Source organism: Pseudomonas sp. SDO5215_S409 (assembly GCF_054071325.1).
The window spans coordinates 115,343-290,131 of sequence record NZ_JBSVWN010000001.1 but is presented as its reverse complement, the minus strand read 5'-3'; the positions used below and the strand labels follow the sequence as shown (position 1 = coordinate 290,131).

Sequence of the window (174,789 nt, the reverse complement as noted above, 5' to 3'; positions counted from 1 at the left end):
ACATTGCCGCACCTTACCTGAGGTAGAGGTGTTGCACTCAGTTTTTGCGGCCGCCCTCGTTTAACCAAAACCTCGTGCGTTCATTATTTTTGTACCCGATTTGGGGGCCACTCAGTTCGCAAGCTCTGGAGTACCATCTGCCCACTTTAAGGCCTGCGTAAACGCCAATGACGTTTGGCCGGTTTAGCCGGTCATCCTCAAGCCAGCCGAGGGTTTTGGCGTGGTGTGCAGGTTTGGTAAATGTCAATAAGCCATTATTGATCAGGGCAGGATAAGTATTTTTTTATTCCACCTTCGATAAATAACAACAGGGCCAGCGGGTACGGTTTGTAACGCTGGTGCCGCTTCCATTTAATCATCAGGTCTAGGTTTTAAGTGCCTGCTGGCAAAAAAGGCATCATGTGAAAGTTTCATAAAAAACCTGCTTAACCCGTTTTCACGGTTGATGACTTTTAATGCGCGAGTGTTCGTCAGGTCGGGCCAAGCGTTCTGCCGTGGGCGTTTGAAAATACAGTATTCCATTCATAGTGGCCGCAACACGTTTGTTGTGGGCGCCGCGCACCGGCATGTCTTGAACGAGTGCATCGTCAAGACGTGACGCTAGGTAATAAAAGGTGATCGCATGCAAAAGATCTATGTTTTCCCGGGGCAAGGTGCGCAGTTCAAAGGAATGGGGGAAGCGGTTTTTGAGCACTTCAACACCTACACAAACCTGGCCAGCGATATCCTCGGGTATTCGCTGGTCGACCTCTGCCTGGAAGACCGCGATCAGCGCCTGAACCTCACGCAATACACCCAGCCGGCCCTGTACACCGTCAGTGCACTCACCTACCTGCACCGCTTGCAAACCAGTGGCGCGGCCGAGCAGGTGGCGTATTTCGCCGGGCACTCGCTGGGTGAGTACAACGCCTTGTTCGCCGCCGGCGCGTTTGACTTTGCCACCGGCCTGCAACTGGTCCAGCGCCGGGGCCTGCTGATGAGCCAGGCCCCCAAGGGCGGCATGGCCGCCGTGCTGGGCCTGAGCGAGGCGAGGGTACGGGCGATCCTGCGTGACGAGGGCCTTGGCACCATCGATCTGGCCAACATCAACTCGCCAGAGCAGATCATCCTGTCCGGCCTGCACGAAGACATGGTCAGCGAGCGCACCCGCGGCTTTTTCGAGCGGGCCGGTGCCAGTTACTTCCCGCTCAATGTCAGCGCCGCGTTCCATTCGCGCTACATGCAGGAGGTCGAAGCCGAATTTGCCCGCTACCTGGCCGGGTTTTCGCTGCAACCGCTGGCTACCCCGGTCATTTCCAACATGACGGCGCGGCCCTATCCGCAACGCGACTATGCTGCGACGCTCAGCGGCCAGATCACCCGGCCGGTGAAGTGGTACGAAAGCATTTCGTGGCTGCTGACCCAGGACATCCACCCCATCGAAGAACTCGGCCCGGGCAACGTCCTCACCAAGCTGACCGACAAAATCCTCAAGGCGCCGATGCTCATACCGCCTTCGGCCCCGGCCCCGGGCCCTGTGCCTGTGCCGACCGCCCAAGACACGCTGTTCATGTACGGCGGGCAGGGCACCCAGTACTTCCAGATGGGCCGCGAGCTGTACCAGCACAACCCGGCTTTCCGCCAGCAGATGGACGCCTGCAGCGCGCTGGTGGAACAGGAGGCCAGCTTCTCCCTGGTCAAGGTCATCTACGACGAATCGCGCCGCGTATATGAGCCGTTCGATTCGATCCTGCACACCCATCCGGCGCTGTTCGCCATTGGCTACAGCCTCACCGCCATGCTGCGCGCCGAAGGCGTCACGCCCACCGCCGTGTTGGGTTACAGCCTGGGCGAATACATTGGCCTGACGGTCAGTGGCTGCCTGTCCTGGCAGGACGGGTTGCGCCTGACCCTGCGCCAGTCCCGGGTGCTGGCCGATCATTGCCCCAAAGGCGGGATGCTCAGCGTGCTGGCGCCGGTGGAGCATGTCCAGCAACACCCCGACCTCTATCGCCAGGTGGAACTGGCCGGCGTCAACTTCGCCGAAAACTTCTGTGTTGCCGGGGCCCAGGCAGACCTTGCGCAGCTCAAGCGCAGCCTGGATGCCATGGGCGTCATCTCCATCGAATTGCCCGTGCAGTACCCGTTTCACTCCAGCCACATCGAACCGATCCGCGACAAGGTCCTGGCGATCCTCGACGGCATCGAGTTCAAGGCGCCGACCATCACCTATTACTCCTCGACCTACGCCCGCGCCATCCATGCGGGCGACCTGGCCAATGCGCGCGATTACCTGTGGCGCATCATCCGCCAGACCGTCGACTTCCACGGCCTGATCAAACACCTGGCCAGCAGCGGCACCCAGGCCCTGTTCGTCGACCTGAGCGCCACCGGCTCGCTGGCCAACTTCATCAAATACACCCGTCCGGGCGGCCTGAAGTACAGCCATTCGATCAATCAGTTCGGCAAGGACCTGAGCAACATCAACATCCTTCTCAACGAAATCAACGGCCGTTCAGGGAGATAGCGCATGTCAGTCAATCCGGTCCCTTCGGCGTGGAGCGTCAACACACGCGACTTCGACACCACCGCCCCGTTTCACCAACTGTTCGACGCCCGCTGCGAGGCCACGCCGCACGCCATCGCCGTGTCCGATGGGCAGCGCAGCCTGACCTTTGGCCAGTTGGCGCAACGCAGCATTCAGCTAGCCGCGTACCTGGCCGGGCAAGAGGTGGGGGTGGGCACGCGGGTGGCCATCTTCATGGAGCGCTCGCTGGACCTGGTGGTGGCCATGCTCGCCATTGCCCGCACCGGCGCCACCTACATTCCGCTGGACCCGGCCTACCCCGAGCAGCGCCTGCGCTACATGCTCCAAGACAGCGATACCCGTTGGGTGCTCACCCAGGCAGCGCTCGAGCCCACGGTGGCCGCGTGGGTCAATGCGCACTGCGCCAGTCTGGCGCTGGACCGGCAGTGGCCACTGGTCGAGGCGTGCACCCAGGCCTTGGCGGCGCCGACGGCTGCGCCCGACAGCCTGGCCTACATCATCTACACCTCCGGCAGCACCGGCCAACCCAAGGGGGTGATGATCAGCCACCGTGCCTTGAGCAATTTCCTGCTGTCCATGGCCGAAGAGCCCGGCATGTCCGCCAGCGACACCTTGCTGGCGGTGACCACGCACTGCTTCGATATTTCCGGCCTGGAACTGCTGTTGCCCTTGATCGTTGGCGGCCACTGCCATATTTGCCCGGCCGCCACGGCTGGCGATGCCAGCCAATTGATGAGCCTGATTGCCCAGGTCCAGCCCACGCTCATGCAGGCCACGCCTGCTACCTGGATGATGCTGTTTCATGCGGGCTGGCAAGCGCCTGCCTCACTGCGCATCTTGTGTGGCGGCGAGCCGCTGTCCGATGCCCTCAAAGGCCGTTTCGACGACGCGGGCAATGAGGTCTGGAACATGTTCGGGCCCACCGAAACCACCATCTGGTCGACCCTGCAAAAACTTCAGCCCGGCCAGCCCGTCTCTATCGGTCGGCCCATCGCCAACACCCGGCTTTACCTGATGCGTGAAGACGCCAGCCATTGCGCCATCGGCGAGCCGGGTGAGCTGTGCATCGCGGGCACCGGCCTGGCCGACGGCTATTTGAACCGCCCGGACCTCACCGCCGAAAAATTCATCGACAACCCCTTCGAAGCCCACACCAAGCTGTACCGCACCGGCGACCTGGCGTGCTGGCAGGCCGACGGGTTGCTGCACCACTTGGGGCGTATCGACAACCAGGTGAAAATTCGCGGCTATCGCGTGGAAATCGGCGACATAGAAGCCCAGCTCGACAGCCACCCCGAGGTGCTGCAAGCGGTGGTGGTCGCACGCCAGCAAGCGGGCTCCGGCCAACTGGTCGGCTATTTCGTGCCGCGTGCCTCGAACACCTCGCTGGCCGGTCGTCTCAAAACCTGGCTGGGCGGGCAGTTGCCCGGTTTCATGGTGCCCAGCTTTTTGGTGCCGATTGACCGCATTCCGCTGACCCCCAACGGCAAGGTCGACCGCAAGGTGCTGGCCCAACGGCCCATTTCCCTGGCGCCACTGGCCAACGTGGCGGAGCAGGGCGAGATCGAGCGTTACATCATCGAGCAGTGGCAAACGCTGCTGGGCGTGGAAGACATCCAGCCCCACGACCTGTTCGCCGATATCGGCGGCAACTCGATTTCGGCCAACGCCTTTCTGGCCCGTATCAACCAGCGCTTTGAGCTGCAGTGGGGGCTGGCCGACCTGGCCGACCACGCCACACCGGCCGCCATCGCACAACGTATCCGCTCCGGGCAGCCCGCCGCGCCAGCCACGCCCCATGCCCCGGCGCACCGTCCCTCACGCACCAGTGGTGCGGGGGAGGCGGGTGAGCACGACATCGCGATTGTCGGCCTGGCGTGCAGCTTCCCGCAGGCGCCGCACGCCGAGGCGTTTTGGGACAACATCCTGGCCGGGCGCAATTGCATCAGCGCAGCCGCCGCGATGCGCCCGCACCTGGTGCAAGACGCTGCGCCGTTGTGGGCCGGGTTCATCCCCGGTGCGTTCGATTTTGACCCCGGGTTTTTTCCGCCTGGCGCCCAAAGAAGCGCAACTGATCGACCCGCAGCAACGGCTGATGCTCACCCACACCTGGCGTGCCCTGGAAGATGCCGGCATCAGCGCCGATACGTTCAGCCAACGCACCACCGGCGTGTTCATCGCCGCCTCGCAGAACGACTACGGCCTGGCGGCTTCGCAGGCGCAAGACAACAAAGGCTACCTGGCCACCGCCCACCTGGCGTCCATGGTGGCCAACCGGCTGTCCTACACCCTGGACCTGTCCGGCCCCAGCGAGTGCGTCGAAACCACCTGTTCGTCGTCGCTGGTGGCCTTGCACCGTGCGATTCGCGCCATGCGCCAGGGCGAGTGCGAACAAGCGGTGGTCGGCGGCGTCAACCTGCTGCTGAGCCCCGACTACTTCCACAGCTACCAGGCCATGGGCCTGTTGAGCCCCGACCACGTCACCCGGTCCTTTCAGGCGGGTGCCAATGGCTACGTGCGTTCCGAAGGCGCAGCGGTGGTCATTCTCAAGCCGCTGGCCCGGGCGCTGGCCGACAACGACCGCATTGCCGCCGTGATCAAAGGCACCAGCGTCAACCATGGCGGGCGTGCATCCTCGCTCACCGCGCCGAGCGAAGCGGGCATGTGCAGCGCCATGCTCGACGCCCTGGCCGACGCCCGCGTGGCCCCGCAATCGCTGGGGTACATCGAAACCCACGGCACCGGTTCCCTGCTGGGCGACCGCCTTGAAGTGAACGCCATCGAAGCGGCGTTCGCCGAGCACGCCGCCACCGGGCCCATCCCGCCGGGCATCAGCCTGGGCAGCCTGAAACCGACCATCGGCCACAGCGAAGTCGCCTCCGGCATGGCGGCGTTGATCAAGGTGGTGTTTGCCTTGCAGCAAGGCATCAAGCCCGGCATTCCCGGGGTTGGCACCGACGACGTCACGCAGTTGTGGGCCGCCAGCGCCTTGCGCATCAGCGCCCACAACCAGCATTGGGCCCCGGCCTCGTCGCCACGCCGCGCGGCCATCAACAGCTATGGCTTTGGCGTGAATGCCCACGTGATCGTCGAGCAGTACTACGCGCCCGAAAGCCCCCGCGTCGACGAGCCCGGCGCGCAGTCGCTGGTGTTCTCCGCCCGCACCCCCGCGCAGTTGGTCGAGGTATTGCAACACCACCTGGCCTACGTGCAGGCCAAGCCCGAGCTGCGCCTGCGCGACCTGGCCTACACCCTGCAAGTCGGTCGCGACGCGTTCAAGGTGCGCCTGGCCTTTGTCGCCAACAGCCTGGAGCAGGTCGGCGAGCAACTCGCCCGCGCCCTGCAAAGCCTGCGCGACGACACCCCGGCGCCGGGTATTTTCTACAGCGCCTGGCCCCAGGCCGGGCACGACGAACCTGCCGCGCAATGGGTCGCCGGCGTTGCGCTGGACTGGAACACCCTGCACCCGGCGGGCAGCGCCGTGAAACTGGCATTGCCCGGTTACCCCTTGCAGTTCAAGCGCTACAACGCACTGGACAGGGACCAACCGGCCCCTGCCGCTACACCCGCGGCGCGCCGCATTTGCGTGATCGGTGCGGGCCCTGGCGGCCTGGTAATGGCCAAGTCGCTGTTGGAGGAGGGCCACCAGCCAGTGGTCTACGAAGCGCAGTCGACCCTGGGCGGGGTGTGGAACCTCAAGCGCGACAAAGAAGTAGGCACGTACTCCACCACCCGCTTCCAGAACTCCAAAGACACCAGTTTCTTCTCCGACTTCTACCCCGAAGACGTCAGCGGCACCTTTCCCGACGTGCACGACGTGCGCCGCTATTTGGGGGCCTACGCCGAGCGGTTCGACCTTGAGCGCCACATTCACTGCGACACCCGCGTGCTCTCGGTCAAGGCCGAAGGCGAGGGCTGGCACGTGGAGATCGAGCACGACGGCGCCCGCCGCCAGGAATACTTCGACGGCGTCGCCCTGTGCCATGGCCGTTACCAGCGGCCCCAAAAGGCGCGCATTCCGGGCCTGGACACCTTCCCGGGGCAAATCCTGCATTCGGGTGCGTACTTTGACAACGCCCCCCTGGCGGGCAAACGCGTGCTGGTGATCGGCAACGGCGTCAGCGGCATGGACATCGCCGGTGAAGCCAGCAAAGTCGCGGCCAAGGTCTATTGGAGCCTGCGCTCGCGCAAGTTCATCCTGCCGCGCATGGTGGGCTTTTTGCCCAACGACTTTGTTTCGCCCGCCAACCTGCTGATGCCCGAGGTCTTGCGCGCACAACGCAACATCGACCGCCTGCAACTGGCCATGCCCGCGTTCAGCGAGGCCGTGCAGCGCAGCGGCTTGCAGCCCAGCCTCAACGAGTTCCGGCAGAACCCGTTCATTCACATCAACGACGAAGTGGTGGACCTGGTCAATGCCGGGAAAATCCAGACCATCTTCGGCCAGGTGGACAAGTTCGTCGGGGCCCAGTGCTTCCATGTCGACAGCGAGCAGGTGCTCGACGACATCGACGTGGTGGTGCTGTGCACCGGCTACCGCACCCATGCGCTCTACGACTACGTGCAGGACCTGGACCCGGTGCGCGATCTGGCCATGGGCTTGTTCCACCGCGACAACCCGTTGCTGTTCAACCAATACGGGCTTCAGGAAATCGGCGTGATCGGCACCTTCCCGTACCTGGAAATGGCGGCGCGCTGGTACGCCCAGGTGGTGTCCGGCAACTACCAACTCAGCGCCGAGGAGCTGCAACACCAGGCCGACACCGACAAGATCATCATGGCCCCGCTGGCCGCAGTGGTCATCGGCACCAAGCTGGGCCTGGTGCCCGACCCCTACCGTGAATTCAAAGCCTTCTGGAGCCTGCTCAACACCCCGTGCTTTCCCGCCCAGTACCGCCTGCGCGGGCCGCACGCCAGCGCGCAGGCGCCCGCCATCGTCGCGGCCAGCCGGCAACGGGCGTTTATCCAGGACGAGCACGGCGATGAGCAAATCAGCAAGGTCAAGGTTCGCCTGCTGGCGGGCTTGGGGGCCGAGGGCGTGGCCCGTCTGGCCGAGGAAGGCCAGATCACGCATGAAGACCAGCAGGGCGCACTGGCCTGGCTCCACGACCCCTTGCACATCGACTGGGACAGCCAGTTCCTCACCCCCCTCAGCGACCGCGCGCTGGTCATCGACCAGGCCAACGAATCGCTGGAGCAAGTGATCGCCGCGCATGACCCGGTGTACCTGGGGCTGCTGCGTAAGATCCAGAACAAACAAATCGACGCAGAGAACTTTCTGTCGGAACTCAAGAACCTCTCGAGGGCCTCGTAATGACTTACCTGAACACGTTTATCGAAAAGGTCTACAGCCAAAGCATTTCCGAGGCAGAAGCGCTGGACGTGATCAAGCAGTTACACGAGTCGGTGCAGCAGCCTGCGCCCGAACCGGCCAACACGGGCGAGCAGCACGTGCTGGCCGACCTGGGCGGCTTGCTCGCGGCCACCATCGGGCTGGACCCGGCCGATGTCGAGGCAGACCGCAGCCTGGCCGACTATGGGTTCAGCTCCATTTCCCTGACCGAATTCTCCCAGCGTATCGCCGCGCATTTTCAAGGCTTGAAACTGGCGCCATCGTTTTTCATGGAGCACCCGACGCTGTCGGCCCTGGCCCGGCATATCGCGCCCAAGGTCAGCGCTGGCCAAGCACCGGCTGAGGCCGCGGCGCCGCTTGAAGCGGTGGTGGCCGACCAGTTGCAGCAGTATTTCCAGGCGCGCACCCCGGCGAGCGTGGCGCCCGTGCAACCGATCAGCAAAGCCGTGCAGGGGCGTGGCCCTCGCGCGCTGGCCCGCGTGGGGGCGTCCGCTCAGCGCGACGTGTCGGCGCTGACCGAAGACATTGCCATCATCGGCATGGCCGGGCGCCTGCCCAAGTCCGACAGCTTGAGTGACTTCTGGCAGCGCCTGGTGGCCGACGAGCCGTTTATCTCGCAAGTGCCCGCCGATCGCTGGGACTGGCGCGCGATCCTGGGTGACCTCGGCACGCCCGACAAAACCGACTGCTACCACGGCGCATTTATCGACGACGTGCGCGGCTTCGACCCGCTGCACTTCAATATTGCCCCACGTGAGGCCGCACTGATCGACCCCCAGCACCGGCTGATGCTGCAAACCGTGTGGGAGGCGCTGGAAAGCGCTGGCTACCCGCGTGACCAATTGCGCCAGCAAAAAATCGGCGTGTTCCTGGGCATCGAGCGCAAAGACTACGCCGACCTTATCCGCGCCAGCGGCGCCGAGATCGACGGGCACCTGAACACCGGCAACGCCCACGCCATGCTGGTCAACCGCATCGCGCACTATTTCGACTGGAAAGGCCCGGTGGCCACTGTGGACGCCGCCTGCACCAGTTCGTTTGTCGCCATCGACCGGGCCATCATGGCCCTGCGCACCGGCCAGGCCCAGGCGGCCATCGCGGGCGGGGTCAACCTGGTGTTGAGCCCCGAGGTGAATATCTACAACCGCAAGCTCGGCCTGTTCACCGGCGATGGCGTGGTGCGGCCATTCGACAAACAGGCCAACGGGCACTTCTTCAGTGACGGCCTGGGCGTGGTCATGCTCAAGCGCCTGTCGGTGGCCGAACGTGACAACGACACCATTTTGGGGGTGATCAAGGGCCTGTCGGTGCGCCATGGCGGCAAGAGCCTCTACCTCACCGCGCCCAATGCCGAGATTCATTGCCAGACCATCGTCGAGGCACTGGAACAGGCGGACCTGCAACCCCACGACATCGACTACATCGAAGCCCAGGGCACGGCCAATCCCATGGCCGACGACGTAGAGCTCAACGCCTTCGACACCGTCTTCAAGGGCTGCGCCACCAAGCCTGCGTTTGGTACCCTCAAGGGCCAACTGGGGCATTTCTCCGGCGCGTCCGGGGTGATCTCGCTGATCAAGAGCCTGCTGGCACTCAAGCACGACACCCTGATCAAGATCGCCAACCTGCAGGACTTCAACTGGGACAGCGAGCGGGGCGAGTTCGCTTGCGAGCCCGTGCGTCACACCGCCGCCTGGGCGCCGAGGCACGTGGACGGCCAGCGTCAGGCGCGGCATATCGGCATTCACAATTTCGGGTTTGGCGGCGTCACCGGCCATATGGTGCTGGGTGAATACCTGGGCGCGCCCGCGCAGGCCGTGGCGCCCGAGGCGGGCGGTGAACAGGCGATCCTGTTGTCCGCCCGCACCGCCGACCAACTCCAGCAAATGGCCCGTCGCCTGTTGGCTCATGTGCGCGCCGATCACGCGGCAACGCTGACGCTGACCGGGGTGGCCTACACCCTGCAAACCGGGCGCGAACATTTTGAACACCGCGCCGTGGTGTTTGCCGACTCGCTGCCCGCACTGGCCGAGCGCCTGGAACGCCTTGTGGCGGGCAAGGAGGACGCCAGCGCGTTCCTCACGCGTGACCCCGACACCGGCAAGGACGTACGGCAGCTGTTCGCCAGCGCCGAAATGCACGGCGTGGTGCAGCAGTGGCTCGAGGAACGCAACCCGCGTGGCCTGGGGCGTGTCTGGGTAGCGGGCGTCGCGGTGGACTGGCAGCGCTTGTATGCCGGGCACAACGCCCCTCAAAAAGTCGCGCTGCCGACCTATCCCTTTGCGCGGCACTCGCTGTGGTTTCCCCAGGCCCCGGCGCGCAACACGGCGCCCGGCCAAGGGGGCACGTGGCTCTCGCCGATCCTGCACCACAACGTCTCGACCTTTGCCGCGCAACGCTTTCGCTCGGATTTCAGCGGGCAAGAGCCCTGGTTTGTCGCCAGTGCCGCCGGGCCGCGGCGCTTTGTCGAGCTGGCTCACCTGGACATGCTGATCCAGGCCACGCGCCTGGCGGCCGAAGTCGGCGCAGACGAGCCGGTCGACCTGGTGCTGCACGACATCGTGTTCCCGCACCCGCTGTGGGCCGCGCCCGCGCCGCTCGCCGTGCACCTGACCCTGGCCCCCGGTGAAGACGATGCCATCGACTACCGCCTCACCACCGGCGACGATGCCGAGCTCAAGATTCACGGCCGGGCCTTGTTCGAACCGCGCCAGGCGCTCGCCGCGCTGAACGTGGCGGCAAACCACCCGCACTGGCACGCGGTGGCGCAGCCAGCCAACGTGCTGGTGCAACTGAGCACTTTGCTGGCCCGGGCCCAAGCCTGCGACATCGACAGTCTCACGTTGTTGTCGATTGACGAAGTCACCGTGCACGGCGCGCTGGAGCACGCCGCGTGGTTGTGGGTGCGCGCCTCTGACAACGACTTTGCCCAAGTGGAAATGCCCTCCACGGTGTCGCGCCTGGACATCGACCTGTGCGACGCCGAAGGCCGGGTGCTGATGCAACTGCGCGACGTGGTGTGCAGCCACGCGCATGCCGACGAAGCAGCGCCAGTGCACATGCCGGCGCAGATCAAAGGCATGATCCCGACGCTCAACGGCACCGGCGCGATGACCACCGTGCTGCCGGCCTGCTCGCAACTGTTCGTGGAAGCCGCCGCCCAGGCCTCGGGTGAAGTGATGGACATGGGCTGCGCCTACGGCGTGGCCACCGTCGCGGCCCTGGAGCAGGGCGCCCGCGTACTGGCGGTGGACATCGAGGAGCAACACCTGAGCATCCTCGCCGCAGGCGTTGCCCCGGCGCTGCGTGATCGCCTCGCCACGCAGGCCGGGGCGTTGCCCCATATGGACTTCGCCCCCGGTCGGTTCCAGGCCATTCACGCGGCGCGCATCCTGCACTTTCTGCCGCCCCAGGCGTTTCGCGAGTCGATCCGCAAGATGGCCCAGTGGCTGGCGCCGGGCGGTCGGCTGTTCCTGATCTGCGACACCCCGTACTTCCCGCACTGGGCGGCGCGGGTGGACGAGTACGAGCAGCTCAATGCCAACGGCGAGGAATGGCCGGGCTACATCGCCGACATCGCCGGTTATTTCCGCAGCCGGGCGCAGGCCAGTGCCGCCAATGCCATCGACAGCGGCAGCCACGCCAGCGATGCCCTCAGCGGCACACCGCTGATCAACCTGGTCGACCCGCAAATCCTGGCCCGTGAATGCACGTTGGCGGGGCTGCACATCGAGGAGGCGGGCTACGAAGGCCTGGCCATCGACTATGACGGCCAGGCCGCCAGCGGCGGGCTCGAGCATGCCAGCGTGATTGCGATCAAACCCTACGTCTGAGCCCTGCGCCGCGCGTACCCACTTTCTGGAAGGAACTCAGATGTCTGCCAAAGACTTGCAATCGGTCAAACACACTATTCGTCGCCTGCTGGCCGAGGCGCTGGGCGTCGAGGCCTCGGACATCAGCGAAAGCAAAACCTTCTTTGAACTGGGCCTGACCTCGCGCATCGGTGTGATGTGGATGGCCCAGGTCAACCAGGCCTACCAACTGACCATTCCTGCCGTGCGCGTCTACAACTACCCGACGCTCTCGCGCATGGCCGAATGCGTGCACCAGGAACTCTCGGCCCAGGGCGATGCACACACCGCCGCACGCCCGGCACGCGTGATGTTCGGGCGCCGTGCGGCCGTGGCGCCTGCACCTGCACCGGCACCGGCGCCTGCCCCCGCAGCAGCGGCAGCAGCGGCGCCGCGCAAACTCGCCTCGTTTCGCGGCCAGCCACAGGCCAAGCCTGCGCCTGCCAGTGCCGCGCCCACGGCGGTCGACGCAACGCCTGCCAGCGGGGCCATCGCCATCATCGGCCTGTCGGGGCGCTTCCCGCAGACGCGCAACGTGCACGCCTTCTGGGACGCCGTGGCCGAAGGCCGCGACTGCATCAGCCGCGTCGATCGCGACTACTGGAGCATGCACCAGGCCTACAGCCCCACCCGCCAGGCGGGCAAGACCTACTCGGACTCCATCGGCGCGGTGGATGACATCGACCGCTTCGACCCGCTGTTTTTCAACATTTCCCCGGCCGACGCCGACGACATGGACCCCCAGCAACGCCTGTTCCTGCAAGAAGCCTGGAGCTGCCTGGAAGACGCGGGCCTGCACCCCCGGCAACTGGCGGGCAGCAAATGCGGGGTGTTCGTCGGTTGTGGCAACTACGGCCAGAGCCAGAACGGCAGCGCCTTGAGCGCCGCCGGTTTCCTGGGCGGAAGCACCTCGATCCTGGCGGCCCGCATTGCCTACCTGCTGGACCTGCGCGGCCCGTGCCTGACCATCGACACCGCCTGCTCGGCCTCGCTGGTGGCCATCGCCCAGGCCTGTGACAGCCTGGTGATGGGCAATAGCGACCTGGCCTTGGCGGGCGGGGTATCGATCCTTACCGACCCGTCGATTCACATCATGGCCAGCCAAGCCAACATGCTGTCCCCGGACGGTCGCTGCTACAGCTTCGACCAGCGCGCCAACGGCTTTGTACCCGCCGAAGGCGTGGGCGTGGTGGCGCTCAAGCGCCTGGCCGATGCCCAGCGCGATAACGACCCCATCTACGGCACGCTGATCGGCTGGGGCGTGAACCAGGATGGCAAGACCAACGGCATTACCGCGCCCAGCCAGACCTCCCAGGCCGAGCTGCAACAGGCGGTGTTCAAACAATTCAACATCGACCCGCGCAGCATCGGGCTGATGGAAGCCCACGGCTCGGGCACGCCGCTGGGCGACCCGATCGAGGTCGAGGCGCTGGTCAACGCCTTCAAACCGTTCACCACCGACACCGCGTTCTGCGCCCTGGGCTCGGTGAAAAGCAACATGGGCCACATGCTCGCCGCGGCGGGCGCGGCCGGGTTTTTCAAGGCGCTGTTGGCGATCCGCAACCGGCGCCTGCCGCCGTCGGCGCACTTTGAACACCTCAACGAACACATCCAGCTGGACCACTCGCCGTTCTACATCAACACCGACAACCGCGAATGGAGCGTGCCCGACGGCACCCGTCGGCGTGCCGGGGTGAGTTCGTTCGGGTTCAGCGGCACCAACGCCTACGCCGTGCTGGAGGAATACCCGCAAGCGCCAGCGCCTGCGGCCGCAGGCACCGAGCAGGTGATTGTGCTCAGCGCACAAAACAACGAGCGCCTGCGTGCCTACGCCGCTGCGCTGCGAGACTTTGTACGCGGCGAGGGCGCCACGCTGCGCCTGGAAGACGTGGCCTACACCCTGCAAGTGGGGCGGCAGGCCATGGACGTGCGCCTGGCCCTGACCGCCCGCACGCTGGCGCAACTGGCCGACGCACTGGCCGCTTACCTGGCAGGCGAGGCGGGCGATGACCGCGATGCCACGCTGTTTCACGGCAAGCCGGTGGTCGATCAGGACGCGACCCTGGACGCCGATGAAATCCCGGCCATGGCCCACCGCTGGGCAAAGGAGGGCAAGTGGCTGGCCCTGGCGCGGCTGTGGGTGCGCCGTGGCGGTTTTGACTGGCACGCGTTGGCGGGCCACACCCCGGCGCGGCGCGTGAGCGTGCCGACGTATCCGTTTGCCCAGCGCCGCTGCCAGATGCCGGTGTTTCGCGGTGCTGCGCCCGCTGCCGCGCCTGCCGGGTTGTCGCAACTGGTGCAGCGCAACGTGTCCACCTTTGAACAGGTGGCGTTCCGCTCGGTGTTCACCGGCGAGGAGTTCTACTTTGCCGACCACGTGATTGCCGGTCGCAAGACCTTGCCCGGCGTGGCCTACCTGGAAATGGCCTGCACCGCCGCTTACCTGGCTGCGGGCCACACCGTTGCCCAGGTGCGCAACGTGGTGTGGCTGCAACCGTTTCTGGTGGACCGCGAGCCCGCCACCCTGGAGCTGCGTCTCAAGCAGCGCAACAGCAAGACCCGTTTCGAGATCCATGACCTGTCCGGCGCACGCGAGCAACTCTGCGCGCAGGGTGAAATCGTGCTCGACGCCACGCCGCCTGCGGTGTCGGCACTGCCCGACCTTGCCGCGCTGTTGGCCAGCGCCCAGTTGCTGGACGCCCGCGCCGGTTGCTACGCCCGCTTCGATGCCCAGGGGTTTGCCTACGGGCCGAGCTTTCGAGGGATCGACACGCTGTCGCGCAGCGGCGACTACCTGATCGCCGACATTCGACGCCAGGGCCGTGGCAACGGCGGCGAGCCCGCAGTGCCCGCAGGGCTTGGCGAGCACTATCAACTGCTCGACGGTTTTGTGCTCAACCCGGCGCTGCTCGACAGCGCGTTCCAGCCGTGCATCCGCTTTTGCGAACAGGAAGACCCCACCAGCACCTACATCCCGTATTCGCTGGAACAGATCACCGTGTTCAAGGCCCTGCCCGAACGCTTCTACAGCGTGGCGCAGTTGCGCGAGATCGACGGCCAGAGCGCGCAGTGCACGGTGCACATCCTCAGCGAGCAGGGTGAGCTGCTGGTGCACATCGACAACCTGATGCTGCGCCCGATCAAAGTGCAGCCGACCACGCTGCCCAGCCACCTGTACCGCATGGACTGGCAGCCCGCCGCCGTCGTGCCTGCCGTGGAGGCCAGCGCAGTGCAGGCGCCGCGCCTGCTGTTTGTCGCCGACCCGCACCTGGCGGCCCAACTGGCCCGCCCGCAAGACATCCTGGTGTACCCGGCCAGCGCCTTTCGCTGCGTCACGCCGCGCCATTATGAAATCGCGCCGGGCAATGCATCCGACTACGCCCAGCTGTGGGACGCCTGTGCAAGCCTGGCCAGCACCGTGGTGCACGCCTGGGCCCTCGGTGCGCCGGTGGCCTTGCCCGACGCCTTGGTGCAGAACCTGGACGCACTGGTGTTCATCAGCCAGCAATTGATTCGCGCACAAGCGGGCAAGGGGACCACGCTGTTGCATGCCTACCCCCACGACCTGCCCGCCGGTATGGCCAGCGGCGGCTTCATGCGCAGCCTGGCCGCCGAACAACCGTTGTGGGCGGCGCGCTCGGTGGGGGTGCCGACGGACTCGGTCGCCCGTCTGGCCGAGCGGCTGGAAACAGAACTGCGCGTGCACCAGCAACCGGGCCAGGACGTTGAAGTTCGCCTGGAAGACGAGCGGCGCCTGGTCCTCACCGCCGCCCTGGAAACCCGTGCGCCAGCCGACACCCGCGTGCTGCGCGAAGGTGGCGTGTACTTGATCAGCGGCGGTGCGGGCGGCCTGGGGCTGATACTCGCCCAGGCGCTGGTGGAGGGTTATCATGCACAGGTCTTTTTGAGTGGCCGTACCCCCGAGGCCCAATTGCCCGCGGCCACCCGTCAGCGTCTGGCGGCGCTCAACACGCGTGGCCAGTTGCATTACCTGGCGGCGGATATCACCCAGGCCCAAGGCTGCGCCGACCTGGTGGCCGCCGTGCGCGCAAAGGCCGGTCGCATCCACGGCCTGTTCCACTGCGCCGGGACCATGGACAACGCGGCACTGGCGAGCAAGACCGCCGCGCAGATCGCCGCCATCGTGCAACCCAAGGCCCTGGGCGTGAGCCTGCTGGACCAGGCCCTGGAGCATGAGGCGCTGGACCTGTTTGTGGTGTATTCGTCGATTTCGGCGGTCATGGGGTTTGCCGGCCAGACCGACTACGCCTACGCCAACCGCTTCCTCGACGGCTTTGTGGCCCAGCGTCAACGCCGGGTGCAGCAGGGCCTGCGCCAAGGCCGCAGCCTGGCGCTCAACTGGACGCTGTGGCGCGACGGCGGCATGCAGATCGACGAGCAGAGCGCGCTGTTCCTGGAACGCAGTCGCGGCCTGGTGGCGCTGGACGCGCAGGCCGGGATCGCGGCTCTGGAGCGTGGCCTCAACACCGACGGCGCCAGCCAATACGTGGTGATCCACGGCCAGGCCCAGGCGATTCAAGCCGCCTGGAACGAGTTCCCCAAGGCCGCCCCGGCCCCGCGCCCGGCCGCTGCCAAACCTGCGGGCGAGGGCGCCTCGGCGGTGGGCGAGCGCACCTTGAGCGAGCTGGCCGAGTTGCTCAAGCTCGAACCGGGCGACATCGACCCCGACCAGGACCTGATGAAGTACGGCCTGGATTCCATCGGCGCGATGATGCTGATCAACAAGATCAACGATGCCTTTGACATCAACGTGCAACCGGCGGCGCTGCTGCGCCACACCAGCCTCAAGGCGTTCACCGCGCATATCTGCGACGAGCACCTGCCCGAGGCCGCCAGCCCCGAGCCTGCCCCCGCACCGGCGCCTGCCGAGGTAGCTGCCGAGGTGCCCGCTGTCGCGGTGGCGGTGAGTTACCCCGATCCTTACCTGGCGCCGGTGCCCAAGGCCGACTGGATCGATCGTGCCGAGGCCTTCGACGTGTGGCCCATGACCCATGGCCAGCAGTCGCTGTGGTTTATCCATAAACTCAACGAGCACAGCGCGGCGTATCACATCGCCCTGACCTTGCGCCTGCGCACGCCGCTGGACCGCGCCGCCCTGGAACGCAGCTACAGCCTGTTGGTGCAGCGTCATCCGGCGCTGCGCACGCGCTTTCGTGAACATCAGGGGCAGCCGGTGCAAGAAGTGCTGGCCAGCGTCACCCCGGACCTGCGCGTCAGCCACCTGCATGGCGCGTCACGCGAAGCGGTACAGGCCGCGTTGCAGTCGGCCCATCGCCAGCCGTTCGACCTGCAACACGGCACGCTCAGCCGCTTGCACCTGTTCATCGGTGGCGAACAGGACACCCTGTTGCTGTGGACCGTGCACCACCTGGTGTCGGACGCCTGGAGCCAGTGGATCCTGCTCGATGAGCTGCTTGGCACTTATGCGGCCCTGTGCCGTGGCGAGCAACCGGTGTTTGCGCCGCTGGCGCACACCTTTGCCGATTTTGTGCAGGAGGAAGCCACCTTTCTGGCCAGCGCCGCCGGTCAACAGCAGCGCGACTATTGGAAGCGCAAGCTGGCCGATCCCGGTGTGCGCCTGAACCTGCCGCTGGACTACCCGCGCCCCGGCACCCAGACCTTCAATGGCGCCTCGGTGGCCATCGAATGCAGCCCGGCGCTGAGCGACGGCATCAAAGCCCTGGCCCAGCGCGAAGGCGTCACGGTGTTTACCGTGTTGCTGGCGGCGTACCAGTGCCTGCTGGGCCGCTATTCCTCGGACCGCCAAGTGTGGGTCGGCTCGCCCGTGTCCGGGCGCGTCAACCAACGCTACAACCCATTGGTGGGTTACTTCGTCAACTCGGTGGTGCTGGCGGCGGACCTGCGCGCCAACCCGTCCTTCAGCGAGCTGCTGCACCAGCAGAAACAGGTTGTGCTCGAGGCCCTGGAAAACCAGCGCGTGCCGTTCGCCAAGCTGGTGCAAGACCTCAACCCGCCGCGCGAGGCCGGGCGCACGCCGCTGTTCCAGGCCGAGTTCGTCTACCAGAAACCCCACCAGAGCAGCGAATTGATCCGCGTGCTGTCGCCCCGCGAAGGCCAGCCGATCAGCCACCAGGGGCTGGCTCTGGAGTCGGTGCCGTTTGCCCAGCAAGAAGGCCAGTTCGAGATCGGCCTGGAGATGATGGACATCGACGGCCAACTCAGCGGTGCGCTGAAGTTTAACGCCGACCTGTTTGGCGAACCGACCCGGGTGCGCATGAAAGACAGCTTCCTGGCGCTGTTGCAGCACTGCGTGCAGCAGCCGCAGACGCCGGTGTGGTCGCTGCCCGTGGTCGCGCACCAGGACCTTTCGCGCTCGGCCACCTACCTGCAAGGCGTGCAGGCACCGGTGACGCCATTCACCACGGCGCAGCTGTTCGAGCAGCACGCGTCGCGCCAGGCCGCGCACACCGCGCTGGTCGACCCCCAGCGCAGTTGGACCTATGAGGCCCTGAACCAGCGGGCCAACCGCCTTGCCCGGCATTTGCAGGCCCAGGGCCTGGGGCAAGGGCAGGGCGTGGCGCTGTGCATGCAGCGCTCGGGCGACTTGGTCGCCGCGCTGCTGGCGGTGCACAAGGCGGGGGGCTTTTACATCCCGATGGACCCGGGCTTCCCGGCCCAGCGCCTGCAACACATGCTCGACGATGCGCAACCGGCGGTGGTCATGGTGGACAGCCTGGCCGGTTTGCCCGCTGGCCTGAACCTGGCGGGCACGCGCCTGCTGGACCTGGCAGCCCACGCCAGTGCGATCGACACGCAGGCGGCCGACAACCTGCCCAACCGCGCGAGCCTGCAGGACAACGCCTACGTCATCTACACCTCCGGCTCCACCGGGCGGCCCAAGGGCGTGCAGATCTCCCACCTGGCCTTGAGCAACTTCTTGCAGTCCATGGCCCGCGAACCGGGGATTACCGCGCAGGACCGGCTGTTGGCGGTCACCACCATTTCTTTCGACATTGCCGCGCTGGAGCTGTACCTGCCGCTGGTCAACGGCGCCTGCGTGGTGCTGGCCTCCCGCGAGGCCGCGATGGACGCCTTGCAGTTGCAGCACCTGCTCGACAGCCAGCGCATCAGCCTGATGCAGGCCACGCCCACCACCTGGCAGATGCTGGTCAGCAGCGGCTGGGCGGGCCAGCCGGGCCTGCGCATCCTGTGTGGCGGCGAGCCGTTGCCGCGCAGCCTGGCGCGCGAACTGCTGCCGCGCAGCCGTGAGCTGTGGAACCTGTACGGGCCGACTGAAACCACCATTTGGTCGTGTGTCGAGCGGGTCGATGGCGCGGGGGACTCGGCGATCGTGCCCATCGGCAAACCGATCCAGAACACCCGCCTGCATATTCTCGACGGCGCGCAGGTGGACGTGCCGCTGGGCGTGGCCGGAGAGCTGTGCATCGGTGGCGATGGGGTTGCCACGGGCTACCTTAACCGCCCGGACCTGAACGCCGAAAAATTCATCCAGACCGCCAGCGGCCGGGTGTACCGCACCGGCGACCAGGCACGCCTCACGGCCCACGGCACGCTGGAGTTCCTGGGCCGTGAAGACGGCCAGTTGAAGGTGCGTGGGTTCCGTATCGAAGCCGGTGAAATCGAAAACGTGCTGCGCAGCCACCCGCAGGTACGCGACGCCGTGGTCACTTTGCGTCAACGCGGCACGGGCAGCGATGCCGAAGGCGTGCTGACCGCCTATGTGGTGCTGGGCGCCCCTGCGCAACTCGATGAAGCGCTCAAGCTGCAACTGCGCCAGCGTGTGGCGCAGGACCTGCCCGCGTACATGGTGCCGTCGCTGTACGTGGCACTCGACGCGCTGCCGCTGACCCCCAACAACAAAGTCGACCGCAAGGCGTTGCCCGCACCCGACGCCGTCCCGGCGCAGGCCACGGCGGCGGTGCCCGGGCACGGCGCGCACGTGGCGCGAATCTGGGCTGCGATCCTGGGCGTGCCGCAGGCGCAGGACGACAGTCACTTTTTCAACGCCGGGGGCACCTCGTTCACCGCGACCCGCCTGATCTACCAGGTCCAGCAGGAATTGGGCGTCACGCTGCCGGTCAGCCTGTTGTTCGAGCACCCGACCCTGGGCGGCTTTGCCCAGGCGCTGCAACAGCGCGCCGCACCGCCAGCCCCTGCCATCCCCACGCCCGCCGCAGGCCGTGCCGACGAGGACCCCGACCAGGCCTTGCTCGACATCCTCGCGCAATTGCAGAGCGGTCGACTCAGCGTCGACCAGGCCAACCGTTTAATGGGTGATTTCCAATGACCGTGTGTATTACCACCACCGACATCCTCAACCTGGTCAAGGACGGTCACCTGTCCCTGGTCCAGGCCCGTGACCTGCTGCGCCTGGTGGCGGGCGGGGCGGTCACGCCTGCCAAAGAAGCTCCAGCGGGCGCCACCGACATTGCGATCATCGGCATGTCCGGGCGTTTCCCCGGTGCCGACAACACCGCCCAGTTCTGGGACAACCTCAAGGCCGGGCGCAACAGCGTCGGTGAGATTCCTGCCAGCCGCTGGGGCCACCAGGATTACTTCGACCCCGACCGCAACGCCCGCAACAAGAGCTACAGCAAGTGGGCGGGTCTGGTGGACGACATCAAGGGGTTCGACGCCGACTTCTTCAACATCAGCCCCCGTGAAGCGTTGCTGATGGACCCCCAGCAGCGCCTGTTTTTCCAGGAAGCCTGGGGCGCCATCGAAGACGCAGGCTACGCGCCGGGCAGTTGGTCCAACAGCAAGTGCGGGGTGTTTGTCGGGTGCGTCACCGGCGATTACCTGACGCACCTGCGCCAGCAGCATATGCCCGCCGATGCCTACAGCCTCACCGGCAACACCTCGTCGATCCTCGCGGCGCGCCTGTCGTATTTCCTCAACCTCAAAGGCCCGGCGGTGGCGGTGGACACGGCGTGTTCGTCGTCGCTGGTGTCGGTGCACATGGCCTGCGAAAGCCTGCTCAGCGGCACCTGCGAGGTGGCGCTGGCCGGTGGGGTGATGCTCTACAACACGCCGGAACTGTTCGTGCTGGCCTCGCAGTTGGGCATGTTGTCCCCGGACGGCTTGTGCAAGACCTTTGACGAACGTGCCAACGGCATCGTGATTTCCGAGTCGGTCGGCGTGGTGGTGCTCAAGCCCCTGGCCGCAGCCGAGCGCGATGGCGACACCATCCACGCGGTCATCCGTGGCTCGGGCATCAACCAGGACGGCAAGACCCCGGGCATCACCGTGCCCAGCGCCTATGCCCAGACCCAACTGCTCAACGATGTGTACGCCCGCGCCGGGATCAACCCGCGCACCATCGGCTACGTGGAAGCCCACGGCACCGGCACGCGCCTGGGCGACCCGATCGAATTCGAGGCCCTGAGCGCCGCGTTTCGCCAGCAGACCGAGCACAAGCAGTTCTGCGCCATTGGCTCGGTCAAGACCAATATCGGGCACGCCCAGGTCGCGGCGGGCATCACCAGCCTGATCAAGGCCGTGCTGTGCCTGCGTCACCAGACGCTGCCGCCGTCCTTGCACCTGGAGCAGCCCAACCAGCACATCGACTTCGGCAACAGCCCGTTCTTCACCCTTGAGCGCCTGCAACCCTGGGCCGCCCAGCCGGACCACCCGCGCCGGGCGTGCGTCAGTTCGCTGGGGTTCAGCGGCACCAACGCGCACCTGGTGCTGGAAGAATACCTGCCCACGCCCGCAGTGGTCGCGGCGCCGCAGCCTTCAGTGGCGGTGCTGTCGGCGCGTACGCCGGAGCGTTTGCAGGCCATGGCCACGCGCCTGCTGCACTGGCTGGAAAGCGCTGCGCCGCTGCCCGCGTTTGGCGAGGTGCTGCACACCCTGCAACATGGGCGCGACGCAATGCCCGCAAGGCTGGCCGTGGTGTGTGACGCGCTGCCTGCGTTGGCCGCAGGCCTGCGCCGCTTTTTGACCGACGGCAGCGACGGCCAGGCAGTGTTCAGCGGCGACCTGAGCAACGACGCGGCGCGCCAGCAAGCCGAGGCCGAACGGGCCACGCTGGCCCAGCCTGGCGTGCAGGACCAGGCCCGCCTGTGGGCCGCTGGCGCCGCCGTGCACTGGGCCTTGGCGCCGCAGGGCACCCGGCGCGTGCCGTTGCCCACCTACGCCTTTGACGCGACGCCGTACTGGGCGGCGGGCCAGGGCGCAGCGCCGCAAGCGGCGGCGTTGCACCCGATCCTGTCGCAGCGGGTGAACGACGCCGCGCAGCCGCGCTTTCGCCACCGTTTCGACGGCAGCGAGGTGTACCTCAAAGACCATTTGGTGTCCGGCGCGCCGACCTTGCTCGGCGTGTCGCACCTGGAGCTGGCGATCACCGCCGAGCGCCTGGCGGGGCAGGGGCTGGCCCCGGGTCACGTGCAACAGGTGCAGAACGTCGCCTGGATCAAGCCGGTGATTGTCACCGACCAGGCCAAATCGGTGCAGGTCGACCTGCAAGACACCGAGCGCGGCACGGCTTACCGGGTCAGCGACGGCGAGGGCCAGCTGTATTCCCAAGGCCGCGTGCGCCGGGTGGCGGCGCCGCAACAGGTGCCGCACCTGGACCTGGCGGCGATCAAGGCGCGCTGCGCCGATGTTTGGCCAGCGGTGCAGTGCTACCGCATTTTCGACCGCAACGACCTGGTCTATGGCCCTGGCCTGCGCACCCTCGAAACCCTGTACTTCAACGCCGACGAATCCCTGGCCCGGCTGGTCTTGCCCCACGCCCTGCGCCATGACCTGGCGGCGTACACCTTGCACCCCTCGTTGATGGACGGCGCCTTGCAAAGCCTGCTCGGCCTGTTGGGCGACCCGAGTAAAGACAACACTTTGTACATCCCGTATGCCCTGGGTGAAATCACGGTTTACGCCGCACTCACCGCGACCTGCTACGCGTATGCGCGGGTCACCGGCAACCACGGCTCTACGCAATTTGCCGAAAAGCGCTTTGACATCGACCTGGTCAGCGACGACGGCCAGGTGCTGGCCTCGATGCGCAGCCTGTCCTACCGGCCTTACTCGTTGCGCAAGGCCGACGACTTGCAACTGTTTACCCCGCACTGGCAAACCCAGGCGCTGAGCGGCCCGGCCGCCACTCCCTCGGCGGCGCACACCCTGTTGCTGAGCGATGCGCCCTGGCCCGCCTTGGACCAGGCCTTGGGGTTCAAACCCTTGCACGTTGCGCCTGCCAGTTGGCCAGCGGCGCTGGACACCCTTGGCAGCGGCGGCGACCTGAACCTGCTGTTTGTGCTGCCCGCCGAGCACAGTGCCGAGGCGCTGTTGCCCGCGTTGTACCCCTTGTTGACGGCGCTGCTGGCGCGCGGGCGTACCCAGGCGCGCCTGTTGTTTATCAGCCGCTCGGGGCACTTCGGCCACCGCGCACTGGCCGGGTTTGCCCGGGTGCTGGGCCACGAACACCCGGGCCTTATGGCCTGCGTGCTCGACCTTGCCGACTGCACCGAGGCCGACGCCGCGCACCACGTGGCTAAGGCCTTGCAACACGCACCGCAGGCGCAGCCGGTGCTGGTGCGTTACGCGCAGCAGACCCGTCAGGTGCAGGCCCTCAAAGGCGTGGAGCGCGCGGCGGTGCTGTCGGCGCCGGGGCTGTTTCGCCAGGGCGGCGTGTACCTGATCAGCGGCGGCGCCGGGGCCTTGGGCGTGAAGATCGCCGCCCAGTTGCGCCAGCGTTATGCGGCCACGGTGATCCTGTGCGGCCGTTCGCCGTCCAGCAGCGCGGTGGAGGCGCCGGGGTTGCCGGGTGTGACCCGTTATATCCAGGCCGACGTGAGCCGCGAGGCCGACGTGATCGCGCTGCACCGGGCGATCAAGGCGCAGTTCGGCGTGCTCAACGGCGTGCTGCACGCCGCCGGGGCGATCCGCGACAGCCTGATCGTCAAGCAGGACCTGACCGCGCTGGGCGCGGTGCTCGACCCCAAGGTGGCCGGTGTCAGGCACCTGGATGACGTCACCCGCGACGACGCGCTGGACCTGTTCCTGGTGTTCTCGTCCATTTCGTCCCTGGCGGGCACCGTGGGCCAGTCGGCCTATGCCTACGCCAACGAATACCTGGACCACTTCACCCAATGGCGCGACGAGCAAGTGAGCGCCGGGCGCCGCCAGGGCAAATCACTGTCGGTCAACTGGCCTTACTGGCGCGACGGCGGCATGCGCATCAGCGAGCAGACCGAAGCCCTGATGCGCAATGTGATGGGCGTGCAACCCTTGTCCCTGGACCTGGGGCTCGAGGTGTTGCTGGGCCTGTCCACCAGCAGCCCGACCGCGCTCTGCGTGGCGGTGGGGGACCGCGCCAAGATCGAAAAAGTGCTCGGCATGACCCCGCCAGCGCCCGTGGCGGCGGTGCGCCCGCACAGCGTGGCCACCGACGAGGGCCTGAGCCTGGCCCTGGGCAAACTGGCCGCGGCCATTTTGCAGCGTGACGCCAACAGCCTGCGCCCGCAGGTGGCGCTGGCCGACTACGGCTTTGACTCCATCACCTACGTGGAACTGGCCAACCGCATCAACCGCGACTACGGCCTGGACATCACCCCGGCGCTGTTTTTTGAACACAAAAGCCTGAACGCCCTCGCGCAGCACCTGGCGAGCGAGTACGCCCTGACAACAGCCCCCGCCGCACCGCCGGCCAGCGCCGCGTCCGACCTGCTGGGCACCCTCAAGGACCTGGCCGCCCAAGTGCTGCACAAGACCGCAGCGGGGCTCAACGCCGACACTGAGCTGGGCAGCTACGGCTTCGACTCCATCACTTACGTGGAGCTGGCCAACAAGCTCAACAGCCACTACAACCTCGACATCACCCCGGCGCTGTTCTTCGAGCACAAGACCCTGGCCGCCATCGGTGGGTTCATCGCCGCCCACTATCCACAGACCGTCGCTGCGCCGGTGGTTGCCGCCGAGCCTGCGCCGGTTGCCGACGCGCCTGTCGTCGACAACGGCGCTTTGCCGATTGCGATCATCGGCATGGCCGGGGTGTTGCCCGGCTCGCCAGACCTGGAGCGTTTCTGGGAGCACCTGTACGCGGGCGACGATGTGATCAGCACCGTGCCGCCCGATCGCTGGAGTTGGGAGGCGCTCTACGGCGACCCCGCCGAAGGCGGCAAGACCCGCGCCAAGTGGGGCGGTTTCATCGAGGACGTCGACAAGTTCGACAGCCTCTACTTCAACATCTCGCCCCATGAAGCGAAGTTGATGGACCCGGCCCAGCGGCTGATTCTGGAAACGGTGTTCAGCGCCCTCGGCAACGCCGGTTACGCCAGCGCCGATTTTTCCGGCAGCAAGACCTCGGTGTTTATCGGCGTAGGCGCCACCGATTACCTCAACCTGCTGGTGGACGCCGGGCTGCCGATCAGCGCGTATTCCTCCACCGGCCTGTCCCATTCGGTGCTCGCCAACCGCATCTCCTACCTGCTGGGCATCCATGGCCCTAGCCAGCCGGTGGACACCGCCTGCTCAAGCTCGCTGATCGCCTTGCACCGGGCGGTAGAGTCGATTCGCAACGGCTGCGAAATGGCGATTGCCGGTGGCGTGAACCTGATGCTCAGCCCGTTTCTCACGCTGTCGTTCAGCGATGCGGGCATGTTGAGCGAAGACGGGCGCTGCATGACCTTCAGCGACAAGGCCAACGGCTACGTGCGCGGCGAAGGCGCTGGCGCGGTGTTGCTCAAGCCGCTGCACAAGGCCATTGCTGACGGCGACACCATCCATGCGGTCATTCGCGCCACCGCCGAAAACCACGGCGGCCGCGCCTCGTCGCTCACCGCGCCGAACCCGGTGGCGCAATCGATGCTGCTGGTGGACGCCTACACCCGGGCCGGGGTGGACCCGTCCACCGTCACCTACATCGAAACCCACGGCACCGGCACGCCCCTGGGCGACCCGATCGAAATCAACGGCCTCAAGGACGCCTTCGCGACCCTGGCGCGCAACCACGGCGTGAGCATTCCCGAAGGGCGCTGCGGACTGGGGGCGGTCAAGACCAACATCGGCCACCTGGAAGCTGCGGCGGGCATGGCCGGGCTGTTCAAAATCATCCTGTCGATGCAGCACGGCACCTTGCCGGCCAACCTGCATTTCGAGCGGCAGAACCCTTACATCAAACTGGCTGACAGCCCGTTCTACATCGTCGACCAGCGCCAGCCATGGGCCGTGCTCACCGACGCCAACGGCCAGCCGCTGCCGCGCCGCGCCGGGGTGAGCAGCCTGAGTTTCTCCGGGGCCAACGCCCACGTGGTGCTTGAGGAGTACATCGCACCCGCCGCTGCGCCGAGTGCCGAGGGCCCGCAGCTGGTGGTGCTTTCGGCCAAGACCCGCGAGCGCCTGGGCGAGAGCGCCAGGCGCCTGGCCGCGCACCTGGAAAAACACCCGCAGGTGTCGCTGGCAAACCTTGCCTACACCCTGCAAGTGGGCCGCGACGCACTGGGCGAGCGGCTGGCCTGGGTGGTCGGCAGCGTGGCCGAGCTGCTGCAGCGCTTACGCGCCTTTAGTGATGAGCCTACCGGCGCCCCCAGCACTGGCGAGTTGAACCCCAACGACTGGGCGCAGGCGCTGGCCGCCAATGACCTGCCCACCTTGGCCCGCCTGTGGACCACCCACCGTGACAGCCCGCTGGACTGGCACGCGTTGCCGCGCCCGGCGGGCGTCAAGCGGGTGCCGCTGCCCGGCTACCCGTTTGCGCGCATCCGGCATTGGGCGATTGATGAGCGGCCCACGCCGCCTACGCCGCAGCCAACCACGCGGCCGGACCTCGTGACCTTTGCCGAACACTGGCAGCCAGCCCCCGCTGCGCTGGGGCACGCCACGCAGCAACAACCGCAATCGGTGCTGTGTTGCCTGTCTGACCCGGCATTGCAGGCCCAAGTGCGCGAGCACTTCGCTGCGCAGCAACCGGGCGTGCGCCTGGTGTTCGTGTCGCGCCAGGGCCAGGCGGATGCGCACACCTACAGCCTCAATGCGCAACGCGCTCATGAGGTCAACGAGGTGCTGGGCGCGATCATTGAGCGCCACGGCGCCATCGACGGCCTGCTTTACCTGTGGCCCGCCGAGGCGCCGGAGCTCAGTCAGCAACCCGAGCTGCTGGTGAACCTGCTCCAGGGCCTGTCGCGGTTGCAGCAAACCCTGCAACGGGTGCTGCTGGCGGGCATCAGCCGCAACGGGCTGGACCGCTGCCAGCAGGAAGCCTGGATCGGCCTTGAACGCTCCATGCCGCGCATCCTCGCGCAGACCGCTTGGCAAACGCTGCTCAGCGACACCTTCGACGTCGCGCGGTTGCTCAGCCATTGGCGCAGCGGCGACAGCGCCAGCGATGTGTATGTGGGGCCGCAGCGTTACCGAGCGGCGGCGCAGCGCCTGACGCTGGCGCCTGCGCCGTCAGCGGTGTTGCCGTCGGCCCGCGCCAGCACCTGGTTGATCACCGGGGGCAGCGGCCAGTTGGGGCTGCTGTTTGCCGACTACCTGGCACGTACCCAAGGCGCAGCGTTGCGCCTGGCGCTGCTGGGGCGCTCGGCCGCGAGCCCAGCGCTGATGCAGCGCGTGCACGCCATGACTGCCCAAGGCGCCGACGTGCGCTATTGGCAGGCGGATGTGAGCGACTTTGCCGCCATGGAGCAAGCGCTGAACCAGGTGCGCGAGGCCTTTGGCCCGTTGCAAGGGTTCATTCACGCCGCCGGGGTCGAGGAGGGCGCAGGCCTGTTGCAAGCCTCTGCGCAGGCCTTCCAGGCGGTGCTGGCGCCCAAGGTGTCCGGCGCCGAACTGCTCGACGCCCTGACCGCCCGCGACCCCTTGCTGTACGCCTGCTATTTCTCGTCCACGGCCGCTTTGCTGGGCGACATGGGCGCGGGCAGCTACGCCATGGGCAACCGGTTCCTGATGGCCCACGCCACCTACCGCAACCAGCGGGTGGCACGGGGCGAACGGCAGGGGCAAACCGTCGCGATCAACTGGCCGCTGTGGAAAGAAGGCGGCATGGGCCCGGTGCAGGCCCACGCCGACTCCGAACAGGGCCGCGCCCTGGCCGCCTACCTGCACGGGAGCGGCCAGGCGTTGCTCACGGCCGAGCAGGGCCTGCCGGTGTTTGAGGCGATCTTGCACAGCGGCCTGGAACATGTCGCCGTGGCCTGCGGCGAGGCGCCAAGGCTTGTGCAGCTGTTTGACCTGGACGCCGCCCCGGCGCAGCCGTCGCCGGTACTGACGGTTGCGCAGGCCGACCTGCCCGCGCAACTGCTGGGCGAGTTGCAAGGCTTGTGCAGCGACGTGGCGCAGATCCCTGCCACAGAATTGCCGGGCGACGCCACCTTGAGCAGCTTCGGGTTTGACTCGATCAACCTGGCCCGCCTGGCCAAGAAAATCGCGCAGCGCTTCGGGTTTGCCGTAAGCCCCGCGCTGTTCTTCTCCCACCCGACCCTGGCCCGACTGGCCGAGCACCTGGCCGAACAGCACGGCGCCGCACTGAGCGAGCACTACCGTGCGCCCCAGGCGCAGGCGGCCCAACCCACACCGCCAGCACTGGCCATTGTCGCAGCGCCTGCGTTGCGCGATGAGCCGATTGCGATCATCGGCACCAGCGGGCGTTTCCCGCAGTGCGAATCGGTGGAGGACATGTGGCAACTGCTGCTGGAAGGTCGCAGCGCGGTGAGCCGCCAGGGCGACTACAGCTGTGGGGCGCTGCGCGGGGTGGACGAGTTCGACCCGCTGTTCTTTGGCATTTCCCCACGCGCCGCGGCCGAGATGGACCCGCGCCAACGCCTGCTGCTGGAAGAATCCTGGCGGGCGCTGGAGGACGCGGGCATCGGCCCGCGCCAGTTGGCCAGCCACCGGGTGGGTGTGTTTGTGGGCCTGGAGGAGGGCGAGTACTTCCAACTGGGCGGCGGTGGCTCGATCACCGCCAACCACAGCGCCATCGCCGCTTCGCACCTGGCCTATGTGCTGGACCTGGACGGCCCGGTGATGACCCTCAACACCGCCTGTTCTTCGGGGCTGGTGGCCTTGCACCAGGCTTGCCAGAGCCTGCGCAGCGGCGAATGCGAAATGGCGCTGGTGAGCAGCGCCAACCTGATGCTCACGCCGCAGTCGTTCACCCGCATGGACGACGCCGGCATGCTCTCGCCGGACGGCCGGTGCCACACCTTCGACCAGCGGGCCAACGGCATGGTCCCCGGCGAAGCGGTGGTGGCGCTGGTGGTCAAGCCGCTGTCGGCGGCACTGGCGGCGGGCGACCCGATTGTCTCGGTGATCGCCGCCAGCAAGATCAACTACGACGGCAAGACCAACGGCATCACCGCCCCCAACGGCGCGGCGCAGGCCCGCCTGCTGGCCTCGACGTATGCGGCGTGCAACCTCGCACCCGGGCAGATCGACTACGTGGTCACCCACGGCACCGGCACCGCGCTTGGGGATGCGGTGGAAGTGAACGCACTGGCGCAGGTGTTCGGCCAGTCAGCGAACGGGGCGCATTGCGCGCTGACGTCCACCAAGACCAACTTCGGCCACAGCCTGGCCGCGTCCGGGCTGGTGAGCACCCTGTGCCTCGCTTCGGCGCTGCGCCACGAGACGATTCCGCCGAGCCTGAACTTTGAAACCCACAATGACTTTGTCGACTGGTCGGCCAGTGCGTTTTTCGTCAATACCGCGCCGCGTCCATGGCCGGTCAAGACCGACGCCGCCCGCCACGGTGCCGTGAGTGCCTTTGGCATGAGCGGCACCAACGCCCACGTGGTGCTGCGCGACCTGACCGGCAGCGAGCGCCGCCCACCCGCGCCGGTAAAGGCGCGGGTGGCCTACCTGTTGGTGCTTTCGGCGCGCTCGATTGTGTCGCTGTGCGACCGTGTCGATCAGTTGCTCGCGCTGCTGGCGGCCCCAGCGCCGTTGGACCTGGAAGCCGTCAGCCACACCTTGCTCGACGGTCGTCATCACTTTGAATACCGCTGCGCCTTGGTGGTGCAGGACCAGGCCGCTGCGCTGAGCCTGCTGCAACAACTGGCGCGCACCCCGCTGGCACAGGCCCGGGCCCGGGCGGCCAGCGACGATGCCTTCCCGGCGCAGGTGTTCGGCGAACGGGCCTGGCTGGGCAAGGTCGACAAACGCCAGGCGTTGCAGCCGTCCCATGTGCAAGGCGTGGAGCAGGGCGTGCGCCAACTGAGCGACACGCAAGCGGCGGGTGCCTATGAAGACACCCTGCGCACCCTGGCCGACTTTTACTGCCAGGGCTACACGTTGCCCTGGCACCTGCGCTACCCGCAGCAGGCGCCGGTGCGGCTGCACTTGCCGACCTATCCGTTTGAGCACGGGCGCTATTGGGTCGCGCCACAAGGCCCCGGCCGTGGCACGCAGGCACTGGTGCGTCAGCTGGACGGCGAGTCCTTTGCGTCGGCGTTTACCGGCCAGGAGTTTTTCCTGGCTGACCATGTGGTGCAAGGGCATCACGTGTTGCCCGGCGTGGCGTACCTGGAAATGGCCCTGCAAGCGGCCACCGCGCTGCACCCCCAATGGCGCCACGCGCAACTGAGCAAAGTCGGTTGGATGGCGCCCTTGACCTGGGAAGCCGGGCAAACCCGCGAGGTGCACACCCACCTTGCGCCGCTGGCCCAGGCCAACGGTTTTACCTACCGCATCAGCAGCCGCCCGGCGGCGCAGCCTAGCGCCGAGCCCACCGTGCATGGCCAAGGCGTGGTGACGTTGTCGGACGTGGCACAGGCCCCGCAGACCCTGGATATCCAGGCGCTCAAGGCGCGCAGCGCGCAGGTGCTTTCCGGCGTTGACTGCTATGCGGCGTTCCAGGCAGCGGGGTTGGCCTATGGGCCGTCCTGCCGCGTGATCGAGGCCATCTATTGCAGCGCCGATCAGTGCCTGGTGCGCCTGGTATCGCCCGAACCCACCACCGGCTGGACCCTGCACGCGGCGATGCTCGATGGCGCCCTGCAAGGCGTGGCCGGGTTCTTCCTGGGGGCGGACGGTCGCGGCAGCCTACCGCCCAAAGTGCCGTTTGCCCTTGACCAGCTGGATATTCACGCCCCGTTGGGCGCAACGGCCTGGGCCGTGCTGACCCTGCAGACCCATGGCGCCCTGAGCAAACTCAATGCGCACCTGTACGACGACCACGGCACGCTGAGCGTCAGCGTGCAGGGCCTGGCCGCCCGGGAAATCGCCCTGGCCACGGCTGAGCGCGTGGCGCCGATCCGCCTGCTGCGTGAATGGCAGGCCGTGCCCGCCGCACCGCTCGCCCCGGCAATTCAAGGCCAGCACCAGGTGCTGCTGCTGGCGGCGCGTGATCCGCTGCCGACGTTGAATCGCCTGAGCCGGATGTTTCCCCAGGCGCATGTGCAAGCGCTGGCAGTGGGTTGCAGCGGTGAGGACAACCTGGCCGTGGCGCAGGACTACCAGGCTGCGGTAGAGGCGTTGTTTACACACCTCAAGGCCTGCCTCAGCGCTGGCCACGCACCGCTGTTTATCCAAGTGCTGCTGGTGGGTTGGCCGCAAGCGCCACTGATGCTGGGCCTTGAGGCGCTGCTGAACACCGCCCGCCAGGAAAACCCACGGCTGCGCGGGCAATTGATTGCCCTGCCGACCCTGGACGCGCTCGAGCACGCGCCGGTCAGTGCCGAACACAGCGCGGTGTGGCTGGACGGCGGCGAAGCCCGTGTCCCGGCGTGGCGCCAGGCGAGCGCCAGCGCGCAGCCGCCGGTCTGGAAGGATGGCGGTTGCTACCTGATCACCGGCGGTGCCGGTGCCTTGGGGCAGATCTTTGCCCGCGACATCATCCGCCACACCCACGATGCCCGCGTGGTGCTGGTGGGGCGTTCGCTGCTGAGCCAGGCCGATCAACAACAACTGGCCGCCCTGGAACAACGCGGTGCACGAGTGGTGTACTGCCAGGCGGATATCGGCCAATTGAGCGAAGTCCAGGCGTTGCTGGCCTCGGTGCAACAGGCCCACGGCACGCTCAACGGGGTGATTCACAACGCCGGGCTGACCGCCGACGACTTTATCGTCAACAAGACCCTGGCCCAGGTGCGTGCAGTGCTGGAGCCCAAGGTGCGTGGCACGGCCAACCTCGACCACGCCACCCGCCACCTCGACCTGCAATGGTTCGTGCTGTGCGCCTCTGCCAGCGGCGTGACTGGCAACGTCGGCCAGGCCGACTACGCGGCCGCCAATGCCTTCCTCGACGGCTTTGCCCATGCGCGCAACGCCCAAGTGAGCCGCGGCGAGCGACGTGGCCATACGTTGGCGGTGGACTGGTCGCTGTGGGCCGAAGGGCGCATGCGCCCGGATGCCGCCACCCAGGAGCGGCTGTGGACCCAGCGCGGCGTGCGTCCGCTGAGCACGGCGGTGGCGTTGTCGGCGCTGCACAGCGCGCTGGCCCAAGGCGCCAGCCAAGTGCTGGTGGCCGAGGGGGACCTGGACCGTGCGCTGGCGCCGCTCAACCTGCCCACCGCGCCCGCCGCACCCGCCGCGCCGGTGAGCGTCGCGGCGCTGACGGCCGAGCAGGTGCAGCAGTACTTCAAGCAACTGCTCGCCGAGGTGTTCGGGTTGCCCGCGCACCGCATCAATGCCCAGGCGCCGCTGGAAGACTATGGCATCGACTCGATCATGGTCGGGCGCCTGACCGCCAAGCTTGAAGAGGTGTTCGGGCCGTTGTCGAAAACCCTGTTTTTCGAGTTCCAGACCCTGGAAAAACTCTGCGGGTACTTCCTGGAACAGCACGCGCCGACGTTGAGCGAAGTGCTCGGCGCCAGCGTCGCCGCACCGGTCAGCGAGGTGCAGGCGCAGCCTGCAAGCACGGCTCCGCGCAGCGCAGGCCCGATGGAATTCGCGATTGTCGGCCTGAGTGGGCAATACCCACAGGCGGCCGACCTGGACCAGTACTGGAGCCACCTGCGCGACGGGCGCGACTGCATCACCCCGGTGCCCGCAGAGCGCTGGAACCATGCGCGTTTTTATGCGCAGCAAAAAGGCGTGCCCGGCACCACCTATGGTCAATGGGGCGGCTTCATCGACAACGTGGATTGCTTTGACACGCTGTTTTTCAACATCTCGGCGCGCGAAGCACAGATCACCGATCCCCAGGAACGGCTGTTCCTGCAATGCGCCTACCACCTGCTGGAAGACGCGGGCTACACCCGCGCCACCCTGGCCGCCACGGCGCGTCAATACAGCGCCTCCCACAGCGCGGCCCACAGCCTGGACAGCGCAGCGGTGGGGGTGTTCGTGGGCGCGATGTACAACGAATACCAACTGTACGGGCCGGAAGAAACGGCCCTGGGTCACCCGTTGGCGATTCCCGGCAACGTGGCCTCGATTGCCAACCGCGTGTCGTACTTCTGCAACTTCCACGGCCCCAGCGTGACCCTGGACACCATGTGTTCCTCGTCACTGACCGCGATCCACCTGGCCTGCCAGAGCCTGCTGGCCGGTGAATGTGCGGTGGCGATCGCCGGCGGCGTGAACGTCACCGTGCACCCCAACAAATACCTGGTGCTGGGCCAGGGCCGTTTCTTGTCTGATGACGGCCGCTGCCGCAGTTTTGGCGAAGGCGGCAGCGGTTACGTGCCCGGTGAAGGCGTGGGCGCGGTGCTGATTCGCCCGTTGGCCGACGCCCTGGCCGAGGGTGACCGCATTTACGGGGTCATCCAGGCCTCGGCGATCAACCACGGCGGCAAGACCAACGGTTACTCGGTGCCTAACCCCAACGCCCAGGCGGCGTTGATCAAGGCGGCCTTGCACCAGGGTCAGGTTGACCCGGCTGCGATCAGCTACATCGAGGCCCATGGCACCGGCACGGCGCTGGGCGATCCCATCGAGATCGCCGGGCTCGGCAAGGCCCTGGGCGGCACCGACCGCGAGTGCGTGATCGGCTCGGTCAAATCCAATATCGGCCACGCCGAAAGCGCCGCTGGCATCGCCGGGGTGACCAAGGTGCTGCTGCAATTCTTGCACCGTCAATGGGTGCCTTCGCTGCACTCGGCGGTGCTCAACGGCAATATCGAGTTTGCCGGCACGCGGTTCCGGGTCCAGCAAACACTGGCGGACTGGACCGTGGCAGACGGCGCGGCGCGGGTCGCCGGTGTGTCGTCGTTTGGCGCGGGTGGGGCTAACGCCCATGTGATCCTGCGTGAAGCCAGTGCGCAGGAAAGCGCAGCGGCGCCTGCCCTGGAGGAGGGGCTGGCCTGGGCCATTCCATTGTCAGCGCGCACGCCGGTGCAGTTGCGCGAGAAGGTCGAGCAACTGCGTACGCTGTTGGCCGAGGGCCGCGCCCTGCGCCTGGCTGACCTTGCGCACACCTTGCAGGTGGGGCGTGAAGCCATGCGCGAGCGCCTGGTGTTCACGGCGGACTCGCTGGCCGGGCTGGCCGCGCAGTTGCAGACCTTGACGCAGCATTGGGACGCGCTGGAGGCCTGTGGCGGCGAGTGGCAGGCACCCGGCGGCGCGGGCGTGTTCTACCGCGCCAAAGCCGGTGCGACAAGCGAGGGCCTGCCTGCCAGCAACGCGCTGCACGACTGGGCCCATGGCGCCACGCTGGACTGGGCCGCACTGCAACCGGCGCGCGGCGCAAGGCGCATCGGCCTGCCGTTGTACCCGTTCGCCAAGGAGCGCTACTGGGCGCCGCTGGGCCGCGATGCGATTGCACCGCTGGCGGTGGCGCAAGACCAACCGATCCTCGCCCACACCTGGCAAGCCGCGCCGCTTGAACCGGCGCACCTGCCCGCGGCGCAAGGCGCGCTGCTGATCCTGTGCACCGCGCCCACCTTGGCGCTGGCCCAGGCGTTGTTCGGCGCCAGCGAGGTGACCGGGCATTACCTGGTCCACTCGCACGAGGGCGTGGACTTTTACGACGAACACAGCACGCTCGCGGCGTACCGCCGTGGCCCCGAGCGCCTGGCCGGGTTGATCGACCTGACGGGATTGGATGCAAACTATGAGGCCAGCACCGCGCTGGAACGCGGCAAACTGGCGCTGCTCCAGGCGGTGGTGGCCGAACAGCGCCAACACGCGCCACGGCTGTTGGCGGTGACGCGCGGGCTGCACGGTGCGCGCACTGCCGGGCTGTACCGCATGCTCAACGCCGAGTACCGCAACGTGCAGGCGGGCGTGCTGGATACCGACCTGGAGGTGGCGCAACACACTGCGCTGCTCGGCCAAATCGAGGCCGAATGGCGCGCTGGGGCCCTGACCGATTGCCGCTATCGCCAGGGTGAGCGCTGCGTCGCGGGGTTTGCGCCCGTGCCTGCGCCACAGGTGTCGGCACCGGTTTACCGGGCAGACGACGTGCTGCTGGTAACGGGCGGCACCGGCGGCATTGGCGCGGCGCTGATCGATCATGTGATTCAGGCCGGGGTGCGCGCCATCGCCATCATTGGCCGTGAACCCTTGCCGGGCGCCGCGCAATGGCCGCAGTGGCTGGCCGACAGCGCCAACCTCGACAGCCGCCTGTTGGCGCGTGTGCGTCGTTTGCAAGGTTGGGTGGAGCAGGGCGTGCGCGTGGCCTATCAGGCGTGCGACCTGCACGTGGCCGCGTCCATCGACCAGGCCATCAGCCAGTTCGAGGGCGTGCTGGGCCCGATCACCGGGGTTTTCCATGCCGCCGGGTCGGTCAGTACCGCACCTGCGTTCATCAAAAAATCGCTGGATGAAATCGCCGCTGTGTGCGCGCCGAAAATCGCCGGCCTTGCTGCGCTGTATCAGCGCCTAGACCGCCAGAGCCTGCGGTTTTTCCTGATGTTTTCGTCGGTGTCGGCCAGCGTTCCGGCCTTGGCGTCGGGGCAGAGCGACTACGCCATGGCCAACGCCTACATGGACCGGTTCGCGCAGGCCCAACACCGCCCCGGCGTGTGTTCGGTGCAGTGGCCGGCCTGGGCGGACGTGGGCATGGCTGTGGGGCACACCGGCCCTGTGGCCGCGCAATTGGGGCTCAAGCCCCTGGACACGGCGGTGGGCCTGGCGCTGCTCGACCGCGTGGTGGCGCTGGCCGTGTCGGCGGACAACCCGCAGGTGTGCCTGGCGTGTCATGTCGACCTCGACCGGTTCAACCCGGCCACCTTGACCCAACGGCCAGCCGCGCCTCAACCCACCGCGCCTGCTGCCCCCGTTGCAGCGGCCTCGACGCCGTTGCTGGCAAGGGTGGAGGGCGCCCTGCGCCAGTTGCTGATCGACGAGCTGAAGTTTTCGGCCGAGCAATTGAACGACCGCGACATGGCTTTTGTCGATTACGGCATCGAATCGATCATGGTCCTGCAACTGATGGAAAGCCTCAGCGCCTGGGTGGACAGCCGCCTGGACCCGTCGCTGATGTTTGAATTCACCACGCTGGGCAGCCTGTGCGAACACCTGGTGAGCCAGTACCCCGACGCCTTGACCCAACACCTGGGCGTACCCGCGCAGGCACCCGTCAGCGCCCCGGTGCAACCTGCCCCGGAGCAGGCTGCGCCCATTGCTACGGTGGGCGGGCCCGCCGACATCGCGATTGTCGGCCTGTCGGTGCGCTTGCCGGGGGCGCCGGATGCCGAGGCGTTCTGGGCCCTGCAAGGCCGTGGCGAATCGGCTATCGGCACGATGGCTGATCAACGCTGGCCGGGTGGGCAGGGCACCGCGTATGGCGGTTGGCTTACGGGGATCGACCAGTTCGATCCGGCCTTCTTTGGCCTCAACCCCAAGGACGCGGCTGTGATGGACCCTCAGGCGCGGCTGATGATGGAACAGGCCGTGACCGCGCTGTTCGATGCAGGCTACGCGCTGCGCGACGTGTCGGCCCAGCCGGTGGGTGTGTATGTGGGTGGGCGCCTGCGCGTGACCGCCGATGCGGGGTCGCTGGCCGAGGCGAGCAACCCGATCCTGGGGGTCGGGCAGAACTACCTGGCGAGTAACCTGTCGCGCTTTTTCAACCTGACCGGGCCGAGCATGGTGGTGGATACCGCGTGTTCCTCGGGCCTGACGGCGCTGTCGCTGGCCAGCGACGCCCTGCGCAGTGGTCGTATCGGCATGGCGCTGGTGGGCGCCACCAGCCTGTTGACCTCATCCGACGCCCACGACTTGTTTGCCGCACGCAATATCCTGAGCCCCGACGGTGCCTTCAATATCTTCGACGACCGCGCCGCCGGTGACGTCCTCGGTGAAGGCGTGGTGGCGCTGGTGTGCAAGACGCTCGCGCAAGCGCAGGCCGACGGCGACCGGATCTACTGCGTGGTCAAAGGCCTGGCGGTGAACAACGACGGGCGCACCCTGGGCCCCGGTTCGCCCAGCCTCAAGGCGCAAAAGCAGGTGATGGAAAGCGCCTTGCAGCAGGCTGGCAAGAGCGCCCGCGAGGTGGACTACATCGAGGTCAACGGCGGCGGTTCGGCGGTGGTCGATGCGGTGGAGATCAAGTCGCTGGCGCAGGTCTACGCGCTCAATGACAACACCCTCGACGCCTGCTGCCTGGGCTCGGTCAAACCCAGCGTGGGGCACTTGCTGCTCACCTCGGGCCTGGCCGGTTTCGTGCGCTGTGCGCTGAGCCTGCACCACCGCCAGATCGCGCCGAGCGCCTGCGGCCTGGCGCCGTTCGAGCACTTTGATTTCAACGCCTCGCGGGTGCATTTCAACCGCGCCACGCTGGGCTGGAACACCACCGAGGGCCGTCCGCGCGTGGCCGCCCAGAGTTGCTTCCCGGATGGCGGCACCAACTGCCATGTGATTCTCGAAGAGTTCGTGGCCCCGCCCGGCTACGTGCAACAGCGCGAGCCCCTGGCGCCGCCGGTGTTCGACCGCCGATCGTTTGCCCTCCATCGCGACAACGCGCCAACCCCGCATCCCGAGGTTGTGGCCACTGCCTTTGCGCCTTCTTCTATCCCGTCAAGCTGGGGTGTGATTCATGAACAAGCACTTTGAACTCACGGTGGGTGCCGACCACCCGCTGGTCGCCCATCACCGCGTGCAAGGCCAAGCGGTGCTGCCGGGCCTGGCCTACATCGACCTGCTGCTGCGAGTGGCCCGCGATGGCCTGGCACTCGAGAGCCTGGGCACCCAGATCCGCGACCTGGTGATTTACCAGCCCTTGATCGTGCGCGACGGCGGCTCGCTGCGCCTGAGCCTGGCCCTGCAGTTGCACGACGGTGTGTGGTCGGTGACGGTCGACGGCCGCGAGGCCGCAACTGACGCCCAGGTGCGGTACTGCACGGCGCAGTTGCACCCAAGCCCCGCAGGCACCCAGCCAGATCTGGACCTGGCGACGTTAAAGGCCCAGGCCACCCACCAATTGCCCTTGGAGCAGGTGTACGCCAAGGCGCGGGCTCGCGACCTGGTGCACGACGGCCTTTTGCTGGCCGACGGTACGATCCACCGGTTTGCCTGGGGTTGCCTGATCGAACTGGGCGTGGCCGCGCAATTGCGCCACTTGATGCCCGATGCGCTGTTCCACCCCACCCTGATCGACGGGGCGGCGGTGGCCTCGGCAGTGCTTGAAGACCAACTGGCCCCTGATGACAACGGCCTGTACCTGCCGCTGCACTACGGCAGCTTTCACGGTCGGGCGCCATTGCAGGACGCCTGCGTGGCCCGCGTCGAACTGGCCCGCATCACCACGGCCCATGACATCCGCAAGCTCGACATCGACTTTTACGACGTGACCGGCCGCTGGGTCGCCAGCCTGAGCGAACTGACCGGCAAACGCGTGCGCGCCAGCCTGGCGGTGGACACCGCGCCGCCCGTGGCCCGCGCACCTGCGCCCGATGTCGAGGCCGCGCCGGATGTGCTGGCGGTGTTCGCTCGCCACCTGAACACCCGCGCCGATCAGGTCGACCCCCAGCGCGGCTTTTTCGACATGGGCTTAAGTTCGGCGCAGATGCTCACCATCCTCAAGGACATCGAGCAGTTGCTGTCGCGCCGCCTCAACCCGACCCTGCTGTTTGAATACAACACCGTGCACGAACTGCTGGAGCACCTGGGCACCCTGGCGCCGCGAGCACCGGCGCCGGTGGCCGAACAGTCGCCGGTGACGGCAACGTACCGGTTCCTGGCCGACGAGGCTTATTTGCTCGATCACCGGGTGGACGGCGAGCCTGCATTGATGGGCATTACTTACCCCAGCCTGGTGCTGCAAACCGCGCCAACCGTGCCGGTCAGCTTGCAGGACCTCCGTTTTCACGGTGGCCCGCTGAAGTTTCAACCGGGCCAGTCGGGTGATGTGGACGTGCGCCTGGACATCGATGGGCGCTTCAGTGTCCAGCAGCGCTTGACCGGCCAAGCCGCCAGCCTGTGCTGCGACGGGCGCTGGCAGGTGCCGGTCGAGCCCGAGCCCGCTGCGCTGGACCTTAGGGCGCTGATCGGCGCCGCACGCCCGTGCAGCGCGCAACAGATCGAGGGTTGGTACAGCGCGGTGCCTGCCTTTACGTTGGGGCCGATGCTCAAGACCATCGTCGCCGCCTATGAGGGCGCCGAGGGCAGCCTGATCTGCGAGGTCGAGTTGGCGGCCACCCCGCGCGCGGCTGTCAACGGCCTGGTCCTGGACCCGCTGCTGCTCAACAGCTGCTACCTGTTTCAGCCACCGGGCGCGGGCGCGTCGGACACCTTTGTGCCGCTGATGATCGAACGCCTGACCCTGTGGCGCAGCGCCGGTCGCCGCGTGTTTGTGGTGACCGGCCCCAAACGGGTCAAGGACGGTTTTGTCGCCTTTGACTCGCAGATCGTCGACAGCGACGGGCGGGCGCTGGCCTCGCTGGTCAACGCTTCGTTGCGGCGTCTTGAGCCGCGTGCGTCGGCGCCGCGGGTCAAGGCTGACGCCCCGGCAGGCCACCGGGTGGCGGTGATCGGCATGGCCGGGCGGTTTCCCAAGGCCTATGACCTGGCGGCGTTCTGGCAGAACCTGCAAGCGGGCACCGATTGCATCAGTGAAATCCCGGCCAGCCGCTGGGACTGGCGGGACTACTACAGCGATGGCGGCGAGCCCGGGACCATTTCCAGCAAGTGGGGCGGTTTTATCGACGACGCGGCAACGTTCGACCCGCTGTTTTTCCAGATTTCCCCGCGTGAAGCCGAAGTGATGGACCCGCTGGAGCGCTTGTTTTTGCAACACGCCTGGATGGCCATGGAAGACGCCGGTTACACCCGCGAAGCGCTGCAACGCAGTGCCGAGGGGGGCACGGGTGCCAATGTCGGGATTTACGCCGGGGTGATGGGCCAGGAATACCCGCTGTTCGCCGCGCAATCCGCCGCCCCGATGGGCTTGGGCGGCGGCACCTCGTCGGTGGCCACGCGCATGGCGTATGTGGGCAATTTCAACGGACCGGCCATGGCCATCGACACCATGTGCTCAAGCTCCCTGGTGGCGCTGGACATGGCCTGCCAGGCCCTGCGCTCGGGGGCCATCAATGCAGCCTTTGCCGGGGGCGTGAACCTGAGCCTGCACCCCAGCAAATACCTGATGTTGTCCCAGGGCCAGTTCATTTCGTCCAAGGGCCACTGCGAAAGTTTTGGCGAAGGCGGCGACGGCTACATCCCCGGCGAAGGCGTGGGCGTGCTGTTGCTCAAGCGCCTGGAAGACGCCGAGCGCGATGGCGACTTTATCTACGGCGTGATCCGTGGCACCGCCGTGAACCACGGCGGGCGTGCCAGCGGCTACACCGTGCCCAACCCGGGGGCGCAGAGCCGGGTGGTCAGCCAGGCGCTGCGCCATGCCGGCGTGGCACCGCACGACATCAGCTACGTCGAAGCCCATGGCACCGGCACCAAACTGGGTGACCCGATCGAGATCAGCGGCCTGACCAAAGCCTTCGAGCACGACCCCGAGCAGCCGCGTGACACGCCGTGCCTGATCGGCTCGGTCAAGTCCAACATCGGCCATTGCGAAGGCGCTGCCGGGGTGGCGGGGGTGATCAAGGTGCTGTTGCAAATGCAGCACCAGGTCATCGTGCCGTCGCTGCACTCGCGCACCTTGAACCCGAACATCGACTTTTCGCGCTCACCTTTTGAGGTCAACCAGCAATTGGTGCCCTGGCCCGCCAAGGGCGCCCGGGGCCGCCGCATTGCCGGGGTCAGCAGCTTTGGCGCCGGTGGCGTCAACGCCCATGCGGTTCTTGAGGACTACCCCCAGGCCGCCGCCGCGCTGCAACCTGCGGCGCCCCGGCTGGTGGTGCTGTCGGCCCGCGATGCGTCGCGGTTGCCGTTGATGGCGCACAACCTTGCGGCGGCCATCGACCGCCTGCCGTTGGGCGATGATGCATTGCCCGCCTTGGCCTACACCCTGCAAGTGGGGCGCGAGGCCATGGAGCATCGCGTGGCCACGGTGGTTTCATCCCTGGATGAACTCAAGGCGCGCCTGCGCAGCCTGGCGGAGGCGAGCGCCGACCCGCACTGGCAGCGCGGTTCGGCCAGCCAGGGCAAGGACACCCAAGAGCTGTACCGCGACGCCGACGCCCAGGCGCTGCTGACCACGTGGGTAAACAAGGCCAACCTGTCGGCGCTGGCCCGGGTGTGGGTGGCGGGCGTGGCCGTGCCTTGGGCACAGCTGTATGGGCCGGGCCAAGGCTTTTCCCAGCCGCCGCGGCGGTTGCCGCTGCCTGCGTACCCGTTCAAGGCCGAGCGTTACTGGTTGGCCGGGCTGGCCACCGGGGGCGAGCGCACCGCAGCGCCACTCAAGCCCGTGGCGCAGGCCCACAGCGGGCTGTTTGAACAGCAATGGCGGGCGCGCCCGGCGCTGGCGACACCGGCTGCACCGGCAGGCGAGCAGGGCTTCGTGCTGATCATCACCACGCCTGCCACCCAGGCCCTGGCGGATCGGCTGGCGGCCAACTTGAGCGCGGCACGCATCGTGCTGATCGACGAGCTGGCCGAGCGTGCCGAGCCGTTGTGCAAACCCAACGGGCATGTGCTGTACGCCGTCCTCGACATCACCGGGTTTGACGCAGCCTTTACCCGGCGCTGCGCCACCGATGTGAGCGGTTGGCTGGACGGCCTGCAACGCCTGGTGGAGCAGACGCGGCTGCGCAGTACGCGCTTGCTGTACGTTTCCCATTACCTGGAAGGCTTCGAGCGCCCGGCCTCCGTGGCGGCGAACGCCCACGCCGCCATCGGCGCAAGCCTCTACCGGTGCCTGGGCGCCGAATACCAACGCCTGCACGCCGGCCACATGGACACCGACCTGCCTGCCGACCACCCCTCGCTGGTGGCGCAGATCATCGAACAGCTCTACCGCCCGCACCCCGAGCGGCACCTGTGCTACCGCGCCGGGCAAGCCTATGTGCCGACGTTGCAGGCCCTTACCGCCAGCGCTTCGGCGTTCAGCCTGCCTGCCGGGCACGTGCTGTGGGTCACTGGCGGCACCCGGGGCCTGGGGCTGTTGTGCGCGCGGCATTTGGTGCAGCACTACGGCGTGCGCAAACTGGTGCTCAGTGGCCGCGATGCGTTGCCACCGCAGGCCGAATGGCCAGCGGTACTGGCAGGCCCGGCGAGCCTGGTGCAGGACAAGCTGATTGCCCTGGCGGCGCTGCAACAACAGGGCGTAGAGCTGCTGACCCTGGCCGTCGACATGACCGACGCCCATGCCTTGCAACAGGCCGTGGCGCAGATTGGCCGCGAACTGGGGCCGGTGGGCGCGGTGATCCACTGCGCGGGCCTGGGGGACTACAACAACCCGGCGTTTATCCGCAAAAACCCGGCCGATGTGAACCGCGTGCTGGCGCCCAAGACGCGTGGCCTGGACAACCTGCACCAGGCGCTTCTGGGCGCGCCGCTGTCGCTGTTTGTGGTGTATTCCTCAGTCAGCGCGCAATTGCCTGAACTGGCGGCCGGGCAGATCGACTACGCCATGGCCAATGCCTACATGGACGCCTTCGCGCAGCAGTCCGGCAATGTCCTGAGCCTGCAATGGCCCAGCTGGACCGACACCGGCATGGGCTCGATGGACTCCGAACTGTACCGCGGCACCGGCCTGCTGGGCCTGAGCGACAGCGACGGGCTAGGGTTGCTCGACCGTGCGTTGGCCAGCCGCCGCGCCGGGGTGTTGCTGCCGGCCTGCTTTAACCCGCAACTGTGGTTGCAGACGCCTGCGCCACTCCCCGCTGCACCGACCCGCGTGGCCCCCCCGGCTGCGGCGCCTGTCGTCAGCGGCGGGGCGCTGCAAGGCGAGGTGCAGCATTGGCTGAGCGGGCTGTTTACCGGCGAGTTGCGTATCGACCCGGCAGAGTTTGACGCCGGGCTGGATTTTGCCAACTACGGCCTGGACTCGATCCTGATGGCGCAGATCCTGCGCACCATCAACCGGCGGCTCAAGGTTGACCTGGCGCCGTCGTTGATCCTGGAACACCCCAACCTCACGGACCTGACCCAATGGTTGCTGGCGAACCAGGCCCCCGCGCTGGCCGAGGCCTTTGCCGTGGCCACCGCCCCCGCGCAAGCCGAACCGGTGCCGGCGCCTGCGCCTGCGCTTGTGGTGCCAGCGCCAGCCCCGCAAGCCCCGGTGGTGGTGCAACCGCGTGCGGATGACGAGGTTGTCGTGGTCGGCCTGTCGGCGCGTTTTCCCGGTGCGAGCAACCTGGCCGATTACTGGCAGTTGCTCAAGGACGGGCGCAGTGCCTTGTCGGCGTCCGGTGGCCGAGTGGACAACCACGATCACTTCGACCCCGAGGCCTTTCACCTGCCCGCCGAAGACTTCCACGCCATGGACCCCCAGGCCCTGATGGTGCTGGAGGAATGCCTGAACCTGCTGGCCCACGCCGGTTATCGCGTGGAAGAAACCAAGGGCAGCGCCACCGGCGTGTACCTGGGTGGCCGTGCCCGCAGCAGCCTGGACCCCGAAGCGCTGCGCCATGCGCGTAACCCGATTGTGGTCGCCGGGCAGAATTACCTGGCGGCCAACCTGTCGCACTTCTTCGACTTCAGCGGGCCGAGCATGGTCATCGACACGGCGTGTTCATCGGCGCTGGTGGGCATGAGCATGGCCGTGCAGGCGCTGCGCAGCGGTGAGATCAGCGCGGCGGTGGTCGGCGGGGTGAGCCTGCAGGACGGCGAGCGCACCCGAGCCATCTTCCAGCAGCGCGGGTTGCTCAGTGACAGTGCGCAGTTCCACCTGTTTGACGAGCGTGCCGACGGCATCCTGTTGTCTGAAGGCGTGGGCCTGGTGCTGCTCAAGACCGCCGCCCAGGCGCGGGCCGATGGCGACACGGTGTATGCGCGCCTGAGCAGCCTGGCCAGCAACAACGACGGGCGCACCGCGGGCCCGGCCACGCCCAATGTGCAGCGCCAGAAAGCCGTGATGAGCAAGGCCCTGAGCCAGTCGGGGCTGACCGCCGGGCAGGTCGACTACATCGAGGTCAACGGCTCCGGCTCCCAGGTCACCGACCTGCTGGAGCTCAAGGCGATTGACGCGGTGTATGGCGAGCCCGCCGGTCGTGCGGCCCACAGCCCATGTGGGCTGGGTTCGATCAAGCCAAATATCGGCCACCCGCTGTGCGCCGAGGGCATCGCCAGTTTTATCAAGGCCGTGCTGATGATCGAGCACCACAGCCTGGTGCCGTTCCTTTCGGGGCAACAGCCGCTGCGGCATTTCGACCTTGAGCGCTCGGCGTTTTACTTCCCGCGCAACGCCGTGGCCTTGCCGCCCGGCCAACCGTTGCGCATTGCCCTGAACTGCTTTGCCGATGGCGGCAACAACGTGCACGCCATTTTGCAAAGCCCCGAGACACCCGCCACACCCCCACGGCGCCAGCCCCTGGCTGCGCCGGTCTTGCACCGCCAGCGCCAGGCGCCGGCGGCGAGGATGGAACCGACACCGCCTGCCCGTACCCACCGGCCGGCTACCGCCATGATCTGGGAGCAACTGTGATGCGCACTTTATTGGCCGAGAGCAAGATTTCACTGTCTTGCGCCAACCCCGTGATCGGCGCCCACTGGGTGCACGGGCGCCCGGTGTTTCCGGGCCTGGCCTACATCGATCTGATCTACCAGGTGTGCCAGCAACAAGGCTTGGCATTTGCCCAACACCGCTTGCAAACCCTGCGCATTCACCGGCCGCTGTCCCTTGACAGCGCCGACAGCCGCCTGGCGGTGCGCGTGACGTTGTTTCGTGAAAGCGCGAGCCATTACACCGTGCGGGTGGAAGACGCCGAAGCGTCGGACCAGGCCCGGCCTTACGCCACGGCAGAACTTGAGCACCACACCGGCGCCGCGTTTGCGCCGGGCGAGTCGCTGGAAAGCCTGGGCAGTGGCCGGGAAGTCACCTTGCAGGCGCTGTACGGGCAGTGCCGTGACCACCAGTTGGTGCATGACGACTACATGCAAGTGCGCGGGCACCTGCGCACCGGCCCGCAAGGGTTGCTGGCGGACTTGTCGGTGGGGCCGCAGGCGTTGGCGGATGCCGAGCGCTTCCTGTTCCACCCGGCCTTATTCGACGGCGCGGCCATCAGTTCCCAGGCGCTGGACGTACACGACGAGCACGCACGGCCGCCCGAGGGCCTGTACCTGCCGCTGTTGTTGCAGGGGTTCAGTGCCACGGCACCGATCACCTCGCAGTGCCGCGTACGGATCAAGGCCGACTCGGTCAGCGTGCAGCAGGAATTGGTGGTGTTCACCCTGGAGTTCTTCGCGCAGGGCGGTGAAAAAGTCGCGCAAATCGAGCGGTTCACCGCCAAGCGGGTGCGCACCGAGCAGGGCCTTCATCAACCCGTGGCGGCGCCGCGTGCGCCGGTCAGCAGTGCGGTGGCCAGCGGCGAACACTCGGTCCTGCTCGGGCTGCGCCGCTTGATCGCGGCAAAGTTGGGCACCGAGGCGGCCCAGGTGGCGCTCGACAAAGGCTATTACGAACTGGGCCTGGATTCGGCGGACTTGCTCGACCTGGTCACCAGCGCCAGCCAGGCGTTGGGCTTGGAGCTGTCGCCCACCTTGTTGTTCGAGCACACCACGTTGGCCGAGCTTGGGGTGTTTTTCCAGCAGCATCACGCCGAAGCGCCCGCCGCCCCGGCAGCGCTCGTCACTGAGCCTGCCTACTCGGCCACGTCCCTGACCCAACGGTTTGTCGCGCAGGAAGCCTACCTGCAAGATCACCGGGTGCTGGACGTGCCCGCGCTGATGGGCGTGACCCACCCGTGCCTGGCCATTGAGGCCTGTGTGCAGCAGTGGGGCGTCGAGGCGTTTCCGCTGAGCCTGGGCCATGTGCGGCTGATGGGGGGGCCGATCACGTTGCAGGGCCAGGAAACCGTCGAGCTGACGGCCACGCTGGAGCCTTCGCGCGAGGCCTTCAGCGTGGGTTTTCGGCGCACGCCGCAGGCAGCCCTGGAGCCGTGCTGCGTGGGGCAATTGCGTCTGAACGATGGGTTTGACGCGCGTCACCAATCCCCGGCCAGCCTGTTGGCCGGGCTGACGCGGCTGTCGGGTGAGGACATCGAGCGGTCCTACCGGCGCATCCCGCAATTCACCGTGGGCCCGTTGTTGCAAAACATCGAAGAGGCCTACACCGACGGTGACACGCTGCTGGTGAGCAAGGTCAACCTGGGCGCACCGCAGGCCAAGGGCGGGCGCACGCACTATGGCTTCGACCCGCTGCTGCTCAATGGCTGCTTTTTCTTTCGCGACCCGCAGTTCGGCCAGCCGCAATCGTGCATGTACGTGCCGCTGCTGATCGAGCGCATCGTGCAGGCCAAGCCGTTGCCGCCAAGCGTGTACCTGGTCAACCGCCTGCGCACGGCCAAGGCCGGTTATGTGGCGTTCGACGTCGAGGTGTTGTCCCTTGAGGGCGAGCACCTGGCCAGCGTCATCAACGCCTCGGTGCGCGAAGTGAGTGACCCGGGCCGGTTGAGCAACGCTGACTTTTCCCGCCCCCAAGGTGCCGAGGTGGGCGCCGATGACATCGCGATCATCGGCCTCGCCGGGCGCTACCCGGGGGCCGAGAACCTTGAGCAGTTCTGGCACAACCTCAGCCAGGGCGTGGACAGCATCACGCCGATTCCCAGCGTGCGCTGGGACCACGACCTGTACTTTGACGCCGACAAGGACCGGCCCGGCAAGACCTACGGGCGCTGGGGCGGGTTTCTTGACAACATCGACCAGTTCGACCCGTTCTACTTCGCCATCACCCCGCGTGAAGCGGGCTTCATGGACCCCCAGGAGCGGCTGTTCCTGCAATGCGCGATTCACACCCTGGAAGACGCGGGCTACACCCGCCAGGCATTGCCCCGCGATGTGGGCGTGTACGTAGGCGTGATGTACCAGGAATACCAGCTGTACGGCGCGCAACAAACCGTGCTGGGCAACCCGATGGCATTGGGCGCCAGTGCGTCGAGCATTGCCAACCGGGTGTCCTACGTGTGCAACTTCAGCGGCCCAAGTATGGCCGTCGACACCATGTGCTCCTCATCGCTGACCGCCCTGTACCTGGCGTGCCGTGCGCTGGAGCGCGGCGATTGCAGCACCGCGCTGGTGGGCGGGGTGAACCTGTCGTTGCACCCCAATAAATACCTGATGCTCGGCCAGGGCCGCTTTGTGTCCAGCGAAGGCCGCTGCCAGGCCTTTGGCGAAGGCGGCGACGGCTATGTGCCGGGCGAGGGCGTGGGCGCGATCCTGCTCAAGCCGCGCGCGCAGGCCGAGGCCGATGGTGATCATATCTACGGGCTGGTCAAGGCCTGCGAGATCAACCACGGCGGCAAGTCCGCCGGGTATTCGGTGCCAGGGGTCAAGGCCCAGGCCGAGGTGATCGGCCGTACCTACCAGCGTGCCGGCATCGACCCTCGGCAGATCACGTACCTGGAGGCCCATGGCACCGGCACATCGCTGGGTGACCCGATTGAAATCGCGGCCCTGAGCGCGGCGTTTCGGCCCCACACGGACGATCGCCAGTTCTGCGCCATCGGCTCGGTAAAGTCCAACATCGGCCACTGCGAAAGCGCCGCCGGGATTGCCGGGATCACCAAGGTGCTGTTGCAGTTCAAGCACCGTCAACGGGTGCCCTCGCTGCACAGCGCCACCCTCAACCCGCGGATCGACTTTGCCGCCTCGCCATTTGTGGTGCAGCAGCAACTGGCCGACTGGCCCGCGCTGGCGCAGGACGGTGTGGCGGTGCCGCGCCTGGCGGGGTTGTCGTCGTTCGGCGCCGGTGGCTCCAACGCCCATGTGGTGTTGCAGGAGTACGTGAAAAACGCAGACTTGGGCGAGGTGGCGCCGCAGCCGTTTCTGATCCCGCTGTCGGCCGCAAGCCTGGCGCAGTTGCAACGTTTGGCGCGGGCGCTGGGCGAGCAGGTGGCCCGTCTTGAGGATGAGCCACGCCGCCTGGCAGACATCGCCTTTACCCTGCAAACCGGGCGCGAAGTGCACACGCACCGGCTGGGGCTGCTGGTGAGTTCGCTGGCCCAACTGGCGGACAAGCTCCAGCAGTTTCTCGCGGCGGACCCGCTGGACAGCGCCGCGCTGGCGCGCCTGCGTGACCAGCAGGTGTTTGTGGGCGAGCGCAAGTCGGGCGGCGACGCGGTGCAGGGCCACCTGGCCGACACCGACGTGCAACTGCTCGTGAGCAGCTGGCTCGCGCAGCAGCGCCTGGACCAGGTGCTGCGCTTCTGGTGCCAGGGCGCGGCGCTGGACTGGCGTGCGCTGCCGCCTGCCGGGCCGCAGGCGTATCAACCACGGCGCATCAGTTTGCCGGGCTACCCGTTTGCCGATGAGCGTTACTGGTTCGACGCCCGCGCCACGGCGCCCGCCGCTGTGGCCCCAGCGCCTGTGGCGGCGGCCCCGGCCGCACCCGCCGACACCTTTGAGCGCCTGGGCCAGGCGCTGTTTGAAATCACCGGTATCCGCCCCGAGCGCCTGGACCCCCATGGCGACTTTGAAAGCCTGGGCCTGGACTCGGTGATGATCATGAAGCTCAACCAGCGCATCAGCGCCTGGACCGGCGAAACCGACGCCACGCTGTTCTACAAGTACAAGACCCTGCACGAGCTGACCGGCTACCTGGACGCGCGCCCGCACCTGGCAGCGCCCGTAGCGGCGCAGCCGGTGGCCGCTGCCGTGGCGCCCAGCGCACCGCCGAGCGACGACGACAGCATCGCGATCATCGGCATGAGCGGCCGTTACCCGCAGTCGCCGACGCTGGAAGCGTTCTGGCAGAACCTGCGCGATGGCGTGGATTGCGTCACCGAAATCCCGCTGGAGCGTTTTGACTGGCGATCGATTTACACCCCCGGCGTCAAAGGCAGCACCGATTCGATCTACTGCAAGTGGGGCGGTTTCCTGGGCGACGTCAGCCAGTTTGACGCGCCGTTTTTCAACGTGTCGGCCACCGACGCAGCGTTCATGGACCCGCAAGAGCGGCTGTTTCTGGAGATGGCCTGGAGCTGCCTGGAAAGCGCGGGCTACCTGTCGCCCCGCTGGCAAGCCGCGCCCCGGGACTTCGGGGTGTTTGCCGGGGTCAGCGTGAACAACTACCAACTGGTGGGGGCCGATGCGCTCAAGGGCCGGGCGCCGTTTTACCCGGCCGGTTCGCAGACCTTTTCGGTGGCCAACCGCGTGTCGTTTTTCTTCAACCTCACCGGCCCAAGCCTCACGGTGGACACGGCCTGTTCGTCGTCGCTGTACGCCTTGCACCTGGCCTGCGAGAGCCTGCGCAGCGGCGAAACCCGCGCCGCGCTGGCGGGCGGCGTGAACCTGACGCTGCACCCCAGCAAATACCTGACCCTATGCGCCTCCGGCTTTGCCGCCAGCGATGGCCGCTGCCGCGCCTTTGCCGCAGGTGGCGACGGTTACGTGCCCAGTGAAGGGGTGGGCGTGGTGCTGCTCAAGCGCTACGCCGACGCCCTGAAGGACGGTGACCAGGTGCTGGCGCTGATCAAGGGCAGCGGGGTCAGCCATGACGGCAAGACCCAAGGCTTTACTGTGCCCAACCCGGTCAGCCAGACCCGGGCGATCAATGCCGCCCTGGCGCGCTCGGGCGTGGCGCGGGACACCATCACCTACATCGAAGCCCATGGCACGGGCACGGCGCTGGGTGATCCGATTGAAGTACAGGGCCTGATCGATGCGTATGTGGCGGGCAGCGATGCCCCGGTGGCGCGCGGGCTGGGGTCGGTCAAGGCGTCGATCGGGCATGGCGAGGCCAGCGCCGGGATCGCGCAGTTGACCAAGACCGTGTTGCAGCTGCAGCACGCCACCCTGGTGCCGAGCCTGTTGCACGGGCCGCTCAACAGCGATATCGGCTTTGCCAAGGCCGGGTTCCAGATCCCCGACCGCGCCATGCCGTGGCCGGTGATCGAGCGTGACGGCAAGGCGTTGCCGCGCCGTGCGGCCATCAGCTCGTTTGGCGCGGGCGGGGTCAATGTGCACATGATCGTGGAGCAGGCCCCCGAGATTACACCCCCCGCAGCACGCCCAGAGCAACCTTGCGTGCTGCTGCTCAGCGCCCAGGCGGGTGCGGCGCTCAAAGAGCAGGCTCGCAGCCTGCTGGCGTTTGTCGAGGACCGCGCCCACGACGTGCATGCCTTGAACGACATCGCCTTTACCCTCAGCCATCACCGCGCAGCGTTGCGCTTTCGCCTGGCGGTGGTGGTGAATGACCGCACCCAGGCCCGCCAGCGCCTGCGCGATTGGCTGGCCCAGTCGGGCGAGGTGCCGGGGGTGTACCAGGGCGACAGCCTGGACCGCGCCAACGCGGCGCCAGACCTCGCCGACCTCGACGGCCAGGCGCGCGCCTGGGTGGCGGGTGCCCCGGTGCAATGGGCCGGGCATGCGGCCACCGGGCGTTGTGTGCTATTGCCGGGGTATCCGTTCCAGACCAAGCGGCACTGGATCGCCGACCACCTGGCGGGCGCAGCGCCTGCGGTGGCCCATGCGCCGGTGGAAAACCTGGATCACTGGTTGATGCAAACCCAGTGGGTGGAGGCACCCGCCAACACCGAGCGGGCGAACCCGCGTCAGCTGTTGGTGCTGGGTGACGATCAGGCGAGCTTGCAGCCGTGGTCGTCGCGCCCGGGTGTGACCACGTCCAGCGAAGTGCCGGACCAACAGCGCCTGGCGTCGTTCGACACCCTGCTGCTGGTGCAGCCGTATACGCCGCTGGCCGGGTTGTCGGGCGCGGCGCTGGACCAGCGTTTTGCCCGGCAGGCGGCGCAGCTGACCCAGCGGGTTCAGGCGCTGGTCACCCTGGCGGCCACCCGCAAGGACCTCAAGCTGGTGCTGCTGAACCTCACCCACAACGGCCAGACCGACGCCATTCAAGAGAGCCTGGCCAAGTACTTCAGCTTCCTGCGTTACGAAGTGCCGGAAATCGGCAGCCTGGTGTTCGACACCGACCGCCTGGACAGCGACCGCCTGGCGCAAATCACCGAGCAACTGCATTGCCGCCAGGCGCACCTGCGCGTGCGTTGGCAGGGCGAGCGCTGCCTGACCCCGGCCTTGCGGCCGCTGGCGATTGCCCGCAGCCCTGAAGCGGACCCGGCGCTGGACGTGTCGGGCAGCATGCTCCTGACCGGCGGCTTGGGCGGCATCGGCTTGAGCGTGTTGCACTGGCTGCTCGACAAAGGCGCCAAGTCACTGATCGTGATCGGCCGTAAAGCCTTGTCCGCGACGCTGCAACACCCGCGCCTCGAGGTGGGCACCACGGTGCAAGGGCTGCTCGACAAGCTGGCGCGTGAACACGGCGCGCGGTTGCACTACGTGCAGTCGGACCTCACCGACGAAGACCGCCTGGGCCAGCAATTGGCCGAGCTGCGTCCACATCTCGACGGGCCCATTACCGGGGTGTTCCACCTGGCCGGTGTGACCACCGAGGCCATTGCCATCCAGGCCACGTCGGCCACGTTGCTGGCGGACATCGCCCGGCCAAAACTGGTGGGCGCACAGCTGTTGGAGCGGCTGACCCAGGCCGATCCGTTGCGTTACTTCTGCCTGTTTTCGTCGATTTCGGCGGTGGAAGGCATGCAGGGCAATGGCTTGAGTGCCTACAGTGCGGCCAACGCGGGCCTGGTGGCGCTGGCCGCCGACCGTCGGCAGCGGCGCCTGCCTGCGCAACTGATCCAGTGGACCGACTGGGACGGCGCCGGCATGGCCGTGGCGCACAACCACCGGGCCTTTTTTGACGCGCTGGGCATGCACATGCTCACGCCCGCGCAAGGGCTGGCGCTGCTGGAGCGCATCCTGGTCAATGCCATTGATGATTGCATCGTGTTCGATGCCGACTGGGACCGCTTCGCCGCCATCAACCCGGCGATCCAGACGCTGCCAGTGTTTGCCCACTACCGTGAGCGCCTGCGCCAGCCGTCGGTGGTGGCCGCCGTGGCAGGCACGCAGGGCGATGCACTCGACATCGGTGCGTTGCTGCGTGATGAACTGCAACGCTTGCTGGGCCTTGAGGACATTCACCCGGACCAGACCTTTGCCGAGATCGGCCTGGACTCGGTCAACTCGCTGGCGTTTTTCTCGACCCTGTCCCAACGCCTGGCGTACCAGGTGTTGCCGTCGGCGATCTTCCGTTACCCGACCCTGCGGGCGCTGGCCGACTACATCAGCGCCAACCGCACGCCGGTCGCAGCAGCCCCAGCTCCGGCGCCGGTTGCACAGGCGGCGGCACCGGGGGGCGGCATTGCGATTGTGGGCATGTCGGGCCAGTTTCCCCAAGCGCCCGATTTGCCGCGCTTCTGGGAGCAGTTGTGCGCGGGCTTCGACGGCGTGGGGCACTACCCGGCGGCGCGACGTGATTTGCTCGGGCTCAGCGACAGCTTCAGCGATGAGGACTTGCGCAGCATTCACGGTGGCTACCTGGACGACATCGAGTTGTTCGACCCGGGCCTGTTCAATATCTCGCCGCGTGAAGCGCGTTTCATGGACCCCCAGCAGCGCCTGCTGCTGCTCAACGCCCACCGTGCGATTGCAGACGCGGGCATCAAGGAGCATCCGGGTTTTGCACGCACCGGTGTGTTCATTGCGCAGTACGCCAGCGAATACATGCAGTTCGCCAACGACTACAACAAGGACAACGCGCTGTTCATCGCCACCGGCAATGCGGGTTCCATCGCCGCCAACCGGCTGTCCTACCACTACGGGTTCCGCGGCCCCAGCCTGGTGCTGGACACGGCGTGTTCCTCGACCCTGGTAGCGATTGATATCGCCTGCCAATACCTGCGCAGCGGGCAGATCGACTTTGCCCTGGTGGGCGGGATCAGCCTCAACTTGAGCCCGGCGCTGACTCGCCTGTTGCAGGACTCGGGCATGTTGTCGCCCTCGGGCCGCTGCCAGACCTTCGACGCCAAGGCCGACGGCTACGTGCCGGGCGAAGGCGTGGGCATGATCGTGCTGCAACGCGAAACCGAGGTGCGCCAGCAACCGAATGCCCGCGTGTACGCGTTGGTGGCAGGCTCGGCGGTGAACCAGGACGGCAAGAGCAACGGCATGACCGCGCCCAATGGCCTGGCCCAGGAAGAGGTGATCCGCCAGGCCTACCAACGGGCGGGCCTGAGCCCTGCGCAGGCCGGGTACGTGGAAACCCACGGCACCGGTACTTACCTGGGCGACCCGGTGGAAATCGAAGCGCTGGGCAATGTGCTCAACGACGGGCGCGGTGCGGGCGAGGGCTGCATTCTGGGCTGCCTGAAAACCAACATCGGCCACCTGGAACCGGCGGCCGGTATTGCCAGCGTGATCAAGGCCGCCCTGTGCCTGCACTTGGGCAAGATCCCCGGCAACAACCACCTGGCCACGCTCAACCCGTTGCTGGCGCCGACCCAACCGGCGTTCCGCCTGCCGGATGCACCGGTGGACTGGGACGGCGCGGGCCGTGTGGCCGGGGTCAGCTCGTTCGGGTTTGGCGGGGTCAACGCCCATGTGGTGCTCACGTCGGTGGACAGCGCCGGGCCGTCTGGCCGTGAGCGTGAGCAGTTGTTCCACGCGCACTACCCACGCCCGCAACTGGCGCTCAAGCCTTATTGGGCGCGGCGCCCGGCAGCGGCACCGGTAGCGGCACCAGCGGCGGCGCCTGCCGTGGCGGCGTTTCTCAAGGTCCGCTACACCGGCCAGGGGCCTGCAACGAGCGAGGCGCTGTTCAGCCTGGCGCCCGACACGGCGGGGCTGCTCGACACCGGCAACTTCCACGTGGGCTTTTACCTGGAGGCGGTTTACCAGGTGTTCCGTGAGCGCTTTGGGCGCAGCGCCTTGCACGTGAGCCGTTTTGACTTCCAGTCGCCGCTGCTGATTTCCCAGCGGGTGACCACCGAGGTCCGCCTGAGCATCGAGGCGGCAGGCCCCGAGGCCTATCGACTGAGGTTCGACTACCGCGCCGAGTCGACACCGGCTCAAGCCTGGGTGCAAGCCGCTGAAGCCTGGGTGGACTTTGCCACCCAGGGCCAGGCCGATACCGCCGAACAGGCACGCCTGGCGGCGGTGCTGCAAAGCCCGGGGGCGCCGAGCCAGATCCTCGACGCATCGGCGTTTTATGCCCGCTACGCGCAGATGGGCTTTCCCTGCGCAGGCTTTGTGCGGGCCATCGAGGCGTGCCGGTTCCACGAGCGTTTCAGCCTGGCGAGCCTCAACCTGCAGTGGCAGGCCGACGCTGCGTTTGGCGCCCACCCGGGCTTTATCGACGCGGCGCTGCAGCCGTCGATCCTGTTGGCCGATCGCGACCAGGATGTGCCTTACATGACCACGCGCATGGACGACCTCTACCTCAACGGCCCGCTGCACGCAGGTCAGGTGTATCGCTTGGTGAACCTGCTGCATGCCCCGCAACACGAGGCCCCGGCCACGGGTGTGCGGCACTTCCAGACCGCCTGGGCGGTGGTGGACAGCCGTGGCGACAGCCTGATCACCTGCGGCCGCGCCAGCCTGCAACAACTGGCGGTGAGCAGCCGGCCGTTGTCCGATGCGGTCCAGACCCAGCTGGCCGCGGGTGACGGGCTGTCCGGTGAGGGCCTGCTGATGATCATCGGCGAGCTGCTGGACTGCGCCGTCGAAGACATTAACCTGGACCGGGCATTGCTGGAGCTGGGCATGGATTCGCTGATGCTGATCCGCCTGCAAAAACGCCTGGACCAACAACAGATCGCCGTCAGCGGGCTGTTCAAAATGACCCTGCGTCAGTTGCTGACGCAGGTGCAGCCCGCCGCAGCCGAACCGCTTGCAGCCGCGCCTGAGCTGCCGGTGGAGGCGGGTGAGTACCCGCCCTTTACCGCGCTGCAACCCTGGTCCCGGGAGAAAAGCCGCTGGCTGCGCGGGCAGGCAAAGCCGGGCAGCAAGATCCGTCTGTACTGCTTCCCGTACGCGCACCTGTCGAGCGCGGTGTTCAAGGACTGGCAGGCGTTGCTGCCTGATTGTGTCGAAGTGCGCCCCATCGAACTGCCCAGCCGGGGTGATCGCCTGCGTGAGCGGCCGTTGCAAGACATGTGGACGCTCGCCGCGACCCTGACCGATGTGCTGGGTGACGAGCTGGACCAGCCCTTTGCCCTGTACGGGCACAGCGCCGGGGCACTGATGGCCTACGTGTGGGCCCAGCACCTGCGGGCGGTGGGCAAACCGCTGCCCCGGCACTTGTTCGCGGCGGCCTATTCGGCGCCGGGCGATGGGGTGAACCCGGTGATCCGCGACATGCTGGCGGTGTACCGCGAGCATGGGCTGGCGCAGATGCCGGGGCTGGACGATGTGTGCCAGCCCGGCGCCGAGCCGGTGATTGGCCGCCTGATCGATGCCCTGGAGTTCTCGATGAACCAGGCCGGGCTGTTCAACTTCAGCCGCGAGCTGATCCACGCACAACTGCCGTCGCTGGTGGCCACGTTTGAAATGGTCGACCGCTTCCAGCCGGGCACACCGGCGCCGCTGGCGTTGCCGATTTCCGGGCTGCACGGCCTGGGCGATATCCAGGTGCCGGAGGCCGATGTGCGCGCCTGGCAGTCGCTGGGCAGCGCAGGCTTTACCTTCAAGGCCTTTGAGGGCAACCACTTGTTTATCGAACCGGGGCAGAGCGTCAACCAGGTCACGGCCTATGTAGGCCAGGTGCTCGAGGACATCGTGAGGCACGACCTTGCGCCGCAATCCCGTCACGTATTAACCCCTTCGCATTGAGGTCAATGGATATGAAAACGCTCAAGGATCTACCTAAACGTCGCGGCCTGCCGTTGCTGGGCAACTTGCACCAGTTGGACAAGACCGCGTTGCACCTGTCGCTGGAGCAATGGGCGCGGGACTTTCATCACGAGCCGTTTCGCTTGCAAATGGCCAATATGCATTTTGTGGTGTTCAGCAATCCCGAGCAGGTGCGTTACATCCTCAAGCACCGGCCTTCGAAGTTCCGGCGCATGAAAGAGATGGCCAAGCTGTTCGACGAGGTGGGCTTCAGCAGCCTGTTCACCGACGAGGGCGAGGCGTGGAAGCGGCAGCGGCGCTTGATCATGCCGGCGTTTTCCAAGCGCAGCCTGGTGGCCTTCACCCCGCAGATCGCCCAGACCGCCTTGAAACTGCGCGATCGCTTGCGGGCCAGCGCGGGCGAGGCGCTGGATGTGCGCGACGATTTGCGCAGGTTCTCGGTGGACGTGAGCTGCCTGCTGGTGTTCGGTTTTGACCTCAAGAGCCTGGAAAACAACGACAGCCAGTCGCTGCACACCTTTCATGATGTGGTCAACACCATCAACAAGCGCATGCAGGCGGTGGTGCCGTACTGGCGCGTGGTGAAGTTGCCGTCGGACCACCGCTTCGACCGCTCCATGGACGACCTCAAGAACATGGTGATCGGCATCGCCCGCGACACCCGCGAGCGCATGCAGCGCCAGGAAGACATGGGCGCCCACTGCGTGCTGCACACCATGCTTGAAGCGGTGGACGCCGAAGACAGCGCACTCACCGACGACGAGCTGTTCGCCAACATGATGATTCTGATCCTGGGCAGCGAAGGCACCACGGCGGCGATGCTCGCCTGGCTGTGTTACTTCCTGGGCCAGGACCCGGTGCTGCAAGCCAAGCTGCGCCGTGAAGTGGCGCACCTGGACCTGGAGCAACTCGACTATCACACCCTGGCCGATCTGCCGCTGACGGAGGCGGTGATCGAGGAAACCTTCCGGATCAAGTCCACGGTGCCTGCGCTGTTGCTCGAAGCGCTGGAAGACACGGTGGTCGATGACATCGAACTGGCGCAGGGCACCAAGATCTTTGCCCTGACCCGGGTCGACGGCTTGAAAGACCTGGAGCAAGACTCGGTGTTTGACGTGGAGCGCTGGCTGGACGAGGAGCGGGCCAAGGAAGCGCGCTTGAAGCAATTCCCGTTTGGCCACGGCCCGCGCTCGTGCCCGGGCGCGCCGTTGGCCAACGTCGAGCTGAAAGTGGCCGTGGCGATGCTGGTCAAGTACTTCGACCTGGAGCTGATCGACAAGGACCAGGTCAAGGACGTGTTCACCACCTCGGCGGTGCCCGACAACCTGAAAATCCGCCTGCGCGCCCGTGCAGAGCAGGACGTGCCGGTGCCTCACGCCGAAACGGTGTGAGGGCAGGTTGTTTTTAATGCGTGTTTACCAGGTAACCCAATGCGGCTATTTACCGTGTCAGATCTGCACACCGACCACCCGGAGAACTGGAAATGGCTTGAACAGCTGTCGCGCGCCGACTATGTGGATGACACCCTGATCGTGGCCGGTGACGTCGCCGATGAAATCGGCCTGCTCAGGGCCAGCCTCGAGCAGTTGCGCCAGCGTTTTGCCCAAGTGTTTTTTGTGCCGGGCAACCATGATTTATGGGTGATTCGTTCAGACCTGCGCTCATCGTTCGACAAGTACCGCACGGTCAACCAGGCCTGCCACGATGCCGGGGTGCACACCCGGGCCGCGCGGGTCGGCGGCACGTTGATCGTGCCGCTGATGGGGTGGTACGACTACTCGTTCGGGCCGGTGAACGAGACGTTGCGGGCCAACTGGATGGACTTCAAGGCGTGCCAGTGGGACGGCCAGGATGACGACGCGGTGAGCCGGATGTTCGATCAGCTCAACCCGTTGCCGGACACCCGGGGGGCGCAGCACATCGTGTCGTTCTCGCACTTTTTGCCGCGCATCGACCTGATGCCGCGCGGGGTGCCCGCGCAGTATCACTACCTGTACCCGGTGCTGGGCACGACCCGCTTGGAACAGCAAGTGCGACGGCTGGGCGCGCAGACCCACATTTACGGGCACAGCCACCTCAACCGACGGGTCACGCTGGACGGCGTGACCTACATCAACAATGCCTTTGGCTACCCGTCCGAGCGGCATATCGCCAACAAGGACTTGCTGTGCCTGGGGGCGTTGTGACGCCCGGCGTACTGCTGGAGCCTGGGGAAATCCATGTGTGGAGCGCCCGCGATCAACGCATCGATGACCGGGCGCTGTTGGCGCTGTACCACACCTGGCTGTGCGCCGAGGAAGTCGAGCGCATGGGCCGCTTCGTGTTTGAGCGCCATCGCCACCAGTACCTGGTGACCCGGGCGCTGCTGCGCTCTACCTTGTCCCACTACGTACCCGGCGTTACGCCGGGGCAATGGCGGTTCACCACCAATGCCTGGGGTAAACCGTGCGTCGTGGGGCCCCAGGTGGCACCGGCGTTCAACCTGTCCCATACCGAAGGCCGCGTGGTGCTGGCGTTGACGCGGGAAGACAGCGTGGGCGTGGACGTGGAAACGCGTGAACGGAGCGTGGACGTAGACCTGGCCGACCGGTTTTTTTCCGCCGATGAAGTGCGCTACCTCTACAGCCTGCCGAGGGCAGCGCAAGCGTCGGTGTTTCTTAACTTCTGGACCTTGAAGGAGGCTTATATCAAGGCCCGCGGCCAAGGGCTTTCGATTGCACTGGACAGCTTTTCGTTTGATTTGAGCGTGCCGGGGCAGATCGGCTTTGCGTCCGCTGCGCTGCCGGTGGGGGCGGCGCAGGGTTGGCGGTTCTGGCAGTGGGAGGAGGGTACGTTTGTATTTGCGCTGGGGTGTTGCCCGAGCGTGTCGAGACCTGCACGGATGGCGTTACGGTTTTACGGCACGGTGCCGGGGCTGGGGTATTGGCCAAACATTGTCCAGGTGGAACGCAGCACTTTCTGAGCGTGATGGCCGGGTCGGCAGGTTATTGGCGCTGCTGGAGAATGTCGTGCACCTGATCCAGTGCCGTATCGATAGCGCCTAACCCCATGAACAAAGCGAGATGTGCTTTGCGCTGGAGAGAGCCGCTTTCGTTATTTCTGCTTGCGATTTGAACGTCTCTTGTCAGTTGTAGTGGTCACCCGTCTGTCGACCCCGGCCTTGAAGTGACGCCCGTGAGAAGCGCCTTCCTCCACAGGCCACCTCCCACGTTGTATCAACCAAACGGGCCCGCTCGATCAAGGCAACTTGAACGACAGCAACTCAAGGTTTTTCTTGCGCCAAGTGCTTTGTGGCGTAAGGCGCAGATACCACTCGCGCAACCAGCAGGTGAACCTTGATTCGGCCTGTTCGACACCACTCATGAACCGTGCGGCCTTGACCACTTCATTGGCCCGAGGGTGTCGCGAGGCCTGGTAATCGAGCAGGGCCTGCTGGATGGCAGGTGTGCGTTTGAGGTGTTCGGCCAATACCACCGCGTCTTCGATGGCTTGGGCGGCGCCCTGGCCCAGGCTCGGCAGCATGGGGTGGGCGGCGTCTCCCAGCAGGACCACGTGGCCTTCGCAGAATTGCTCGACCGGGTCGCGATCGCGGGCGTGTACTTTCAAGATCGCGCTGTCCGGTGTGGCTTCGATGGCTGCCAGTACTTCCGGCGCCCAGCCGGAGTAGCTGGCCAGTACTTCCTGCTTGCTGCTGTGCAGCGCGGCTTTCTCCGGGTCAGCCTGGTTGCGGGTGCCCCACCAATAGGTGTGGCCATCGCCGACATCACAGATCCCAAAGCGCTTGCCGCGCCCCCAGTAATGCGCCACGTACCCTTCGGTGACCTGGGCGTGGCTCAACGGTGTCACCGCGAGCCAGGCGATGTAGCCCGACGAGCAGATCGGCGTCTGGCCCAGCATCTGTTCGCGGATCACCGAGTTCAGGCCATCGGCGCCGATCAACAGGTCGGCGGTGTGTGTGCTGCCATCCTCAAACGTGACCTGCACCCCGTCCGGTCGCTGGGTGTACCCGGTGCAACGTACGCCGGTCAGCAGCGTCCCCGCGGCCAATTGACCGGCCAGGGCGCGCAACAGCAGCGGCCGCTGGATGTTCACGTTGGGGTGCCCCAGTTCTTCGCCAATGGCGTGGATGGGCATGCTGGCGATGGGGGTGCCGTTGTGTTTCTTGAAGAAAAACTGCCGGATCGCCTGGCCGGCCTGTTGCACCGGGCCATGGGCATCGATCGAATGCAGGGCGGCCATGGCATTGGACATGATCGACAACCCGGTGCCGGTGTCGCGCAGTGACGGTGCCGACTCGAACACCTGCACCTGCCAACCGGCGCGCTGCAAGGCAATGGCGGCGGTGAGGCCGCCGATACCGGCACCCACGACGATCGCTTTCTTGGACTCTTTCATAAGACATTCCGTTATCAAGCCTGGATGAACAGGCAATGGAGCCCGCCTGCGATGGGCGGGCCGTGGGTGATCAGGCCGCCGCGTCGGCGGACAGGCTGTGGTTCACCGTTTGTGTCGTGATTTTGGCGTGGATGACCGCGCCGACCCCTTCGATGTTTGGCGTGCGCATCATCGTCAAATGGTCGCCCTGGACCGCGATACGCTCGACCTGCGGTGAGATGGCCTGCCAGCCTCGGTAAGGGTCGCGAAACGCCGTGCCCACTTGCGTATGGGGTGCCCGCAGGACTTCAGGCAGTTCAAGTTCTGCGGCAAAGAGCGTCAGTGGCAGTGCCAGGGGCGTGAACTCATAGGCCATCAGCGCGTGCCAGTTGGCGGCGAACACCTTGTACAGCTGCAACAGCGCCTGCGCGCTCATGTGCGCGTCGAAACTGCCCAGCGCGATGCCACGTTCGCGGATCGCGGCGAAGGCCTCGGGTTCGCTCAGGCCGCTGAAGTCCAGCTCCTGGTGGGCGTACGCTTTTTGCCCGTCGCCGCTGAGCAGTTCCCACATGAACCAGTTCATGAAGTCAGACCGCTCGACCTGCACCGTGCCTTGCCCGATCCGCATGATGGTGTCCAGCAGGAACACGTTGCTTACCTGCCGCCCACGTTGCTCCAGCGTGCGGGCCAGGGCGTAAGCGACAAACCCACCGTAGGACCAACCGCCAATGTGCAGTGGCCCCTCGGGTGCGGCGCGTTCGATGGCGTCGGCGTAGTGGTCGGCCTGGGCCTGCACCGAGGCCAGGGGTTCACGGCTGTCCCACGTGCCGGTGGCTTGCAAGCCATACAGATGAACCTGTTGCTGGAGCGACTGCGCCAGGGCGGCATAACACAAGACGTGCCCGCCGATAGGGTGCACCAGGAACAACTTGGGTGCGCCGGGCGCATTTTTGAAGTCCACCAGCGCGCCGGCTGAATGCTGTCCTGTCTCGCAGAGGCGCCAGACCTCGGCAAACTCGGCGATGGTCGGGGCCTGGATAAAGTCCGACAGCGGCAACTCCAGGCCTTGCTGCTTGGCCAGCATCGCGATCAGCCGCACCGCTTTCAGCGAGTTGCCACCCATCTCGAAGAAATTGTCGTGAATGCTGATGGGCCCCGTGCCGAGGATGTCCTGCCAATAGGTCTGCAACAGGGTCTCGCGCGGGTTGCCAGGGGCGGTGAATGGCCGCAGGGAAACCTGCTGCACTTCGATTGCCTGCAAGGCCTTGCGGTCGATTTTGCCGGTGGGCCCTACGGGAATACGCGCAATGGTCACCAGCGTGGTTGGCACCATGTACTCCGGCAGCGCGAGGCGCAGCTCGGCCTTGAGCCGCTCAAGGTCGGGTTCCTGTCCGACGGCGGCCTCGACAAACCCGACCAGGTAACGTGCGCCGTCACTGCCCGACTTGTCGATCACCGCTGCCTGCTGGAGGGCGGCGCCGCCGTGCTGGGCCGCCAGGAGCGCGACTTCGATCTCCCCGAGCTCCACCCGATAACCCCGGATTTTCACTTGCACATCGCTGCGGCCCTGGTAGACGAGGTCGCCGGAGGGCAGGGCGTAGGCGATGTCGCCGGTCTTGTACAGGCGCGTCGGGACGCCTGCGAGCGGCTGCTCGCAAAACCGTTCATCTGTCAGCGCCGGCTGGTTCCAATAGCCGTTGGCCAGGCACACGCCTTCAATCAGCAGGTCGCCGCACACGCCCACCGGGCAGGGCTTGCCCGCCGCATCCAGCACATGCAGGCGCACCCCGTCGATGGGCAGGCCGATGGGCGGCAGTGTCGGCCAGCGGGCCGAGTCGCCGTCCAGCAGGCAGGCGCTGACCACGTGGGCTTCCGTCGGGCCGTAGTGGTTGTCGACGCTGCACGGTTGGAGGTGGGCGAGGAAGCCGCGAATCTCGGCGGTGATTTTCAGTTGCTCGCCCGCCACGTGAATCCGCTGCAGTGACGCGGGGTAGATGCCCAATTGCACCGCGACTTCCGCCAGTCCTTGCAGGGCAACGTAGGGCAGAAAGAGGGCGTTGATGGCCCGCGCGTCGATGAATTTGAGCAGGCGCACAAAGTCGTAGCGCAAAGTTTCATCGATCATCACCAACTCGGCGCCGGACGCCAGCGCCGAGAGGATTTCCTGGAACGAGACGTCGAATGAAATCGGTGAATATTGCAGCGTCCTGGTCGCACCGGCCTCGACGTGATAGCGACGGTTTTGCCAGGCAATCAGGTTGGTCAGCGCCTGATGGGGCATGGCCACGCCTTTTGGGCGTCCGGTGGAGCCGGAGGTGTACAGCACGTAAACGTCGTCGCTGCTGGCGATCTGGCGCGCAAGCGTCGCGACCAGGCGGTGGCAGGGCGTCAAGTCTGGTTCGAATTCGGCGACCACGCTGTGCCACGGGCGTTGCTCGGCGTGGGTTTGCAGGTGCAGGGCCGATTCGTCGGCAAACAGCACGAGCCGCGGCTGGGCGTCGGTGAGGATCTGCTGAGCGCGGTGTGCCGGGTAGCTCAAGTCAATCGGTACGTAGGTGGCACCGGCCTGCACCACGCCCAGCATGGCCACGATCAGCAGGTCGGCGCGGGGCAGCATCAACGCCACGCGATGACCCTGGCCGATGCCTTGCCGGTGCAGCCAATGTGCCAGTTGGGCGCTGGCGTCTGCCAGTTGGCGGTATGACAGCTGACCGAGCGCCGGAAGGTCGGCGTGACGGGCAAAGCTGTCGAGTAGCACGCTCGAAATGTTGTCATGGGCATGCGGGCCTGCCGGGTAAACGTGCGCCTGGGGCGGGGCGGGCAGCAGCCGCGGTGTGTGGGGCGCGGCGTGCGGGTCGGCCATCATCCATTCAAGCGTCTGCAACAGGTACTGCGCGTAGGTTTCGACCTGGCGGGTCGCCACCCGCGCGGTGCTGTAGTCCATTTTCAACATCAGCGAGCCGTTGAACGGGTGACGGCCTGCGGTGGTCAGCAAGTCGTAGTTGCTGGCTTCCAGGGTGTCCCAGCCGATCAGGATCTCTTCGCCCGCCACCCGCAGGTCGTCGAGGATGTAGAAGTCGACGTAGTTGAACACCACGTTCACGCTGGCGCCCGTCTCGCGATGGATCAGCGCAAAGGGGTAACGACGGTGGGCCGCCACCTGCTGCTCGTGCTCCATCAGCGTGCCGATCAGGTCCAGCCAGCTCGCAGCGTGCCGTTGAAAGCGCAGCGCCAAGGTGTTGAGAAACAGCCCCAGCACAGCGGCGGCGTCTTCGAACTCCGGACGGCCATGGCTGATGACGCCACACAGCACTTCTTGCTCGTTGGCCAGGATTGCCTGCGCAAAGCAGTGGGCGGTGAGCAGTACGGCGCGCAACGGTAAATCGTGCGCCAGGCAGAAGGCTTCGAGCTGTGCGGCCTCGGCGGCGGGTATTTCGCGGTAGGCCGAGCGATGGGCCTGGGTGTCCGGGGCGAGGGCCGGGGTCCAGTTGAGCAGTGAAGAAACCGGCGGCGATTGCAGGTAGTCCAGCCAGAACCGGCTGTGTTCCTGGCGGGTGAGGGCGTCCAGTTCGAGGGTGATGAAGTCGGCCGGTGTCGTCACCAAGGGCGCCAGGGCATCGGCATCTCCCGTGCGATACAACACCACCAGTTCACGCATCAGGGTGGCCACGCTCCAGCCATCGAGGATGGCGTGGTGAAAGCTGAGCACCAGCTCGATCTCATCGGCCCCCGCGAACACCGCAAAGGTGTAGAGCGGCGCCTGTTGCCAGTCCAGGTGCTGCGCTTGGCACGCTTGCATGTAGTCGTCGACCAACTGCGCGCGGGCCTCGGGGCTCAGCGCAGAGACATCCGTGACATGGGTCTGTGGCTGCGCGGTGGTGTGCACCCGCGCCATGGGCACGTCGACGTGGCTGGTGTCGAACGACATGCGCAAGGCCGGGTGGCGGCGCACCAGTGCGGCCACTGCCAGGTCCCAGGCCTTGGCGTCCCAGCGCAGGCGCAGGTGGTAGCGGAAGATGTCGTGATAGAGGGCAGAGCCTGGGTGCATCATCGAGTGGTAAATCATCCCCACCTGCAGTTGCGAGGCGGGGAACACGTCGTCGAACAGCCCGGCGCTGGCCAGGCGGACGGATTCATCGACATGCACAAAGGGCAGCGCATGGGCCACGGACGGCGACTGTATGACCGGGCCCGAGGTCTGGATGCTGTGGGCCAGCCGGGCGATGGTGGGGTGCTGATACAGCTGGGCCAGCGTGAGGGCGATGCCTTGTTCACGCGCCTTGACTTGCAGGTGAATGACCTTGAGCGAGTCGCCGCCCAGCCGGAAGTAGTTGTCGTGAATGCCCAGCGTTGCCAGGTTGAGGTTGCTTCGCCAGAGCGCGGCCAGCGCTTGCTCTAGGGGCGAGCGGGGCGCGGTGGCATGCGGGTTGGCGGGCGCTGCGAGCGGTGCCGGTAGCGCGGCGCGGTCGAGTTTGCCGTTCACATTCAGCGGGAACTGCTCCAGCACCATCAGGTACTTGGGCACCATGTAGTCGGGCACGTGCAGCGCCAGGGCTTCGAGCAACGCCGGGGGCGATACGGTGTAGCCCGGGTGGGCCAGCATGTAGGCGCCCAGGTACGCGTCGCCTTGCGCGTCGTGACGGGCGACGACCACCACGTCCTTGACCGGGTCCATCGCGTTCAGGTGCGCTTCGATTTCGGACAGTTCGATGCGCAGTCCACGGATTTTTACCTGGAAGTCGGTGCGACCCAGGTACTCGATGCTGCCGTCATGGAGCCAGCGGCCCAGGTCGCCGGTCTTGTAGAGCCGCGCCTTGGCGCCCTGTTGAAACGGTGCATGGATAAACCGCTCGGCGGTCAGGTCCGGGCGGTTCAAGTAGCCCCGCGCCACGCCGATGCCGCCGATGTGGATTTCACCGACGCTGCCCACGGGCAGCGGTTGCAGGCGGCTGTCGAGGATATGCAGTTGGATATTGGCAATCGGCTTGCCGATCGGCACCACGCCGTCATGCAGGTCGGGTTGGCAATGCCAGGCCGAAACGTCGATGGCCGCTTCGGTCGGGCCATACAGGTTGTGCAACTGCACGTCGGGCAGGCGGGCAAAGAACCGCGCTTGCAGCGCAGGGGGCAAGGCTTCGCCGCTGCACAGCACTTGCTTGAGGTCGGGCAGGTGCAACTGCTCGGCCTTGTCCAGGAACAGCTGCAGCATCGATGGCACGAAGTGCAGCACGCTGATACCGGCGCTCGCCATGATGCTCATCAAGTAGTCCGGGTCACGATGGCCGTCCACGCTGGCGACGACCAGGCGCGCACCGCTGAGCAGCGGCAGGAAAAACTCCCACACGGAGACATCAAAGCTGAACGGCGTCTTTTGCAGGATGCGGCTGTGTTCGTCGATCCCGTAGGCCTGTTGCGCCCAGAGCAGCCGGTTGACCACGCCGTCGTGCTGGTTCATCACGCCTTTGGGTTGCCCGGTGGACCCGGAGGTGTAGATCACATACGCCAGGTGCCGGGCGGTCAGGCCCAGTGCGAGCGGGTCGGGGTTGTGCTCGGGTTGGCGGGCCAGGCGCGCCCTGTCAGCGTCCACGCGTATCACCGGCGCCGTAACGGCGGGCAGGCGGGCCAGCAGCGCCTGGGTGGTCAGCAACGCGCACGGGGCGCTGTTGTCCAGCATGTAGGCCAGACGGTCGGCGGGGTATTGGGGGTCCATGGGCACGTAGGCGGCGCCGGCCTTCAGGATGCCCAGCAGGCCTGTGACCATCTCCAGGCTGCGTTCCAGGCAGATGGCGACCCGGTCATCGGGCACCACGCCCAGCTCGAGCAGCGCATGGGCCACCTGGTTGGCGTGGCGGTTGAGTTGGTCGTAGGTCAGCGTCTGGCCTTCGAACTGCACGGCGATGGCGTCGGGATGCGCCTCCACCTGCGCCTCGATCAAACGGTGCAGCAACAGCGTGGGGTCGTAGTCGACGTCGGTGCTGTTCCAGTGCTCAAGGCGCTGTTGTTCTGCTGGCGACATCAGCGGCAGTGCATCGCACGGCGCGTCAAAGTCCAGCGCCACCGTTTGCAGGATGTGGGTCAGGCGATGTTGCAGCGTCTGGATGTCGTGGGCGTCAAAGTAGGCTTCGTTGTAAATCAGGTGCAGCCACACGTCCTCCTGGGGGCCGGTCTGGCGAACGTGCAGCGCCAGCGGCCGCTGTTCGTAGCCATTGCTGAGCTTGAACGGCGTGCCCAGGGCCTGGCCGTAGTAGGTGTCGTGGTCGGTCTCGTAGGACACCGCCAGGTCGAACAATTGCCTGCGTGCCAGACCCTCGGCGGCGAGCTCGCGGCTCAGCTCACTCAAGGGGTAACGCTGATGGCGGTAATCTTTTTTGAGCGTCAGGGCGATCTCGCCGACCAGTTCGCTAAAACTCAGGTCGGTGCCAAGGTTCAGGCGCACGGCGCTCATGCTGGCGAACGCGCCGACCGTGGCCTTTTGCGCCGCATTGGCCCGATTGAGCAGCGGTATGCCCACCACCAGGTCATCACGTTGGGTCAGTCGCGCGAAGTAGCTGTAAAACGCGCCGAGCATCACATGAAAAATCGTGGCCTTCGCCGACTCTGCCGCCAGGTCGCCAAGTCGATCGAACAGCGCGCGTGGAAGGCGCCAGGCATGGTTTTGGCTCGGGGCTGGCGCCTGGCCGGACTCGCGCCGCAGACGAGGCGAAAGCAAGGGCTCTGGCGGGACGCGGTACTTGTCCAACCAGTACTGGCGCTGATGCGCAAAAGAAGAGGACGTTGTGTAGCTGCGCTCCTGTTGCACATACGCCTGGAAAGACGGCGCTACTGGGGTTTCGGCGCCCGGGCCCTGCGTGTAGGCCTGGCCCACCCCACGGGTGATGAGGGCCAGCGCCCAGCCATCGACGACCAGGTGATGCCCGTTGAACAGCAGGAAATGGAGGTTGTCCTGAACCTTGACCAGGCTTACGCGTAACAGCAATGGCCCATCGAAGGAAAAAGGGGTTTGAAGGTCGCGCTCCATGAACGCCAAGGCGGCGCGCTCGGGGTCATCGTTTGCCGATACATCGCAAAACACCAGCGGCAAATGGGCCGACTCTAAAAAGAACTGGCGCGGCAACGGGTGCTCGGACGAACCGGGGACCAGCCGGGTGCGCAATGCATCGTGTTGCGCCACTGTTTTATCGAGAGCGGCTTGAAGCCGGTCTACGTCCACGGGCCCTTGGATGCGTAGGTAGCCGCCGATGTTGTAGAGCGGAAGCTGCTCGTGCAGAGATTGATCCAGCCAGATGTCCAGCTGTGGCGCCGTGAGGGGGTGAAGGGTGCGGTGGGCGCTCGATACGTCGGGAATCTGAGTCATCACTGTTCTCCGGGAGTCGCTTTGTTGAAGGCGTGAGGAGGCAAAAAGGCGGGCTTTATTCGGGCAATCAGTGCGCGGCCGCTAACCGGCTTTTGGGGGCGCCCGTGGCCGGTCGAACGAGGGCCTCAAGCCGTTGGGCGACTGTCTCGCCGGCCGATTGACCGTGGGAAATCCGGGTTTGGTAGCGCTGGCAATTGGCGCGAATGTCGTCGCTGTTGAGTGCTGTCTCCAGCGCCGCCGCCAAGGATTCGCCGGTCAGCGGCGCAAAGACCTGCACCCCGCAGCCCAAGCGCACCATGCGGGCGGCGTTATCGAATTGGTCATGGGCAAAAGGCGTGGCGACCTGCGGGATTGCGGCGGCGATGGCCAGGGCCAGGGTCCCGATGCCACCGTGGTGCACCAGGGCCGCGCAGCGCGCCAGGATGCTGCTCAACGGAACGTAGCGACGGACCAGAATGGTGCCATCGGCCAGTAGCGCCGGGTCGACCGGCTGGCTCGTCAGGAACAGGCCTCGCCGACGGGTCAACTTGAGTGCCTGGGCGGCGGCGGCAAAATACTGATCGGCATCGACCAATGTAGAGCCCGGGGTAAACACAACGGGCGGCGCTTCACTCAAGAAGCGCTCGAGTGGGATGTCTGGCTCATGGGCCTCGGGGTCATCGAACAATGGAAACCCGGTCAACAGGGTGCCGGCAGGCCAGTCACGTTGTACCGGGGCGAACCAGTCGGGGAATAAACCCAAGGCCTGGCCCGGGGAGCAAATCCATCGGCTGATGATGTGTTTGACCGGCGCGAGCCCCAGCTGCGCCCGGAATTCGTTCAAGGCAGGCGCTATCGTCCGATCCAGGTGCGCCCGTTCAACGAAGTTGAGTAGCAAGCGCCGTACGGGATAGGGCACGAAATCCGGCAGGTTTGTACCGGGTGCGTTGGTGGAGGGCGCGAACGAGGACCAGAAACCATAAGGCGAGACTTGCGCCGTGATCAACGGAACGCCTTTTTTCTCGTGCAGCAAACGCGCAGAAAACGCCCACAAGGAACCCAACAGGACGGTTTGGTCATCGCAGGCGTTTTCCAGGCACGCGTACTGTTCGCGCAACAGGCTTGCCACCGCGGACCATAAACTTTTAAGCGACGTTTTGGGGTTCCATAACTCAGGATCTGCCATGAGCGCGTTGTATTCCTCAACCGTCCCTAGCGGTAGAAAGTTAAAGCCATTGCGTTCTATTAGTGAGGCAAAGGCAGCACTGGTACAAAAACTTACGCGGTGGCCACGGGCGAGAAGTGTTCGCCCAATACCGACAAAAGGATGCACATCTCCGGCCGAGCCGATTGCGGTGATTATGACGTGCATAGGCACTCCTTGTGGACGACTTTTCCATGATGAAAGTTTAAACTTTTTGCACGCTCTCCTTTGAGCGAAGTGCATTTCACAATAAGTGAAGGGCAGACGATACCCCCCTGTTTTAGGGGGTGTCCCGGAATCGTCGGTCATTTTTTTGGGTGAAATGAGGGGGCGGGAAGTGCGTTGAGTTGAATGGGGGCGGGTAAGGGTGGTTGGGCAAGATTATTGCAATAAATATGGATATTTATTGGCGGTGGAGAGATTCATATTTTATGGATAAGTATAAAAACTATGCCAGTTTAATAGTGGGCGCACTGTGCGCGGATCACGCGCGTACTTGATTTTTTAGTAGGAAAAGCAACAGGCTTATACACTTTTAATGGCTTCGTCTGCCGGCGCATAAAGTGGGGTGACGCCAATTATCCATGCCGATCAGGCACTTATGCAGACGTACAGACCAATAGTCGTGAAGTTGACTGCGTGCTGCAGCGCTCGCCGCTCGTATCATTTTGATCCCTCCCTTGAAATCAACCCGACACATCGAGTGTTCAAGGCAAGAAAATGCCTACGAGGGCGAGGGCAGTCCGTTACGATTTAGACAGTATTTCGCACAGGCGACGCACTACACCAAACGCATATTTTGAGGCGACTGAGTTGACGAAGCGGCCAAAATCCGTCGCAGCGTCGTCGTTGGCGTTATCGGAAATGGAACGCATGATGGCAAAAGGCAGTTCCAGTTCAAAACAGACCTGGGCCACCGCGCCGCCTTCCATCTCCAGCGCGAGCAAATCCGGTAAGGCTTCCTTGATACCCGCGAGCTGGCTGCGACTGGCGATGAACTGATCGCCACTTCCAATCAACCCCCGGTGCAGCTGTGGGCGGGTCAAGGAAAACTCCAGCACTTCACGTTCATCGACTGCCGTGGTGAGGTCATGCTCGATAAAGTGCTGGGCGGCGCTAGCCAACTGGTCACTCAGCAGCGCATGACTGTTAAAAAACGCCACGCCCGTCAACGGCACTTCAAAACGCGGGAACAGTGGCCGTGCGTCCATGTCGTGTTGCACGAGTGTGTCGGCCACCACGATGTCACCGACCGCCACGTCATGACTGCCGCTGCCCGCGACACCTGTAAATACAATGTGGGTCACCCCAAATTTTTCCACCAGGAGGGTCGCCGTGGTCGCGGCGGCGACTTTGCCGATACGAGACAACACACACACGGCATCAATATTCCACAGGCGCCCCGAGGTGTAATCGCGCATGCCGTGTGTGGTGGTGTGTACCGCGTCCATGACTTCAATCAGGCCCTGCTGCTCTTCGGCCAAAGCACTGATAATCCCTAACCGTATTTCTTGACTCATTCTATTGGATCCTCTTGTTTTCAGAATGCGGCTGACGCATGGGGGGAGGGGTAGGCTTTGCGGGTCATGGAATGCCCATCGGTGCTTGCGTGAGGGTAGCGCTGCTTGTTACAAGCTATCCGGATCCCCAAAAAACATCTGAATCCGCGACCGCAACCACCGCTCTCCCGGATCATTGTCCTGGGATCCACGCCACGCCATATGCAGCTCGAACGTCCTCACCGGCAATGGCGGATCTTCAGCCCGCAACCCGCCCGCGGCCGTTAGCACCTCTGCGGCGTAATCCGGCACGGTGGCGACAATATCAGTGCCCGCCAGCAACGTGCCCAGCCCGTTGAACTGCGGCACGGCCAGCACTACGTGGCGTTTGCGTCCCAGTTTTTCCAGTTCTTCATCCAGAAACCCGCTCAAGTCCCCGGCAAATGACACCAGGGCGTGAGGGCGGGCGCAGAAGTCGTCCAGGCTCATGGCGCCCGGCATGCTGTCGGCGCGCAGTAGCATGGGTTTGCTGCGGCGCAGGACTTTGCGCTTGGCGTTGGCGGGCAGGTCGGTGGTGTAGCTCACGCCGATGGAGATTTCGCCAGACGCCAGCAGGTTGGGCATCAACAGGTAGTTCACGCGGCGCACCACCAGCACGATGCCGGGCGCTTCGGCGCGCAGGCGTTTGAGCAGCAGGGGCAGCAGGGCGAATTCGACTTCGTCCGACAGGCCAACGCGAAATACCGCCGTGCTGGTGGCCGGATCGAACTCGGACGCGCGGCTGACGGCGGTGGAGATCGAGTCCAGGGCCGGGGAGAGCAGGGCGAAGATTTCCACGGCACGGGCCGAGGGTTCCATGCTGCGCCCGGTGCGCACGAACAGCGGGTCGTCGAACAAACCGCGCAGGCGCGACAACGCCGCGCTGATCGCGGGCTGGCCGAGAAACAGTTTTTCGGCAGCACGGGTCACGCTGCGCTCGTGCATCAGGGTTTCGAATACGATCAGCAGGTTCAGGTCGACACGACGCAGGTCGTTACGGTTCATCTTGTGTCCTGGCGGGGTCAGCAAACTTGACGAGAACGGTCATACAAGAACAATGACCGGCATTAATCTTACGGGTAAAGACTGGTACTCTGCACCGGCTAATTCATTTTTCCTACGTGATGAGAAGCGTTTTCCGCATGTGCGGAATCAATGACAGGCATGTCGACTATTAATAGCGACCGGTGGCCTTGCCTCCAAAGCCCATATAGAGTTCGTGTCAATAGAGGTTACTTTGACGAGGTTTGCGATGTCCCGCACGATCCGCTTTCACAAGTTTGGTCCGGCCGAGGTGCTCAAATGCGAAGAGCATGCAGCCGCGCAGCCTGCACCGGGCGAAGTGCAGGTGCGTGTCGAAGCGATTGGCATCAGCTGGTACGACATTCTCTGGCGCCAGAACCTGGCGTCGTCTCATGCCCGCCTGCCCTCCGGCCTTGGCCATGAAATGGCCGGTGTGGTGGTGGCAGTGGGTGAGGGTGTTGAAGACCTGAACGTCGGTGACAAAGTCGCCAGCTTCCCTGCTGAAAGCCCCAATGATTACCCCGTGTATGGTGAGCAGATTGTGCTGCCCCGTTCGGCCCTGACCCGTTATCCGGATATCTTGAGCCCGGTGCAAGCCAGTGTGTACTACACGCCGTTGCTGGTGGCCTACTTTGCTTATGTTGACTTGGCGCGGGTCAAGCCCGGGCAATTTGCCCTGGTGACAGACGCCAGCCATTGCGCCGGCCCCTCGTTCGTGCAACTGGGCAAGGCCTTGGGTGCGCGGGTGATTGCGGCGACCAAGACCCGCGACGAGCGTGAATACCTGCTCTCGCTGGGCGCCGAGAAGGTCATCGTCACGGAAGAGCAGGACTTGCTGATGCAAATCAACAAGCTGACCGACAACCGGGGCGTAGACGCGGTGTTTGACGGCCTCGGCGGCCCGCAGATGTCCTTGCTGGGCGACGTGTTGGCGCCGCGGGGCAGCCTGGTGTTGTACGGCCTGCAAGGGGGCAACCAGACACCGTTCCCGGCGTGCGCGGCCTTTCAGAAGAACATTCAGTTCTTTGTGCACTGCATCAGCAATTTCACCGGCAAGCCGGAACTGGGGATTATCCAGGACCATGTTGCGCTGCAACGTGCCTTGCGTGACATCAACCAGTTGACTGCCGATGGCGTGCTGACGCCGTTGAAAACCACGGTGTTTGAGTTTAACCAGTTCGTCGAGGCGCACCGTTACATGGGCGAATGCCCGTGCCGTGAGCGGGTTGCGTTGCAGGTAGAAGCTGTTTGAGTTGTGGGAATATTCGCAAACGAATGTTCCCGTCCCCGCGTGAAGGGGGCAATTACGCCATTTGCCGGGCGGTAGAGGGGGCTTGCCCTCCATCGCCTTTATCCCGCCATACCCCGTAAACGAAGCTGTTGCCCCCCGATGCCGCGCCTGATTGCAGCGCGGCATTGTCGTATGAGCGCGCGCGCCGCCCAGGTGTTTTGCGGTCTGAACTGGTTTTTGCCAGGCTTCTGTATCTGTTAATCATTATTCAAGTCTCGATAATTGCCCCGTCAATGTCATCTCAAGGACTGAGCAATGATTGAATGTCTGAAGTTAGAAGCCGTGCCCGCTACAACCCATAACGTGATGGGGGCCGGGCGCGGACTAAAAAGCTTGTTTCGGAGTGCTGCGTACTTGGCGCGTCCTGTGCTTACTAAGTTAGTCGTGTCAGATACTTCCTTAGTTTGTGAATTAAAAGAACGTAGGACGCTGTCGGAACGTTCCTAGGCCGGGTCGCTGGGCCGCCAAGGGCAAGGAGCCCTCTGGTTTCAGCGGTTCTGGCGAGTCGGCTTTTCCCAGGAATTGCATGTTTCGCTTTGTTGCGCGGTGCTAACGTTAATTGACAGCACAGACGCAGCAAACGTCACCCCTGCAGACGCATTACATCGAGCAAACACTGTAACGCTTGCTTGGAACTGGTACCTCAAATCAGGTAGTAAAACTTATGAGCACTATTCACGAACAAGCCATGAACTATGTTTATCAACAAGTGCTGCAACGGTTGACCGCTTACTTCTCCCGTGACGAACGAACAGCCCTTCAACTCTTGATTCAACGCATTACCGTGGCGGCGGGCGGTATGGAGCAGGTGGGCAATTACAAGGTGCTGGTGGTTCACGGCGGCGGGCAGGTCAGCAGTTACACCGTGGCACTGCTGCGGGCTGCACAGCTGACGATTGCGGGTCGCTCGCCCAAGACGTTCCACCTGCGGGTCGCCACGTTGCGCCACCCCGGCATGAGCCAGAAAGCCCTCGACACCCTTCACCGCGGCTACAGCGCATTGTTCTTCCACGATGACCCCCGTGTGGAATTGCTGATGGTGGAACACCAGGAAGTCTTGCCCTTCAACCATTTGCGCCCGGTTTCCAGCGCCGGCCAGAGCGCCAGCCGACGCAATATGCTGATGGTGGGGCACCTGACATCGGGGGATATTCGGGCCACCCTGTGTAACGATGCCTACATGGCCATGGGCGATTTTTACCAGCGTGTTGCGGCATGGAACGGCGGCGTGCACGCCTTGGTCAGTGGCGACAGCCCGCGCAAGCAGCGCCAGTACCTCGCCTGGCTGAAGAAAACCGTGCAGGGCGCAGGCGTGTACGTCGCGCCGCGTCGGCCCTTGGCGCTTGGTGCGCTGTTCACGCGTATGGACGAGTGGAGCGCCGGTTATTACCAAGCCCTGTACGGGGACCATTACCAGGAACGCGAACTCTTCAGCCCCGAGGTTCAGCGGCCCCTGGCCTATATCGGCATTGCCGACCTGCTGGAAGACGTCAACCCCGGTTCGACCGGCGTACTCGCCGAGTTCCTGGCCTACACACCCGATGAATTCGGTTTTCATTTCAGCAATCCGACCTATGCCAACCCGCTGTTGATGGCGCATTTGCGCGGTTTGCAAGCACAAAGCCTGCGGGAGCTTTCCTACGAGGAGGGCGTTGAAGGTTTTATCCAGCAGGCAGCGTCCTACCTGCGTCGTCGAAATATCCCGGACCTTCTGTTGGCGCAGGCAGGCACCCCTGATGGGCGGATTCTGTCAGCCACCTACGCTCAGGAATTCTTTGGCCTGGATGAAAACCAACTGACCTGCCTGCTGTTCTCGCCGTTCATCCACCATGGCGAGCGGTTGGAAAGCTACCTGCGCCAATGCCATCCCGGCATGCTGGTGGTGCTTCCCGAGTTGCACAAGGCGCTTCAGGGTAAGCCGTGCGCCGACATGCTCGAGCAGTGGCTCGCCGATATCAGCGGCCTGCCCATGGCGTTGCTGCAACACCTGTATCGCCATCGGCCAACCCGCACGAGCCCGGGGCATGAGGGCGCGGGCTCGCGTGCAGCCCGTTTCATGCTGAGCAACGAGGCACGGGCCTGCCAGTTGTCCGGGCGTTAAGGGCATGCCGTCGACCGGGCCGCAGCGATGACCTTGAAAGGTGAGCGGCAGACCGACTTCGCCTACCAGGCGGTCTACCGCTACGTGATCAGCCTGATCAACGAGATCAGCACGGACGTGCCGGTCAAACTGCCGTCGTTGCGGCAATTGGCCGATCGCCTGAGTGTGTCGATCTCGACCATCCAATACGCCTATTCCCTGCTGGAAAAAGAAGGCCGTGTGTATTCGGTGGCCAAGTCCGGTTATTACGCCTGGCCGGTGTCTGCCCAGGCACCGGGCTGCACCGGGGGCGACCTGCTGGAGCGCCTCTACACCGGCGCGAGGCGCCCGGGTGCGCTGGTGCTCAGCGGTGACGAACCGGCCTTGCTGGCATCGCTGGACGGCGCCTTGCTGCTGCTGGAGCGCGAATTGGTGCGCCAATACCCGAGCCGTTTGCAGCCCTGGTCCCAGCCTGCGGGCGTGTGGGAATTGCGCGCGGCACTGGCGGCGCGCTACACCACCTCGCCCACGCGTTGCTGGCAGGCCGATGACGTGTACATCGGCTCGGATCTGCGCGGGGTGCTGGAAATCCTCATTGAAGTGCTGGGGCTCAAAGGTGCGACGGTGCTGGTTGAGTCGCCCTGCGAGTGGCTGATCCTGCGGCTGCTGCAGGACGCAGGCGTGCGCATTATCGAGCTGCCCCTAGGGCCGGAGGGTGGCCTGGACCTGACGACTTTTGAACACCTGCTGCGCAACGAGCCGGTGCATCTGGTGGTGCTTTCCTCTGCTGTCAGCCTGCCCTCGGGCGCGGTGATGCCCCAGGCCGAGCGCCTGCAAGTCGCCAGCCTGCTGGACCACTATGGGTGCTGGCTGCTGGAAAACGACACCGGCGGCGAGCTGTGTTTCGACGCGCCCCCCAAAGCGCTGCGCGAGCTGGTCAACCCGGAGCGGTTGTTGGTGTTTGCCACTTTCGAAAAAGTCCTGGGGCCCGAAGCGCCCTTTGGGTATTTGCTGACGCGTCACTTGCGCAGCGAGTTGCAGCGCCAGTTCCTGCTGCGCTCGTTTCGCCTGTCTTCGATTCGCCAGCGCGCCATCGCCCGCCTGTACCAAGGCCCCCGGATCGACCAGCACCTCGACCACCTGCGCCAGCTACTTCAGCAGCAGGCCCGCTTGATGAGCCAACGCCTGGACGAGCACCTGGGCGACAGCGTGAGCTACCGCATGCCTCTTGCCGGTGCGACGTTCTGGCTGCGGGCCGAGCGACCGGTGGACATGCGCCAGGTGTTCCAGCGCCTGTTGGCCCAACACGTGGTGGTGGCACCGGGCGAGCTGTTCAGCGTGAGCGGCCTGCACGCGCAACACCTGCGGTTGAGCCACACCTTTGATGGCCAGCACAACCTGAGCATCGCCCTGGACGAACTGGCCCGGGCATTGCGCCAGGCACAGCTGGGCTAGGCAGAAAGATCTCTAAAAGCTGTAGGATTTATAACGTCGCGCAGCAGTCCAACTCTCAGTAAACTGCGATCCTTTTCCGAATCCTTCTCTTTTCCGAGGTTATTGCATGACTATCAGTCCTTTTGCGGGCAAGCCGGCACCAGCTCAACTGCTGGTAGACATCCCGCGACTGGTCACGGCCTATTACACCGGCCAGCCTGATGCAGCGATCTCCACCCAACGCGTGGCCTTTGGCACCTCCGGGCACCGTGGCAGTTCATTCGACCTGGGCTTTAACGAATGGCACGTGCTCGCCATCAGTCAGGCCATTTGCCTGTATCGCGAGGCCCACGGCATCGACGGGCCGCTGTTTGTTGGCCTGGACACCCACGCGCTGTCCACCCCGGCCGGCGCCAGTGCGCTGGAAGTGCTGGCGGCCAACGGCGTGCACGTGATGCTGGCCGAGGGCGACGAGTACACCCCGACGCCTGCGGTGTCCCACGCCATCATCTGCTACAACCGGGGTCGCACCCACGGTCTGGCGGACGGCATTGTGATCACGCCGTCGCACAACCCGCCGCAAAGTGGCGGCTACAAGTACAACCCGCCCAATGGCGGCCCGGCCGACACGCACGTCACCAAGTGGATCGAAGCCAAAGCCAACGAGCTGCTGGCCAATAAACTGGCCGGGGTCAAGCGCATGTCCTACGCACAGGCGCTGAAAGCCGACACCACCCACCGTCATGATTACCTCAACACCTACGTGGCCGACCTGATCAACGTGATCGACATGGACGCCATCCGCAGCGCCGGCCTGCGCCTGGGTGTCGACCCGTTGGGCGGAGCAGGGGTGCGCTACTGGTCGGCGATTGCCGAACATTACCGTTTGAACCTGGACGTGGTGAACACCGAAGTCGATTCGACATTCCGCTTCATGAGCGTCGACTGGGACGGCCAGATCCGCATGGACCCGTCCTCCAGCTACGCCATGCAAGGCCTGATCGGCCTCAAGGACCGTTTTGACGTGGCCTTCGCCTGCGACCCGGACCACGACCGCCATGGCATCGTCACCCCGTCGGGCGGCCTGTTGGCGCCGAACAACTACCTGGCGGTGTCCATCGACTACCTGTTCCAGAACCGCCCTCAGTGGCGCGCCGACGCGGCCGTGGGCAAGACCGTGGTCAGCAGCGGCTTGATCGACCGTGTGGCCAAGAATATTGGCCGACGCCTGTACGAAGTGCCGGTGGGGTTCAAATGGTTTGCCGACGGGCTGTTTGACGGCTCGCTCGGTTTTGGCGGTGAAGAAAGCGCCGGTGCGTCATTCCTGCGTAAAGATGGCAGCGTGTGGAGCACCGACAAAGACGGCCTGATCCCGGCCCTATTGGCCGCGGAAATGACCTCGCGCAAAGGCCTGGACCCGAGCCAGATCTACCGCGGGCTGACAGACGCCCTCGGCGAGCCTTTTGCCATTCGGGTGGACGCCAAGGCCACGCCTGCGCAAAAAGCCTTGCTCGGCAAATTGTCGCCGCAGCAGGTCACGTCCACGCAACTGGCGGGTGAAAGCATCCAGCAGATCCAAAGCCATGCGCCGGGCAATGACCAGGCCATTGGCGGGTTGAAGGTGATGACCGAAAACGGCTGGTTCGCCGCGCGGCCATCGGGCACCGAAGACATCTACAAGATCTACGCCGAGAGCTTTATCGGTGAAGATCACCTCAAGCAACTGGTGCAGGAAGCCCAGGTGTTGGTGGACGGCGCGATCAGCGCATAAGCCAACGGCAGCGGGGCGCTGGCGTACCAGCGCCTCGTTTGTTCAAGCCAGGTCGACCAGTACGATCTCGCTGTCTTCGACGGCGGTCACCCGCAAGACGTCCTCATCCGCCACGGCAACGCCGTCTCGTGCGTGTGCACGCACGCCATTGACATCAATCGCCCCGGTTGCGGGCACCAGGTACGCCCGGCGGCCTTTTTCCAGCCGGTATTCGGCGCTTTCCCCGGCTTTCAGGTTGGCTGCTACCAGGCGTGCATCGGCCCGGATGCGCAAGCTTTCCACGTCCCCGGATTTGCCGCTGGCCAGGGTCACGAAGCCTTCGCGGTCGTCTTTGGGAAACGGCTTGGCGCCCCACGATGGCGGCAGGCCTGCTTCGTCGGGAATGATCCAGATCTGGAAAATCGTCGTTGGCGTGTCTTCCAGGTTGTACTCGCTGTGGGCGATCCCGGTCCCGGCGCTCATCACCTGCACATCGCCAGCCTCGGTGCGGCCTTTGTTGCCCAGGTTGTCGGCATGGCTGATGGCGCCTTCGCGCACGTAGGTGATGATCTCCATGTCCTGATGCGGGTGCTGGGGGAACCCGGTGCCGGGTGCGATGATGTCGTCGTTCCAGACCCGCAAGTTGCCCCAGTGCATCCGTTTGGGGTCGTGGTACTGGGCGAAGGAAAAATGATGATGAGCATCCAGCCAACCGTGATGGGCCTTGCCCAGGGAGTTGAAAGGTCGAAGTTCAAGCATGATCGTCTCCTGTTGATGGGGCTTATCTTCCAACAGCGCCGAATCGATAAAAAGCGTAAAAAGTGCCGTGATCTTATCAGTTTTTTCGATGTTAAACCCTAGAGCCGGTCTTCACTTCATCGCCTAACTGCATGAGCGCAAAGCAATTGGCTGGAACTGGGCGTCGATTCCAGCGACCATAGCGCCCTTGTCAAAACCCGCCTCGCTGGAGTCCGCGTGCCGCAACACACCCCCGATCTGCCTCCCCAATTGCGGCCGCTGGCCGACATGCCCTTGTTGAAACGGCTCGCCGCACGCCTGTTTGGCCACGGCCTGACGCGTCTGCGTGCCCAGCACCGGTTCTCGTGGCTGCACGGCCAGGCTGACGGATTTCGCAGTGGGCATGAGGCGGGCGTGGAGTACGGCTACCGCGAGGGCCATGCGGACGGTATCGAGAAAGGCCGCCAGGTTTTGTTGATTCGCGACTTTCGTCCGGATGAGCACCGCGCACCGGGCGTGGACGATGCCCTGTTCGACGATTGGCGCCTGCCGCTCACCGCCGAACTCAAAAAGCGTATCAAGGCCGACGTGGCGCGCCTGTTGCCCGCGCACGCCCAGCCGAGCGCGGCGCAGTGGAAGATGATCTTCAGCGACACGCCGTCGACATCGGTCATTGCTGGCGCCGGTGCCGGCAAGTCCACCTCGCTGGTGTTGCGTATTTTGCTGCTCACCCATTACCTGGGGTTTGAGCTGAGTTCGATGACCGTGGTGACATTCACCCGCGAATCGCGCAAAGACTTCATCGCCAAGCTCATGGAGATCTTCGGGTTATGGGGCCAGCCCTTGGCTATCAACGAAGCCCAGGCGGTGGTGCGCACGTTTCATTCACGCATTTTGCCCATGGTGCGCAGCCTGCCGGGCTTTGAGCGCTTGCAGGCGTTCGAGAACCTTGGCGCGCGCGCCGACGCCGGGTTTGATGAGGCCGACAGCAACCCGTTTGAATTGCGCATCAACGAGGCCCAGCGCCAGCAACTGAATGCCTGTTACCACCGCTTGCACGCGCGCCATGAGCGCTTTCGCGAGCTGATCGCGCCGCTGGCACGCCACGCGTTACAGCTCAAGGCGCTTGAGCGCGACCACCCGGACGTGCAAAAGCGCATCGCCGTCACCGAGCTTGCGGCCAAGCGCGATGAAGACCTGTGCGATGTGATCGAAGACCTGTGGTTTCGCGCCGGTGCCTGGCCGATCAAGGGCATCGAGCCCAATCGCCAGACATTCGATATCAACGGCTCGGTGTTCCATTGCCACGGCTATATCGCCGAGCTGGATGCCTGGGTCGTGCTGGGCTTTGACCCGGGAGCAAACGCGCAGATCACGCGGCCGGGCGCCAAGTTGTCTGTGCGCGCAGAGTGGGCGGTCAAGCGCACGTTGTTTCAAGCTTTTTGCCGTAAGCCATTGATATGGCTAGACAGTTACGAATCGTCCAAGCATCTTTTAAGCAGCCTGGCCGCCGACGCAAGCGCAGGTCCCGGCTTTGATTACAAGGTCAAGGGCGAACTGACTTCGGCGCCGTTGCTGGACAGTTTTGTGGCTGCGGCCACGTTTATTGAAAACCTCGGGCTGGACGTGCCCACGGCTGTGGGGCGCATGAGCTTTGCCAAGGATGATCCGGACCGGTTCTTTTTTGAAGCGCTGAGCATTTTCTGGAAGGCCCTGGAAGACCACTTGCTGGACCAGTCGCCCCCGGTCATGACCTATAACCGCATGTTTTCGCTGTTTGGCGAAAACACCCCGGAAAACTTCAAGCTGCTGAGCGATGCGCTGTTGCGGCCGCTGTCACACCTGATGATCGACGAATTCCAGGACGTCTCGCCGCAGATCGTGTCGTGGCTTCGTGCCAGCCTGCGTGAAATCCGCAGTCGAGGGCCGTCCATGCACGTGGGGCGCGGCGCGCAGCGCTCCTCGCTGCTGTGTGTGGGCGATGACTGGCAGTCGATCTATGGCTGGCGGGGCAGTTCGCCTCATTACTTTATGGCGTTCAACAACGAGTTTGTGTCGCCCAGCACCACGCGGGTGATGTTGGCCGAGAACTACCGCAGCCATCAGCATGTGATCGATGCCGCGGAACACATCGTCAAGGCCGCGCCAGCCATCAGTGGCAAAAAGGCCAAGGCCAGCGGGGCGCCCAAGGCGTTGGTGCCGGTGGCGGTGCTCGATCGCGACGATGCTGCCTTGGCGCGCCAGCTGGAGCAGCATTATCAGCAAGGCGATTCGGTGTTAATGCTGTATCGAAAAAGTAGCGATAAGCTATTGATTCAAGAGCATATTAAGTCGGTAGTTAATGTGGATTCTAGCTTGTCGCCTGCCTTGCGTCGCCTCAAACAGCTGACCTATCACAGCGCCAAAGGGTTGCAAGCGGATGCCGTGTTCCTGCTGGGCGATTGCCAGCACCTGACCAGCTCGCCGTACAAAAACCAGGTTTATCGCATGGCCGGGCTGGGCAAGGACGGCGACGCCGAGCCCTACGACAGCGCGCAGCGCGACGAGGTGCTGCGGCTGGCCTATGTGGGCATTACCCGGGCAGTGAGCCATTGCTATTGGTATGTCGAAGGCCAGGATGGCGGCACTGCAAAAGTGCCGAAGGCCTCAGACCGGGTGGCGCAAGACAAACCGTTCTTTGATGATCGGCGCGCCAAGAAGTAATGGGTTCAGGCGCGCAAGGAGTGCGGCGGTACAAACGATTCCAGCTCGTCCTCGACCGCTTCGATGATGCGCTCTACGTCGCTGGCGTTCATGACCGTGGCGCAAGGGATGCCGGCGATGGCGATCAGGGTTTCTCCGCTGGCGCGGTCGAACAGGCGGGCGATCATACTGCCGGGCGCGTCCATGCTCGCCTCAAAACCCATGGGGTGAAAATGCCAGCGCATCAGCTGGCAGGCATTGGGAAAGGTCACTTTGTTCATGTTGCCCACCTTGTTCATTGAGCGCTTCCTTTAGCTCGCGGCAGGGGCGCCAGGTCGTCTCGGATACTGGCAGCGTGAAGGCTTAAAATAGCACTCGTTCGCACCTGGCATTGCAGTTTTTTTGCGCCCTCTGGCCGTTGTCCCCGGGAAGTTTGATGTCCGTCATGTCCTACGCGATTCGGGGCAAATGGCCATTACTCAAACTGTCAATTGGCCATTGAATCGCTTGTGAAAGTTCGGCAAGCTCCGGGGTTTACCGTTGCAGAGCCTGCCATGCCCAACATCGCTGTGGACGATGACGCCCGGCAAACCCAAGCCACCGGCGAACTCGTGCTGCGCCACCACCTGTGCTGGAAACACCGGGACCTGGACGGCGTCATGTCCTACTACCATCGGCAGATCCAGTACCACGATTTCTTCCAGAACCGTGTCGTGGGTTTCGACGAGTTGCGTGAGTACCTGCGCGCCAGCATGCCGCGTGGCCCCGACGAAGCCATCGAACACACCGACCGCATTCGCGCCGATGGCGATACGGCGTTCATCCAGTACCGCATCACCCTGCGCGGCGGCCAGGGCCTGGTGTCGTTTCGCACCAGCGAAGCCATCACCGTGCGCGACGGCCTGATCTGGCGCGTCAATGAGTACGCCTCCCTGGTGCACGAACAGCCGGGCACCCGCGCTGAAACCCTGCGGCCCACCGTCAGCCGCCTGGGCTTGTCGCCTCAGCAGTTGAGCTACATGGCCAACGACCTGCAGCAGTATTTCCAGCGTCAGCAACCTTACCTCGACCCCGAGCTGGACCTGCAACGGGTGGCCAAGGAATGCGGTTACAGCCGCAATCAGATCTCCTACCTGCTCAACCAGGTGCTGGGCCAGAGCTTTTACCGCTACGTCAACCAGGCCCGCCTGCACCACCTGCTCGCGGCGCTGGACCAGGCGAGGCCGCCGATCCGTATCGATGAGCTGGCCTTTGCCGCGGGCTTCAATTCGCTGTCGGCGTTCTACAGCTGCTTTCGCCAGCACACCGGGTTGTCACCCAAGGCCTACGTCAAACAAATTTCCCTGCGTGCACGCGCGCAAGACAGCCCCTGAGGCCAGGCCCTAGGATCGCGCCATCGAGACAAGGTGATGGAGTTCGGCATGCCGGCATGGCGCAATATCAGTTTATGGATGGACCAGCTTGAAGAGCCGCTGGTGGCACGCCCGTCGCTGGAACAGGACCTGGACGTCAATGTCGCCATCATCGGCGCGGGTTACACGGGCCTGTGGACCGCCTACTACCTCAAGCGCCTGGCGCCCGAGCTGAACATTGCCATCATCGAAGCGCAAACCGCCGGTTTCGGCGCGTCTGGCCGCAATGGTGGCTGGCTCATGGGCAACCTGCTGGGCGAAGACCGCCTGCTCGCCGGGCTGTCACCGCAGCAGCGCCAGGCCTCTTACGCGTTGTTGCACGGCATTCCCGATGAAGTGGGCAGCGTCCTGGAACGCGAAGGCATCCAGTGCGATTACCGCAAAGGTGGCGTGCTGTATTGCGCGGCGCGCTACCCCGAGCAAGAAGCCACCTTGCGCGCCTACCTGGCCAAGCTGCATGGCCAGGGCCTGACCGACGACGATTACCGCTGGCTCAACCCCAAGCAATTGGCCGAACAGGTCCGTATCGCCAAGCCCTACGGCGGCATCTTTGCTTCCCACGTGGCCACCATTCATCCGGCCAAGCTGGTGCGCGGCCTGGCGCGGGTGGTCGAGGCCATGGGCGTGCGCATCTACGAAAACAGCGCCGTCACCCATTGGCAGTCCGGCAGCCTGCGCACGGCCAAGGCGTCGGTGCGCGCCTCGTGGGTGGTGCCTGCGGTGGAGGGCTACGCCAACACCCTGGCCCTGTTGGGGCGTTATCAGTTGCCGGTGCAAAGCCTGATTGTCGCCACCGAGCCATTGCCAGTCAGCACCTGGGACGAAATCGGCCTGAACCGTGGCCAGGCATTTGGCGAAAGCAGCCGCCAGGTCACCTATGGGCAACGCTCGGCAGACAACCGCCTGATTTTCGGGGCGCGCGGGGGCTATCAATTTGCTGGCAAGCTGCGCCATGACTTCGACCTCACCGACAGTGAAGTGCAACTGCGCCGTTACCTGTTCGGCGAGCTGTTCCCGCAGCTTAAAAAGGTGCGTATCACCCATTCCTGGGGCGGTAACCTGGGCATGTCGCGGCGTTTCCATCCGCACATGCTCTGCGACCCGAGCACCGGTATCGCCCTGGCGGGCGGTTATGGCGGGGAGGGCGTGGGCGCCACGCACTTGGCGGGCCGTACGCTGGCCGACCTGATCCTGGGCCGCGACACCGCCCTGGTCCAGCAACCCTGGGTGTTCAACGGCCAAGGCCCGAGCGTGCTCAAGGCCTGGGAGCCAGAACCCTGTCGTTGGCTAGGCTACAACGCGATCATTCGCAGTTTTGTCCACGAAGACCAGGTGCTGGCCAACCCCAACACCGCCCCCTGGCGGCGCAAGCTGGCCAGCGGGATCGCGGGCTTCATGGAAGGCTTCATGCACTAAGGCGTTTCATTTCAATAAGGGAAAACCGATGAGCATCACCCAATTCAAAGACACCTTGAGCGCCCACCTGCCGGACTCATCCCCCGTGGCCGTGCCCTTGAGCGACGTGGTGGCCGTGGCCTCGACCTTGAGCGTGGAGCGTAGCGACGGCGTCGAAACCGGCATCTGGGAATGCACCCCCGGGCGCTGGCGTCGGCAGATCGTGTCGCAAGAGTTCTGCCACTTCATCAAGGGCCGCTGCACCTTCACCCCCGACAACGGTGAAACCGTCCATATACAAGCCGGTGATGCACTGATGTTACCGGCCAACAGCACCGGTATCTGGGACATCCAGGAAACCGTGCGCAAGACCTACGTATTGATCCTCTGACGTTCTGATCTTTGATCGCCTGCCATAAAAACAGCCCTAAAACCGCCAGGAAATCGAACCATGAAACCCATTGCCCTGTTGCCCCTGTTGTTTGTCGCCGGTCTGAGCCAGGCCGCCGAAACGGTGAAAATCTATAACTGGTCGGACTACATCGCGCCGGACACCTTAAAGCACTTTCAGGCGGACACCGGCGTGGTGCCCACCTATGACGTGTACGACAGCAACGAAACCCTGGACGGCAAGTTGATGACGGGCAATTCGGGGTACGACGTGGTGTTCCCGTCCAACCATTTCATGGCCCGGCAGATCCAGGGCGGTGCGTTGAAAAAACTCGACAAGAGCCAGTTGCCCAACTGGAAAAACCTCAACCCGGTGCTGCTCAAGGCCCTGGAAAACAACGACCCGGGCAACGCCCACGGTTTTCCGTACCTGTGGGGCAGCACAGGCATTGGCTACAACATCGACAAGGTCAAGGCGGTACTTGGCGACAACGCGCCAGTGGACTCCTGGGACCTGATCTTCAAGCCCGAGAACATGCAAAAGCTGCAAAAGTGTGGGGTGGCGATCCTCGACAACGGCCCCGAACTGTTGCCCGCAGCCCTGAATTACCTGGGTTTGGCGCCCCACAGCAAAAAGCCTGAGGACTACAAAAAAGCCGAAGACCTGCTGATGAAGGTGCGGCCTTATGTGGCGTACTTCCATTCCTCCAAATACACCGCCGACCTGGCCAACGGCGACATCTGCGTGGCGGTCGGTTTTTCCGGCGACATCCTGCAAGCCGAAAGCCGCGCCAAGGAAGCCAAGAACGGTGTGAACATCGGCTACAACATTCCCAAGGAAGGCGCCGCGATCTGGTTTGACATGGTCGCCATGCCCGTCGACGCACCTGACGAGAAGGCCGGTTACGCCTACATGAACTACCTGCTGCGCCCGGACGTGATGGCTGGCATCACCAACTACGTGCACTACGCCAACGGTAACGCGGCGGCAGACAGCCTCGTGGACCCTGCGATCAAAAGCGACACCAAGGTGTACCCAAGCCCCGAAATGATGGGCAAATTGTTTGCCCTGGAAGCCATGCCGCTGAACATTGACCGGGTGCGCACACGCGTCTGGAACACCATTCGCACCGGCCGCTGACACTCACCCGTTCACCACCCACATCCCCTGGTGGTGAGCGGGCTCAGGGGTTTTCCAGGTCGTGCCCCAGCGACTGGATAAACAACGCAAACAGCTCCGGCTGCGAGGCGATATCGAGCTTGGCGTACACATGGCGCCTGTGCACCTTGACGGTGTCCGGCGAGATGCCCAGCCGTTCGGCCATGGCCTTGGATGAAAACCCGCGCAACACCAACCGGGCGATTTCCAGCTCGCGCTCCGACAACACACCGCTGCCAAACTGCCCCAGTGCATCGCGGATCTGGTTGGCCATGGGCACCGGCGCCGTGCGGGTGCTTTGCTGCCAGTGTTGTTGCATCAAGGGCAGCACCCAGGCCGAGAGCATCGTCATCAAGCCCGTCTGCTCGGCGCTGAAGCGCTGCTGCATGCCCAGCGACAACGACAACGCGCCCACCCCCGGCAGTTGCAGGATGAACTGCAGCTCATCCTCCAGCACGTTGTCGTGGAAGTAATTGAGGAAGTACTCGCTCTGGCGAAAGTGGTCCGGCGCCACTTCTTCCAGGCGGTACACGCCGCTGGCATCCCCTTCGCGGCAGGCCTGAAAAAACGGATCGAGCAGGTAAAGACCGTTGAGGTAAACCAGCATCGACGCCGGTTTGCTGCTTGGCTGCGCGTCGTATTCCTCCAACGCCTGGGGCGGCCCGTGCAGCGGATAGAAAATCGCCAGCGCGTTATCGAACGGCAGGCATTGATGCAGCAACAACACCAGGTGTTTCCAGAACCGCTCGGTGCCGATGTGCGTGACGGTGCGGCCCAGGCCCGCGTGCAGGCCGACTTCGCTGAACAGGCTCATGGCCGCTCCAGTGCAAAGAACAGGGCGCAAGGGTTCGGCTTTTGGCGGGTGTCGTCAAGGGGAGTACGCCAATAGGGGAATTGGCTGACATAAACATAGCGTTTAGTTTCGTCACCATTCGGTGGGCGTCTTGCCCCGTGTTTCGTTTCTGCCTCACACCAAGAACAACGAAAGAGGATGACGATATGAGCACTTCTCCCGCGCCCAACGGCGTGTTGAAACCCCCCCTGAGCGTGTTCGACGTAGTGGCCATCACCGTTTCGGCAGCGACCCCGGCCAGTTCGGTGTTTGTGATCGCGCCGTTTGCCATTCAGCAGGCGGGCAGCGGGATGTTTCTGGCCTTTGTCGCGGCCGGGCTGCTGGCGTTGATGTTCGCCTACTGTTACGCCGAGCTGGGCCGCGCCCACAACAGCGCGGGCGGCGAATACGTGTACGCCAAGCGGGTGTTTGGCGGCATGGCGGGTTATGCCACGTTTCTGACCGTGCTGGTGATGCTGTTGTTTATCCCGCCGGTACTGGCCACCGGCGCGGCCACCTACCTCAATAACGCGCTGGGCACGCAGTTCGACGCGCAAACCGTGGCCCTGGCCATCGTGGTGTGCAGCTATGGCCTGGGCATCCTCAATATCAAGCTCAACGCCTGGATCACCGGCAGTTGCCTGTTGCTGGAAGTGGCAGCGCTGCTGGTGATCGTGGTGCTCGGGTTCGGCAACCCGGTGCAGCCGGTGAGCGTGTTGCTGCAACCGCAGATCGTCGAAAACGGCGCCCTGCACCTGGCGTCCTGGACGTTGGTGATTGGCGCGGTCGGCATTGGCCTGTTTTCCTACAACGGTTACGGCTCGGCCGTGGTGCTGGCCGAAGACATGAAATGCGCGGGCCTCGGCGTGCCCAAGGCCGTGCTCTGGTCACTGGCGTTGGTGGTGGCGATCGAACTGGTGCCCATCAGCGCCTTGTTGATCGGCGCGCCGTCCCTGAGCGCAATGATCAGCAGCCCCGACCCCATCGGCTACCTGCTGACCAGCCACGGTAACGACACCCTGGCACGGCTGGTCAGTGCCGGGATCTTTCTGTCGGTGTTCAACGCCATTATCGCCATCGTCATCCAGATCGGCCGGGTGGTGTTCAGCAGTGGGCGCGATGCGTTGTGGACGCCCGCCATCAATCAATGCTTTACCCGCATCCACCCGCGCTGGGGCTCGCCGTGGCTGGCCACATTGTTTTTGGCGGTGCCGTCGGCGGTGCTCAGTTTCAGCTCGAACCTTGAGGCCCTGACGTCTTTCAGCGTATTGCTGATCATGCTGGTGTACCTGATCGTGGCCCTTTGCGCGTTACTGAGCCGGGTACTGCTGCGCGATCGGGCGCACCCATATCGCATGCCCGCGTGGCCGATGCCGGCGTTGCTGGCGGTGGCGGGGGCCGGTTACCTGTTGTTCGAGCAGGTCCTGGCGGCCAGCGCGCGGGACATCATGATGATCACCGGCCTGCTGGCACTGTCGGTGATCCTGTATTGCATCAGCGGCCGGTTCAGCCCGGCGTTTCAGAAACTGTAAGGAGAGGTTATGCGTGCACGTCAATTGGGCATCACCGTCGGGACGGGAACGCCCGGCGAATGGAATGCCATCACCGATGTCCCGGGCGTTCGGGTGGGCCACAGCACCATTAAGACCTGCATCGACGGCAAGCAGGTGCGCACCGGCGTCACCGCCATCCAGCCCCGGGCGGGGGCTGCGCGCGAGCAGCCGTGTTTTGCTGGCTATCACGTGCTCAACGGCAACGGCGATGCCACAGGCCTTGAGTGGGTGCGCGAGGCGGGCCTGTTGACCACGCCCGTGGCGATCACCAACACCCACAGCGTGGGCATGGTGCGCGACACACTGATCGCCCTGGAGCGCGAAAGCCTGGCAGACCCGGCGGTGTACTGGTGCATGCCGGTGGTGATGGAAACCTACGACGGCCTGCTCAACGACATCTGGGGCCAGCACGTGGGCCCCGAACATGTGCGTGAGGCCTTGGCCGACGCCAACACCGGCGCCGTGGTGGAAGGCGCGGTGGGCGGCGGCACCGGGATGATCTGCCATGAGTTCAAGGGCGGTATCGGCACGGCCTCGCGGCGGTTGCCAGCAGAGCAGGGCGGCTGGACCGTGGGCGTGCTAGTGCAGGCCAACCACGGCAAGCGCCGCGAGCTGCGGGTCGACGGTTACCCGGTGGGGCGCCATTTGATGGGCATTGCTTCACCGTTCGCCGAGCGCGGCACGCCGGGCATGGGCTCGATCGTGGTGATCCTCGCCACCGACGCGCCTTTGCTGCCCCATCAATGCCAGCGCCTGGCGCAACGAGCCTCGATCGGCATCGCCCGCACGGGGGGCGGCACCGAAGACTCCAGTGGCGACCTGTTCCTGGCGTTCGCCACCGGCAACCGCGATTTACCGGCGGCCGACTACAACCGTAAGGGGTTAGCCTTTTGCACGCCGCTGGAAATGGTCAATAACGATCACATCTCGCCGTTGTTCAGCGCGGCGGCAGAGGCGGTCGAAGAAGCGATCATTAATGCGATATTGGCCGGTGAAGACATGAGCACCGACAAGGGGGTGTGCGTACCCGGGCTGACGGCGCCCACTTTGCTCGACGCATTGGGCCATACGGGGTGGAAAGTTTAATAACGTTATTGCAGTTGTCCCGGTTAACAGGGGCAACTGTTTAGATGATGGCTATTCAATATTATCGGTAATAACGCTGCGCCGTGTAAGTGTATTAATTCGGCCGATTGGATCCATTTTAAAGGGCGGCGGTTTAGCAGTATTTAATATTTAAATACGTGACTTGCCAGTCGTTGTTAAAGACGCGCTGGCGAGCACGTAAATATTGAGTTTTGTTTGCAGGGCTTATTCGGCAAGAGACTTTTTACACCTTAAAAAGTGCTGGACGAGTCATTTCAGGATGTGTCAGCTTTTCTCCGCCTTCATAAGAGGCGAGTGTCAGGACGCTCTCGCCCGAGAACGTCTTGGCGGACAACAACTGTTCCACCTGCAAACAAGGAAGTGTGTTTATGTCAAAAGTAAAAGACAAAGCTATTGTTTCGGCGGCGCAAGCAAGTTCTGCCTTTTCACAAATCGATAGCTTTCTCCATCAATACGACCGTGGCGGCAACCTCACGGTCAACGGCAAGCCCTCGTTCAGCATTGACCAGGCCGCCGACCACCTGCTGCGTGATCACGCCGCCTACCGGGACGTCAACGGCAACGGCAAGATCGACCTCACCTACACCTTCCTGACCTCGGCCACCACGGCGACCATGAACAAGCATGGTATCTCCGGGTTCAGCCAGTTCAATGCCCAGCAGAAAGCACAGGCCGTACTGGCCATGCAATCGTGGGCGGATGTGGCCAACGTCACCTTCACCGAGAAAGCCTCGGGCGGTGACTACCATATGACCTTTGGTAACTACAGCGGCGGCCAGGCTGGCGCTGCGGCTTTTGCCTACCTGCCAGGGAATGGCGCGGGCTACGACGGTGCTTCCTGGTACCTGACCAACAACAGCTACCAGGTAAACCTGACGCCGGGCGTCAACAACTACGGCCGGCAGACCCTGACCCACGAGATCGGCCACACCCTGGGCCTGGCGCACCCTGGCGACTACAACGCCGGGACCGGCAACCCGTCCTACAAGGACGCGGACTACGGGCAAGACACTCGCGGCTACAGCGTCATGAGCTACTGGAGCGAGAGCAACACCAACCAGAACTTCAGCAAAGGCGGCGTCGAGGCGTATTCCTCCGGCCCGCTGATCGACGACATCGCGGCGATCCAGAAGCTCTACGGCGCCAACTACAGCACCCGTGCCGGTGACACCACCTACGGCTTCAACTCCAACACCGGGCGCGACTACCTCAGCGCCACATCATCGGCCGACAAGCTGGTGTTTTCGGTGTGGGATGGTGGCGGCAACGACACCCTGGACTTCTCCGGTTTTACCCAAAACCAGAAGATCAACCTCAATGAAGGCTCGTTCTCCGACGTTGGCGGCCTGGTGGGTAACGTCTCCATCGCCAAGGGTGTCACCGTGGAAAACGCCATCGGCGGTTCGGGCAACGACCTGCTGATCGGCAACAACGCCGACAACGTGCTCAAAGGCGGTGCCGGTAACGACATCATCTACGGCGGCGGCGGTGCGGACCAACTGTGGGGCGGTTCGGGCAACGATATTTTCGTGTACGGGGCAGTCTCCGATTCGCGTCCGGGTGCATCGGACAAGATCTTCGACTTCACCACCGGCGCCGACAAGATCGACCTGACCGGCATCACCAAAGGCGCAGGCCTGACCTTCGTCAATGCCTTCACCGGGCATGCGGGCGATGCAGTTCTGTCCTACGCTTCGGGCACCAACCTGGGCACTTTGGCGGTGGATTTCTCTGGGCACGGCGTGGCGGATTTCCTCGTCACCACCGTCGGCCAGGCAGCGGTCAGCGACATCGTGGCGTGATCCAGGCATAAAGGAGCGCGGCGCGGGTGCGCCGCGTTCTGCCCTTGCATCCACCCCTTGAACGGGCGATGGTGATGAGCGTAGTGATTAAACGGGTTGCCTGGTGTGTCCAGGCGTTGTTTCTTTTGGCAGGAGCCACAGCAATGGCAAGCAGTCTGCTTTTACCTTCCACCGCACAACTGGCCGGGCACTGGCAGTTGCGCCAGCAAGACCAGGTGTGCGCCCTGGACCTGGTCGAACAGGCCAGCGCCCTGACCGGTGACCTGGCGTGCGCCGAACAATGGCTGGGGGACAAACCCTTGAGTTGGTCCCCTACACCGGACGGCCTCTGGTTAATGAATGCCGAAGGCACTGGCATTACCCATTTCAATCGCCAGAACGAAGGCGAATATGAAGCCCGTGCCAAATCCGGTCGGGTATTGGCGTTACACCGCGTGCCCTGAGGGCACTGTTATTTTCCGCTTATTGGATTGAACGGTTTGCCTGTCCCTTAAATAGGGGCCAGCGCAAACTATTGCGCGTATTTTGTTCAGGGACGATCAGGCAACATGGCGAAGACCCCCCCCGTTGCACCGTTGTTTAAAGCGCTGGGTGATTATAAAAGTACCTTGATCAGCATCGGCTGTTTTACCGCCTTGATTAATGTGCTGATGCTGGTGCCCTCGATCTATATGTTGCAAGTGTACGACCGCGTACTGTCGTCACAGAACGAAACCACGCTGGTGATGTTGACGCTGATGGTGGTGGGTTTCTTTGCCTTTATTGGCGTGCTGGAAGTTATTCGCAGTTTTATCGTGATCCGTATCGGCAGCCAACTGGAACGGCGCTTCAACTTGCAGGTGTACAAGGCCGCGTTCGAGCGCAACCTGCAACGGGGCGAAGGCCATGCCGGGCAGTCGTTGGGCGACCTGACCCATATCCGCCAGTTCCTCACCGGGCCTGCTCTGTTCGCGTTTTTCGACGCGCCGTGGTTTCCGGTCTACCTGTTTGTGATCTTTTTGTTCAACGTCTGGCTGGGCGTACTGGCCAGCGCGGGCGCCGTGTTGTTGATTGCCCTGGCGTGGCTCAACGAGTCCCTGACCAAAAAACCGTTAAGCGAAGCCAGCGGGTACTCGCAACAGTCCACCCAATTGGCCACCAGCCACCTGCACAACGCCGAAACCATCCAGGCCATGGGCATGCTCGCTGCGCTGCGCACGCGCTGGTTCGGCGTGCATTCGCGCTTTCTGGGCCTGCAAAACAAGGCCAGCGACACCGGCTCCATCGTCACCTCGCTGAGCAAAAGCCTGCGCCTGTGCCTGCAATCGCTGGTGCTGGGCCTGGGCGCCTTGTTGGTGATCAAGGGCGACATGACCGCCGGGATGATGATCGCAGGTTCCATCCTGATGGGCCGGGTACTGAGCCCCATCGACCAGTTGATTGCCGTGTGGAAGCAATGGAGCGCGGCCAAGCTGGCGTATCGGCGCCTGGATGAGTTGCTCGGCGAGTTTCCCGCGCACCTTGAGCACATGGCGTTGCCTGCGCCTCAAGGCCAGGTGAGTTTCGAGCAGGTCAGCGCAGGCCCGCCGGGCAAGCGTGTGGCGACCTTGCAGCAGGTCAGCTTCAGCCTGGCCGCCGGTGAAGTGCTGGGCGTGCTCGGCGCCTCGGGGTCGGGCAAGTCCACCCTGGCCCGCGTGCTGGTGGGGGTGTGGCCTACGCTTGCGGGCACGGTGCGCCTGGACGGCGCGGACATTCACCGCTGGAACCGCGATGACCTGGGGCCCCATATCGGCTACTTGCCGCAAGACATCGAACTGTTCAGCGGCAGCATCGCCGACAACATCGCACGCTTCAGCCAGCCCGATCCGGACAAAGTCGTGCACGCCGCACGCCAGGCCGGGGTCCACGAACTGATCCTGCGCTTGCCCCAGGGCTACGACACCGTGCTGGGCGATTCGGGCAACGGCCTCTCCGGTGGCCAAAAACAACGCGTGGCCCTGGCCCGGGCGCTGTACGGCGCGCCGCGGCTGATCGTGCTCGACGAACCCAACTCCAACCTCGACACCGTGGGCGAGGCCGCGCTGGCCAGCGCCATCATGCAGATGAAAGCGCAGGGCAGCAGCGTGATCCTGGTGACGCACCGCTCCTCGGCCTTGGCCCAGGCCGACAAGCTGCTGGTGCTCAACGAAGGCCGCCTGCAAGCCTTCGGCCCGAGCCAGGACGTGCTGCGTGCACTGTCCGGGCAACAGGAAGCCCCCCGGGAAAAAGCAGGCGTGAGCCTGAGTCGCCAGTACACAGCCGGAAGGAATCCAGGCGCATGAGCAACCTTGAACTCACCCACGAATACGAACAACGCGGCGCCGGTTTTTTTGTGCGCATGGGCTGGCTGCTGACCCTGGTGGGCGCCGGCGGTTTTTTCCTGTGGGCCAGCCTGGCGCCGCTGGACCAGGGCATTCCCGTGCAGGGCACCGTGGTGGTGTCGGGCAAGCGCAAGGCCGTGCAAACCTTGAGCCCCGGTGTGGTCAGCCGGATTCTGGTGCGCGAAGGCGAAGCCGTTAAACAGGGCCAGCCGCTGTTTCAGCTCGACCAGACGCAAAGCCAGGCCGACGTGCAGTCGCTGCAAGCCCAATACCGCCTGGCCTGGGCCAGCGTGGCCCGTTGGCAGAGCGAGCGCGATAACCGCTCAAGCATCGTGTTTCCGGCCGAGCTGAGCGCCAGCCCCGACCCGGCCCTGGCGCTGGTGCTGGAAGGCCAGCGCCAACTGTTCAGCAGCCGCCGCGATGCCTTTGCCCGCGAGCAGGCGGGCATCCGCGCCAACATCGACGGCGCCACCGCGCAGCTTAATGGCATGCGCCGTGCCCGCACCGATCTGACCGCCCAGGCACAGTCCCTGCGTGACCAGTTGGCCAACCTGCAACCCCTGGCCGACAACGGCTACATCCCGCGCAACCGCCTGCTGGACTACCAGCGCCAACTGTCCCAGGTGCAACAGGACCTGGCCCAGAACACTGGCGAAAGCGGGCGCGTGGAGCAGGGCATCGTCGAGTCACGCCTGAAGCTGCAACAACATGGCGAGGAATACCAAAAAGAGGTGCGCAGCCAGTTGGCCGACGCCCAGTTGCGCAGCCTGACGCTGGAGCAGCAACTGACCTCGGCCGGTTTCGACCTGCGCCACAGCGAAATCACTGCGCCCGCCGATGGCATCGCCGTCAACCTGGGCGTGCACACCGAAGGCGCGGTGGTGCGCGCCGGTGAAACCCTGCTGGAAATCGTGCCCCAGGGCACGCGCCTGGAGGTGGAAGGGCGCCTGCCGGTGAACCTGGTGGACAAGGTTGGCACGCACCTGCCGGTAGACATCCTCTTCACCGCCTTCAACCAGAGCCGCACCCCCCGCGTGCCCGGGGAAGTCAGCCTGATCTCGGCCGACCAGATGCTGGATGAAAAAACCGGCGCGCCGTACTACGTGCTGCGCACCACCGTCAGCGACGGGGCCCTGGAAAAACTCCATGGCCTGGTGATCAAGCCCGGCATGCCTGCCGAGATGTTTGTGCGCACCGGCGAGCGTTCCCTGCTCAATTACCTGTTCAAGCCGCTGCTGGACCGTGCCGGTTCCGCGCTGACCGAGGAATGAGCATGAAACCGCTGTTCCTCGCCTTGCTGTTCACCTGTGCCAGTGCCCAGGCCGCCATGGGCCCGTTTGATGTGTACGAGCAGGCCCTGCGCAACGATCCGGTGTTTTTGGGCGCCATCAAGGAGCGCGACGCCGGCCTTGAAAACCGCACCATCGGCCGCGCCGGGCTGCTGCCCCGGCTGTCGTACAACTACAACAAGGGCCGCAACAACTCCGAGGCCCACTTGCCCGATGGGCGCGGCGGCAATGTGCGCGACGACCGTAACTACAACAGCTACGGCTCCACCTTCACCCTGCAACAGCCGTTGTTCGACTACGAGGCCTATGCCGGTTACCGCAAAGGCGTGGCCCAGGCGCTGTTTGCCGACGAGAGTTTTCGCGACAAAAGCCAGGCCTTGCTGGTGCGCGTGTTGACCTATTACACCCAGGCCTTGTTTGCCCAGGACCAGATCGACATCGCCCGCGCCAAGAAAAAAGCCTTCGAGCAGCAGTTCCAGCAAAACCAGCATTTGTTCCAGCAAGGCGAGGGCACGCGGACCGACATTCTGGAAGCCGAATCACGCTACGAGCTGGCCACCGCCGAGGAGATCCAGGCACTGGACGAGCAGGACGCGTCCCTGCGTGAACTGGGCGCACTGATCGGCGTGCAAAGCGTCAACATCAACGACCTGGCGCCGCTGAACCCGCAGTTTGCCGCGTTCACCCTGACCCCGGCCAACTACGACACCTGGCATGAACTGGCGCTGACCAACAACCCGACCCTGGCCTCCCAGCGCCAGGCCGTGGAAGTGGCGCGCTACGAAGTGGAGCGCAACCGCGCCGGGCATTTGCCGCGCATCACCGCGTACGCCACCTCGCGCCAGCAGGAGTCCGACAGCGGCAACACCTACAACCAGCGCTATGACACCAACACCATCGGCGTGGAAGTCAGCCTGCCGCTGTATGCCGGTGGCGGTGTGTCGGCGTCCACCCGCCAGGCCAGCCGCTCGATGGAACAGGCCGAGTACGAGCTGGAAGGTAAAACCCGCGAAACCCTGATCGAGCTGCGCCGCCAGTTCAGCGCGTGCCTGTCGGGGGTGAGCAAGCTCAAGGCATACCAAAAAGCCCTGGTGTCGGCCGAGGCGCTGGTGGTGTCGACCCGGCAAAGCATCCTGGGCGGCGAGCGGGTGAACCTCGACGCCCTGAATGCCGAACAGCAGCTGTACAGCACCCGTCGCGACCTGGCGCAGGCGCGTTACGACTACTTGATGGCCTGGACCAAGTTGCACTACTACGCGGGCAATTTACGCGACACCGACCTCGCCACGGTGGACGAAGCCTTCGGCCCGGTGCGCTGATCGCACCCACGCGAAACGGCAAAAACAATAAAAGGAACGTTTCATGAACAGGGATTTTCATCGTTTCACCCCCCTTGCGGCGGGTGCGTTGCTGCTGTCGGCCACCGCCCAGGCGCAGTACGTCGAAACCGGCCAGCCGGGCAACCCCGCCAGCTGGCAGTCGGCCGAGTTCCAGAGCGACTGGGGCCTGGGCCGCCTGAAAGCCGATCAAGCCTACGCCGCCGGTATCACCGGCAGCGGGGTAAAGATCGGCGCGCTGGACTCAGGCTTCGACCCCAACCACCCCGAAGCCTCTAAAGACCGCTACCACGCGGTCAGCGCCAGCGGCATCACGGGGGCGCTCAACCCCAACAACGATTCCCACGGCACCCACGTCACCGGCACCATGGGCGCTGCCCGTGACGGCGTGGGCATGCACGGCGTGGCGTACAACGCGCAGGTCTACGTCGGCAACACCAATGCCAACGACAGCTTCCTGTTTGGCCCCACCCCTGACCCTAAATACTTCAAGGCCGTGTACAGCGCGCTGGTGGATTCGGGCGTGCGCGCGATCAACAACAGTTGGGGCAGCCAGCCCAAGGACGTCAGTTACCAGACCCTGGGGGACCTGCACGCCGCCTACGCCCAGCACTACAACCAGGGCACCTGGCTGGACGCGGCGGCGGATGTGGCCAAGGCGGGCGTCATCAATGTGTTCAGCGCGGGCAACAGCGGCTATGCCAACGCCAGCGTGCGGTCGGCGCTGCCGTATTTTCAGCCTGAGCTTGAAGGGCACTGGTTGGCAGTGTCGGGGCTGGACAAGGCCAACAACCAGAAATACAACCGGTGCGGGATTGCCAAGTACTGGTGCATTGCCACCCCCGGTGCGTTGATCAACAGCACCGTTCCCGACGGCGGCTACGGAGTCAAGTCCGGCACCTCGATGTCGGCGCCCCATGCCACGGGAGCGCTGGCGTTGGTGATGGAACGTTATCCGTACCTTAATAACGAGCAAGCGCTGCAGGTGCTGCTGACCACCGCCACGCAACTGGACGGCTCGCTCACCCAGGCCCCCAACACCACCGTGGGCTGGGGCGTGCCGGACCTGGGCCGGGCGATGCAGGGGCCGGGCCAGTTGCTGGGGCCGATGAACGTCACGTTGGCGGCCGGGCAGGGCGATGTGTGGCGCAACGGGATCACCGACACCGCGCTGCTGCAGCGCCAGGCCGAAGACCGCACGGAACACAGTGCCTGGCAGCAAACGCTCCAGGACAAGGGTTGGCAAAACGGCCTGCCGACCAACGCCAGCCAGCAGGACCAGACCGACTACGCCGTGGGCACCGCCCGTGACCTGGCCGCCGCGCAGCGGGTGTACGAGGGCAGCCTGATCAAGTCGGGCGCCGGTAGCCTGGTGCTTACCGGCGACAGCACTTACCGCGGCCCCACCACCGTCAATGGCGGGCTGTTGGCGGTCAACGGCTCGCTGGCGTCCAACGTGACGGTCAACGACAGCGGCACACTGGGCGGCGCCGGGCGTGTCGGCGGGTTGACGGTCAACCGCGGCGGCACCGTGGCGCCGGGCAATTCGGTGGGCACCTTGCAGGTTGCCGGGGATGTGAACCTGGGCGCGGGCTCCACCTATGCCGTGCAACTCACGCCCACCCTTAGCGACCGCATCGTCGCCGGCGGCAAGGCCGTGCTGGGCGGCGGCAGCGTGGCCCTGGCGCTGGAAAACAGCCCGGTCCCATTGAGCACCACCGAGGCGCGCAGCCTGATCGGTCGCCACTACACGCTGCTGCAAGCCGCTGGCGGCATCGAGGGGCAGTTCGGCGCCGTGCTACCCAATTACCTGTTCATTGGCGGCACCCTGGACTACGCCGCCCATGACGTGCAGTTGGAGGTGGTGCGCAACGACGCAAGCTTTGCCAGCGTGGCCGCCACCGGCAACCAGCGCGCCGTGGCCGCTGCGGCCGAGCAGTTGGGCGCAGGCAACCCGGTGTACGAAAGCGTGTTGCGTGCAGACACCCTGGCCACCGCACGCCAGGGTTTGCAGCAGCTCTCCGGGGAAATCTACCCGGCCATTGGCGCGACGTTGATCAACGACAGTCGCCAGGTGCGCGACGCCGTCGGCGAGCGCCTGCGGCACGTGCCGGTGAGCGGTGAGCGCAACCTGTGGCTCAAGGCCCTGGGGTCCTGGGGCAAGGCCGATGGGCGCAGTGACACGGCGGGCTACAGCACCTCGCTGGGCGGCTGGCTGGCCGGTGCCGATGGGGCGCTCGACGAGCAGACCCGCGTGGGCGTGGTGGCCGGTTACAGCGACAGCTCGCTGAGCATGGGCAGCGGCACCCATTCTTCTGCGTCCATCGACAGCTATCACCTGGGCGCCTACGCCGGACGCGAGTTAGGGGATTGGCGCCTGACCGTCGGCGGTGCGTACAGCTGGCATCGCGGCGACGTGAAGCGCGACCTGCAATACGGTGACGTCAGCGGCAAGCAAAAAACCAAACTGGACGCGCGCAGCGCCCAGCTGTTCACCGAGGCGGCGTACCGCATCGACCTGCAAGCCCTGGCCCTGGAGCCGTTCGCCAACCTGGCCTACGTGCACCTCAACAGCGAGCGGTTTCACGAAAAAGGCGACGCCGCGGCGCTGCAGCGCGGCAGCGACCGACGCGAGGCGGTGTTGAGCACGCTGGGCATCCGTGGGGTAAAAAACCTGATGCTCAACGATCGCCAGCCACTGGCGCTGTCCGGCTCACTGGGCTGGCAACACAGCGTGAGCCCGGTCGCGTCCCAGGAGCATTTGGGGTTTGTGGCCGGTGGCCCCGCGTTTGCGGTGCAAAGCACGCCATTGCTGCGCGATGCCGCGCTGGTGGGGCTTCAAGCGAGCCTGGCGCTGAGCCAGGCCACCCAGGTCAACCTCGATTACAGCGGGCAGTTGGGCGGCGGGCAGCGCACGCAAGGCGTTGGCCTGAGCCTCAATTGGCAGTTCTGAACCGAGGGCAGCACGTCAGCACGGCGTCAGGGAGATTGAATTTTTACACCAGCACTCAAAACACTAAGGACGGTTACCGTGAAAACAAAAACACCAGGGTTAAAACCCGCCAGCGCGTTGTTGTGCTGCCTGGCCGGCCTGGGTACGGCCCAGGCCGCACCCTACGTCGAAACCGGCAAGTTGGGCGACGCCGCCAGTTGGCGTAGCGCGCAATTCAAGGCTGACTGGGGCCTGGGCGCGATCCACGCCGACAGCGCCTACGCCGCCGGTTACACCGGCCAGGGCGTGAAGCTGGGGATCTTCGACCAACCCGTGTACGCCCTGCACCCCGAGTTCGCCAGCCCGGGCAAAGTGGTTAACCTTGTGACCGAAGGCATTCGCCAATACACCGACCCGTATATTCCGGTGAAAGCAGGCGATGCGTTTCGCTACGACGGCACCCCATCGCTGGGCTCCAACGGCAAGCTGGGCAACCACGGCACCCATGTCGGCGGCATCGCGGCCGGCAACCGGGACGGTGGGCCCATGCACGGCGTGGCGTTCAACGCGCAGATCATCAGCGCCGAAAACGGCGACCCGGGGCCCGAAGACGGGATCATCCTGGGCAACGACGGGGCGGTGTACAAGGCGGGGTGGGATGCGTTGGTGGCGAGCGGTGCGCGCATCATCAACAACAGCTGGGGCATCGGGATCGGTGATGAGTTCGCCAAAGGCGGGCGGGATCCAGCGTTTGCCAATTTCACGGTCAATGAAGCGCAAGCGCAGTTCGATCATATCCGGCCTATTTTGGGGACCCTCGCAGGCGGTGCCTACCAGGGCGCCATCGACGCCGCCCGCAGCGGCGTGCTGACCATCTTTGCCGCAGGCAACGACTACAACCGCAACAACCCGGATGCGATGTCGGGGCTGGCGTATTTCGTGCCGGACATCGCCCCCAACTGGCTGTCGGTGGCGGCCTTGCAACAAAACCCCGACACCAGCAGCAGCGTCCCGTATGTGATCAGCACGTTCTCCTCGCGCTGCGGTTATGCCGCAAGTTTTTGCGTGTCGGCACCCGGCACCCGCATCTTCAGCTCGGTGATCAACGGCACCAGCCTGGACAACCTCACCACCGACTGGGCCAACTTCAACGGCACCTCCATGGCCGCGCCCCATGTGGCGGGCAGTGCGGCGGTGTTGATGGAGCGGTTCCCGTACATGAGCGGCGAGCAGATCGCCACGCTGCTCAAAACCACGGCCACCGACCTCGGCGCGCCGGGCATCGACGCGTTGTACGGCTGGGGCATGATCAACCTGGGCAAGGCGGTCAACGGGCCCGGCATGTTTATCACCGCAGAAGACATCCCGGCCGAATTTCGCATCGACGGGGCCTATGGCAGCACCCAGTTCGTGGCCAACCTGCCGGGCGTCGGCGCGGTGGTGGATGCGGGCAAACCCACGCAACGGCTGTGCAACGACGTGCACTGCGGCCTGGATGTGTGGAGCAACGACATCGCCGGTCACGGCGGCCTGACCAAACTGGGCATCGGTACGCTGGTGCTGACCGGCGCCAACACCTACAGCGGTCCGACGCTGGTCAACCAGGGGCTGCTGGCGGTAAACGGCTCGATCACCTCTGACGTCACCGTCAGCGACCGCGGCGTGCTGGGCGGTTCCGGGCGTATCGGCTCGCTCACCGCAAAAGACGGCGGCACCGTGGCGCCGGGTAACTCCATCGGCACCTTGAACGTGGCCGGCGACGTGACGTTTGAGCCTGGCTCCACTTATGCGGTGCAGTTGTCGGCCAACAGCAGTGACCGAATCGTCGCGGGCGGCAAGGCTACGCTCAACGGCGGCAACGTGACCCTGGCGCTGGAAAACAGCCCGACATTGCTCAGCCCCGCCCAGGCGCAGAGCCTGCTGGGTCGCCAGTTCAACATCCTGCAGGCGGCCGGTGGCATTAGCGGGCGTTTTGGCGCGGTGCTGCCCGACTACCTGTTTTTGGGCGGCACCCTGAACTACGCCGCCGACGGTATCCAGCTGGACGTGGTGCGCAGCGCCAACAGTTTTGCCAGTGCGGCGGTCACCGACAACCAGCGCGCGGTGGCGGCGGCGGCCGAGCAACTGGGCGCAGGCAACGGCGTGTACGAAAGCCTGTTGCTGGCGCCGGATGCGGTGGTCGCGCAAGGGGCGTTCCAGCAGTTGTCCGGGGAAGTCTACCCGGCGCTGCAAAGCGCGCTGGTCAACGACAGCCGCTACCTGCGCCAAGCGGTGGGCGAGCGCTTGCAGCACGGCGAAATGGGCACGTCCACCCAGACCCTCGACACCCGTGGCAACGTCTGGGTCAAGGCCCTCGGTGCCTGGGGCAAGACCCGCAGCGCCAGTGAGACGGCGGGCTACACTTCCGCCATCGGCGGCCTGCTGGCCGGTGTGGACGGTGCGCTGGATGACGATACCCGCGTGGGCCTGGTGGGCGGCTACAGCGACACGTCGTTGAACCTGGGCGACGGCACCCATTCAAGGGCTTCGGTAGACAGCTATCACCTGGGCACTTACCTGGGGCACGAAATCGGCGCCTGGCGCCTGAGCGGCGGCGCGACGTACAGCTGGCACCGCGCAGACGTGAAGCGCGACCTGCAATACGGCGCGGTGGAGGGCAAGCAGAAGGCCAAGGTCGAGGCGCGCAGCACGCAAGTGTTCACCGAGGCGGCGTATCGGTTGAACTTGCAACCGATGGCGCTCGAACCGTTTGCTAATCTGGCTTACGTGCACCTGGATACCGACGGCTTCACCGAGAAGGGCGATGCGGCGGCGCTCAAGGGCGGCGAGGACACCCGCGACCTGGTGTTGAGCACCCTGGGGCTGCGTGCATTGAAGCAATTCAACCAGGTGCAGGTGTCCGGCACCTTGGGCTGGCAGCACAACCTGAGCGCGACCGATGCCGAGCGGCATCTGGCGTTTGCCTCGGCCAGCACACCGTTTACGGTGCAAAGCTCGCCCATGGTGCGCGATGCGGCCTCTGTTGGGGCGCGGGTCAGCGTGGCGTTGACCCGCGACGCGCAGGTGAACTTTGACTACAACGGCCTGTTGGCGGGCAAGGAGAATATTCAAGGGGTGGGCCTGAGCCTGGACTGGGCGTTCTGACCCCCTCGATCGCTCCCATGCATGGCGTGGGAGCGAGCGTCATATGAATCTGTGCAGTTTCAGCTTTCTCGACAATTCCAACAAAAGAGAGGCAATACCATGGGTGTCTTTGACTATAAAAACCTCGGGACCGAGGGCTCCAAGGCGTTGTTTGCCGATGCGATGGCGATCACGTTGTATTCCTATCACAACCTCGATAACGGCTTTGCCACCGGCTACAAGCACAACGGCTTCGGCGCCGGGATGCCGGCCACGCTGGTCACGGCGTTGATCGGCAGCACCGACTCCCAAGGGGTGATCCCCGGGATCCCCTGGAACCCGGACTCGGAAAAAGCCGCGCTGGCGGCCGTGCAAAAGGCCGGTTGGACGCCCATCAGCGCCAGTGCCCTGGGGTACGGCGGCAAGGTCGATGTGCGCGGGACCTTTTTTGGCGAAAAGCCTGGCTACACCACCGCCCAGGTCGAGGTGCTGGGCAAGTACGACGCGGGCGGCAAATTGCTGGAAATCGGCATCGCCTTTCGCGGCACGTCCGGCCCCCGGGAAACCCTGATCAGCGACTCCATCGGTGATCTCATCAGTGACCTGCTCGCAGCGCTGGGCCCCAAGGATTACGCCAAGAACTATTCGGGCGAGGCGTTTGGCAACCTGTTCAAGAGCGTCGCCACCTACGCGGCCAATCACGGCCTGAGCGGCAAGGACGTGGTGGTCAGCGGCCACAGCCTCGGCGGGTTGGCCGTCAATAGCATGGCCGACCTGAGCACCAGCAAATGGTCGGGCTTCTACAAGGACGCCAAGTACGTGGCCTATGCCTCGCCCACCCAGAGCGCGGGCGACAAGGTGATCAACATCGGTTACGAAAACGACCCGGTGTTTCGCGCACTGGACGGCTCCACCTTCAACCTGTCGTCGCTGGGCGTGCACGACAAACCCCATGAGTCCACCACCGACAACATCGTCAGCTTCAACGACCACTACGCCTCGACGCTGTGGAACGTGCTGCCGTTTTCCATCGTCAACCTGCCCACCTGGATCTCCCACTTGCCCACCGGCTACGGCGATGGCATGACCCGCATCCTCAATTCCAAGTTCTACGACCTGATGACCCGTGACTCGACGATTATCGTCGCCAACCTGTCAGACCCGGCCCGGGCCAACACCTGGGTGCAAGACCTCAACCGCAACGCCGAGCCCCACAAGGGCCCCACGTTCATCATTGGCAGCGACGGCGATGACCTGATCCAGGGCGGTAAGGGGCCGGACTTTATCGAGGGCGGCAAGGGCAATGACACCATCCGCGATAACAGCGGCCACAACACGTTCATGTTCAGCGGGCAGTTCGGCAACGACAAGATCATCGGCTATCAGTCCACCGACAAGCTGGTGTTCAAGGATGTGCCGGGCAGCACCGACTGGCGTGACCACGCCAAGATGGTCGGCGGCGATACCGTGCTCAGCTTTGGCAAGGAGTCGGTGACGCTGGTGGGCGTAGGCATCAACCACGTGTGGGGTGATGGCGTGTCCATCGGCTGAACACGCGCCCGGTGTGGGCCGGTTGCCACACCGGGCGCGATCAGGCGTCAATGCCAGTAATACCCATGGTGCCAGCCACCGTAATAGGGCCGCGGCGCGTAGCCGTAATAGTGCGGCCGCACCCAGTAGCCGCGTGGGGCATAACCCCAATGCCCGTAATAGACCGGCGGCGGTGGGCCTTGAACCACCACGACCGGCGCAGGTTGTGGTTGGCGAATGATGATGGTATCGGCAAACACTGGCGTGCTGGCCAGCGCCGCCCAGGTCAGGGAGATGAGCAGCAGTGTGCGCATCACTCGAGGTATGAATGCCATGGCAGGTGTCCTCCGTCACATCGCCTTCGAAGATGAGGGCGATTACCGGGTTAAACGCGGCAGGCGGGGAAATCCTTCGGTGAAAATTTGTTTAGGTCGGATAAAAAAGACCCGGGATGGCGACGGATCGCCGGGGGCGCTCACGTTCAACTGATACCTGCGAGAAAGCTCGCGTGTTGACTGTGAGGAGTTGAACATGTCCCGCCTTGGGTTGGTTCTGTGTGCCGTGGTGCTGCTGGGCTTGAGCGGTTGCGTGGTGTCGCCGGGCTATTGCTGCTATCACCCGTATTACCATGCGTACTACCCGGTTTATCACCCGTACTACCATCCGTATTACCGGTATTGAGGCGCGCGCGGTTTAACTCACGTCGCGTCTCAGAGACCATTGCGGGCAAGCCTGCCCCCACTGTTTTGATCGGTGAACCCGATCAGGCGTGGGGGCGGGCTTGCCCGCGAGGGTTGTTAACGGTGGCCAACGTCGCCGGTTTATTTTTCCTTGCGCACGGTGGCCACATCATCGGCCTTGATCCGGATGCGCTTGCCCGCGATGTCGGTGAATTCATAGAAACCATCGGCCGTCTTGGCGTTGGGGATGTCTTTGGTCAGGTATTGAGTGCCGTTCTGCAAGGTCACGACGGTTTGCGTCGAGCAACCAGCCAATACCAGCACGGTCAACATCGCTACGGACAACCCCAGATTTTTCATGCTCATTACCCTAGTCCTGACTGTTCAAAAGCCCGCGCCTGAGCGGTCGCGGGTTGCAAATGTTACGCGATTCACTCCCATCTGATCGTTTTTATGCAAAAAGTTGCGTGCGCCTTTGATCTATTACTGATTGCAACAGCGTGGCGGGAACGGCACTCTGTATGCATAACCAGTGTTTGTTCAAGTGCCCGCAATGTCGAATCCTCTGGAAGATCCGTTCTACTACCTGCATAACTTTCGCCAAGTGCTCGCCTGGCTGAGGTTACGTTATGCCGACGTGTTGGACGCCCAAGAACAGTGTTTCATTCAGCAATTCGACAGCCTGCCGCAGGCCTCGCAAGCCCTGCTGGTACGCATGGTGATGCGCAAGGGCGCGCATTTTCGCGCTGACAAGCTCAATTACGCCGAAATCGGCGACACGCGGGCGGCGGTGCTGCCCTTGCTGCAACACGGGTGGGTGACGGAGCAGTGCCTGCTGGCGTTCGACGAACTGTTTGGCCTGCTGCAAAAAGCCGAGATTGTGCAGGCGTTCGGGCCCTGGATCGCTCAGCCCCGGGGCAAAAAGGCCGACTGGCTGGAGGCCTTGTCGGCGCAGTTTGTCGAGCCGCGCAGTTTCCGGCAGTGGTGCCCGGCGCTGGCCGATACGCTGTACAGCCTTACGGTGATGGACCTGTGCGACCGCCTGCGCCTGATGTTTTTTGGCAACCTCTACCAGGACTGGTCGGAGTTCGTGCTGGCTGACCTTGGCATTTACACCTACGAAAAGGTCGAGTTCTGCGCCGAGTCGCGCGGCCTGCGCAGCCGTGATGACGTGCAGGGCTTTCTGTTCCTGCACCAGTGCCAGCAGGCCTTCGAAGCTGGGCAGGCGCTGGAGACGGTCTTGGCGCACATCGCCCGCCTGGTCACCGACAACCCCTGGTTGGAGAAACGCCGCGCCAAACTGTTGTTCCAGATCGGTCAACACTGCGAACGCAGCGCCGAACTGAGCCTGGCCGAGGCGATTTATCGCGATTGCGCCCACCCGGGCGCCCGTGCCCGGTTGATCCGTGTGCTGGAGCGCCAGGAGGCGTTTGCCCAGGCCCTGGCGCTGGCTGTCCACGCGCAACAGGCGCCGTACAGCGCTGGCGAGCACCAACACCTCTTGCGCGTGGTGCCGCGCCTGCAACGCAAACTCGGCGGGCCCGCCGTGCCCAAGGCTAAACCCCGGCCCGTGGCGCGACTGGACCTGGAGCTGGCGCTAAACCCGCTGATGTCGGTGGAATACTGCGTGCAGGCGCACTTGCACGAAGACACAGGCCCCGTGCATTACGTGGAAAACAGCCTGATCAACTCGTTGTTCGGCCTGTTGTGCTGGCCGGCGATTTTCGCGCCGTTGCCGGGCGCGTTCTTCCACCCGTTCCAGCGCGGCCCGGTGGACTTGCACAGCGAAGACTTCCATCCACGCCGCGCCGAATGGTTCGCCCGTTGCTTCGACGAGCTGCAGGACGGGCGCTACAAAACCACCATCCGCCAGCGCTACGTTGAGAAGTGGGGCATTCAGTCGCCCTTCGTCTTTTGGGGCGCCCTGACCGAAGAGCTGCTGGAGCAGGCCCTCGATTGCCTGCCCGCCGAGCACTTGCACCACTGGTTCAATCGTTTGCTGCTGGACATCCGCGCCAACCGCACGGGCATGCCCGACCTGATCCAGTTCTGGCCCGCACAAAAAACCTACCGCATGATCGAAGTCAAAGGCCCCGGTGACCGGCTGCAAGACAACCAACTGCGCTGGCTGGATTTTTGCGGCGAGCACCAGATGCCCGTCACCGTGTGCTACGTGCGCTGGGCCGAGCAGGTCGCTTGAGTTACCGCGTGGCGGTGCGTGCGTTGTGCGAGTTCACCGCCAAGGTCGGCGACCTCGACCTGCGCTTCACGCCGTCGCCCAGCGCCCAGGAAGGCATCGCTGGCCACCGCACCGTCGCTGCACGGCGCAGCGCGGGTTACCAGAGCGAGGTGGCGCTGGAGGGCCATTACCGGCAATTGACCGTGCGGGGCAGGGCGGACGGCTACGACCCGCAGCGCAATCAATTGGAAGAGGTCAAAACCTACCGCGGCGACCTGGCCAGGCAGCCCGCCAACCAGCGCCAACTGCACTGGGCCCAGGCCAAGGTGTATGGCTGGCTGATGTGCCAGACGCTTGGGCTGAGCGACATCGTGCTGGCCCTGGTGTATTTCGACATCGTCGGCGAACACGAAACCCTGCTCAGCCAGCGTTTTACGGCCGCCGAGCTGCAGGTGTTCTTCGAGCAGCAGTGCGAACGCTTCCTTGGCTGGGCCGAACAGGAAATGCGCCAGCGTGAGGCACGCAATGCGGCGGCGCAACACCTGGCGTTTCCCCATGCCGACTTTCGCAGCGGCCAGCGCACCCTGGCCGAAACCGTGTACAAGGCCGTCAGCACTGGCCGCTGCCTGATGGCCCAGGCGCCCACGGGCATCGGCAAGACCCTCGGCACCCTCTTTCCGATGTTCAAGGCCCTGGGGCCGCAGCAACTGGACAAGGTGTTTTTTATCACGGCCAAGACCCCCGGCCGGCAACTGGCCCTGGACGCCGCCAAGGTGCTGCACGCCAGCAGCCCCGAGTTGCCCGTGCGTGTGTTGGAACTGGTGGCCCGTGACAAGGCCTGCGAGCACCCGGGCAGCGCCTGCCATGGCGACTCCTGCCCGCTGGCCCGGGGCTTTTATGACCGTTTGCCCGCCGCGCGTGAAGCGGCGGCCCAGGTGCGCCTGCTCGACCAGCGCCACCTGCGGGACGTGGCCCTGGCCCACTCGGTGTGCCCGTATTACCTGAGCCAGGAAATGGCGCGCTGGAGCGACCTGATCGTCGCCGACTACAACTACTATTTTGATTTTTCCGCGATGCTGTTCGGCCTCGCCCAGCTCAACCAGTGGCGCGTCGCCGTGCTGGTGGACGAAGCCCATAACCTGGTGGACCGTGGCCGTGCCATGTACAGCGCGAGCCTTGACCAATACGCCCTCAAGACCCTGCGCGACAGTGCCCCCGAGCCCCTGAAAAAACCCTTGCAGCGCCTGAACCGCGAATGGAATGCCCTGCACAAGGACCAGGTCGCGCCGTATCAGGCCCACGCCCACACCCCCGGCAAACTGCTCAACGCCCTGAGCCTGTGCACCGGCGCCATGGCCGACTATTTCAACGATCACCCCGAACGCCTCGGCGGCGAACTGCAAACGTTCTATTTTGACGCGCTGCAATTTTCCCGGGTGGCGGAGCTGTTCAACGAGCACTTCATCTTTGACATCAGCAAGCGTGCGCTCGGCGGCAAGCGCAGCTCATCGCAGCTGTGCCTGCGCAACGTGGTGCCCGCCGGGTTCCTGGGCCCCCGGTTCGGCGCCGCACGCAGCAGCGTGCTGTTTTCCGCCACCCTGAACCCGCGCCAGTACTACACCGACCTACTCGGCATGCCCGCCGACACCGCGTGGGTGGATGTGCCGTCGCCGTTCAAGGCCGAACAGTTGCAGGTGCAGATCGTGGACCGCGTTTCAACCCGCTTTGCCCATCGCCAGGCATCGCTGGCGCCGATCGTCGAACTGATCGCCGAGCAGTTCACCCGCCAGCCGGGCAATTACCTGGCGTTCTTCAGCAGCTTCGACTACCTGCAACAGGTCGCCGACTTGTTTGCGCAGCGCCATGCACAGATCCCGGTGTGGCAACAGTCACGGGGCATGGCCGAGTCGCAGCGCCAGGCGTTTCTCGACCAGTTTACCGCGCAGAGCCAAGGCGTCGGGTTTGCCGTGCTCGGCGGCGCCTTTGGCGAGGGCATCGACTTGCCGGGCAACCGCCTGATCGGGGCGTTCATCGCCACCTTGGGCTTGCCGCAACTGAACCCGGTCAATGAACAGCTCAAGTTGCGCATGGGCGCCTTGTTCGGCGCGGGCTACGACTACACCTACCTGTATCCCGGCCTGCAAAAAGTCGTGCAGGCGGCGGGGCGGGTGATTCGCAGCCAGGACGACCGCGGCATGGTGATGTTGATCGATGACCGGTTTGGCGAGCCGCGCGTGCGGCAGTTGTTGCCGACGTGGTGGGGGGCAGGGCGCGATAAGGCGGACCTTACAACACCCTGACGCTTTTCTTGAACGTGCCGGTTTACGCCCCGGGCCGTGAAGGCGAGGTCAACAGGCACTCCACCAACCGTTGCAGGCAATCCTGCACGATCCCTATCACTTCCTGGCGGCTCTGCGGGTTGCAAGTGTCCTCGCACAGCGCCTGCAAGCTTTCGCAACTGACCATCAAGTGTTCGTACTGAATCAAGCGTGCGGCGCCTTTTACCCGGTGCGCGAACTCCGCCAGTCCCGGCAGGTCGGCATCGCGAACCATCCGGGTCAGCGCTTGAAGGTCGGCACGGGCACTGCTGAGCAGTTCGTCTTTCAAGCCTTGCATCACCTGGGCATTGCCAAAGGTGAACACACTCAGGTGTTGCTCGATCTGCTCGATACACAGCTCATCACCGTGCTCATCGGCAAAGTACGCCCTTTGCAAGGGCTGCAATTGATCGTTGAGGTGTTGCAGGCTGACGGGCTTGAACAGGCAGTCGTCCATGCCGGCATCGAGGCACCGTTGTTTTTCTTCAGGCACCGCATTGGCGGTGAACCCCAGCAGCAGGCAGGCTGGCTGGTGGGTGTCGCGTTCGTGTTGTCGAATCAGGCGCGCCAATTCATAGCCGCTCATGTCCGGCATGTTGCAATCGGTCACGACCACGTCGAACGCCTGCTCGCGCCACAGCGCCCAGGCGTGCGCGCCGCTTTCAGCCTCCAGGACCTGGTGGCCGAGGTACGTCAGTTGCTGCGTCAAGACCATGCGGTTGGCGGCGTAGTCGTCCACGATCAGCACGGTGAGCGCGCCGCCTTCAGGCAGGTCGCTGTGTACCGCGGGTGCGGCGGGTAGCGTGCTTGAAGAGGCCACGGGCAGGTCGAGTTTCAATACCACCTGCGTGCCCTGGCCTTCTTCGCTGGTCAGCGTCAGGGTGCCGCCCATGACCTCGACCAGCGAGCGGCTGATGGCCAGGCCCAACCCCGAGCCGGTCGCCATGTCGTGCTTGCCCACCTGGGTGAACGGGGTGAACAGGCGTTGCTGATCCGTGGCGCTGATGCCCACGCCGGTGTCTTCGATGATCACCCGCAGCCCCATCGTGTGCGGGGTGGGCAGCGGCTCAAGGCTTGCGTGAATGCGTACGTGGCCGACCGTGGTGTACTTGATCGCATTACTCAGCAGGTTCGCCACCACTTGCTTGAAGCGCAGCGAGTCGACCATGACGTGTTGATCGAGGGTCGGCTCGACATCCACGACCAGTTGCAGGTTCTTCTGGCGCGCCAGGCCGTCGAATACATTCACGATGCCCATCAGCAGCAGGTGCGGGTTGCCGCACTCGGGCATCAAATCCTTGTGGCCCGATTCAATGCGTGAAATGTCCAGAATGTCGCCGATCAACGCCAATAAGCCGCGTGAAGCCTCGGATGCGACATTGATGGCCGTCAGGTCGAGCACGCCCTGTTCGGCTTTTTTGGAGGCCATCTCCAACATGCCCAGAATCGCGTTCATGGGCGTGCGAATTTCATGGCTCATGGTGGACAGGAAGGCCGTCTTGGCGCTGTTGGCTTTGTCGGCCTGGTGCTTGGCCGCGTGCAGTTGCTCCATCAGTTGCTGGCGGTCGCTCACGTCCACCCAGCCGCCGATCAGCCCATCGACGCCACCGTCGTTGCCCTGATACGGAAGAATCCAGTGCTGGATGGTTTGCACCTTGCCAGTGGGCAGGATCAGCAGGCGGTCCTGGATCTGCGGGGTGTTGCTGGCCATCGCACGCAAGTAATCGTGGTGGTATTGCTGCGCCTGATCGTCGTCGGTCAGCGCGCTTTGCACCACCGTTTGTCCCAGTACCACGGGTTCGTCGGCGAGGCCGAACGCATGGCGGTAGGCGCTGTTGCAGGTCAGCAGGCGGCCCTCGCGGTCCCGCACGTAAAGCGGATGCGGGGTGCCGTCAATCAGTACGCGCTCGAACTTGAGGCGATCGCTCAGCGCCCGCTCGGCGATCTTGCGCCGCAGCACCTGGCGCCTGAGCAACACGATCCAGACCCCGGCGAGGATCAACAGCACGGCGAACACGGCAAAACTCTGCAGGATCGTTGTGCGGTGCGTGTCCCAATAGCTTTGCAACACCATGGGGCTGCGCCAGCGGTTATTGATTTCGTCCATTTCCTCGGGCGAGATGCTCAGCAACGACTTGTTCAAAATCGACAGCAGCAGCGGCGCGTCAGGGTTGACGGCAAAGGCCAGCTGGGCGCCGCTGCCGGCCACGGTGGAGGCGATTTTCAATGACGTTTGATAGTGCTGGGCAATCAGTGAGTGGGCGCTGGTCAAGATACCGATGCCGGCGTCGACCTCGCCGCTGGCCACCCACGCAAAGGCTTCGTGCAGGTTTTCGGCCGTGACGATCTGGATGTCCGGGTACTGCTGCTCAAGCATTTGCTGCTTTGAATTGCCGCTGATAATCACCAGTTTTTTGCCGGCCAGTTCGCCAAGGTCAGTGGGGCTGTGTGCCTCGTTACGCGTGATCAAGACCAGTGGGGCGAACGAGTAGGGCCGGCTGAAACTCAGTTGCTGTTCGCGGTCGGGGCTGGGCGCCAGTGCGGCGACCAGGTCGGCTTCGCCACGGCTGACCGTGTGGATCATCTCGTCAATGGAGGTGCTGGTTTGCGGGATGAACTTCAACCCGGTCTTGAGGCTGATCTTGGCCAGAATGTCGGCACTCAGGCCCCTGAGGCGGCCGTTGCCGTCAAAGAAACTGAACGGCAGAAAGTCCTCGTTGGCGATCACCTTGAGCTGGGGATGGGCCATCAGCCAGCGGGTTTCCTCGCTGGTGAAGTGCAAAGGCGGCACCCCGGTAACGCTGGCATCGCTGGCGTTCCAGCGGCGCGCGATGCTCATTTGCTCGCTGGGGGCAATCGCCTGCAACGCCGCGTTGACGGCCTTCAGCAAGGCGCCGTTGTGCCGGGCCAGCGCGAAGGCGAAGTGGTTGACCTTGATGCCCGGGTAATCGAGCAACTGGACGTTATTGAGGTAGCTCTTGTTGATCAGGTAACTGGTGGAAATCGAGTCGCCCAGGTAAAGGTCGGCCTTGGCAAAGGCCACCGCGCTGACGCCTGCGACAATCGAGGGGTAAAGCACGACGGTGGCGTCGGGGTAAAACGTCTTGACGGTACTGAGCGGCAAATAGTGGTTGACCATGGCAATGGTCTTGCCCGCAAACCCGGGGTCTTGAGGCCCGGCGTCGTGCACGCGTTCTACCAGCGTCGGCCGGTCGAGTATGTAGGGCTGGCTCAGTTGCAGGCCGGGGTCGCTGGCTTCAAATTCATTGGCCGAGGTCAGCAGGTCGATGTCCCCGTGCTTGAGCGCCTGGATCACGTCTTCCCGGCTTCGGTAGCGTTTGATCTGAACATCGACCGCCAGGAATTGACCGATAAGCCCCAAGTAATCGGCGCTGATGCCCTCGAATTCATCGGCATGGTTGGTGATGTCGAAGGGCGGGTAGTCGGGTTCCGAAATGCCCACCCGTAGCACGCGGGTGTCGTCGAGCGCTTGACGGGCTTGCGGGTCGGCGGCGATCACGCCGGACCGGCTCAGCAGGCGCAGTGAAGCGCTGTTGTCAGCGGCCCACGCCATGTGCATACAGGCCCAGAGCACAAGGGTGGTCATGAGAAGTTTCAACGCAAATGCCTCTCTGGAATAACGAACACGGGGGGCTGTAAAACCGTCAAATGAAGTTGTTGCGCCGCGCCATTTCTGCCAGTTCCACCACGGTGGTGATATTGAGTTTTGCGAAGACCCGGGATTTGTAGCAACTGATGGTTTTACTGCTGAGCAAACTATTGTGGGCGATATCTTTATTGCGCATGCCCCTGGCAAGTTGCTGGAACACCGACAGTTCACGGTTGGACAGCGACGAAATAAGTTGCTGCTCACCGGTGGCCACGTTGCTACTGCCATTGAGGTGCACCACGCTTTGCGGGAAGTACACATAACCGTCCATCACGGTCTTGATCGCCTGGGGCAGTGCGCTGAGTTCGTCGCTCTTGCAAATGAACCCGAAGGCACCGGCGGTGATGCAGCGCATGGCGTAATTTTCGGGTGACAGGTAGGTCAGGACGATGATTTTGGTGGTCAGCCCCAGCGCCCGAATGCGCTCGATGACGGTGATGCCGTCCATGCGCGGCATGGTGATGTCGAGCAATACCAGGTCGGGCTCCCACTGGCGAACCAACGCGATTGCATCGACACCATTGTCCGCTTCTGCCACCACCTCATGCCCGGCCTGAGTGACCAATGCCCGCACGGAGGCTCGGATGAAGGGGTGGTCGTCGACCAGCACGATCTTATGCATTACCTGCTTTCCTGAATTACCTGAGTTAAGTTTCGCGCCGGATACTAACGCTGTTTGACGCCAGACAAAACCGCGCAAGTTAGTTATCTGATTATTGTCTGTAAGAAAATTCTTGCAAGAATGTAAGTCATGACTCGCATAGCGAACTCAATCGCCTCGGTAGCATTTACTTCCGTTGTTCGGCATTACGCCGGGCAAAAACGGCGCCGCAGGGCGTTTCATTTGATGCAGCCTGGAAACAGTCATGAACTTAAAATTTTATAAAAGCAGTGCCTTGACCACCTGTGCATCCTCGGCAGTTCTTTTGTCGGTGTTGTTGGCGTCTCAGAGTGCTGGCGCACACGGCTACCTGGACGTGCCGCCGTCGCGTGCACTGCTGTGCCAGTCCGGTGTGAACACCCAGTGCGGTAATGCCCAGTACGAACCACAAAGTGTCGGCGAAACCTTCAAGGGCTTCCCGGCCGGTGTTGGCGGCGCGCCTCTGCAAGGCCCGGTCGACGGGAAAATCGCCAGCGGTGGCCACTCCTCGTTCTCGGCCATGGACGCCCAGACCGCGACCCGTTGGCATCTGACCGAGATCCACGACCGCACGATCGATTTCCAATGGCAGTACACCGCCGTTCACCCGGCAACCAAGCATGAGTATTTCATTACCCGAAATGGCTGGAACCCCAATGAGCCGCTCACCCGCGCCTCATTCGAGAGCACGCCGTTTTGTGAAGTCGACGGCCATGGCGAGAAGCCGGTGTCGGGTGCCAAGCACGCTTGCACAATCCCCGCCGACAAGTCGGGCCATCACGTGATTCTGGCCATCTGGACCGTGGGCGATACCGACGCTGCGTTTTACAACGTTGCCGACGTGAACATCCTTGCCGAGGCCGAATTGCCAGGGGGTTGGGCCGGTGTGGGCAGTATCGGGACGAACACCTCGCTGCTGGTCGGCGACAAGGTCAAGGCGCGGGCCTTTACGGTGAGCGGCGAGAAGCCGGAGTACAGCGTTGAAATCAGCATCGACAACCCGGAAGAAGGCACGCCGCAGAACTGGTCGTTCAAGCTGGCAGAAAAAATCAACCTGACCCAAAAACTGATTCGCGCCGGTGTGCGCAACGAGTCGGGTGAAATCGAGCCCATCAAGGGCAACAACACGATTTACGCCCAGAAAGAAAGCGGCGTCGTGCGCTACGAAGTGCAGCTGGACATGAAGGAAGACGCGTCTGCGACCCTGTCGTTTGGCACCGTCAAACCTGAGTACGTGCTGGAAAACGGCCTGGCCAAAGTCGATTTCGGCCTGGTGTCCAACCGCAAAATGAACGTCGAGGCCACGTTGCTCGATGAACATAACCAGTCGGCCGGTTCGGTCACAGGCGTTGTGGACAACAGCTCGGCCACCCTGGTCATGGACGTGCGCAGCAGCCCTGGCCAACACACCTTGACCTTGACCGGCACGACCCTGGACGGGCGCACCACACGCCAGGACACCCGGCCGGTGACGATGACGGGTGAGGGCGCCAACCTCGAATATGACTTTGTCTTCCCACAGGGCCTGGAAAGCTACACCGCCGGCACCAAAGTGCTGCAACCCAAAACCAACGAGGTGTATCAGTGCAAGCAGTTCCCGGCTTCGGGCTACTGCAAGCAATACACGCCCAACGCCAACGGTTTTGAACCGGGCGTAGGTGCACACTCGAACATGGCGTGGGACAAGCTGTAACCCCACCCGATGCCTTGGGCGGCCCGGCCGGGTCGCCCAAGGCGTTCTCTTCAGAGTCGAATCGAACATGTCCATATCAGGTTATTCGAGCCTGCGGATCCTGCTGCACTGGTTATCGGCGGCGGTCATTCTGTGGGTGTTGATGTCCGGCTTTTACGTGGCCTGCGTTGAGGTGCCTGCGGCCATCAAGGCCTCAATCGCCGCGTTCAACGTCTCGCTGGCAACGGTGTTTATCCCGTTCTTTGCCTGGCGCGTCGCCCTGGCCCTGCGTGACGCGCACGTGAGGCGGTTAAAGGCGCGGGGGCGCCTAGAGGTCGTCGCGCGGCTCGCGCATGTATCGATTTATCTGGTGGTGGGCGTGGTCCTGGCCAGTGGCGTGTTGATGATGGACCGCCCGGTGAGCCTGTTTGCCTGGCGCCAGTTTGGCCCGCTGTTGAGTGACCCGGCATGGATTGCCCGTTTTCTGGCCCTGCATGTGCAGGCCTGCCTGTTTTTGTCGGTGCTGCTGATGCTGCACATCAGCGCAGTGATTTTTCACCAGGTGCGCGGTGAACCGGTGTTGCCCCGAATGGGGTGGCGCCTGCGCAGCCGTGCGCCGCATATCCGGCACACGTGAGGAGGGGGGAGATGATGTCGCCATGGTTATCACCCATTGCAAACCCGCTGGGCGCCAGCTGCCTGTGGCTGTTACCACTGGCCTACGCGGTGCTGCTGTTCTGGCAGGAATGGCAGTTCCGTCAGGTGATGGTCGAACGCCCGGCCGTTGCCGCGGTGGTCGCAAGCGTGCCTGCACCGGTAGCGCTTGACGCCACGGCGGTGTCGACGGTGCTGGGGCTCGCGCCCGAAACCGCGCCTTCGCAAAGTGCGCAGCAGTGGGCGGTGCAGGCCTGCTTTGTGGCCAGTGCTGGCCTGTCCAAAGCGCTGCTGCGCGATGCGCAAGGCGCTCGCCTGTACCAGGTGGGGGACACGTTGCCGGGGGGCAGCGTGTTGCGCCGTGTCGAGGCCGATTACGTGGTGCTTTGGAGCAAGGGCCGTGAAGAGCGCCTGGCATTGCAGGCCCCGGCCAAACCTGTGCTGCACAAACTTGAGCCGACGGCCACGCCGCAGGTGTCAGCGATTTCCTTGCGTTACCTACGCCCGGTTCCGGGGCTGTCAGAGTGATTTTATTCATGCGTTATGTCCGCCGTTGCACCCCGCTGCGCGCCCTGTTGTTGGTGGCTTGCCTGGCCACCGCGCTGTTTCACCAGGCGGTGTGGGCCGGGGAAAAATGGCAACTGGCGATGAACAATGCCGAGTTGCGTGACATTGTCGAAGAGATGTCCGGCATCCTTGGCACCACGGTCGTGCTCGACCCCAGAGTGTCCGGGCGGGTGAGTGTGGTGTCGCGCCAGGCGCTTGATCGCGAAGGCGTTCGCCGGTTGTTTTATGCGGTTCTCGATGCCCATAACTTCACGGTGATCGACGAGGGCGACCGGATACTCATCGCCCCCGTGGCCGAGGCCAAAACCCGGGCGAGCCAGGTCGGCGCAAAAAAAGCCACGGCGTCGCAGTTTGTCACCCAGGTCATCGCGCTGGGCAGCAGCAGCGCCTCCGACATCGCAGGGCTGGTGCGCCCCCTGGTGTCGAGCAACGGGTATATCGGCCCGTCGGTTTCGGCCAACGCGCTCGTAATCACCGACACCGCGGCCAACGTGGGCCGGATCGCACAGGTGGTGCGCCAGTTGGACTCCGGGCAAAGCCAGTTGCATGCAGTGTTGCAATTGCAGCACGCCCAGGCAGCGGACGTAGCGCCGGTGATTGAAGCCTCGCTGGGCAAACGCAGCGCCGACACGCTGGTCCAGGTGCTGGCCGACACACGCACCAACCGGCTGGTGTTCGTGGGCCCGCCTGACGTGCGTCAACGCTTGAGCAACCTGGCGCGCAGCCTCGATATGCCGGCCAGCGCCGTACCGGACAACGCCCGGGTGATTCGCCTGCGTCACAGTGATGCGGGAAAACTGGCGGGGGTCCTCGAAACCATGGTGCAAGGCAAAAGCCCTGCGCCCACGGTCGCCGGTGCGCGCGACACGCCGACCGGCGCCGCCTTCATGATCAAGGCTGACGAGAGCCAGAACGCGTTGGTATTGATCGCCGAGCCCGCCCAGATCCGCACCATCGAAAACATCGTCCGCCAATTGGATCAGCCGCGGGCCCAGGTACTGATCCACGCGGCCATTGTGGAAATCTCCGGTGATATCGCGGATGCCGTCGGCGTCCAGTGGGGCATGAGCACCGGCGATGCCAAGGGGTTTATCAACTTCCCGGGCACCGACATTCCGATCATTGGCGGCATGACCTTCGACGACCAGAAAAGCGCACCGGAAGGGGCCCTGTTGCAACTGGGCAGCGACCGCTTCGGCGCGTTGATTTCTGCGCTGGCCAGCAATACCCGCAGCAACCTGTTGTCCACGCCAAGCCTGCTCACGCTGGACAACCAGGAGGCCGAAATCATTGTGGGCCAGAACGTGCCGTTCAAGACGGGCTCCTACGCCACCAACGGCACCGGCGCCGACAACCCGTTCACCACGGTTGAGCGCAAGGACGTGGGCATCAGCCTCAAGATCAAGCCCTACATCAACCAGGGCTCGACCTTGCGCCTGGAGGTGGAGCAAGAAGTCTCGGACATCGCCCCGTCGGTATCGGGCATCGACTCTTCGGACTTGATCACCAACAAGCGTGCGCTCAAGAGCACGATCCTGGCGGACGATGGCGAGATCATCGTGATTGGCGGCCTGATCCGCGACAACGTGCGGACCCAGACCAGCGGTGTGCCGCTGTTGCGCGACATTCCGTACCTGGGGGCGCTGTTTCGCTGGAGCCGTGACACGCAGACCAAAAGCAACCTGATGGTGTTCCTGCGCCCCACGATCGTGCGCAGCAAGGACGATTTGTCGGCGGTCAGTCAACAGCGCTACGACACGCTGCGTGAGTTGAGCAAACCGGGCGCGCAGGGCAACACTTCATTGTTGCTGCCTGCAGAGTCGAGCCAGTTGTTTGACCCGCCGGTGGTGGACCTGCGCAAAAAAGCGCCGAGCCCGCCATGAGTGAGCCGGTGCTGTTACCGTTTGGCTTTGCCCGCCGCTTCGGGATACTGCTGGACCGTGAAGGCACGCAGTGGCGCCTGGTGCTGCGTGCCGACACGCCGCTTTCGGCGGTGGCCGAGGCGCGCCGGGTCTATGGCCCGGCGTTGCCGATGGTGCGCGTGGACGCCCAGACCTTTGCGGCGCGCCTGGCCACGGTGTACCGCGAAGGCCAGAGCGCGGCGCAGCAGGTTGCCCAGGGCCTGGACGACGAACTGGACCTGCTGAGCCTGGTGGACCAGGTGCCGCAAACCGCCGATTTGCTGGAGCAGCAAGGCGATGCGCCGATTATCCGGCTGATCAATGCGCTGCTCAGCGAGGCGGTGCGCGAACAGGCCTCGGACGTGCACCTGGAAACATTCGAGCAGTACCTGTCGGTGCGGATGCGGGTCGACGGGCAATTGCGCGAAATGCTCAGGCCGCGCCGTGAGCTGGCGATGCTGCTGGTGTCGCGGATCAAAGTCATGGCCCGCCTGGACATCGCTGAAAAACGCGTGCCCCAGGACGGGCGCATCGCGCTGCGCCTGGCTGGGCACGAGGTGGACGTGCGTGTCTCCACCTTACCCTCGGCCCACGGCGAACGCGTGGTGTTGCGCCTGCTGGACAAACAGGCCGGGCGCTTGCACCTGCACCGCCTGGGCATGTCGGACGCCACCCTTGGCGCCTTGCGCCTGTTGTTGGGCAAGCCCCACGGCATCCTGCTGGTCACCGGCCCCACGGGTTCGGGCAAGACCACCAGCCTGTACGCGGCGCTCAGCAGCCTCAATGACCAGACCCGCAACATCCTGACGGTCGAAGACCCGATCGAATACCACCTGCCGGGCATCGGCCAGATGCCGGTCAACCCCAAGGTCGACATGACGTTTGCACGCGGTCTGCGCGCCATCCTGCGCCAAGACCCGGACGTGGTCATGGTCGGCGAAATACGCGACCGCGAAACGGCAGAAATCGCCGTGCAGGCCTCGCTCACCGGGCACCTGGTGCTTTCGACCCTGCACACCAACAGCGCGGTGGGCGCGGTCACACGCCTGGTGGACATGGGCGTGGACGCCTACCTGCTGGCGTCCTCGCTGGTGGGCATTCTTGCCCAGCGCCTGTTGCGGGCCCTGTGCCCGCACTGCAAGGCCTCGTACAGCGCCGATGCGGCGACCTGCCAGCGCCTGGGGGTGGACGGCGCCACAGCGCCGCCGTTGTTCCGGGCGGTGGGCTGTGAGCAGTGCCAGAAGGGTTACCGGGGACGCATCGGGATCTACGAACTGGTGACGGTGACCGGCGCCGTGAGCGCACTGATCCATCAGAGCGCCAGCGAGCACGCGCTCGGCGATGAAGCGCGCAAGGCCTCGGGCAGCCTGTTTCAGGACGGTTGCCAGCGCGTACTCGAGGGGTTCACCAGCGTTGACGAGTTACTGCGCGTGACACAGGAGGGCTGAGGCATGCCGACCTTCGATTACCGTGCCCAAGATGCCGGTGGCCGTGGCCGCCAGGGGCGCGTGGACGCCGACAACTCGCGCCAGGCCCGCCAAATGTTGCGCGCACAGGGGCTATGGCCACATCGTCTCAACGAGGTGCGGGCCAGCAGCGGGGCGCATTCAACGCCGCGTGCCGGGCGCTTGGGCGCCGCCGACCTGGCCATGCTGACCTTGCAGTTATCGACACTGATCCAGGCGGGGCTCCCGTTGGAGGAAGCGCTGGAGGCCGTGGCCCGGCAAAGCGCGAAGCGGCGGATCGCGGCACTGTTGTCGGCCGTCAGAAGCCGGGTGATGGAGGGGCACGCGCTGGCGACGGCATTGGGAGCGTTTCCCAAGGCGTTCCCCGAACTGTTTTGCGCCACGGTTGCCGCCGGTGAACGCTCGGGGCACCTGGGCCATGTGCTGGAGCAACTGTCGGCGTACACCCAGGCACGCCAGGCGTCGCGGCAAAAAATTCAAATGGCCCTGGTGTACCCCTTGATCCTGATGCTGGCCAGCGTGGCTATCGTCGGCTTTTTGCTGGGTTTCGTGGTGCCCGATGTGGTGAAAGTGTTTGTCGACAGCGGCCAGTCACTGCCCTGGTTGACCCAGGCGCTGATCGGCGTGAGTGACGGCCTGCGCCACCACGGCGTGTGGTTGGCGGCGGTGCTGGCGGGCGGTGTCGGGGCCTGGCGCTGGAGCCTTAAACAGCCGGCCTGGCGCTTGCGCTGGCACGGGCTGGCCTTGCGCTTGCCGGTGGCGGGCAAGGTGCTGCGCGAGATGGAAGCGGCGCGGTTTGCCAGTACGTTGGCGATCCTGGGCAAAAGTGCCGTGCCCCTGGTCGATGCCCTGCAAATCGCTGCCGCGGTGATCGGCAACCTGACCATTCGTGCGCGCATGGCCGACGTCGCCCGCTCGGTCCGGGAGGGCGGCACCTTGACCCGCGGCCTGGAGCTGGGCGGCGACGTGCCGCCGATGATGCTGCACATGATCGCCAGTGGCGAACGGGCGGGCGAGCTGGACGCCATGCTCGCCCGCGCCGCCGAACAACAAGAGCACAGCCTGGCGGCGCGCATCAGTCTGGTGGTGAGCCTGTTCGAGCCGTTCATGCTGGTGCTGATGGGCGCGGTGGTGCTGTTGATCGTGCTGGCCATTCTGCTGCCTATTTTAAGCCTCAACCAATTGGTGAACTGACCTATGCAACTTGTTCCTCGCAACATGCCCCGTGCCCAGCGCGGTTTTACCCTGATCGAAATCATGGTGGTGGTGGTGATCATCGGCATCCTGGGGGCCATTGTGGTGCCGCAGTTCATGAGTCGGCCCGACCAGGCCAAGGTCACCGCCGCGCGCACGGATATCCAGGCCATCGCGACGGCCTTGGAGATGTACCGCCTCGACAATCACAACTACCCGTCGACCCAGCAGGGGCTCGAAGCCCTGGTCAAACGGCCCGTCGGGCAGCCGGTGGCCAGGGGCTGGAACCCGCAGGGGTACTTGAAAAACACACCGACAGACCCGTGGGGCACGCCTTATCAGTACCTCAACCCGGGGCCGCACTCCCAGGATGGCAGCTATGACTTGTATTCCCTGGGCGCCGATGGCGTGGCCGGTGGCGAAGGGTTCGCCGCCGATATCGGTAACTGGGAAGACTGAGGCATGCGCAACGGCTGTCGGGGTTTTACCTTGCTGGAACTGATGATTGTGGTGGTGCTGGTCGGCGTCATGCTTGCCATGGTGAGTTTTGCGGTAGGGCCCAACCCCGCCGGGATCGCCAGGCAGGAGGCCGACGTGATCGCCCGCACGCTCCAGCAGTTGCGTGACCGTGCGGTGCTCGAAGGCCGTGAGTATGGCGTGCGATTGAGCACCGACGGTTACCGCACCGTACGCCTGGACGGGCGCGACTGGCGGCCGGTGACGCCGCTGCGCGCCTGGCCTGCGTCACTCCAGCTGCGCCTTGAACAAGAGGGGCAGTTCGTGAGCCTGGGCCAGGACAGCGGCCCCGCGCAATTGTTGGCGTTGAGCAGCGATGAAACCAGCGAGTTCACCCTGACGTTTTTCATCCGCGACAGAACGCTGCTGCACCTGTCCAGTGACGGCATTGGCCAGGTGGTGATCGATGGCTAAACGTCAACGCGGTTTTACCTTGCTGGAAGTCATGATCGCCCTGGCCGTTTTCGCCACCCTGGGCGCTGCCGTCTTGTCGGCGACGCAGTACGTGCTGAAGCAGCGCGCCGGGTTGCAGGCGCGGGTGGTTGCGACTTGGGTCGGCGATAACCACCTGACCGAGTTGCGGCTGTTACCTGCGCTAGGCGTGGGCGAAAAACAGCAACGGGTGCAGATGGATCAGCGCGTGTGGCAGGTGCGCCAGCGCGTCAGCCCGGCCAGCGACGTGCGCCTGCTCCAGGTCGATCTGTACGTGGCCGAGCAAGGGCACGACTACCCGCTGTACCAGACCCGCGCCTGGATCGCCAAGCCGCATGAATAAGCAGGCCGGCTTCACCCTGTTGGAAATGGTAATCGCCATGGCGATTTTTGCACTGTTGGGGCTGGCCAGCTGGGGGCTGTTCGACGGCCTGGTGCGTGTGCAGCGTAACGGAACAGGCCATGACCTCGCGTTCAGAAACCTGCAGCGGGCAGTGGCGCTTATCGAATGGGATGTGCTGCACGTGACTGAGCAACCCCTGGTGGTTCGGCACGATAGCCTGCAGCTGCAGCGCAGTAACTGGCGCAACCCCCTGGATCAGCCCCGCAGCAAGCGCCAGCACCTGACCTACCGCGTGGAGAACCAGGTGCTGTGGCGCGAAAGCCTGGGCGAGGGCCAGCAGCGCGTGCAGCAGCAAAAAGTGCTCGACGGTGTGCAGCGCCTGAGTTGGCGTGTGTACTACCGCTCTGCCGGCTGGCGAAGCGAAAGCCTGGCCGAGGAGCCTATGGCCCTGGAGGTGCAGCTGAGCGTGGGCCGTTTCGAGGCCATTCGCCGGGTGATGTTATTGCCGGGTGGGTTGCAGTGAGAAAACGTCAGAGCGGTGTCGCGTTAATCAGTGTGTTGTTGATCATGAGCCTGGCGGTGCTGATGGTCGGCGGGCTGTTGCGCGGCCATCGCCTGTTGCTGCAAGGCAGCGGGCAGCACCTGAACCAGGTGGGGTTGCGCCAATTGGTCGTGGCCGGTGAAACCTGGGGGCTGTCGCTGTTGACCGACGCGGTGCAGGCGCAGCACAAAACCGTTGACCTGACACAGGCGTGGGCGACCACACCGCCAGGCTTTGCCAGCGACGATGCGCAGGTGCAGGTCTTGATTGAAGACCTCGCCGGGCGTTTCAACCTTAATGCCCTGCTGACACCGGGCAAGATCGACCCGGTCACCCTGGGCCGTTGGCAGCGCCTGCAAGAGCAGCTTGGCCTTGGCGAACTGCAGCTGCCCCAGGTGGGTGAGCTGCGTGAGCTGAGCCAACTGCGGCTGTTGCCGGGTGTCGATTGGCAGACGCTGCGCCAGCTCGAGCCCTGGGTCGCGTTCCTGCCCCCGCAGGCCGCGCTGAACATCAACACGGCGTCGGTGCAGGTGCTGCAAACACTGGACGGCGTCGACGCCAAGCTCGCCCAGACGCTGGCGCGTCAACGCCGCCTGACGGCCTGGCCCAGCGTGCAGGCCTTTACCCGTGATCCGTTGCTCGACGGCATCGGGTTGAGCAGCCATGGGCTGGGCGTGAACAGCCGGTGGTATCGGATGACGGTCCAGGTCAGCCTGGGGCCGCGCACGTTACGGGCGGCCACCGATGTCGAACTGGACCCCAAAACCCGGCGCCTGAGCGTTCGGCAACGCCTTATTCTTCCTTCGATTGACGAGATACCGCGATGAGCCCAAGGCTTTATCTGACCGCCGAGGGCCTTACGGCGTTTTCGGCCCACTGGCCTTGCCTGCTCTTGGGTGAGCTGCCTGAGCCGATGACATTGGCCGACGCTGCGCACGCCCTGGGCGAGCAGACGGTGGAGTTGTTGTTGCCGATGGAGCTGTGCAGTTGGGTACGGACCGAACCCTGGCCCTCCCGGCGCCACCCCGGTGCGCAGGCCATTGCCTTTGCGGTGGAGGAGCACTTGAGTGAAGCGCTGGAAGACCTGCACCTGGGGGTGGGGGCGCGTGATTCGGCGGGCTGCTACCCCGTGATGGTGATTGGGCGGCAACGGTTTGCGGCGTTGCTCGCCTTGATGGACGAGGTCGGTATTAACGTGGGTGCGGTGTTTGTCGATGCCGACGTGTTGCCGGGGGAGCAACCGCTGGGCGTTCGGTGGTGTGGGCGCTGGGTGCTGGGCGCGGGGCTGGCGGCGCGTGTGGCGCTGTCGGATGAGGGCGTCAGCCTGCTGGCGTCGGCGTTGCCTGACGACCTGCACTGGTTGGACGAACGCCAGGAGGCGGCGCACATCACCGGCTTGTTCAGCGCTAAAGCGGGGCACGCGATCGACCTGCGCACCGGCGCATTTGCCCGGCGCCGCCGCCGCTTGCCTTGGCGCCTGGCGGGCCTGTCAATGTTGCTGCTGGTGCTGTTGACCGGGGTGGGCTACGAGTCACGCGTGCGCTTTATACAGCAGCAAACCCAGGCGCTGGCGGCGCTCAACGAGCAGCGCTTCAAGGCCATGTATCCCGACCAGCCCCGGGTCGCCGCGCTTTGGACCCAACTCAAGGCATTGCAAACACGTACCCATGAGCCGCGTCACACGCATATCGCACGGCTGGTGAGCCTGGTGGAGCGCGTGATCGGGGCCAGTGACGTGGACGTTCAGCGCGTGGAATTTCGCCAGGGCGAGGGCTGGAAGGTGCAACTGACGGCCAGCAGTTTTGCAACGCTTGAGCAACTGCGTGAACGCGGGCGGCAACACGGCCTGCCGGTGCGGCTCGACAGCGCCAGCCAGCAACATCAACGGGTGCATGCCACCCTGGTACTGGAGGAGGGCGCATGAAACAGGCCGTGGTAAAGGGCGCGCTGGAGCGCTGGCAGCGATGGTCCCGGCGTGAGCGCGCGCTGGTGTCGGCGACCGGCGTGTGCCTGCTGGGGGCGCTGGCGTTCAGCCTGGTCTGGCAGCCCGCCGTGCAACGCCTGGCCAGCAGTGAACTGCACTACCAGCAGCAATTGACCCTCCAAGCCCAATTGCAGCAGGCACAGCCACGCCGTACGCCCGCAACAGGGGCGGGGCAACCACTGCCGCTGCGGGTGAGTGAAAGTGCGGCGGCGGCAAGCCTTGAGATCTCGCAGATGGACGCCGAAGGCGAGGCCGTGCGCCTGACCCTCAGCGGTCATCCCCAGGCGTTGTTGTCGTGGCTGGACCTGATGGAGCGCCAGGGCCAGGCGCTGCAATCGCTGACCCTGGAAAAACACGAAAACCGCCTGCTGGCCCGGGTGGTTCTGCGTTAGTCAGCGCACGGTGGCCTGGGTGGGCAGGGCAAAGCTGAACGTTGCGCCCCTGTCGGGTACGTCCACCAGGCGAATCTCCTGGCCATGCAATTGCAAAATCCGGTGCACGATGCGCAACCCCAACCCACCGTCACGGCGCGCCCCGCCAATGGTAAAGGCACGCAGGAACAGCCCTTCGCGCAGCCCCGCATCGATGCCCGGGCCGCTGTCGCCGACCGTGATGTGTACGCGATCGGCCTTGAGCGCGACGGCAATCTCGATATCGCCCTTTAGCGGCGTATGGCGCAGGGCGTTGTCCAGCAGGTTGGTCAGCACCCGTTCGATCAGGCCGAGGTCGGCGTACACCGTGGGCACCGAGGGCGGCAGGCTGGCCGTGAGGGTGATGGCGCGCGCTTCGGCGGTCAGTTCGAACTTCTGGAAGATGTCTTGCACTAGGTCCGGCAGGGAAAACCCTTCGATCACCGGCTGCACAAACCCGTGTTCCAGGCGCACCAGCTCCAGCAGTGATTGGGCCAGGCCGCCGACCTTGCGGCTTTGGTCCAGCGCAATGCCCAGGTAGCGGCGACGCTCGTCCGGGCTCAGGCTGGCGTCCTTGAGTGACAGGGTTTCCAGGTAGCCGTGCAGCGACGCGAGCGGGGTGCGCAGGTCGTGGGAGATATTGGCGACCATCTCCCGGCGCTCCTGGTCCTGGTGGGTGATGGCCCGCCATTGTTCGCCCAGGCGGGTTTCCATCTGGCCGAAGGCGTGGCCCAGCACGGCGATTTCATCCTGGCTCGACACGCTGGCTGGCGCAGGCGGGGGCGCTTTGGGCGCGCCGTTGATATCGAACTGGCCGACCTTTTCGGTGAGCTGGCGCAGCGGGCGGGTGATCCAGGCAAACGCGGCCAGGCCCGCCAGCAGGCAGAGCAGGGCGACGAGGGCGATGGACCACAGGGCAATATTCAACGCCACGCTGGTGGCGTCTTGCGCGTCAAACACATCGTGGGCTTCACCCAGCAGCACCACGTACAAAAAGCCGGTCTGGCGACCATTGGCTTGCAGGGGCGCGGCGCTGAACACCTTCATGCCGCTGGGGCTGCGCGGGTCGTCGCCGACGATGGGCAGGCGCGCACCGCTGAGAAAGCGCCGCACCGGCTCCAGGTTGACCTGCTCGCGGCGCAAGTGCCCGGCGGGCGCGGCGTTGCCCACCACGCGCCCGTCGATATCCAGCAGGTACACCTCGACACTGGGGTTGACCAGCATCAATTGGCTGAACAGGTTGCGGACCGCGTCCGGCTTGAGGCCGTCGGCGTCCATCAATTGAGTGTCGCGGGCAATGTGCGCGGCCAGGTCGCGGGACAGGCCCTGTACCACTTCCAGCTCGTGCATGCGGTTGGAGCGCACTTGCAGCCACGCCGAGGTGCCGCTGCAAATCAGCAGCAACACGGCAAACACCAGCGACAGGCGCTGCGTGAGGGTGAGTCTCATGCTTGTTGCTCGGCAAATTTATAGCCGCGCCCCCACACTGTGAGGATGCGCGCGGGGTTGGCGGGGTCGGTTTCGACCTTGGCGCGCAGGCGGTTGATGTGGGTGTTGACCGTGTGCTCGTAGCCTTCATGGCTATAGCCCCAGACGGCGTTGAGCAGGTCCATGCGCGAAAACACCGTGCCCGGCTGGCGGGCAAAGAAATACAGCAGGTCGAATTCCCGGGGGGTAAGGTCCAGGCGCTGGCCCGCCAGGGTGGCTTCGCGGGTGAGCGGGTTGATGAACAGCGGCCCGAGGTCGAGGCTGCCCGCGTCCATTTTCAGGTTGCGGGCCATGGCGTCCACCCGGCGCAGCAGCGCCTTGACCCGCGCCACCAGCTCGGACATCGAGAACGGCTTGGCCAGGTAGTCATCGGCGCCCAGCTCCAGGCCGAGGATGCGGTGCATCTCGCTGGAGCGCGCACTGGTGATGATGATCGGGGTGTAGCGCACCATGGCGCGGGCGCGGCGGCAGATCTCCAGGCCGTCCACGCCGGGCAGCATCAGGTCCAGGATCAGCGCGTCCCAACCGCCTTGTTCCAACAGTTTCAGGGCCTCGTTGCCGTCGGCGCTGTGCACCACGGTGAAGCGTTCGTCACGCAGGTGCAGGCAGATCAGGTCGGCAATGTGGGCGTCGTCCTCGACGACCAGGACTCGTTTGGGCTGATCCATATTCAACAACCTGTTTAGTGAATGCGCGCATTGTGCGGGTTTTGCTGCGCTGGAGTTATCACGAATTGTTTAAGTGTACGTGAGGATTTCGCGACCCGCCGTGCGCCAGGATGGGCACATTACAAACAAGGAGAACGCCATGCACTCACGTCGACAGATACTCCTGGCCGGTGGCGGCCTCGGGGTGGCCCTGCTGGCCGGTGGCCTGCTGAAGAAAATCAACCTGATCAGCGAGGTCCAGGCCGCCGAAACCTTCGAGGTGAACCACACCCAGGCCGAGTGGCAGCAACTGCTGGGCGCCGACCGCTACGAGATCCTGCGTGAGGAGGGCACCGAACGTCCCTACAGCAGCGCGCTCAACGATGAACACCGCGACGGCACGTTTGCCTGCGCCGGGTGTGCGTTGCCGCTGTTTTCCTCGGCCACCAAGTTCAACAGCCACACCGGCTGGCCGAGCTTCTGGCAGCCACTGGACAACGCCGTGGCCAGCCACACCGACACCTCCTATGGCGTGGTGCGCACGGAAATCCACTGCCGCCGCTGCGGCGGGCACCAAGGGCATGTGTTTGATGACGGCCCGCAACCGACCGGCCTGCGTTACTGCATGAATGGCCTGGCGATGACGTTTACTGCGGCCTGAGCCGTCTATTTCATAAGGACTTTTTTATGTGGCTCTTGATTCTTTCGTACTTGGGCGGCGTGTTGACCATCGTCAGCCCGTGCATCCTGCCGGTGTTGCCGTTTGTGTTCGCCCGCACCGGGCAGCCGTTCGTGCGCAGCGGCTTGCCGTTACTGTTGGGCATGGCCGTGACCTTTGCCGCCGTCGCCTCGCTGGCCGCGGTGGGCGGCGGTTGGGTGGTGCAACTCAACCAATACGGGCGCTGGCTGGCGCTGGTGTTTGTCGCTTTGTTCGGGCTGACGCTGCTGCTGCCGCAACTGTCCGAACGCCTGACACGGCCTCTGGTGGCCGCGGGCAGTCGCCTGTCGGAAGCCGCCGGGGTGGATTCACGGCCACGTCCGGGGGCGTCGTTCATGATCGGCGTGGCCACCGGCTTGCTGTGGGCGCCGTGCGCCGGGCCGATCCTGGGGCTGGTGTTGACGGGCGCGGCGTTGCAAGGCGCCAGCGTGGGCACCACCTTGCTGCTGCTGGCGTATGCGGCCGGTGCGGCCACTTCCCTGGCCTTGGCGCTGCTGGTGGGCGGCAAGGTGTTTGGCCTGATGAAACGTTCGCTGGGTGCCGGTGAATGGGTCCGTCGCGGGTTGGGTGCCTTGATGCTGGCCGGTGTTGCCGCCATTGCGTTGGGCTTGGACACCGGCGTGTTGGCGCGTTTCTCCACCGCTTCCACCGGCGGCCTTGAGCAACGGCTGGTCGACCACCTGACCGCCAAACCCGAACCCAAGGACGGCGCGATGATGGCTGGTGGGGCGATGATGATGGCGGCCGACCACAATGAAACCCTGCCGGTGGAAGGCACATTGCCGTCCCTGGACGGTGCGGTGCAGTGGCTCAACTCCGAACCGCTGACCGCCGAAGGGCTCAAGGGCAAGGTGGTGCTGGTGGATTTCTGGACCTACTCGTGCATCAACTGCCTGCGCTCGCTGCCGTACGTCAAGGCCTGGGCCGACAAGTACCGCGATCAGGGCTTGGTGGTGATTGGTGTGCATGCACCGGAATTTGCCTTTGAACGCGACGTCAACAACGTCACCAAGGCCATGAAAGACCTGGGCATCACTTACCCGGTGGCCATCGACAACAACTACAAGATCTGGCGCGCCTTCAATAACCAGTACTGGCCCGCCCACTACTTCGTCGACGCCAAGGGCCAGATTCGCTACCACCACTTTGGCGAGGGCGAATACCCCGAGTCCGAGCGGGTGATCCAGCAGTTGCTGCGTGAAGCCGGTCACACCAACGTCGCAGGCGGCCTGATCAACGCTGACGCCAAGGGCGTGGAGCAGGCACCCGACATGGGCGCCGTGCAATCGCCGGAAACCTACCTGGGCTTCCAGCGCGCCGAGAACTTCGTGTCCAGCGGCACGCTGGTCACCGACAAAGTGGCGACTTACCCGGCCGCTGGCAGCCTGGCCCTCAACAACTGGACCCTGGAAGGCCAATGGAACGTCGGCGGCCAGCAGGCCACCGTGGCGGCGGCCAACGGCAAGATCGTCTACCGCTTCCACGCCCGTGACCTGCACCTGGTGCTGGGCCCGGGCGCCGACGGCAAGCCGGTGCGCTTCAAGGTCATGGTGGACGGCCAGGCGCCGGGCGATGCCCACGGCAGCGACGTGGCGCCCGATGGCAGCGGCACCGTGACCGAGCAACGTCTGTATCAACTGGTGCGTCAACCCGGTGCCGTGCAGGACCGAACCTTCAGCATCGAGTTCCTGGACCCGAACGCGGCGGCCTACGCCTTCACGTTTGGCTGATTGATGCGCAACCCCCGATCTGTTGTTGAGGAGTCAATTCGATGAAAATTCTCAGGTATTTACCGGTAGTGGCCTTGGCCGCTTTTGTGGGCCAAAGCTCGGCGTTTTCCTTTGGCTCGTCCGAGGACGCGGTGAGCATCGCGCCACCTGCGCTGGACCTGCCGAGCGACGGCAAACTGCAAACGGCGGTGTTCGCCGGGGGCTGCTTCTGGGGTGTGCAGGGCGTGTTCCAGCATGTGCAAGGCGTCAAGAACGCCGTGTCGGGTTACGACGGCGGCGCACCCAGCACCGCCCAGTACGAAAGCGTCAGTGACGGCGATACCGGCCATGCCGAGTCCGTCTCGGTCACGTACGACCCCAGCAAGGTCAGCTACGGCAAGCTGTTGCAGATCTATTTTTCGGTGGCCCACAACCCCACCGAACTCAACCGCCAGGGCCCGGACACCGGCACCCAGTACCGCTCGGCGATCTTTGCGCAAAATGCCGAGCAGCAAAAGGTCGCCCAGGCCTACATCGCCCAGCTCGACGCGGCAAAGTCCTTTGACAAGCCCATCGTGACCCGTATCGAGATGGGCAAGACGTTCTACCCGGCCGAGTCCTATCACCAGGACTTCCTGACGCAAAACCCGACCTACCCGTACATCGTGATCAACGACCTGCCGAAGGTGGCCAGCCTTAAACAGCTGTTCCCCGACCAGTACCGGGCGGAGCCGGTGCTGGTGAAAAACCAGTAAGCCTCAGCCGCGCGCCTGGGCCAGGTAAGGGGCCAGGCGCCGGCCCATTTCCTCACCCAGGGCCTGCAGCCCGCTCAAGGGGCGGACCATCACTTCAAACTCGATGATCTGCCCCTGCTCGTTGAAGCGAATCAGGTCGATGCCCTTGAGCTGCTTGTCGCCCACCCGGGCACTGAACTCCAGCACCACGCTGTGACCGTCGGCGGTGGCCAGTTCGCGGTGGTAGGTGAAGTCCTCGAACACTTGGATAACGGTATTGAGAATCATCGACACCACCGGCGCGCCGGGGTAGGGCGTATGGGCCATGGGCGAGCGGAACACCGCGTCGGGGGCCAGCAGTTCGGGGAGGGCGCTCAAGTCGCGCTGGGCAAGCATGGCGTGCCAGCGTCGCAGGGTGTGTGCAGCGGCAGGGGTCAGGGAAAGGTCGGACATGGTCTGGGCCTGTTCTTGTCGGTGAGCGCCCAACATAAAAGCGCTGGGCGCGCCGATCAATGACCCAAACTGACAGAATCCTGCCCTAGGCGTACACGCCGGGCAGGCAACACGCTAGACCACTTCCAGGTACGAGCTGTGTATCGCCCGGGCCAGTTCGCGCACGGTTTCGATAAATTCCGTCAAGCGGCTATGCAGCCCGTCTTCCAGGATTTCTTCGATGCCGGTGTAGCGCAGCCGTGCTTCGAACTCTGCCGCCAACCGCTGCGCGGCGCGGCCGTAGCTGCCCGGCAAGCCTGCCAGGATCTGGTTCAGCTCTTCGATGCACGCGTGCAACGAGCGGGGCACGTCGCTGCGCAGCAGCAACAGCTCCGACACCGAGCGGGCGTTCAGCGCATTCGGGTACAGCTCGGTATAGGCCTCGAACGACGACAACGCGCGCAACAACGCGCTCCACTGGTAGTAGCCGCGTGCCGACAGGTCGCTGACTTCTTCGGACTCCTCGCCAAACATTTCGTAGCGCGCATCCAGCAGGCGCAGGGTGTTGTCTGCCCGTTCGACAAAGGTGCCCAGGCGGATGAACCGGTAGGCGTCGTTGCGCATGATGGTGCCCGACGTGGCGCCGCGAAACAGGTGCGAGCGCTGCTTGACCCAGTCACAGAAGTGGCTGATGCCATGCCGCGCCAACCCACCGGCGGCGATGCTGCGCATTTCCAGCCAGGTGGCGTTGAGGTTTTCCCACATGTCGGCGGTGATACGCCCGCGTACCGCATGGGCGTTGCCCCGCGCGGCGCGCAGGCAGTTGTAGATGCTGGCCGGGTTCTCTGCATCCAGGGCAAAGAAGTGCAGCATGCGTTCGGCGTCCAGTTGTTGGTGGCGCTCAAGGTAGCTGTCCAGGGTGCCGCTGCTGAGCAACGACATGGCCAGTTCGTCCAGCCCGTCGCTGCGCCCGGCCTGGGGCATCAACGACAGCGAATAACTGACTTCCAGCATGCGCGCCAGGTTTTCGGCGCGTTCCAGGTAACGGGACATCCAGTACAGATCTGCGGCGGTTCTACTCAGCATGATTCAGCCCTCCACCACCCAGGTGTCCTTGGTTCCGCCGCCTTGCGACGAGTTGACGATCAATGAGCCTTCCTTGAGTGCCACGCGGGTCAGGCCACCGGGCACCAGGCGGGTTTCCTTGCCCGAGAGCACAAAGGGGCGCAGGTCGATATGCCGGGGTGCGATGCCGTTTTCGACAAAGGTCGGGCAGGTGGACAGGCTCAAGGTCGGCTGGGCGATGTAGGCGTGCGGGCGGGCCTTGATGCGTTGGCGGAAGTCCTCGATTTCGGCCGCGCTGGCGGCGGGGCCGACCAGCATGCCGTAGCCGCCGGAGCCCTGGGTTTCCTTGACCACCAATTGCGGCAGGTTGGCCAGTACGTGGGACAACTCGTCGGGCTTGCGGCACTGGAAGGTCGGCACGTTTTGCAGCACCGGTTCTTCATTGAGGTAAAAACGGATCATGTCCGGCACGTAGGGGTAGATGGACTTGTCGTCCGCAACCCCGGTGCCGATGGCATTGGCCAGCACCACGTTGCCCGCGCAGTACGCCGCGACCAGGCCGGGCACGCCGAGCATCGAGTCGGGGCGGAACGCCTGCGGGTCGAGGAACGCGTCGTCGATGCGCCGGTAAATCACGTCCACCGGCTTGGGCCCGTCGGTGGTGCGCATGAACACCTTGAGGTCGTGCACGAACAGGTCGGCACCCTCGACCAGTTCCACGCCCATTTCCCGGGCCAGGAAGGCGTGTTCGAAAAACGCGCTGTTGAAGCGGCCTGGGGTCAGCACCACCACGTTGGGGTTGTCCAGGCGGCTGGAGCTTTTCAGGGTCTTGAGCAGCAGGTTGGGGTAGTGGTCCACCGGCGCGATGCGCTGCTTGGCGAACACTTCGGGGAACAGGCGCATCATCATTTTGCGGTCTTCGAGCATGTAGCTCACGCCGCTGGGGGTGCGCAGGTTGTCTTCCAGCACGTAATACGTGCCGTCGCCATCGCGTACCAGGTCCACGCCCGAGACGTGCGAATAGATGTCCCGGTGCAGGTCCAGGCCGACCATCGCCTTTTGGTAACCCTCGTTGCCCAGCACCTGGTCGGCGGGAATGATCCCGGCCTTGATGATGCGCTGGTCGTGGTAGATGTCGGCAAGGAACAGGTTCAGCGCTTGCACACGCTGGATACAGCCGCGCTCGATCATGCTCCATTCGCTGGCAGGAATGCTGCGCGGGATGATGTCGAAGGGGATCAGGCGCTCGGTGTCCTGTTCGTCACCGTACAAGGTGAAGGTGATGCCGGCACGGTGAAACAGCAGGTCGGCTTCACGGCGGCGCTGGGCCAGCAGTTCGGGGGGCGTATTGGCCAGCCAGCGGGAGAATTCCTGATAGTGCGCACGGCAAACGCCTTGTGCATCTGTCATTTCGTCAAAGAAAGATCGAGCCATTCCAGTACCTTGTCAGTGCCCGGTGGTCACGCCTTGGGGGCACTGCCGCTTTAGAAAACGCATGTTTTTATGAGCCCGTGGCGTTGGGTGCCAACAGGCCTGGTCCTTACTTTCTTTTGAGGTGCAGATTGTGTCGGGGAGTGACGATTGCTCCTGTATTCACGCGGGGCAGGTGGGTGATTGAAGGAGTAAAGCAATGCCTGTGCCGAAACCCGTTTAGCGCCCCCGAAAGCCGCTGGCGCCACGTTTTTGGCCACCGCTGCCCGCAGGCGGTGCGTGTTATCGGCCGGTGCTGCGCCAAGACGGTGCAGGGCGTCCACTGGAACTTCGGGCGGTGGCGGTTCTTCTAACGGGATTGACCCCTGCGCGGAGCGCCGAACGTGCCCAGAATCATTTCACCGAACACGCCGGAGTCGGCGCTCACCGATCACACCGAACACAGTGCCAAGATCTTTGGCTCGCCCAAGGACCGCCTGGACTTCTACCGGCGCGAGATCCAGTACGAAACCACTATTTTGGCCAACCGCACCGATGCCTATCTAACAGCGCAGTCGTTTCTGGTGATCGCGTTCATTTCCGGCATGGGCAACCTCAACCCCGAGTGGGGCAAGCTGTTTACCCTGCTGGTGCCTGCGTTTCTGGCGACGTTGGGCATCCTCAGCTCCCTGAATGCCTGGCCGGGCATCCGGGCGGCCTATGTGATCATCGATCACTGGCACTACAAGCAAAGCGAACTGCTGCGCAGCGAACCAGTGATGGGCCTGGCCTATGACGAGTCGCCGCTGTTTTCCGAAATGGAGTCGTCCCACAAGGGGTATCGCAAGTCGCTGATGTTTTCCATGCGGGTGCCCTGGCTGTTCATGGTGTTCTGGGTGCTGCTGGGGGCGTATGCGTTTTATATCCAGGTCGACAACCCAGGGTCGTAGGCGCAAACGGAATGAACTTCATGGCCACGCGCAGACCCTTACCTGTACGCAGGCTGCATTTTCCGCGCGCCGCGAAGAGGTGACCCATGAGCACAACCCCCCGTAACGACCCGCAAGTCAGTGGCCGCAATGACCCGGCGATCGACGGCGGCGAGCCCGCGCCCGCCACCGGCGCAGACGCGCCCAAAGACCCCAAGGCCCCGAGCCATCCCAAAGCCGAAGAAAACGACTACAGTCCAGACTTCGAGCCCGAGCAGGAACACAAGCCCGAAACCGATGCCGATATCGACACCCAAGGCGGTTAGAGGAGCGCAATCATGGCAGGTGAAATCGACGAAGAACTCAACGACCCGGGCAACGAAGACCCGGGCTCGTTGATGGATGACGCACAGGTGCCGCTCAACGATCGGGATGACGCGCCAGACGCAGACCCTCGCAAAGACCCGGCGTGATTCACCCAGCGCCGATGGCGGCGGCGTGCGCGCGAATCATCTCCACTAACTGACGCAACCCCGGCTGTGCCTGGCGCCGGCTGGGGTAGTACATGCACAGCGGCGCGCCGATACAGGCCCACTCGGGCAATACCTCGACCAGGCGGCCGTCCGCCAATTCCTGTTTGACGCGGTGTTCCAGGCAGTAGCCGATGCCCACGTGTTGCAGCGCGGCATCGACCACGGTCTGGGTGTCGGCCGCGCTGAAATGCCCGGGCACGTCGAGCCGCTGTTGCCGGGCGCCATTGCCCAATTCCCATTTGTAGGTGGTCTGGTCCCCCAGGTACATGCGCACGCAGGAGTGCTGCAGCAGGTCCTTGGGCACCGCAGGCGTGCCTGCCCGCGCCAGGTAAGCGGGGGAGGCGACCATCACCCAGCGCAGCTCGCCGGTCAGCGGCACCGCCACCATGTCCTGGGGCACGGTGGCGCCGTAGCGGATACCCGCGTCGTAGCCTTCGGCAACGATGTCGATCATGCGGTCTTCGATCATCACGTCCAGGCGCAATTGCGGGTAGGCGCGGGTGAACTCGCCCAGCAGTGGCGACACCAGCAGCATCGCCGCATCCCTGGGCACGTTGAGGCGCAACCGGCCAATCGGTGATTCGCGGTACAGCTCCAGGGTGTCGAGGCCTTCCTGGATGGTGGCAAAGCCCAGGGTGAGTTTTTCGGCAAGCAGGGCGCCGGCGTCGGTGGGTTCCACGGCGCGGCTGGTGCGGTACAGCAACTTGACCCCCAGGCGGGTTTCCAGGTTGCGCATGGTGTGGCTCAGGGCCGAGGTGGTCACCCCCAGTTCATGGGCGGCGTGCCGAAAACTACGGCGGCGGATGATCGCCATAAACACATTGAGGTCGGCCAGTTCCGAGCGATTAAATGCAGCCATTTCAAGCACCTTTTGTAGGGGTTCGGTTTAACGCGGCGTTGAGCCCGATTCAACCTTTGATGATCTAGAGTAATGGTTTTTTTACTGAATGTTTGTGGCGGAGGCTTTTTTATGGGTATTGAAACCATCCGGATCCCGGGTATCGAAAAGGCGGTTTCGCGCATCGCCCTGGGCACCTGGTCCATGGGCGGCAGAATGTGGGGCGGTGCCGACAATGACGTGTCGGTACGCACCATCCGCCATGCGCTGGCCAGCGGGATCAACCTGATCGACACCGCGCCGGTCTATGGCCTGGGGTTGTCCGAAGAACTGATCGGCCGGGCCCTGCGCGGGGTACGTCATGACGCGGTGATCGCCACCAAGGCCGGCCTGCAATGGGACGACGGCACCACCCGGCGCAATGCCACGGCCAAGCGTATCCGCAAGGAAATCGAGGACTCGTTGGTGCGCCTGGAAACCGACTACATCGACCTGTACCAGATCCACTGGCCCGACCCGCTGGTGGCCCAGGAAGAAACCGCCATGGTGCTGGAAACGCTGCGCGCCGAAGGCAAGATCCTCAGCGTGGGCGTGAGCAACTATTCGCCCGCGCAAATGGACGATTTTCGTCAATACACCGCCCTTGCCAGCGTGCAACCGCCGTACAACCTGTTTGAGCGGGCCATCGACAGCGACATTCTGCCGTATGCCAAGCAGCACTCGCTGGTGGTGCTGGCCTACGGTTCGCTGTGCCGTGGCCTGTTGACTGGCAGCATGCACGCCGCCACGCGTTTTGAAGGCGATGACGTGCGCAAGCTCGACCCCAAGTTCAAGGCCCCGCGTTTTGAACAATACCTGGCAGCGGTGGCGGCGCTCGAGGTGTACGCCCGCGAATGCCACGGCAAGTCGGTGCTGGCGCTGGCGCTGCGCTGGGTGCTCGACCAGGGGCCCACCATTGCTCTGTGGGGCGCGCGCAAACCCGAACAGTTGAAAGGGTTTGAGGAAGCCTTTGGCTGGCGGCTGAGCGCCGATGACCTGCACCACATCGACCGTATCGTGGCCAGCACGATAAAAGATCCGGTGGGCCCGGAATTTATGGCCCCCGCCAAACGTTGACCTTTGCGACAGGGATGTCGGTCGTTGAAAAACAAGAAAGAACATCCCTGTCGTGTTGAGGTTTCGTTGCATGAAGCGCAGTACCGTATTAAAGATTGCCGGTGGCCTGGTGTGTGCCGGGGTGCTGGCAGGCGCCTATCAGTTGCGGGGCAACCCCGACGTGTTATGGCACATCGTCAGCCAGCAATGCGTGCCCAACCAGGCCGCCCACCAGGGCCCGAGCCCTTGCCTGCAGGTTTACCCGGACAAGGGCTTTGTCCTGTTCAAGGACCGCAACGGCCCTTATCAGGACTTGCTGATCCCCACCGATAAAGTCACCGGCATCGAAGACCCTGCCCTGGGCCGCGACTTGCTGCCGCATTATTTCACCCAGGCCTGGAAGCACCGCGACGTGTTGTCGACCGGCCTGCCCACGCCGATCGCCGACCGCTATGTGTCGCTGGCGATCAATTCACGTTATGGCCGCTCGCAAAACCAGCTGCACATCCACATTGCGTGCCTGCGCCCCGACGTGTTCACGACCCTCACGCAACAGGCCGCCACGCTGGATGAGCAATGGCGCACCTTGCCGGTCAAACTCATGGGCCACACCTACAGCGCCCGCACGTTGTCTGCCGCCGAGCTCGACCAGCGCGACCCGCTGAGCGTGCTGCATGACTACGTGCAGGCCCAGGACGACTCGATGGGCCGCTACAGCCTGCTGCTGGCGCCCGGCGCCAATGGCGACTTTGTGTTGTTGACCACCCGGTTGACGATTTCAGAGTTGAACCGCGCGTCTACCGAAGAACTGCAAGACCACCAATGCAACCTGATGAGCCAGCCGGCCGGTTGACTTCCCCGGCGCAGGGACGCGCCCACCTCCCTTTACTTGGATTGATCGTTGATGAAAGCTTTTTCGTTTTCGCGTCTGACGGGGCTCGCCTCCTTGATGTTGGCCGCCGGTGTCTCCCAGGCGGCGGCGCGCGAAGTGGTGCCGATCCACTCCACCGTCATGGGCAATGGCGACTTGCGCTACAGCGTGACCGTACAGGTCGGCAGCACCCAGGTCGAAGCCCAGCTGGACACCGGCTCGGTGGGCTTGCGGGTGATGCCCGGGGTGTTGCGCCCTGGCGATGCGCAGATCTCGAACGTGCCCGAGAAAGAGCAATACGGCAGCGGCGTGCACTTGATCGGCCGGTTGGCCCAGGCGCAAGTCGGGCTTGGGCATCTGAGTGTGAACATGCCGATCCAGTGGGTCGACACCGTCGAGTGCGACGTGGCACGGCCCAAGTGCATGGCCTCGTGGGTGCCACAAAAAGACTTCCTCATCGGCGGCGGCGACCCCCGCAAGGGCGAAGGCTACAAGGCCATCATCGGGGTTGGCCTGCACCGCTCGGGCGCGGGCAACCCGCTGGAGGCCATGGGCGGGCGCTGGATTGTGGTGCTGCCGTTGCCCGGGCAAAACACGCCGGGCCAGTTGATCATCAACCCCCGGCCGGATGAAACCCAGGGGTTCCGTTCGATCAGCCTGCAAAGCGTGCCGAAAAAAGCCAATGACGCGGCGCCTTTCTGGAAGGACCACGGGCTGCAAAGCTGCCTCAAGCGCCTGGACAATAACCAGCAGATCTGCGGCGAGAGCATCCTCGATACCGGCGCGGCGGGCTTTCGTGTGTCGGGCGACACCGGGCATCCGGCCTGGCCTGCCGGTATCCAGGCGCACTACAGCCTGCAAATGGCCGACGGCAGCGAGATGGGCCAGCACTTTCATGTCGGTGACAAGAGCCCGACGTACGTGCGCTTCAGCCCGGCCAAGGGCGGGGCGAATTTCACCGGCATCAACGCAGGCCTGCTGACCTATTTCAACAACGTGGTGCTGTATGACCAGAATGCGGGTGTGATTGCCCTCAAGGCACGGCCGCACTAACACGACCTTGCCAGGGCAGGGCACCGCCGGGGGCATCGAACCCCCGGCAGGTGCCAGTGGCTAGAGGGCCACTTCCTGGTGCTGCATCCATTCCCGGGGGCTGGTGCCGGTCTTGCGCCGAAAAGCGCGCGCCAGGGCCGACGGGCTCTCATACCCCACCTCATCGGCAATCAGCGCAATCGGGCGCCCTTCACGCAGGCGCTTTTGCGCCAGGCTCACGCGCCAGCACAGCACGTAATCGGCGGGCGTCTGCCCGACCACGCGGTGAAAATGCGCGGCAAAACTGGCCCGGGACATGTTGGACTCAATGGCCATCTCTGCCACGGTCCACGGCCGTTCCGGGCAGTTGTGCAGCAACGTCATTGCGCGTGCCAGGCGCATGTCGGCCAGGCCCGACATCATGCCGGTGGTCATGCTGTGATAGGCCATCATGTGCCGCAGGAACTGAATCACCATCAGCTCGAACAGCCGGTTCATCACCGCCTCGCGTCCGCAATGGGTGTTGAACGCCTCGCTGAACAGCCAGTCCAGCGTACCGCTGATCATGGGCACTTGCGTAAGCGGCATGATGATCGCGTCTGACAACGCCACGGCCAGCGGGTTGTCCAGGCCACCGTCGAAACGCAGGGCGGCGCACACCACCACGGCGTTGTTGGCCAGCAGGCGATGGGGCAGGGGGCGGGGCACCAGGATCAGGCTGGGCACCAGGATGCGCCGTTGCTCACCGGACATTTCCAGCGTGGCCTGGCCTTCCTTGAGCAAGTACACGCGCCCGCGTTGCTGCGGGTCGCGGATGTCGATGGCGCCCTGCAACGGGCCGCTGTGGAAGGTATCGGCGCCAATGCCGAAATGCTCGAGAAGCGTGGATAAACGGTCCATCAATCACCTACAGAAAATTTTTTATCGTTTTGGACGATCTGCGCCATATCCTCGACTAATAGCCTCCATATGTAAAACCCTGCACGGCATCATGGCTCCACGTTCAACGCCTTGAACGCCAACCTGCCAAGAGAACCACGCCATGAACAAACTTCGCTTTCCTGCCTTGTCGACCCTGTTTGCCGCCACCCTCATGACCGGTGCGCTGGCCTTGGGCGGCGTGACCAGCGCCTCTGCCGAGGCGCAAAAAGCCACCGTGGTGCTGGTGCACGGCGCCTTCGCCGACGCCTCCAGCTGGAACGGTGTCATCGCAGGCCTCGAAGCTGAAGGCTACCCGGTGATCGCGGTAGCCAACCCGCTGCGCGGGGTAAAAAGCGACGCTGACTACGTCGCCGACATCGTCGAACACACCCAGGGCCCGGTGATTCTGGTGGGCCATTCCTACGGCGGCTCGGTGATTTCCAACGCGGTGCACGGCAGCGGCAAGGTCAAGGCACTGGTCTACGTGGCGGCCTTCGCCCCGGAAAAAGGCGAAACCGCTTTTGAGCTGTCCGGCCGCTACCCGGGCAGCACCCTGGGCCCGACCCTGGATAAACCCGTGCTGTCCAAAGACGGCGTAACCGACCTGTACATCCAGCAAGACAAGTTCGGCGTTCAGTTCGCCGCCGATGTACCGGCCAAGGAAGCTCGCTTGATGGCCGCCGGCCAACGCCCGATTACCGAAGCTGCGTTGAAGGAACCTGCCGGCGATCCTGCCTGGAAAAACCTGCCGTCGTACTTCATATACGGTTCAGCAGACAAAAATATTCCCGAGGCCGCGCTTAAATTTATGGCCGAGCGTGCGAAGTCCAAGGAAACCATCGAGGTCAAAGGTGCTTCCCACGTGGTGATGGTGTCGAACCCGGCACGGGTCGTGGCGATCATCAACGACGCTGCCAACGGTCGATAACCCTCAAATAAAGGATTCCCGCGCCGGGCGCGGGAATCCTTTACTGGTCGAAATCAGCACCGCGCTGCTTCAACCGGCGCATGGCACTGTCCAGGTGCGCCTTGGCACTGGCCGGGTCCCCCTCGCGCATCTGCTCATAGGCCCTTTGCGCCACGGCGGGCTCAACGGGCTTTAACGCCTGCCCGCTGGCCATGGCCTTGAGTTGCACCTGGGCGGCGCGCTCCAGGTAGTACAAGTCGTCCCAGGCTTCGGCAATCGTCGGCGCCGCCACCATCACACCGTGATTTTTCAAGAACAGGATGTCGGCGTTGCCCAGGGCGGCGGCGATCCGGTCGCCCTCACGGTTGTCCAGTGCCAGGCCGTTGTACGCCTCGTCCACCGCAGTGCGCCCGTAGAACTTCAAGGCGGTTTGCCCCAACCACCGCAGCGGCGGCCCTTGCAGCAGGCACAACGCGGTCGCGTTGGGCATGTGGGTATGAAACGCCGCCCGGATACGGGGCTGCTGCTGGTGCAAACGGGCGTGGATGTAAAACGCGGTGGCCTCGGGCTGGCCCTGGCCGTCGATCACGTTCCCGGCAAAATCACACACCAGCAGGCGCGATGCGGTGATTTCGTCAAAGGCGTAGCCGTAAGGGTTGACGAAAAAAAGTTCGTCATGGCCCGGCACCACGGCCGAAAAATGGTTGCAGACACCTTCCTCCAACCCGTGCAGCGCCGCCAGTTGGAAACACGCGGCCAGTTCCACGCGGGCCTGTAGGGCGGCTTCGCTGTCCAGGTTCAGCCGCCCGGCCAGCGGGCGTGAGGCGGTGGGCGTAAAGGTATGGGCCATGGCTTACCAGCCCACCGATTGGAACAGCGCGGGAACGCCGTCGAGGGTGGGCAGAATCGCGTCGGGGCGGTAGTCGGGGAGCAACGGGCGGCCGGTGCCACGGTCGATCCACACGCACCGAAACCCGATGTCGCGGGCGGCGGCGTGGTCCAGGTGCGGGCTGGCGCAAATATGCACCACCTGGTCGAGGCTGACCCCCAGTTGCGCGTGGGCGTAATCGAACAGCTGGCGATTGGGCTTGTAGGCCCCGGCCTGCTGGGCGGTGATGACCCGGTCGATGTAGCCGCCCAATTGCGCGACGTTGCCAGCGATCACGTCATCGTCGGTGTTGGACACGATGCACAGCTTGTAGCCCAAGGCCTTGAGCTGTTTGAGGGTGCTGACCACTTCGGTGAACGGCGGCATGGCACTGATGCTGTCGGTGAGTATCGCGCCGTCCTGTTCGTCGGCGGGCAGGCCCAGCTCCTGCAGGGCTTTTTGCAAACCCAGGCCTGCCAGCGTGCGAAAACTGCGGTGCGGCGGGGTTTGCTCAAGGGCGTGTTCGTGGTGGTCATACACGGTGATCAGGGTGTGTGCGTCGACCTGATGCGCGCCTTTGGCCTTGAGGATGCTGTCGACGGCGGCGCGCAGGCCTTCGTCCCACTGGATCAACGTGCCGTAGCAATCAAAGGTCAGCCAGAGCGGGCGAGGGGAGTGTTCAAGAGGCATAGGGCACCTGTTCGGTAATAAAGCGACCCGTTGAGCATAGGAACGCTCGCGCTTAGTTGGAAATTAAATTAACCTCTTTTGGTCAGTTGAATTATCGATATGAGGCGTTTCCCATGTTTGATCTCGAACTGCTGCACAGCCTGGTGTGCGTGGTGGACGAAGGCAGCTTTACCCGGGCGGCCGAGCGGGTGCACCGCACGCAATCGACGGTGAGCCAACAGATTCGCAAGTTGGAGGAGAGCGTAGGCCAGGTCTTGTTGGTGCGCGACCGCTCGGGCCAGCAGGTCAGCCCCACCGAACACGGTGAATTGCTGACTCACTACGCGCGGCGTTTATTGAACCTGTCCCGCGAGGCACGTGAAGCGCTGAGCACCGAAGCGAGCGTGGTGCCGGTGCGGTTGGGCGTGCCCGAAGACTTTGACGCCGAACGCATGGCGTCGATGTTGTCGGGCTTTGTACGGGCGCGGCCTGAGGCCCGGCTAGAGACGGTCAGCGGCATGAGCACTGACCTGCGGCGGCACCTGGAAAGCGGTGAGATTGATATCGCCCTGATCAAGCGCGAGATCGGCAGCGGCGACTGCCATGCCAGTTGGCCGGAGCCCCTGGTGTGGGTGTGTGGGCGCGAGCAGGATCTCAACCTTGAAACCCTGCCACTCGCGCTGTTCCCCCAGGGCTGTATTTACCGCCAGCGGGCCACGCGCGCCCTGGACAAGGCCCGACGCAGCTGGCGGGTGGCGTTTGGCAGCCACAGCCTGACCGGCATCCAGGCGGCGGTGACCTCGGGGTTGGGCGTGAGCGTGTTGCCCCGCAGCGCGGTGCTGAGCAGCCACCGGGTGTGTGAAACGTTACCGGCGGTGCCGCCCTCGGAATTGGCCCTGGTCAGTGGCAGCGAGCGCTTGACCGCCACGCACCAGGGCCTGATCGATTTCCTGCGTGAGGCGGTCTGACACCGGCCTCAAGCGGCGGTTGTCAGTTCACCACCGCACGTTGCGCGCGCAGGTGATCCAGGCTGAAGCTGCCCGCGCCAAATACGGCGATCTGCAAGAAACCGCCGCATATGGCCAGGTTTTTCAGGAAATTGATCAATTGGCCCTTGTCACCGAAGTGGTTGTGAAAGATCAGCGCCGTCACCAGGGTGAACGCCGCCATCAACACCGCCACCGGGCGCACGCGATAGCCCAGCAGCAGGGCCGTGGCCAACCCCAGTTCGACCACCAGCGCAAGGCCGTAAGCCACGCCCGGCAAGGGCGCGCCGGCCGCTGCGATGTAGGCGATCGTGGCCGCCGGGGCCATTAGCTTGCCGATCCCGCTGAACAGAAACAGCGTGACCAGCAAGGCACGGCCCAGCAGCAGCGTGAGGTTTTGATTCGGTGTAGTCATGGGTACGACCTTGCGGTGGTGGGAAGGAGTCTGAACGCATCATTCCCGACGGCTTGAGCCCACAGAAGGTGTATTTGTTTATTCGTACTATTTGATTTGTTTATACCCTGCGGCGCCTTACCGAAGACCAAACATAAACGCGCCTTTCTTTGGGCTGTTCTCGCTCTTGGCCTTGATGGCGAAGCCTGCTGTTTATTCCACCGACCGCAAAAGCACTTCATCTGCCGCGTTCAACGTTCGCTCCGGAATCTAGATGAAACGTTTAATCAGGCATGATTGGATCCGCGCAAGCGCTTGCGTAAACAAATGTGTCTGGATTACAGTCAGCCGCAATCAGGTCTTCCTATGGCTGCCATCGGGAAACCCGGACTACAAAAATAATAAACGCAGGAGCTCAGTCATGAGCCTTGACCCCTTGCTTGAAATGCAGGGCATCAGCAAGACCTTCAACGGTCTGCGGGTGCTCAAAAGCGTCAGCCTGAAAGTGTATCCCGGCGAAATCCACGCCTTGATGGGCGAGAACGGCGCGGGCAAATCCACGCTGATGAAGATCCTTTCCGGCGCCTATCAGGCCGATGACGGCGGCACCATTTGCATCAATGGCCAGCCCGTCGCCAGTTACAGCCCCGCCACCGCGAAAACCCTGGGCATTGCCGTGATCTATCAGGAACTGAGCCTGTGCCCGAACCTGAGCGTGGCCGAAAACATTTACCTGGGCCGTGAGCTGCGCCGTGGCTGGCGCATCGATCGCAAGGGCATGGAGGCGGGCTGCGTCGAGGTGCTGGCGCGCCTGGGCGCCGAGTTCAAACCCACGACGCGCGTCAGCAGCCTGTCGATCGCCGAGCGCCAACTGGTGGAAATCGCCCGCGCGCTGCATGCAAACGCCAAGGTGCTGGTGATGGACGAACCCACCACGCCGTTGTCCTCGCGGGAAACCGATCGCCTGTTCGTGTTGATCAAACAACTGCGCAGCCAGGGCCTGGCAATCATCTACATCAGCCACCGCATGGCGGAAATCTACGAGTTGTCTGACCGCGTCTCGGTGCTGCGTGACGGTGAGTACGTGGGCGAACTGGCCCGCGAGGTGCTGTCTGCCGACGCGCTGGTCAAAATGATGGTGGGGCGCGACCTCTCAGGCTTCTACAAGAAAGAACAAACCGCCTACGCGCCGGGGCCGGTAGTGATGCGCGTGCGCGACATGGCCGACGGCAAGCGCGTGCGCCGGTGCAGCTTTGACCTGCACGCCGGTGAAGTACTGGGCATCGCGGGCCTGGTGGGGGCCGGGCGTACCGAGCTTGCACGGCTGATCTTTGCCGCCGACCCGCGTACCTCCGGCACCCTGGAAGTGGTCGGCAAGACCGTGACCCAACTGCGTACCCCGGCAGACGCGATCGGCGCTGGCGTGGTGTACCTCACCGAAGACCGCAAGGCCCAAGGCCTGTTTCTGGACATGAGCGTGGCCGGCAACATCAACGTGTGCGCCTGCGTGGCGGATGCTGGCGCGGGCGGCGTACTGGACCGCAAGCACGCCGCGCAACGGGCCAGCGAGGCGATCAAGTCGCTGGCGATCCGCGTGGCGTCGGGCAAGGTCAACGTGGGTGCGCTGTCGGGCGGCAACCAGCAGAAAGTGCTGCTGGCGCGCCTGCTGGAGGTCAAGCCGCACGTGTTGATTCTGGACGAACCGACGCGGGGCGTGGACATCGGCTCCAAGTCCGAGATCTACCGCATCATCAACCAGTTGGCCAAGGCGGGCGTGGGCATTGTGGTGATTTCCAGCGAGCTGCCGGAAGTCATCGGCACGTGCGACCGCGTGCTGGTGATGCGTGAAGGGCAACTGGTGGCCGAACTGGGCGGCGCATCCGGCCATGACATTTCCCAGGAGGCCATTATCGACCTGGCCACTGGTGGCGTGCAGCCGGTGGCTGCCCATGGCTAATTCAACGAGTGCGGAGAGCAACAACATGAGTGTGGCAACTGTCGACAAGCGCGAACGCGCCCGTGAATTGATGCGCACCCTGGGCATGTTGCCGGTGCTGGTGCTGTTGCTGATCGGGTTTGCGTTGGCCAGTGACAACTTCCTCACGGTGGACAACCTGTCGATCATCTCCCAGCAAGCCTCGGTGAACGTGGTGCTGGCGGCCGGCATGACCTTTGTGATCCTGACGGCGGGCATCGACCTGTCGGTGGGTTCGATCCTCGCGGCGTCGGCCGTGGTGGCGTTGCTGGCATCGACCTCGCCGCAGTTCGGCATGCTCGGGATTGTCGCGGGCATCGGCTTTGGCCTGCTGCTGGGCCTGGTCAACGGTGGCCTGATTGCGTTCATGCGCTTGCCGCCGTTCATCGTCACCCTGGGGGCGCTCACCGCCATGCGCGGCCTGGCCCGCTTGCTGGCCAACGACAAAACCGTGTTCAACCCGGACCTGCCGTTTGCGTTTATCGGCAACGACTCGATTTTGGGCGTGCCCTGGCTGGTGGTGATCGCCGTGGCGGTGGTGGTGCTGTCGTGGTTCATCCTGCGGCGCACGGTGATGGGCGTGCAGATCTATTCGGTGGGCGGCAACCCTGAAGCGGCGCGCTTGTCGGGGATCAAGGTGTGGAAGGTGTTGCTGTTTGTCTACGCCATGTCCGGCGCCCTGGCAGGCCTTGGCGCGGTGATGAGCGCCTCACGCCTGTTCGCCGCCAACGGCCTGCAACTGGGCCAGTCCTATGAGCTGGATGCGATTGCGGCGGTGATCCTGGGCGGCACCAGCTTTACCGGCGGCGTCGGCACCATCGGCGGAACGCTGATCGGCGCACTGATCATCGCGGTCTTGACCAACGGCCTGGTGCTGCTGGGCGTTTCGGACATCTGGCAATACATCATCAAAGGCATCGTGATCATTGGTGCGGTGGCACTGGACCGCTATCGCCAATCGGGCGCCCGTACCTGATTCCAAACGCTGTTCTCAACAACAATCACAAGAGAGCCACTATGAACTTCAAACGCATGTTCCCTGTTGTCGCCTCCCTGGGCCTGGTCGCGCTGATGTCCCAGGCTGCCCATGCCCGTGACTTGAACGCCGTCGGCATCAGCATGGGGTCGTTGGGCAACCCGTATTTCGTGACCCTGGCCGACGGCGCCACGGCGCGGGCCAAGCAACTGAACCCCGCTGTAAAAGTCACCTCGGTGTCGGCCGACTATGACCTGAGCAAGCAGTTTTCGCAGATCGACAACTTCATTTCGTCCAAGGTCGACCTGATCCTGATCAACGCCGTCGACCCGTCGGCCATGGCCTCGGCGATCAAGAAAGCGCGTGACGCCGGGATCGTGGTGGTGGCGGTGGACGTGGACGCCAAGGGCGTCAATGCCACCGTGCAGACCGACAACGTCGAAGCGGGCAAGCTGGCGTGCCAGTTCATCGTCGACAAGCTCTCTGGCCAGGGCAACGTGATCATCCAGAACGGCCCGCAAGTGACCGCCGTGACCGACCGTGTCAAAGGTTGCCAGGCGGCGTTCGCGGCGGCGCCGGGCATCAAGGTGCTGTCCGATGACCAGGACGGCAAAGGCTCGCGTGAAGGGGGCCTGAACGTGATGCAGGGCTACCTGACCCGCTTCCAGAAAATCGACGGTCTGTTCGCGATCAACGACCCGCAAGCCATCGGCAGCGACCTGGCGGCCAAGCAGCTCAAGCGCAAGGGCATTGTGATTACCTCGGTGGACGGCGCGCCGGATATTGAAAACGCGCTGAAGACCGATACCCTGATCCAGGCCTCGGCCAGCCAGGACCCTTGGGCCATGGCCCAGACCGCCGTGAATGTGGGTAACGACCTGCTCAATGGCAAGGCGCCGGAGCAGGCGGTGACGTTGCTGGTGCCCAAGTTGATCACCCGTGACAACGTTGCCAGCTACAGCGGCTGGTCGAGCAAACACTAAAAACAGCAGCCATCACAGGGAGTAAGCACCGTGGTCACCATGGAGGATGTGGCGAAGATCGCCGGCGTGTCGACGTCGACCGTCTCCCACGTATTGAACGGCACCCGCAAGGTCAGCCCGGCAACGGTGCAGGCGGTACAAGGGGCGATCCAGCAGTTGGGTTACATCCCCAACACGCTGGCGCGCTCCCTGGCCCGCTCGAGTACCAACACGATTGGGGTGGCCATCTCGGCGCTGTCCAACCATTACTTCAGCGAGACGGTGCACGCCATTGAAACCGAGTGCGCCAAGCACGGTTACATGATGCTGTTCGTCGACCCGCACGATGACCCCGAGCACGAACTGCAAGTGGTCACCGCGCTGCATCACCGGCGGGTGGACGGCATTTTGCTTGCGCCGTCCACCGGCTCTCTGGCCCTGGATTATTTGCAGGCCAACGAGATTCCGGCGGTGCTGGTGGACCGCATGACCGGTGGCGACTTTGACCAGGTGGGCGTGGAAAACACCCGCTCCACCGAAGCATTGATCGCCCACCTGATTGAACACGGGCACCGGCGTATCGGCTTTATCGCCGGGCGAGCGGGGCTGGGCACCACCGATGAGCGCGTGGCCGGTTACCGCGCGGCGCTGGCGGCGGCGGGGTTGGCGTTTGACCCGCACTTGCTGGTCAATGGCGGCTCCAGCAGCGAACCGGCACGCCACGCCACGGCGCAACTACTGGCCTTGACGTCGCCGCCCACGGCGATCATGGCGGGCAACAACCTGATGACACTGGGGGCGATGCAGGCCCTGCGCGAGGCACGTATCGAGGTGCCGGGGCAGGTGGCCCTGGTGGGTTTCGATGATTTTGACTGGGCCGACTTTTTCGTCCCGCGCCTGACCCTCATCGCCCAACCCGTGCAGGCGCTCGGCGCCCGGGCGGTGAACCTGCTGCTTGAGCGCATGGCCTGGCCTGCGCGCGACAAACACACTGTGCGCCTGACACCGGCGCTGAACATTCGTAATTCCTGTGGCTGCCCCTGACCTTATGAACACTCCCGTTTCCCTCGGCATCGACCTTGGCACCTCGGAACTCAAGGCAATATTGCTCGACGTGCACGGCGCCGTGCTGGCCCATGCCGGTGTGCGCCTGAGCATTTCCCGGCCCCATGCCGGCTGGTCCGAACAGGCGCCCGAAGACTGGTGGCAGGCGTGCCTCGAGGCGCTTGCGGCATTGCGCAGCGAGCAGCCGCACGCCTTTGCCCGCATCGAATGCATCGGGCTGTCCGGGCAAATGCACGGCGCCGTGTTGTTGGGCGAGGACGACCGCGTCTTGCGCCCGGCCATCCTGTGGGACGACTCGCGCGCGGTGGCCGAGGCCCAGGCGTTGGGGCGCGACTATGCCGACGTCACCGGCAGCCTGCCGATGGCGGGCCTTACCGCGCCCAAGCTGTTGTGGGTGCAGCGCCATGAGCCTGCGGTTTTCGCGGCCATCGACTGCGTCCTGTCGCCCAAGGACTACCTGCGTCTGCGTCTGAGCGGCGAGCGCATCAGTGAAGTGTCCGACGGCGCCGGTACGTTGTGGTTGGACGTGGCCAAGCGTCAGTGGTACGCGCCAATGGTCAACGCCAGCGGCCTGCAGCTGTCGCACATGCCCCGATTGGTGGAAGGCGGCGCCGCCAGCACGGTGGTGAAAAACGTCGCGGGGCTGCGTGACGGCACAGTCATCGCGGGCGGCGGGGGGGACAACCCGGTGGCGGCGGTGGGCATCGGCGCGGTCAACGCAGGCGATGCCTTCATCACCCTGGGCACCAGCGCGGCGATCGTCGCCATCACCGACCTGCCCGCCGGTCATCCCGCCAGCGCCGTGCACAGTTTTTGCCATGCACTGCCGGACCGCTGGTACACCATGGGCGCCATGCTGGCGGGCGCCAGTTGCCTGCGCTGGGTCACCCGGCTCACCGGGTTTACGGACGAGCAAACGCTGCTGGACCAGGTGCACGCCACATTGCCCCTAAAACAAGGCGTGCCGCTCAGCCACCCGTTGTTCTTGCCGTACCTGGCGGGTGAACGCACACCGCACAACGACCCGCTGCTGCGCGGCGGCTTCATGAACCTGGGCCACGACTGCACCCCCGCCATGCTCGCGTACGCCGTGATGGAAGGCGTGGGGTTCGGCCTGCTGGACGCCCTGAACGCCGTCCAATCGGCGGGCGCCCGAGTCAACGCTTGCGCCCTGGTGGGCGGCGGCGCCCGTAGCGAATACTGGGCGCAACTGCTGGCCAACCTGCTGCAACGGGAGATCTACACCCTGCACGGCAGCGAACTGAGCGCGTGCATCGGCGCCGCGAAGCTGGGTTTCTTGGCCAGCGGGCACGGGGCGCAGCAGATTCAGGCGGGCATGCCGGTCAAGGCACGGTTTACCCCTGACCCTGCACAGGCACACAGCCTGCAAGCGCGCTATCGAACATTTCAGGGGTTGTTGCCCGCGGCAAAATCAATGCATGAGGGGTGAGGCGGGGGCCTCCTTCATTTACATCGCAGCCTGGGCCAGCAACCAGTCACGCAACGCCTGCACTTTCGCCAGTTCGCCGCATTCGGGGCGGTACACCACGTAATACCCCAACGCCAGCGCACTCTTTACCTCGCCAAACGGGCGGATCACGAAACCCCGGTGTAGGGTGGCGTCACGGCCGGCCGCCTTTGAGGGCCTGATGTGAGGTCACGGCGCGTCCCACTGCGGGGCAAACGGGGGTTGCACGAACCGCTGGTCCTTGGGCAGACGGGCTATCGCCTCGCGGTCTTCGTCGTCCAGCCGCAGGCGCAGTGAATCGAGGTTGGCCTGTTGGCGCTCCCGGCCACGGGCCTTGGGGATGGCAACCACCCCTTGTTCACGCAACCAGGCCAGTGCGACTTGCGCGGCAGTGGCCCCGTGTTTGCGGCCGATCTGCGCAAGTATCGGGTCATCGGCCACGCGGCCTTGGGCCAAGGGGGCATACGCCACCTTCGCAATCCCTTTGGCCGTGAGGTAATCGAACAGCCGCTGCTGTGCCAAAAAGGGATGGTATTCCACCTGCACGGCCGCGATCGGTGCCTGCAAAATGTCGACGGCCTCGCGCAGCATGGGCAGGTTGAAGTTGCACACGCCCAGCGCACGGATGCGGCCGCTTTCGCGCAGTGACAGCAGAGCATTAATGATGCCGGGCAGGTCCATGCCCGGGGCGGGCCAGTGCACCATGTACAGGTCGACGTAGTCCACGGCCAGTTTGTCGATACTGCGCTCGAACGCTTGCAGCAGTGCCGACGGCTCCAACTGGTCGTGCCACACCTTGGTGGTCAAGAACAGCTCGTTGCGCGGGACGCCGCACTGCTCGATGGCCTGGCCAACGGCGCGTTCGTTGTCGTACATGGCGGCGGTATCGATGTGCCGATAGCCGAGCTCCAGCGCGCTTTCGACCACGGCGCGGCACTCGTCACCCGGCATGCGAAACGTTCCGAAGCCCAGGGCAGGGAGGTGGAGAGTCATGGAGAGACACCTCAGGTAATGGGGCCGATACGGCCCGGATGGTGGAGGTTGAGCCAGATGAAAAACGCCCGGCCTTCTATATTTTTTGCAGGAATGAAGCCCCAGTAGCGGCTGTCGGCGCTGTTGTCGCGGTTATCGCCCACACCGAAGTAAAAACCGCGCGGCACCACGCAGGTCACGCTGTTTGGCAGGTAGGTGCAGTTGTCACGGTGTGCGAACGCCCAGAGGGCGCGGTAGGGTTGCGCCTGCGTGACGTCCAGCAGAATGTCGTGGGGCCGTGTGCCCAGTACTTCGTGGTAGCGCATGCCGTCCTGCAACGTTGGCACTACCTGCTGGCCGTTGATGAACAGCTGTTGGTCCCGGTAGGCAACGGTATCGCCGGGCAGCCCGACGAGGCGCTTGATGTAATGAACACTGGGGTCGTGGGGGTAACGAAAGACGATGACGTCACCCCGTTGCGGTTCGCCCGTGCTCCACAGTTTCCAGCCGCTCACCGGCAGGCGCAGGCCGTAGCCAGACTTGTTCACCACAATAAAGTCCCCAGGCTCGAGCGTGGGCAGCATCGAGGCGGACGGAATCTGGAACGGCTCTATCACAAACGAGCGCACGAGCAACACCAGGGCCAGGACAGGAAACATCCCGGCGCTGCAAGCGACCCACCAGGGCGCGGCGGTGCCCGGCGTGCGTCTGGGGCCCAAGACCTTCCACTCCAGCAGCCACGCCACGCCCGACAGTGTGACAACCGCCAGCAAGGCCCGTGAAAAGTCCATGTTCAGGCCGTCTTCTGCGCCAGTTCGCGCAACACCTTGATCAGCGGGGTTTCGCCCCTGAGTACCGTGTCGCGCTCAAAGCAGATCCACTCTTCGTTGAACCCGTCGATCATGCGCATGCGCGGCAGCGGGTTTTGCGCGCCTTGTTCGTGAAACAGGGCTTGCCACTGTTCACGCGGTACGGCTTGAGCGGTGACCTCACGCCCCAGCACCTGGCTGAATGTGTGGGCAAGATCGTTGGGGCTGATGCGTTTGGGGCCCTCCAGTTCCACCACCCGGTGGCCCGCCCATTGCTGTTGCAACAGCTGGGCGGCGAGTGTGCCGACGTCGGCGGTGGCGACCATGGGCACGGTCTTGTCCAGTGGTTGCAGGAAGCTGTGGATCACCCCGTGTTCGCGGGCGCTGATCACGCTGAGGGCGGCGTTTTCCATGAACCAGCCAGGGCGCAGGAAGGTCACGGGCAGGTCGAGTTTGCCCAGCGCCTGTTCCATCAATGTGCGTTGGGTAAGCAGGTTGAGGTGTTCGGCCTGTGCGCCGATGGTCGACAGGCACACCACCCGTTGGGGGGCGGCGGTATCGAGGGCCTGGACGACGGCGTTGATCACGGCTTGCGCCTCGGGGAAACCTGGCGAAGGATCGAAGTCCGACGGTGGCAGGATAAAAACCCCGGTGGCCCCTGTGAATGCCCGGGTGAGCGCGGCGGCGTCGCGCATGTCGGCCAGGGCCACGTCACAACCCAGCGCCTCCCAGGCCTTGGCCTTGGCCGCGTCGCGGATCACCGCGCGTACGGGTTGCCGCTGCCCGAGCAGTTCGCGCGCCAACGCGCCACCGACTTTGCCGGTGATTCCGGTGATGACATACATGGTCTTTACGCCTGTGGTTGCAAAGGATGGAACCGAGCATAAACACAGTGGTGGATTGCAAAAATGGCCTTGGTGTCATGGCATCCGTGACCACGGGTCATCAATCATTGAGGGGCGGCAGGCGCCGTTTGACCGGGGTTTTCTTGACGATGGCGGTGTTGGTTTCGGCGTAGGCGTTGAGCCGGTCCAGCAAGGTGTCCAGCTGTTCCATGGAGCGCACGTGCAGGCGGGCGATGAAGCAGTCGTCGCCGGTGACTTTGTCGCACTCGGTGAACTCGGGAATCGCCTGGATCTGTCGCTCCACCTCCTGCAAGCGCCCGGGCAGGGGGCGGATGCGGACGATGGCTTGCAGCAGGTAGCCAAAATGCTTGGGGTCGATGTCCACGGTGTAATGTTTGAGCACGCCGCGTTCTTCCAGGCGTCGCAAGCGCTCGCCGACGCTGGGCGACGACAGGCCGGTGATGCCGGACAAGGCCTTGAGGGACAGGCGCGAGTCGTCCATGAGGGCGGCGATCAGTTGTTGGTCAATGCTGTCGATCATGGTGCCTCCTAAAGTGATTTGGCAGTTTTGCCTAACAAGTGTAGGCAAACGTCTGAATTTGCCTTTTTTGTGTTCTGGAATGACGGCCTGGCAGGTTGACACAATGGAGCCTCACTTGAGGAGCTTTATGATGGACAAGTCCGTACGTCGCGGGTCGTGGGAAATGGTCGGGGCCATGCTGATATCCGGCACCATCGGCTGGTTTGTGCTGGTGTCGGGCGTGCCCGTGGTAGCGGTGGTGTTCTGGCGCTGCGTGATCGGCGCACTTTCGCTGTTGCTGGTGTGCGGGCTGCTGGGCTACTTGCGCCGGGACCTGTTGAGTTACTCGACGGTGGGGCTGGGGATGTTGAGCGGGGTGGCCATTGTCGGTAACTGGTTGCTGCTGTTCGAGTCGTATTCAAGGGCTTCGATTGCCATCAGTACGGCGGTCTATAACGTCCAGCCGTTTATGCTGGTGCTGCTGGCGGCGGTGTTTCTGGGTGAAAAAATCACCGTGCAAAAACTCACCTGGCTGGCGCTGGCGTTCGCGGGCATGTTGGCGATCGTGACGGCGCACGGGAGCCTGTCCGGCAGCGGCGACGATTATGCCGTGGGCGTGTCACTGGCCTTGGGCGCTGCGTTTTTGTATGCGATTGCCGCGTTGATCATCAAGCGTCTCAAGGCCGTACCGCCGCACCTGATGGCGTTGATTCAAGTGAGCACCGGCGCCGTGTTGCTGGCGCCTTTGATGCAGTGGCAGGGCGTGTCGACCTCTGCGCAATCCTGGGCGGCCTTGTTGACGTTGGGCGTGGTGCATACCGGCCTGATGTACGTGTTGCTGTACGGCGCGATTCAAAAATTGCCGACGGCCATCACCGGTGCCTTGTCGTTTATCTACCCGATTGCGGCCATTGGGGTGGACTGGATCGCCTTTGGCCATCGCCTGGGCTGGACACAGTGGCTGGGGGTGGCGGCCATTTTGCTGGCAGCGGCGGGCTTGCAGCGGGGGTGGTGGTGGCGAGCCAAGGGGGCGGTGCCCGCTTAGTCGGGCAGGTTTCATGAAGTCGGGCTGAACGCTTCGCTACTATGCGCCGCTGTATATTTCTGTTTACAGCGAGCGCACATGTTGAAAAAACGCAGTGCAGGTCTTATCGGTAGCCTGCTGTTGTCGGTGGTACTTTCGGCCCAGGCCGATGGTGAGATCCATGTGACCTACGCAGGCTCCATGGGCGTGCTGATGGACAAGGCGCTGGGGCCTGCGTTTGCCGGGCGTGAACACCTCACGTACCAAGGGCAGGGCGAAGGCGCCTATGGGCTGGCGCGGTTACTGGCATCCAAGAGCCTGCTGGCGGACGTGTTCGTGTCCATCACACCGGGGCCGATCGAGGTGCTGCAACAGGCCGGGTTGGCGGACCATGCCGTGCCGGTGGCCAGCACCCGCATGGTGATTGCCTACAACCCCAAGAGTGCGTTTGCCGCGCAATTGGCGGCGGGCAAGACGCCCTGGTGGCAAGTGCTGCAAAGCCCTGGCCTGCGCTTTGGGCGCACCGACGCGGCCACCGACCCGCAGGGCCAGAACATTGTGTTTGCGGTGCAACTGGCCGAGCAGTATTACCACCAGCCCGGCCTGGCCCGGCGCATTTTGGGCGATGTACAGAACCCGCAGCAGGTGTTTGGCGAAGGCGGTCTGCTGACGCGCCTGCAAGCCGGGCAAATCGACGCGGCTTCCGGTTACGAAAGCGCGACCCGGTCGGCCCATCTACCCTATGTGACGCTGCCCGATGAAATCAACTTGAGCAACCCGGCCTTCAGTCAGGCCTGGTACAGCCAGACGAGCCTGCAATTGCCGGACAAGACCGGCCAGTTGCACACCCTCACGCCCCAGCCGCTGGTGTTTTATGCCGCGGTGCTGAAAAACGCCCCGCACCCGCAACAGGCCCAGGCATTTGTGAATTACCTGCAATCGCCCGAGGCGCAAACGCTGTTTGAGGCCAACGGTTATGGCCCGGCCAAGGGCCCGGCACTTTAACGTGCGCCAGGTGTGGACGGGCCTGCCCGCGCTGGTCTTGCTGGCGATACCCTTCGTGGCGCTGTGCGGTGCAACGTCGTGGACGCAGTTGCACCTGGCATACGGCGACTGGACGGCAGTGGGCGTGTCGTTGGGGTTGAGCGGTGTCTCGACAGTGTTGATCGTGATCCTCGGCACGCCGCTGGCCTGGTGGGTGGCGCGCACGGGCTCGGGTTGGCGGGGCGCGGTGGAGGCGTTGTTGTTGGTGTCACTGCTGACGCCACCGCTGGCCATGGGCATTTTGCTGGTTACGGCGTATGGCCCGTACGCCGGCCTTGGCGAAGCGTTGGCACGGCTGGGCATTTCCCTGAACAACAACCTGCCAGCGTTTGTGTTGGCGCAGGTTTATGGCGGGTTGGCGTATTACGTGCTGTGCGCGCGCTCGGCGTTTGAGTCGGTGCCGCGTGTGCTGGATGAAGCGGCGCGGGGCTTGGGTTGCTCGCCGGTCCAGGCGTTTTGCCGGGTCATCCTGCCGGTCACCCGGCGGGCCCTGGCCAACGCCTTGGCGATTGTCTGGGTGCGGGTGATCGGTGAATTCGGCATTGTGATGGTGTTCGCGTATTTCCCGCAGGGCATCCCGGTCAAGCTGTTCGTCAACCTGCAGAACGAAGGCGTAGACGCGGTCTACGCCTTGTTGTGGCTGTTGCTGCTGGTGACGCTGCCGTTTCCGTTGTGGTGCCTTTCGGTGCGCGGGCGCGAACGGATCAGTGCGGTGCGCGTGGGATGGTCTTGAGCAGGTCGTCGGGGCTGATGTAACCGACCACGCTGCCCGGCTGCGGCAGGCCAAGGATATGCCCTTTGATCTTGCCCACCACGTGCATCTCGCATGGCTTGCAGTCGAACTTGAGCGTGAGCACTTCATCCCCGTGGATCAACTGCATCGGCGCCACCTTGGTCCGCACGCCGGTCACACCCTTGGCCTGCTTGGGGCACAGGTTGAAGGAGAACCGCAGGCAGTGCTTGGTGATCATCACCGGCACTTCGCCGGTTTCTTCATGGGCTTCAAACGCCGCATCGATCAACTGCACGCCGTGGCGATGGTAGAAGTCGCGGGCTTTCTGGTTGTACACGTTGGCCAGAAATGACAGGTGCGACTCGGGGTACACCGGCGGTGGCGTGGTTTCGGCCTTGCGCCCGCCGCGTGGATGGGCCTTCACGCGGGCTTCGGTCAGCGCCTCGATCACTTCGCGGCGCAGCGCCTTGAGTTGCGAGTTGGGGATGAAGAATGCCTGCGGCGCGTCCAGTTCCACCGCGGTGGCGTGGTACTGGGTGGTGCCCAGCTGCCCGAGCAGGTCGCGCAACTGGTCCAGCGCCTGTTCCGGTTTGTTGGCCACGCCAAACGGACCGGGCAGGGCGACGCGGGCGGTGATGCCTTCTTCGCTGGTGGCGGTCAGTTGTAGTTGGTCTTCACGCAGCTGCGCTGTCCAGGCCACGCCGACACGGCGTTCGGCCGAGGTCTTGAGCAGTGCCTGTTGCCAGTTGTGGTCCAGGTTGCGGCTCAACGGATGGTTGGGCCGTACCTGGTACAGGTTGGCCGGCATTTCGTTGGGCTCTACGCGGTAGCGGTAACGCTTTTCGCCGTCTTCTTCGAACTCGCCCTTGGGTTCGGCGATGTTGGCGCGAAAGCCCGCCACTTCGCGCTTGATCAGCACGTTGAGGCCGTCACCGTTGGACAGCGGCTCATGGGTCACGACCATCAGGTCACGCTTGCCGACTTTTTCCACCACGCCCACCGGCAGGCCGGTGAACGTCGGGGTGTCAAAGGCGCCGATGTCGATCTTGCGATCGCTGACAAAGTAGTCGGTGCTGCCCCGGTGGAAGGTTTTTTCCGGGTCTGGCAAGAAGAAGTGCGCGGTACGCCCGCTCGAGGCACGAGCCAGGTCGGGGCGGTCTTCGAGGATCTCGTCCAGGCGCTGGCGGTAATAGGCCGTGATGTTTTTCACGTAGCCCATGTCCTTGTAGCGGCCTTCGATCTTGAACGAGCGCACACCGGCGTCTACCAGGGCGCGCAAGTTGGCGCTCTGGTTGTTGTCTTTCATCGACAGCAGGTGTTTTTCAAAGGCCACGACGCGGCCCTGGTCGTCCTTGAGGGTGTAGGGCAGGCGGCAGGCCTGGGAGCAGTCGCCGCGGTTGGCGCTGCGCCCGTTCTGCGCGTGGGAGATGTTGCACTGGCCGGAAAAGGCCACGCACAGCGCGCCGTGAATGAAAAACTCGATGGCGGCATCGGTTTCATCGGCGATGGCGCGGATTTCCTGCAGGTTCAACTCACGGGCCAGTACCAACTGCGAGAAGCCGGCCTGGTCGAGGAATTTGGCCCGGCCCAGGGTGCGGATGTCGGTCTGGGTGCTGGCGTGCAGCTCGATGGGCGGAATGTCCAGCTCCATCACGCCCAGGTCCTGCACGATCAGCGCGTCGACACCGGCGTCGTACAACTGGTGGATCAGCGTGCGCGCGGGCTCCAGCTCGTTGTCGTGCAAGATGGTGTTGATGGTGGTGAACACGCGTGCATGGTAGCGGCGGGCGAATTCCACCAACCCGGCGATGTCGCTGACGTCGTTGCAGGCGTTGTGGCGGGCACCAAAACTTGGGCCGCCGATGTACACGGCGTCGGCGCCATGCAAGATAGCCTCGCGGGCGATGGCGACATCGCGGGCAGGGCTGAGCAATTCCAGGTGATGCTTGGGCAAGGACATAGTTTTTTTAGTCAGGCTTGTCACGGTTGAGGCGCGCATTGTAGCCGTGAAACGCGCGGGGGGCATCCGTGAGTTGCCGGGCGGTGCTTGCCCCAAACAAGGGCGGGCGCCTGGCCCGCCGCAGCTCAGGCCTTGGCGGCCATGGCGGTGACTTCGACGCGCATGCCTTCTACCGCCAGCGCGGCCACGCCCACGGCGGCCCGTACCGGCCAGGGTTTGGCGAAGTAGCGTTTGTAGACCTCGTTGAACGCGGCGCGGTCGGCCATGTCGGTCAGGTAGATGGTCAGGTGCATCACGCGGTCGATGGAGCTGCCGGCGCGTTCCAATGCCACCTTCAGAGCTTGCAGAGTGCATTCGCTTTGCAGGGTGATGTCGCCCAGTTCCAGGCTGCCATCGGCGCGCACGGGGATCTGGGTGGAGACGAGGATGCCGTTGAAGCCGATCACGTCGCTGGAGATCGAGTCCGGGTCAAGGTCGGGGGTAAAGGACAGGTCGTGGTTGGCCATGGGAGTCTCGCGTTTAAAGGACGGCGCACATGGTCCCGGAAAACGCCGCCGGGGGCAAATGCGCCACGCGGATCACCGCGTGGCGCCACGGGTCACGGTGGCGGAAACAACGCCGCCGTGCGCTGTGCGTTGACGTTGCTCAGCTTTTGCCAGCGCACCAGGTTGCGCCAGCCTTTGCTGGTGGAGTCGCCTGCGCGTTCACGGGCGGTCATGTACTTGGGCTCCCAACTGCCGCGCATCAGCATGATGTCTTCGATGGCCTGCTCGGCGCGTGCGACACCTGCCGCATCGCCTCGCTGGCGTGCCAGCTCCTGGATACCGCGATAGCCATCCACGGCCGCGCCGACGCGGGGTTTCATCTCGTAGACGATGCTGTACAGGCAGTAGTGGTTGTCCTTGGCCAACTGCTTGAGGCGGGTTTCAAACTTGGACAGCAGAATGCCGGCCCGCAAGCGATTGTCCGCCGTGTCTTTATTGCCACTGGCGTCGGGCTCCAGTTTCTTGAGCGCGACTTGCAGCCACAGGTCCCGGTTGGTGTTGATCTCGGCCAGCAGGTCTTTGGGGGTGGAGTATTGGCGCTCCAGGTCCGCGCCCAGCTTGCCGTTGTACAGGTAGGGCGATATTTCGTTTTTCTCGAAGGCCCACGCCAAGTCCCGTGACACGCCCGCCTGCAAGCCCAAGCCCTGGCCCAGTACACCGTGATGGCCATTGCCGGCCGGTACGGAGGAGCTGGCAATGGGCGTCATGTTGAAGTTGGTGGTCAGGCCCAGGCGTTGTTGGGCGATGTCGCTCTTGTCGCCCAATGTGGCGACGGTGCCGCCGGTGTCATTGCTCACATCACGCGAGCGGGAGGCTTCGGCGGACAGCGCAGCTTCCAGGGACAGGCTCTGAGAGGCACCGTGCCCGTCGGCAAAACTCATGGCGGGCAGGCGCCCCGCCAGCCGCATGCCCAAGGTGTGGGTGCTGGTGGTGCTTTGTGCCTGGCTGAGGGAAATGCTCGGGTTGCGCGCAAAAATGGCCTCCAGCGGGCCTTTGTAGCGTGGGCCTTTGTCGGGATCGATCACGTCCCAGCGCGTCATGCTGTCCAGTGCGTTGATCATGTGGTTGCGCGTTTCATCGTCTTTGTTCCGCTCGCCGTAAAAGCGCATCGTGGTGGACGTGGTGCGCGCCTTTTCGTTGGCGATACGGCCCGTCAGGCTGCCTTGCACCCCCACCAGTGGCGCCAGGGGCGTGCCTGTCGAAACGCCCGCGCTGACTTCCCATGCCTTGCTCTGCACTTTGCCAAATGCCATTTCGATGCCTAGCGAGGGCAGGGACATTTGCACAAACGCTTCGTCGCTGCGTGACACTTCGGCAGAGAACACCGGTGAGGCGATCGGTGAAATCACGCCGTAGGGCAGCGACGGCAGGCCACCGCCCACGGTGCCACCGCCGCCCAGGCGCAGGCGGTCGCGCAGTGCGCCTTCGAGCATGAAGGGTTTGAAGAACGTCACAATGTCGCTTTTTGCACTCAGGTGTTGATTTTTCAACAGGCGCATCGTGTCAGCCAGCTCATCATCATTGGGGTTGTACAGGGCCGGACGCTGGTCGGCTGGCAGCCCCTTGCGCAGTTGCTCCTCGATGCGGCTCACGCCTTCAAAGGCCGACAGCTCGCCGGTGCCGAGTTGTTCATACAGGGCAGGCAGCGTGACCGGTTGGGCCTTGGTCAGCACATTGGGCTGGCGGCGTGCGCCGTTGTCGTGGGGGGCCGCCAGCCGCTGCTCGTGGGCCTTGGCGGTGACGCTCAAGCGTACGGTCTTGATGTCCTGGGTTTGCAGCGCCACTTGAGACAAGTGATCGCCACGTTTTTGCCGAGCACGCAAATGGTCGACCATCGCTTGGGCTGCGGCCACGTCCAGGCGCCGCTCGGGCAGGGCGCGGCAGGCGTCGATGGTGGTTTGCAGGTGGTCCAGCCGACGGGTGACCAGCTTGTCGATCGTGCGTCGTGGCGACTGCATGCCCATGCCTTCGCTGACGTCATAAGCCTTGCTCAGCACGTCCTTGCCAAACGGCGTCTTGTTGACGTTGGGCAGCAGGCGTCGCGCGGCCGAGGGTTTGGGCGCCGGGTCTGCCTCTTTCGGCGGCTGGGTGGCGGCTGCCCGCATCACCCATTCGACCGTGGCTTTTTTGAGCCGCTGGTCATGCTGGTCGTACAGGCTGCCGGGGGCGTTGCTGAAGTAACCATTGCGCACCGCATTGAAGGCGCCGTGGGCCACATCGGCAAACGCTGTATCGGTGTGCTCCAGCGTTCCACGGGCCACGGCCTTGGCGCTTTGCAGCCACGCCTTGACCTCCGGTGAAGGGTTGGCCTGCTGGGCGTTGTCGGCCTGCCAGAACACCTGCAACGCGTCGCTTTCGGCTTGGGTGGCCGGCGTGCTGCCCTCGCTGGACAACACCCGCAAAAGGTCGATACCGCAGGGCAGTGACGCCAGTTTGCGGCAGGTCGCAACGATGTCCTGGGTCAAGGTGCTGGCCCCGGTGCCCGCGCGCTGCGATTGGGCCAGGCCTTCGGCCATTACCGGCCAGTGCGCGGCAGGTTGTTGACTCAGGGCGCCCAGAATGCGCGCGGCGCGCTTGGCGTCCTGGCCGGTGACTTCTGCCAGTGCCGAGGTGATCGTTTCCATCACCGCAAACGCGGGCATCGTGGTCGCAGGCTCTTTGCTGGACAAGCGTTCGCCCATCGGTTGCAGCACCGCTTTGAGCGCGTCCAGGTCCGCACCCGTGGCGGCGGGAAACGCTTGGGCCGTTTCCAGTTGGTGGGTCATGTAGCGCGCTTGAATGGCATCGATCGCCGCTTTGTCCGGCCGGGCCTCGTCGGCGGGCGGTGTGGATTGCTGCAAACGCTCGTCGATGGCGCGGATCGCCGGAGCACGTGGTTCCACCTGGCGCCTGCGTGTTTCGCTGCCCAGTTGTTTGTAGAGCGCTGCGATGTCGTCATTGAGCTGCGCACAGTCTGCGCTGACCTGGGCCATGTTATTGGCCAGGCGCTGGTGTTCGTCGCGAAACTTGTCGCGCTCGCTCTCGGCCTGCTCAATCACCGTGTTCAAGGCTGCCCGGGCAGACGAGCCTTCGGCGGTGCCGGGCAGGCGGGCGTGCAGGGCTTGCAGGTAGGTTTCGGCAGACAGCTGGGCCCGCTCGGCCACGATCATGTCGTGGTCCAGGGCGATCAACTCGCGGGTTTGCCGGGTTTTGAGCTCCATCTCCAGGGTGATTGCAGTGTGCCGGTCGGCCAGTTGGGTATCGACCGCTTGCAGGTGGCCCTTGAGGTCGGTCAGCCACTGCCTGGAAAACCCGGCACGTTTGGTTTGCTGGTCCTGGTTTTCGGTGAGAGCGGTCAAGTGCAGCAGGTCGGTGCTGTGCAGCACCTCTTGCAACTGCTGGCTTGCTGATTGGGTGGCGCGGTGCGTGGTGCGCACGCGTGCCCGGGCCTCGGCGATCTGTTCTTGCAGGCTGCCGACCAGCTCTTTGCCCCGGCGGGTGGTGGGGGCCAGCGGCGCGGTGTCGGCGCGCGCTTGCAGGGTGTGCAGGTGCACGCGGGCATTGGTCAGCGCGGTGGTGGCGTCGTCCAGGTTCTTGCGGCGCAGGTCGACCAGGCCCAGCAGCTCCTTGGCGGCATCGGCAATGGCTTGCGGGCCGGGCGTTTCACTGGCGGGTGAGGGCGCCTCGGGCGGCTTGCCGTTGTGGCTGGCCAGGGTGCGCAATGAGTCCGGTTTTAGCCAAGGGAACACCTTGGTGGTGATACGGCGGGTGGTCGAGGGCGCCGGGCGCTCCCACGGTGTGTTGGGTGAAGTGTCCTGGCTTTGCAGCATGGCGCGTGCCATGGCGTTCAGTTCGTGGGCGTGAGCCAGCAACGCATCATGGTGTTCATCCTGCGGATCATCGGCCGGGGGCGCTGCGGGTACATCGCTGCGCAGTGCCCGATTGATGCTGCGTCCGGTGCCGGGAATAACCGCGGTGAAACCGGTCTGGCGCCCGGAAAACTTATCGACCAGGCGGCTTCTGAGTGAGCGCGATGGGGCGTTATCAGGGGCAGGCTTGGTGTATTCGGTGGGGGTGGGCTTGGCGGCTTGTTGTGCGACTGCTTCGTCGTGCTCGTGCACAACTGCCGTTGAAATCGGTGAGCCAATGCGCAGTTTCACGGGCGATTCTCCCGTGTGTGGCTAAAAGCTGTTGCCCGAGTGCATCTATGTAACTCCATGTAGATCCCTTTTATAGAGTGCATGTTTCTGCTGAACACGTTGACAGAAGCAACGTTCAGGCCAATCCGCAGGGTATCGGCCTTTGACGAGGATTCCTGAGATCCAATCTAGAGTGGCGGTTTAGAGGGGCGCAATCAGGGAAACCCTGAGCGCAGGACAACGCAACGCGACAACGGCCAGTCACAGAGACTGGCCGGTGCGGGTGTCAGAGGAGGGTGAACGGGTAGTCGACCGTCAAGCGCAGTTCGCTCAGGTCACCTTCACCCTGATCGGCATTGGCGGTGTGGAACGCCTGGCGCAGGCGAAAGGACAGGTTTTTCGCCGGGCCTTCCTGCACCACGTATTTGGCTTCTACGTCGGTTTCGTGGTGCTTGCCATCGGCGCCATAGTGATCGGCATAAGCGCTGTTGACCGGCGTGTGGGTGCCGTCGATATCGGAGCCGTCAATGTAGCGGGTCATGAAACTCAGGCCCGGTACACCGTAGGGGGTCATGTTCAGGTCATACCGTATGCCCCACGACTGCTCACCCGGGCCGTTGAAGTCGGACCACTGCACCGAGTTGGCGAGCAAGATCGAGTCGCCGCCTTCACCCGCGCCGTTGTTGCCGGTGCCCACGTAGTCGAACGGCGTATCACCGTGCACTTTCTGGAACGACAGCGTCAGCGTGTGAGCCGCCAGGAACGAGTAGGCTGCCGCCACCGAGTAGGTGGTGTTGTTGATCGCACCGGCCTTGGCGCTGCCGGTGTCCAGGGTGCGGTAGAGGTTGCCGTCAAGGGTCAGCGACTGGCCGTTGCTCAATGGCAACACGTAGTTGAGGTTGGTGTAGTACTGGCGCCAGATGTCTTCCAGTTCGCCGCCGTAAAGCGTGGCGCTCAGGTCGGGACTGAACGTGTATTTGCCGCCGACGAAGCTGGCGCTGTTGGCCGCCACGTTGGCGTAGGTGGCGTAGATGTCGTGGTCATGGTCGCTGGTGATGCCACTGTTGGTGCTGGTGAAGTGGCCGGCTTCCAGGTTCAGGTTGGCGAACTCACTGCTGGTCAGGTCAAAACCGGTGGCGGTCTGTGGCAGCAAGCGGGTGCCGCCGGTGGCGAAGACCGGTGCGGTGGGCTGCATGTCGCCGAATTTGAGCTGGGTCTTGGACACGCGCAACTTGACGGCGGCGCCCACGGAACCGTAGCTGTCTTGCGGGTCGCCGTTACGGTCGGTGGGCAGGTTGCCGGTGCCAGCGTACTGGTGCTGGGCGTCCAGTTTCAGGCCGCCTTGGGCATATGCGTCCACGCCGAAGCCAATCGTGCCCTGGGTGAACCCCGAGCTGTAATTGAGGATGGCGCCTTCGGTCCAGTCGCGGTTGTCGGCCCGGCCGTTTTCCCGGTTGCGGTTCAGGTAAAAGTTACGCAACAGGCCTGTCACGCTGCTGCCTTCAAGAAAGCCTTTGGCGTCAGCCTGGTCGGTGACCGTGTCGGCCAGTGCGAGTTGACTCAGGCTGGCGCACATCACCGCGGCCAATAAGCTCGATTGTTTAACCATGGTGTAATTCCCCAAGTGGGCGCGCAACGGCGCACCCTTAGTTGCTGTTGATGTCTATTGGTTTTTGGGCAGACGTGGATAAGCAGCTAAGTTCGCATGTTGTATTTTTAGTGGCCCGACGTTCGGGCGAACCCCCGGCCACTGCTTGCGATGGGGCGATTATTCACCGGTTCCGAAAATGAAACGGATTAAACTCGATTAATTTAAATTCACTCGTTGCCAGCAGCGGCTGGTGTAGCGTGGGCCCTGTCTTAGCGCTCCGCTTGGGCAAAATCCTTTGGTTTGCCGCCGCAGGTTCTGCGGCGGATTTTTTACAACGCTTTCATCCGGCACTGATTAAACAAGGTGTAATAATCGTTAACTTATTTATCTGATTTAACCTGCGCAGGTTTGAACTAAGCACGCGTGTGCGAAGGGGGCAATGCCGGTCTGATACGGAACTGAATGGTCGTGGTTCACCACTCAAATCCTTACAGATTGAAATTTGTCTAACCTTTCGGACCTCATCATGACTTCGCGGATTGCTGCTACCCCTCATCTTTCGTTGTATGCGCCTGGCCCGGCGTCCAGTGACGCCCCGACGCCACCTGCCCAGTAGGGGCCACATCAAGTTCGCACGCGCGCGTTCATCCAGAACGGTGAACTCGCCACGGCGCTGGGCCGCACCCAGCGGGCGCCACGCAATGACGCCGCCCACGTGCTCGAGCGTATCGAGCGCGAGCTGAGCGGCGACGCACCCTCACTGCCACGCCTTGCCGAACTGGGCGAGCACCTGGTGGCAGCGGCAATGACCGAAGGGGGAAGCCGCGCCCTGGCGGGTGAGCAACAGCAACAGGCGCTCAAGGCCGCGTTGGAACGATGTGAAACCCGACTCGCCCAGACGCCCGCCACCCACGCCGACCATGCCGTGGTTGCCCAGGTGCGGGATGCCTTGAAAGCTGCGCGCTTTCATCAGTCCATCGGTCAACTCACCGCCAGCCTGCCCATGGGCGCAGGCGCCGTGGCCGACCTGTTGGCGTTGACGCAACTGGACCCCAAGGTATTGGCCGAGCCCGCCGAGAAACCCACCCACTACATGCTGTTTGCCAGTTTTGTGCGCACCGCCAAGTACCGCAGCGCAGAGTTGATCGACAACCTGCGCAACCACGGCCCCAAGGTCGGCCCGTTGCTCAAGCCCTACGCCGATACGCTCGCCCTGCTGGGCACGGTGGCGCAGTCCTTGAGTGCGCTGGAAGCCCAGTGCGCTGACGCCAACACCAAAGAGGACCTGCGCAGCCTGCAGGACGTCAGCCGTGAGTTGTTGCAGCAGTTGCAGGCCGCCGGTATCACCGAGGGGCCGCAGGCCCCGTCGCGTGAAGCCGTGCCAGCCGAAGAAGCACCGTTACAGCCGCCCAAGGCGGGTGAGCAAAAGCTGCCCCTGGGCCAGACGCTGCTCAACGTCGGCAAAAAAATCGTCGGCCAGTTTGATGCCTATGGCGGGGTGGCGCCGATGGATGACAAAGCGCTGCTGGCGCTGCTGCGTCAACCGGCGCCTCAGCTGAGCCCTGAGCAGATGCATGCGTTTCTGAACACCCGGGTCATCGAGTTGACCGATGCGCAACATGAAATCATCAACAATACGCCGTTGCCGCACGCTGCAGACCAGGACCCGGAAAGCGCCCGCACCTCCACGTTCGATGAAAAGTTTCGCCTGGCGTTGGCCAACCATTCCCTGACCCTGACCCCCGAGCAATTGAACGCCCTGCAAGCGCAGCCCAAGGCCGACTCCACCGAGACGGGGCCGCTCAATGCGCTGATGAACAAAGCCGATTCGCAACTCGATGAAGCCGAGCGGCAGATGCTCGAGGCCATTTTGCATGGCAATGCACGTGGCCAGTTGGACGCGTGGCAGGCGCACAACGCCAAGCTGCCTGACATTCTGGAAAAATCCGGCTTGCCGGCCGATGTGCGCAAAGAGCTGCTGAGCATCAACCAGAAGATGAATACCGAACTGGGCACCCTGAAGAACGGCGCGTCTCTGATCAGCCGCCTGTCCGCCAGCCCGGCCATGCTGCTGACGTTGGCCCCCATGCCGCTGGCCGTAGCGTTTGCCAGCGGCGACAAGGCCTACAGCAGCTCGCTGGTCGCGCACTTTTCTAAAAACGCCGTGTTCATGGCCGGCCTGATGATGAATGAGCTGACCAACAAGCGGACCAACGTCGAACACCTGCTCAACCGCTATTTTGTGACGGTGCTCTCAAACGCCATCGTCGCCCAGCCGACCTTTGCGAAAAATGAAAACCTGCTGCACAGCGTAGGGTTCGGCATGGGTGCCGCCGCGGTGTCGAGCGGCATCACGCTGACGGTTTTCAACCGCGAGTTGATCATGGACGCCCTGGCGATGGCCAAGGCCAAGATCTGGAAAAAAGACACCGGCAACCCAGAGATTCCGTCGGCCGACCGCCAGGCCGTTGCCGAGCATTTTGACCGGGGTGAACAGATGGCCCAGCAAGTCCAGCTGGCGGTCGAGGTGTTCAAGAAAGATAAATCCATTACCGACGTACTGAACTCATCCCTGGGTTTTGTCGCCGGTCAAAGCAGCGAGCTCAAAGCGCGCTTTAATAAGGCGGAGGCGGCCCGTTCAGGTGAGGTGGCGTCCGAAACCCGGCGCCCCAGCAATGCGGACTTTTACCCCAAAATGGGCCTGGTGGTGCTGGCGGCCGGTATCAGCGCCGCACTGGTGGCATTGATGGAAAGCCTGGTGGGCAAGGCCGATTACGCGGCTGATGCGCTCTGGTGCTCCTCGGAAATGCTCAAGCTGGCGCTGGACCCGCAGGCTGACATGCAAAAGGCCGTACAGACGTTCAAGGACATTGTGGGCTTGAACCTGGTCATGACCATGTTCCTGGGGGTCAACAAGGCGTGGGACTTCCTGGACAAAGGCACGAAAGGCTTCGCCGGTGGGGCCGCCGTGCTGACCGCCGCCAACCTGACCATGCCGGGCATGGTCGGCGGCGCCGCTGGGACCCTGGCGGGCAAAGCCTTGAGCGGGCTGACGCAGGCCGCCAAGTCGATGGGCACCCGGCGCCAAATCGAGGCGCAGGCCCCGGCCATGGAACTGGCGGTGACCGCCAACAGTGCCAAGACGAACCCAGGAGGTGCGGTGGTGGCCCAGGCCTATCAACAATGGCAGGCCGTCAACCGCTCAACGCCGTCGTCCAGCGACGCTAAGCCAGCCTTGGCGAGTTGATTGCAATCCACATCAGCATTAATGACAACGCCATGTCTCAAACATGGCGTTTGGCCACTTATCATAGGGTGTTTTGCGTAATAACTGTCGTAAATGTCGCCCTTTGTGCGGTTCGAAAAAACAAATGTAAAACTTGTCTGTAGGACGGTTGATTTCACTCGTACAGACGAGTATTTTCGATACAAATTGTTACCCATGAACTCTCAAAAACAAAAACCCGACAAGGTTAAAGAGCATGAGCCACGATTGTTTGATGCGATGTTATTTTCGACCTGCTGCCAATCCCCCGATTGGTTTTTATCTGCCTTTCACTGCCTGCGCGTTCAGCGACAGCACGTCACCGCTTCAACGATGTTGATGCAATCAGTGGGTTGATAACCCACGGGCTTATGCCCACGGCCATGACAGGCTAATGGTCTGTTCGCGATAATTATTGCGATGTACTTTCTTGCGCGATAACAAACCGGTGCTTTTTTGCCGACTGCTCTCTATCGCCTGCGTGAAAGTAACGTGCGTGATTATCTGGCTGGCGCTCATAAAAGAAACTGGATTTGAATCCGTGATTTCGTGTGCGTATCAATCAATGAATTTCTATTGGTTAGAAGGATATTGCCATGCCTGCTGGAGCGATTTTTATATCATTTGATGCCGTTGCGGTATCCGGCATTACGGTGGAAGCTTTAAAGGTTGCCAAGAACCTTCTGCATAATGGCATCGCGTCGTATCTTGACTTGGGCTACGACATCAAAGTGGACAAGGGCAACTTCAATAAACCCTATGACCATGAACGGGATATCTACAAAGAACTGTTTACCCTGGTGCGCGTCGAAGGCCTGGACAGCGTGCCGCATTACACCGTGGACCTGATTGAATACTTGCATGACGTGCTGATCGCCCAAAACATCAGCGTCACCCCCCAAGAGCAGCAGCGGTTGCTGGATGCGGTGGATGAGTCGTCAGCGGTGTTGGCCGAGCGGATGGTGCAGTTGTGGGAGCAGTTGGACATCCGCCATGTGATCGTCGAGAACGGCACGCTGCCGGAAAACATCATTTATACCCAGGCGGTGTATCAGGCCATCGAAACGTATGGCCGCCGCCATGGCCTGGGGAACTTCGTGGTCTGGCGTGATCACGACTTGATGTGGAGCAGCGAAAAAACCGTGATGAAGTACGGGCCAGAGCCTTACCCGCACGCCATCAAGCCCAGGCCTTCACGCCACATCACCTACGTGACGCTGAACAACCACCTCAAGCAAAAACTGGAAACCTGGTGCAACCACGAAGTCGAGATCCAGGTGCGCAAAAACACCTATGACTTCAGCGGGCAGGGCCGCTACACCAATATCAAGGAGCACCTGGATATTCGTGACAGCGATATCCTGATTGCCCGCACCACCCGCATCATTCCGCAAAAACGGCCGGACCGTGATGTGTACCTGGTCCAGGGGCTCAATAAATTATTTGCCGAGAGTGGCAGCCGCCAACGGGTTTACCTGGCCATTGCGGGTGACCCGGAAGAGCATCCGGCGTACTTTCAGTCACTGAACAGTTTGATCAGTGAGTTGCACGTCGAGCCGTTTGTGAAGTTCGTGGGGTCGTTGTCCCACGACTACATGCCCTCGGATAAAAAGTCCATCACCATTGAGGATTTGTATCACTCCTGTGACCTGGTATCGTTTTTAACATCCTGGGGTTATGACAGTTACGGCAACCCGGTCGGGGAAGCCATCAGCAGTCAGCGTTGTTATATAACGTCACACTACGAGTATTACCAGGAGGTGTACGGGCAACATGGATTTGAAGCACCGATCATGCCCACCTCGGAAGAGCAGGATGGTTTGCCTGACGCAGCCTTTATCCATGAGGTGTTTCAGCTGTTAAATAACACGCCGTTGATGAAACAGGTGGCTGCGAAGAACTTTGCCATTGGTCAACGGGTGCTCTCCAATAATGTAACGAGCCTGTTGGATTTGAGTGCTTCTGGAGGAAGTATGCGTGATTCTGTGAATGTGTCGGTGGTGTTGCCGCTGTATAACGAAAGCGATCGTATTGAGGCAGTACTGGACTCGTTGTTTCATCAAAAAACCCACGGGGACCTGATAACGCATGCCACCTATGAACTGATCTTTGTGGACAATAACTCCACGGATGATTCAATCGAAAAGATCAACGTATTCAAGGCCGCCAACCCGTCTATTGACATTCACGTGATTCAAGAAACCACCCAAGGTGTTTCTTCGGCGCGTAAACGCGGCATGGACTACGCCTCGTTGCGCTCTAAAAACCGCGACATTCGCTTGGGTGTTGAAAACCGCCACTACATTGTGTCCGCTGACGCCGACTGCACCGTAGACCCGTACTGGCTGCACGCCCTGGTGCAAAAGATGGTCGAGGAAAACGGTGACCTGGGCACCTGCAACTATTACTACAACGACGCCTCGTTCGAAAAACGCCCGAACCTGTTCAACGAGATCCAGAAAACCCTGCGCTGCCGCGAAATGTCCTTCTCGCTGTTTGGCGGTTTTCCCGACGGCAAAGGCTTTGCCGTGGAACGCACCCTGTATGACAAGGTGGGCGGCATCGAAATCTTCTACCAACTCGACAAAGGCCGCTTCGTGGAACACCTCTCCGATGACTGGGACTTCGGTATCCGCGTCATCGCCTGGGGCGGCAAGCCGGTGTATGCCCACGAGTCGCGCATCGAAATCAACAGCCGCCGTGTCGACACCATCCTTGACGAGGTGATCACCGGCAACGCCTACGGCCAGGACGGCATCATCATCATGAAAGATGTGCGCCCGGACCTGGAGGACCAGACCCCCGCGATGCGCGACACCACGCCTGAGCAGTCGGTCCAGGCCTGGCACTACTCCATCAAGGACTTCGTGCCCAAGAACATCGTGCTGCCGGCGCTGCTCAACCCGCACATCCTGCTGGAAAACCCGGCCGTGCGGGACTTCTTCACCGGGCCTGTGGCCGACCGCATGTACCAGCGCATTCATGAAATCAAGCACACCTCGCGGGTGATCGACTTCAAGCCGATCCACGCCTACAAGACCCCCAGCTACCGCCTGTATTTCGAGTTCCGTGAAGAAATCTTCAGCGCCCTGCGCCGTGCGGTAGGCGAAGACATCGGTTTGCCGCCACCGCTGCCCGCGTGTTTCGACACGGTCAAGCCCGAGGATTTTGAACGGTTTGCCTACTACTTCTCCGAAGACCGCGAGTCCGGTGAAGCCCACAACTATTTTGCCAACGGCGGGGTGTTCTAATGACCAGCGAAGCGTTCAACTCACTCAGTGACATCGACCCGAACTACCCAGTGCCCAAGGTCTACGATTTCCTGGCGCACCCCGACAACAGCGCGTTCCTGGAATACGTCTACAACGACCCGTTCGGTTGCCACGTGTTCCCGGGCGACATCCAGGACTACCCGCTGCCGTCGTTTTTCCAGGACATGGACAGCGAAATCAAGGAGGCCAAGCAAATCCACCTGTGGGCCTATATCCCGACCTGCCGCTACCGCTGCCATTTCTGCCAGTACCCTACGGTCATCCTGAACCCCAAGGCGGCATCGTCACAGATCGTGTTCCGGGACCTGGTGGACTACAACATCAAGGAAGCCACGATGTGGCTGGAAAAAGTGCCGAGCCTGGCACAGGCCGAGGTGGGCGAGTTCAACATCTTTGGCGGCACCCCGTCATTGCTGCCCGACCCCGAACTGCGCCGCTTGATGGCGTTCTACCGCAGCCACTTCAACTTCTCGGTCGCCACCATGCGTTTCGAGGGTGAGCCGGGCACGTTGAACAAGGAATACCTGCTGCTGCTCAAGGAACTGGGCTTTACCAAGATCAGCTTTGGGGCCCAGTCGTTCGATGATCGCATCATCGAGGCCTGCGGGCGCAAGCATTCGGCGCAGGAGTGCGTGGAAACCATCCATTACGCCCGTGACCTGGGGCTGGACTGGGTCAGCGTCGACCTCATCTACGGCATGCTCGGCCAAAGCGTGGATGACGTGAAGTACGACATGGAGCAGACCCTGGCGCTGGAGCTGTCCCACGTGGTGATCGCCAAGCTGCACATGGAAGAGTTCATGAAAAGCCGCACCGGGGTGTCGGGTGAAAAGCAAAGCCACTGGCAGCGCAAAGGCCTGATCAATATCAACAGCATGACCTTTCCGGGCCTGGGCAAGCAGTACCAGATGCGCGAAGTGGTGGAGCAGCACCTGTCGGCCGGGTATGGCGAACACCCGACCATGTATTTCCACCAGAACAACCGGCAGCCGGAAAAGTGGAAAGGCCTGATCACCGACCTCGACAAACAGTACCCGGAAGTCGCCATCGGCCTGGGCGGCAGCTCCAAGTGCACGCGTGCCGAAGCCATCAACATCACCGGCTACGCCAGCTACAAGCAGGCGTTGGATGAGAACCGCCTGCCGATCGACAACAGCCGGGGCATGTCGGCGCTGCAGCGTGAAGTCAACGCTTTCAAGATGGCGCTTTCCACGCTGATCCCGGTGGATGACGCGGTGTTCAAGCAGCGTTTTGGCGGCAAGAGCTTCTTCGAAAACCCGATCATCAGCCGCACCCTCGACACGCTGGTGGAAAAGGCGCTGGTGACGGTGGACGGTGACCGGGTCACGCTCACGCCCAACGGGGTGACGCTGGTCGAGGCGGTGATCAATACCCAGTTCATCGCGCCGCAAGCCTGAGGAGGGCCTTGATGGAATCGTCAAACACTTCACCCACGAAGGTGTTCAGCCTGTATTACGTGGCCATCGATCATGAAGCCGGTGTGACGCAGGATCAGTTCGAGCAATTCGTACGCCACAAGGGTGTGCACATCCCGTGCTACCCGGGCTGGAGCTGGACCTTGCTGCGCGGCCTGCGGGGCGAGCGGGCCGGGCAATTCATGATGCTGTTCGAGATTGACAGCGCCGAACAACGTGACCTTTACGTGGGCGCCGACGGCAACAAGACCGAACGGGCGCGCCAGTTCTGGCGCGACCACCCCGAGGCGCAGGACATCCTCGGCGAATGGAAACGCTATGGGACCTTCAGTGAACTGCCGACGCTGTTCACCGACTACCGGCTGCTGGCGGAAAACACCAAGAGCACCGTGCCGTACGGGCCCCGGTATGAGGATCGGCCGGGGCACGCGCCCATTGCGCGGGTGATCGGCCTGCACAACTTGGCGTTGCGGGCAGACGTGAAGGCCGAGACGTTTGAAACCTTCATCGCGCAAAACCATCACCGCATCGAGGACTACCCGGACTGGAAATTCCGCCTGCTCAAGGGCGAGCGGGGCAACCGGATGGACCAGTACGTGGTGTTCATGGAGATCGCCAGCGAAGCGGCGCTCGAAGTGTTTTACCCCGAGCCCGACATCGCCACCGATGAGGCGGCGATCTTTGCCCGGGCGCACCGCGACACCAAGCAGATGTATGAGGAATGGAAGCAACTGGCTTCGTTTTCCGGCTCACCGCAGATCTACACCGACTACCTGTCGGTGGCGCAAAGCCTGAACTGAGTCGCTGTACCGGCGCGGCATCCCGCCGCGCCGGCCTTTGCTTGGGGTGCCACACAAGGTGACAGGGCCGTGAATGTAAATGTATCCGTTGCACCGATCTATTCGAATGTTCGTCAGCAGCGGGCTACCCGCAGCATCTTTTTCGTGGCGGGCCTGGGCATGGCGTCCTGGGCGCCGCTGATCCCGTTCGTAAAAGCCAGGCTTGGTATCGACGACGGCGCCTTGGGCCTGTTGCTGTTCTGCATCGCCGCAGGCTCGATGCTGGTGATGCCGTTTACCGGGCGTGCCATTGCACGGCTGGGGTGCCGGGCGCTGATCCTGGCGTGCGCCGTGGTGTTTTGCGCGATCTTGCCGTTCATGATGTACGCCACCTCGCCGGTGGCGATGGGTGTGGCGCTGCTGGTGTTCGGCGCGGTCAATGGGCTGCTCGACGTGTCGATGAACGCCCAGGCGGTGATTGTGGAGCGCGAAAGCGGGCAGGCCAGAATGTCCGGGTTTCATGGCTTTTACAGCATTGGCGGCGTGGCCGGGGCCGGCGGCGTGAGCCTGTTGCTGTGGGCCGGGCTCATGCCATTGCAGGCGATCCTGCTGGTGGTCGCCCTGATCGCCGTGGTGGTGCTGCAAGCCGGCGGCCACTTGTTGGCCAGGCGAGCACCGGAGCCGGGCGAGTCGGGCGGCACCTTCAAGGCGCTGGCGCACCCGGGGATTCTGTTCCTGGCGGCGCTGTGTTTTTTCATCTTCATGATCGAAGGCGCGATGCTGGACTGGTCCGCCGTGTTCCTGCACACCGAACGCGGCCTGGAAAAAAGCCATGCCGGGTTTGGCTACACGCTGTACTCCATCGCTGTCGCACTGGGCCGGTTGTACGGTGACCGGCTGGTGAACGCGGTGGGCCGTCTGCGCGTGCTGGTGGTGGGCAGCCTGTGCGCCGCCGCCGGGGTGTCGCTGCTGGTGTCGGTTGACCAACCGGGCGTGGCCCTGGCCGGGTTCATCCTGGCCGGTGCGGGGCTGTCCAACATCGTGCCCATCCTGTTCACCGCCGCGGGCAATCAGCCCGGCGTGCAGTCAAGTTTCGCGCTGTCGGCCGTCACCCTGATCGGCTACACCGGCTTGCTCAGCGGGCCGGCGCTGATCGGTTTTATCGCGCACCATTCAAGCCTCACCGCTGTCTTCAGCGCCGGTGTGGTGATCCTCTTGCTTGTCGCTTCCTGTGCCCCCCGCATCACGCGGCGTGGCGCTTAATCTATGGAGTTGTTATGAGTCAATCGACCGGTCCGGTTTTCAGCCTGCATTACATCGGCCTCAACTTGAAAAAAGGCGTCACGGCGCAAGACTTCGAAAACTTCGTGCGCGAGCACGGCGTGGGGATCCCGGCCTACCCGGGCTGGCAGTGGACCTTACTCAAGGGCCTGCGCGGCGAGCGCGTGGACCAGTACCTGATGCTGTATGAAGCACCGAGTGCCCAGGACTACGCCAAATACATCGACGCCAACGGTGACCAGACCGCGCACGCGCAAGTGTTCTGGCACGAACACCCCGAGGCCCAGGCCCTGATCGCCGAATGGAAGACGTTTTCGACCTACGCGCAGCTGCCGACGATCTTTTCGCACTACTCACTGGTGGCCGAGAACACCCACAGTTCCCTGCCGGAAGGCCCCAACTACCAGGTGCGTGACGGCCAGGAGCCGGTGGCTCGCCTGGTGGGTATCCATAACCTGGCGCTGCGTTCGGGCGTGACGCCGGACACCTTCGAGCGCTTTATAACCACCAATGTGCACCGCATTGACGACTACCCGGGCTGGAAGTTTCACATGCTCAAGGGGCAGGGCGGCAACCGCCTCGAGCAGTACGCGGTGATGCTGGAAATCGAAAGCCTGGCCTCGCTCAACTCCTTCCACCCGGAGCTGGACGTGTCCACCGAAAAAGCACTGACGTTTGTGCGTGAGCACCAGGAGAGCGAGCGCATGTACGAAGAGTGGCGCCAGTTGGCGTCGTTTTCCGGTGCACCGCAGATCTACACCGACTACATCACCGTGGCGGGCAATGTAGGCTGAGTATTCCCCTCCCGTGGGCCGGTTTAACGCCGGCTCACTTTGACGCCCAGCACAAATGTCAGCAACGCCGCCACCAGCAGCCCGGTGGTGATCCAGTGCAGTTGCAACACCTCCCACCCCTGCGCGATCGCCGCGCCACCCAGCGCCGCCCCCGTGGCAAAACCGATGTAGATGACGGACTGGTTGAGGGCAATCAACAGCGCGCTGTTTTGCGGCGACAGGCTCATCAACCGTGCCTGTTGCGGGGCAAACGTGGCCCAGCCGGTAATGGACCAGATAAGCAAGGCCAGCGCCGTGGTGAACGTCGAGGCCATGCTGGCGGCCAGCAAGCTTTGATTGAGTGCAGCAATTGCCAGGCACACCGCGAGCGGGGCGGTGGAGCCGAAGCGGTCCAGCAGGCGCCCGCCCAGCTGGCTGCCGATCAGCCCGCCGACGCCGTACACAAAAAACAGGAACACGATCATTTGCGGGTCTTGGCGCTCAGCCAGCATCACGCCCAGGTAGGTGTAGCTGGTCAGAAGGCCGGTGTTCCATAA

The 174,789-nt window shown here is 64.1% G+C and carries 101 protein-coding genes and 2 pseudogenes (1 of these 103 running past the window's edge); 71 read left to right on the top strand and 32 right to left on the bottom strand.

Going from position 1 to position 174,789, the window contains the following annotated elements:
• Positions 1–622: 622 nt before the first annotated feature.
• The 11 genes and pseudogenes from fabD to ACW9H9_RS00715 all read left to right on the top strand — a co-directional run bounded on the left by fabD (position 623) and on the right by ACW9H9_RS00715 (position 58,721).
• The gene (gene fabD, locus ACW9H9_RS00765) at positions 623–2,506 is read left to right on the top strand and encodes an ACP S-malonyltransferase (protein WP_457340947.1); all 1,884 of its coding nucleotides are present in this window, start codon (positions 623–625) and stop codon (positions 2,504–2,506) included.
• 3 nt (positions 2,507–2,509) lie between these two features.
• Positions 2,510–4,567, top strand: a pseudogene (locus tag ACW9H9_RS00760) (amino acid adenylation domain-containing protein); the annotation flags it as partial.
• A gap of 55 nt (positions 4,568–4,622) precedes the next feature.
• Positions 4,623–7,841, top strand: coding sequence for a beta-ketoacyl synthase N-terminal-like domain-containing protein (locus ACW9H9_RS00755; RefSeq protein ID WP_457370519.1), 3,219 nt, complete (start codon positions 4,623–4,625; stop codon positions 7,839–7,841).
• Positions 7,841–11,713 (top strand): beta-ketoacyl synthase N-terminal-like domain-containing protein, encoded by a 3,873-nt coding sequence (locus ACW9H9_RS00750; RefSeq protein ID WP_457340949.1) that lies wholly within the window; start codon positions 7,841–7,843, stop codon positions 11,711–11,713. The genes ACW9H9_RS00755 and ACW9H9_RS00750 overlap by 1 nt, the downstream gene beginning before the upstream one ends.
• Before the next feature lie 40 nt (positions 11,714–11,753).
• Positions 11,754–20,021 (top strand): amino acid adenylation domain-containing protein, encoded by an 8,268-nt coding sequence (locus ACW9H9_RS00745; protein WP_457340950.1) that lies wholly within the window; start codon positions 11,754–11,756, stop codon positions 20,019–20,021.
• Positions 20,018–37,612 (top strand): SDR family NAD(P)-dependent oxidoreductase, encoded by a 17,595-nt coding sequence (locus ACW9H9_RS00740; protein WP_457340951.1) that lies wholly within the window; start codon positions 20,018–20,020, stop codon positions 37,610–37,612. The genes ACW9H9_RS00745 and ACW9H9_RS00740 overlap by 4 nt, the downstream gene beginning before the upstream one ends.
• A complete protein-coding gene (locus tag ACW9H9_RS00735) occupies positions 37,596–44,540 on the top strand; it encodes a beta-ketoacyl synthase N-terminal-like domain-containing protein (protein ID WP_457340952.1) in 6,945 nt (2,314 codons plus the stop codon). Before ACW9H9_RS00740 ends, ACW9H9_RS00735 begins: the two co-directional genes overlap by 17 nt.
• Positions 44,540–55,738, top strand: a complete 11,199-nt coding sequence (locus ACW9H9_RS00730; protein ID WP_457340953.1) for a beta-ketoacyl synthase N-terminal-like domain-containing protein — start codon at positions 44,540–44,542, stop codon at positions 55,736–55,738. Before ACW9H9_RS00735 ends, ACW9H9_RS00730 begins: the two co-directional genes overlap by 1 nt.
• A gap of 11 nt (positions 55,739–55,749) precedes the next feature.
• Positions 55,750–57,150, top strand: coding sequence for a cytochrome P450 (locus ACW9H9_RS00725; RefSeq protein ID WP_457340954.1), 1,401 nt, complete (start codon positions 55,750–55,752; stop codon positions 57,148–57,150).
• Between the two features lie 39 nt (positions 57,151–57,189).
• Positions 57,190–57,945, top strand: a complete 756-nt coding sequence (locus ACW9H9_RS00720; RefSeq protein ID WP_457340955.1) for a metallophosphoesterase — start codon at positions 57,190–57,192, stop codon at positions 57,943–57,945.
• On the top strand, positions 57,927–58,721 hold the full coding sequence (locus ACW9H9_RS00715; RefSeq protein ID WP_457340956.1) for a 4'-phosphopantetheinyl transferase family protein: 795 nt from the start codon (positions 57,927–57,929) through the stop codon (positions 58,719–58,721). The genes ACW9H9_RS00720 and ACW9H9_RS00715 overlap by 19 nt, the downstream gene beginning before the upstream one ends.
• A 275-nt stretch (positions 58,722–58,996) precedes the next feature.
• On the opposite strand, the gene ACW9H9_RS00710 is transcribed toward ACW9H9_RS00715, so the two are convergent.
• The 5 genes from ACW9H9_RS00710 to ACW9H9_RS00690 all read right to left on the bottom strand — a co-directional run bounded on the left by ACW9H9_RS00710 (position 58,997) and on the right by ACW9H9_RS00690 (position 71,213).
• Positions 58,997–60,154 carry an FAD-dependent monooxygenase gene (locus tag ACW9H9_RS00710; RefSeq protein ID WP_457340957.1) on the bottom strand — a complete coding sequence of 386 codons (1,158 nt, stop codon included), beginning with the start codon at positions 60,152–60,154 and terminating at the stop codon, positions 58,997–58,999.
• Positions 60,155–60,224: 70 nt separating this feature from the next.
• Positions 60,225–67,487, bottom strand: a complete 7,263-nt coding sequence (locus ACW9H9_RS00705) for an amino acid adenylation domain-containing protein (RefSeq protein WP_457340958.1) — start codon at positions 67,485–67,487, stop codon at positions 60,225–60,227.
• A gap of 67 nt (positions 67,488–67,554) precedes the next feature.
• A complete protein-coding gene (locus ACW9H9_RS00700; RefSeq protein WP_457370518.1) occupies positions 67,555–68,838 on the bottom strand; it encodes a glycosyltransferase in 1,284 nt (427 codons plus the stop codon).
• A 578-nt stretch (positions 68,839–69,416) separates the two neighbouring features.
• Positions 69,417–70,190 (bottom strand): 5'-methylthioadenosine/adenosylhomocysteine nucleosidase, encoded by a 774-nt coding sequence (locus ACW9H9_RS00695; RefSeq protein WP_457340960.1) that lies wholly within the window; start codon positions 70,188–70,190, stop codon positions 69,417–69,419.
• A gap of 108 nt (positions 70,191–70,298) precedes the next feature.
• Entirely contained in the window at positions 70,299–71,213 is a 915-nt protein-coding gene (locus ACW9H9_RS00690) for a LysR family transcriptional regulator (RefSeq protein WP_457340961.1), read from the bottom strand.
• Positions 71,214–71,460: 247 nt separating this feature from the next.
• Between ACW9H9_RS00690 and ACW9H9_RS00685 the strand changes: the two genes are divergently transcribed.
• From ACW9H9_RS00685 to pgm, 4 genes are all read left to right on the top strand, one after another.
• A complete protein-coding gene (locus ACW9H9_RS00685) occupies positions 71,461–72,483 on the top strand; it encodes a zinc-dependent alcohol dehydrogenase family protein (RefSeq protein WP_457340962.1) in 1,023 nt (340 codons plus the stop codon).
• A 703-nt stretch (positions 72,484–73,186) separates the two neighbouring features.
• Positions 73,187–74,623: a hypothetical protein gene (locus ACW9H9_RS00680; protein ID WP_457340963.1), complete on the top strand. Its 1,437-nt coding sequence runs from the start codon at positions 73,187–73,189 to the stop codon at positions 74,621–74,623.
• Positions 74,624–74,650: 27 nt separating this feature from the next.
• Positions 74,651–76,057, top strand: coding sequence for an aminotransferase-like domain-containing protein (locus ACW9H9_RS00675; protein WP_457340964.1), 1,407 nt, complete (start codon positions 74,651–74,653; stop codon positions 76,055–76,057).
• 106 nt (positions 76,058–76,163) lie between these two features.
• Complete coding sequence (pgm, locus tag ACW9H9_RS00670; RefSeq protein WP_457340965.1) at positions 76,164–77,807, top strand: phosphoglucomutase (alpha-D-glucose-1,6-bisphosphate-dependent); 1,644 nt, start codon at positions 76,164–76,166, stop codon at positions 77,805–77,807.
• A 42-nt stretch (positions 77,808–77,849) separates the two neighbouring features.
• On the opposite strand, the gene ACW9H9_RS00665 is transcribed toward pgm, so the two are convergent.
• On the bottom strand, positions 77,850–78,545 hold the full coding sequence (locus ACW9H9_RS00665) for a pirin family protein (protein ID WP_457340966.1): 696 nt from the start codon (positions 78,543–78,545) through the stop codon (positions 77,850–77,852).
• Between the two features lie 216 nt (positions 78,546–78,761).
• Here ACW9H9_RS00665 and ACW9H9_RS00660 point away from each other — a divergent pair, with 216 nt between their 5' ends.
• A complete protein-coding gene (locus ACW9H9_RS00660; protein WP_457340967.1) occupies positions 78,762–81,227 on the top strand; it encodes a UvrD-helicase domain-containing protein in 2,466 nt (821 codons plus the stop codon).
• A gap of 5 nt (positions 81,228–81,232) precedes the next feature.
• Here ACW9H9_RS00660 and ACW9H9_RS00655 read toward each other — a convergent pair whose 3' ends face one another.
• Positions 81,233–81,505, bottom strand: coding sequence for a DUF1652 domain-containing protein (locus ACW9H9_RS00655; protein WP_457340968.1), 273 nt, complete (start codon positions 81,503–81,505; stop codon positions 81,233–81,235).
• Positions 81,506–81,760: 255 nt separating this feature from the next.
• Here ACW9H9_RS00655 and ACW9H9_RS00650 point away from each other — a divergent pair, with 255 nt between their 5' ends.
• From ACW9H9_RS00650 to ACW9H9_RS00635, 4 genes are read left to right on the top strand one after another with little or no spacing between them, the layout of a single operon-like run.
• On the top strand, positions 81,761–82,579 hold the full coding sequence (locus ACW9H9_RS00650) for a helix-turn-helix domain-containing protein (RefSeq protein WP_457340969.1): 819 nt from the start codon (positions 81,761–81,763) through the stop codon (positions 82,577–82,579).
• A gap of 48 nt (positions 82,580–82,627) precedes the next feature.
• Complete coding sequence (locus ACW9H9_RS00645) at positions 82,628–84,034, top strand: NAD(P)/FAD-dependent oxidoreductase (protein WP_457340970.1); 1,407 nt, start codon at positions 82,628–82,630, stop codon at positions 84,032–84,034.
• A 28-nt stretch (positions 84,035–84,062) separates the two neighbouring features.
• Positions 84,063–84,404 carry a cupin domain-containing protein gene (locus ACW9H9_RS00640; protein ID WP_457340971.1) on the top strand — a complete coding sequence of 114 codons (342 nt, stop codon included), beginning with the start codon at positions 84,063–84,065 and terminating at the stop codon, positions 84,402–84,404.
• 60 nt (positions 84,405–84,464) lie between these two features.
• Positions 84,465–85,544 (top strand): polyamine ABC transporter substrate-binding protein, encoded by a 1,080-nt coding sequence (locus ACW9H9_RS00635; RefSeq protein WP_457340972.1) that lies wholly within the window; start codon positions 84,465–84,467, stop codon positions 85,542–85,544.
• A gap of 43 nt (positions 85,545–85,587) precedes the next feature.
• On the opposite strand, the gene ACW9H9_RS00630 is transcribed toward ACW9H9_RS00635, so the two are convergent.
• The gene (locus tag ACW9H9_RS00630; protein WP_457340973.1) at positions 85,588–86,376 is read right to left on the bottom strand and encodes a response regulator transcription factor; all 789 of its coding nucleotides are present in this window, start codon (positions 86,374–86,376) and stop codon (positions 85,588–85,590) included.
• Between the two features lie 185 nt (positions 86,377–86,561).
• Here ACW9H9_RS00630 and ACW9H9_RS00625 point away from each other — a divergent pair, with 185 nt between their 5' ends.
• The 10 genes from ACW9H9_RS00625 to ACW9H9_RS00580 all read left to right on the top strand — a co-directional run bounded on the left by ACW9H9_RS00625 (position 86,562) and on the right by ACW9H9_RS00580 (position 103,427).
• The gene (locus ACW9H9_RS00625) at positions 86,562–87,926 is read left to right on the top strand and encodes an APC family permease (protein WP_457340974.1); all 1,365 of its coding nucleotides are present in this window, start codon (positions 86,562–86,564) and stop codon (positions 87,924–87,926) included.
• Between the two features lie 9 nt (positions 87,927–87,935).
• On the top strand, positions 87,936–89,033 hold the full coding sequence (locus ACW9H9_RS00620) for a DmpA family aminopeptidase (RefSeq protein WP_457340975.1): 1,098 nt from the start codon (positions 87,936–87,938) through the stop codon (positions 89,031–89,033).
• A gap of 389 nt (positions 89,034–89,422) precedes the next feature.
• A complete protein-coding gene (locus ACW9H9_RS00615; protein WP_457340976.1) occupies positions 89,423–90,856 on the top strand; it encodes a serralysin family metalloprotease in 1,434 nt (477 codons plus the stop codon).
• A 68-nt stretch (positions 90,857–90,924) separates the two neighbouring features.
• Positions 90,925–91,299 carry an AprI/Inh family metalloprotease inhibitor gene (locus tag ACW9H9_RS00610; protein ID WP_457341093.1) on the top strand — a complete coding sequence of 125 codons (375 nt, stop codon included), beginning with the start codon at positions 90,925–90,927 and terminating at the stop codon, positions 91,297–91,299.
• A 105-nt stretch (positions 91,300–91,404) separates the two neighbouring features.
• Positions 91,405–93,156 (top strand): type I secretion system permease/ATPase, encoded by a 1,752-nt coding sequence (locus ACW9H9_RS00605; RefSeq protein ID WP_457340977.1) that lies wholly within the window; start codon positions 91,405–91,407, stop codon positions 93,154–93,156.
• Positions 93,153–94,466 carry an HlyD family type I secretion periplasmic adaptor subunit gene (locus tag ACW9H9_RS00600; RefSeq protein ID WP_457340978.1) on the top strand — a complete coding sequence of 438 codons (1,314 nt, stop codon included), beginning with the start codon at positions 93,153–93,155 and terminating at the stop codon, positions 94,464–94,466. Before ACW9H9_RS00605 ends, ACW9H9_RS00600 begins: the two co-directional genes overlap by 4 nt.
• A gap of 2 nt (positions 94,467–94,468) precedes the next feature.
• Positions 94,469–95,803 carry a TolC family outer membrane protein gene (locus tag ACW9H9_RS00595; protein WP_457340979.1) on the top strand — a complete coding sequence of 445 codons (1,335 nt, stop codon included), beginning with the start codon at positions 94,469–94,471 and terminating at the stop codon, positions 95,801–95,803.
• 43 nt (positions 95,804–95,846) lie between these two features.
• A complete protein-coding gene (gene eprS / locus ACW9H9_RS00590) occupies positions 95,847–98,774 on the top strand; it encodes an autotransporter serine peptidase EprS (RefSeq protein WP_457340980.1) in 2,928 nt (975 codons plus the stop codon).
• Between the two features lie 78 nt (positions 98,775–98,852).
• On the top strand, positions 98,853–101,897 hold the full coding sequence (locus tag ACW9H9_RS00585; protein ID WP_457340981.1) for an autotransporter domain-containing protein: 3,045 nt from the start codon (positions 98,853–98,855) through the stop codon (positions 101,895–101,897).
• 99 nt (positions 101,898–101,996) lie between these two features.
• A complete protein-coding gene (locus tag ACW9H9_RS00580; protein WP_457340982.1) occupies positions 101,997–103,427 on the top strand; it encodes a polyurethane esterase in 1,431 nt (476 codons plus the stop codon).
• A gap of 47 nt (positions 103,428–103,474) precedes the next feature.
• On the opposite strand, the gene ACW9H9_RS00575 is transcribed toward ACW9H9_RS00580, so the two are convergent.
• Positions 103,475–103,741: a hypothetical protein gene (locus tag ACW9H9_RS00575; RefSeq protein WP_457340983.1), complete on the bottom strand. Its 267-nt coding sequence runs from the start codon at positions 103,739–103,741 to the stop codon at positions 103,475–103,477.
• Between the two features lie 196 nt (positions 103,742–103,937).
• On the opposite strand from ACW9H9_RS00575, the gene ACW9H9_RS00570 reads away from it, so the two are divergent.
• On the top strand, positions 103,938–104,087 hold the full coding sequence (locus ACW9H9_RS00570; RefSeq protein WP_457340984.1) for a hypothetical protein: 150 nt from the start codon (positions 103,938–103,940) through the stop codon (positions 104,085–104,087).
• Between the two features lie 140 nt (positions 104,088–104,227).
• Here ACW9H9_RS00570 and ACW9H9_RS00565 read toward each other — a convergent pair whose 3' ends face one another.
• Positions 104,228–104,452 carry a YgdI/YgdR family lipoprotein gene (locus ACW9H9_RS00565; protein ID WP_457340985.1) on the bottom strand — a complete coding sequence of 75 codons (225 nt, stop codon included), beginning with the start codon at positions 104,450–104,452 and terminating at the stop codon, positions 104,228–104,230.
• 187 nt (positions 104,453–104,639) lie between these two features.
• On the opposite strand from ACW9H9_RS00565, the gene ACW9H9_RS00560 reads away from it, so the two are divergent.
• The gene (locus tag ACW9H9_RS00560) at positions 104,640–106,286 is read left to right on the top strand and encodes a VRR-NUC domain-containing protein (RefSeq protein WP_457340986.1); all 1,647 of its coding nucleotides are present in this window, start codon (positions 104,640–104,642) and stop codon (positions 106,284–106,286) included.
• On the top strand, positions 106,283–108,565 hold the full coding sequence (locus ACW9H9_RS00555) for an ATP-dependent DNA helicase (RefSeq protein WP_457340987.1): 2,283 nt from the start codon (positions 106,283–106,285) through the stop codon (positions 108,563–108,565). Before ACW9H9_RS00560 ends, ACW9H9_RS00555 begins: the two co-directional genes overlap by 4 nt.
• A 22-nt stretch (positions 108,566–108,587) precedes the next feature.
• On the opposite strand, the gene ACW9H9_RS00550 is transcribed toward ACW9H9_RS00555, so the two are convergent.
• Both ACW9H9_RS00550 and ACW9H9_RS00545 read right to left on the bottom strand, forming a co-directional pair.
• Positions 108,588–112,190 carry a transporter substrate-binding domain-containing protein gene (locus ACW9H9_RS00550; RefSeq protein ID WP_457340988.1) on the bottom strand — a complete coding sequence of 1,201 codons (3,603 nt, stop codon included), beginning with the start codon at positions 112,188–112,190 and terminating at the stop codon, positions 108,588–108,590.
• Positions 112,191–112,248: 58 nt separating this feature from the next.
• On the bottom strand, positions 112,249–112,875 hold the full coding sequence (locus tag ACW9H9_RS00545) for a response regulator (RefSeq protein WP_457340989.1): 627 nt from the start codon (positions 112,873–112,875) through the stop codon (positions 112,249–112,251).
• Positions 112,876–113,119: 244 nt separating this feature from the next.
• Between ACW9H9_RS00545 and gbpA the strand changes: the two genes are divergently transcribed.
• The 13 genes from gbpA (at position 113,120) to gspM (ending at position 124,555) form a co-directional block, all read left to right on the top strand.
• The gene (gene gbpA / locus ACW9H9_RS00540; protein WP_457340990.1) at positions 113,120–114,586 is read left to right on the top strand and encodes an N-acetylglucosamine-binding protein GbpA; all 1,467 of its coding nucleotides are present in this window, start codon (positions 113,120–113,122) and stop codon (positions 114,584–114,586) included.
• 67 nt (positions 114,587–114,653) lie between these two features.
• The gene (locus ACW9H9_RS00535) at positions 114,654–115,202 is read left to right on the top strand and encodes a cytochrome b (protein ID WP_457340991.1); all 549 of its coding nucleotides are present in this window, start codon (positions 114,654–114,656) and stop codon (positions 115,200–115,202) included.
• Between the two features lie 14 nt (positions 115,203–115,216).
• On the top strand, positions 115,217–115,747 hold the full coding sequence (locus tag ACW9H9_RS00530; protein WP_457340992.1) for a type II secretion system protein N: 531 nt from the start codon (positions 115,217–115,219) through the stop codon (positions 115,745–115,747).
• Between the two features lie 8 nt (positions 115,748–115,755).
• Positions 115,756–117,669 carry a type II secretion system secretin GspD gene (gspD, locus tag ACW9H9_RS00525; RefSeq protein ID WP_457340993.1) on the top strand — a complete coding sequence of 638 codons (1,914 nt, stop codon included), beginning with the start codon at positions 115,756–115,758 and terminating at the stop codon, positions 117,667–117,669.
• Positions 117,666–119,135: a type II secretion system ATPase GspE gene (gene gspE / locus ACW9H9_RS00520; protein WP_457340994.1), complete on the top strand. Its 1,470-nt coding sequence runs from the start codon at positions 117,666–117,668 to the stop codon at positions 119,133–119,135. The genes gspD and gspE overlap by 4 nt, the downstream gene beginning before the upstream one ends.
• Positions 119,136–119,138: 3 nt before the next feature.
• On the top strand, positions 119,139–120,347 hold the full coding sequence (gspF, locus tag ACW9H9_RS00515; RefSeq protein WP_457340995.1) for a type II secretion system inner membrane protein GspF: 1,209 nt from the start codon (positions 119,139–119,141) through the stop codon (positions 120,345–120,347).
• 3 nt (positions 120,348–120,350) lie between these two features.
• Positions 120,351–120,806: a type II secretion system major pseudopilin GspG gene (gspG, locus tag ACW9H9_RS00510; protein WP_457340996.1), complete on the top strand. Its 456-nt coding sequence runs from the start codon at positions 120,351–120,353 to the stop codon at positions 120,804–120,806.
• Between the two features lie 3 nt (positions 120,807–120,809).
• Entirely contained in the window at positions 120,810–121,277 is a 468-nt protein-coding gene (gspH, locus tag ACW9H9_RS00505; protein ID WP_457340997.1) for a type II secretion system minor pseudopilin GspH, read from the top strand.
• Positions 121,270–121,638, top strand: a complete 369-nt coding sequence (gene gspI / locus ACW9H9_RS00500; protein ID WP_457340998.1) for a type II secretion system minor pseudopilin GspI — start codon at positions 121,270–121,272, stop codon at positions 121,636–121,638. Before gspH ends, gspI begins: the two co-directional genes overlap by 8 nt.
• Positions 121,631–122,161, top strand: a complete 531-nt coding sequence (locus ACW9H9_RS00495; RefSeq protein ID WP_457340999.1) for a type II secretion system protein GspJ — start codon at positions 121,631–121,633, stop codon at positions 122,159–122,161. The genes gspI and ACW9H9_RS00495 overlap by 8 nt, the downstream gene beginning before the upstream one ends.
• A complete protein-coding gene (locus ACW9H9_RS00490) occupies positions 122,158–123,006 on the top strand; it encodes a general secretion pathway protein GspK (protein WP_457341000.1) in 849 nt (282 codons plus the stop codon). Before ACW9H9_RS00495 ends, ACW9H9_RS00490 begins: the two co-directional genes overlap by 4 nt.
• Complete coding sequence (gene gspL, locus ACW9H9_RS00485; RefSeq protein ID WP_457341001.1) at positions 123,003–124,103, top strand: type II secretion system protein GspL; 1,101 nt, start codon at positions 123,003–123,005, stop codon at positions 124,101–124,103. The genes ACW9H9_RS00490 and gspL overlap by 4 nt, the downstream gene beginning before the upstream one ends.
• A complete protein-coding gene (gspM, locus tag ACW9H9_RS00480; protein ID WP_457341002.1) occupies positions 124,100–124,555 on the top strand; it encodes a type II secretion system protein GspM in 456 nt (151 codons plus the stop codon). Before gspL ends, gspM begins: the two co-directional genes overlap by 4 nt.
• On the opposite strand, the gene ACW9H9_RS00475 is transcribed toward gspM, so the two are convergent.
• The gene (locus tag ACW9H9_RS00475; protein ID WP_457341003.1) at positions 124,556–126,022 is read right to left on the bottom strand and encodes a HAMP domain-containing sensor histidine kinase; all 1,467 of its coding nucleotides are present in this window, start codon (positions 126,020–126,022) and stop codon (positions 124,556–124,558) included.
• Positions 126,019–126,729 carry a response regulator transcription factor gene (locus tag ACW9H9_RS00470; protein WP_457341004.1) on the bottom strand — a complete coding sequence of 237 codons (711 nt, stop codon included), beginning with the start codon at positions 126,727–126,729 and terminating at the stop codon, positions 126,019–126,021. Before ACW9H9_RS00470 ends, ACW9H9_RS00475 begins: the two co-directional genes overlap by 4 nt.
• Positions 126,730–126,868: 139 nt before the next feature.
• On the opposite strand from ACW9H9_RS00470, the gene msrB reads away from it, so the two are divergent.
• The 3 genes from msrB to msrA are packed head-to-tail and all read left to right on the top strand — an operon-like array spanning position 126,869 to position 129,890.
• Positions 126,869–127,369 carry a peptide-methionine (R)-S-oxide reductase MsrB gene (gene msrB, locus ACW9H9_RS00465; RefSeq protein WP_457341005.1) on the top strand — a complete coding sequence of 167 codons (501 nt, stop codon included), beginning with the start codon at positions 126,869–126,871 and terminating at the stop codon, positions 127,367–127,369.
• 26 nt (positions 127,370–127,395) lie between these two features.
• On the top strand, positions 127,396–129,156 hold the full coding sequence (locus ACW9H9_RS00460; protein ID WP_457341006.1) for a cytochrome c biogenesis protein DipZ: 1,761 nt from the start codon (positions 127,396–127,398) through the stop codon (positions 129,154–129,156).
• Positions 129,157–129,197: 41 nt separating this feature from the next.
• The gene (gene msrA / locus ACW9H9_RS00455; RefSeq protein WP_457341007.1) at positions 129,198–129,890 is read left to right on the top strand and encodes a peptide-methionine (S)-S-oxide reductase MsrA; all 693 of its coding nucleotides are present in this window, start codon (positions 129,198–129,200) and stop codon (positions 129,888–129,890) included.
• 3 nt (positions 129,891–129,893) lie between these two features.
• On the opposite strand, the gene ACW9H9_RS00450 is transcribed toward msrA, so the two are convergent.
• The 3 genes from ACW9H9_RS00450 to ACW9H9_RS00440 all read right to left on the bottom strand — a co-directional run bounded on the left by ACW9H9_RS00450 (position 129,894) and on the right by ACW9H9_RS00440 (position 132,800).
• Complete coding sequence (locus ACW9H9_RS00450) at positions 129,894–130,322, bottom strand: nuclear transport factor 2 family protein (RefSeq protein WP_457341008.1); 429 nt, start codon at positions 130,320–130,322, stop codon at positions 129,894–129,896.
• A 114-nt stretch (positions 130,323–130,436) separates the two neighbouring features.
• The gene (locus ACW9H9_RS00445; RefSeq protein WP_457341009.1) at positions 130,437–131,387 is read right to left on the bottom strand and encodes an alpha-E domain-containing protein; all 951 of its coding nucleotides are present in this window, start codon (positions 131,385–131,387) and stop codon (positions 130,437–130,439) included.
• Positions 131,388–131,390: 3 nt separating this feature from the next.
• Entirely contained in the window at positions 131,391–132,800 is a 1,410-nt protein-coding gene (locus ACW9H9_RS00440; RefSeq protein ID WP_457341010.1) for a circularly permuted type 2 ATP-grasp protein, read from the bottom strand.
• A 380-nt stretch (positions 132,801–133,180) separates the two neighbouring features.
• Here ACW9H9_RS00440 and ACW9H9_RS00435 point away from each other — a divergent pair, with 380 nt between their 5' ends.
• From ACW9H9_RS00435 to ACW9H9_RS00425, 3 genes are all read left to right on the top strand, one after another.
• Complete coding sequence (locus tag ACW9H9_RS00435) at positions 133,181–133,726, top strand: hypothetical protein (RefSeq protein WP_457341011.1); 546 nt, start codon at positions 133,181–133,183, stop codon at positions 133,724–133,726.
• Positions 133,727–133,812: 86 nt separating this feature from the next.
• Positions 133,813–134,031, top strand: coding sequence for a hypothetical protein (locus tag ACW9H9_RS00430; protein WP_457341012.1), 219 nt, complete (start codon positions 133,813–133,815; stop codon positions 134,029–134,031).
• A 12-nt stretch (positions 134,032–134,043) separates the two neighbouring features.
• A complete protein-coding gene (locus tag ACW9H9_RS00425) occupies positions 134,044–134,178 on the top strand; it encodes a hypothetical protein (RefSeq protein WP_457341013.1) in 135 nt (44 codons plus the stop codon).
• Between the two features lies 1 nt (position 134,179).
• Here the strand turns inward: ACW9H9_RS00425 and ACW9H9_RS00420 are convergent, their stop codons facing one another.
• On the bottom strand, positions 134,180–135,097 hold the full coding sequence (locus ACW9H9_RS00420) for a LysR family transcriptional regulator (RefSeq protein WP_457341014.1): 918 nt from the start codon (positions 135,095–135,097) through the stop codon (positions 134,180–134,182).
• Between the two features lie 111 nt (positions 135,098–135,208).
• Between ACW9H9_RS00420 and ACW9H9_RS00415 the strand changes: the two genes are divergently transcribed.
• The 3 genes from ACW9H9_RS00415 to ACW9H9_RS00405 all read left to right on the top strand — a co-directional run bounded on the left by ACW9H9_RS00415 (position 135,209) and on the right by ACW9H9_RS00405 (position 138,095).
• On the top strand, positions 135,209–136,192 hold the full coding sequence (locus ACW9H9_RS00415; RefSeq protein WP_457341015.1) for an aldo/keto reductase: 984 nt from the start codon (positions 135,209–135,211) through the stop codon (positions 136,190–136,192).
• A gap of 70 nt (positions 136,193–136,262) precedes the next feature.
• Positions 136,263–137,024, top strand: a complete 762-nt coding sequence (locus ACW9H9_RS00410; protein ID WP_457341016.1) for a CDP-diacylglycerol diphosphatase — start codon at positions 136,263–136,265, stop codon at positions 137,022–137,024.
• 51 nt (positions 137,025–137,075) lie between these two features.
• On the top strand, positions 137,076–138,095 hold the full coding sequence (locus ACW9H9_RS00405; RefSeq protein ID WP_457341017.1) for a hypothetical protein: 1,020 nt from the start codon (positions 137,076–137,078) through the stop codon (positions 138,093–138,095).
• A 60-nt stretch (positions 138,096–138,155) separates the two neighbouring features.
• Here ACW9H9_RS00405 and ACW9H9_RS00400 read toward each other — a convergent pair whose 3' ends face one another.
• Positions 138,156–138,974, bottom strand: a complete 819-nt coding sequence (locus ACW9H9_RS00400; protein WP_457341018.1) for a cupin domain-containing protein — start codon at positions 138,972–138,974, stop codon at positions 138,156–138,158.
• A gap of 142 nt (positions 138,975–139,116) precedes the next feature.
• Between ACW9H9_RS00400 and ACW9H9_RS00395 the strand changes: the two genes are divergently transcribed.
• Entirely contained in the window at positions 139,117–139,923 is an 807-nt protein-coding gene (locus tag ACW9H9_RS00395) for an alpha/beta fold hydrolase (RefSeq protein ID WP_457341019.1), read from the top strand.
• 40 nt (positions 139,924–139,963) lie between these two features.
• Here ACW9H9_RS00395 and ACW9H9_RS00390 read toward each other — a convergent pair whose 3' ends face one another.
• Together ACW9H9_RS00390 and ACW9H9_RS00385 are read right to left on the bottom strand one after the other, a co-directional pair.
• Positions 139,964–140,752 carry an aldolase gene (locus tag ACW9H9_RS00390; RefSeq protein ID WP_457341020.1) on the bottom strand — a complete coding sequence of 263 codons (789 nt, stop codon included), beginning with the start codon at positions 140,750–140,752 and terminating at the stop codon, positions 139,964–139,966.
• A 3-nt stretch (positions 140,753–140,755) separates the two neighbouring features.
• Positions 140,756–141,460 carry a haloacid dehalogenase type II gene (locus ACW9H9_RS00385; RefSeq protein ID WP_457341021.1) on the bottom strand — a complete coding sequence of 235 codons (705 nt, stop codon included), beginning with the start codon at positions 141,458–141,460 and terminating at the stop codon, positions 140,756–140,758.
• 113 nt (positions 141,461–141,573) lie between these two features.
• Here ACW9H9_RS00385 and ACW9H9_RS00380 point away from each other — a divergent pair, with 113 nt between their 5' ends.
• On the top strand, positions 141,574–142,407 hold the full coding sequence (locus ACW9H9_RS00380; RefSeq protein ID WP_457341022.1) for a LysR family transcriptional regulator: 834 nt from the start codon (positions 141,574–141,576) through the stop codon (positions 142,405–142,407).
• Positions 142,408–142,429: 22 nt separating this feature from the next.
• Here the strand turns inward: ACW9H9_RS00380 and ACW9H9_RS00375 are convergent, their stop codons facing one another.
• The gene (locus ACW9H9_RS00375) at positions 142,430–142,840 is read right to left on the bottom strand and encodes a DoxX family protein (protein WP_457341023.1); all 411 of its coding nucleotides are present in this window, start codon (positions 142,838–142,840) and stop codon (positions 142,430–142,432) included.
• Positions 142,841–143,240: 400 nt separating this feature from the next.
• Here ACW9H9_RS00375 and ACW9H9_RS00370 point away from each other — a divergent pair, with 400 nt between their 5' ends.
• The 5 genes from ACW9H9_RS00370 to xylB are packed head-to-tail and all read left to right on the top strand — an operon-like array spanning position 143,241 to position 149,247.
• Positions 143,241–144,776, top strand: coding sequence for a sugar ABC transporter ATP-binding protein (locus ACW9H9_RS00370; protein WP_457341024.1), 1,536 nt, complete (start codon positions 143,241–143,243; stop codon positions 144,774–144,776).
• A gap of 25 nt (positions 144,777–144,801) precedes the next feature.
• Complete coding sequence (locus ACW9H9_RS00365) at positions 144,802–145,770, top strand: ABC transporter permease subunit (RefSeq protein ID WP_457341025.1); 969 nt, start codon at positions 144,802–144,804, stop codon at positions 145,768–145,770.
• A 41-nt stretch (positions 145,771–145,811) separates the two neighbouring features.
• Entirely contained in the window at positions 145,812–146,753 is a 942-nt protein-coding gene (locus ACW9H9_RS00360; RefSeq protein ID WP_457341026.1) for an ABC transporter substrate-binding protein, read from the top strand.
• 30 nt (positions 146,754–146,783) lie between these two features.
• A complete protein-coding gene (locus ACW9H9_RS00355; protein ID WP_457341027.1) occupies positions 146,784–147,776 on the top strand; it encodes a LacI family DNA-binding transcriptional regulator in 993 nt (330 codons plus the stop codon).
• 4 nt (positions 147,777–147,780) lie between these two features.
• Complete coding sequence (gene xylB, locus ACW9H9_RS00350) at positions 147,781–149,247, top strand: xylulokinase (RefSeq protein WP_457341028.1); 1,467 nt, start codon at positions 147,781–147,783, stop codon at positions 149,245–149,247.
• Between the two features lie 18 nt (positions 149,248–149,265).
• On the opposite strand, the gene ACW9H9_RS00345 is transcribed toward xylB, so the two are convergent.
• From ACW9H9_RS00345 to ACW9H9_RS00325, 5 genes are all read right to left on the bottom strand, one after another.
• On the bottom strand, positions 149,266–149,397 hold the full coding sequence (locus ACW9H9_RS00345; protein WP_457341029.1) for a hypothetical protein: 132 nt from the start codon (positions 149,395–149,397) through the stop codon (positions 149,266–149,268).
• Positions 149,398–149,454: 57 nt separating this feature from the next.
• Entirely contained in the window at positions 149,455–150,258 is an 804-nt protein-coding gene (locus tag ACW9H9_RS00340) for an aldo/keto reductase (RefSeq protein WP_457341030.1), read from the bottom strand.
• Positions 150,259–150,269: 11 nt separating this feature from the next.
• The gene (gene lepB / locus ACW9H9_RS00335) at positions 150,270–151,034 is read right to left on the bottom strand and encodes a signal peptidase I (protein WP_457341094.1); all 765 of its coding nucleotides are present in this window, start codon (positions 151,032–151,034) and stop codon (positions 150,270–150,272) included.
• On the bottom strand, positions 151,031–151,891 hold the full coding sequence (locus tag ACW9H9_RS00330) for an NmrA family NAD(P)-binding protein (RefSeq protein WP_457341031.1): 861 nt from the start codon (positions 151,889–151,891) through the stop codon (positions 151,031–151,033). The genes lepB and ACW9H9_RS00330 overlap by 4 nt, the downstream gene beginning before the upstream one ends.
• A gap of 100 nt (positions 151,892–151,991) precedes the next feature.
• Positions 151,992–152,432, bottom strand: coding sequence for an Lrp/AsnC family transcriptional regulator (locus tag ACW9H9_RS00325; protein ID WP_457341032.1), 441 nt, complete (start codon positions 152,430–152,432; stop codon positions 151,992–151,994).
• Positions 152,433–152,562: 130 nt separating this feature from the next.
• On the opposite strand from ACW9H9_RS00325, the gene ACW9H9_RS00320 reads away from it, so the two are divergent.
• From ACW9H9_RS00320 to ACW9H9_RS00310, 3 genes are all read left to right on the top strand, one after another.
• Positions 152,563–153,456: a DMT family transporter gene (locus tag ACW9H9_RS00320; RefSeq protein ID WP_457341033.1), complete on the top strand. Its 894-nt coding sequence runs from the start codon at positions 152,563–152,565 to the stop codon at positions 153,454–153,456.
• 78 nt (positions 153,457–153,534) lie between these two features.
• Positions 153,535–154,440, top strand: coding sequence for an extracellular solute-binding protein (locus ACW9H9_RS00315; protein WP_457341034.1), 906 nt, complete (start codon positions 153,535–153,537; stop codon positions 154,438–154,440).
• Positions 154,412–155,212: an ABC transporter permease subunit gene (locus tag ACW9H9_RS00310; RefSeq protein ID WP_457341035.1), complete on the top strand. Its 801-nt coding sequence runs from the start codon at positions 154,412–154,414 to the stop codon at positions 155,210–155,212. The genes ACW9H9_RS00315 and ACW9H9_RS00310 overlap by 29 nt, the downstream gene beginning before the upstream one ends.
• On the opposite strand, the gene ACW9H9_RS00305 is transcribed toward ACW9H9_RS00310, so the two are convergent.
• From ACW9H9_RS00305 to ACW9H9_RS00290, 4 genes are all read right to left on the bottom strand, one after another.
• Positions 155,184–157,172: a peptidase U32 family protein gene (locus ACW9H9_RS00305; protein ID WP_457341036.1), complete on the bottom strand. Its 1,989-nt coding sequence runs from the start codon at positions 157,170–157,172 to the stop codon at positions 155,184–155,186. The two genes, ACW9H9_RS00310 and ACW9H9_RS00305, sit on opposite strands and share 29 nt — an antisense overlap.
• Positions 157,173–157,297: 125 nt before the next feature.
• Positions 157,298–157,678 (bottom strand): RidA family protein, encoded by a 381-nt coding sequence (locus ACW9H9_RS00300; RefSeq protein ID WP_457341037.1) that lies wholly within the window; start codon positions 157,676–157,678, stop codon positions 157,298–157,300.
• A 92-nt stretch (positions 157,679–157,770) separates the two neighbouring features.
• Positions 157,771–161,568 (bottom strand): type III effector, encoded by a 3,798-nt coding sequence (locus tag ACW9H9_RS00295; RefSeq protein ID WP_457341095.1) that lies wholly within the window; start codon positions 161,566–161,568, stop codon positions 157,771–157,773.
• 553 nt (positions 161,569–162,121) lie between these two features.
• Entirely contained in the window at positions 162,122–163,444 is a 1,323-nt protein-coding gene (locus ACW9H9_RS00290) for an OprD family porin (protein ID WP_457341038.1), read from the bottom strand.
• Positions 163,445–164,057: 613 nt separating this feature from the next.
• Here ACW9H9_RS00290 and ACW9H9_RS00285 point away from each other — a divergent pair.
• The 6 genes and pseudogenes from ACW9H9_RS00285 to ACW9H9_RS00260 form a co-directional block, all read left to right on the top strand.
• Positions 164,058–166,673 (top strand): annotated as a pseudogene (locus ACW9H9_RS00285) (HopW family type III effector protein); the annotation flags it as partial.
• Between the two features lie 731 nt (positions 166,674–167,404).
• On the top strand, positions 167,405–169,942 hold the full coding sequence (locus tag ACW9H9_RS00280) for a glycosyltransferase (RefSeq protein WP_457341039.1): 2,538 nt from the start codon (positions 167,405–167,407) through the stop codon (positions 169,940–169,942).
• Entirely contained in the window at positions 169,942–171,381 is a 1,440-nt protein-coding gene (locus ACW9H9_RS00275; protein ID WP_457341040.1) for a radical SAM protein, read from the top strand. Before ACW9H9_RS00280 ends, ACW9H9_RS00275 begins: the two co-directional genes overlap by 1 nt.
• An 11-nt stretch (positions 171,382–171,392) precedes the next feature.
• Positions 171,393–172,199 (top strand): hypothetical protein, encoded by an 807-nt coding sequence (locus tag ACW9H9_RS00270; protein WP_457341041.1) that lies wholly within the window; start codon positions 171,393–171,395, stop codon positions 172,197–172,199.
• 69 nt (positions 172,200–172,268) lie between these two features.
• Positions 172,269–173,441, top strand: a complete 1,173-nt coding sequence (locus ACW9H9_RS00265) for an MFS transporter (protein ID WP_457341042.1) — start codon at positions 172,269–172,271, stop codon at positions 173,439–173,441.
• Between the two features lie 14 nt (positions 173,442–173,455).
• Positions 173,456–174,253 carry a hypothetical protein gene (locus ACW9H9_RS00260; protein WP_457341043.1) on the top strand — a complete coding sequence of 266 codons (798 nt, stop codon included), beginning with the start codon at positions 173,456–173,458 and terminating at the stop codon, positions 174,251–174,253.
• 23 nt (positions 174,254–174,276) lie between these two features.
• Here ACW9H9_RS00260 and ACW9H9_RS00255 read toward each other — a convergent pair whose 3' ends face one another.
• Positions 174,277–174,789, bottom strand: partial view of an MFS transporter gene (locus ACW9H9_RS00255; protein WP_457341044.1) — the 3' portion only. It continues 669 nt past the right edge of the window; only the last 513 of its 1,182 coding nucleotides appear in the window; its start codon lies off the right edge, out of view; its stop codon occupies positions 174,277–174,279.

Coding starts and splice junctions, on each gene's coding strand:
- gspE (WP_457340994.1), top strand. CDS start 117,666: ATGAGTGAGCCGGTGCTGTTACCGTTTGGCTTTGCCCGCCGCTTCGGG.
- gspL (WP_457341001.1), top strand. CDS start 123,003: ATGAGCCCAAGGCTTTATCTGACCGCCGAGGGCCTTACGGCGTTTTCG.
- ACW9H9_RS00675 (WP_457340964.1), top strand. CDS start 74,651: ATGACCTTGAAAGGTGAGCGGCAGACCGACTTCGCCTACCAGGCGGTC.
- ACW9H9_RS00735 (WP_457340952.1), top strand. CDS start 37,596: ATGAACAAGCACTTTGAACTCACGGTGGGTGCCGACCACCCGCTGGTC.
- ACW9H9_RS00310 (WP_457341035.1), top strand. CDS start 154,412: ATGGCCCGGCCAAGGGCCCGGCACTTTAACGTGCGCCAGGTGTGGACG.
- ACW9H9_RS00595 (WP_457340979.1), top strand. CDS start 94,469: ATGAAACCGCTGTTCCTCGCCTTGCTGTTCACCTGTGCCAGTGCCCAG.
- ACW9H9_RS00325 (WP_457341032.1), bottom strand. CDS start 152,432: ATGATCGACAGCATTGACCAACAACTGATCGCCGCCCTCATGGACGAC.
- ACW9H9_RS00630 (WP_457340973.1), bottom strand. CDS start 86,376: ATGAGCCTGTTCAGCGAAGTCGGCCTGCACGCGGGCCTGGGCCGCACC.
- ACW9H9_RS00405 (WP_457341017.1), top strand. CDS start 137,076: ATGAAAGCTTTTTCGTTTTCGCGTCTGACGGGGCTCGCCTCCTTGATG.
- ACW9H9_RS00330 (WP_457341031.1), bottom strand. CDS start 151,891: ATGTATGTCATCACCGGAATCACCGGCAAAGTCGGTGGCGCGTTGGCG.
- ACW9H9_RS00655 (WP_457340968.1), bottom strand. CDS start 81,505: ATGAACAAGGTGGGCAACATGAACAAAGTGACCTTTCCCAATGCCTGC.
- ACW9H9_RS00665 (WP_457340966.1), bottom strand. CDS start 78,545: ATGCTTGAACTTCGACCTTTCAACTCCCTGGGCAAGGCCCATCACGGT.
- ACW9H9_RS00530 (WP_457340992.1), top strand. CDS start 115,217: ATGTCGCCATGGTTATCACCCATTGCAAACCCGCTGGGCGCCAGCTGC.
- ACW9H9_RS00450 (WP_457341008.1), bottom strand. CDS start 130,322: ATGTCCGACCTTTCCCTGACCCCTGCCGCTGCACACACCCTGCGACGC.
- ACW9H9_RS00695 (WP_457340960.1), bottom strand. CDS start 70,190: ATGAGTCAAGAAATACGGTTAGGGATTATCAGTGCTTTGGCCGAAGAG.
- gspF (WP_457340995.1), top strand. CDS start 119,139: ATGCCGACCTTCGATTACCGTGCCCAAGATGCCGGTGGCCGTGGCCGC.
- ACW9H9_RS00550 (WP_457340988.1), bottom strand. CDS start 112,190: ATGACCACCCTTGTGCTCTGGGCCTGTATGCACATGGCGTGGGCCGCT.
- msrA (WP_457341007.1), top strand. CDS start 129,198: ATGAAAATTCTCAGGTATTTACCGGTAGTGGCCTTGGCCGCTTTTGTG.
- ACW9H9_RS00315 (WP_457341034.1), top strand. CDS start 153,535: ATGTTGAAAAAACGCAGTGCAGGTCTTATCGGTAGCCTGCTGTTGTCG.
- ACW9H9_RS00705 (WP_457340958.1), bottom strand. CDS start 67,487: ATGACTCAGATTCCCGACGTATCGAGCGCCCACCGCACCCTTCACCCC.
- ACW9H9_RS00650 (WP_457340969.1), top strand. CDS start 81,761: ATGCCCAACATCGCTGTGGACGATGACGCCCGGCAAACCCAAGCCACC.
- eprS (WP_457340980.1), top strand. CDS start 95,847: ATGAACAGGGATTTTCATCGTTTCACCCCCCTTGCGGCGGGTGCGTTG.
- ACW9H9_RS00380 (WP_457341022.1), top strand. CDS start 141,574: ATGTTTGATCTCGAACTGCTGCACAGCCTGGTGTGCGTGGTGGACGAA.
- ACW9H9_RS00615 (WP_457340976.1), top strand. CDS start 89,423: ATGTCAAAAGTAAAAGACAAAGCTATTGTTTCGGCGGCGCAAGCAAGT.
- msrB (WP_457341005.1), top strand. CDS start 126,869: ATGCACTCACGTCGACAGATACTCCTGGCCGGTGGCGGCCTCGGGGTG.
- ACW9H9_RS00375 (WP_457341023.1), bottom strand. CDS start 142,840: ATGACTACACCGAATCAAAACCTCACGCTGCTGCTGGGCCGTGCCTTG.
- gspI (WP_457340998.1), top strand. CDS start 121,270: ATGGCTAAACGTCAACGCGGTTTTACCTTGCTGGAAGTCATGATCGCC.
- ACW9H9_RS00430 (WP_457341012.1), top strand. CDS start 133,813: ATGAGCACAACCCCCCGTAACGACCCGCAAGTCAGTGGCCGCAATGAC.
- ACW9H9_RS00635 (WP_457340972.1), top strand. CDS start 84,465: ATGAAACCCATTGCCCTGTTGCCCCTGTTGTTTGTCGCCGGTCTGAGC.
- ACW9H9_RS00390 (WP_457341020.1), bottom strand. CDS start 140,752: ATGGCCCATACCTTTACGCCCACCGCCTCACGCCCGCTGGCCGGGCGG.
- ACW9H9_RS00570 (WP_457340984.1), top strand. CDS start 103,938: ATGTCCCGCCTTGGGTTGGTTCTGTGTGCCGTGGTGCTGCTGGGCTTG.
- gspD (WP_457340993.1), top strand. CDS start 115,756: ATGCGTTATGTCCGCCGTTGCACCCCGCTGCGCGCCCTGTTGTTGGTG.
- ACW9H9_RS00395 (WP_457341019.1), top strand. CDS start 139,117: ATGAACAAACTTCGCTTTCCTGCCTTGTCGACCCTGTTTGCCGCCACC.
- pgm (WP_457340965.1), top strand. CDS start 76,164: ATGACTATCAGTCCTTTTGCGGGCAAGCCGGCACCAGCTCAACTGCTG.
- ACW9H9_RS00425 (WP_457341013.1), top strand. CDS start 134,044: ATGGCAGGTGAAATCGACGAAGAACTCAACGACCCGGGCAACGAAGAC.
- ACW9H9_RS00755 (WP_457370519.1), top strand. CDS start 4,623: ATGCTCACCCACACCTGGCGTGCCCTGGAAGATGCCGGCATCAGCGCC.
- ACW9H9_RS00340 (WP_457341030.1), bottom strand. CDS start 150,258: ATGACTCTCCACCTCCCTGCCCTGGGCTTCGGAACGTTTCGCATGCCG.
- ACW9H9_RS00475 (WP_457341003.1), bottom strand. CDS start 126,022: ATGAGACTCACCCTCACGCAGCGCCTGTCGCTGGTGTTTGCCGTGTTG.
- ACW9H9_RS00640 (WP_457340971.1), top strand. CDS start 84,063: ATGAGCATCACCCAATTCAAAGACACCTTGAGCGCCCACCTGCCGGAC.
- fabD (WP_457340947.1), top strand. CDS start 623: ATGCAAAAGATCTATGTTTTCCCGGGGCAAGGTGCGCAGTTCAAAGGA.
- ACW9H9_RS00645 (WP_457340970.1), top strand. CDS start 82,628: ATGCCGGCATGGCGCAATATCAGTTTATGGATGGACCAGCTTGAAGAG.
- ACW9H9_RS00470 (WP_457341004.1), bottom strand. CDS start 126,729: ATGGATCAGCCCAAACGAGTCCTGGTCGTCGAGGACGACGCCCACATT.
- ACW9H9_RS00710 (WP_457340957.1), bottom strand. CDS start 60,154: ATGAAAGAGTCCAAGAAAGCGATCGTCGTGGGTGCCGGTATCGGCGGC.
- ACW9H9_RS00320 (WP_457341033.1), top strand. CDS start 152,563: ATGGACAAGTCCGTACGTCGCGGGTCGTGGGAAATGGTCGGGGCCATG.
- ACW9H9_RS00440 (WP_457341010.1), bottom strand. CDS start 132,800: ATGGCTCGATCTTTCTTTGACGAAATGACAGATGCACAAGGCGTTTGC.
- ACW9H9_RS00305 (WP_457341036.1), bottom strand. CDS start 157,172: ATGTCCTTGCCCAAGCATCACCTGGAATTGCTCAGCCCTGCCCGCGAT.
- ACW9H9_RS00620 (WP_457340975.1), top strand. CDS start 87,936: ATGCGTGCACGTCAATTGGGCATCACCGTCGGGACGGGAACGCCCGGC.
- ACW9H9_RS00290 (WP_457341038.1), bottom strand. CDS start 163,444: ATGGTTAAACAATCGAGCTTATTGGCCGCGGTGATGTGCGCCAGCCTG.
- ACW9H9_RS00420 (WP_457341014.1), bottom strand. CDS start 135,097: ATGGCTGCATTTAATCGCTCGGAACTGGCCGACCTCAATGTGTTTATG.
- ACW9H9_RS00415 (WP_457341015.1), top strand. CDS start 135,209: ATGGGTATTGAAACCATCCGGATCCCGGGTATCGAAAAGGCGGTTTCG.
- ACW9H9_RS00260 (WP_457341043.1), top strand. CDS start 173,456: ATGAGTCAATCGACCGGTCCGGTTTTCAGCCTGCATTACATCGGCCTC.
- ACW9H9_RS00600 (WP_457340978.1), top strand. CDS start 93,153: ATGAGCAACCTTGAACTCACCCACGAATACGAACAACGCGGCGCCGGT.
- ACW9H9_RS00300 (WP_457341037.1), bottom strand. CDS start 157,678: ATGGCCAACCACGACCTGTCCTTTACCCCCGACCTTGACCCGGACTCG.
- ACW9H9_RS00700 (WP_457370518.1), bottom strand. CDS start 68,838: ATGCACGTCATAATCACCGCAATCGGCTCGGCCGGAGATGTGCATCCT.
- ACW9H9_RS00495 (WP_457340999.1), top strand. CDS start 121,631: ATGAATAAGCAGGCCGGCTTCACCCTGTTGGAAATGGTAATCGCCATG.
- ACW9H9_RS00365 (WP_457341025.1), top strand. CDS start 144,802: ATGAGTGTGGCAACTGTCGACAAGCGCGAACGCGCCCGTGAATTGATG.
- ACW9H9_RS00275 (WP_457341040.1), top strand. CDS start 169,942: ATGACCAGCGAAGCGTTCAACTCACTCAGTGACATCGACCCGAACTAC.
- ACW9H9_RS00625 (WP_457340974.1), top strand. CDS start 86,562: ATGAGCACTTCTCCCGCGCCCAACGGCGTGTTGAAACCCCCCCTGAGC.
- ACW9H9_RS00605 (WP_457340977.1), top strand. CDS start 91,405: ATGGCGAAGACCCCCCCCGTTGCACCGTTGTTTAAAGCGCTGGGTGAT.
- ACW9H9_RS00445 (WP_457341009.1), bottom strand. CDS start 131,387: ATGCTGAGTAGAACCGCCGCAGATCTGTACTGGATGTCCCGTTACCTG.
- ACW9H9_RS00270 (WP_457341041.1), top strand. CDS start 171,393: ATGGAATCGTCAAACACTTCACCCACGAAGGTGTTCAGCCTGTATTAC.
- ACW9H9_RS00720 (WP_457340955.1), top strand. CDS start 57,190: ATGCGGCTATTTACCGTGTCAGATCTGCACACCGACCACCCGGAGAAC.
- ACW9H9_RS00385 (WP_457341021.1), bottom strand. CDS start 141,460: ATGCCTCTTGAACACTCCCCTCGCCCGCTCTGGCTGACCTTTGATTGC.
- ACW9H9_RS00575 (WP_457340983.1), bottom strand. CDS start 103,741: ATGGCATTCATACCTCGAGTGATGCGCACACTGCTGCTCATCTCCCTG.
- ACW9H9_RS00545 (WP_457340989.1), bottom strand. CDS start 112,875: ATGCATAAGATCGTGCTGGTCGACGACCACCCCTTCATCCGAGCCTCC.
- ACW9H9_RS00370 (WP_457341024.1), top strand. CDS start 143,241: ATGAGCCTTGACCCCTTGCTTGAAATGCAGGGCATCAGCAAGACCTTC.
- gspG (WP_457340996.1), top strand. CDS start 120,351: ATGCAACTTGTTCCTCGCAACATGCCCCGTGCCCAGCGCGGTTTTACC.
- ACW9H9_RS00740 (WP_457340951.1), top strand. CDS start 20,018: ATGACCGTGTGTATTACCACCACCGACATCCTCAACCTGGTCAAGGAC.
- ACW9H9_RS00680 (WP_457340963.1), top strand. CDS start 73,187: ATGAGCACTATTCACGAACAAGCCATGAACTATGTTTATCAACAAGTG.
- ACW9H9_RS00685 (WP_457340962.1), top strand. CDS start 71,461: ATGTCCCGCACGATCCGCTTTCACAAGTTTGGTCCGGCCGAGGTGCTC.
- ACW9H9_RS00560 (WP_457340986.1), top strand. CDS start 104,640: ATGTCGAATCCTCTGGAAGATCCGTTCTACTACCTGCATAACTTTCGC.
- ACW9H9_RS00745 (WP_457340950.1), top strand. CDS start 11,754: ATGTCTGCCAAAGACTTGCAATCGGTCAAACACACTATTCGTCGCCTG.
- ACW9H9_RS00610 (WP_457341093.1), top strand. CDS start 90,925: ATGGTGATGAGCGTAGTGATTAAACGGGTTGCCTGGTGTGTCCAGGCG.
- ACW9H9_RS00535 (WP_457340991.1), top strand. CDS start 114,654: ATGTCCATATCAGGTTATTCGAGCCTGCGGATCCTGCTGCACTGGTTA.
- ACW9H9_RS00360 (WP_457341026.1), top strand. CDS start 145,812: ATGAACTTCAAACGCATGTTCCCTGTTGTCGCCTCCCTGGGCCTGGTC.
- ACW9H9_RS00750 (WP_457340949.1), top strand. CDS start 7,841: ATGACTTACCTGAACACGTTTATCGAAAAGGTCTACAGCCAAAGCATT.
- ACW9H9_RS00725 (WP_457340954.1), top strand. CDS start 55,750: ATGAAAACGCTCAAGGATCTACCTAAACGTCGCGGCCTGCCGTTGCTG.
- xylB (WP_457341028.1), top strand. CDS start 147,781: ATGAACACTCCCGTTTCCCTCGGCATCGACCTTGGCACCTCGGAACTC.
- gspM (WP_457341002.1), top strand. CDS start 124,100: ATGAAACAGGCCGTGGTAAAGGGCGCGCTGGAGCGCTGGCAGCGATGG.
- ACW9H9_RS00565 (WP_457340985.1), bottom strand. CDS start 104,452: ATGAGCATGAAAAATCTGGGGTTGTCCGTAGCGATGTTGACCGTGCTG.
- ACW9H9_RS00410 (WP_457341016.1), top strand. CDS start 136,263: ATGAAGCGCAGTACCGTATTAAAGATTGCCGGTGGCCTGGTGTGTGCC.
- ACW9H9_RS00730 (WP_457340953.1), top strand. CDS start 44,540: ATGCGCACTTTATTGGCCGAGAGCAAGATTTCACTGTCTTGCGCCAAC.
- ACW9H9_RS00400 (WP_457341018.1), bottom strand. CDS start 138,974: ATGGACCGTTTATCCACGCTTCTCGAGCATTTCGGCATTGGCGCCGAT.
- ACW9H9_RS00580 (WP_457340982.1), top strand. CDS start 101,997: ATGGGTGTCTTTGACTATAAAAACCTCGGGACCGAGGGCTCCAAGGCG.
- ACW9H9_RS00690 (WP_457340961.1), bottom strand. CDS start 71,213: ATGAACCGTAACGACCTGCGTCGTGTCGACCTGAACCTGCTGATCGTA.
- gbpA (WP_457340990.1), top strand. CDS start 113,120: ATGAACTTAAAATTTTATAAAAGCAGTGCCTTGACCACCTGTGCATCC.
- ACW9H9_RS00460 (WP_457341006.1), top strand. CDS start 127,396: ATGTGGCTCTTGATTCTTTCGTACTTGGGCGGCGTGTTGACCATCGTC.
- gspH (WP_457340997.1), top strand. CDS start 120,810: ATGCGCAACGGCTGTCGGGGTTTTACCTTGCTGGAACTGATGATTGTG.